This window comes from Pseudomonas sp. D2002 (assembly GCF_013385735.1).
Lineage (GTDB): Bacteria > Pseudomonadota > Gammaproteobacteria > Pseudomonadales > Pseudomonadaceae > Aquipseudomonas.
This window is the reverse complement of record NZ_JACAPL010000003.1, coordinates 262,147-485,896: the sequence shown is the minus strand read 5'-3', so window position 1 is coordinate 485,896 and position 223,750 is coordinate 262,147. Positions and strand designations below refer to the sequence as shown.

General features: G+C 61.0%; 222 protein-coding genes, 2 tRNA genes, 1 pseudogene and 1 riboswitch (2 of these 226 running past the window's edge). Of the genes and pseudogenes, 105 read left to right on the top strand and 120 right to left on the bottom strand.

All coding sequences use genetic code 11. The features are described 5' to 3' along the window. A protein-coding gene (locus HX783_RS05555) for an ATP-binding protein (RefSeq protein ID WP_177016241.1) crosses the window boundary here: on the top strand, positions 1-1,213 show its 3' portion. 173 nt of this gene lie to the left of the window's left edge; only the last 1,213 of its 1,386 coding nucleotides appear in the window; the start codon falls outside the window, past its left edge; it ends in the stop codon at positions 1,211-1,213. Between the two features lie 140 nt (positions 1,214-1,353). Here HX783_RS05555 and HX783_RS05550 read toward each other — a convergent pair whose 3' ends face one another. Genes HX783_RS05550 through HX783_RS05535 form a run of 4 tightly spaced genes read right to left on the bottom strand, consistent with a single transcriptional unit; the run spans position 1,354 to position 3,026 of the window. Next, positions 1,354-1,557, bottom strand: a complete 204-nt coding sequence (locus HX783_RS05550; RefSeq protein WP_177016240.1) for an SEC-C metal-binding domain-containing protein — start codon at positions 1,555-1,557, stop codon at positions 1,354-1,356. Further along, entirely contained in the window at positions 1,554-2,036 is a 483-nt protein-coding gene (locus HX783_RS05545; RefSeq protein ID WP_177016239.1) for an LEA type 2 family protein, read from the bottom strand. The genes HX783_RS05550 and HX783_RS05545 overlap by 4 nt, the downstream gene beginning before the upstream one ends. Positions 2,037-2,055: 19 nt before the next feature. After that, positions 2,056-2,526, bottom strand: a complete 471-nt coding sequence (locus HX783_RS05540) for a YchJ family protein (protein ID WP_177016238.1) — start codon at positions 2,524-2,526, stop codon at positions 2,056-2,058. A gap of 2 nt (positions 2,527-2,528) precedes the next feature. Beyond that, positions 2,529-3,026 (bottom strand): DUF6231 family protein, encoded by a 498-nt coding sequence (locus HX783_RS05535; RefSeq protein ID WP_177016237.1) that lies wholly within the window; start codon positions 3,024-3,026, stop codon positions 2,529-2,531. A gap of 190 nt (positions 3,027-3,216) precedes the next feature. On the opposite strand from HX783_RS05535, the gene HX783_RS05530 reads away from it, so the two are divergent. From HX783_RS05530 to HX783_RS05520, 3 genes are all read left to right on the top strand, one after another. Then, on the top strand, positions 3,217-3,912 hold the full coding sequence (locus HX783_RS05530; protein WP_177016236.1) for an OmpA family protein: 696 nt from the start codon (positions 3,217-3,219) through the stop codon (positions 3,910-3,912). Positions 3,913-4,072: 160 nt separating this feature from the next. Further along, positions 4,073-4,366 carry a DUF1145 domain-containing protein gene (locus HX783_RS05525; RefSeq protein WP_159954697.1) on the top strand — a complete coding sequence of 98 codons (294 nt, stop codon included), beginning with the start codon at positions 4,073-4,075 and terminating at the stop codon, positions 4,364-4,366. Next, complete coding sequence (locus HX783_RS05520) at positions 4,359-5,117, top strand: collagen-like protein (RefSeq protein WP_177016235.1); 759 nt, start codon at positions 4,359-4,361, stop codon at positions 5,115-5,117. The genes HX783_RS05525 and HX783_RS05520 overlap by 8 nt, the downstream gene beginning before the upstream one ends. Positions 5,118-5,220: 103 nt before the next feature. Here HX783_RS05520 and HX783_RS05515 read toward each other — a convergent pair whose 3' ends face one another. Continuing rightward, the gene (locus HX783_RS05515) at positions 5,221-5,685 is read right to left on the bottom strand and encodes a CopD family protein (RefSeq protein ID WP_159954699.1); all 465 of its coding nucleotides are present in this window, start codon (positions 5,683-5,685) and stop codon (positions 5,221-5,223) included. A 99-nt stretch (positions 5,686-5,784) separates the two neighbouring features. On the opposite strand from HX783_RS05515, the gene dinG reads away from it, so the two are divergent. From dinG to HX783_RS05485, 6 genes are all read left to right on the top strand, one after another. Then, entirely contained in the window at positions 5,785-7,929 is a 2,145-nt protein-coding gene (dinG, locus tag HX783_RS05510) for an ATP-dependent DNA helicase DinG (protein WP_159954700.1), read from the top strand. A gap of 98 nt (positions 7,930-8,027) precedes the next feature. Further along, positions 8,028-10,325: a beta-galactosidase gene (locus tag HX783_RS05505; RefSeq protein ID WP_177016234.1), complete on the top strand. Its 2,298-nt coding sequence runs from the start codon at positions 8,028-8,030 to the stop codon at positions 10,323-10,325. A gap of 82 nt (positions 10,326-10,407) precedes the next feature. After that, positions 10,408-11,553 (top strand): serine hydrolase domain-containing protein, encoded by a 1,146-nt coding sequence (locus HX783_RS05500; protein WP_177016233.1) that lies wholly within the window; start codon positions 10,408-10,410, stop codon positions 11,551-11,553. A 155-nt stretch (positions 11,554-11,708) separates the two neighbouring features. Next, on the top strand, positions 11,709-12,878 hold the full coding sequence (locus HX783_RS05495; protein WP_177016232.1) for an OmpA family protein: 1,170 nt from the start codon (positions 11,709-11,711) through the stop codon (positions 12,876-12,878). A 27-nt stretch (positions 12,879-12,905) separates the two neighbouring features. Next, positions 12,906-13,553, top strand: coding sequence for a pyridoxamine 5'-phosphate oxidase (gene pdxH / locus HX783_RS05490; RefSeq protein WP_177016231.1), 648 nt, complete (start codon positions 12,906-12,908; stop codon positions 13,551-13,553). Positions 13,554-13,813: 260 nt separating this feature from the next. Further along, on the top strand, positions 13,814-14,278 hold the full coding sequence (locus tag HX783_RS05485) for a glycine zipper 2TM domain-containing protein (protein WP_056857494.1): 465 nt from the start codon (positions 13,814-13,816) through the stop codon (positions 14,276-14,278). 91 nt (positions 14,279-14,369) lie between these two features. On the opposite strand, the gene HX783_RS29905 is transcribed toward HX783_RS05485, so the two are convergent. From HX783_RS29905 to nhaA, 4 genes and pseudogenes are all read right to left on the bottom strand, one after another. Further along, the gene (locus tag HX783_RS29905) at positions 14,370-14,693 is read right to left on the bottom strand and encodes a DUF6124 family protein (RefSeq protein ID WP_256347109.1); all 324 of its coding nucleotides are present in this window, start codon (positions 14,691-14,693) and stop codon (positions 14,370-14,372) included. A 958-nt stretch (positions 14,694-15,651) separates the two neighbouring features. After that, positions 15,652-16,515: a methyl-accepting chemotaxis protein gene (locus HX783_RS30190; RefSeq protein ID WP_371317661.1), complete on the bottom strand. Its 864-nt coding sequence runs from the start codon at positions 16,513-16,515 to the stop codon at positions 15,652-15,654. Next, positions 16,510-17,274, bottom strand: a pseudogene (locus tag HX783_RS30185) (MCP four helix bundle domain-containing protein); the annotation flags it as partial. The pseudogene HX783_RS30185 and the gene HX783_RS30190, both read right to left, overlap by 6 nt. Positions 17,275-17,472: 198 nt before the next feature. After that, positions 17,473-18,648 (bottom strand): Na+/H+ antiporter NhaA, encoded by a 1,176-nt coding sequence (gene nhaA / locus HX783_RS05475; protein ID WP_177016229.1) that lies wholly within the window; start codon positions 18,646-18,648, stop codon positions 17,473-17,475. Between the two features lie 216 nt (positions 18,649-18,864). On the opposite strand from nhaA, the gene HX783_RS05470 reads away from it, so the two are divergent. Beyond that, positions 18,865-19,959: a PLP-dependent cysteine synthase family protein gene (locus HX783_RS05470; protein WP_177016228.1), complete on the top strand. Its 1,095-nt coding sequence runs from the start codon at positions 18,865-18,867 to the stop codon at positions 19,957-19,959. 135 nt (positions 19,960-20,094) lie between these two features. On the opposite strand, the gene HX783_RS05465 is transcribed toward HX783_RS05470, so the two are convergent. Next, positions 20,095-21,708: an NAD(P)/FAD-dependent oxidoreductase gene (locus tag HX783_RS05465; RefSeq protein ID WP_177016227.1), complete on the bottom strand. Its 1,614-nt coding sequence runs from the start codon at positions 21,706-21,708 to the stop codon at positions 20,095-20,097. A gap of 106 nt (positions 21,709-21,814) precedes the next feature. After that, positions 21,815-22,486, bottom strand: a complete 672-nt coding sequence (locus tag HX783_RS05460) for a COG3650 family protein (RefSeq protein WP_177016226.1) — start codon at positions 22,484-22,486, stop codon at positions 21,815-21,817. Between the two features lie 184 nt (positions 22,487-22,670). Here HX783_RS05460 and HX783_RS05455 point away from each other — a divergent pair, with 184 nt between their 5' ends. Next, positions 22,671-23,051 carry a hypothetical protein gene (locus HX783_RS05455; protein WP_177016225.1) on the top strand — a complete coding sequence of 127 codons (381 nt, stop codon included), beginning with the start codon at positions 22,671-22,673 and terminating at the stop codon, positions 23,049-23,051. Here the strand turns inward: HX783_RS05455 and HX783_RS05450 are convergent. Continuing rightward, entirely contained in the window at positions 23,036-23,635 is a 600-nt protein-coding gene (locus HX783_RS05450; RefSeq protein ID WP_177016224.1) for a short chain dehydrogenase, read from the bottom strand. The two genes, HX783_RS05455 and HX783_RS05450, sit on opposite strands and share 16 nt — an antisense overlap. 103 nt (positions 23,636-23,738) lie before the next feature. Between HX783_RS05450 and HX783_RS05445 the strand changes: the two genes are divergently transcribed. Beyond that, a complete protein-coding gene (locus HX783_RS05445) occupies positions 23,739-24,653 on the top strand; it encodes a LysR family transcriptional regulator (protein ID WP_177016223.1) in 915 nt (304 codons plus the stop codon). On the opposite strand, the gene HX783_RS05440 is transcribed toward HX783_RS05445, so the two are convergent. From HX783_RS05440 to HX783_RS05400, 9 genes are all read right to left on the bottom strand, one after another. Continuing rightward, positions 24,644-25,129, bottom strand: coding sequence for a DoxX family protein (locus tag HX783_RS05440; protein WP_177016222.1), 486 nt, complete (start codon positions 25,127-25,129; stop codon positions 24,644-24,646). The two genes, HX783_RS05445 and HX783_RS05440, sit on opposite strands and share 10 nt — an antisense overlap. Further along, positions 25,126-25,902, bottom strand: a complete 777-nt coding sequence (locus HX783_RS05435) for a DUF2063 domain-containing protein (RefSeq protein ID WP_177016221.1) — start codon at positions 25,900-25,902, stop codon at positions 25,126-25,128. Before HX783_RS05435 ends, HX783_RS05440 begins: the two co-directional genes overlap by 4 nt. Continuing rightward, complete coding sequence (locus HX783_RS05430; RefSeq protein WP_177016220.1) at positions 25,899-26,777, bottom strand: DUF692 domain-containing protein; 879 nt, start codon at positions 26,775-26,777, stop codon at positions 25,899-25,901. Before HX783_RS05430 ends, HX783_RS05435 begins: the two co-directional genes overlap by 4 nt. A 22-nt stretch (positions 26,778-26,799) precedes the next feature. Continuing rightward, positions 26,800-27,099, bottom strand: coding sequence for a DUF2282 domain-containing protein (locus HX783_RS05425; RefSeq protein ID WP_159954716.1), 300 nt, complete (start codon positions 27,097-27,099; stop codon positions 26,800-26,802). Positions 27,100-27,355: 256 nt separating this feature from the next. Then, positions 27,356-28,057 (bottom strand): ABC transporter ATP-binding protein, encoded by a 702-nt coding sequence (locus tag HX783_RS05420; protein ID WP_017844798.1) that lies wholly within the window; start codon positions 28,055-28,057, stop codon positions 27,356-27,358. A 1-nt stretch (position 28,058) separates the two neighbouring features. Beyond that, the gene (gene livG, locus HX783_RS05415) at positions 28,059-28,826 is read right to left on the bottom strand and encodes a high-affinity branched-chain amino acid ABC transporter ATP-binding protein LivG (RefSeq protein WP_003193538.1); all 768 of its coding nucleotides are present in this window, start codon (positions 28,824-28,826) and stop codon (positions 28,059-28,061) included. Further along, positions 28,823-30,076 carry a high-affinity branched-chain amino acid ABC transporter permease LivM gene (locus HX783_RS05410; RefSeq protein ID WP_177016219.1) on the bottom strand — a complete coding sequence of 418 codons (1,254 nt, stop codon included), beginning with the start codon at positions 30,074-30,076 and terminating at the stop codon, positions 28,823-28,825. Before HX783_RS05410 ends, livG begins: the two co-directional genes overlap by 4 nt. Next, a complete protein-coding gene (gene livH, locus HX783_RS05405; RefSeq protein WP_088425213.1) occupies positions 30,073-30,996 on the bottom strand; it encodes a high-affinity branched-chain amino acid ABC transporter permease LivH in 924 nt (307 codons plus the stop codon). Before livH ends, HX783_RS05410 begins: the two co-directional genes overlap by 4 nt. Before the next feature lie 229 nt (positions 30,997-31,225). Continuing rightward, on the bottom strand, positions 31,226-32,353 hold the full coding sequence (locus tag HX783_RS05400; RefSeq protein ID WP_177016218.1) for a branched-chain amino acid ABC transporter substrate-binding protein: 1,128 nt from the start codon (positions 32,351-32,353) through the stop codon (positions 31,226-31,228). Positions 32,354-32,693: 340 nt separating this feature from the next. Between HX783_RS05400 and HX783_RS05395 the strand changes: the two genes are divergently transcribed. Beyond that, a complete protein-coding gene (locus HX783_RS05395) occupies positions 32,694-32,996 on the top strand; it encodes a DUF2288 domain-containing protein (RefSeq protein WP_017530446.1) in 303 nt (100 codons plus the stop codon). A 295-nt stretch (positions 32,997-33,291) separates the two neighbouring features. Here the strand turns inward: HX783_RS05395 and HX783_RS05390 are convergent, their stop codons facing one another. The 3 genes from HX783_RS05390 to HX783_RS05380 all read right to left on the bottom strand — a co-directional run bounded on the left by HX783_RS05390 (position 33,292) and on the right by HX783_RS05380 (position 38,442). Further along, positions 33,292-35,469 (bottom strand): hypothetical protein, encoded by a 2,178-nt coding sequence (locus HX783_RS05390; RefSeq protein ID WP_177016217.1) that lies wholly within the window; start codon positions 35,467-35,469, stop codon positions 33,292-33,294. Positions 35,470-35,672: 203 nt separating this feature from the next. Next, the gene (locus HX783_RS05385; protein ID WP_177016216.1) at positions 35,673-37,937 is read right to left on the bottom strand and encodes a bifunctional diguanylate cyclase/phosphodiesterase; all 2,265 of its coding nucleotides are present in this window, start codon (positions 37,935-37,937) and stop codon (positions 35,673-35,675) included. Between the two features lie 139 nt (positions 37,938-38,076). Further along, positions 38,077-38,442 carry a YkgJ family cysteine cluster protein gene (locus HX783_RS05380; RefSeq protein ID WP_159954723.1) on the bottom strand — a complete coding sequence of 122 codons (366 nt, stop codon included), beginning with the start codon at positions 38,440-38,442 and terminating at the stop codon, positions 38,077-38,079. 251 nt (positions 38,443-38,693) lie between these two features. Here HX783_RS05380 and HX783_RS05375 point away from each other — a divergent pair, with 251 nt between their 5' ends. After that, a complete protein-coding gene (locus HX783_RS05375; protein WP_159954724.1) occupies positions 38,694-40,040 on the top strand; it encodes an MFS transporter in 1,347 nt (448 codons plus the stop codon). Between the two features lie 58 nt (positions 40,041-40,098). Here the strand turns inward: HX783_RS05375 and rapA are convergent, their stop codons facing one another. Continuing rightward, a complete protein-coding gene (rapA, locus tag HX783_RS05370; RefSeq protein ID WP_177016215.1) occupies positions 40,099-42,945 on the bottom strand; it encodes an RNA polymerase-associated protein RapA in 2,847 nt (948 codons plus the stop codon). Positions 42,946-43,239: 294 nt separating this feature from the next. Between rapA and HX783_RS05365 the strand changes: the two genes are divergently transcribed. Then, positions 43,240-43,581 (top strand): aspartate-semialdehyde dehydrogenase, encoded by a 342-nt coding sequence (locus HX783_RS05365; protein WP_159954726.1) that lies wholly within the window; start codon positions 43,240-43,242, stop codon positions 43,579-43,581. Here the strand turns inward: HX783_RS05365 and HX783_RS05360 are convergent. The 3 genes from HX783_RS05360 to HX783_RS05350 all read right to left on the bottom strand — a co-directional run bounded on the left by HX783_RS05360 (position 43,578) and on the right by HX783_RS05350 (position 46,190). Continuing rightward, on the bottom strand, positions 43,578-44,759 hold the full coding sequence (locus HX783_RS05360; protein ID WP_177016214.1) for an aminotransferase class V-fold PLP-dependent enzyme: 1,182 nt from the start codon (positions 44,757-44,759) through the stop codon (positions 43,578-43,580). The genes HX783_RS05365 and HX783_RS05360 overlap by 4 nt on opposite strands. Then, positions 44,756-45,226 carry a RidA family protein gene (locus tag HX783_RS05355; RefSeq protein ID WP_159954728.1) on the bottom strand — a complete coding sequence of 157 codons (471 nt, stop codon included), beginning with the start codon at positions 45,224-45,226 and terminating at the stop codon, positions 44,756-44,758. The genes HX783_RS05360 and HX783_RS05355 overlap by 4 nt, the downstream gene beginning before the upstream one ends. Before the next feature lie 91 nt (positions 45,227-45,317). After that, the gene (locus HX783_RS05350) at positions 45,318-46,190 is read right to left on the bottom strand and encodes a LysR substrate-binding domain-containing protein (RefSeq protein ID WP_177016213.1); all 873 of its coding nucleotides are present in this window, start codon (positions 46,188-46,190) and stop codon (positions 45,318-45,320) included. 100 nt (positions 46,191-46,290) lie between these two features. On the opposite strand from HX783_RS05350, the gene HX783_RS05345 reads away from it, so the two are divergent. Both HX783_RS05345 and ccoM read left to right on the top strand, forming a co-directional pair. Continuing rightward, entirely contained in the window at positions 46,291-46,485 is a 195-nt protein-coding gene (locus HX783_RS05345; protein ID WP_159954730.1) for a hypothetical protein, read from the top strand. A 143-nt stretch (positions 46,486-46,628) separates the two neighbouring features. Continuing rightward, entirely contained in the window at positions 46,629-46,745 is a 117-nt protein-coding gene (gene ccoM, locus HX783_RS30135; RefSeq protein WP_017137226.1) for a cytochrome c oxidase subunit CcoM, read from the top strand. Between the two features lie 253 nt (positions 46,746-46,998). Here the strand turns inward: ccoM and HX783_RS05340 are convergent, their stop codons facing one another. Next, complete coding sequence (locus HX783_RS05340) at positions 46,999-48,474, bottom strand: inorganic phosphate transporter (RefSeq protein WP_159954731.1); 1,476 nt, start codon at positions 48,472-48,474, stop codon at positions 46,999-47,001. A gap of 323 nt (positions 48,475-48,797) precedes the next feature. Beyond that, positions 48,798-48,998 (bottom strand): hypothetical protein, encoded by a 201-nt coding sequence (locus HX783_RS05335; RefSeq protein WP_003189295.1) that lies wholly within the window; start codon positions 48,996-48,998, stop codon positions 48,798-48,800. Positions 48,999-49,545: 547 nt separating this feature from the next. Here HX783_RS05335 and pcaR point away from each other — a divergent pair. The 11 genes from pcaR (at position 49,546) to pcaC (ending at position 60,536) form a co-directional block, all read left to right on the top strand. Next, positions 49,546-50,388 (top strand): pca regulon transcriptional regulator PcaR, encoded by an 843-nt coding sequence (gene pcaR / locus HX783_RS05330; RefSeq protein ID WP_025855315.1) that lies wholly within the window; start codon positions 49,546-49,548, stop codon positions 50,386-50,388. 144 nt (positions 50,389-50,532) lie between these two features. Beyond that, positions 50,533-51,873 (top strand): MFS transporter, encoded by a 1,341-nt coding sequence (locus tag HX783_RS05325; protein ID WP_177016212.1) that lies wholly within the window; start codon positions 50,533-50,535, stop codon positions 51,871-51,873. Between the two features lie 300 nt (positions 51,874-52,173). Next, positions 52,174-53,031 (top strand): CoA transferase subunit A, encoded by an 858-nt coding sequence (locus HX783_RS05320; RefSeq protein ID WP_159954733.1) that lies wholly within the window; start codon positions 52,174-52,176, stop codon positions 53,029-53,031. Beyond that, positions 53,031-53,810, top strand: coding sequence for a CoA-transferase subunit beta (locus HX783_RS05315; protein WP_159954734.1), 780 nt, complete (start codon positions 53,031-53,033; stop codon positions 53,808-53,810). The genes HX783_RS05320 and HX783_RS05315 overlap by 1 nt, the downstream gene beginning before the upstream one ends. After that, positions 53,807-55,012: a 3-oxoadipyl-CoA thiolase gene (gene pcaF / locus HX783_RS05310; protein ID WP_177016645.1), complete on the top strand. Its 1,206-nt coding sequence runs from the start codon at positions 53,807-53,809 to the stop codon at positions 55,010-55,012. Before HX783_RS05315 ends, pcaF begins: the two co-directional genes overlap by 4 nt. A 16-nt stretch (positions 55,013-55,028) precedes the next feature. Next, a complete protein-coding gene (pcaH, locus tag HX783_RS05305; RefSeq protein ID WP_159954736.1) occupies positions 55,029-55,733 on the top strand; it encodes a protocatechuate 3,4-dioxygenase subunit beta in 705 nt (234 codons plus the stop codon). A 1-nt stretch (position 55,734) separates the two neighbouring features. Continuing rightward, the gene (pcaG, locus tag HX783_RS05300; protein ID WP_159954737.1) at positions 55,735-56,301 is read left to right on the top strand and encodes a protocatechuate 3,4-dioxygenase subunit alpha; all 567 of its coding nucleotides are present in this window, start codon (positions 55,735-55,737) and stop codon (positions 56,299-56,301) included. Between the two features lie 188 nt (positions 56,302-56,489). After that, positions 56,490-57,785: an MFS family transporter gene (locus tag HX783_RS05295; protein ID WP_159954738.1), complete on the top strand. Its 1,296-nt coding sequence runs from the start codon at positions 56,490-56,492 to the stop codon at positions 57,783-57,785. A 10-nt stretch (positions 57,786-57,795) separates the two neighbouring features. Beyond that, on the top strand, positions 57,796-59,160 hold the full coding sequence (locus tag HX783_RS05290; RefSeq protein WP_177016211.1) for a 3-carboxy-cis,cis-muconate cycloisomerase: 1,365 nt from the start codon (positions 57,796-57,798) through the stop codon (positions 59,158-59,160). A gap of 10 nt (positions 59,161-59,170) precedes the next feature. Then, positions 59,171-59,962 carry a 3-oxoadipate enol-lactonase gene (pcaD, locus tag HX783_RS05285; protein ID WP_177016210.1) on the top strand — a complete coding sequence of 264 codons (792 nt, stop codon included), beginning with the start codon at positions 59,171-59,173 and terminating at the stop codon, positions 59,960-59,962. A gap of 178 nt (positions 59,963-60,140) precedes the next feature. After that, entirely contained in the window at positions 60,141-60,536 is a 396-nt protein-coding gene (gene pcaC / locus HX783_RS05280; RefSeq protein ID WP_159954741.1) for a 4-carboxymuconolactone decarboxylase, read from the top strand. Between the two features lie 30 nt (positions 60,537-60,566). Here pcaC and HX783_RS05275 read toward each other — a convergent pair whose 3' ends face one another. The 8 genes from HX783_RS05275 to HX783_RS05240 form a co-directional block, all read right to left on the bottom strand. After that, positions 60,567-61,451, bottom strand: coding sequence for a polysaccharide deacetylase family protein (locus HX783_RS05275; protein WP_177016209.1), 885 nt, complete (start codon positions 61,449-61,451; stop codon positions 60,567-60,569). Positions 61,452-61,589: 138 nt separating this feature from the next. Further along, positions 61,590-62,963, bottom strand: coding sequence for a M91 family zinc metallopeptidase (locus tag HX783_RS05270; protein WP_371317657.1), 1,374 nt, complete (start codon positions 62,961-62,963; stop codon positions 61,590-61,592). Between the two features lie 387 nt (positions 62,964-63,350). Beyond that, positions 63,351-64,601 (bottom strand): OprD family porin, encoded by a 1,251-nt coding sequence (locus HX783_RS05265; RefSeq protein WP_177016207.1) that lies wholly within the window; start codon positions 64,599-64,601, stop codon positions 63,351-63,353. Positions 64,602-64,780: 179 nt separating this feature from the next. Beyond that, the gene (locus HX783_RS05260; RefSeq protein ID WP_177016206.1) at positions 64,781-66,403 is read right to left on the bottom strand and encodes a J domain-containing protein; all 1,623 of its coding nucleotides are present in this window, start codon (positions 66,401-66,403) and stop codon (positions 64,781-64,783) included. A gap of 11 nt (positions 66,404-66,414) precedes the next feature. Beyond that, positions 66,415-68,112: a molecular chaperone HscC gene (locus HX783_RS05255; protein WP_159954745.1), complete on the bottom strand. Its 1,698-nt coding sequence runs from the start codon at positions 68,110-68,112 to the stop codon at positions 66,415-66,417. Between the two features lie 486 nt (positions 68,113-68,598). Beyond that, positions 68,599-70,056 (bottom strand): AdeC/AdeK/OprM family multidrug efflux complex outer membrane factor, encoded by a 1,458-nt coding sequence (gene adeC / locus HX783_RS05250; RefSeq protein WP_177016205.1) that lies wholly within the window; start codon positions 70,054-70,056, stop codon positions 68,599-68,601. Next, positions 70,053-73,217 carry an efflux RND transporter permease subunit gene (locus HX783_RS05245; RefSeq protein ID WP_177016204.1) on the bottom strand — a complete coding sequence of 1,055 codons (3,165 nt, stop codon included), beginning with the start codon at positions 73,215-73,217 and terminating at the stop codon, positions 70,053-70,055. Before HX783_RS05245 ends, adeC begins: the two co-directional genes overlap by 4 nt. Positions 73,218-73,220: 3 nt before the next feature. Further along, on the bottom strand, positions 73,221-74,369 hold the full coding sequence (locus tag HX783_RS05240) for an efflux RND transporter periplasmic adaptor subunit (RefSeq protein ID WP_177016203.1): 1,149 nt from the start codon (positions 74,367-74,369) through the stop codon (positions 73,221-73,223). Between the two features lie 286 nt (positions 74,370-74,655). Between HX783_RS05240 and HX783_RS05235 the strand changes: the two genes are divergently transcribed. After that, positions 74,656-75,288, top strand: a complete 633-nt coding sequence (locus HX783_RS05235; protein WP_177016202.1) for a TetR family transcriptional regulator — start codon at positions 74,656-74,658, stop codon at positions 75,286-75,288. 367 nt (positions 75,289-75,655) lie between these two features. Here HX783_RS05235 and HX783_RS05230 read toward each other — a convergent pair whose 3' ends face one another. The 3 genes from HX783_RS05230 to HX783_RS05220 are packed head-to-tail and all read right to left on the bottom strand — an operon-like array spanning position 75,656 to position 78,250. Next, positions 75,656-76,711 (bottom strand): alkene reductase, encoded by a 1,056-nt coding sequence (locus HX783_RS05230; protein WP_159954750.1) that lies wholly within the window; start codon positions 76,709-76,711, stop codon positions 75,656-75,658. A gap of 31 nt (positions 76,712-76,742) precedes the next feature. Next, positions 76,743-77,909: an MFS transporter gene (locus tag HX783_RS05225; protein WP_159954751.1), complete on the bottom strand. Its 1,167-nt coding sequence runs from the start codon at positions 77,907-77,909 to the stop codon at positions 76,743-76,745. Positions 77,910-77,923: 14 nt separating this feature from the next. Then, positions 77,924-78,250: a helix-turn-helix transcriptional regulator gene (locus HX783_RS05220; RefSeq protein ID WP_177016201.1), complete on the bottom strand. Its 327-nt coding sequence runs from the start codon at positions 78,248-78,250 to the stop codon at positions 77,924-77,926. 154 nt (positions 78,251-78,404) lie between these two features. Between HX783_RS05220 and HX783_RS05215 the strand changes: the two genes are divergently transcribed. Beyond that, a complete protein-coding gene (locus HX783_RS05215) occupies positions 78,405-78,989 on the top strand; it encodes an ACP phosphodiesterase (protein WP_177016200.1) in 585 nt (194 codons plus the stop codon). Positions 78,990-79,098: 109 nt separating this feature from the next. On the opposite strand, the gene HX783_RS05210 is transcribed toward HX783_RS05215, so the two are convergent. Next, positions 79,099-79,890 carry a lysophospholipid acyltransferase family protein gene (locus HX783_RS05210; protein ID WP_177016199.1) on the bottom strand — a complete coding sequence of 264 codons (792 nt, stop codon included), beginning with the start codon at positions 79,888-79,890 and terminating at the stop codon, positions 79,099-79,101. Beyond that, positions 79,890-80,645: an L-ornithine N(alpha)-acyltransferase gene (olsB, locus tag HX783_RS05205; RefSeq protein ID WP_032888332.1), complete on the bottom strand. Its 756-nt coding sequence runs from the start codon at positions 80,643-80,645 to the stop codon at positions 79,890-79,892. Before olsB ends, HX783_RS05210 begins: the two co-directional genes overlap by 1 nt. Before the next feature lie 227 nt (positions 80,646-80,872). On the opposite strand from olsB, the gene HX783_RS05200 reads away from it, so the two are divergent. The 3 genes from HX783_RS05200 (at position 80,873) to HX783_RS05190 (ending at position 83,123) form a co-directional block, all read left to right on the top strand. After that, positions 80,873-81,631, top strand: coding sequence for a hypothetical protein (locus HX783_RS05200; protein ID WP_177016198.1), 759 nt, complete (start codon positions 80,873-80,875; stop codon positions 81,629-81,631). 107 nt (positions 81,632-81,738) lie between these two features. After that, a complete protein-coding gene (locus tag HX783_RS05195) occupies positions 81,739-82,812 on the top strand; it encodes a serine hydrolase (protein WP_177016197.1) in 1,074 nt (357 codons plus the stop codon). Then, positions 82,809-83,123, top strand: coding sequence for an amidase (locus tag HX783_RS05190; protein WP_177016196.1), 315 nt, complete (start codon positions 82,809-82,811; stop codon positions 83,121-83,123). Before HX783_RS05195 ends, HX783_RS05190 begins: the two co-directional genes overlap by 4 nt. 227 nt (positions 83,124-83,350) lie before the next feature. Here HX783_RS05190 and HX783_RS05185 read toward each other — a convergent pair whose 3' ends face one another. Further along, on the bottom strand, positions 83,351-83,644 hold the full coding sequence (locus HX783_RS05185) for a DUF3077 domain-containing protein (RefSeq protein ID WP_177016195.1): 294 nt from the start codon (positions 83,642-83,644) through the stop codon (positions 83,351-83,353). A gap of 391 nt (positions 83,645-84,035) precedes the next feature. Here HX783_RS05185 and HX783_RS05180 point away from each other — a divergent pair, with 391 nt between their 5' ends. From HX783_RS05180 to HX783_RS05150, 7 genes are all read left to right on the top strand, one after another. Next, on the top strand, positions 84,036-84,407 hold the full coding sequence (locus HX783_RS05180) for a hypothetical protein (protein WP_177016194.1): 372 nt from the start codon (positions 84,036-84,038) through the stop codon (positions 84,405-84,407). 236 nt (positions 84,408-84,643) lie between these two features. Then, positions 84,644-85,819 carry a M20 aminoacylase family protein gene (locus HX783_RS05175; RefSeq protein ID WP_177016193.1) on the top strand — a complete coding sequence of 392 codons (1,176 nt, stop codon included), beginning with the start codon at positions 84,644-84,646 and terminating at the stop codon, positions 85,817-85,819. 59 nt (positions 85,820-85,878) lie between these two features. Further along, a complete protein-coding gene (locus HX783_RS05170; RefSeq protein ID WP_177016192.1) occupies positions 85,879-87,189 on the top strand; it encodes a citrate-proton symporter in 1,311 nt (436 codons plus the stop codon). Continuing rightward, complete coding sequence (locus HX783_RS05165) at positions 87,186-88,628, top strand: amidase (protein WP_177016191.1); 1,443 nt, start codon at positions 87,186-87,188, stop codon at positions 88,626-88,628. Before HX783_RS05170 ends, HX783_RS05165 begins: the two co-directional genes overlap by 4 nt. Positions 88,629-88,692: 64 nt before the next feature. After that, on the top strand, positions 88,693-89,463 hold the full coding sequence (locus HX783_RS05160; RefSeq protein WP_177016190.1) for an IclR family transcriptional regulator: 771 nt from the start codon (positions 88,693-88,695) through the stop codon (positions 89,461-89,463). A gap of 193 nt (positions 89,464-89,656) precedes the next feature. Further along, complete coding sequence (locus HX783_RS05155; RefSeq protein ID WP_177016189.1) at positions 89,657-90,238, top strand: YceI family protein; 582 nt, start codon at positions 89,657-89,659, stop codon at positions 90,236-90,238. 1 nt (position 90,239) lies between these two features. Further along, positions 90,240-91,397 (top strand): phosphatidylserine/phosphatidylglycerophosphate/cardiolipin synthase family protein, encoded by a 1,158-nt coding sequence (locus HX783_RS05150; RefSeq protein WP_177016188.1) that lies wholly within the window; start codon positions 90,240-90,242, stop codon positions 91,395-91,397. A 20-nt stretch (positions 91,398-91,417) separates the two neighbouring features. On the opposite strand, the gene HX783_RS05145 is transcribed toward HX783_RS05150, so the two are convergent. Together HX783_RS05145 and bglX are read right to left on the bottom strand one after the other, a co-directional pair. Further along, entirely contained in the window at positions 91,418-94,054 is a 2,637-nt protein-coding gene (locus tag HX783_RS05145; protein WP_256347129.1) for an autotransporter domain-containing protein, read from the bottom strand. 446 nt (positions 94,055-94,500) lie between these two features. After that, positions 94,501-96,792 carry a beta-glucosidase BglX gene (gene bglX / locus HX783_RS05140; RefSeq protein ID WP_177016186.1) on the bottom strand — a complete coding sequence of 764 codons (2,292 nt, stop codon included), beginning with the start codon at positions 96,790-96,792 and terminating at the stop codon, positions 94,501-94,503. A gap of 241 nt (positions 96,793-97,033) precedes the next feature. Between bglX and HX783_RS05135 the strand changes: the two genes are divergently transcribed. The 4 genes from HX783_RS05135 (at position 97,034) to HX783_RS05120 (ending at position 100,485) form a co-directional block, all read left to right on the top strand. Beyond that, positions 97,034-97,645 (top strand): LemA family protein, encoded by a 612-nt coding sequence (locus HX783_RS05135; protein WP_094953058.1) that lies wholly within the window; start codon positions 97,034-97,036, stop codon positions 97,643-97,645. 18 nt (positions 97,646-97,663) lie between these two features. Then, positions 97,664-98,398, top strand: a complete 735-nt coding sequence (locus HX783_RS30130) for a YgcG family protein (protein WP_177016185.1) — start codon at positions 97,664-97,666, stop codon at positions 98,396-98,398. A gap of 31 nt (positions 98,399-98,429) precedes the next feature. After that, positions 98,430-99,047, top strand: a complete 618-nt coding sequence (locus tag HX783_RS05125) for a TPM domain-containing protein (protein ID WP_177016184.1) — start codon at positions 98,430-98,432, stop codon at positions 99,045-99,047. 220 nt (positions 99,048-99,267) lie between these two features. Continuing rightward, positions 99,268-100,485 (top strand): SAM-dependent methyltransferase, encoded by a 1,218-nt coding sequence (locus tag HX783_RS05120; RefSeq protein ID WP_177016183.1) that lies wholly within the window; start codon positions 99,268-99,270, stop codon positions 100,483-100,485. Between the two features lie 106 nt (positions 100,486-100,591). Here HX783_RS05120 and HX783_RS05115 read toward each other — a convergent pair whose 3' ends face one another. The 6 genes from HX783_RS05115 to HX783_RS05090 form a co-directional block, all read right to left on the bottom strand. Then, positions 100,592-101,491 carry a DMT family transporter gene (locus HX783_RS05115; protein ID WP_177016182.1) on the bottom strand — a complete coding sequence of 300 codons (900 nt, stop codon included), beginning with the start codon at positions 101,489-101,491 and terminating at the stop codon, positions 100,592-100,594. Positions 101,492-101,715: 224 nt separating this feature from the next. Continuing rightward, positions 101,716-104,274 (bottom strand): TonB-dependent receptor, encoded by a 2,559-nt coding sequence (locus HX783_RS05110; RefSeq protein WP_177016181.1) that lies wholly within the window; start codon positions 104,272-104,274, stop codon positions 101,716-101,718. A gap of 128 nt (positions 104,275-104,402) precedes the next feature. Beyond that, on the bottom strand, positions 104,403-105,371 hold the full coding sequence (locus HX783_RS05105; RefSeq protein WP_177016180.1) for a FecR domain-containing protein: 969 nt from the start codon (positions 105,369-105,371) through the stop codon (positions 104,403-104,405). After that, complete coding sequence (locus HX783_RS05100) at positions 105,368-105,907, bottom strand: RNA polymerase sigma factor (RefSeq protein ID WP_177016179.1); 540 nt, start codon at positions 105,905-105,907, stop codon at positions 105,368-105,370. Before HX783_RS05100 ends, HX783_RS05105 begins: the two co-directional genes overlap by 4 nt. A gap of 181 nt (positions 105,908-106,088) precedes the next feature. Continuing rightward, positions 106,089-106,961 (bottom strand): dihydrodipicolinate synthase family protein, encoded by an 873-nt coding sequence (locus HX783_RS05095; protein ID WP_159954775.1) that lies wholly within the window; start codon positions 106,959-106,961, stop codon positions 106,089-106,091. Positions 106,962-106,989: 28 nt separating this feature from the next. Then, a complete protein-coding gene (locus HX783_RS05090) occupies positions 106,990-107,772 on the bottom strand; it encodes an aldolase (RefSeq protein WP_177016178.1) in 783 nt (260 codons plus the stop codon). Between the two features lie 159 nt (positions 107,773-107,931). Here HX783_RS05090 and HX783_RS05085 point away from each other — a divergent pair, with 159 nt between their 5' ends. Then, complete coding sequence (locus HX783_RS05085) at positions 107,932-108,459, top strand: helix-turn-helix domain-containing protein (protein ID WP_177016177.1); 528 nt, start codon at positions 107,932-107,934, stop codon at positions 108,457-108,459. Positions 108,460-108,600: 141 nt separating this feature from the next. Here the strand turns inward: HX783_RS05085 and HX783_RS05080 are convergent, their stop codons facing one another. After that, positions 108,601-109,617, bottom strand: coding sequence for a DUF4917 family protein (locus HX783_RS05080; protein WP_177016176.1), 1,017 nt, complete (start codon positions 109,615-109,617; stop codon positions 108,601-108,603). Between the two features lie 123 nt (positions 109,618-109,740). Between HX783_RS05080 and yiaY the strand changes: the two genes are divergently transcribed. The 6 genes from yiaY (at position 109,741) to HX783_RS05050 (ending at position 116,290) form a co-directional block, all read left to right on the top strand. Then, entirely contained in the window at positions 109,741-110,889 is a 1,149-nt protein-coding gene (gene yiaY / locus HX783_RS05075; protein WP_177016175.1) for an L-threonine dehydrogenase, read from the top strand. Between the two features lie 92 nt (positions 110,890-110,981). Beyond that, on the top strand, positions 110,982-111,656 hold the full coding sequence (locus tag HX783_RS05070) for an NAD(P)H-binding protein (protein ID WP_177016174.1): 675 nt from the start codon (positions 110,982-110,984) through the stop codon (positions 111,654-111,656). Further along, entirely contained in the window at positions 111,656-112,567 is a 912-nt protein-coding gene (locus HX783_RS05065; RefSeq protein WP_177016173.1) for a LysR substrate-binding domain-containing protein, read from the top strand. Before HX783_RS05070 ends, HX783_RS05065 begins: the two co-directional genes overlap by 1 nt. Before the next feature lie 200 nt (positions 112,568-112,767). Further along, complete coding sequence (locus HX783_RS05060) at positions 112,768-113,961, top strand: CaiB/BaiF CoA-transferase family protein (RefSeq protein WP_177016172.1); 1,194 nt, start codon at positions 112,768-112,770, stop codon at positions 113,959-113,961. Further along, positions 113,958-114,899, top strand: coding sequence for a hydroxymethylglutaryl-CoA lyase (locus HX783_RS05055; protein WP_177016171.1), 942 nt, complete (start codon positions 113,958-113,960; stop codon positions 114,897-114,899). Before HX783_RS05060 ends, HX783_RS05055 begins: the two co-directional genes overlap by 4 nt. Positions 114,900-114,958: 59 nt before the next feature. Further along, positions 114,959-116,290, top strand: coding sequence for an MFS transporter (locus HX783_RS05050; protein WP_177016170.1), 1,332 nt, complete (start codon positions 114,959-114,961; stop codon positions 116,288-116,290). Here HX783_RS05050 and HX783_RS05045 read toward each other — a convergent pair whose 3' ends face one another. Beyond that, positions 116,291-116,779 carry a DMT family transporter gene (locus HX783_RS05045; protein WP_177016169.1) on the bottom strand — a complete coding sequence of 163 codons (489 nt, stop codon included), beginning with the start codon at positions 116,777-116,779 and terminating at the stop codon, positions 116,291-116,293. Between the two features lie 68 nt (positions 116,780-116,847). Here HX783_RS05045 and HX783_RS05040 point away from each other — a divergent pair, with 68 nt between their 5' ends. The 4 genes from HX783_RS05040 to HX783_RS05025 all read left to right on the top strand — a co-directional run bounded on the left by HX783_RS05040 (position 116,848) and on the right by HX783_RS05025 (position 119,543). Next, positions 116,848-117,771 (top strand): LysR family transcriptional regulator, encoded by a 924-nt coding sequence (locus HX783_RS05040; RefSeq protein WP_177016168.1) that lies wholly within the window; start codon positions 116,848-116,850, stop codon positions 117,769-117,771. 18 nt (positions 117,772-117,789) lie between these two features. Then, the gene (gene fos, locus HX783_RS05035) at positions 117,790-118,200 is read left to right on the top strand and encodes a fosfomycin resistance glutathione transferase (protein WP_177016167.1); all 411 of its coding nucleotides are present in this window, start codon (positions 117,790-117,792) and stop codon (positions 118,198-118,200) included. A 54-nt stretch (positions 118,201-118,254) separates the two neighbouring features. Continuing rightward, positions 118,255-118,896, top strand: a complete 642-nt coding sequence (locus HX783_RS05030; protein ID WP_177016166.1) for a LysE family translocator — start codon at positions 118,255-118,257, stop codon at positions 118,894-118,896. A 119-nt stretch (positions 118,897-119,015) separates the two neighbouring features. Continuing rightward, positions 119,016-119,543, top strand: a complete 528-nt coding sequence (locus HX783_RS05025) for a DUF4142 domain-containing protein (RefSeq protein WP_177016165.1) — start codon at positions 119,016-119,018, stop codon at positions 119,541-119,543. Positions 119,544-119,596: 53 nt separating this feature from the next. Here the strand turns inward: HX783_RS05025 and HX783_RS05020 are convergent, their stop codons facing one another. The 5 genes from HX783_RS05020 to HX783_RS05000 all read right to left on the bottom strand — a co-directional run bounded on the left by HX783_RS05020 (position 119,597) and on the right by HX783_RS05000 (position 122,404). Then, positions 119,597-120,022 carry a low affinity iron permease family protein gene (locus HX783_RS05020; protein ID WP_159954789.1) on the bottom strand — a complete coding sequence of 142 codons (426 nt, stop codon included), beginning with the start codon at positions 120,020-120,022 and terminating at the stop codon, positions 119,597-119,599. A gap of 114 nt (positions 120,023-120,136) precedes the next feature. Further along, on the bottom strand, positions 120,137-120,637 hold the full coding sequence (locus tag HX783_RS05015; protein WP_177016164.1) for a methylated-DNA--[protein]-cysteine S-methyltransferase: 501 nt from the start codon (positions 120,635-120,637) through the stop codon (positions 120,137-120,139). An 89-nt stretch (positions 120,638-120,726) separates the two neighbouring features. After that, positions 120,727-121,137, bottom strand: coding sequence for a type II toxin-antitoxin system HicB family antitoxin (locus HX783_RS05010; RefSeq protein ID WP_159954791.1), 411 nt, complete (start codon positions 121,135-121,137; stop codon positions 120,727-120,729). Positions 121,138-121,160: 23 nt separating this feature from the next. After that, positions 121,161-121,343: a type II toxin-antitoxin system HicA family toxin gene (locus HX783_RS05005; protein WP_017736377.1), complete on the bottom strand. Its 183-nt coding sequence runs from the start codon at positions 121,341-121,343 to the stop codon at positions 121,161-121,163. A 167-nt stretch (positions 121,344-121,510) separates the two neighbouring features. Further along, positions 121,511-122,404 (bottom strand): LysR family transcriptional regulator, encoded by an 894-nt coding sequence (locus HX783_RS05000; RefSeq protein WP_177016163.1) that lies wholly within the window; start codon positions 122,402-122,404, stop codon positions 121,511-121,513. 95 nt (positions 122,405-122,499) lie between these two features. Here HX783_RS05000 and HX783_RS04995 point away from each other — a divergent pair, with 95 nt between their 5' ends. The 4 genes from HX783_RS04995 (at position 122,500) to HX783_RS04980 (ending at position 125,650) form a co-directional block, all read left to right on the top strand. Continuing rightward, on the top strand, positions 122,500-123,663 hold the full coding sequence (locus tag HX783_RS04995; protein WP_177016162.1) for an MFS transporter: 1,164 nt from the start codon (positions 122,500-122,502) through the stop codon (positions 123,661-123,663). After that, positions 123,660-124,853, top strand: coding sequence for an MFS transporter (locus tag HX783_RS04990; RefSeq protein WP_177016161.1), 1,194 nt, complete (start codon positions 123,660-123,662; stop codon positions 124,851-124,853). The genes HX783_RS04995 and HX783_RS04990 overlap by 4 nt, the downstream gene beginning before the upstream one ends. A 189-nt stretch (positions 124,854-125,042) precedes the next feature. Continuing rightward, complete coding sequence (locus HX783_RS04985; protein WP_177016160.1) at positions 125,043-125,357, top strand: hypothetical protein; 315 nt, start codon at positions 125,043-125,045, stop codon at positions 125,355-125,357. Further along, positions 125,357-125,650 (top strand): DNA-binding transcriptional regulator, encoded by a 294-nt coding sequence (locus tag HX783_RS04980; RefSeq protein ID WP_159954796.1) that lies wholly within the window; start codon positions 125,357-125,359, stop codon positions 125,648-125,650. The genes HX783_RS04985 and HX783_RS04980 overlap by 1 nt, the downstream gene beginning before the upstream one ends. Before the next feature lie 34 nt (positions 125,651-125,684). On the opposite strand, the gene HX783_RS04975 is transcribed toward HX783_RS04980, so the two are convergent. The 14 genes from HX783_RS04975 to HX783_RS04910 all read right to left on the bottom strand — a co-directional run bounded on the left by HX783_RS04975 (position 125,685) and on the right by HX783_RS04910 (position 140,802). Beyond that, the gene (locus tag HX783_RS04975) at positions 125,685-125,990 is read right to left on the bottom strand and encodes a DUF6482 family protein (protein WP_159954797.1); all 306 of its coding nucleotides are present in this window, start codon (positions 125,988-125,990) and stop codon (positions 125,685-125,687) included. A gap of 23 nt (positions 125,991-126,013) precedes the next feature. Continuing rightward, positions 126,014-126,538: a DUF3833 domain-containing protein gene (locus HX783_RS04970; RefSeq protein WP_177016159.1), complete on the bottom strand. Its 525-nt coding sequence runs from the start codon at positions 126,536-126,538 to the stop codon at positions 126,014-126,016. 204 nt (positions 126,539-126,742) lie between these two features. Next, positions 126,743-126,816: transfer RNA gene (locus HX783_RS04965), tRNA-Gly, on the bottom strand. 185 nt (positions 126,817-127,001) lie between these two features. After that, positions 127,002-127,886, bottom strand: a complete 885-nt coding sequence (locus HX783_RS04960) for an alpha/beta fold hydrolase (RefSeq protein ID WP_177016158.1) — start codon at positions 127,884-127,886, stop codon at positions 127,002-127,004. Between the two features lie 304 nt (positions 127,887-128,190). Continuing rightward, the gene (locus HX783_RS04955; RefSeq protein WP_177016157.1) at positions 128,191-128,883 is read right to left on the bottom strand and encodes a 16S rRNA pseudouridine(516) synthase; all 693 of its coding nucleotides are present in this window, start codon (positions 128,881-128,883) and stop codon (positions 128,191-128,193) included. Further along, positions 128,883-129,095 carry a cysteine-rich CWC family protein gene (locus HX783_RS04950; protein WP_177016156.1) on the bottom strand — a complete coding sequence of 71 codons (213 nt, stop codon included), beginning with the start codon at positions 129,093-129,095 and terminating at the stop codon, positions 128,883-128,885. Before HX783_RS04950 ends, HX783_RS04955 begins: the two co-directional genes overlap by 1 nt. 51 nt (positions 129,096-129,146) lie before the next feature. Continuing rightward, a complete protein-coding gene (atzF, locus tag HX783_RS04945) occupies positions 129,147-130,919 on the bottom strand; it encodes an allophanate hydrolase (RefSeq protein WP_177016155.1) in 1,773 nt (590 codons plus the stop codon). Between the two features lie 28 nt (positions 130,920-130,947). After that, positions 130,948-134,571 carry an urea carboxylase gene (uca, locus tag HX783_RS04940; protein ID WP_177016644.1) on the bottom strand — a complete coding sequence of 1,208 codons (3,624 nt, stop codon included), beginning with the start codon at positions 134,569-134,571 and terminating at the stop codon, positions 130,948-130,950. 257 nt (positions 134,572-134,828) lie between these two features. Further along, a complete protein-coding gene (locus HX783_RS04935) occupies positions 134,829-135,458 on the bottom strand; it encodes an urea amidolyase associated protein UAAP2 (RefSeq protein WP_177016154.1) in 630 nt (209 codons plus the stop codon). Positions 135,459-135,467: 9 nt separating this feature from the next. Continuing rightward, on the bottom strand, positions 135,468-136,193 hold the full coding sequence (locus tag HX783_RS04930) for an urea amidolyase associated protein UAAP1 (protein ID WP_177016153.1): 726 nt from the start codon (positions 136,191-136,193) through the stop codon (positions 135,468-135,470). Then, complete coding sequence (locus tag HX783_RS04925) at positions 136,190-136,954, bottom strand: ABC transporter ATP-binding protein (RefSeq protein ID WP_177016152.1); 765 nt, start codon at positions 136,952-136,954, stop codon at positions 136,190-136,192. The genes HX783_RS04930 and HX783_RS04925 overlap by 4 nt, the downstream gene beginning before the upstream one ends. Continuing rightward, positions 136,951-137,766: an ABC transporter permease gene (locus HX783_RS04920; RefSeq protein WP_177016151.1), complete on the bottom strand. Its 816-nt coding sequence runs from the start codon at positions 137,764-137,766 to the stop codon at positions 136,951-136,953. Before HX783_RS04920 ends, HX783_RS04925 begins: the two co-directional genes overlap by 4 nt. A 12-nt stretch (positions 137,767-137,778) precedes the next feature. Continuing rightward, the gene (locus HX783_RS04915; RefSeq protein ID WP_177016150.1) at positions 137,779-138,849 is read right to left on the bottom strand and encodes a putative urea ABC transporter substrate-binding protein; all 1,071 of its coding nucleotides are present in this window, start codon (positions 138,847-138,849) and stop codon (positions 137,779-137,781) included. Positions 138,850-138,910: 61 nt separating this feature from the next. Next, positions 138,911-139,012: riboswitch (guanidine-I (ykkC/yxkD leader) on the bottom strand. Positions 139,013-139,179: 167 nt separating this feature from the next. Further along, positions 139,180-140,802 carry a methyl-accepting chemotaxis protein gene (locus HX783_RS04910; RefSeq protein ID WP_177016149.1) on the bottom strand — a complete coding sequence of 541 codons (1,623 nt, stop codon included), beginning with the start codon at positions 140,800-140,802 and terminating at the stop codon, positions 139,180-139,182. 316 nt (positions 140,803-141,118) lie between these two features. On the opposite strand from HX783_RS04910, the gene HX783_RS04905 reads away from it, so the two are divergent. After that, a complete protein-coding gene (locus HX783_RS04905) occupies positions 141,119-141,472 on the top strand; it encodes a hypothetical protein (RefSeq protein ID WP_177016148.1) in 354 nt (117 codons plus the stop codon). Here HX783_RS04905 and HX783_RS04900 read toward each other — a convergent pair. Further along, positions 141,469-142,581: an enoyl-CoA hydratase/isomerase family protein gene (locus tag HX783_RS04900; RefSeq protein WP_177016147.1), complete on the bottom strand. Its 1,113-nt coding sequence runs from the start codon at positions 142,579-142,581 to the stop codon at positions 141,469-141,471. The genes HX783_RS04905 and HX783_RS04900 overlap by 4 nt on opposite strands. A 136-nt stretch (positions 142,582-142,717) precedes the next feature. Between HX783_RS04900 and ung the strand changes: the two genes are divergently transcribed. Next, complete coding sequence (ung, locus tag HX783_RS04895) at positions 142,718-143,410, top strand: uracil-DNA glycosylase (protein WP_177016146.1); 693 nt, start codon at positions 142,718-142,720, stop codon at positions 143,408-143,410. A 126-nt stretch (positions 143,411-143,536) separates the two neighbouring features. Here ung and HX783_RS04890 read toward each other — a convergent pair whose 3' ends face one another. Genes HX783_RS04890 through HX783_RS04870 form a run of 5 tightly spaced genes read right to left on the bottom strand, consistent with a single transcriptional unit; the run spans position 143,537 to position 148,925 of the window. Further along, positions 143,537-144,574, bottom strand: a complete 1,038-nt coding sequence (locus tag HX783_RS04890) for an AbrB family transcriptional regulator (protein ID WP_177016145.1) — start codon at positions 144,572-144,574, stop codon at positions 143,537-143,539. Further along, on the bottom strand, positions 144,567-146,081 hold the full coding sequence (locus tag HX783_RS04885) for a tripartite tricarboxylate transporter permease (RefSeq protein WP_159954814.1): 1,515 nt from the start codon (positions 146,079-146,081) through the stop codon (positions 144,567-144,569). The genes HX783_RS04890 and HX783_RS04885 overlap by 8 nt, the downstream gene beginning before the upstream one ends. Before the next feature lies 1 nt (position 146,082). Then, entirely contained in the window at positions 146,083-146,541 is a 459-nt protein-coding gene (locus HX783_RS04880) for a tripartite tricarboxylate transporter TctB family protein (RefSeq protein WP_177016144.1), read from the bottom strand. Between the two features lie 60 nt (positions 146,542-146,601). Next, the gene (locus HX783_RS04875; protein ID WP_177016143.1) at positions 146,602-147,585 is read right to left on the bottom strand and encodes a tripartite tricarboxylate transporter substrate binding protein; all 984 of its coding nucleotides are present in this window, start codon (positions 147,583-147,585) and stop codon (positions 146,602-146,604) included. A gap of 47 nt (positions 147,586-147,632) precedes the next feature. Then, positions 147,633-148,925: an OprD family porin gene (locus tag HX783_RS04870; RefSeq protein WP_177016142.1), complete on the bottom strand. Its 1,293-nt coding sequence runs from the start codon at positions 148,923-148,925 to the stop codon at positions 147,633-147,635. A 235-nt stretch (positions 148,926-149,160) separates the two neighbouring features. Between HX783_RS04870 and HX783_RS04865 the strand changes: the two genes are divergently transcribed. Further along, on the top strand, positions 149,161-149,832 hold the full coding sequence (locus HX783_RS04865) for a response regulator (RefSeq protein ID WP_083359659.1): 672 nt from the start codon (positions 149,161-149,163) through the stop codon (positions 149,830-149,832). Beyond that, positions 149,825-151,210, top strand: a complete 1,386-nt coding sequence (locus HX783_RS04860) for a sensor histidine kinase (RefSeq protein ID WP_159954818.1) — start codon at positions 149,825-149,827, stop codon at positions 151,208-151,210. The genes HX783_RS04865 and HX783_RS04860 overlap by 8 nt, the downstream gene beginning before the upstream one ends. On the opposite strand, the gene HX783_RS04855 is transcribed toward HX783_RS04860, so the two are convergent. Together HX783_RS04855 and HX783_RS04850 are read right to left on the bottom strand one after the other, a co-directional pair. After that, the gene (locus HX783_RS04855) at positions 151,211-152,032 is read right to left on the bottom strand and encodes an HDOD domain-containing protein (RefSeq protein WP_159954819.1); all 822 of its coding nucleotides are present in this window, start codon (positions 152,030-152,032) and stop codon (positions 151,211-151,213) included. It abuts the gene before it with no gap. A gap of 36 nt (positions 152,033-152,068) precedes the next feature. Beyond that, complete coding sequence (locus tag HX783_RS04850) at positions 152,069-153,010, bottom strand: folate-binding protein YgfZ (protein WP_177016141.1); 942 nt, start codon at positions 153,008-153,010, stop codon at positions 152,069-152,071. 140 nt (positions 153,011-153,150) lie between these two features. On the opposite strand from HX783_RS04850, the gene HX783_RS04845 reads away from it, so the two are divergent. Further along, a complete protein-coding gene (locus HX783_RS04845) occupies positions 153,151-153,405 on the top strand; it encodes a succinate dehydrogenase assembly factor 2 (RefSeq protein ID WP_159954821.1) in 255 nt (84 codons plus the stop codon). After that, on the top strand, positions 153,389-153,835 hold the full coding sequence (locus HX783_RS04840) for a protein YgfX (RefSeq protein WP_177016140.1): 447 nt from the start codon (positions 153,389-153,391) through the stop codon (positions 153,833-153,835). Before HX783_RS04845 ends, HX783_RS04840 begins: the two co-directional genes overlap by 17 nt. Here the strand turns inward: HX783_RS04840 and nadB are convergent. Next, a complete protein-coding gene (nadB, locus tag HX783_RS04835; RefSeq protein ID WP_177016139.1) occupies positions 153,804-155,420 on the bottom strand; it encodes an L-aspartate oxidase in 1,617 nt (538 codons plus the stop codon). The genes HX783_RS04840 and nadB overlap by 32 nt on opposite strands. Before the next feature lie 463 nt (positions 155,421-155,883). Here nadB and rpoE point away from each other — a divergent pair, with 463 nt between their 5' ends. From rpoE to HX783_RS04815, 4 genes are all read left to right on the top strand, one after another. Then, positions 155,884-156,465: an RNA polymerase sigma factor RpoE gene (gene rpoE, locus HX783_RS04830; RefSeq protein ID WP_003172477.1), complete on the top strand. Its 582-nt coding sequence runs from the start codon at positions 155,884-155,886 to the stop codon at positions 156,463-156,465. Between the two features lie 32 nt (positions 156,466-156,497). Then, positions 156,498-157,085 carry a sigma-E factor negative regulatory protein gene (locus tag HX783_RS04825; protein WP_003172479.1) on the top strand — a complete coding sequence of 196 codons (588 nt, stop codon included), beginning with the start codon at positions 156,498-156,500 and terminating at the stop codon, positions 157,083-157,085. Positions 157,086-157,101: 16 nt separating this feature from the next. Then, positions 157,102-158,061: a MucB/RseB C-terminal domain-containing protein gene (locus tag HX783_RS04820; RefSeq protein ID WP_159954824.1), complete on the top strand. Its 960-nt coding sequence runs from the start codon at positions 157,102-157,104 to the stop codon at positions 158,059-158,061. A gap of 234 nt (positions 158,062-158,295) precedes the next feature. After that, entirely contained in the window at positions 158,296-159,732 is a 1,437-nt protein-coding gene (locus tag HX783_RS04815; protein WP_159954825.1) for a DegQ family serine endoprotease, read from the top strand. A gap of 56 nt (positions 159,733-159,788) precedes the next feature. Here HX783_RS04815 and HX783_RS04810 read toward each other — a convergent pair whose 3' ends face one another. Continuing rightward, complete coding sequence (locus tag HX783_RS04810) at positions 159,789-161,222, bottom strand: M48 family metalloprotease (RefSeq protein WP_177016138.1); 1,434 nt, start codon at positions 161,220-161,222, stop codon at positions 159,789-159,791. Between the two features lie 95 nt (positions 161,223-161,317). On the opposite strand from HX783_RS04810, the gene HX783_RS04805 reads away from it, so the two are divergent. Continuing rightward, positions 161,318-161,557: a sulfurtransferase TusA family protein gene (locus tag HX783_RS04805; protein WP_159954827.1), complete on the top strand. Its 240-nt coding sequence runs from the start codon at positions 161,318-161,320 to the stop codon at positions 161,555-161,557. A 31-nt stretch (positions 161,558-161,588) separates the two neighbouring features. Further along, positions 161,589-162,659: an AI-2E family transporter gene (locus HX783_RS04800; protein WP_017137334.1), complete on the top strand. Its 1,071-nt coding sequence runs from the start codon at positions 161,589-161,591 to the stop codon at positions 162,657-162,659. A 54-nt stretch (positions 162,660-162,713) separates the two neighbouring features. On the opposite strand, the gene HX783_RS04795 is transcribed toward HX783_RS04800, so the two are convergent. Together HX783_RS04795 and HX783_RS04790 are read right to left on the bottom strand one after the other, a co-directional pair. Then, positions 162,714-163,187 (bottom strand): peroxiredoxin, encoded by a 474-nt coding sequence (locus HX783_RS04795; RefSeq protein WP_159954829.1) that lies wholly within the window; start codon positions 163,185-163,187, stop codon positions 162,714-162,716. Positions 163,188-163,200: 13 nt separating this feature from the next. Then, a complete protein-coding gene (locus HX783_RS04790; RefSeq protein ID WP_003172487.1) occupies positions 163,201-163,761 on the bottom strand; it encodes a glycine cleavage system protein R in 561 nt (186 codons plus the stop codon). Between the two features lie 273 nt (positions 163,762-164,034). Between HX783_RS04790 and dapA the strand changes: the two genes are divergently transcribed. From dapA to HX783_RS04765, 5 genes are all read left to right on the top strand, one after another. After that, positions 164,035-164,913 (top strand): 4-hydroxy-tetrahydrodipicolinate synthase, encoded by an 879-nt coding sequence (dapA, locus tag HX783_RS04785; protein ID WP_159954830.1) that lies wholly within the window; start codon positions 164,035-164,037, stop codon positions 164,911-164,913. 17 nt (positions 164,914-164,930) lie between these two features. Next, entirely contained in the window at positions 164,931-166,046 is a 1,116-nt protein-coding gene (gene bamC, locus HX783_RS04780; protein WP_159954831.1) for an outer membrane protein assembly factor BamC, read from the top strand. A gap of 4 nt (positions 166,047-166,050) precedes the next feature. Beyond that, entirely contained in the window at positions 166,051-166,809 is a 759-nt protein-coding gene (locus tag HX783_RS04775) for an MBL fold metallo-hydrolase (RefSeq protein WP_159954832.1), read from the top strand. A 27-nt stretch (positions 166,810-166,836) separates the two neighbouring features. After that, positions 166,837-167,550: a phosphoribosylaminoimidazolesuccinocarboxamide synthase gene (purC, locus tag HX783_RS04770; RefSeq protein WP_010212191.1), complete on the top strand. Its 714-nt coding sequence runs from the start codon at positions 166,837-166,839 to the stop codon at positions 167,548-167,550. Between the two features lie 83 nt (positions 167,551-167,633). Beyond that, positions 167,634-167,723: transfer RNA gene (locus tag HX783_RS04765), tRNA-Ser, on the top strand. Positions 167,724-167,790: 67 nt separating this feature from the next. On the opposite strand, the gene HX783_RS04760 is transcribed toward HX783_RS04765, so the two are convergent. The 3 genes from HX783_RS04760 to HX783_RS04750 form a co-directional block, all read right to left on the bottom strand. Further along, positions 167,791-168,081 carry a type II toxin-antitoxin system RelE/ParE family toxin gene (locus HX783_RS04760; protein ID WP_177016137.1) on the bottom strand — a complete coding sequence of 97 codons (291 nt, stop codon included), beginning with the start codon at positions 168,079-168,081 and terminating at the stop codon, positions 167,791-167,793. Next, positions 168,071-168,310 carry a type II toxin-antitoxin system RelB/DinJ family antitoxin gene (locus HX783_RS04755; RefSeq protein WP_159954834.1) on the bottom strand — a complete coding sequence of 80 codons (240 nt, stop codon included), beginning with the start codon at positions 168,308-168,310 and terminating at the stop codon, positions 168,071-168,073. The genes HX783_RS04760 and HX783_RS04755 overlap by 11 nt, the downstream gene beginning before the upstream one ends. Positions 168,311-168,653: 343 nt before the next feature. Further along, complete coding sequence (locus HX783_RS04750) at positions 168,654-169,880, bottom strand: MFS transporter (RefSeq protein WP_177016136.1); 1,227 nt, start codon at positions 169,878-169,880, stop codon at positions 168,654-168,656. A gap of 282 nt (positions 169,881-170,162) precedes the next feature. On the opposite strand from HX783_RS04750, the gene HX783_RS04745 reads away from it, so the two are divergent. From HX783_RS04745 to HX783_RS04725, 5 genes are all read left to right on the top strand, one after another. After that, a complete protein-coding gene (locus tag HX783_RS04745) occupies positions 170,163-170,417 on the top strand; it encodes a hypothetical protein (RefSeq protein WP_177016135.1) in 255 nt (84 codons plus the stop codon). A gap of 149 nt (positions 170,418-170,566) precedes the next feature. Further along, entirely contained in the window at positions 170,567-171,124 is a 558-nt protein-coding gene (locus HX783_RS04740) for a cytochrome b (RefSeq protein WP_177016134.1), read from the top strand. A gap of 34 nt (positions 171,125-171,158) precedes the next feature. Next, positions 171,159-171,710 (top strand): tetratricopeptide repeat protein, encoded by a 552-nt coding sequence (locus HX783_RS04735; protein ID WP_177016133.1) that lies wholly within the window; start codon positions 171,159-171,161, stop codon positions 171,708-171,710. A gap of 60 nt (positions 171,711-171,770) precedes the next feature. Then, the gene (locus HX783_RS04730) at positions 171,771-172,268 is read left to right on the top strand and encodes an RNA polymerase sigma factor (protein ID WP_177016643.1); all 498 of its coding nucleotides are present in this window, start codon (positions 171,771-171,773) and stop codon (positions 172,266-172,268) included. Next, positions 172,265-173,032 carry an anti-sigma factor gene (locus HX783_RS04725; protein ID WP_177016132.1) on the top strand — a complete coding sequence of 256 codons (768 nt, stop codon included), beginning with the start codon at positions 172,265-172,267 and terminating at the stop codon, positions 173,030-173,032. Before HX783_RS04730 ends, HX783_RS04725 begins: the two co-directional genes overlap by 4 nt. A 2-nt stretch (positions 173,033-173,034) precedes the next feature. On the opposite strand, the gene HX783_RS04720 is transcribed toward HX783_RS04725, so the two are convergent. The 5 genes from HX783_RS04720 to HX783_RS04700 form a co-directional block, all read right to left on the bottom strand. Continuing rightward, complete coding sequence (locus tag HX783_RS04720) at positions 173,035-174,060, bottom strand: AraC family transcriptional regulator (RefSeq protein ID WP_177016131.1); 1,026 nt, start codon at positions 174,058-174,060, stop codon at positions 173,035-173,037. Between the two features lie 17 nt (positions 174,061-174,077). Further along, entirely contained in the window at positions 174,078-174,899 is an 822-nt protein-coding gene (locus HX783_RS04715) for an SDR family NAD(P)-dependent oxidoreductase (protein ID WP_177016130.1), read from the bottom strand. 121 nt (positions 174,900-175,020) lie between these two features. Continuing rightward, the gene (locus tag HX783_RS04710; protein ID WP_177016129.1) at positions 175,021-175,440 is read right to left on the bottom strand and encodes a type II toxin-antitoxin system YafO family toxin; all 420 of its coding nucleotides are present in this window, start codon (positions 175,438-175,440) and stop codon (positions 175,021-175,023) included. 6 nt (positions 175,441-175,446) lie between these two features. Continuing rightward, the gene (locus tag HX783_RS04705) at positions 175,447-175,593 is read right to left on the bottom strand and encodes a hypothetical protein (protein WP_177016128.1); all 147 of its coding nucleotides are present in this window, start codon (positions 175,591-175,593) and stop codon (positions 175,447-175,449) included. Positions 175,594-175,781: 188 nt separating this feature from the next. After that, positions 175,782-176,720, bottom strand: a complete 939-nt coding sequence (locus HX783_RS04700; protein ID WP_177016127.1) for a LysR family transcriptional regulator — start codon at positions 176,718-176,720, stop codon at positions 175,782-175,784. 157 nt (positions 176,721-176,877) lie between these two features. Here HX783_RS04700 and HX783_RS04695 point away from each other — a divergent pair, with 157 nt between their 5' ends. The 3 genes from HX783_RS04695 to HX783_RS04685 all read left to right on the top strand — a co-directional run bounded on the left by HX783_RS04695 (position 176,878) and on the right by HX783_RS04685 (position 180,579). Continuing rightward, on the top strand, positions 176,878-178,197 hold the full coding sequence (locus tag HX783_RS04695) for an MFS transporter (protein WP_177016126.1): 1,320 nt from the start codon (positions 176,878-176,880) through the stop codon (positions 178,195-178,197). 13 nt (positions 178,198-178,210) lie between these two features. Next, the gene (locus HX783_RS04690) at positions 178,211-179,440 is read left to right on the top strand and encodes a Zn-dependent hydrolase (protein WP_177016125.1); all 1,230 of its coding nucleotides are present in this window, start codon (positions 178,211-178,213) and stop codon (positions 179,438-179,440) included. Between the two features lie 113 nt (positions 179,441-179,553). After that, on the top strand, positions 179,554-180,579 hold the full coding sequence (locus tag HX783_RS04685; protein WP_177016124.1) for a histone deacetylase family protein: 1,026 nt from the start codon (positions 179,554-179,556) through the stop codon (positions 180,577-180,579). Between the two features lie 42 nt (positions 180,580-180,621). On the opposite strand, the gene HX783_RS04680 is transcribed toward HX783_RS04685, so the two are convergent. From HX783_RS04680 to HX783_RS04650, 7 genes are all read right to left on the bottom strand, one after another. Then, the gene (locus HX783_RS04680) at positions 180,622-181,515 is read right to left on the bottom strand and encodes a hypothetical protein (protein ID WP_177016123.1); all 894 of its coding nucleotides are present in this window, start codon (positions 181,513-181,515) and stop codon (positions 180,622-180,624) included. Positions 181,516-181,614: 99 nt separating this feature from the next. Further along, positions 181,615-183,549, bottom strand: coding sequence for a response regulator (locus HX783_RS04675; RefSeq protein ID WP_177016122.1), 1,935 nt, complete (start codon positions 183,547-183,549; stop codon positions 181,615-181,617). Beyond that, positions 183,539-184,402, bottom strand: a complete 864-nt coding sequence (locus tag HX783_RS04670) for a sensor histidine kinase KdpD (RefSeq protein ID WP_177016121.1) — start codon at positions 184,400-184,402, stop codon at positions 183,539-183,541. The genes HX783_RS04675 and HX783_RS04670 overlap by 11 nt, the downstream gene beginning before the upstream one ends. Next, positions 184,395-185,402, bottom strand: coding sequence for an ATP-binding protein (locus tag HX783_RS04665; RefSeq protein ID WP_177016120.1), 1,008 nt, complete (start codon positions 185,400-185,402; stop codon positions 184,395-184,397). The genes HX783_RS04670 and HX783_RS04665 overlap by 8 nt, the downstream gene beginning before the upstream one ends. Beyond that, entirely contained in the window at positions 185,393-185,797 is a 405-nt protein-coding gene (locus HX783_RS04660) for an ATP-binding protein (RefSeq protein WP_177016119.1), read from the bottom strand. Before HX783_RS04660 ends, HX783_RS04665 begins: the two co-directional genes overlap by 10 nt. Then, a complete protein-coding gene (locus HX783_RS04655) occupies positions 185,794-186,156 on the bottom strand; it encodes an STAS domain-containing protein (RefSeq protein ID WP_106576990.1) in 363 nt (120 codons plus the stop codon). The genes HX783_RS04660 and HX783_RS04655 overlap by 4 nt, the downstream gene beginning before the upstream one ends. Positions 186,157-186,158: 2 nt before the next feature. Further along, a complete protein-coding gene (locus HX783_RS04650) occupies positions 186,159-187,010 on the bottom strand; it encodes an STAS domain-containing protein (RefSeq protein WP_177016118.1) in 852 nt (283 codons plus the stop codon). Positions 187,011-187,402: 392 nt separating this feature from the next. Here HX783_RS04650 and HX783_RS04645 point away from each other — a divergent pair, with 392 nt between their 5' ends. Further along, positions 187,403-188,305 carry a LysR family transcriptional regulator gene (locus HX783_RS04645; protein ID WP_159954850.1) on the top strand — a complete coding sequence of 301 codons (903 nt, stop codon included), beginning with the start codon at positions 187,403-187,405 and terminating at the stop codon, positions 188,303-188,305. Here the strand turns inward: HX783_RS04645 and HX783_RS04640 are convergent. Beyond that, positions 188,297-189,055: a substrate-binding domain-containing protein gene (locus HX783_RS04640; RefSeq protein WP_177016117.1), complete on the bottom strand. Its 759-nt coding sequence runs from the start codon at positions 189,053-189,055 to the stop codon at positions 188,297-188,299. The two genes, HX783_RS04645 and HX783_RS04640, sit on opposite strands and share 9 nt — an antisense overlap. After that, complete coding sequence (locus tag HX783_RS04635) at positions 189,055-190,359, bottom strand: MFS transporter (protein WP_177016116.1); 1,305 nt, start codon at positions 190,357-190,359, stop codon at positions 189,055-189,057. The genes HX783_RS04640 and HX783_RS04635 overlap by 1 nt, the downstream gene beginning before the upstream one ends. Before the next feature lie 198 nt (positions 190,360-190,557). Between HX783_RS04635 and HX783_RS04630 the strand changes: the two genes are divergently transcribed. After that, positions 190,558-190,704: a hypothetical protein gene (locus HX783_RS04630; RefSeq protein WP_177016115.1), complete on the top strand. Its 147-nt coding sequence runs from the start codon at positions 190,558-190,560 to the stop codon at positions 190,702-190,704. 140 nt (positions 190,705-190,844) lie between these two features. Here HX783_RS04630 and HX783_RS04625 read toward each other — a convergent pair whose 3' ends face one another. Continuing rightward, the gene (locus HX783_RS04625) at positions 190,845-191,237 is read right to left on the bottom strand and encodes a VOC family protein (protein WP_177016114.1); all 393 of its coding nucleotides are present in this window, start codon (positions 191,235-191,237) and stop codon (positions 190,845-190,847) included. Between the two features lie 44 nt (positions 191,238-191,281). Beyond that, positions 191,282-191,461, bottom strand: a complete 180-nt coding sequence (locus tag HX783_RS04620) for a hypothetical protein (protein ID WP_177016113.1) — start codon at positions 191,459-191,461, stop codon at positions 191,282-191,284. A gap of 129 nt (positions 191,462-191,590) precedes the next feature. Between HX783_RS04620 and HX783_RS04615 the strand changes: the two genes are divergently transcribed. Both HX783_RS04615 and HX783_RS04610 read left to right on the top strand, forming a co-directional pair. Then, entirely contained in the window at positions 191,591-192,526 is a 936-nt protein-coding gene (locus HX783_RS04615; protein WP_177016112.1) for a LysR substrate-binding domain-containing protein, read from the top strand. Between the two features lie 114 nt (positions 192,527-192,640). After that, positions 192,641-193,003 carry a 5-carboxymethyl-2-hydroxymuconate Delta-isomerase gene (locus HX783_RS04610; RefSeq protein ID WP_159954857.1) on the top strand — a complete coding sequence of 121 codons (363 nt, stop codon included), beginning with the start codon at positions 192,641-192,643 and terminating at the stop codon, positions 193,001-193,003. Positions 193,004-193,006: 3 nt separating this feature from the next. Here the strand turns inward: HX783_RS04610 and HX783_RS04605 are convergent, their stop codons facing one another. The 4 genes from HX783_RS04605 to HX783_RS04590 form a co-directional block, all read right to left on the bottom strand. Further along, positions 193,007-193,942, bottom strand: a complete 936-nt coding sequence (locus HX783_RS04605; protein ID WP_177016111.1) for a LysR family transcriptional regulator — start codon at positions 193,940-193,942, stop codon at positions 193,007-193,009. A 137-nt stretch (positions 193,943-194,079) separates the two neighbouring features. After that, the gene (locus HX783_RS04600; protein WP_177016110.1) at positions 194,080-195,267 is read right to left on the bottom strand and encodes a cyanate transporter; all 1,188 of its coding nucleotides are present in this window, start codon (positions 195,265-195,267) and stop codon (positions 194,080-194,082) included. 132 nt (positions 195,268-195,399) lie between these two features. Beyond that, complete coding sequence (locus HX783_RS04595; RefSeq protein WP_177016109.1) at positions 195,400-196,842, bottom strand: aldehyde dehydrogenase family protein; 1,443 nt, start codon at positions 196,840-196,842, stop codon at positions 195,400-195,402. Then, positions 196,839-198,464: a 5-guanidino-2-oxopentanoate decarboxylase gene (locus tag HX783_RS04590; protein WP_177016108.1), complete on the bottom strand. Its 1,626-nt coding sequence runs from the start codon at positions 198,462-198,464 to the stop codon at positions 196,839-196,841. Before HX783_RS04590 ends, HX783_RS04595 begins: the two co-directional genes overlap by 4 nt. A gap of 111 nt (positions 198,465-198,575) precedes the next feature. Between HX783_RS04590 and HX783_RS04585 the strand changes: the two genes are divergently transcribed. Further along, the gene (locus HX783_RS04585) at positions 198,576-199,454 is read left to right on the top strand and encodes a LysR substrate-binding domain-containing protein (RefSeq protein ID WP_177016107.1); all 879 of its coding nucleotides are present in this window, start codon (positions 198,576-198,578) and stop codon (positions 199,452-199,454) included. Between the two features lie 66 nt (positions 199,455-199,520). On the opposite strand, the gene HX783_RS04580 is transcribed toward HX783_RS04585, so the two are convergent. Next, positions 199,521-200,135, bottom strand: a complete 615-nt coding sequence (locus HX783_RS04580; protein WP_159954863.1) for an NAD(P)-dependent oxidoreductase — start codon at positions 200,133-200,135, stop codon at positions 199,521-199,523. 33 nt (positions 200,136-200,168) lie between these two features. Further along, complete coding sequence (locus HX783_RS04575; RefSeq protein ID WP_177016106.1) at positions 200,169-201,035, bottom strand: MBL fold metallo-hydrolase; 867 nt, start codon at positions 201,033-201,035, stop codon at positions 200,169-200,171. A 104-nt stretch (positions 201,036-201,139) separates the two neighbouring features. Between HX783_RS04575 and HX783_RS04570 the strand changes: the two genes are divergently transcribed. Both HX783_RS04570 and HX783_RS04565 read left to right on the top strand, forming a co-directional pair. Then, complete coding sequence (locus HX783_RS04570) at positions 201,140-202,045, top strand: LysR family transcriptional regulator (RefSeq protein WP_159954865.1); 906 nt, start codon at positions 201,140-201,142, stop codon at positions 202,043-202,045. Between the two features lie 99 nt (positions 202,046-202,144). Further along, complete coding sequence (locus tag HX783_RS04565; RefSeq protein WP_174245600.1) at positions 202,145-202,321, top strand: hypothetical protein; 177 nt, start codon at positions 202,145-202,147, stop codon at positions 202,319-202,321. A 64-nt stretch (positions 202,322-202,385) separates the two neighbouring features. Here the strand turns inward: HX783_RS04565 and HX783_RS04560 are convergent, their stop codons facing one another. Continuing rightward, positions 202,386-203,261 (bottom strand): helix-turn-helix domain-containing protein, encoded by an 876-nt coding sequence (locus HX783_RS04560; protein WP_177016105.1) that lies wholly within the window; start codon positions 203,259-203,261, stop codon positions 202,386-202,388. Positions 203,262-203,451: 190 nt separating this feature from the next. Between HX783_RS04560 and pobA the strand changes: the two genes are divergently transcribed. Then, positions 203,452-204,636 carry a 4-hydroxybenzoate 3-monooxygenase gene (gene pobA, locus HX783_RS04555; RefSeq protein ID WP_177016642.1) on the top strand — a complete coding sequence of 395 codons (1,185 nt, stop codon included), beginning with the start codon at positions 203,452-203,454 and terminating at the stop codon, positions 204,634-204,636. A gap of 67 nt (positions 204,637-204,703) precedes the next feature. Next, entirely contained in the window at positions 204,704-206,221 is a 1,518-nt protein-coding gene (locus tag HX783_RS04550) for an MDR family MFS transporter (protein WP_177016104.1), read from the top strand. A 467-nt stretch (positions 206,222-206,688) separates the two neighbouring features. Here HX783_RS04550 and HX783_RS04545 read toward each other — a convergent pair whose 3' ends face one another. Together HX783_RS04545 and HX783_RS04540 are read right to left on the bottom strand one after the other, a co-directional pair. Further along, a complete protein-coding gene (locus tag HX783_RS04545; protein WP_177016103.1) occupies positions 206,689-207,525 on the bottom strand; it encodes a cache domain-containing protein in 837 nt (278 codons plus the stop codon). Between the two features lie 50 nt (positions 207,526-207,575). Next, positions 207,576-208,340: a transporter substrate-binding domain-containing protein gene (locus tag HX783_RS04540; RefSeq protein ID WP_177016102.1), complete on the bottom strand. Its 765-nt coding sequence runs from the start codon at positions 208,338-208,340 to the stop codon at positions 207,576-207,578. Positions 208,341-208,756: 416 nt separating this feature from the next. Between HX783_RS04540 and HX783_RS04535 the strand changes: the two genes are divergently transcribed. The 5 genes from HX783_RS04535 to HX783_RS04515 all read left to right on the top strand — a co-directional run bounded on the left by HX783_RS04535 (position 208,757) and on the right by HX783_RS04515 (position 213,514). Next, complete coding sequence (locus HX783_RS04535) at positions 208,757-210,127, top strand: glutamine synthetase family protein (RefSeq protein ID WP_177016101.1); 1,371 nt, start codon at positions 208,757-208,759, stop codon at positions 210,125-210,127. A 201-nt stretch (positions 210,128-210,328) separates the two neighbouring features. Continuing rightward, positions 210,329-210,928, top strand: a complete 600-nt coding sequence (locus tag HX783_RS04530) for a class I SAM-dependent methyltransferase (RefSeq protein ID WP_177016100.1) — start codon at positions 210,329-210,331, stop codon at positions 210,926-210,928. A gap of 122 nt (positions 210,929-211,050) precedes the next feature. Continuing rightward, positions 211,051-212,184: a ribonuclease D gene (gene rnd / locus HX783_RS04525; RefSeq protein ID WP_159954872.1), complete on the top strand. Its 1,134-nt coding sequence runs from the start codon at positions 211,051-211,053 to the stop codon at positions 212,182-212,184. Then, positions 212,181-212,474 carry a YcgL domain-containing protein gene (locus HX783_RS04520; protein WP_159954873.1) on the top strand — a complete coding sequence of 98 codons (294 nt, stop codon included), beginning with the start codon at positions 212,181-212,183 and terminating at the stop codon, positions 212,472-212,474. The genes rnd and HX783_RS04520 overlap by 4 nt, the downstream gene beginning before the upstream one ends. 107 nt (positions 212,475-212,581) lie before the next feature. Further along, complete coding sequence (locus tag HX783_RS04515) at positions 212,582-213,514, top strand: D-2-hydroxyacid dehydrogenase (RefSeq protein ID WP_159954874.1); 933 nt, start codon at positions 212,582-212,584, stop codon at positions 213,512-213,514. A gap of 126 nt (positions 213,515-213,640) precedes the next feature. Here the strand turns inward: HX783_RS04515 and HX783_RS04510 are convergent, their stop codons facing one another. Then, positions 213,641-214,225, bottom strand: a complete 585-nt coding sequence (locus HX783_RS04510; RefSeq protein ID WP_177016099.1) for a nitroreductase family protein — start codon at positions 214,223-214,225, stop codon at positions 213,641-213,643. Between the two features lie 153 nt (positions 214,226-214,378). Here HX783_RS04510 and HX783_RS04505 point away from each other — a divergent pair, with 153 nt between their 5' ends. Together HX783_RS04505 and HX783_RS04500 are read left to right on the top strand one after the other, a co-directional pair. After that, positions 214,379-214,828, top strand: coding sequence for a YcgN family cysteine cluster protein (locus tag HX783_RS04505; RefSeq protein WP_159954876.1), 450 nt, complete (start codon positions 214,379-214,381; stop codon positions 214,826-214,828). A 14-nt stretch (positions 214,829-214,842) separates the two neighbouring features. Continuing rightward, entirely contained in the window at positions 214,843-216,063 is a 1,221-nt protein-coding gene (locus HX783_RS04500) for a hypothetical protein (protein ID WP_177016098.1), read from the top strand. Between the two features lie 134 nt (positions 216,064-216,197). Here HX783_RS04500 and HX783_RS04495 read toward each other — a convergent pair whose 3' ends face one another. The 3 genes from HX783_RS04495 to HX783_RS04485 form a co-directional block, all read right to left on the bottom strand. After that, positions 216,198-216,539, bottom strand: coding sequence for a DUF2892 domain-containing protein (locus HX783_RS04495; protein ID WP_177016097.1), 342 nt, complete (start codon positions 216,537-216,539; stop codon positions 216,198-216,200). A 67-nt stretch (positions 216,540-216,606) separates the two neighbouring features. Then, a complete protein-coding gene (locus HX783_RS04490; RefSeq protein ID WP_003189607.1) occupies positions 216,607-217,074 on the bottom strand; it encodes an RNA methyltransferase in 468 nt (155 codons plus the stop codon). 162 nt (positions 217,075-217,236) lie between these two features. After that, the gene (locus HX783_RS04485; RefSeq protein ID WP_003210675.1) at positions 217,237-217,611 is read right to left on the bottom strand and encodes a YajD family HNH nuclease; all 375 of its coding nucleotides are present in this window, start codon (positions 217,609-217,611) and stop codon (positions 217,237-217,239) included. Positions 217,612-217,762: 151 nt separating this feature from the next. On the opposite strand from HX783_RS04485, the gene HX783_RS04480 reads away from it, so the two are divergent. Beyond that, entirely contained in the window at positions 217,763-218,683 is a 921-nt protein-coding gene (locus tag HX783_RS04480; protein ID WP_177016096.1) for a ParB/Srx family N-terminal domain-containing protein, read from the top strand. Positions 218,684-218,829: 146 nt separating this feature from the next. Here HX783_RS04480 and HX783_RS04475 read toward each other — a convergent pair whose 3' ends face one another. Continuing rightward, positions 218,830-219,516 carry a spermidine synthase gene (locus HX783_RS04475; RefSeq protein WP_046035159.1) on the bottom strand — a complete coding sequence of 229 codons (687 nt, stop codon included), beginning with the start codon at positions 219,514-219,516 and terminating at the stop codon, positions 218,830-218,832. Between the two features lie 78 nt (positions 219,517-219,594). On the opposite strand from HX783_RS04475, the gene HX783_RS04470 reads away from it, so the two are divergent. Then, positions 219,595-219,879: a hypothetical protein gene (locus tag HX783_RS04470; RefSeq protein ID WP_177016095.1), complete on the top strand. Its 285-nt coding sequence runs from the start codon at positions 219,595-219,597 to the stop codon at positions 219,877-219,879. Here HX783_RS04470 and HX783_RS04465 read toward each other — a convergent pair. Next, positions 219,876-220,349: a cyclic nucleotide-binding domain-containing protein gene (locus tag HX783_RS04465; RefSeq protein ID WP_159954882.1), complete on the bottom strand. Its 474-nt coding sequence runs from the start codon at positions 220,347-220,349 to the stop codon at positions 219,876-219,878. The genes HX783_RS04470 and HX783_RS04465 overlap by 4 nt on opposite strands. 70 nt (positions 220,350-220,419) lie before the next feature. Further along, complete coding sequence (locus HX783_RS04460) at positions 220,420-222,474, bottom strand: S9 family peptidase (RefSeq protein WP_177016094.1); 2,055 nt, start codon at positions 222,472-222,474, stop codon at positions 220,420-220,422. A gap of 21 nt (positions 222,475-222,495) precedes the next feature. Here HX783_RS04460 and HX783_RS04455 point away from each other — a divergent pair, with 21 nt between their 5' ends. Together HX783_RS04455 and HX783_RS04450 are read left to right on the top strand one after the other, a co-directional pair. Then, entirely contained in the window at positions 222,496-223,032 is a 537-nt protein-coding gene (locus HX783_RS04455; protein WP_159954884.1) for an MFS transporter, read from the top strand. 30 nt (positions 223,033-223,062) lie between these two features. Beyond that, positions 223,063-223,750: the 5' portion of a class II glutamine amidotransferase gene (locus tag HX783_RS04450; protein WP_177016093.1), read on the top strand. 89 nt of this gene lie beyond the right edge of the window; the window shows 688 of its 777 coding nt (coding positions 1-688); it begins with the start codon at positions 223,063-223,065; the stop codon falls past the right edge of the window.

The window sequence follows — 223,750 nt, the reverse complement described above, 5'->3', positions numbered from 1 at the left end:
GCACAGCGACCCGCAGCAGGCCGATCAGTTGATCAAACTGCTTAATACGCCGCACTTTCAGCTGACCTTGAGCGACCAGGCCAGCAGCACGCCCAGCAGCCTCACCGACAGCGACCGGCCGACCGAGCGCCTGATCAAGAAGGTGTTGTCGGAGAAAACCGGCTACACGCAAACCCTGATTCTGCTGCGCCTGTCTTTGGTCGATGGCGAAGGGCAAACCGCCGGGCTCTCGACCTTGCTCAGCTCCAAACCGGTGGTGGGGCAATTCCTGATCGACCTGCGCCTGCCCGATGGGCGCTGGTTGTTGGTCGACGCCAGTGAAGAGCAGGGCTGGACCAGCACCTCGCCGCTGGATCTGTTGTTCGATTACGTGATGCGCATCTATTTGCTGCGGGTGTTGGTGCTGGTGCTGATCGCCCTGGTGGCGGTGCGCCTGGCCATCCGCCCGTTGAATGCCCTGGCCAAGGCCGCCGAAGCCCTTGGCCGGGATATCCAGCGTCCGCCGTTATCGGTGGACGGCCCCACCGAAGTGCGCCGCGCCGCCCAGGCGTTTAATGCGATGCAGCAGCGGCTGATCGCCAACATCGCCGAGCGCACGCGGTTTCTCGCAGCGATTTCCCACGACTTGCGCTCGCCGATCACACGCTTGCGCCTGCGCACCGAGATGCTCGAAGACACGCGCACCAAGGAGCGCTTTCGCAGTGACCTGGAAGAAATGGAGCACATGGTGTCCAGCACCCTGGACTTTGTCAGCAGCGGCGAAATCAACGAGACGCGCCAGAACATCGACATCAATGCCTTGCTGCAAAGCCTGCAGGCAGACCTTGAGGACGTGGGCGAAAGCGTGACCATCGTGGGCCGCGCCCGCCAACCGTTGCCGGGGTACGCGCGCAGCCTCAAGCGCTGCGTGCAGAACCTGTTGGAAAATGCGGTGCGCTATGGCAGCGAAGTGGTGGTGCGGGTCGAGGATCAGGCCGACAGCTTGAAAGTCGTCATCAGCGACCGTGGCCCCGGGATTCCTCAGCAGCAGCTGGAGCAGGTGATGGAACCGTTTTACCGGGTTGAAGGCTCACGCAATGCCGAGACGGGCGGGTATGGGCTGGGGCTGAGCATTGCGCACACGATTGCACGGGCGCATGAGGGGCGGTTGAGTTTGAAGAATCGGGAAGGCGGGGGACTTGAAGTGGTGCTTTTGTTTCAACGCAGGCTCTGACCTGAAATGCGATCCAATGTGGGAGCGGGCTTGCTCGCGAAGGCGGTGTATCAGTGATGAAAGTGTCGACTGACACACCGCCTTCGCGAGCAAGTCGAATCGTCGCACCGCCGCTCCCACATTTGGACCTTCAGCGCGGCTTACGCCCCGTGGCACTTCTTGAATTTCTTCTCGCTGCCGCATGGGCAAGGATCGTTGCGGCCAACGTCCTTCAGGGCGTTGCGCACCGGCTCCTGGTGAGCGTGGCCGCAGTTCGGGCCGTGGACATGACCGTGGTCGTGATCGTGATGATCATGGTGATCGTGGTTGCAGTCAGGACCATGGACATGGGGTTGCTGAGTCATCGATGTCGCTCCGGAATAAAATCGCCGGGCATTATCTCGCCATTGTGGGCCACCTGCACGTCATTACCGATGAATAATCCGGTTTTCAGCTCGCCCTCCAGGCGATAGGGCACAGGTTTGCTCGGGTTTTTCAGCATCTGCACCACATCGCGAATCTGCGGCCACAGGTTGGTGCGCACCGTCACCTTGAAAAAACCATGGCTGCGCGGCGGTATGGTCAGCCACTCGTTGGACTCGCCTTCGGTCAGCACAAAATCGTCCAGCGTTACCTTGTAGATCAGGCCGCGCACGGTCAGGTCGGCGTCGTCGCGGTTGTCCACGCGAAAGAACAGTTTGAATTTTTGCTCCAGCAACTTGGCGCGCACCACTTCGACTTTTACCAGGGAGACGTGGGGCGGGGGCGCATCGTCCTCGAACCATGATGCGCAGCCGGTCAGCCCAAGGGTCAACGCCAGCATCAAGCTGTAAATCCGGAGCATGGCGTCAGTCCTGTGGTGGTTAGAGGTAGCTGGAACAGCACTTCTTGAATTTTTGCTCGCTGCCGCACAAACATACATCATTGCGTCCGACCTTCACCTCTACCGTCGGGTCGATGAAGTACCAGCGCCCTTTATTCTGTACGAAAGACGACTGCTCGCGGTGGCTGTGTTCGCCGGTGCTGTCGTGCCAGCGCGCAGTAAAGGTCACAAACGCATGCTCCGGCTGGCCGCCAAACACCTCGGAGCTTTCCACCTCAAGGCCGAGCCAGGTGCTTTGGGCGCTCCAGGCGCCGATGGCGGCGCGGTCCAGGCCCGCCTGTTGCGCGGGCAGCGTGGTGGCGACCAGGTAGTCGACCAGGCCCAGCACATAGGCGCTGTAGCGCGAGCGCATCAACGCGGTGGCGCAGGGCGCCGGGTGACCGGCGTGATAATGGCCGCAGCAAGCATCCAGCAGGTTGCCACTGCCGCAGGGGCAAATGGATGTACTCATGGTTACCACCAATACTTTCCGAAGTTTTCCGGGTTGGCCCAGAAGCGGGCGTTGAGCCAGTCCGGCACCTGTTTATAGTCAAGCAGATCATAGGTAAACAGCGTCAGAACCTGCTCATCACGCTGGAAACGCTCCCCGGCCTGCAGGGCCAGGGAGAAAAAGTCGGTGTCCTTCCAGCCGCAGGCGTTCAGGTCTGCCAGCACCGCAATGCGGCTGGCATTGAGGTTGCGGATGCCGCCGAGCAAGGTCAGGCCTTGCGGTTTTGACAGGTGCTCCAGGCAGTCGACCACCAGCGCCAGGTCAAAACGCTGCGCCGCCAGCTCTGCGGGCAACGGCCCAGGCGCCGCGATGGCGACCACGGTGTCCGGGTGCTCGGCTTGAAAGGCCTCCAGCGCCGGAAACTGGCTGGCACCCAACAGCAACAGGCGTTTGGGCTGGTGCAGATCGAGCAAGGCAGCCAGTGCTTGCTGGGGCGTACGGGAAGAAATACCAGCGGTCATCACAGATCCTCACATCAGGACCGTAGAGACTAGCGCGGCTGAGCGTGCGGGCCTAGAGCGGGCGGCGGCGAAAAGTCCTGCATGTGCGGCCAACCTCAATAAATACGGGGGTGCGGCCCAGTGGCGCAGATGAAAAGAGCCGTCTTTACTCCACCTGTCGGCCCCCGCCGATCCCCTCAGGAGAAATCAGATGAGCATCATGCGGACAGCTCTACCCTTGGTTCTGCTAACCGGAGTATTGACAGGTTGCGCAGGTTTGCAAAAAACCGACTGGCCCACCTGCGCAGCCGTCGGTGGTGTGACAGGCGCTGCGATTGGCGCCACTCAAAGTTCGGCGTACGCAGGTTATGGCGCGCTGTTGGTCGGCGGCATGGCCGGCGCCTATTGCTGGGTGCACGGCGATGGCGATGAGGATGGCGATGGCGTGCCGGACAGCCGCGACAAGTGCCCAGGCACGCCTAAAGGCGTGCAAGTGGATGCCAACGGTTGCCCACCGGTGCCGGTCGCAGCCGTGGTTGAGGAAGTCGTGGTCGTCAAGGAAGAAACCATCGTGATCCGCGATGTGCACTTCCAGTTCGACTCGGCCAACCTGACGGCAGCGGACAAGACCAAACTCGACATCATCGCCACGCGCTTGAAAAAAGAAGCCCCTGGCGCGCAATTGCGGGTCAGCGGGCATACCGACAGCGTCGGCAAAGACGCCTACAACCAGAAACTGTCGGAACGCCGCGCGCACTCGGTGACCGATTACCTGGTGAGTGCGGGCGTACCGCGCAGTAACTTTGTGTCGGTGGTCGGCGCGGGCGAAAGCCAGCCGGTGGCCGATAACAAAACCGCTGACGGCCGCGCCTTGAACCGCCGCGTGGAAATCAAAATCAACCGCTGACAGCCCATGCCCCTGTGGGAGCCACAGGGGCATTGCTGACGATCCTCGCCGAAACCGCCGACAAAACGCCCCTTTATCAAGTTTTTTCATCCTTCACTGGCAAATCGCCTGTAGAAGTCGTTACTGTGCGCCCAAAGAATAATAGGCAGGGGCATGCAGGATGAAGGTGTTTTGGGGGCTGGGTAAGTTTCTGACGTTGCTGTTTTGGGTTGTGGTGGTGGTCAATCTGTTCCGACCGCTCGCCAATCCGTTCCACCTGTTGGTCAGCCTGGCCGGCAGTCTGTTGTTTCTCACCCATCTGTTGGAGTTGCTGTTGTTCAACAGCAGCTTGAAATACCGTGCCCACCCCTGGCGTGACCGCTTGCAGATTCTGCTGGTGGGCATGTTCCATGTGCGGGGCCTGTCGGCGCCTGCTGCTATTGATGAAGTAAACAAGGAGGCCAATCATGCGTAAGGTTTTTCTGTTGGCCCTGTTGGTCAGCCCCATTGCCCTGGCTCAGACCGTCAGTGTTGAAACCAACTCGCTGATGCGCCTGCCCAGCAGTACCAGCGTGTTGCAGCTGGAGCGCCTGGATGTGGCGGACTACGGCACGTTGTTGGTGCCGGCGACGATCAGCCAAGTCACTGTGGACGAATTGCACTTGGGGCGTGAGGCGCGCATCGCTATCGCCCCCGGCAATACTGCGCTGCAATTGCAGGTGCGCAACGCGCAGCTGGAACATGGCAGTCAGATCACCTCGCGCGGTGCCCCCGGCACCCACGAAAGGCCGGCCAAAGCCGGGCGTGACCTGGTGCTGCGCATCAACGCGCTGACTGCCGACGAACTGTCGGTGGACGCGCGTGGCGGCGCCGGTGCCCAAGGCTATGCCGGGCTGGATGGCGCCAACGGCGTTGACCCAGGCTGCACCTGGGGTTCGGCGGGGCGTGGCGCGAATGGCGATAACGGCGGTGATGGCCTGCCAGGCGCGGCGGGCGCGACCGTGCGGGTCGAGCTGCCGCAGAGCTTCCCCGCTGAGCAGATCAAGGTCTGGGTGGATGGCGGGGCGGGCGGTTTGGCCGGCACGGCCGGTAAGCCGGGTAAAGGCGGGCAGTCCAAAGGCTGTTTGGTGTATCGCGCCGATGGCGGCGAGAAGGGCCGCCCAGGGCTGGAAGGGCAGCCGGGGCCGGCTGGGCCTGCGGGGGCTGTGACTATTCAGCGGCTTTGAGTCGACGGGTCTGACGCCATCGCGGGCAAGCCCGGCTCCCACATTTGGAATGCATTTGAATGTGGGAGCCGGGCTTGCCCGCGATGGCGGACTAAAGCTCGCCTCAGAACATCGGCCGAGCCGAAGCGATCGCCACCACCACCAACCCCACAATCAAATTAATCCCCACCAGTTTGCGTATCTGCCCCAGCGCAGCCGCACCCGCCGGCCAATCCTCAGCCGCCACCGCCGCACGCAATTGCGGGAACTTCAGCGCCTGGATACGGATAAACAGCGCCGTCATCACCAGATACAAGCCCATCATCACCTGCACATAACGCGGCGCGGTTTCAAAACCGCTGAAGCGCAATTGCAGCAGGCCGATGCCGCTGATCGGCAAAACCGCCACGGCGACCCACACCCACACGAAAAAACGTTGAAACACATTCGCCCACAACTTGAGCCGGGCAGGGCCCTCAAGTGCCGCCATGGCGGCGGGGCGCAGGATCATCCAGGCGAAAAACATACCGCCGACCCAAACCAGGGCGGCCAATACATGCAGGGTGTAAGCGAGGCTAAACGCGGTCATTGTGGTACTCCGTTCTGCGCGGGATTAATTAGCGGGGTATGATAGCGGCCGATCCGAACCACTGAAAATTTATCCAGCGTTTTTTGCGCCCGACTATCCATGATCAGCACTGAACTCAAAACCACGATCCAGGGCGCCTATTCGCGTTTTCTCGAAGCCAAGAGCTTGAAACCGCGCTACGGCCAACGCCTGATGATCGCCGAAGTGGCCAAAGTCCTCGGCGATATCGACACCGACGACGAAGGTCGGCGCAGTGGCGACCCGGCGGTCGTGGCCGTCGAGGCCGGCACCGGCACCGGCAAGACCGTGGCCTACAGCCTGGCCGCGATCCCGACCGCCAAGGCTGCCGGCAAGCGCCTGGTGATCGCCACCGCCACCGTCGCCCTGCAAGAGCAGATTGTCTACAAAGACCTGCCCGACCTGATGCGCAACAGCGGCCTGAACTTTACTTTCGCCCTGGCCAAGGGCCGTGGCCGTTACATGTGCCTGTCCAAGCTCGACGTGTTGTTGCAGGAAGGCCATGCGCAAACCGCCACCGCTTCGCTGTTCGAAGAAGAAGGCTTCAAGATCGAAGTAGATGAAGTCAGCCAAAAGCTGTTTACCAGCATGATCGAGAAGCTCGCCGGCAATAAATGGGACGGCGACCGCGACAGCTGGCCTACCGCGCTGGAAGATTCCGATTGGGCGCGCCTGACCACCGACCACAGCCAATGCACCAACCGCCATTGCCCCAACTTCGGCCAGTGCGCTTTTTACAAAGCCCGCGAAGGCATGGGCAAGGTCGACGTGATCGTCACCAACCACGACATGGTCCTGGCTGACCTGGCCCTGGGCGGCGGCGCCGTGTTGCCGGACCCGCGTGACACGCTTTACGTGTTCGACGAAGGCCACCACTTGCCGGACAAGGCCATCGGCCATTTCGCCCACTACACGCGCCTGCGCTCCACCGCCGACTGGCTGGAAACCACCGCCAAGAACCTCACCAAATTGCTCGCCCAGCACCCACTGCCCGGCGATCTGGGCAAGCTGATCGAACAGGTGCCGGAGCTGGCGCGTGAGATCAAGACCCAGCAGCAGTTCATGTTCAGCGCCTGCGAACAGGTCGCCGACTTCAAGCCCGGCGAAGACGTGGAAGGCCGTGAGCGGCCGCGTCACCGCTTTGTCGGCGGGCTGATCCCCGAGCACATGCGTGAAATGGGCATTGAGCTGAAGAAAGGCTTTTCACGCCTGACCGACCTGTTCACCCGCCTCACCGACCTGCTCAAGGAAGGCATGGACGGTGAGGTCAATATCGGCATCGCCAGCAATCAGGCCGAGGAATGGTATCCGCTGTTCGGCAGCCTGTTGTCGCGCTCCCAGGGTAACTGGGAGCTGTGGACGGCCTTCACCGTCGAAGACCCGGAAGACAACCCGCCGATGGCGCGTTGGTTGACCCTGTCGGAAAGCGGTGCGCTGTTTGATATTGAGGTCAACGCCAGCCCGATCCTGGCCGCCGAAATGCTGCGCCGCAACCTGTGGAACGTGGCCTACGGCTGCCTGGTGACCTCGGCGACGCTGACGGCCCTGGGCACTTTCGATCGCTTCCGCATGCGTGCCGGCTTGCCGAAAAAAGCCGTTACGGCGGTGGTGCCGAGCCCGTTCCATCACGCCGACGCCGGCGTACTGCGCGTGCCGGACCTCAAGGCCGACCCGCGCGACGCAGCGGCGCACACCGCAGCGATCATCCGCGACCTGCCGGAGCTGGTCGAAGGCTCGCGCGGCACCCTGGTGTTGTTCTCCTCGCGCAAACAGATGCAGGACGTGTTCGACGGCCTCGACCGCGACTGGCGCAAGCAGGTGTTTATCCAGGGCAACCTGTCCAAGCAGGAAACCCTCAACAAGCACAAGGCGCGCGTCGATGGCGGCGATTCCAGCGTGTTGTTCGGCCTGGCAAGTTTTGCCGAAGGCGTGGACTTGCCGGGTGCCTACTGCGAACACGTGGTGATCGCCAAGATCCCGTTCTCGGTGCCGGATGATCCGGTCGAGGCGGCTTTGGCCGAGTGGATCGAAGCCCGTGGCGGTAACCCGTTCATGGAAATCTCGGTGCCGGATGCTTCCTTGAAGCTGGTCCAGGCCTGCGGTCGCTTGCTGCGCACCGAAGAAGACCGGGGCACCATCACCTTGCTCGACCGCCGTTTGGTCACGCAGCGCTATGGCAAAGCTATCCTGAATGCTTTGCCGCCTTTCAGGCGCGAAATTTCTTAAGCCACCGTGGGCGAATTCGCCCACTTCGTGGTCTATCTCACTGCCAACGCTTTACGTCATCAGGCCAGTCACCGGCCGTTTGGGAGAACCTTGTTCGTATGATTCGCACGCTGCCCGCTCTTTTTGCTCTGCTGTTCGCCGCACCCTTGATGGCCGCGCCTGCCGGGCAACAAACGCTGTTCAACTTCGTCCGGCCTGCCGATGTGGTCAAGGTGGCGACCCAGGACGCCAGCCTGCCGCAATACAACGCCGAACAAACCCCTGAAGGTGAGGTGCTGCGCCGCATCACGTTCAACCCGGCAGCCGAACCGAGCCTGGTGCTCAGCCCGCAGACCGGCGTGTGGGACTGGTCGCAGTCCGGCGCCATCAGCCTGCGTATCCAGAGTGCCATGGACTGGGCGTTGACCCTCTACGTCAAGGTGCAGAGCACCGACGGCAAAACCCTGGTCAGCCGCATCGACCTGCCGGCCGGCCCGGCCCAGACCCTGGTGATTCCGTTGCAAGCCAACTCGCCGCTGAGCCAGGGCATGAAGGCCGGCCCGCCGATGCCGATCACCGTGGATGGCCAGCGCGTATTGCTGGCCGGCAGCGCCGGGGAAATCGACCGCAGCCAGGTGGCGTCTGTGACGCTGTCGATGCTCAAGCCAAATGCCGCCCAAAGCATCCTGCTGGAGCGTTTTGGCGTGCAGGACAGCGAGCCGGTGCTGAAAGCGGCCTACAGCGAACTGGTGGATGCCTATGGCCAGTCCACCCGCGCGCGCTGGCCGGAAAAAGTCAGCAGCGACGACCAGCTCAAAGCCGCCGCCGCCAAGGAGCAACAGCAGCTCAAAGGCTGGTTGGCTGAGCGCAACAAATCTTCCCTGGATCAATATGGCGGCTGGAACAAAGGCCCGGCGTTCGAAGCCAGCGGCTTTTTCCGTACCGAGAAGCGCGACGGCCGCTGGTACTTGGTGACGCCGGAAGGCCATCCCTTCTATTCCCTGGGGGTTAACACGGTTGCGCCGGATAACAACCAGACCTATGTGGCCGGGCGCGAGTGGATGTTCGCCGCATTGCCCAAGGCAGGCGAGCCGTTCGACAAGTATTACGGCAGCAACGACAACCGAGGCGGCAACGGCGCCGATCAGGGCCGGGGCTATAATGTGGGGCGTTGGTACGACTTCTATGGCGCCAACCTGCAGCGCACCTATGGCACCGAAGGTTTCGACCAGAAACGCTGGGTCACACACACCCTCGACCGCCTCCAGGCCTGGGGTTTCAACACCGTGGGCAACTGGAGCGACGAGAGCCTCGCCAGCGCCGACCGCGTGCCGTACACCTTGCCGCTGTCGATTGTCGGCGACTACGCCAGCATCAGCACCGGCACCGACTGGTGGGGCGGCATGCCTGACCCGTTCGACCCGCGTTTTGCCATGGCCACCGAGCGCGCCGTGGCGATTGCTGCCCGCGATCACCGCGATGACCCGTGGCTGATCGGCTTCTTTGCCGACAACGAGCTGGCCTGGGCCGGCCCTGGCGACGATGCAAAATCCCGTTACGCCTTGGCCTACGGCACGCTGCGCATGACCACCGACGTACCGGCCAAGCGCGCGTTTCTCAAGCAACTGCGCGACAAGTACCGCAACGAAGAAGGCCTGTCGAAGGCCTGGGGCATTCACTTGGCGGGCTGGGAGCTGATGGAAGACCCAGGCTTCGAGCCGCCAATGCCAAGCCCCGAGCACCCGGAAATCGAAGCTGACTTCAAATACTTCCAGAAGACCTTCGCCGATGCCTATTTCAAGACCATTTCCGACTCCTTGAAGTGGCACGCGCCCAACCAGCTGTTGCTGGGCGGTCGTTATGCCGTGAGCACCCCGGAAGCCGTGGCCTCCTGCGCGCAGTATTGCGATGTGCTGAGCTTCAACATGTACACCCTCAAGCCCCAGGACGGTTATGACTTCGCCGCCCTGCGCGCGCTGGATAAACCGGTGCTGATCACCGAGTTCAACTTTGGCTCTTCCGACCGTGGCCCGTTCTGGGGCGGCGTGACCCAGTTGGCCAAGGAAGAAGACCGTGGCGTGGCCTACGGTAACTTCCTCAAGCAGGCCATGGCCGAGCCGTCGATTGTCGGCGTGCACTGGTTCCAGTACCTGGACCAGCCGGTGACCGGCCGTTTGCTGGACGGTGAGAACGGTCACTTCGGCCTTGTCGGCATTACCGACGTGCCGTTCCAGGGCTTTGTCGACAGCGTGCGTAAAAGCAACCTGGCGACAGTCGATCAGTTGGGTAAAGAGGCGGAAAAGGCCAAGGCGGCCAGCGTGGTTCGCGAGAACGAAGCCGGCAAGGGCGGGCATGAAGGCAAAGGCGCAGGCCAGGGCGCCGGACACGCCGGTGGGCACTCTGGAAATGGCCATTGATTCATCGTTGACGGGTTCACAAAACCCCTAATGACTGGAACAATGTCGGCCACTTCCTACAGTGTTGTTCAAGGCGGATCAGGTGCAGATTCAGGGTCATTACGAGCTCCAGTTCGAAGCGGTACGTGAAGCGTTTGCCGCGCTGTTCGATGACCCGCAGGAGCGTGGTGCCGGGCTATGTATCCAGATCGGCGGCGAAACCGTCGTCGACCTGTGGGCCGGCACTGCGGACAAGGACGGTGCCGAAGCCTGGCACAGCGACACTATCGTTAACCTGTTCTCCTGCACCAAGACCTTCACCGCCGTCACGGCCCTGCAATTGGTGGCCGAAGGCAAGTTGCAACTCGACGTGCCCGTGGCTGACTACTGGCCCGAGTTCGCGGCAGCGGGTAAAGAAGCCATCACCCTGCGTCAGTTGCTCTGCCACCAGGCCGGGCTGCCGGCAATCCGCGAGATGCTGCCGACTGAAGCCCTGTACGACTGGCAATTGATGGTCGACACCCTGGCAGCCGAGGCACCGTGGTGGACGCCGGGCCAAGGGCATGGCTACGAGGCCATCACTTACGGCTGGCTGGTCGGTGAATTGCTGCGCCGCGCCGATGGGCGCGGGCCGGGTGAGTCGATCGTCGCACGGGTTGCGCGGCCGTTGGGCCTGGACTTTCACGTGGGGCTGGCAGATGAAGAGTTTTATCGTGTTGCACATATAGCGCGCAGCAAAGGCAATATGGGCGACGAAGCCGCTCAACGCTTATTGCAAGTAATGATGCGTGAACCTGCCGCTATGACTACACGGGCATTTGCCAACCCACCGTCTATTCTGACCAGCACTAATAAGCCCGAATGGCGGCGCATGCAGCAGCCGGCGGCAAATGGTCACGGTAATGCGCGCAGCCTGGCGGGTTTTTATAGCGGATTGTTGGACGGTAGTTTGCTGGAAAGCGACATGCTGGAACAATTGACCCGCGAACACAGTATCGGGCCGGATAAAACCTTATTGACCCAAACCCGCTTCGGCTTGGGCTGCATGCTGGATCAACCGCAATTGCCCAATGCCACGTTCGGCCTTGGCCCACGTGCGTTTGGTCACCCTGGTGCCGGTGGTTCGGTGGGGTTTGCCGACCCTGAACATGATGTAGCATTCGGTTTCGTGACTAATACACTGGGGCCTTACGTACTTATGGACCCGCGTGCACAGAAGTTGGTCGGAATATTGGCCGGTTGTCTGTAAAGAGCTTGCTGTTTTGCGTTTTTTTGTTACAAAGGCGGCTATACAAAATCTAAGCAGAAGGCGCTGAACGAAATTTTGTAACTTTAATGTTCTGTAAGCGTCTGTTTAACGGGTCAACCAGGCCCTCCGGTTTTTTCTCATTTTGTGGATATCTCATGTTATCGAACAAGTCCTTGGCACTGGCGCTGTGCCTCACTATTACTGGCTGCGCACAAACTCCACAAAATGATGCTGAGGGTGGGCATTGGTGGCAATTTGGGTCTGATAAGGCTGCTACCAAGGACGCAGTGACTCAAACCGACGCCAAGCCTGATGCAAAACCTGCCGCTGGCGCCAAGCCCGCCGCGCCGGTAACTGCTGCTGCTGCGCCTGCTCCCGCTGCCGCACCTGCCCCGGTCGCCAAGGCTGACACCGGCTTCAACTGGTGGCCGTTCTCCTCCAAGACCGCCGACGAAAAGGCGGCGGATGCCAAGGCTGACCTGAAAGCCGACCTCAAGGCGGCAACCCCTGCTTCCACGCCTGACGCTGCGCCTGCTGTGGCCAAGACCGACACCGAGACCAAATGGTGGTGGCCGTTCGAAAGCAAGCCAAAGTCATTGGCAAAGGTCGACGTGACCAACGTGCCGATGCCAGACCCGAAAGTCACCCAAGCCTGGCTGGATGACTATGAGCCGCGCCTGCGCGCCGCCATCAAGGACAGCAACCTGCAACTGGAGCGTCGCGAGAACGTACTGGTTGTGATCGCACCGGTTGATGGCTCCTACAACCCAAAACGTCCAGGGATGCTGCTGCCAGTGACCCTGGGCCCGTTCACCCGCGTTGCCAAGGCGGTTGAAGGCGATCCGAAAACTGCCGTGCTGGTACTCGGCCACGTCGACACCAATGGTGCCGAACCTGCGAGCCAGGCGTTGACGCGTGAGCGCGCGCAATCCATCGCGTCGATTTTCAGCCTCAGCGGCTTGAAGCAGGATCGCCTGATGATGCGTGGCATGGGCGACCTTATGCCGCGTGCCGCCAACGACAGCAATCAGGGGCGTGCGCTGAACCGTCGCATGGAAATCATGTTCACTCAGCGTACAACGATGTTGGCCCTGCTGAGCAAGTACAACTCGGGCAAGCCACCGGTTGCTGATATGGTCGCCGTGCAAACAGCACCAGCCCCCGTGCCTGCTCCGGCTGCGAAAAAGGCAGTACCTGCGAAAAAGGCCCCGGCCAAGAAGGCCGCTGCCAAGCCTGTTGCGAAAAAAGCCGCCGCCAAACCGGCCGCGAAAAAAGCCGCACCTAAGGCTGACGCAGCCGCTGCAAACGACCAGGCGAAAAACTGATCTGCTGAACCAGAAGGATAAAGCCGCATGACCCAGGCACTGGCCGATATGCGCCGTGACTACACACGGGACGGTTTGAGCGAGGCCCAGGCCCCGGGCGAGCCGTTTGCGTTGTTCCACCAGTGGTTTGCCGACGCGGTGAAAACCGAGCAGCCCCCGGTGGAGGCCAATGCCATGACCTTGGCCACGGTCGACCAGGACGGTCGTCCGCACTGTCGCATCCTGCTGCTCAAAGGCTTGGATACACAGGGCTTTACCTTCTTCACCAATTATCAGAGTGCCAAGGGCGAACAGCTCGCGGCACGGCCTTTTGCAGCCATGACGTTCTTCTGGCCGACCCTGGAGCGCCAGGTGCGCATCGAAGGGCGGGTGGTCAAGGTCACGCCGGAGGAGTCGGACGCTTATTATCAGGTCCGTCCTTTGGGCAGCCGCCTTGGGGCTTGGGCATCACCGCAGAGTCAGGTCATTCGTGACCGCGAAGAGCTGCAGGACTTGCTCAAGGCCACTGAGCAGCGTTTCAGCGATACCCAACCCGACTGCCCTGAGCATTGGGGCGGTTATCGCCTGCTGCCTGAGCGCATGGAGTTCTGGCAAGGCCGCGCCAGCCGCCTGCATGACCGCCTGAACTATCGCCTGCAAAACGGCGAGTGGACCCGTGAGCGCCTGGCGCCCTGAGTCTCACCTTTCGTCACTTCTCCTGAATGTGCCTGCCGCACTGAAGTCTCTACTCAAGAGGCTTCGGCGTGTGCTGTTGGACGACTACAATCAACGGGTCCGTGACATTCTTTGGAACAAGAATTCAGCTACCGTTCGTCGAGTTTTCTGGTGCTGGTAGTCTGTACTAAGGCTGAATGAAAGGAATTTTCTGACGTGCTTGCCGTGACAGGCGCCAAGCTGCGGCGTCTAATGAATACCTGTCCTTTGGAGTTGATGCTATGCGTAAGTCCGTTTTACTAGTTGCCTGCTTTACCACCCTGTCGTTGCTGTTGGGTGGCTGCGCCTCGAGTCTGACCGGCGACTCGTACTCCCGTGACGAGGCGCGCCGTGTACAGACCGTTCGCATGGGCACCATTGAATCCCTGCGTCCGGTGAAAATCGAAGGCACCAAGACCCCAATCGGCGGCGCTGCTGGCGCAGTTATCGGCGGTGTTGGCGGCAGCGCCATCGGCGGCGGCCGTGGCAGTATCGTTACTGCTGTGATTGGCGCCGTAGCCGGCGGCCTGCTGGGTTCGGCCACCGAAGAAGGCCTGACCCGTACCCAAGGCGTGGAAATCACCGTTCGCGAAGACGACGGCAGCATGCGCGCCTACGTCCAGGCGGTTGAAGAGAACGAAATCTTCCGCATCGGCGACCGCGTCCGCATCATGACCGTTAACGGCACCAGCCGCGTTACGCGTTAAGCAATGGTTGTAGAAACACAAAACCCCAACCGGGTGACCGGTTGGGGTTTTTTGGTTTTTACCGTTTGGGAGTGCCTATAAATTTCTAGCTCTATTCTGTCGGACACCGCTGTTCCATTGCACGATCCACTAACAGTCCCGCCAGTTCGAGTAGCTGCCCAATGGCTAGCAATTGGCTGCGTAGTTTTCCGTCCGTTGTTTCTGCTAAATCAGAAGTCAGCCCGCTTGCGCCTATCAGAGTTTCATATGCATTTACTAACAAGGACTCTATGTCGGCGGCTGAGTTAATCGAAAACAGTGGTTCGTAGCCATTGGGTGGCGCAGTGTCTGGCTCAGAATGATTGGCAGTGCGGCTTGCTTGTGCCAATAGCTGTGCAGTGTCTAGCGGAGGTGGATTCGGTGTGACCTTGTACATGGGTAAGTCTCCAAGTTTGGCTGGAACTGCCCCTGATCGCCGCGACGCGATGGAAGGTGGCAGCTGTACGCAGGTTCGCGGACCGAGAACTTGGAACTCGGCATACCCGAAGGTATCCCGCGCACAGCTGCCATAACACGAGACGTCAGTCACAGGATTGGCTGACGAAAACAGCTGGCAATTATGCATCAAGTTAACAGGCCGCGACGCCTGATCGCTGAGTGTCAGCGAATGGAGGAAGACTAGTGAGTCATTTGCTGCAAGGCAATCCCGGCGAACCGTGGGAAATTTCTGATGGGTTTCCCTGGTAGCGCAAAAAACGCAGGCAATAAAAAACCGCCTTAGTAGGGCGGTTTTTTATCGCAAGCCTGATTTTTGCTGGGCTCGCATACTCACAGGACGCGATGACATGAGCGAAATACTATCGTCGCTTAAGGTGTGGCGCAACCCGCTGCGATGAGCGGCGACCACCGTTTATGTGAGTTTTATTGTCTGCACTGTCCGCAAAAATTGGAAATAAACTTTAAGAGTTATCAAGGGGGTTCGACCGCGCCTGGTCACACCTTCGAGCGGATGCTCAGTTAGTATCGCCGTCGTTCCACGCGCATTACTTTGCAGGCTGGCTGGGCCATTGCCCAATTTTTGGACCGACCGCCACGGGCTAGTAATCCGTGCCGGATTCATGCGGAAGGCCCACCAACCCAGCCACCTCATAGGACGCGGTGACAGCATCCGAAGGCTCACATGTTCCGGTAAGTGCGCTGGAGGTAAGGCCCAGCTCATGGAGGGCCGAGTATGTCGAAGTTTGTACGACGTACGTGGAACCTCGTAGTGAATGCCCTGCGTGTTTATCACGTATGGGTATTCCTGCGGGATAGCTTCGATGACCTTTAAGGTCTGAGAAGTGGAGCCGCCTCGGCTTGAACCGAGGCGGCTTTTTGGTTTTTAACCTTTCACCTCAAACCTGAAAGTGCTTCACCATCGTGTTCAACTCATGCGCCAGGCTGGCCAGCGATTGCGAGGCCGCAGTCGTTTGGGTCGAGCCTTCCGCCGACTGAATCGACAACTGCTGGATGTTCAGCAAGTTCCGATCAACCGCCCGGGCAACGTCGGCTTGTTCAGCTGCCGCCGTGGTAATCACCAGGTTGCGGCCGTTGATCTCATCGTTGGCCGCCAGGATGTCCGCCAATGCCTGTTGCGCCAGCTCGGCCAGGCCCAGGGTTTGCTGGGTCATGGAACTGCTGTCGAGCATGGTGTTGACGGTGCTGGCGGTGTTGGTCTGGATGCTGCCGATCATCTGCTCGATTTCTTGCGTTGATTGGGCAGTGCGATGGGCCAGTGCACGCACCTCGTCAGCGACCACCGCAAAACCTCGCCCGGCTTCACCGGCGCGTGCAGCTTCGATGGCGGCGTTCAGTGCCAACAGGTTGGTTTGCTCGGCAATGGTACGGATCACATCGAGTACCTTGCCGATCCCCTTGGCCTGCTCGGCAAGGCCGCCGACTTGACCCGAGCTGACTTCAACCCCACGGGTCAGCGCCTGGATCGAGTTCAACGCCTCGACCATGCGCTGCTGGCCTTTCAAGGCGATGCTGCGCGACTCTTGGGAAAGGTCGGAGGTCGATGCCGCGTTCCGTGCGACCTCTTCAATTGCGGTGGTCATTTCAGTGACGGCGGTGGCGGCTTGTTCAATCTCGGCGTGCTGCTGTTGCAAGTCCCGGCTACCCTCGGCGGTTACCGCATTCAGTTGTTCTGCCGCCGCGGCCAATTGGCTGGATGAACCGGTAATTTGCCGCAGGGTCTGCACCAGGTTGTTACGCATGGTTTCTTGCGCCCGCAGCAGGCGCGTGGCTTCGTCGTTGCCCGTCGGGTTGATGGGCTGAGTGAGGTCGCCCCGGGCAATGGTTTCGGCCACCTGCACCGCTTCAATGATGGGACCGGTAATGCTGCGGGTCAGCAGCCAGGCCACCAGCACCGTGCCACCGCTCACCAGCAGAATAACGAGGGTGATACCGCCCACGGCATGTTGGTAAGCGGCGTCGGAGGTCTGGCCGGCTTGCTCGGCGCCTTTGTTGGCCAGATCTATCAGCTGATCGAAGTTCTTGGTCATCTGCTCATAGCTTTCTCGAATACTGTTGAGAAAGTCGCGGGCGCCGGCTTTGTCGCCTGAGCGTGAGCGTTTGAGCATTTCGGTGTGGTTCTTCGCATACCCCTCGAGGCTTAGGTTGAATACATCGAGACGCGATTTTTCCTCTGGCGTGCGCAGCAGCGCAGCATATTGAGCCAGCTGTTCCTTGACACTTTTCAGGCGGCCTGCGGATTTGTCTTCGTAGGTCTGCATGTCGGCATCGCTGGACGACAGGATGTGCGCCATCTCGCCCAAGCGATAACGGTCCAGCGAAGCGTTGGCCAGGGCCAGGATCCTGACGCGCTGCATCCAGTTATTCTGAATGTCGGCCGCCTGGGACTGGACTTCACCGATCTGCTTCAGGGCGAACAGCCCGAGAAACACACTCAGCGACGCAATAGCGGCGAAGCCGATGAAGGCTCTGGCTGCGATTCTTATATTTCTCAGGAACATGGGATTTTCGCTCGGGCTGGAAACGCGTTGGGGAGCAGTGTCGGGCGGGTGTTCCTGGCCGGAACAGATGGCTCGCCACACTCACTAGTCGGCGGCTGGCAGAAAGTCTTTAGGCAATTGCGGTAAGTGTCATCTTCAGCAAAAGAAAACCCCCAACCAGGCGACCAGTTGGGGGTTTTTGTGGGGCTTTCAGCGCGTTCAGGCTTTCTTGCGACTGGCCATCGCCGTCACCGCATAACCAATACACGCCGCCAGGATCGACCCGGTGAGGATCCCCATTCGATCCTCGCCGGCGAACTCACTGGCGCCCGGCACAAAGGCCAGCGAGCCGACAAACAGGCTCATGGTGAAGCCGATGCCGCACAGGATCGCCACACCAAACACCTGGCCCCAGTTCGCGCCGCTGGGCAGCGCTGCAAGGCCGGTCTTGATCGCAAGCCAGGTGAGGCCGAACACGCCGACGGTCTTGCCGATCAGCAGGCCGGCGGCGATGCCCATGGGCACATGGTGGGTGAAGCTTTCCAGGCTCACGCCGGTCAGGGACACGCCCGCATTGGCAAACGCGAACAACGGCAGGATGGCGTAGGCCACCCACGGGTGCAGGGCGTGTTCCAGCGTCATCAGCGGCGACGGCTCGGCATTTTTGGTGCGCATCGGGATGCAGAAGGCCAGTGTCACGCCGGCCAGCGTGGCGTGCACGCCACTCTTGAGCACACACACCCACAGGATCAGGCCGATGATCAAATACGGCCCCAGCTTGATCACGCCCAGGCGGTTCATCGCGATCAAGGCAACCAAACAGGCGCCTGCACCCGCGAGTGCGGCACCCGACAAGTCGGCTGAATAGAACACGGCGATGACGATGATTGCACCAAGGTCATCGATGATGGCCAAGGTCATCAGGAACAGTTTCAGCGACACCGGCACGCGCTTGCCCAGCAGGGCCAGAACGCCGAGCGCAAAGGCAATATCGGTGGCCATGGGGATCGCCCAGCCGGACAGCGCGGCAGGGTAGTCCTTGTTGATCGCCCAGTAGATCAGCGCCGGCACCACCATGCCGCCAATCGCTGCGGCGCCCGGTAACACCACTTGCGAGGGCTTGGACAGGTGGCCGTCGAGCAGCTCGCGTTTCACCTCCAGGCCAATCAACAGGAAGAACAGGGCCATCAGGCCGTCGTTGATCCACAGCAGCGCGGGCTTGGCGATTTTCAGCGCGCCGATCTGTGCCACCACCGGTACGTCGAGAAATGCGTTGTACAGGTGCGACAACGGTGAGTTGTTGATGATCAGCGCCAAGGCGGCAGCGGCGATCAACAACAGACCGCTGGCGGCTTCCAGTTGGAAGAAACGGGTGAAAGTGCTACGCAGAGGCAAGGGATGCTCTCCAATCAAGGTTCAATAGGTGGCTACCCTAACCCGTACCGTTAGTTGTTAAAACAAAAGTTATATTCTTATTTGTTATAAGCGGCTGGCAGAGTTGGCGTCGCGCTTGAGCCTAGCAATTGTGTGTCTAATTGAGACGTCACTGTATCTGTGTGCAGTGTAGGAAACCCCCTAAAATCGGGGCTGAAATCTTCAGAGACGCACCTCATGAGCGACCACCGTACCTGGGCCCGCGAAGCCATTCGTATTATTGAAGCGGACTTTCAGCGCAGCGCCGACACGCACCTCATCCCTTTGGCATTGCCGGGGCTGCCGGGTATCGAGTTGTACTTCAAGGATGAGTCCAGCCACCCGACAGGCAGCCTCAAGCATCGCCTTGCCCGTTCACTGTTCCTGTATGCCTTGTGTAACGGCTGGCTCAAACCGGGCGCCCCGGTGATCGAGGCGTCCAGCGGTTCCACAGCGGTTTCGGAGGCGTACTTTGCGCGTTTGCTCGGTCTGCCGTTTATTGCGGTGATGCCGGCCACGACGTCCCAGGCGAAGATCGACCAGATCGCTTTCTACGGCGGCAAGAGCCATCTGGTGAAGGATCCGACGCAGATTTACACCGAATCCGAACGGCTGGCGAAGGAAAGTGGCGGTCACTTCATGGACCAATTTACCTACGCCGAGCGTGCGACGGACTGGCGGGCGAACAACAACATTGCCGAGTCGATCTTCCAGCAAATGCGTTTTGAGCATTACCCCGAGCCGAGCTGGCTGATTTCCAGCCCCGGCACTGGCGGCACCACGGCAACCTTGGGCCGCTATGTGCGTTATCGCCAGCATTGCACGCGCGTGTTGTGTGCCGACGCCGAGCGTTCGGTGTTCTTCGATTACTACCAAACCGGCGACGCGAGTTTGCGCCTGGATTGCGGCTCGCGGATCGAAGGAATCGGCAGGCCTCGGGTTGAGGCGTCGTTTTTGCCCAAGGTGATCGATGCGATGGTCAAGGTGCCGGACGCGCTGTCACTGGCGGCCATGCATTACCTGGCCGAACGGCTGGGGCGGCGGGTCGGCGGGTCCAGCGGGACCAACCTGATTGGCGCCTTGGTGGCCGCGCAGCAGATGAAAGCGGCCGGGGAGTCGGGGTCGATCGTGGCGATTTTGTGTGATGGGGGCGAGCGGTATGCCAGCACTTATTACGATCAGGCGTGGTTAGCGGGGCAGGGCTATCAGTTGGACGGGTTGGTCGCCGCGGTGGCGGCCAGTGTGGAGCGGGGCGAGCCGTTGCCGGAAAGCGTTTTACGCGCCAACATCTGAAACACCGCAAAACCAAACGTGGGAGCGGGCTTGCTCGCGAAAGCGGACTGCCAGTCGATAAATCATCAACTGAACCACCGCTTTCGCGAGCAAGCCCGCTCCCACACTGGAACTGCGGTATTTTCAGGGGCTGTGTCAGGCCTCAATGCCCAACATATCCCGCGCCAACGCTTCGGCAATCCGAATCCCGTCCACACCCGCCGACAGAATCCCACCGGCATAACCAGCGCCTTCACCGGCCGGGAACAGGCCTTTCACGTTCAAGCTCTGCATCGACTCGTTGCGGGTAATCCGCAGCGGCGACGAGGTGCGCGTCTCGATGCCGGTGAGCACCGCATCGTGCAGCGAGTAGCCCTTGATCTGCTTCTCGAACGCCGGCAGCGCTTCACGAATCGCTTCGATGGCGAAGTCCGGCAACGCGAGGGCCAGGTCACCCAGCGACACACCTGGTTTGTAGGACGGTTCCACACTGCCGATGGCCGTGGACGGCTTGCCGGCGATGAAATCACCCACCAGTTGGGCCGGCGCCTCGTAGTTGCTGCCGCCGAGGATGTAGGCGTGGGACTCCAGGCGTTCCTGCAACTCGATACCCGCCAGCGGGCCGCCTGGGTAATCCACTTCAGGCGTGATGCCGACCACGATGCCGGAGTTGGCATTGCGTTCGTTACGCGAGTATTGGCTCATGCCGTTGGTCACCACGCGGTTTGGCTCGGAAGTCGCCGCTACCACCGTGCCGCCTGGGCACATGCAGAAGCTGTAGACCGAGCGGCCGTTCTTGGCGTGGTGCACCAGTTTGTAGTCGGCCGCGCCGAGTTTCGGGTGCCCGGCGTATTTGCCCAGGCGCGCGGCGTCGATCAGCGACTGCGGGTGTTCGATACGGAAACCCACCGAGAACGGCTTGGCCTCCATGTACACACCACGGCCGTGCAGCATGCGGAAGGTGTCGCGGGCGCTGTGGCCCAGCGCCAGGATCACGTGCTTGGAGAGGATCTGTTCGCCGCCGTCGATGACCACGCCGTTCAGTTGCCCGTCTTCGATCAGCACATCGGTGACGCGCTGTTCGAAACGCACTTCACCGCCCAGGGCGATGATCTGCTGGCGCATGTTTTCGACCACGCCGGTCAGGCGGAAGGTGCCGATGTGCGGCTTGCTGACGTAGAGGATTTCTTCCGGCGCACCGGCCTTGACGAACTCGTGCAGGACTTTGCGGCCGTGGAATTTCGGGTCCTTGATCTGGCTGTACAGCTTGCCGTCGGAGAAAGTCCCGGCGCCGCCCTCACCGAACTGCACATTGGACTCGGGGTTGAGCACGCTTTTGCGCCACAGGCCCCAGGTATCCTTGGTGCGCTGGCGCACTTCCTTGCCACGTTCGAGGATGATCGGCTTGAAGCCCATCTGCGCTAGCAATAGCCCGGCGAAAATCCCGCAGGGGCCAAAACCCACCACGATCGGGCGCTCGACCAGGCCTTGTGGCGCCTGGCCCACCACTTTGTAGCTGACGTCCGGCGCCGGGTTGATGTTGCGATCATCGGCGAACTTGAGCAGCAGGGCGGCTTCGCCCTTCACGTTCAGGTCGATGGTGTAGATGAAGCACAGCTCCGACGATTTTTTGCGGGCGTCGTAGCTGCGCTTGAACAGGGTGAAATCGAGCAGGTCATCACTGGCGATGCCCAGGCGCTGCACGATGGCAGGGCGCAGGTCTTCTTCGGGATGGTCGATGGGCAGCTTGAGTTCGGTGATTCGTAACATGACGGGATCCGGTAGGCGGCGGACAAAAAGGCCGGCTGTTTTGCAAACCGGCGATTATAAGCCCCAATGGCGGTTTTCCGTCAGGTTAAAACAGCGCAGGGCTGAATCAGTCGTCGCGTGAGCCGCCAAATGCCGCGCAACCACGCTGTACCTGGCCGTTGACGCGCAACTCGGCGGTCATGTGCTGGAGGCTGCCGCTGACCGAGTCGATGCAGCGCTGCGGGGCTACCCACAGTTCGATGTGCTGGTTATTGGCTTCGGTCATCAGGTTGAAACGCCCGTCACCCAATTGCTCTTCCACAAACGGCACGGCAAGTGGCGGCTGGCCTTCGCGCTCCAGCACCATGCCCTTGGCGGTGACGTTCATTGCCCAGGCGGGTTTATGGCCGTTGGCCCGCAGGACCATGCGCTTGAAGTCCGGGTCGTTGCAGGCTGAGGTCGAACGCTCCATGCGATAGAGCTGTTGCAGGTCCACCGAACCCTGGGTGCCGCTGGCGACCCCGGAGAACTTGCCGCGCAGGTCGGCGAACAACGCGCCTTGCTGGCCAGCCAGGGAGGCGGCTTCCTGCAGTATGCTGGTGCCACCGGCGTCGTTGACCACGTAGTTGCGTTTGTCGCCGCAAGGCTGGAACAGCAGCTTGCCGCCGACGGCGGTCAACTCACCCTGCATCCGGGTCAAACCTGCGGTAGAGGGTTTGGCCGGCTCGCTTTCAAACATCTGACAAGCGGTGAACAGGGGCAACAGGGCAAACAGAGCAAGGGTACGGACGGCGCGCATTTATCGGGTCTCCAAACAAGTGCCGCCACGTTACGCAGGCTGACGCTGCATCACAAGTGCAGGACCCGGTTTGAACGCTGTGTTCGGAACACGCTGGGAAATGACGCGTTGCTAATTGAGATATTTCCTACAGTGAGTGTTGGGGAATCGTAAGAGTGTCGACGTTTTTGGAGGGGGTGTTTCAATGAATATCAAATGGAGCCTGTGCGCTGTTCTGCTCTGGGCAAGTGCGGCCTGTTCAAACGAGCCTGCCCGGCTCGTCTTTTCGTCAGTTACAGACTTCACAGACATCTGGGTGTCGCTGAAACGGGCCGAGAACCCGGATCCGGCCTACGTTGAGGTAAACGTCACGTTGAGTCCTGAAGCCAGGGCAAGGACAAAATCCATCGCGCTGCTTACCATCAACAAATACCTGACACTCTACGTAGACGGTTACCCGCTAAGTACTTCAATGGTTCACAGCGAGCTGGGCGGGGAGTTCAGGCTTTTGGTCCCCCGCGCCCTGGTGATTGAATGGATGTCTCAGTTCTCGCGTGAGGCAATTGCCTCTCAACCGACGATGTAGGTCTGACCGGTCTGCAAGCCCTCGACGCTTTTCGCGTAGGCCAATGCCACTTCGGCGCCGGCAGCCGGTTTGAAACCACGGAAGTACGGGGCGTAGCTGCCCATGGCTTCCAGCAGCACGGTCGGGCTTACGGAGTTGACGCGCAGGCCACGTGGCAATTCGATCGCCGCTGCTTTGACGAAGGCGTCAAGCGCGCCATTGACCAGTGCCGCCGAGGCGCCGGTGCGGATCGGGTCGCGGTTGAGGATGCCGCTGGTAAAGGTGAACGAGGCGCCGTCGTTGGCGTACTCACGGCCGATCAGCAGCAGGTTGACCTGGCCCATCAGCTTGTCGCGCAGGCCCAGTTCGAAATCGCTTTCGCTCATGTCGCCCAACGCCACGAAATTCACGCTGCCCGCTGCGCAGACCAGGGCGTCGAATTTACCGGTCTGTTCGAACAGCTTGCGGATCGAGGCGCTGTCGCTGATATCCACCTGGAAGTCGCCGCTGGTGCGACCGATGCTGATCACCTCGTGACGTTGGGCGAGTTCTGCCTTGACTGCCGAGCCGACCGTGCCGCTGGCACCAATCAATAGGATTTTCATCGTGCTGTTCCTCCAGGTGTAAGTGAAGCTTCAGTCTAGTGTGGCTTTTCTGGTGGATAAACGCGCTAATAGGCAACCTTTGGTTTTCAAATGGAAACAATCCATGAGCGAGATGGATGACTTGGCGGCGTTTGCCGTACTAATCGAAGCCGGCAGTTTCACCGTCGCCGCCGAACAACTGGGGTGCAGCAAAGGCCAGCTGTCCAAGCGCATCAGCCAATTGGAAGCGCAGTTTTCCGTGGTGTTGCTGCATCGCACCACCCGCAAGCTCAGCCTTACCGCAGCCGGTGCGGCGTTGTTGCCCCAGGCTCAGGCACTGGTGGTACAGGTGGAGCGCGCCCGTCAGGCATTGGCGCGACTCAAGGACGATTTGGCCGGGCCGGTGCGTATGACGGTTCCGGTGTCGCTGGGGGAAACCTTCTTTGACGGCTTGCTGCTGGAGTTTTCCAAGCAGTATCCGCAGGTGCAGATCGAGCTGGAATTGAATAACAGCTACCGAGACCTGGCGCGCGATGGTTTTGATTTGGGCGTGCGCTCGGGGGCTATCGAGAATGAGCGCCTGGTGGCCAAGCCACTGCTGGCCTGGCACGAGATGACCTGCGCCAGCCCCGCTTACCTGGAACAGCACGGTGAACCGCTGACCCCGGCGGATTTGGCTACGCATACCTGCTTGCTCAACAGCCACTACAGCGGCCGTGAAGAATGGCTATATCACCAGCAGCATGAACTGCTGCGTGTGCGGGTCAGCGGCACGTTTGCTTCCAACCACTACAACCTGTTGAAAAAAGCCGCGCTGGTGGGCGCCGGCATCGCCCGCCTGCCGTCCTACGTTTTACCTGCGGAATTGGCGGATGGCCGATTGCGCTGGCTCCTGCGTGATTATCAGACGCGAAGCATGCCGATGTACTTGGTTCACCCTTACCAGGGCGGCTTGCCGCGCCGTACTCAGGTGTTGGCCGATTACCTGGTGGACTGGTTCAAGCGCAGCGGCGAAGCCCTGGACCGTCTTCAGCGGTAGCGGCGCGCGATCAGATGGTCGATGGACAGGCAGCCCGGGCCCTTGGCGACTAACAGCAGCAACAAGGCGATCCAGGTGCCGTGGGTCGGGTAGGCTTCCGGGTAGACGAACAATTGAATGGTCAGGGTCATGCCGATCAGGGCCAGGGCCGAGAACCGCGTGGCAAAACCTACCAGGATCAGCACCGGGAAAAAGTGCTCGGCAAAAGCCGCCATGTGCGCGGCCACTTCCGGTGACAGCAAGGGCACGTGGTATTCACTGCGAAACAACGGCAGCGTCGAGGCGGCAAGTTTGGGTTCGCCGAGTTGGAATGTGCCGTTGATGATATCGATGGCAAAGCCTTCGACCTTGGTTTGCCCGGACTTCCAGAACACCGCCGCGATGGAAAACCGCGCGAGAAAGGCGATCAGGCTGTAGGGGATTTTCTCGAACAGTGCGATGGCCCGTCTAACCAGGCATGAAGGGGATGCGTTCATGGCGATACCTTTTGTTCTGGATGCAAATGAGTGATGGCGTCGTGGCTGATCAGCAGGGTCAGGCATTGGTTCAGGTCAAATTCGGCGGACGCTTCGAGGGCGTGCTGCACCGCGATTTCTAACGCTGTGCCGTGGGTCAGGCTGTGGATGAACGCGGCCGAACCACTGTCGATGGCGAACACCTTCACTGCCAGGCCTTGGCGCAACACCAGCGCGCTTTGGGCGTGCCAGGGATTCAAGGTGGCCACGCCGCCCTCGGTCTGGTGTGCAGCCCAAACGGCCACGACCGCGTAGGTGGAGTTCAAGGTGGCTACGGACGGATGCAGTTGCAGGCGCAGTTTTCCAAGGTCGGTCTGGCCTTGCAGCGCTTGAAGAATGCTGTGCTGCTCCAGCGGTTGTGTATCTGCCGCGTGATAGGCGCGCACCCGCAGGCGCTCGAGCCTGGCGACATCGGCCAGGTAAGGCACGCTGGCGGCGGGTTCGAAGTCCTGGATGAACGCTGAGAATGCGCTGCCGTACTCGCTGATCAGCGGGCTGGTGGGCGGGCACGCCTGAATAAACAGGCCAGCCATGGCACGAAAGAACTCATCGCCGACTAACTGCAGCGTCACCGGGTAAGCCGTCGCCAGTGCGTTGACCAATGAGCTGTGGACGTTGTTGCGGTACACCGCAAAGCGGCTGGCCGGGTCGGCGCCGTTGCTGCTGAAAAGGCCTTCGGGGCACGCCTGGCCAGGGTCGACCAAGGCATTGGCAAACGCGGTGTGGTGGCTCATACGTTCACCTGCGACAGGTGCCAGTCGGCGTGTTGGGCTTCGGCTTGCAATACATTGAAGGCCGGCACCTGGTTATCGCGCTCGATCAGCGTAGCCACCGGGCCGGTGCGCGTGAGGACCTGTTCGTACAACTGCCACACGGCGTTATCGATGGGGGCGCCGTGGTCATCAATCAACAGGCGGTCACCCAGGTTGTCGGTGTCTTCGGCAAAACCGGCCAGATGAATCTCACCGACTGCGCGCAAAGGCAGTGCGTCGATGTAGGAAAGCGGGTCGCGTTGGTGGTTGATGCACGACACATAGACATTGTTGACGTCCAACAGCAGGCCACAACCGGTACGCCGGATGATCTCGCTGATGAAGTCCGTCTCGTCCAGGGTGGAGCGTTGGAACTGCAGATACGTCGAAGGGTTCTCCAGCAGCATCGGCCGCTTGAGGGTGCTTTGGACCTGATCGATGTGTTCGCACACCCGGTTGAGGGTGGCGGCATCGTAGGCCAGGGGCAGCAAGTCATTGAGAAACACCGGGCCGTGGCTGGACCAGGCCAAGTGTTCGGAAAAAGAGTGGGGTTGATAGCGGTCGATCAGCGTGGCCAACCGTGCCAGGTGCTCACGGTTCAACGGGCCTTCGCCGCCGATGGACAGGCCCACGCCGTGCAGCGACAGCGGGTACTGCTCGCGGATCAAACCCAGGTAGTGATGAAACGGGCCGCCGGCCACCATGTAGTTTTCGGCGTGCACTTCAAAAAAACCGATATCGGGCGAGGTCTCGAGCACTTCGATGAAGTGCTCGTTCTTCAGCCCCAGCCCGGCCCTGTAGGGGAGGCCGGGCACCTGAGCCGGTGAGACCGTGTGTTGAGGTAAAAGCGTCATCATCAGTACTCAGGCGGCGCAGGGATCAGGACTTGGCGGTGAAGGCAGCTTCCTGGCCGAAACCGGTCGGCGAGGTGGCGCTTGGGGTTTTGCCGCAGGTGCCGGCTGGGACCAGTTTCCAGGCATTGGCCTGGTCTTTGACTTTCGAGGTGCCGGCGCAGGTAGTGCCGGCGCCTGCGGCGCAATCGTTCTTGCCGGCTTCAGCGACGCCGAAGCATTTGTCCATTTTGGCGTCGTCGGCGTGGGCCATGTTGGACATTGCGGACAGGCTCAGAGCAGAACCGAGGGCCAGGATCAGGGTAGCGGCGGACAGTTTGGTGGTCATGGTGTATCTCCAGCAGTGGGTTGAGGTAGCGAGCTTGATTGCCTGCTTACTCCACTAGAGGCAGCAGGGTGAATTTCGTTACAAGCGCGACGAAAATAATTTCAACAAATGCAAAATTTAAGCTTCACACAAAGCAAATGTGGGAGCGGGCTTGCTCGCGAATGCAGTGTGTCAGTCGATAGATACTTAACTGATACACCGCATTCGCGAGCAAGCCCGCTCCCACATTTAGATCCGGTTTCTACAGCAACCGTTTTTAACCGCCTAAGTACGCCTCCCGCACCTTCGGATCCGTCAGCAACTGCTCGCCCGTGCCCTGCATCACTACCCGGCCGTTTTCCAGCACGTAGGCGCGGTCAGCAATCTTCAAGGCCTGGTTGGCGTTCTGCTCCACCAGGAACACCGTCACACCGTCCTTGCGCAGCTGTTCGATGATGTCGAAGATCTGCTGGATGATGATCGGTGCCAGGCCCAGGGACGGTTCGTCCAGGAGCAGCAGCTTGGGCTTGCTCATCAGCGCGCGGCCGATGGCGAGCATTTGCTGTTCGCCGCCGGACATGGTGCCGCCACGTTGGCTGAAGCGCTCCTTGAGCCGTGGGAACAGGTGCAACACCTTGTCCATCTGCTCCTGGTAGTCGCCCTTGTCGGTGAAAAAACCGCCCATGGCCAGGTTTTCCTCGACGGTCAGGCGCGAGAACACGCGACGGCCTTCCGGCACCACCGCAATGCTTTTGCGCATGATGTGCGAGGACTGCTGGCCCACCAGCTCTTCACCCATGTAGCGGATGCTGCCGCTGTGGGCCTGAGGCGAACCGCACAGGGTCATCAGCAAGGTCGATTTACCGGCACCGTTGGCGCCGATCAGCGTGACGATTTCACCTTGGCGCACCTCCACGTTGACGCTGTGCAGGGCCTGGATCTTGCCGTAGAAAGTGGAAACGTTTTCGAATTGCAGCATTTTACGCTTCCCCCAAATAGGCTTTGATCACTTCAGGATTGTCGCGGATCTGCTCCGGCGTCCCGTTGGCCAGCGGCGTGCCCTGGTTGATCACCACGATGTGGTCGGAAATGCTCATGACCAGTTTCATGTCGTGTTCGATCAACAGCACCGTGGCGTTGTTTTCCTCACGCAACACGCTGATCAGCGCCTTGAGGTCTTCGGTTTCCTTGGGGTTCAGGCCAGCGGCCGGTTCGTCGAGCATGAGGATCCGCGGGCGGGTCATCATGCAACGGGCGATTTCCAGGCGACGTTGCTGCCCGTAGGCCAGGGTGCCGGCAGGGCGGTTGGCAAACTCGGTGAGGTTGACCTTGTCCAGCCAGTACGCCGCGTATTCCATGGCCTCGCGTTCGCTCTTGCGGAACGCCGGAGTCTTGAACAAGCCCGCAAAGAAGTTGGTGTTCAGGTGACGGTGCTGGGCGATCAGCAGGTTCTCGACCGCCGTCATGTCCTTGAACAGCCGCACGTTCTGGAAGGTGCGCACCACGCCCTTGCGGGCGATTTCGTGGCCGGCCAGGCCCTGGATCGGCTGGCCGTCCAGCAGTATGCTGCCACCGCTCGGCTTGTAGAAACCGGTGAGGCAGTTGAACACCGTGGTCTTGCCGGCGCCGTTCGGGCCGATCAGCGCCACCACCTGTTTCTCTTTCACGGTCAGGGCCACGCCGTTGACCGCCAGCAAGCCGCCGAAGCGCATGCTCAAATTTTCGACTTTCAGGATCTCGCGGCTCATTTGCGCAGCTCCATGTGTGGGCGTTGCATCGGCAGCAGACCTTGAGGACGCCAAATCATCATCAGCACCATCATGGCGCCGAACATCAACATGCGGTATTCGCTGAACTCACGCATCATTTCCGGCAACAGGATCATCACGATTGCGGCCAGGATCACGCCCAGTTGCGAGCCCATGCCGCCCAATACCACGATGGCGAGGATGATCGCCGACTCGATAAAGGTGAACGACTCCGGAGTCACCAGGCCTTGGCGCGCGGCGAAGAAGCTGCCGGCGAAACCGGCGAAGGTTGCCCCGAGGGTGAAGGCCGAAAGTTTGATGACTGTCGGGTTCATGCCCAGCGCACGGCAAGCGATCTCATCTTCGCGCAATGCTTCCCACGCACGGCCGATCGGCATGCGCAGCAGGCGGTTGATCACGAACAGCGCGGCCAGTGCCAGCAACAGCGCCACCAGGTACAGGAACACCACTTTGCTCACCGGGTTGTAGTCGATCCCGAAGTACTCGTGGAAGGTCTGCATGCCTTCGGCGGCGGTGCGGTCGAACGACAGCCCGAAGAACGTCGGCTTGGGGATGCTGCTGATGCCGTTGGGCCCGCCGGTGATATCGGTGAGGTTACGCAGGAACAGACGGATGATTTCACCGAAGCCCAGGGTCACGATCGCCAAATAGTCACCGCGCAGGCGCAGCACCGGGAAGCCCAGCAGGAAGCCGAACGTGGCCGCCATCAAGCCGGCCAGCGGCAGGCAAACCCAGAAACTCCAGCCCAGGTAGTGCGAGAGCAGTGCGTAGGTGTAGGCACCCACGGCATAGAAGCCCACATAACCCAGGTCGAGCAGCCCGGCCAGGCCCACCACGATGTTCAGGCCCAGGCCCAGCAACACGTAGATGAGGATCAGGGTGGCGATGTCGACCGCGCCGCGCGAGCCAAAGAACGGCCAGATCAACGCGGCCACGATCAGGCCGATGATGATGTAGCGCTGGGTACGCGGCAGGGTCAGGAATTGGCTGACCTTGGGCGAAACCAGCGGGCCACGGTTACCCTTCAATAGAGCGCCGACTTGCTGGGTGAACAGCACGCGCAGGAACATCAGCACCGAGCACAAGGCGATGATGGTGAGGGTCACGGGACCGGTGCCATGTACTTCCAGGTTGATGCCGACAATGCTCAGCTTGAGGCCGAGTACCGGAAAGGCCACGGCCCATACCAGCAAAGCGCTGAAAAACGCTGATTTAAGATATCTGCTCATACTTTCTCAACCTCCGGACGGCCCAGAATGCCGGTCGGACGGAACAACAGCACCAGAACCAACAGGCCGAACGCCACCACATCCTTGTATTGGTCACCGAACACGTCGGCGCCGAAGGCTTCGGCCACACCCAGTACCAGCCCGCCGAGCATGGCGCCCGGAATACTGCCGATACCGCCCAATACCGCTGCGGTGAAGGCCTTGAGGCCCACCAGGAACCCGGCGTTGGGGTTGATCACGCCGTACTGCATGCTCAGCAGCACCGCCGCAACGGCCGCCAGCGCAGCACCGATGACGAAGGTCAGGGCGATGATGTTGTTGGTGTTGATGCCCAGCAGGTTGGCCATCTTGATGTCTTCGGCGCAGGCCCGGCAGGCGCGCCCCAGACGGGAGCGGGAGATGAACAGGGTCAGGCCCAGCATGGCCACCAGCGTGACCACGAAGACCAGGATCTGCATGTACGAAATCAGCACTTCTTGTGCGCCACCTGGGCCGAAGGAGATGCTCCCCGGGATCAGGTTGGGAATGGACTTGTCCTTGGAGTCCTGGGACAGCAGTACGGTGTTCTGCAGGAAAATCGACATGCCGATGGCGGAAATCAGCGGGATCAAACGGTTGCTGCCACGCAAGGGACGGTAGGCAACCCGCTCAATACTGTAGCCATAGGCACTGGTCACGACGATCGATGCAAGGAACGCAGCGGTCATCAACAGCGGCAGGGAATGGATACCCAGCATGGCCAGCCCGGCAAGGGCGATGAAGGCCACGTAGGAACCAATCATGTACACCTCGCCATGGGCGAAGTTAATCATTCCAATGATGCCGTAAACCATTGTGTAGCCAATGGCTATCAAGGCATAGGTGCTGCCAACGGTCATGCCGTTAACCAGCGTTTGGAAAAAATGATAGATCTCAGGCATTACAGCGCTCCTAAAAACCCGATACGCATTTCACTGGTGGAGTCATGTTCCGGCCCTGCGCTGTGTTCTGTGAGCACATTTGCGCAAAGCGTTTGCCAGCGAACCGCTGGTGACGGTTTTAAGATTTTCAGGTGAGCCAGCGCCCGGATCGCGGGTGACAGGCTCATAAACCTCGTAAAACAAAGCCCACTGCTTTCACAGTGGGCTTGTTGGACCAGTAACGCCTGGCTTACTGAGGGGAAACTTCGGTTTTTGGTTTACCGAAGTGCCATTCGTAGACCACGAACTTGAAGTCCTTCAGGTCGCCCTTGGCGTCGTAGCTCAGGTCGCCGGTAGGGGTCTTGAAGGTGCCCGCGTGGATGGCTGCAGCCACTTTGGCGGTGTCTTCGCTTTTCGCGGCAGTGATACCGCCGGCGATCACTTCCACAGCCGAGTAGGCCGGGAACACGAACGGGCCGGACGGGTCTTTGCCGTCAGCCTTGAGCGCGTCCACGATTGCCTTGTTGGCAGGGTCTGCATCGAACGATTTAGGCAGGGTTACCAGCAGGCCTTCGGAAGCGTTCTGGGCAATTTGCGAGATGGAGTCGTTACCCACACCTTCCGGGCCCATGAACTTGGCGTTCACGCCTTTTTCCTTGGCTTGGCGCAGGATCAGGCCCAGCTCGGGGTGGTAGCCGCCGTAGTAAACGAAGTCGACGTTGGCTTGCTTGAGCTTCTGGATCAGCGAGCCGAAGTCTTTGTCGCCAGCGTTGATGCCTTCGAACAGAGCGACTTTGACGCCTTTCTTCTCAAGGGTCTGTTTAACGGCAGTGGCGATGCCTTCACCGTATTGCTGTTTGTCGTGAATAACGGCAACAACTTTCGGCTTCACGTGGTCGGCGATGTAGTTACCGGCGGCAGGCCCTTGAGCGCTGTCCAGGCCGATGGTACGGAAGACCATCTTATAGCCACGGGACGTGATTTCAGGGCTGGTAGCGGCGGGGGTAATCATGATCACGCCTTCATCTTCATAGATGTCGGACGCGGGTTGAGTGGAGCTGGAGCAGAGGTGACCGACCACGAACTTGACGCCGTCGTTGACCACTTTGTTGGCAACGGCAACCGCTTGTTTCGGATCGCAAGCGTCGTCGTATTCCTTGGCCTCAAGCATCTTGCCGTCTACGCCGCCCTTGGCGTTGATGTCTTTGATGGCTTGTTGGGCACCCATGAATTGCATGTCGCCGTATTGCGTCACTGGACCTGTTTTAGGCCCGGCAATGCCGATCTTGATGGTGTCGGCTGCGAACGAATGGCCGGCAACCCCAGCCAGGACCATAGCGGCAAACAGTTTGGAAATCTGCTTAGTAGCCTTATTCATAGTGCTCCACTCTTACTGTTGTATTTTTTATAGTTCTAGCGGCCTTGTGAGCTGCAGAACCGGATCAGATATCTCGGATATCCCCCCGGCATGCCCTGGCAACTGTACCGGTACAGTGTAGAGCGCCGGTTGATCGCTTGAAAAGCTGGCTGCTGGGGGCAAAACCCGGGGATGTCGCTTAAATGAAAGAAAAAGACAGAATTGCGGCGGGGTGATGCCAGAGTTTCGGGCAATCCTTGGCTTTCCTGACACTTTCGATCGTTGACTCATTTGCAACTGGGTTTTTCTGCCTGGCTCACGACGTTATGATTGCGCCGATTTTTTCTTCAGGTGAATTCCCATGACGCAAGAACCTAGCACCCTCTATGCCAAGCTGCTCGGTGAAACCGCCGAAATATCCTGGAAGGAGCTTGAGCCGTTCTTCGCCAAGGGTGCCCTATTGTGGGTCGACGCCGGCCTGGATTTGATCGAAGCGGCCGAGGGAATGGCCGAGGATAACCGCGACAAAGTCGCTGCATGGCTGGCTGCGGGGAGCCTTGGCGAGGTGTCTGCAACGCGGGCATTGGACTTGGTTGAACGTGATCCGAGCTTGTGGGCAGTGGTGGTTTCACCGTGGATCCTGATCCAGGAAAGGGCAGCGTAAGAAGCGCATGCACGAAAATGGTGCGCGATTTTAGTCGGCGCAAGTGTGTAGCGGAGTAACCGCTGGCGCCGTGATGGCACCTTGCCGTAGAGAAAGGTCACAGGTGAGGGTGACGTGCGCGTCACGGGAACAGTTTGGCGCGGGGCCGAAGGCTCAGGGAATTGTTTCTGGGTGTGGCAAAGATGCAGGTATGCAGTGGCTGAAAGACCGCTATCGCAGGCAAGCCAGCTCCCACATTTGAGTGGAATTCGATCAAATGTGGGAGCTGGCTTGCCTGCGATGGCCGCGACGCGGTTTAAGCCGTCTTGCCGGTATGGTTATTCAACGAAATCACCTTGGTCTTGCCAATCCGATGACGATAAATCTCTCGCAGATACTTGATCGCCTTCTTCACACAATCCCGTGACAAGCGAATATCGTTAATCGACACAAACTTCTCCTTGTCGTTGATCAACTCGCGATACTTCTTCTCGTACATCGGCTTGATCGCATACCAGTTGGTATCCAGGATTTTTGCCGGGTTCTCGAACTCATTGAGCAGCTCATCAATCCGGTCTTCGTCAAAATCCTCATGGATGATGAAATCCAGAATCGAATTATCCAGCGTGTCATCGAACCGGTACGGGTTGCGCGCAAAGCAGCGTTTGATAAACGCCACGATCAACGTGAGGAAATCATCCGACAAGCACGGGCTCTTGGCGATCAAGGTGGTCAGCGACAAGTTGGCCGACGCGCCGATCACCAACGCATAGCGCTTGAGCGTCGTGTTGGGAAACAGGCTGTTAAGGTGGGTCTTGAGTCGGTTCAAGTCCATGTACGACAGCTTGTAATCCTTGGGCAAGGACACAATCGACACCACCGACGAGCAGTTCTTGAAGAAGTGCAGGTCATGCAGCGCCGCCGCGTCATACCCGGAATTCTTGTACTGCTCCAAAGACGCCTTGTAGCGCTTGGACTCAATCGGCAACAAGCTGATGCCCTCGATGGCCTGGGTCACCTTGTTGAAGTGCGGCAGATCGATCGAGCGGAAAAACAGGTCATCGATATTCAGCCGCTGTGGCTCTTTATCAAACACCTTGAACTTGTCGTTCGACGGCGCCGGCGTTTCCGGCACCACGGACTCGGCATAAGCAATCGCCACCGGCCCGGCCAGGCTCATGAACAGGTCGTTGGCATCCAGGCGGATGGTTTCGCCGATGTCGATGCCGGCGCGACGGAAGTAGTTCTGGTCGTAGTCGGTGGTCACCGCCTGGGCGGTGAGGATGTTGAAGATCTGCTGTGAGATGTACTGGTTCGCGTGTTTTTCCATGGCATTGACGTCAATGTTCTGGATATTGCCGTCATCGCTCTCTTCGGCGTAACGCATGATGTCGTTGGAGATCAGCATCATCGCGTTCCACGGGCGAATGCGGCCTTTCACGCTGGCCTCGCTGCTGTCTTCGTTGTCGAAGTTGTATGAGAAATCCCATTCTTCCGACAGGTATTTGCACAACAGCCGCCCGGCGTTGATGTGCAGTGCCTCGGACATTTCGCTGCGGTGATCGGAAATATTCGGCAGCACGCAAATGCCGCTGGTGAAGATCGGCTCGAACACAAAGGCATGGCCGCTCTTGCTGTCGTGCTCGTCGGCCGGTTTGGTGTCGAACGTCTTGTTCATGTACGAGTGTTGCTGGGCCAGGCCGAATTCCGAGGCCATGCCCGAACCCGTGCCGCCGCCGGCGCTGAAGATCGAAAAGTACAGGCGCGACTGGTTGGCCTTGATGCCACAGGAGTCGATCAGGTACGAGTGGATCATCTTCCAGTCAGGGCTGGAAAAACGCTGGGTGTCTTTGTTGAGGATGATCTTGGCCAGGTACTGGCCGAGGATCGGCGCGTTACCGGCGCCACCGGCATGCACTTCCGACAGGTCCATGATCTTCATTTTGCTGTAGTCGCGCAGGAACCCGCTTTTTTCGCCCTTGCGCGAGAAGCGGATGCGCCCGGCGATGTCCTTGTCCAAATCGCCCAGCATCACCAATGGCTCCACCAGGAACACCGGCTTGGTGGCCTTGCCGCCGCCCAGGCGCAGGTTGTTGCGAATCCATTGGGCCGGGCTGTAGCCCTTGTCTGTCGACTTGTCTTCAGTGCTGAACTCGTTGAGGTAAAACTTGCGCGCGTTGTACACCAGTTCCGCCACGTCCAAGGCAATGTTGGAACCGCAGCGGCCCAGGCCGATCAGGCATACCGACGGAAACTCTTGCTCACTGCGCGCATCACCGTCGCCTTCCTGCTGGGGCAGGCTGGGGAACACCATGTCGCGCAGGCCGTCGAGGTTGTCGAGGATGCGGTCGGTGTTGGTTTCGGTGAAGTACAGGTACTGCTGGGTGGCCAGCGGGCGGGCGTTGCTCAATGACTTGGAACCTGAGGGTTTTTGCGCAGGAACGGTGGGCAACACGTCGGATACCACGGTGGCAGAGTTATTTTTGGAAGTCATTGGGCGCCATGTACCTGGACGGATGGCCAAAAAAATCAGGGAGCCATCACTGAATGAGAGTTCGCGACTTTACAGTGCGTCTGAGTCCGGGCCGGTCGGGTTTAACCCCAGTTGCGCTAGGGGAATACTGGCCGGACTCTGATGAATCGGCCGTTCGTCGGCGTTCTTTAGGCAAATGATGGCTAAATGCCAAATATTCGGCGTCAGCGAATTGGCCTGACGGTAGAAGGGGGACCGATACGGCCTGGGTTGGCCTCTTTCGACGCAGACGTGTCCTTGGTGCCTTCCACGCTGAAGGGATAGAGCGGGTTGCGCATCTGAATGCCCTGCATCACGCCAACGATGTCACTGAAGGGCACCGCCGGGCTCAGCAAGTAGCCCTGAATGAAATCGCAGTCGTGCTTGAGCAGCAGCTCAAATTGCGCCTGGGTTTCCACGCCCTCGGTCACAACCTGCAGATGCAGGGTGTGAGCCATGCCAATAATCGCCTGGACGATCTCGATATCGGCGGTGGACTTGGGAATGTCCTGGATAAATGAACGGTCGATCTTCAAGGTATTGAGCGGCAGGCGCTTGAGGTAAGCCAACGATGAGTAACCGGTGCCGAAATCATCAATGGCCAGCGATACACCCAGGGCGCGGATTTGCCGCAACAGCGCCAGCGTACTGCTGATATTGCCCATCAGTGCGTTTTCGGTTACCTCCAGCTCAAGGCGGTTGGCGGCAATCCCGGCGAAGCGCAGGGCGGCTTCGATTTCATCCGCCAACTCGTCACGGGCCAGGTTCAGCGCCGAGCAGTTCACGGCCATGGTCAACTCGGTGTAGCCGCGGTCGGACAACAGGCTCAAATCGTGGCAAGCCTGGCGCAACACCCAGTGGTCCAGGTCGGCAATCAACCCGTTGTTTTCGGCAATCCCGATAAACCGGTCCGGGGCCAGCAGCCCGTGTTGCGGGTGCTGCCAGCGTACCAGGGCTTCCAGCCGAGTGACCTTGCCGAGCTTCATGTCGAAGATCGGCTGGTAAAACAGCACCAGCTGATTGCGGCCACGCAGGGCCGCGCGCAATTCCTCTTCCAGTTGCAGTTCGAGGAACGCACGGGTTTTAAGATTGGAGCTGAAAAAGTTGAGGCTGTTGCGCCCGGTGTCCTTGGACTGGTAAAGCGCCAGGTCGGCCGTTTTCAGCAGTTCTTCGCAACTCAAGCCGTCCTCGGGAAAAAGGCTGATGCCGATGCTGGTGGTCATCACCATGCGCCGGCCGGCCAGTTCGATCGGTTCTTTCATCTTCTGCATGATGCGCTGCGCCAGGTGGCGCGCTTCGTCGCGATGGTGAATGCTGATCAGGATGCAGAACTCATCGCCGCCAAACCGCGCGACCACATCCTCGTGGCTGCGTACCGAGCCTTTGATATGCCCGGCAAGTACCGTGAGCAACTGGTCGCCGGCGTCATGCCCCAGGCTGTCGTTGATGCGCTTGAAATGGTCGATATCGAGGAAGATCACCGCCATCATGCCGCGACTGGCGGTTTTTTCTGCGACTTTCTCTGCAAAGATCTGGTTGAAGCCGCGACGGTTGAGCAGGCTGGTCAGCGCGTCAAAGTGCGCCACCTGTTGCAGCGAGGCGCGGGCTTGGTCGAGTTCGCTGAGCAGGGCGTTGACCCGGCGCAGGTCGCGTTCCTTGTGCTGCAGCTTTTTGTCCGCCAGGGCCGCGCTGACGCTGCTGCCGATTACCAGCAAGGTAATCACGGCGACTGACAGGCCGAGTTGAATCGGGTTGTTGTCCAGTGGCAACGACAGGTCAGCTTCGGTCGGCACCAGCATTTGCATGGCGGCCATGCCGGTGAAGTGCATGCTCAAGATCCCGGCGCCCAGCACCAGGCTGGCGGCGTATTTAAGCAGTTGATGGAACACGCCCGTACCGTTGCGCAGGTAGCACGACAGCAACAGCGCGGCCAGGCTGGCGCCAATCGCGATGCCGACCGACGCCATGAACAGCCCCGAGTCGAAGTACACCTGCGCCTGGGAGTGCATGGCCGACATGCCGACGTAGTGCATCAACGCAATGCCCAGGCCCATCCAGATAGAGGCCAGCAGGTACTGATGAAAGCGCAGTTGGGCATGACTGAGGGTTTGCATGGCAAACAGCGAGGCAATCAATGCGATCACCAGCGAGGCGAACGTCATGAGCAATTCGTAATGAATGGCGATAGGCGCCTGGAACGCCAGCATGCTGATGAAGTGGGTCGACCAGATGCCGCCCGCCAGGCAACCGGCGCCGAGCCAGCGCCAATGGCGACGGGCGGTGGGGTCTTCGACATGCCCGACGCGTTCAGCCATGTCCAACGTGCCAAACCCGGCCGCGCAAGCGACCAGGTAAGCCAACAACACCAGAAAGGGGTTATGACTGCAATTGAGTAATAAGTGCCCGCTGTCCGGAAGGTCGGTAAAAAAATGCATACCTAGCCATTCCATAGCATGTCCCGTCAAAGTCAGTACGTCATTGCCTTCAGCAATGGCCTATGACCTCGAGTATAGAAGCCTCGCGGGATTTGCCAGGAATAATGGCACTTTGCTCTCAATGATTTTGGCATGCCTGCCATAGCGTTTGATGCTAAGCGCTGATCGGCAACTCCAGTTCAAAAGGCGCTTGCAGTGGCGGCAGGCCAAAGGCCGCACGTGCCGTATCGCAGTCGACGTTCTGTTCGCCCTGGCTCCAGGACGCGTCGAACTCGCGGCACGGGCTCGACCGTTGTTCATAAATGGTGCAACGGGTGCCCTTGCCGACTTCACCCTCAAGGCTGCAGCAGCGTGCAGGTTTCTGGTCGGTGCCGATCATCGCCACGCGCGTGGGGTTGATCTGCACCACCAGATCATCGGGCACCGTGCCCCCCGATGAGGCGCACTCACCCCAGAAGAAAGACACACGAAAGTGTGAACAGCAGGCACCGCAACTCAGACACGGACTGGCTTCGGACATGGGCGTCATCGATAAGAAAAGTAGGATTGGGTATTACAGGAAGGCTCGCCATTCTATCCGTGGCGTTGCCGTTGGGAAGGGGGGCGTGAACTTATATTTTCGTAGGTAAAGTCCCGTGAAGCCGGGTGAAATCATGCCCTATCAGCTTTACGAATCATTACAGACAACCGGCCGCTGCCTGACTATGTTGCAGACACCGGGCAGGATGCATCGGGCATCGCAGCTCTCATAACAATAAAAGAGACGGACCCATGCAGAACTCGACCCAAGCGGCGAATGCCTGGCGCATTCTGTTCCTGCTGTTCCTCGCCAACCTGTTCAATTTCTTCGACCGCACCATCCCCGCGATCATCATCGAGCCAATCCGCATGGAATGGCACCTGAGCGACTTCCAGCTCGGGATCATCGGCACCGCCTTCACCATTGTCTACGCCATCGCCGGCCTGCCGCTCGGGCGCCTGGCCGACACCGGTTCGCGCAGCAAACTGATGGGCTGGGGCTTGTTTGCCTGGAGCGGGCTGACGGCGATCAACGGCATGGTCGGCAGCTTCTGGACCTTTTTGCTGGTGCGTATGGGCATTGGCATTGGCGAAGCCAGCTACGCGCCTGCGGCCAACTCGCTGATTGGCGACCTGTTCCCGGCGCACCGCCGCGCCCGCGCCATGGGCATTTTCATGCTGGGTTTGCCATTGGGTCTGCTGCTGGCGTTCTTCACCATCGGCGCGATGGTCAAGGCGTTCGACAGCTGGCGCGCACCATTCTTTATCGCCGCCGTGCCGGGGATGATCCTCGCGGTGTTCATGTTCTATATCAAGGAACCCAAGCGCGGCGCTGCCGAAACCGTGCAGGTGTCCCAGGAGCGCGTCGACCGCCCGATTCGCCGCGTGCTGGCGGTGCCGACCTTTCTGTGGCTGGTGCTGGCCGGGCTGTGCTTCAACTTCGCCACCTACGCGTGTAACTCGTTCCTGGTGCCGATGCTGCAGCGCTACTTCCTCATGCCGTTGCAGGAAGCGGCCGTTGCCACCGGCGTGATCGTGGGTATTACCGGGCTTGTCGGGCTGACCTTGGGCGGCTGGATTGCCGACAAGATCCATCAACGTGTCGCCAATGGCCGGCTGCTGTTTGCGGCGTGCAGCTTGATCATCTCCACTGTCACTACCGCCTGGGCATTGCACGCCGGGCGCATCGAGATTGGCGTGTTTGTGGCGCTGTTCAGTGTGGGCTGGCTGTTTGCCTATAACTTCTACACCTGCGTGTACACGGCGATTCAAGACGTGGTTGAGCCACGCTTGCGGGCCACGGCGATGGCGCTGTTCTTTGCCGGGTTGTATTTGCTCGGTGGTGGCATGGGGCCAATTGTCGTGGGCGGGCTGTCGGATCACTTTGCCCATTCGGCGATGTACGCCGATGGCGCGGCGCAGATGACTGAAGCGTACAAGGCGGTCGGGTTGCATGACGCCATGTACCTGATCCCGGTGGCGCTGTTCTTGACCATGCTGTTTCTGTTCCAGGCCTCGCGCAGCTTTGTGCGTGATGCCAAGCGGATGAAGGATGGGTTGGGGGCGGTGGAGGTGCCGGCTGCGGCGGCTGTAGCTTGATCAACAAAAAAAAGGCCCGCATTGTGCGGGCCTTCTTCTTAACAGGGCAGGGCGGTTATCAACCCGCCACCAACACCCGAATCGCTTCCAGTCGCAGCGCCGCTTTGTCGAGCATGGCCAGGCCTTGCTCGCGTTGCTGACGCAGGGCTACCAGCTCGCTGTCGCGCACGGTCGGGTTGACCGCTTGCAACGCGGTCAGGCGCGCCAGCTCTTCGTCGGTGTCCGCCGCCAGACGGCGCTTGGCCTCGGCCACACGCTCGGCGTGGCGCGGGGTGATCTTCTCTTCGCCGGCATTGATGCGCGGCGTGAGTTGGTCGCGCTGGGCCTGCACGAACTTGTTGGCGCTGGCGCGTGGCACGCTTTCCAGCTGGTCGTTCAGGGTTTCAAACGACACACGGCCGGACAGGTCATTGCCATTCGCATCCAGCAGGCAGCGCAAAGCGGCCGGTGGCAAGTAACGGCCCAGTTGCAAGGAGCGCGGCGCAACCACTTCACTGACGTAGAGCAATTCCAGCAACACGGTGCCCGGCTTGAGCGCCTTGTTCTTGATCAGCGCCACGGCGGTGTTGCCCATCGAGCCGGACAGCACCAGGTCCATGCCGCCCTGCACCATCGGGTGTTCCCAGGTGATGAACTGCATGTCTTCGCGCGACAGCGCCTGGTTGCGGTCGTAGGTGATGGTCACACCTTCGTCGTCGCCCAGCGGGAAGCTGGCGTCGAGCATTTTTTCGCTGGGCTTGAGGATCAGCGCGTTTTCCGAATGGTCTTCGCTGTCGATGCCGAAGGCGTCGAACAGGGTTTCCATGTAGATCGGCAGGGCAAACTGGTCGTCTTGCTCAAGAATGTCTTCCACCAGCGCATCGCCTTCACCCGCGCCGCCGGAGTTGAGTTCCAGCAGGCGGTCGCGACCGGTGTGCAGCTCTTGTTCCAGACGCTCGCGCTCGGCACGGGCTTCGTCGATCAGGGCTTGCCACTCGCCATCGTCGGCGTTTTCCAGCAACGGCAGCAGGCGTGGGCCGAACTGATGCTGCAAGGCGTTGCCGGTCGGGCAGGTGTTGAGGAATGCGTTCAGCGCTTCGTGATACCACTGGAACAGGCGCTCTTGCGGGCTGGTTTCCAGGTAGGGCACGTGCAGCTCGATCACATGTTTCTGGCCGATCCGGTCCAGACGCCCGATCCGCTGTTCCAGCAAGTCAGGGTGGGACGGCAGATCGAACAGCACCAAGTGGTGAGAAAACTGGAAGTTGCGGCCTTCACTGCCGATTTCCGAGCAGATCAGCACCTGGGCGCCAAACTCTTCATCGGCGAAGTAGGCGGCGGCGCGGTCACGCTCGAGGATGTTCATGCCCTCGTGGAACACCGTGGCCGGGATGCCGGAACGCACGCGCAGGGCGTCTTCCAGGTCCATGGCGGTTTCGGCGTGGGCGCAGATCACCAGCACTTTGGTGCGCTTGAGCATCTTCAGCTGGTCGATCAGCCACTCGACGCGCGGGTCGAAGCGCCACCAGCGGTTCTCTTCCTCGACATCCGGCTGCGACTGGAAGCTGACTTCCGGGTACAGCTCGGCGTGTTCGCCCAGCGGCAACTCGAGGTATTCGTCCGGGTTCGGCAGCGGGTAGGCGTGCAGCTTGCGCTCCGGGAAACCCTGTACGGCGGCGCGGGTGTTTCGGAACAGCACGCGGCCGGTGCCGTGGCGGTCGAGCAGCTCACGCACCAGGCGCGCGCTGGCTTCGGTGTCGCCATCGTTGACGGCGGTGAGCAGCGCTTCACCTTCGTCGCCGAGGAAACCCTGGATGGTCTTGTGCGCGGTTGGCGACAGGCGGCCTTTATCCAGCAGCTCCTGCACGGCTTCGGCCACCGGGCGATAGTTCTCGCTCTCGGCGCGGAAGGCGTGCAGGTCGTGGAAACGGTTCGGGTCCAGCAGGCGCAGGCGCGCGAAGTGGCTGTCCTGGCCCAGTTGTTCCGGGGTGGCGGTGAGCAGCAGCACGCCCGGAATCACCTCGGCAAGCTGTTCGACCAGCGAATACTCCGGGCTGGCTTTGTCTTCATGCCAGACCAGGTGGTGGGCTTCGTCGACCACAAGCAAGTCCCAGCCGGCGGCGAACAGCGCGTCCTGGGCTTTCTCGTCGTCCACCAGCCACTCCAGGGCCACCAGCGCAAGCTGGGTGTCTTCGAACGGGTTGGTGGCATCGCTTTCGATAAAACGTTCTTCGTCGAACAGCGCGACTTGCAGGTTGAAACGGCGGCGCATTTCCACCAGCCACTGGTGCTGCAGGTTTTCCGGCACCAGGATCAGCACGCGGCTGGCGCGGCCCGACAGCAGTTGGCGATGGATTACCAGGCCGGCTTCGATGGTCTTGCCCAGGCCCACTTCGTCCGCCAGCAAAACCCGTGGCGCAATACGGTCGGCGACTTCACGGGCGATGTGCAGTTGGTGAGCAATAGGTTGCGCACGCACGCCACCCAGGCCCCACAGCGAAGACTGCAATTGGCGGCTGGTGTGTTCCAGCGTGTGGTAGCGCAGCGAGAACCAGGCCAGCGGGTCGATCTGCCCGGCGAACAGGCGGTCGCTGGCCAGGCGGAACTGGATGAAGTTGGACAGTTGGGTTTCCGGCAGGGTGACCTGCTCGTTCTGCCCATTGAGGCCGTGGTAGACCAGCAGACCGTCGACGTCGTCGACTTCCTGTACGGTCATTTTCCAGCCTTCGAAATGGGTGATGCTGTCACCCGGCGAAAACCTCACGCGAGTGAGGGGCGCATTCCGTAGCGCATACTGACGAGTGTCGCCAGTGGCCGGATAGAGCACGGTCAACAAGCGCCCGTCCTGTGCCAGAACGGTGCCTAACCCCAGCTCTGCTTCGCTGTCACTAATCCAGCGTTGCCCCGGTTGATACTGCTGCGCCATGCTGCCTGACTCCCGCCGTGAAAAAGCCGACTATCTTAACGGAACAAGCGTCTGAGCCAAAGGACTCTGATAAAAGGGGCTCTGATAAAAGGGGCTCTGATAAAAAGGGCTCTGATAAAAAAGCGCTCTGATAAAAAGGACTCTGACAAAAGCTACTCTGTTAGCAGCAGGCTTCGGAAGCTGGATCGACGGGTGGCAGGCACTTGCGAGTGTCGACTGGGTCACAGCTTGGCGTGCTTGCGCTCAAGTCGCCCTGCCACCCGCCGACAGCCTGTTGATCAGGAGAATAAAATTATGCTGCCACCCATGCTGCCCGTCAGCGTTGTGCCGGTCACGTCACAACTTGACCCGGTGCGCCAGAAGCCGGATATCCCGCCCGTGGTGCCAGTCCAGGCGGGCTCCAGCGAAAGCACCATCGACCTGAAAAAGGGCGATGCCGAGCAGTCGACCTTGCTGCTGCGTGAAGAACAGCGCCGCCAGCAGGAGCAGCAGAAACGTCGCCGCGAAGCCGACGAAGACCCCGACGCACACCTGGCGATCCCCGGCGATGTGCTCAATGCCGACAACACCGTGCCGGTGGTGCCGCTGATCGAAGATGCGCCGCGCCAGGGCCTGTGGGTGGACGTCGAGGTTTAGTCGCGCAATTCGCGCAGCGCGGCGATCAGCTGTTCGATGTCGTGTTCGGTGTTGAGCGGGCTGACGGAAATGCGCGCAATGCTCGTAAGATTTCGCGCCTGCATATCCAACGGGGTGTAGGCCACGCCATTGGCGCCGATGTTGATGCGTTTCAACCCCAGCCGCCGTTTGAGTTCGAACGCATCCCAGCCGGCGAGGTTGAAGGCGATCAAGCCTGAGTGGCTCGCGCCCAGGTCGTGCAAGGAAACGCCCGGAATCTGGCGCAATGCTTCACGGATTCGCCCGCTGAGCTGCACAACCCTTTCCCACGTCTGTTCCACGCCCAGTCGATTGACCTCCTGCAACGCATTGCCCAAGCCGACGAGCAAGGCGTAGGACGCTTCGCTGGTCTCAAAACGCCGAGCGTCATCGCGCAGGTCGTACCCGTCGGCGGTCCAGGGCGCCGAGAACACATCGCGCTGAGCGGGGTTGAGCTGCTGGAGAAAATCCGGCCGCACATACAGCAACGCCGTGCCGCGTGGCCCGCGCAAGTGTTTGCGCCCGGCCGACTTGAGCACATCGCAGTGCAGCGCCTGCACGTCCACCGGCAACTGGCCGACGGCCTGGCCAGCGTCGATGAAGTAGGCGATGTTGTGCCGCCTGGCCACTTCGCCGATTGCCTGGGCCGGGTTGATCAGGCCGCCGTTGGCCGGCAGCCAGGTCAGGTCGATCAACTTGACGTGGGCATCGATCATCGACTCCAGCGCCTTCGGGCAGACCGCGCCGGTTGCATCGCACGGGATCACTTCAATTCGAGCACCGGCTTGCACCGCCAGTTGCATGCTCGCCAGGTTGCCACCCCATTCATGGCGGCCGACCAGAATACGCTCGCCCGGCTGCCACGGGCCCAGCGCCTGAAACGCCATGCTCCAGGCGGTGGAGCCGCTGCTGGCAAAGGCGATCGAAGCGGTCGGCGCATTCAGCAACTGCGCGGCTGCGCGCCGGGCTTTTTCCACCAGGATGGCGCCATGTTCACCGGCTTCCATCGGGCCGTCGCGGGCTTCGCGTTGCAGCTGGTCGATGATCGCGTCGAGGGTGGCCTGGCTGGGCAGCGAGGCACCGGCGTGGTTGAAGTGCACGATGCCCGACTGACAGCCGGGCGTGCTATCGCGCAGGTGCTGGGCGTCGAGCGGGCTCACGGCTGCAGCTCGAAAATCGCGTCTACCTCCACGGCCACGCCGGCTGGCAGGCTGGATACACCGACGGCGGTGCGCACGTGCCGGCCCTTGTCGCCCAGGGCGTTGACCACCAGGTTTGACGCGCCGTTGGCGACCACACTCTGGCGCTGGAAGTCGCCGCTGCTGGCAATGAACACGCCCAGGCGCAGAATGCGCACCACACGCGACAGGTCATCACCGACCGCATCGCTCAGTTGCCCCAACAGGCCCAGCGCCGCCAGCTCTGCCGCCTGGGCACCTTCTGCATCGCTGAGGGACTCGCCCAACCGGCCGATGTAGGCAGGCTTGCCGTCGACCATGGGAATTTGCCCGGAGATAAACAACTGGCTCTTGCTGATCACATGATTGATGTAATTGGCCGCCGGCTGGCTGGGCGTTGGCAGTGTCAGGCCAAGGGCGTGTACGCGTTGGCGGATAGAGTCGCTCATGGTGAAACCTCTTGAGTGAAGAAGGTTTCAGCATGTTGGCTGCGACAATGGGCGACAAACGGATAGAACTCACTCGACGTATCGAAATAACTCACGCGTCGTTGCAGGTTTCCTTCAACCACTGGCTGAAGCATTCGGCCGCCTCACTGGCGGGGCCTTGGGGCGCGATCAGCCAGTAGCCGATTTCGCTGTGATAGGGCGGCCAGTCAAAGGCTTGCACCAGGCTGCCATCCTGCAACTTGCGCTCAATCAAACGGTGCCGGCCCATGGCGATGCCCTGGCCGGCCACGGCGGCTTCGACCACGATGTTGTAGTCGTGCAACATCACGCGGGGGTGGCGCTCAAGGTCGACTTGATAATGAGCGGACCAATCGGTCCACTCAAAAGGCCGGTGCGAGGTGGCCATCAACAGCGCGCCGTTGTGCACGTGGCTGGCCTTGAAGGCCGGGCTGCACACCGGCGAGATCACTTCAGGCATCAGCCGTGTGGCGTCTACATCGGGCCAGTCGCCCTTGCCATAACGGATAGCCAGGTCGACCTCGGCGGCGGCGACGTTGGCCAATTGTATCGACGGCAGCAACTCCACCTGGATATGCGGGTAACGGTTTAGAAACCCCGCCAGGCGCGGAGCCAGCCACAGGGTGGCGAAGGAGGCGAGCAGGCCGACGCGCAGCACGGTGGAACTGGGCGCAGTCTTTTGCGCGCGGGTGGCGGCGGCGATGGCGTCGAGGGCGGGGCGGATTTCGTCGTAGTAGCGTTGGCCGTCGGCGGTCAGATCAATCGCACGGGTGCGTCGGATGAACAGCGGTTTACCCAAATGCTGTTCGAGCTTTTGCACCTGGTGGCTCAGGGCACTTTGGGTCACCGACAACTCGTTCGCTGCCTTGATAAAACTCAAATGCCGCGCAACGGCCTCGAAGGCGCGCAGGGCCAGCAGCGGCGGAAGGTCCTTGTGCAATGCCACCTGAAGGCTCCTGCTGGGTAGGGTGGAAAGTGCCGATTTTGGGCGATGACCTGCATTTTGTCGCCCGCTGATTTGCCGTCGGGCGGACGAGGCCGCATTATTGAGCTATTCCCGCCACGACGTAAGCCAAGCCATGAGTGATGACGACAAGCTGATCGACCTGAATGCCGAACGTGCCAAGCGTGTGCATGACTTGAATGACAAACGCCTGAATGAAGTTCGTCAGGCGTTTGAACAAGCGATGCCACTGGGTAACGTTAAGAAAAAGCCAAAGAAAAAGCCGAAAAAGCGTTAAAACAACCTGCATTTGTTGATGCAGGTCAGTTATTGCCCTTCTTTACGCCCCGTTGCGGGCGACATTGATCCCCGTCAATTTTCCAATCCGCCTTCTCCATTAACTTAGCCCTATCGCAACAGGGCACGAGCAGGAGGCCGGTCATGTTTTTCGATAATGTGGTGTTTGCCGGGGTGCTGACTGTCAGCCTCATGGTGCTGTTTTTTGTAGGATTCGGGATTTTTATCTGGAAGGACGCTAATAAGCGTAAAGAACCGTAAGTTCTTCCGGGTTACATGAGCACGCAAGGCATTTTGGGCGACTTCGGTCGCCCTTTTTTTTGTCTGCTATTTAATGTGATCGTTCCCACGCTCCGCGTGGGAATGCCGCCGAGGACGCTCTGCGTCCCGCACCTGTAGTTGTGACGCTGAGCTTCACTCGATGCATTCCCACGCAGAGCGTGGGAACGATCAGTGGGGATAAAAAAAGGCGTGATCCTTATCGGGATCACGCCTTTTTTTCAGCCGCAGCTTATCAGCTGCCCAGCGCCTTGGACGCCAGCCAGAACAACCCGGCCGACAGGCCCACGGTTGCCGGCAAGGTCAACACCCAAGCCATCAGAATGGTCTTCACGGTGCCACCTTGCAGGCCGCTTTTGTTGGCAACCATGGTCCCGGCAACACCGGACGACAGCACATGGGTGGTGGAAACCGGCAGGCTGAAGATGTTCGCCAGGCCAATCATGCTCGCCGTGGTGATCTGCGCCGACATGCCCTGGGCATAGGTCATGCCCTGCTTGCCGATCTTCTCACCGATGGTCAGCACTACACGTTTCCAACCGACCATGGTGCCCAGGCCCAGGGCCAGCGCGACCGCGAGGATCACCCAGAACGGCGCGTACTCGGTGGTGGCCGTCAGGTCTTTACGCAGCTTGTCCAGGTCGGACTTCTCACGCGCATCCAGGCCTGGCAACTTGCCGACTTTCTTCGCGGTGTCGTCCAGGCACAGCAGGTAGCGGCGCACTTCAATACGGTGTTCGGAGGTCAGCGAGTGGTAGTCCGAGACACCTTTCAAGGTCTCCATCAGCGCGCTGATAGTGGGCTCGGTCTGCTGCGGGTTGCACTGGAACTTGCCCGGCAGGTCATCCTTCACACTTTTGCCCAGTGCCAGGAACTCGCCGAGGGTGGCGTTGTTACGCTGGTAGAACTGGCTCAAGTGCACGGTGGCGTCACGGGTGCGCTCGATCTGATAGGTGGTGCTGCCCAGGTCGAGTACAAACTGTGCCGGCACGATGCCGATCAGCACCAGCATGATCAGGCCGATACCTTTCTGGCCATCGTTGGAACCGTGCACGAAGCTCACGGCCATGGCCGAAATCACCAGCACCAGGCGGTTCCAGAACGGCGGGTGTTTCTTGTCGTCGAGCTTGCGGCGCTGGTCTGGGGTCTTGTGCATTTTCGACAGTGGGCGCCACCATTTCAGGCCGATCAGCACCAAGGCTGCGACCAGGAAACCGGCCATCGGCGAGAACACCAGGGACGCGCCGATATCGATCGCTTTCTGCCAGTTCACACCGTCAGCCAGGGGAATATCGTTGATCAGGGCGTTCGCCAGGCCGACACCGAGGATCGAGCCGATCAACGTGTGGGAGCTGGAGGCCGGGATACCGAAGTACCAGGTGCCCAGGTTCCAGGTAATCGCCGCTGCCAATAATGAGAAGACCATTGCCAAACCATGGCCGGTGTTCACATTGATCAGCAACTCCACCGGCAGCAAATGCACGATGGCATAGGCAACACCCACACCGCCGAGCAACACGCCGAGGAAGTTGAACACCCCGGAGAAGAACACGGCCAGGTGCGGCGGCATGGCTTTGGTATAGATGACTGTGGCCACCGCGTTAGCGGTGTCATGAAAGCCATTGATGAACTCGAAGGCGAGGACAAAGGCCAGGGCGAGCAACAGGCTCACTAGAACCCAAGCATCCAGTCCGCTGAATAAATCGATCATGAAGGTTTTCTGACCCGGTCGTAAGGGGGCGCGATTATGCCAGAAAACCTCAGTAATCGATGCACTAGCTGCTCATCGGTCGCAATCTTCACTGAAAAAAGTCCGAGCAAAGGGGCGCATCCCAGGGTTTTCGGGGCTTTGGCAAGTCTTTGATTTATAAAGCGCGTGGCCCGAAAGGCGGGTTTTTTTGACCGAAATGTCACGTTTGAAACATTTGTACGAAATTTCGCTCAAGGCTGTAGGAGCCTGATGAAAATCAGGTCGCCCACCGCTGGCAATGAGCCAGCGGTGGTGGCAAAACCTTGGCGCTCAAATCGAAGTGCTTATGGCTCTTCGGTTTTGAGTTCCTGTTCAATCTTTTGGATTTCCTGGGCAAATGCCTGATCCAGCAAGCTGGCTCGCTTGCGCCACGGCTTGCGCTCGGGCTCAGGCTGGGCGGCGTAGGTGGTGACTTCCCCGCCGTAAACGTCCTTGTAACGTTGCTCCTGGCGCTCAAGTTCCGCGCGCAGTTCGTCTTTCGTCACAGTGTTACCTAATTGAGTTGAGTTATTGACTGTGCAGCGTTAGGCCTGAAAGTCGTCCTCGGGTTATTTCAAATTGAACAACGCAGCCGTTCAAGTTTGAAAGAGGACCAAAGGGCATATCTTTTAAGCGGTTACTTGTGACCGGTGATGCACATTGCGCAACGCCTGGCGAGCTCCAATCCCGATATCGATACCGGGCTGACCTCTGCACAAGCTGCATTATAGCGGCGCATTTGAATAACACTATCACCATGAAGTTAAAAAGCGTCAACGTCGTGTGAGGGTTTTGTTACATGCTCGCGTCAGTAATTGTGAAAAGCTGGCGGCATAAAGTCTGCACTCAACTAAATGTCACGTATGAGTACGGGAACTGTATGGATCCCTCGTGCAGTATCGGTGCTCGGCGTGCTGGGCAAATTGCGATTATCGAATGATCGTCCGATAATCGCCCAATGTTGCGGCCCCAGCCTTGTACATCAAGGCCAGCGCGGCTTGTAATAGCGGCCAACCCTCCCAGCGGTTGAAAAATAAGAGAAAGGACCCTGAAATGAACGATCAATTGCGCAACTCCTTCGCGTCAGTGGCGCCGCCGATCGTGGCTTCCCCGGCCAAGCGCATCCAGGCGTTTACCGGTGATCCGGATTTCATGACCTCGCTGGCCCGTGGCTTGGCGGTGGTGCAGGCGTTTCAGGAGCGCAAACGCCACCTGACCATCGCCCAAATCAGCCACCGCACCGAAATCCCGCGCGCTGCCGTGCGCCGTTGCCTGCATACGTTGATCAAGCTCGGCTACGCCACCACCGACGGACGCACTTACTCGCTGCTGCCCAAAGTCCTGACACTGGGCCATGCCTATTTATCCTCCACACCCCTGGCGGTCTCCGCCCAGCCGTACCTGGACCGCATGAGCGAGCAACTGCACGAAGCCTGCAACATGGCGACCCTGGAAGGCGACGACATCCTCTATATCGCCCGTTCCGCCACCACCCAACGCTTGATTTCGGTGGACCTGTCGGTGGGCGGGCGCCTGCCGGCGTATTGCACGTCCATGGGCCGCATCCTGCTCGCGGCGTTGGATGATGCCTCGCTGCAGGACTACCTCGATCACGCCGACCTGCAAACCAAAACCAGCCGCACCCTGACGACCCCCGAAGCCTTGTTCGAATGCCTGCAACAAGTGCGTCAGCAAGGGTGGTGCATCGTCGACCAGGAACTGGAGCAAGGCCTGCGCTCCATTGCGGTGCCGGTGTACGACGCGTCCGGCCAGGTTCTGGCTGCGTTGAATGTCAGCACCCATGCCGGACGGGTCAGTCGCAGTGAGTTGGAACAGCGTTTCCTGCCGAGCATGCTCAGCGCCAGTCGTGAGTTGAGTGCCCAGCTATTTGCCTAAGTGTTCGGTCACCGCACAGAACCCGGCCTGATCAATTGACGGTGTTTCCCCAGGCTTATTAATGTGCGGCAGCGCTCTAGCGCGCCCCAATAATAATGACGGCCCCAGGCCGTTCGCCCGCCCATCGGTGTGGAAATAACAATAATGAACCAGCCCTCTGTCGGTACTAACCTGGACGTGCAGTCCTTTATCAACGCCCAGCCGCTGTCACGTTATCAGTGGCGTGTGGTGATCCTGTGTTTCCTTATCGTTTTCCTCGACGGCCTCGACACCGCCGCCATGGGCTTTATTGCGCCCGCGCTGTCCCAGGATTGGGGCATCGACCGCGCCAGCCTCGGCCCGGTGATGAGCGCCGCGTTGATCGGCATGGTGTTCGGCGCGTTGGGTTCAGGCCCGCTGGCCGACCGCTTCGGGCGCAAAGTGGTGTTGGTGAGTGCGGTGCTGGTGTTTGGCGCATTCAGCCTGGCGTCGGCCTACAGCACCAACGTCGACCAGTTGCTGGTGTTGCGCTTCCTCACCGGGCTGGGCCTGGGGGCGGGCATGCCGAATGCCACCACCTTGCTCTCCGAGTACACCCCCGAGCGCCACAAGTCGCTGCTGGTGACCAGCATGTTCTGCGGGTTCAACCTGGGCATGGCCGGTGGCGGGTTTATCTCGGCCAAGCTGATTCCGGCGTTCGGCTGGCACAGCCTGTTGATGATCGGCGGCATCCTGCCGTTGATCCTGGCGGTGGTGCTGTTGGTGTGGCTGCCGGAATCGGCACGCTACCTCGTGGTGCGCAATCGCGGCACTGACAAAGTGCGCAAGACCTTGTCGCCCATCGAGCCCAATCTCGTCGCCCAGGCCACCAGCTTCAGCGTGCCGGAGCAAAAAACCGTCAAGGCGCGCAATGTGTTTGCGGTGATCTTCTCCGGCACTTACAGCGCCGGCACCCTGTTGCTGTGGCTCACTTACTTCATGGGCCTGGTGATTGTTTACTTGCTGACCAGCTGGCTGCCGACCTTGATGCGTGACAGTGGCGCCAGCATGGAACAGGCCGCGTTTATCGGCGCATTGTTCCAGTTTGGTGGCGTATTGAGTGCGGTCGGCGTGGGCTGGGCGATGGACCGGTTCAACCCTCACAAGGTCATCGGTACTTTTTACCTGCTGGCCGGGGTGTTTGCCTACGCGGTGGGGCAGAGCCTGGGCAACATCACCTTGCTGGCGACCCTGGTGCTGGTGGCCGGCATGTGCGTCAACGGCGCGCAATCGGCAATGCCCTCATTAGCCGCACGCTTTTACCCGACCCAAGGCCGCGCGACCGGTGTGTCGTGGATGCTCGGCATCGGCCGCTTCGGCGCGATTCTCGGCGCGTGGATGGGCGCGACGTTGCTGGGGCTGGGCTGGAACTTCGAGCAGGTACTCACCGCGCTGGTGATTCCAGCGGCATTGGCCACGGCTGCCGTTGTGATCAAAGGCATGGTCAGCCATGCGGACGCGACCTGAGGTCTGACACGATTTTGTAGCAGCCACGAGACCATGTGGGAGCTGGCTTGCCTGCGATTGCATCAACTCAATTTGCCTGCTGGACCGAGTCGTCTGCATCGCAGGCAAGCCAGCTCCCACATTGACGGTTGGGAGCTGACCTGGCTGCTTTGCACGAAAGATTAGCTAGGCAACAATTCGTTCGATAATCGAACACTCCGTCGATTATCGGATTGTTCGGCCCAATGCCCCGGCTTAATCTTCAAACACTTCGGCGCCACCTCAGCGCCTTTTTCGATCAACACCGGGAGCCCGAACCCCATGGCTGAAATTCTTGCGCTGCGTGACGCGGTGAAGCAATTCGTGAACGACGGCGATACCGTCGCACTGGAAGGCTTCACCCATCTGATCCCTACGGCAGCGGGTCATGAAATCATCCGTCAGGGCAAGAAAGACCTGACGCTGGTGCGTATGACGCCTGACCTGATCTACGACCAGTTGATCGGTGCCGGCTGCGCCCGCAAGTTGATTTTCTCCTGGGGCGGCAACCCGGGCGTGGGCTCCTTGCATCGCCTGCGCGACGCGGTGGAGAAACAATGGCCGCAGCCGCTGGAGATCGAAGAACACAGCCACGCTGACCTGGCGAATGCCTACGTCGCCGGTGCATCGGGCCTGCCGTTCGCGGTGCTGCGTGCCTACGCCGGTTCCGACTTGCCCAAGGTCAACCCGCTGATCAAAACCGTGACCTGCCCGTTCACCGGCGAAGTGCTGGCGGCCGTGCCCTCGGTACGCCCGGACGTCACCGTGATCCACGCACAAAAGGCCGATCGCAAGGGCAACGTGTTGCTCTGGGGCATTCTCGGTGTGCAAAAGGAAGCGGCGTTGGCCGCCAAGCGTTGCATCGTCACCGTCGAAGAAATCGTCGACGACCTGAATGCACCGATGAACAGCTGTGTATTGCCGACCTGGGCCCTGACCGCGGTGTGTCATGTACCGGGTGGCGCGCATCCGTCCTACGCTCACGGCTACAACGAACGTGACAACCGCTTCTATCAGGCGTGGGACCCGATCGCCCGCGACCGTGGGACTTTTACCGCCTGGATCGACGAATACATCCACGGCACCGCCGACTTCAGTGAATTCCAGGCCAAGCTGGCCAACGCGCAGGAGGCCAAGTAATGGCTTACTCGACCAATGAAATGATGACCGTCGCCGCCGCGCGCCGCCTCAAGAACGGCTCGGTGTGCTTTGTCGGTATCGGCTTGCCCTCTAAAGCCGCCAACCTGGCGCGCCTGACCTCGTCGCCCGACGTGGTGCTGATCTACGAGTCCGGCCCGATAGGCGCCAAGCCAAGCGTGTTGCCACTGTCCATCGGCGACGGCGAGCTGGCCGAAACCGCCGACACCGTGGTGCCGACCGGTGAGATTTTTCGCTACTGGCTGCAAGGTGGGCGCATCGACGTCGGTTTTCTCGGCGCCGCCCAAGTCGACCGTTTCGGCAATATCAACACCACCGTGGTCGGCGATTACCACCAGCCCAAAGTGCGCCTGCCAGGTGCCGGTGGTGCGCCGGAGATTGCCGGTTCGGCCAAGAGCGTGCTGATCATCCTCAAGCAGTCGGCGCGTTCGTTTGTCGACAAGCTCGACTTCATCACCTCGGTCGGCCACGGCGAAGGCGGCGATTCACGTAAACGCCTGGGCCTGCCGGGCGCTGGTCCCGTAGGGATTATTACCGACCTGTGCATCATGGAACCGGAAGCGGGCAGCCATGAGTTTGTGGTCACCGCGCTGCACCCTGGCGTAACCCGTGAGCAAGTGGTCGCGGCCACTGGTTGGGCGATTCGGTTTGCCGATCAGGTGGAAACGACTGACGAACCGACGGAGGTCGAACTGACCGCCCTGCGTGACCTTGAAGCCCGCACCGCCGCCGCCCATGGCCAAGCGCCAGGAGAAGCCTGATGCGCGAGGTATTTATCTGTGATGCCATCCGCACGCCCATTGGCCGATTTGGCGGTGGCTTGTCCACGGTGCGCGCCGATGACTTGGCGGCCTTGCCGATCAAGGCACTGATCGAGCGCAACCCGTCGGTGGACTGGTCGGCTGTCGACGAAGTGTTCCTCGGTTGCGCCAACCAGGCCGGCGAAGACAACCGCAACGTTGCGCGCATGGCGCTGTTGCTGGCGGGCCTGCCAGAGAGCATTCCCGGCGTGACCCTCAACCGCCTGTGCGCCTCGGGCATGGACGCCATCGGCACGGCCTTCCGCGCCATTGCCAGCGGCGAAATGGAGCTGGCGATTGCCGGTGGCGTTGAGTCGATGTCCCGCGCGCCATTCGTGATGGGCAAGGCCGATGCGGCGTTTTCACGCAACATGAAGCTGGAGGACACCACTATCGGCTGGCGTTTTATCAACCCGTTGATGAAGGCCCAGTACGGCGTGGACGCGATGCCGCAGACCGCCGATAACGTCGCCGATGATTACAACGTGTCTCGCGCCGACCAGGACGCCTTCGCCCTGCGCAGCCAGCAACGCACTGCCGCCGCGCAGGCTGCCGGGTTCTTCGCTGAAGAAATCGTTGCGGTGCGCATCGCGCACAAAAAAGGCGAGACCGTGGTCGAGCAGGATGAGCATCCACGCGCCGACACCACCCTGGAAGCCCTGGCCAAACTCAAGCCAGTGAATGGCCCGGACAAGACCGTAACCGCGGGTAATGCTTCTGGCGTGAACGATGGCGCGGCGGCACTGATACTCGCCTCCGCCGACGCGGTGAAAAAACACGGCCTGACCGCCCGCGCGCGCGTACTGGGTATGGCCAGCGCCGGTGTCGCACCACGGGTGATGGGGATTGGCCCGGTGCCGGCGGTGCGCAAGCTGGTGGAGCGCCTCGGTTTGGCGGTCACCGACTTTGACGTCATTGAACTCAATGAAGCCTTCGCCAGCCAAGGCCTGGCGGTGCTGCGTGAGTTGGGCATTGCCGACGACGCCCCCCAGGTCAACCCGAACGGCGGCGCCATCGCCCTCGGCCATCCGTTGGGCATGAGCGGCGCGCGGTTGGTGTTGACCGCGCTGCATCAGTTGGAAAAAACCGGTGGCAGCAAAGGCCTGGCGACTATGTGTGTAGGCGTCGGCCAAGGCTTGGCCCTGGCGATTGAACGCATCTAAAAGAGAGGATTGCTCCATGAGTGACAAGCCCGGATACCGGCGCCCGCAAGCGGGCACTCAACCTGATTACCTGCACCCGGCCTACCAGTCGACGAACCTGCGTTCGCCGTCCCAGCCATTGGTGTTTCTGCCGCATTCGCTGTCGGAAATTACCGGCCCGACCATCGGCGCCGAGCGCGTCAATGAGAAGGACAATGACCTGACTGCCCAGCACGAGGGCGAGCCTCAAGGTGAGCGCATCATCATTCATGGCCGCGTGCTGGATGAAAATGGCTTGCCGGTGCCAGGCATTCTGGTGGAGATCTGGCAGGCCAATGCTGCGGGCCGTTACAACCACAAGCGTGACCTGCACGATGCGCCACTGGACCCGAACTTCACCGGCACCGGTCGCACCGTTACCGACGCCGATGGCTGGTATCAGTTCCAGACCATCAAGCCCGGTGCGTACCCGTGGGGCAACCACCACAATGCGTGGCGCCCGGCGCATATTCACTTTTCCCTGTTCGGCCCGAGCGTGCTGACGCGCCTGGTCACACAGATGTATTTCCCCGGCGACCCGCTGCTGGAGTACGACCCGATCTACAACTGCGTGCCGGACACCTCGGCCAAACAGCGCCTGATCGCCCGTTTTGACCTGGAAAAAACCATTCCTTCCTATGCCCTCGGCTACCGCTGGGACATCGTCCTGCGCGGCCGCGACGCCACGCCGATGGAGAAATGAGATGACACTCAATGCGACCACGTCCCACACCGTCGGGCCGTATTACCACATCGGCCTGACCTGGCTGAACCGCGAAGACCTGACCGTGCCGGCCACCCTTGGCGAACGCGTGGCCATCAGCGGGCAAGTGGTGGACGGCAACGGTGATGTCGTCAACGACGCCATGCTCGAAGTCTGGCAGGCCAATGCGGCCGGCAAGTACGACCACCCGGAGGATGAGCAGGACAAAGCCGTCGACCCTCACTTCGAAGGTTTTGGCCGAGTGCCGGTGGATGCCGAAGGGCGCTTTCGCTTTACCACCATCAAGCCGGGCAGCGTGCCGGGGCTGAAAGGCACGACCCAGGCGCCGCACCTGGTGGTGCTGGTGTTTGCGCGTGGGTTGGTGAAGCACTTGCTGACGCGGATTTATTTTGACGGCGAGGCGTTGAATGGCGACGACCCGTTGCTCGCGTGCGTGCCTGCCGAGCGGCGCGGCACGTTGATTGCCCAGCAGGATGGGGCAGGGGTGTATCAGTGGAATGTGATTTTGCAGGGCACAGATAAGGAAACGGTGTTCTTCGACTATTGAGACCCGATCGTTCCCACGCTCTGCGTGGGCATGCAGCCAGGGACGCTCTGCGTCCCAAAGCCTGACGCAGAGCGTCACAAAAGGCATTCCCACGCAGAGCGTGGGAACGATCACCAAAAGTCTGCTTGCGGAACATGGTTGTTGCAAAGTATGTCTAGGCTATAACCGTTCCCACTGAGTAAAAAAACATGACAACAACAACGAGTCACTACACCGGAGAAGAACGCAGCAAACGGATTTTTGCGATTGTCGGTGCTTCCTCCGGCAACCTTGTCGAATGGTTCGACTTCTACGTTTATGCCTTCTGCGCCATCTATTTTGCCCCGGCGTTTTTTCCGTCGGACGACCCTACGGTCCAACTGCTGAACACCGCTGGCGTATTCGCTGCCGGGTTCCTGATGCGACCGATTGGCGGCTGGTTGTTTGGCCGCGTGGCCGACAAGCATGGCCGTAAAAACTCGATGATGATCTCGGTGCTGATGATGTGCGCCGGCTCCCTGGTCATCGCCTTCTTGCCCACTTACAAAGACATCGGCGCCTGGGCGCCGGCCTTGCTGCTGGTGGCGCGTTTGTTCCAGGGCTTGTCGGTGGGCGGCGAATACGGCACCACCGCGACCTACATGAGTGAAATTGCCCTCAAGGGCCAGCGTGGCTTTTTCGCCTCGTTCCAGTATGTCACCCTGATCGGCGGGCAACTGCTGGCGGTACTGGTCGTGGTGATCCTGCAACAGTTTCTCAGCGAAGATGAACTGCGTGCCTGGGGCTGGCGGATTCCGTTTGTGATCGGCGCCATTGCGGCGGTGATCTCTCTGCTGCTGCGTCGCACCTTGAAAGAAACCACCAGCAAGGAAATGCGCGAAGACAAGGACGCCGGCAGCATCGTTGCGCTGTTACGCGACCATGGCAAAGCGTTCGTTACCGTGCTGGGCTACACCGCCGGCGGCTCGTTGATTTTCTACACCTTCACCACTTACATGCAGAAGTACCTGGTGAACACCGTCGGCATGCACGCCAAGACGTCGAGCTACATCATGACGGGCGCACTGTTCCTCTACATGTGCATGCAGCCGCTGTTCGGCATGTTGGCGGACAAGATCGGCCGCCGCAATTCGATGCTCTGGTTTGCCGGTCTTGGCACGCTGTTCACCGTGCCGATTCTGCTGACCTTGAAAACCGTCAGCAGCCCGTTCCTGGCCTTTGTGCTGATCACCCTGGCGTTGGCGATTGTCAGCTTCTACACCTCGATCAGCGGCCTGGTCAAAGCGGAAATGTTCCCGCCCCAGGTGCGTGCCTTGGGTGTGGGCCTGGCCTATGCGGTGGCCAATGCGATTTTTGGTGGTTCGGCGGAAGTCGTTGCGTTGAGCCTTAAATCCATCGGCATGGAAAACGCCTTCTATTGGTATGTCACCGCGATGATGGCGATCGCCTTCCTGTTCAGCTTGCGCCTGCCGAAAGAGGCAGCGTACCTGCACCACGATCTATAAGGGACGCGTTATGACACTGCGCACGAGCAACCAATTGTTCGACGCTTACTTCACCGCTGACAGCATGGCCGAAGTGTTCTGCGATCAGGGGCGTTTGCAGGGCATGCTGGATTTTGAAGCGGCTCTGGCCCGGGCGCAGGCCCAGGTCGGTCTGATTCCGCAGGCCGCCGTTGCACCGATTGCCCAGGCTTGCCTGGCGTCTTTGTACGATGTGGATGCGCTCGGGGTGGCGATTGCCACGGCGGGCAATTCGGCGATTCCGTTGGTAAAGGCGCTGGGCAAGTTGATTGCCAGTGAAGATGCCGACGCCGAACGTTACGTGCATCTGGGGGCGACCAGCCAGGACGTGATGGACACTGGCCTGGTCCTGCAATTGCGCCGCGCGTTGGTGTTGATCGAAGCCGATTTGGCGCAATTGGGTGAAGTCCTTGCCCAGCAGGCCCAGCGTTATGCGAGCGTGCCGTTGGCCGGGCGCACGTGGTTGCAACACGCGACGCCGGTCACCCTGGGGATGAAAATCGCCGGTTGGCTGGGGGCGGTGACGCGCAGTCGCCAGCGCCTTGCCGAGCTGAAGCCGCGCCTGTTGGTGCTGCAATTCGGCGGCGCGTCCGGCACCCTGGCGGCGCTGGGTGAGCAGGCCATGCCCGTGGCCGAAGCCTTGGCGGCGGAGTTGCAGTTGAGCTTGCCCGAGCAACCCTGGCACACCCAGCGCGATCGGCTGGTGGAGTTCGCCAGTGTGCTCGGCCTGATTGCCGGCAGCCTGGGTAAGTTGGGCCGTGATATCAGCCTGTTGATGCAGACTGAAGCGGCAGAGGTGTTTGAACCTTCGGCGCCCGGCAAAGGCGGTTCGTCGACCATGCCGCACAAACGCAACCCGGTGGGTGCCGCCGTGCTGATCAGCGCGGCGACCCGTGTGCCGGGGTTGGTCGCGACAATGTTCAGCGCCATGCCCCAGGAACACGAGCGCAGCCTGGGCCTGTGGCACGCCGAATGGGAAACCTTGCCCGAAATTTGTCGGTTGGTGTCTGGCGCCTTGAAGCAGGCGTTGCTGGTGAGCGAGGGGTTGGAAGTCGCCCCTGAGCGCATGGAGCACAACCTCGATTTGACTCAAGGCCTGGTGCTGGCAGAAGCCGTCAGCATCGTGCTGGCCCAGCGCTTGGGCCGCGACACCGCGCATCATCTGCTGGAGCAATGTTGCAAGCGCGCCGTCGCGCAAGGGCGCCATCTGCGCGCGGTGCTCGCAGACGAACCGCAGGTGACCGCCGAGTTATCAGCGGTTGAACTCGACCGCCTGCTCGACCCTGCTCACTACCTGGGCCAGGCCCGCACCTGGGTCACCCGCGCGGTGGCCGACCATTTTGCATTGACCGCGTAAGGAGACCGCTGTGGCCTTTGTACAACTCGCCGAGGGCGAACTGCATTACCAACTGGATGGGCCAGTGGAGGCGCCGGTGTTGGTACTGTCCAACTCCCTGGGCACCGACCTGCATATGTGGGACATCCAGATCCCGGCTTTTACCGAGCATTTTCGTGTGCTGCGTTTCGACACCCGTGGCCACGGCAAGTCCTTGGTCACCGAGGGGCCGTACAGCATTGAGCAACTGGGCCGCGACGTGATCGCGCTGCTGGATGCATTGGATATCCAGCGTGCGCATTTCTGTGGTTTATCCATGGGCGGCCTGATTGGGCAATGGTTGGGCATCCATGCCGGTGAGCGTGTGCAGCGCCTGGTGGTGTGCAACACCGCCGCCAGGATCGGCACACCGGAGGTATGGAACCCGCGTATCGAAATGGTCTTGCGTGAGGGGCCGGCAGCCATGGTGGCGTTGCGCGATGCATCGATTGCACGCTGGTTCACCGCCGATTTTGCCGCCGCCAACCTGCACCAGGCCAAGCAGATTACCGACATGCTCGCGGCCACTTCGCCCAAGGGTTACGCCGCCAACTGCGCGGCCGTGCGTGATGCGGACTTCCGTGAACAGTTGGCCTCGATCAAAGCGCCGACGTTGGTGATTGCCGGTACTGAAGATGCGGTCACACCGCCGGCCGGTAGCCACTTTATCCAGAACCATGTGAAGGGCGCCGAATACGCCGAGTTCTATGCGGCCCACCTTTCCAACGTCCAGGCCGGGGCTGATTTCAGTAACCGAGTACTGAAGTTCTTGCTGGCCGATTAAACCCTGTGGCGAGCGGGCTTGCTCGCGCTGGACTGCGAAGCAGTCCCAAATCCGCCCATTCAAGTTTTCCGGTAAGAATGCGCATACCTGACTGGGGCTGCTGCGCAGCCCAACGGGAGCAAGCTCCCTCGCCACAAGGTATGCCGTTCTCCGGGCCATTTACGCTAAGGAGCTTTTTGTGGACGAGAAACAACGTTACGCCGACGGCCTGCAAGTGCGCCGCGAAGTGCTGGGCGACGCGCATGTCGACCGCAGCCTGAATGCCTTGACCGAGTTCAACAGCGAGTTTCAGGAAATGATCACCCGCCACGCCTGGGGTGATATCTGGACCCGCCCCGGCCTGCCGCGGCACACCCGCAGCCTGATCACCATCGCCATGTTGATCGGCATGAACCGCAGCGAAGAGTTGAAGTTGCACCTGCGTGCGGCCGCGAGCAATGGCGTGACCCGCGCCGAGATCAAGGAAGTGCTGATGCAGAGCGCGATTTATTGCGGTATTCCGGCGGCGAATGCGACCTTCCATCTCGCCGAGTCGGTGTGGGATGAACTCGGCGTGGAGTCGCGGCAGGACTGAATTGAAACACACGCATCTGTGTTTGCTGGATCAGTGTGAATCGGCATCCCATATCCAGTTCCACACTCCCGGCAAATGCACCTCTTCATTCACATCCTTCACCGTACGTGCCAGCGCCGCGCGTTCCAGCGTGGCGTGGTCGGTGTAGAACGGCTCGGCGGCGGTCTTCATGCCGTTGATCCGGGCGCTGTCCATCAGGATCTGCAAGTACTCCTGCATGTGCCGCGCGGTGTAGCGATTGATGTCATGAAAGGTCACCACCACCGGTATCACGCCATCCACCGTCGGCAGTTCGCCCAAGGCAATGCGCTCACGCACCACTGACAGTTGCCGGTACAAATTCGCCCGCCGCCGTGGGCTGCCGTTGAAGCCCCAGATCTTGCCGTCATTGGCACTCAGGTCCGTCAGCAGTACGTGCATGCCGTGGCGCTGGTAGGCGGCGAAGGTGCGCTTGTCATAGTTCCAGAACGGCGGGCGCACCAGCAGGGGCGATGCGCCGGTGATCGAGGCAATGTCCGCTGCGCCTTGGCTGAGGGTGCGTTCAAGCTCGGCGTCACTTAGCCAGCGGTGGTTGGTGTGAAACCCCGTGGCGGTGTGGAAGGCCAGGACGTGACCGGCTGCGTATTCACGCACCATGGTCTTGCGACCCCGAGGGCTGCCACCGGAGCGCGACGCCTCGGTTTGCAGGAAGAACACCGCCTTGATGCCCGGCAGTACCGGGTTATGCGCCAGGTCGGCTACCACTGAACGGCTCGGGTTGTTGTAGCCTGAAGCGCTGGGGCCGTCATCGAAGGTCAGCAGGAAGCGGATCGGGGCCTGGGCCTGCAAACGCTGTTCGGTCTGCGGCGTCAGGGCGATGGGCGCGCCGATGCAGCCGCTGAGCAGGATCGACAGAATGACAATGAGATAGTTCATGGCGGCCTGGGTTAAGAGGGTGATCCGTGTCGATGACCTCCATGTGTCGACTCAAGGGCGCGTGCACGATACAGCATGATCGCGCCCGCGAGTAACAGCTCAGGTACTGCGTTCTTTATAGGATGTCAGGACGGGGCATCACTCAACATAACTTTCGCGCCTGGTATGACCCATTTCTTCACGTATCGCATTTTCCGTGAAGGGTGTTGGGTTGGTTGAGGTTGGCGGGGTGCGTGGGTCGTTGTCAAAGTCGAATGGCTGGGCACCGGTCGGTAGGCCGACGGCTTGGCGTTCATAGTTGGGCGTATCGACTGTGGTGTGCTCTTTGGTGGTGCCAGGGAGAAAGGAGCCTGTAACTGCGTTATAGGCATGTGCCATTTCATGGTAAAAACCGACGATTGGCGAACCATGGCGTGCGGGGTTGAGACTATTTGCCGTGCCATAGCCAATGATGCTATCGGTGGCTGATCGACCCCGAGTCCCGTTGTGGATATGGTATTCATCCGGTGTCTCAGGCACCTTCTGGTTGGGTGGGGGCGATGGTTTATTTCGATCATAGTCGAACTGCGACCGGTCTGATCGCTTGACTTGCACCGGTGCCCCATTGCGTCTGGCTGCCGTGTCCATCTCGGCAAGCATTTGCTGGCCGATCGGCGAACTGCGGAGCAGTTCAAAGTCATCCTCAATGCGTTGTTTGTCGTCCGGTGTGCCTTGGATACTGAACCCTTCTTTACCTGCCTCGCTCGGTGTAATGGCGGTTAACACTGCCCCGTGAGCGTTAAAGAACCGATCGCTGGTTTTTGCATAGACCCGGTCGTCGCGATTATTGGACCAAATCGTGTCACTTCCTTTACCACTGTAGAAGGTGGTGCGGTCGTGGCCAACCAGCAGGTCATCGCCCAGGCCGCCGTTCATTACGGTGTGGCCGTTCCCAGCGTACAGCTCGTCCGCATCACTACCCCCGTCCAAGTGGCTTTTTTTGCCGGCCGTGCCACCTCCAGCGTACAGCCTGTCACGTCCATTGTTGCCGTACATGACCATATTGCCTGTCCCGCCGACCATCGTGTCGTCGCCGTCATTGCCTTCGGCATAGCCATCGGCGCTGCCCAGTTGCAGATAGTCATTACCCTTGCCGCCGAACAGGCGGGTTGTACCACCTCCAGCCTTTACGTGGTCATCACCATCCCCAGCCTCAACAGTGACGGGAAGCTTTACGTCGGGATCGATCGTAATGCGGTCGTCGCCACCATTACTTTTGATATGGAGTGTGGTTGGCGACCCGTCTCGTTCGGTTTTAACGTTAAAAATATAGGTTTTATCGTTTACCACGACATTCAACCGCCCGTCGGCACGGTTACTGACATGGATGGTGTCTGAGCGATCGCCTGTTTCAAGAATTAAGGTGTCTTCAGTAGCGTTTTTAGTGAGTGAGTCACCGTCGGAAGGCGGGGAAGGGGGGGTAATAGTGGACAGCCGGGCGATGAGATTGCCGTCGTCGACCAGCGTCGACACTTTGGCTGGCGGTGAGTCTTTGGCTTGTAAAGGTGGGGCTGTTAGAGGCGCGGCGGAAGAGGGCGTCGGCTTGCTTTTCGCGTTGCCTGTCGAGGCTGGTCGGGCTGTGGGTGCGTGAGTAGTGGGAGCGGGGGCGTAGTTCCGTGGGGCGATAGCACTCATAGAAAAACCTTTCGATTCGACGAGGGAATCTCCTCTCACGCTTGGGCTCGGCAGCCTTACAGATGCTGGAGCCCAGGCGTTGGTAGGATTAGGAGATAGGTTGCAGATTCGAAGGAAAGGGTTCCACGACACATCAAACTCGTTATGTCGATATGTAAGAAATGTTGACCACTATGCATGGGAATGCCTGCCGGCAGAGCGCAGTTCCGGCGAGGCGTCCCGTAGTTACAGCAGGCTGATGGGGTAACTGACGATCAACCGATTCTCATCAAACTCATTGTTGCTGTAGTCCCTGCGCATGCTCGAATTGCGCCACCGCACGTTGAGATCCCTGAAGGTGCCGCTCTGCACTGTGTAGCCCAGTTCGCTCTCGCGGCCCCACTCCTTGCCATCGGTGATGGTGCCGGTGTGCACATTGCTGCCGCTGAGGTAGCGGTTCATCAAGGTCAGGCCCGGGATGCCGAGGGCGGCGAAGTTGTAGTCGTGGCGCACTTGCCAGGATTTCTCTTCGGCGTTGTCGTAGCTGGCGTTGTAACTGTCGTTGGCCAGGGTGCCGCCGCTGGTGCCGTTGACGCGCATCCACGCGCTGTTGCCGGTGAGTTTTTGCAGGCCGACATAGAATGTGTTGCCGCCGTATTTGGCCGAGAACAGGCCGGACCAGGTTTTGTTGTCCAGGCTGCCGGCGCGGGCGCTGCCGTCGTCCTTGCCGTAGAAGAACCCGAGGTTGGCGCCCAGGGTCCAGTCACCCACGGGCTGGCTGTGGATCAGGTTGACGTACTGCTGGCGGTAGATGTCCTTGAGTTGGGCATTCCACACGCCGACCTGCGTGCGCTTGTCGTTGAAGGCGTATTCGGCACCCTGGAAATTGAAGCGGTCGGAGGTGAAGGCGGCTTTCCCGAACATCGACATGTCCGTCATGCTGCTGTCGTCGCGCGGGCTGTTGGCGCGGAATTGGCCGCCGTAAAGGGTCAGGCCGTCGATTTCCCTGGAGGTGATCTGCCCGCCGCGCAGGGTTTGCGGCAGCGAACGGCCATCGTCGGAGCGCAGGATCGGCAGCACCGGCATCCACTCGCCCACCTTCAGTTCGGTCTTGGAAATCCGCGCCTTGAACGCCACGCCCAGGCGCCCGAAGTTATCTGCCGGGCGGCCGTCGTGGTCCAGCGGCAACAGCTGGGTGCCGCCGGTGCCGCGCCCGCCATCGAGCTTTTGCGAGTACATGCCCAACACATCCACACCGAAACCTACCGTGCCCTGGGTGAAGCCGGACCGCGCGTCGAGAATGAAACTTTGCGTCCACTCCTGCGCGCCGCCCTGGGCTTTGGTCGGGTTGGTGAAGTTGCGGTTGAAAAAGAAATTGCGCAGGTTGAGGTTGGCGCTGGCGTCTTCAAGGAAGCCGTGTTCTTCAGCGACGACAGGCAGGGCAAAACTGGCGACAGCGGTTGCCAGCCACAGCTGGCGCGGTTGGAAAATGCTCATGGTGTTGGACCTGTTGTTATTGGGGTTATGCAGGTGCCGGCCATGGTGCTTGGCGGTGCGGTGGCGTTGGAAGTGGGGAGAGGCGGGTTGTGGGCGATGATCGAACGCAAGTTGGCGGGCCGGACTCAGGAGGTCCGGCCCGGTTTACGGGGCTTTTTTCGAGGGCTTTTTTCGAAGGGTTAGCGCAGCGAGTTCAAACTGGTCCACGGGATGGCCGGCAGATATTTCTGGCAGGCGAGGGTTGTAGCCACCATTGCCACCAGAAACACCACTTGCAGCGGGCTCCAATAGGCCCAGTGCAACCCTTTGATCCAAGGGATCCTGGCATTGAAATTTTCGTTGACCTTGCCGATTCGCCGCGAGTGAAACAGGCTGATCAGGATCATGCCCAAGTGGGTCAGCATGCCCATGATCCCGAGGATGTAGCCAAACACCAGGAGTAACACCAATTGCGGAATACCATGGCGTAGCACCAGCCTGAACTGGTCGATGCTCAGCCGCTTGGGCAGCAGGCGTTCGCTGAGCCACAGGTCCTGGACGATCAGGCGAGAGGCGAAATCTGCCCATATTTGGGCACCGCGCAGGGCGAAGATTGCGGGAAGGGCCGTTAGCAGGATAAACAAAAAGAATTTGGCCGGCAGCGAGGTGTCTAGGAGTGGATGAAAGGCCAGGCCGCTGGCCAGGGCCAACCCGGCCCAGACTCTGATCCAGCTATCAAGGGTCACCCCGCGCGGCAGGAATTTGCGCCAGAAAAAAACGTTCGGATCCGGCAGGCGTTCGAGCAAGGCCGGGTAGCGCCAGGTCAGCACTTCAGCCAGGTGTTGAGTGGCATTCCACGCAGGGTCATCAAAGCCTTCGACCAAGCGTTTCTGTTCCTTCACGCTCATCACCGTAACCAGCAGGCGCGCCGCCAGGGCATCGGCGGAGGTGCGGCGGGTATCGTGGGCCTTGTCTAGCAGGTTGTCGAAGAAGCTTTCCTGCTCGCAGCGCGAGACCAGCTGGCGCCACATCCACGCCGGTTCCGGGTACACGCCTTTCTGGTCATCCCAGCCAAACGCCTGGCACACCCGCTCGAACAGCGGAACGCTCCATTGGGTGTCGTGCAGCAGTTGCAGGAGGATGCGCTGCCACTGTTGCTGCAGGTCAAACACCCGCAGCCAGGGTTGCTGGTTGTAGGCGTTGAGCTGGTTGACGAACTCGCGCTCGGCCTTTTGCTCCAGCTGTTCCTGCAGCGTCTGGCGATAGGCCTGCAGCAGCTCGCCGCTGAGTGCCTCGTGTTGCCAGGGGCTCATCGCTACACCTTGCCAGGGCGTCAGCCATTCCAGGTGCTGCACCGCCCAGGCGGCAATCGCTGCGCGCTCACCCGGGGCCTCGAAACAGTGACGCAGCAAGGCTGCCTGGAACGCGTCGGCGCAGCGTTGATGCTGGGCCTGTTCCCAGCGCTCGCCGAGGTTATGAGCGCCCAGACCGTTGATCAGCGCTTGCGCGCGCGTCTGCTCGGGTGGCAGGTCGAACGGGGCAGGGCTGACGGGGCGTATGTGGGCGAATTCCGCGTACTCATGCGGGTTGCCGTCGGCCAGTTCGGCCACTGGCGCGTTGATGACCTGGACGTCTTCGTCTTCGTCCTCATTGTCGGCGCGCCAGCGCGCGATATTCAGCGCGTTTTCGTACGCTTCGCGCAGGCGCTGGAAACCCTCGGCATCATCGTCCGGGCGGCAGCTTTTCAGCAGCCGCGCGTAGGTACGCTTGATGGTGCGCTCGTCGGCATCGTCCGCCAGTTGCAACACTGTCCAACAGTCCATGTCGATTTCTCTCAGCGCCAGAAGCCGTTGTCGAGTTGCTCAAGTTGACGGGTCAGTTCGCTGCGGGCCTCGCGGATGCGGCGTTCGTCCTGGGTGTCGAGCACTTGCTGGAACTGCGCGGCCCAGTGCCCGAGCTGCTCGCGCAACTCGCCGAGGTTTTCCTGGTAGAGCCGTTCGAGGCGGGCGGTCAACACGGTGTTGACCTGCTGGTCGCGTGGGTGAATCTTCAGCAGCGCCAGGGCTTGCAGGCGTTGTTGGATCTCCTGCGGGCTCAGCACGCCGGGGTTGTTCTCGATCACCAGCGAGTGCTGCTCGCCGGTCAGCGGGATGTTCACCTGGGCTTCGAGCAGGCCGTTGTTGTCGTAGGTGAAGCGCACGTCCAGCGAGACTTCGCCGGCCTTGCGCTTGGGCACGGGAATTTCCAGCTGGCCCAGTTCGATGTTGTCGCGCACCAGGCGGCTTTCGCCTTGATAGATTTTCAACAGCACGTAACTCTGGTTGTCGTGCAGGGTGACCACGCTCTTGACCCGGCTGACCGGCACGCTGCTGTTGCGCTCGATCAGCGGCAGGTAATGCCCGCTTTCGATATGGCCGCCGTACTGGTTCGAGGTTTCGATGCCCAGGGTGTAAGGGCAGACGTCGGTCAGCACGATCTCTTCCAGCGCTGCCGAACGGGCCTTGAGCGCGGCCTGGATCGCCGCACCGTGGGCGACCACCTGGTCGGGGTCGAGGCTGATGGACGGGAAGCGCCCGAACAGACCAGCCGCCAGTTTGCGCACCAATGGCATGCGCGTGGTGCCGCCGACCAGCAGGATTTCATCGAGGTCGCCGACGCGAATCCGCGCGTCGCGCAGGGCCCGTTCAATCGGCGCGCGCAGGCGTTCCAGCAAGGGCGTGTAGAGCTTGGCGAGTTCGGCCTGAGTGATGGTGCTGACCCACTGCTGGCCGTCGACGCGCAGGGCGAATTCGGCGCTGTCGTCCTGGCCCAAGGCTTTGCGCACGCGCTCGGCTTCGCGGCGCAGGGCTTGCAGCACACTGCTGGTGGGCGGGAAGCCCTGGGCATTGCGCTGGCTGTCGACGAAGTGTTCGAGCAACAGGGTGTCGAAGTCTTCGCCGCCGAGGAAGTTGTCGCCGGCGCTGGCACGCACTTCCATCACGCCGTCGAACAGCTCGATGATCGACACGTCGAAGGTGCCACCGCCGAGGTCGAACACCAGGAACGAAGTTTCCTTGTCACGCTGGTGCAGGCCGTAAGCCAACGCGGCGGCGGTGGGTTCGTTGATGAGTTTTTCAACGTTGAGCCCGGCCAACTCACCGGCGATGCGCGTGGCCTTGCGCTGGCCGTCGCTGAAGTAGGCGGGCACGCTGATCACCGCTTCGGTGACGGTCTGGCCGTAAGTGCGCTCGATGTCTTCCTTGAGGCTTTTGAGTACCAGCGCCGAGAGTTCTTCGGGGCGGAACGAACGGTCGCCCAGGCGTACTTCCGTGGCACTGCCCATGAAGCGCTTGAACAGCGACGTGGTCATGTGCGGGTGGGTGTGCAGGCGTTCCTTGGCGGCTTGGCCCACCAGGATGCGGCCTTGATCATCCAGGCCGACCACACTCGGGGTCAGCAACTGGCCAAGGGCATTGGGCACCATTTCGGCAGCGTCACCGCGCCAGACGGCGGCCAGGCTGTTGGTCGTCCCCAGGTCGATTCCTACGATCATTACGACAAGCTCCCTCTGTGGTCTGTAAGAATCTGTAACCAATTTTACCCTGAAAGGTTTGGCAGAAAGCAAGGCGCAAGACTTGATAAGGGTCGCCGTGTGGGGTCGGGAATGCGCGGGTCCTGCCAGATCAAAATAAAAAGCGCAGTACAGTGGGCTTGAGTTGGCAGAGGTAAAAGCACCGCAAAAACAAAGCAGTAGAGGACCCCCTGAGGTGATGAGATCCAAATGTGGGAGCGGGCTTGCTCGCGAATGCGGTGTGTCAGTCAGCTCATTTTTAACTGACCCACCGCATTCGCGAGCAAGCCCGCTCCCACAATTTAACCGAGTTCAGCTCCCCCTTTAGGTCGACTGGCACATCGCTTCTGTTTTGCTTTTCTGTGGGAGCTGGCAAGCCAGCTCCCACCTTTGATCCGCGGTGGCCAATGAACCGGCAAAAAAAAACCGCTTCCGGTAAGGGAAGCGGTTTTATTTACAGCAGCACGATCAGAACAACTTCAGTGCCGGTGCTTCTTCTTTCAACGGCTCGTTCTTCGCGGTCTGCTCGTTCCAGCCACCGCCGAGGGCCTTGTACAGGTTGACCTCGCTGTTGAGCTGCGCCAGGCGGTCGGTGATCAGCGATTGCTGGGCACTGAACAGCTGGCGTTGGGCATCGAGGAACGTCAGGTTGCTGTCGACACCAATGCGGTAGCGACGCTCGGCCAGGCGGTAGTAATCCTGGTTGGCCGCGACGAAGCCACGTTGGGCATCCAGTTGCTGCTTGTAGGTTTCACGGGCGGCGAGGCCGTCGGAAACTTCCTGGAAGCCGGTCTGAATCGCCTTCTCGTAGTTGGCCACGTTGATCTCTTTCTGGATCTTCGAGTAGTCCAGGCTTGCGCGCAGGCTACCGGCGTTGAAGATCGGGATGTTGATCTGCGGTGCAAACGACCAGGTGCCCGAGCCGCCTTTGAACAGGCCGCCCAGGGTTGGGCTGGCGGTGCCGGCGCTGGCCGTCAGGCTGATGCTCGGGAAGAACGCTGCACGCGCCGCGCCGATATTGGCGTTGGCGGCCTTGAGGTTGTATTCGGCCTGCACAATGTCGGGACGACGTTGCAGCAGGTCCGATGGCAACCCGGCAGGCACTTCGCTGAGCAGGTCATCCGACAGTGGCTTGCTGGCGATATTCGCCGGCAGGCCGGTGCCGAGCAGCAGGGTCAGGTTGTTTTCGTCCTGGGCCACCTGGCGGGTATAACGCGCCAGTGCCACGCGGGCGTTTTCCACCGAGGTGCGCGCCTGGCTGAGGTCGAGGGCCGAGGCCACGCCGACTTCGTTGCTGCGCGAGGTCAGCTTGTAGCTCTGCTCGAACGCGCCCAGAGTGTCCTGAGTCAGCTTGAGCAGTTCCTTGTCGGCCTGCCAGGTCAGGTAGGCATTGGCCACACTGGCCACCAGGCTGATCTGGGTGCTGCGCCGCGCTTCTTCAGTGGCGAAGTACTTTTGCAGTGCTTCTTCACTCAGGCTGCGCACGCGGCCGAACAGGTCCAGCTCATACGAGCTGATCCCCAGGCCAGCCGAGTACTGGCTGGTGATGCCCGCTTCGCCGGTTTGCGACAGCTTGGCCGGGGTACGTGTACGGCTGCCGCTGCCGGTGGCCGAAATAGCCGGGAACAGGTCGGCACGCTGGATCTGGTACTGCGCCGCATAGGCGTCGATATTCAGGGCCGCGACACGCAGGTCACGGTTGTTGACCAACGCGGTCTGGATCAGCTGTTGCAGGGCAGGGTCATGGAAAAACTGCTTCCAGCCCTGCTCGGCAGCGGCCTGGCCCGGCGCCTGGGCCGACGAATACGCCGGCCCCTGCGGGTACTGGGCCGCCACCGGCGCTTCGGGGCGCTGATAGTCAGGTATCAGCGAGCAGCCACTGAGCACGAATGCCGTGACGGCTAGGGAAAGTAGCGACTTGCTCATTGGCCAGCCTCTTTAGGAGTTTCAGTAGTGTCCGACTTTTTGTTGCGCTCGCCGGCAGACGACACGGTTGCATAGAACAGTGGCACCCAGAAGATCGCCAGGACGGTGGCGGTGATCATACCGCCAATTACGCCGGTACCGATCGCGTGCTGGCTGCCTGAGCCTGCGCCGGTGGAAATCGCCAGCGGCAGTACGCCGAGCATGAACGCCATGGACGTCATGATGATTGGGCGCAGACGCATGCGGGACGCCTCGATGGCGGCTTCGACGATGCCTTTGCCCTGTTCGTGAAGCTCCTTGGCAAACTCCACGATCAAGATGGCGTTTTTCGCCGCCAGGCCCACCGTCACCAGCAAGCCCACCTGGAAGAACACGTCGTTGGACAGGCCGCGCAGGCTGGTGGCGATCAATGCACCGATCACACCCAGTGGCACTACCAGAATCACCGCGATCGGGATCGACCAGCTTTCGTACAGTGCCGCCAGGCAGAGGAACACCACCAGCAGCGACAGGGCGTACAACGCAGGTGCCTGGGAGCCGGACAGACGTTCTTCGTACGACAGACCGGTCCAGGAGTAACCGACACCGGCCGGCAGGTCTTTGGCGATACGTTCGACTTCCGCCATCGCGTCACCGGTACTGTAGCCAGGCGCTGGGGTGCCGAGGATTTCCATCGCCGCTACACCGTTGTAGCGCGAGAGTTTCGGCGAACCGAAGATCCACTTGCCCGACGAGATGGCCGACAGAGGCACCATCTTGCCGTCGTTGCTGCGCACGTACCATTTGTCCAGGTCTTCCGGGGACATGCGGCTGGCGGCATCACCTTGTACATACACCTTCTTCACACGACCACGGTCGATGAAGTCGTTGATGTAGCTGCCACCCAGGGCAATCGCCAGGGTCTGCTGGATGTCCGAAAGGCTAATGCCCTGCGCGCTGGCTTTCTCGTCGTCAACGCTCAGCTCGTACTGCGGCTCATCGTTCACGCCGTTGGGGCGCACACCCGCCAGGACTTTGCTTTGTGCCGCCGCACCCAGGAACTGGTTACGTGCAGCCATCAGCTTGTCGTGGCCGACGCCGCCCTGGTCTTGCAGGAACACGTCGAAACCGGTGGCGTTACCCAACTCCAGTACCGAAGGCGGCACGATGGCAAATACCATGGCGTCCTTGAAGGCCCCGAAGAAGTAACCCTGGGCACGCTTGGCCACTTCAAACACCGACTGGGTCGAATCACGCTCGCCCCATGGCTTGAGCATCACAAACGCCAGGCCCGAACTCTGGCCACGGCCAGCGAAGTTGAAGCCGTTTACGGTGAACACCGACTTCACGGCCTTGCCTTCGCCTGGCTCACCTTCCTTGTCGTGCAGCAGGAAGGCGCGCATGTCGTCGATGACTTTTTGCGTACGTTCAGCCGAAGAACCCACCGGCGTCTGCACCTGGGCAAAGATCACACCCTGGTCTTCCTCAGGCAGAAACGCGCTTGGAATACGGGTGAACATCCAGATCATGCCGGCCAGGATCAGCGCATACACCAGGAAGGCTGGCAGCTTGTGCTTGATCATGTTGCCGACGCCGCGCTCGTACTTCAGCACGGCACTGTCGAAGGTGCGGTTGAACCAGCCGAAGAAGCCGCGCTTGGGTTGGCCGTGTTTTTCCGGATCAATCGGCTTGAGCATGGTGGCGCACAAGGCCGGGGTGAAGATCAGGGCAACCAGTACCGACAGCGCCATTGCCGAAACAATGGTGATGGAGAACTGCTTGTAGATCACACCGGTGGAACCACCGAAGAACGCCATCGGCAACAGTACCGCCGACAGAACCAGGGCAATACCCACCAGGGCGCCCTGGATCTGGCCCATGGACTTGACCGTCGCCTCTTTAGGCGACAAGTGTTCCTCGGCCATCACCCGCTCGACGTTTTCCACCACGACGATGGCGTCATCCACCAGCAAGCCGATGGCCAGGATCATGCCGAACATGGTCAGGGTGTTGATGGTGAAACCGAACGCCGCGAGGATCCCGAAGGTACCCAGCAGTACCACCGGTACGGTCATGGTGGTGATGATGGTGGCGCGGAAGTTCTGCAGGAACAAGAACATCACCAGGAACACCAGCACGATCGCTTCGACCAGGGTGTCAACTACACCGGAGATCGATTCTGTCACCACTGGGGTAGTGTCATACGGCACCACCGCCTTCATGCCTGGCGGGAAAAACGGTTCCAGGGATGCCACGGTGGCGCGGATGGCCTTGCCGGTGTCCAGTGCGTTGGCACCGGCTGCCAGCTTGATCGCCATACCGGACGCCGGCTTGCCGTTGAACTGCGCACTGATGCTGTAGTTCTGGCCGCCGAGTTCGATACGGGCAACGTCGCGCAGACGCACTTGCGAGCCGTCAGCATTCACCTTCATGAGGATCTTGCCGAACTCGTCAGCACTTTGCAGGCGCGTCTTGCCGATGATGGTGGCGTTCAGCTGAGTGCCGGGCAGGGCAGGCAGGCCGCCCAATTGACCGGTGGCCACCTGGACGTTCTGCGCCTGAATGGCGTTGCTCACATCCACCGGCGTCAGCTGGTAGTTGTTGAGCTTGGCCGGGTCGAGCCAGATACGCATGGCGTACTGCGAACCGAACACCTGGAAGTCACCCACACCGGCGGTACGGGAGATCGGGTCCTGGATGTTCGACACGATGTAGTTGGACAAGTCGTCCTTGGTCATGCTGCCGTCTTCCGACACCAGACCAATCACCATCAGGAAGTTCTTCACCGACTTGGTTACGCGGATACCTTGCTGCTGCACTTCTTGCGGCAGCAGTGGGGTCGCCAGGTTCAGCTTGTTCTGTACCTGAACCTGGGCGATGTCCGGGTTGGTACCCTGGTTGAACGTCGCGGTGATGGTCATGCTGCCGTCGGAGTTACTGTCCGAGGCCACATAACGCAGGTTGTCGATACCGTTGAGCTGTTGCTCGATCACCTGCACCACGGTGTCCTGCACGGTTTGTGCGGACGCGCCTGGGTAGGTCACCTGGATGTCGATGGCGGTCGGCGCAATGGCCGGGTATTGGTTGATGGGCAACTTCAGGATCGACAGTGCCCCGACCAGCATGATCACCAGGGCAATTACCCAGGCGAAAATGGGACGGTCGATAAAAAATTTCGACATGGATTACTCCCCTTGACCAGCAGCGGCAGCAGGCGCTGCTGCACTACCGGCGGGTTTGGCGTTGTCGGCGTCCTTGACCTTGACTTCGATACCCGGCTTGATGAATTGCAGGCCTTCGGTGATCACACGGTCACCGGCGTCCAGGCCTTTTTCCACCAGCCAGTAGGCGCCGGCAGTACGGTTGGCGACCAACTGACGTTGCTCGACCTTGTTGTCCTTGTTCACGATCAGCGCAGTCGGGATGCCCTTGAGGTCACGGGTCACGCCTTGCTGCGGAGCCAGGATCGCCTTGCTGTTCACACCGGCTTGCAGTTGGGCGTGTACGAACATGCCCGGCAGCAGGGTGTGGTCAGGGTTCGGGAACACGGCACGCAGGGTCACGGAACCGGTGGTCTGGTCGACCGACACTTCGGAGAACTCGAGCTTGCCGTCCTGGCTGTAAGGCGTGCCGTCTTCCAGGGTCAGCTTGACCTTGGCAGCATTTTCGCCGGCTTTTTCCAACTGACCGCTAGCCAGGTCGCGGCGCAGTTTCAGCATTTCAGCCGAGGACTGCGTGACGTCGACGTAGATCGGGTCCAGTTGCTGGATCACGGCCATGGCGTCGGCCTGGCCATTGCTGACCAGCGCGCCTTCGGTCACCGAAGAACGGCCAATGCGCCCGGAGATCGGCGCGAACACTTTGGTGTAGCGCACGTTGATCTGGGCGGTTTGAACGTTTGCTTCCGCGGTCATGCGGTTGGCGACGGCGGTGTCGTATTCCTGACGGCTGACGGCTTGCTCATCGACCAACTGCTTGTAGCGGTCGGTGATCGACTTGGTCTGGGTCAGGCTTGCTTGTGCGCTTTTCAGGGTGGCGTCATACACCGACGGGTCGATCTGGTAGAGCTGTTGCCCTTCCTTCACGTCGGCGCCTTCCTTGAACAGGCGCTTGAGAATAATGCCGTTGACCTGAGGCCGAACTTCCGCGATGCGATAGGCCGTGGTGCGGCCCGGCAGCTCGGAGGTCAGGGTAAAGGCTTGCGGTTGAATAGTGACCACGCCGACCTGAGGGGTTTGAGCGGGCGGAGCCGCCTCTTCCTTTTTACATCCGCTGAGCAGCGATGCCAGGGCGACGGCAGTGACCAGAGCGGTAACAGCTGGCTTAAGTTGCATGAAGATCCTCGGGTCAGGCGCGCAGAATGCGCACAAGAAGTGTGGAAGGGTAAAAAACAAGCTGTGAGTGGATAAGTAGCTTGCTACGCAATATACTTACGTTCATGGTTGTTTGTAAACTCTTGACAGGCTTCGCAGATTGTTGACAAAGCAGCTGCCAAAGCCTCGATTTTAGTACGTTCGGTGCCCATGACGGTGCCGTCCCACAATTATTCAGATGATCGTTAGCGCCTATTAAAGCTGCGTTACCGATAGTCCCAAGTGTTCTGATTGAGGTTTTACTGCCATGGTTCGTCGCACCAAAGAGGAAGCTCAGGAAACGCGCAGCCAGATTCTCGACGCCGCCGAACAGGCGTTTTACGAGCGCGGCGTTGCGCGCACCACACTGGCGGACATCGCTGCGTTGGCCGGCGTGACGCGCGGCGCTATCTATTGGCATTTCAGTAACAAGTCCGATTTGCTGCAGGCACTGCTCGACACGCTGCACGAACCCTTGGACGAATTGGCCCGGGCCAGTGAAAGCGAGGATGAAGTCGACCCGTTGGGCTGTATGCGCAAGCTGTTGATTCATTTGTTCCATCAGGTGGCCCTGGATCCGAAAACCCGGCGCATCAACGAAATTTTGTTTCATAAGTGCGAGTTCACCGATGAAATGTGTGACATGCGTCGCCAGCGCCAGACCCATAGCCTGGAATGTAACCTGCGTATCGGCCTGACTTTGCGTAACGCGGTCCATCGCGGGCAACTTCCGGAAAATCTCGACACCACTCGTGGTGCGGTGTGCATGCATGCGTACATCAATGGGCTGATTGGCCAATGGCTGCTGGTGCCCGACAGCTTTCAGTTGCATCAAGAGGCCGAGCGTTGGGTTGATGCAGGGCTGGACATGCTGCGCTTGAGCCCCAGCCTACGCAATTAAGACAAAATGCGTAATTGCATCCAGTTGTGTCAACAGTAAAGACCAGAGACAGTCAATCGTCCCTTCGGCTGATCGGTGGGGTGACTTTATATACGGGCTGGCGGGCGGTTGATAGGTAGCCGCCTAAGTATTTTGTAGCAATATTGTTGCAAGGCTGTGAAGGAATGTTTCCCAGCCTTTGTATGATCGTTCCCAAATGTGGGAGCGGGCTTGCTCGCGAAAGCGGTGGATCAGTCAAAGTATATTTAACTGACGGCCCGCATTCGCGAGCAAGCCCGCTCCCACACTCGATCTCAGGTGTATTCCAAAACTCAGTAAAAAGCCCCGGTTCCTGCGAACCGGGGCTTTTTCGTTTCAGCTGGTTACATCACAGGGCCAGGGTTGGATAGTCGATATAACCGACCGGGCCTTTGGCATAGAACGTTTCCGGGTGCGCCTCGTTCAGCGGTGCATCAGCCTTCAACCGCGCCGGCAGGTCAGGGTTGGCAATGAACGGTACGCCGAAGGCTACCGCGTCTGCCTTGCCGGAGGCCAGCCAGGCGTTGGCGCTGTCCTTGGTGAAGCGTTCGTTGGCGATATACGCGCCGCCGAAGGCTTTTTTCAGTTGTGGGCCGAGGCTGTCGCCGGCTTCTTTTTCACGCGAGCAGATGAACGCAATGCCACGCTTGCCCAGTTCGCTGGCGACGTAGGTGAAGGTTTCCGCCAGGTTGTCGTCGCCCATGTCATGGGAATCGGCGCGCGGCGCCAGGTGCACACCGACACGGCCGGCGCCCCACACTTCAATGGCGGCGTCAGTCACTTCCAGCAGCAGGCGTGCACGGTTTTCCAGGGAGCCACCGTAGTTGTCGGTGCGCTGGTTGGTGCTGCTCTGCAGGAACTGGTCGAGCAGGTAGCCGTTGGCGCCGTGGATTTCCACACCGTCAAAACCGGCAGCCTTGGCGTTTTCGGCACCCACGCGGTAAGCGTCGACGATGTCGGCGATTTCAGCGGTTTCCAGGGCGCGAGGCGTCGGGTAGTCGGCCAGTGGGCGCACCAGGCTGACGTGGCCTTTAGGCTGGATCGCGCTCGGTGCCACCGGGGTTTCGCCGTTCAGGTACGACTCGTGGGAGATACGGCCGACGTGCCACAGTTGCAGGACGATCTTGCCGCCCGCGCCGTGCACGGCCTTGGTCACGTTAGCCCAACCGCGTACCTGGTCGTTGGACCAGATGCCCGGCGTATCCGGGTAGCCGACGCCCAGTGGTGTTACGGACGTGGCTTCGCTGAGGATCAGCCCGGCAGAGGCACGTTGTACGTAGTACTCGGCCATCAGCGCGTTCGGCACGCGACCTTCATCAGCGCGGCAGCGGGTCAGCGGCGCCATGATGATGCGGTTGGACAGTTCCAGGTCGCCCAGTTTGATCGGATCGAAAATAGTCGTCATGGGATAACACCCTTCTCATTAAGTGGATTGATCAGTTGGTCGCAGGGGCCAGGTCGGCATTGCCGCTCTGACGGAAAGTAATCAGGGTCACCAGCAGGGCCAGGATCGCCAGGGCGGCAGCCGCCAAGGGCACGCTGGTCAGGCCGAAGCCGTGGGCAATCACGCTGCCGCCGACCCAGGCGCCGAGGGCGTTGCCGATGTTGAAGGCGCCGATGTTCAGGGTGGACACCAGGTTTGGCGCGGCCTTGCCGAAGGTCACCACGTTGATCTGCAGCGCCGGGACGGCGGCGAACGAGGCGGTGGCCCACAGGAACAGGGTGATTTCAGTCGGGATCACCGCGACGCTGGTCCAGGTCAGTACCGTGGAGACCACCGCCATGCTGATGAATACACCGATCAAGGTGGCCGCCAGGCGTTTGTCCGCCAGCTTGCCGCCGATGATGTTGCCCACGGTGAGGCCCAGGCCGATCAGCAACAGGGTCCAGGTCACGCCTTTGGGCGATACGCCGGTGACGTCGCCGAGCAGCGGCGCGACGTAGGTGAAGAGGGTGAACATGGAGGCGGCAAACAGCGCAGTCATGGTCAGCGACAACCAGATGCCGGCACCCTTGAGTGCGGCGAGTTCGGCGCGCATGTCGAGTTTTTCTTCGTCACGCTTGGCCGGCAGAAAGCGGATCAGGCCGATCAACGCCACCACACCAATCACCGTCACCGCCCAGAAGGTCGAGCGCCAGCCGGCTTCCTGGCCCAGTGCGGTGCCGAGCGGCACGCCCAGCACGTTGGCCAGGGTCAAACCGGTGAACATCAATGCCACGGCCGACGCGCGTTTGTTGGCCGGCACCAGGTTGGCGGCAACCACCGAACCAATCCCAAAGAACGCACCGTGGCACAGCGCGGTGACCACACGGGCAAACATCAGCACGTTGTAGTCACTGGCCAGGGCGCAGAGCAGGTTGCCAATGATAAAAATGCCCATCAACGCTACCAGGGCGGCCTTGCGTGGCAGCTTGGCGGTGGCCAGTGCCATGAAAGGCGCGCCGATGGCCACGCCCAGGGCGTAGCCGGTGACCAGCCAGCCGGCGCCGGGGATCGACACGCCCAAGTCCGCCGCCACATCGGGCAGCAAGCCCATGATGACGAACTCGGTGGTGCCGATGGCGAAGGCGCTCAGGGCCAGTATGAGTAGCGAGAGGGGCATTATCGTTTCCTTGGTTACAGCGGTTCGATGATTTCAGCGCTGAGTTCAGTTGTGAGCGCCGTGAGGAAGGCTTGAATCGTTTCCTCATTGCGTTTGAAAAAGTGCCACTGCCCGGCCTTCTGGCTGCTGATCAACCCGGCCCGTTGCAACGTGGCCAGGTGGGCCGACACGGTCGACTGGGACAAGCCGCAGCGCTGGTCGATCTGCCCGGCACAGATGCCGTATTCGTGGTGGTGCACTTGCTCGGGGAACTGCACTTTCGGGTCTTTCAGCCAGGTGAGAATGTCTCGTCGTACTGGGTGCGCCAGGGCTTTTATTATTTCGTCGAGGTCAATGGGCATGGCAGGGGCTCGGTGTCGTAAAACGTTATATCGCGATGAGGCGAACTTTAAATCGTTACATCCCGATACACCAATATGCTTTTGATCTTAGGTCAGGCTATTTCGGTATATCGGGTTATAACGATACGGATTCGGCAGTGGTAGACTGCGCGGCATGAATTATCTCGCACATCTGCACCTTGGCGGCCAACTTCCTGCGCAATTGCTGGGCAGCCTGTATGGCGACTTCGTCAAAGGCCGGCTGCAGGGCCAGTACAGCCCGCAAATCGAGTCGGCCATTCAGCTGCATCGCTCCATCGACCGTTTCACCGACAGCCACCCGTTGGTCGGCGAGGCGTTGTCACGCTTCAGCCTGACTCGCAAGCGCTACGCCGGGATTGTTCTCGATGTGTTTTTCGATCACTGCCTGGCGCGGGATTGGGCGCAGTATGCCGACCAGCCGCTGGAGCGTTTCACCGCCCAGGTATACCGCGTGCTGGCCGCCGAACCGCAGTTGCCGGGGCGGCTGGCGCAGATCGCGCCTTACATGGCGGCGGATGATTGGCTGGGTTCGTACCGTGAGTTCGCGGTGATGGAGCAGGTGTTGCGCGGGATTTCGCGGCGGCTGACGCAGCCTGAGGAATTAAGGCATGCAATGCAGGAGTTGCGGGTGTTGTATGAACCGCTGAGTGAAGATTTTCGGCTGTTCTATCCAGAGTTGCAGGCGTTCGCACACAACCACCTGATTAATGGGATCTAAATGTGGGAGCGGGCTTGCTCGCGAATGCGGTGTGTCAGTCAGCTTATTTGTTGCTGACAGACCGCATTCGCGAGCAAGCCCGCTCCCACATTTTTTGACTGTGCCCGCTTTAGGCCGCAAACGCCGGCCGCGCCGCCTCCTGCTCCGCCTCCGGCAACGGCCCAAACAACGCCTTCTGCACCGCCTGTTGCGCCTGGAACGCCAGCGCCGCGCGTTCCTGCCCGGCGCAGGCAATCGGCTTGAGCACATGGATTTCCACATCGCCCTGGTCGTTGGCAAACAGACGCATCAGGTGTGAGAGCAAATCGTCATCGCCAATAAACGGCGCCAGCGCATCCACTTGCCCATCGCGCAGGTAACGAATCGCCACTGGTTGCAGCGACACATCGGCATCAATCGCACTGGCCAGCAAACGCCCGTGGAACGTGCGCAGGCTGCGCCCGTCAGTGGTGGTGCCTTCCGGGAACATCAGCAGTGGGTGCTGTTGCTCCAGGTGACGAGTCATCTGCTTGCGGATCAACTGGCTGTCGCCCGAACCACGGCGGATAAACAAACTGCCGGCCTTGGCTGCCAACCAACCGGCTACCGGCCAGGTGCGCACTTCGGCCTTGGACAAAAATGACAGCGGCGTGACCATGCCCAGCAGTGGGATGTCGGTCCACGACACGTGATTGCTCACCCACAGCATCGGCGTTTTTGGCAGCTCACCGTGCACTGTCACGCGAAAGGGCAGGGCGTTGGTCAGCCGTGCCATAAAAAACCGCGACCAACGCTGGCGCCGCACCATCGAATTAGCCACGCCCAAACGCTCGAACACACCAAACACACTGGCCATGCTCAAGCCCAGCGCCACCACCAGCAGCACCCGGGCAATGCGCCCGTACACCCGCAGGCGGGCCATTACATGGCCGCCTTGAAGTGGCGGGCGTAACGCGGGCACAGCTCGTCGCGCTTGAGCAGGATAAACACGTCGGCCACCTGGAAATCTTCATCCCAGCACGGCTCGCCGCAGATCTTCGCGCCCAGGCGCATATAGGCCTTGAGCAGCGGCGGCATTTCGGCGATCACGTTGGTCGGCAGGTCCAGCGCCGGCAGCGGCTTTTTCGGCTCGGCGCGCAGGTGTTCGTTGCACAGGTAGCGTTCGCGCAGGCGCTGCATGATCGCGTGGGCCTGGATGCCGCCGTCGTGCATCGGGATGCTCGCGCAACCCATCAAGTAGCTGTAGCCGCCCTGGTTCAAGACTTCCGCCAACTCGCCCCACAACACCGCGATGGTACCGCCGTTGCGGTAAGCCGGGTCGACGCAGGTGCGGCCGATCTCCAGGATCGGGCCTTGCAGGTGCAGCAAACCATGCAGGCTGAATTCTTCTTCGCTGTAGAACCGGCCCAAGGTGCTCGCGGCCTGGTGGTCGAGCAGACGGGTGGTGGCCACCAGTCGACCGCTGTTCAAATCGCGCACGCCGATGTGGCTGCAGTGAACATCATAGTCATCCATGTCCAGACCCAGTTCCGCGCCTTTCAGCTTGGCGTTGAACTCGCCGCTGAACACGTTGAACCGCAGGGCCTGGGCTTCCTGCAGCGCCTGTGCGCCAACCAGGCGTTCGGCTTGCAGGCGGCGTTCATTGCCGGTGTCGCTGATGCGGGCGATCTGAGTCATGGCGAATCTCCGAGTGCCGGCCACGTACCGGCCGGTCGACTTGTTTGTCCAAACTCAGGCTAGGTAGGCTCGGTGTCAGCACCATGAAGTTACGGTGACGGTTGGATGACAGGCCTCGGGGCTCGGCACCTGGCTTGGGTGGAACTCGATTGCGCCCGTCCACCAATTAGACGGTGGGATGCTGATGCAGATATGACGAAAAACCTTTGTTCAATTGGGAAAAAGACATGCCGAATTCAATCGAGTGGACCCTCCCTCCCGCGCAATGGGATGCTCAAGGCGGCGGGCATTTGCAGGGTTCACCCCTTGACGGCAAGACCGGAGTGAACCCTCAGGACGGCCGCAGCTATGGCACAAAAATGAGCAATCGCCCGGTCATTCTTGGTTCGCAGCTGTATGACTACCGGTGGTTACACGACTACCCAAGGGGCAAACCTGAGAATATTTGGGGGGACTTCAGCCAGTGGGGGGCCGATAACTGCCTGGCCATCGCGGTGATCAAGCTGGCGATGATGCAATTCGGCAAAAGCCCGCTGGATGTCTTCAAGTCTGTAAAAGAAACAGCCGATGGCTTTCAGATTGTCCTGAGAAACGGCGAGTCGACGTACCTGAGCAGAGAAGAACTCAAACAGGCCGCCGCGGCAGCGGGTTTCAAAGGCGAGGACCCTACGACGTTGCTGTACGCCAATTTCCTGTTTGCGGTCAGCGCCAAGCGTTACCTGGAGGCCGGGTATGGAACGTACAGCCAGGCCCTGAAGGTGCTGTGCAGTGGCGGCAGTAGCGCTGAATATGCCTTCAGGCGGCTGGGGTTATGGGAGCAGGTGGAACCCGTGTCGATCCACGAACTGGTTAACGGCAGGATGGGGATGTTCCAGTCTGGCAGCCATATTGAGTTTGCGGCTGATGGGCATGAGGAGCGCTGGGGGAAAAAGGGCGGGACGCCGCCCACCACTTCGATCTATCAAGCGTATGCGTTTAAGCCATGACCGGCTTTTTCAGCAAAACCTTGCCCGCCTGGGAGGATCGCTGTCGCTAACTTGTCACTTTTCCGGGCTAGGCTCGCGGGCTTGAATGCCCCCTTGAGTTTGCGTCCATGGTCCGAGGCTTGTTGTGCGTTGCCCTGCTGTTTGTCACCGTCGCCGCCCATGCCGAAACCTGGCCTGACAAGGACTGGGCCAGAGGCACAGCACTCTCAGGACCCGCTGTCGATGCTCTGGATAGCTACGCTTTTCCGCCGCGTGACGACGCCACCCGCCAAGGCATTCGCACCGACGCGCTGCTGGTGATCCGCGATGGCGAGATCATCTACGAACGCTACGCCGCACCCACCACCGCCAGCACGCCGCACCTGACCTGGTCCGTCAGCAAAAGCCTGATGGCCACCGTGCTCGGCGTGGCCTACGGCGAAAACCGCTTCAAACTCACCGACCCCGCCGCACGCTTCTACCCGCCGATGAAACAGCACCCCAAGGTGACCCTGGCCGACCTGCTGCACTGGGCCTCGGGCCTGGATTGGCAGGAAGACTACGAATATGCGCCGCTGAAATCCTCGGTGGTGGCGATGCTCTACACCCGTGGCCGCGCCGACATGGCCGAGTTTTCCGCCGACACCGAAGCCGCCGCCGCACCGGGCCAGGCCTTCCGTTATTCCAGCGGCGACAGCAACATCCTCTCCGCCGCGCTCAAAGGCATGCTCGGCCACAAGGCCTATATGAGTTACCCGTGGGATGCGCTGTTCAAGCCGCTGGGCATTCACGACGCCACCTGGGAAACCGACGCCGACGAAACCTTCGTCGCCTCGTCCTACGCCTACCTCACCGCCCGCGATTTGGCGCGGGTCGGCCTGTTGATGGCGCGCGACGGTCGCTGGGGTGAGCAGCAGTTGCTGCCCAAAGAATGGGTCGCCTTCAACCGCCAACCCTTCGACAAGTACACACCCGGCCAGGACGAAGCCGTGCCCGGCGGGCAATGGTGGCTCAACCGGGGCGCCCCAAAACCATGGCCCGACGCGCCCGCCGACACCTTCGCCGCCCTCGGCCACTGGGGCCAGGCGCTGTACGTGCTGCCCGATGAACACCTGGTGATCGTGCGTTACGGCGATGACCGCGACGGCACTTACCGCCACAACGAACTGCTCAAACGCGTGCTTGCGGCGGTGCAACCATGATTCGTCGTCATCCGTTTATCAGCGTTTTTCTGCTGCTGTTACTCGCCCTGCTGGGCTGGGTATGGCACGAACGCGTCAACCTGCAAGCCTTCCCCGACATCATCGCGGCGTACACGGCCAAGGAGTACTGCTCGTGCCGGTACGTGGAGAACAATCCCGCCGACTATTGCCTGGGTTATGTGAAGCAATACGTGCCGACCAGTGCATTCAGCGACAACCCGGAGCGCAGTGAAGTGACGGCGAGCGGGCTGGGGCGCACGCACACGGCGCGCTGGCTGGGCGACCGTCAAGGCTGCCGCCTCAACCCCTGACACACCCAGGATTTTCTGTGGGAGCTGGCTTGCCTGCGATGCAGGCACCTTGGCACATCAGGCATAACCAGTTGATGCCTTCGCAGGCAAGCCAGCTCCCACATTTGACCGAGTACACGCGTCTACCTGATGTACTGAGCTCAAAATGTGGGAGCGGGCTTGCTCGCGAATACGGTGGGCCAGTTATATATAAGCCGACTGACACACCGCCATCGGGCGCGAACGACTTATTGCGGGGTTTGATTACCAGGCTGCAATGCCAGCAGCAGGTCATCAATGATGGCCTTACCCATTTCTCCCAGGTAATGCGAGGCGAATGCAAACTTCTCCGCCTTGGGATCCATGGCGGCTTCAAGGGAGAGCATTTTTGCGTAATAAAGCACGTGCGAGGCGTGTTCAAGGGCTTCTACAAGCGGAACCCCGGCGTTGACGCGGAACACTTTCAGATGGCTTTTGTTCTCTCCGCAGTCTGCGAAGGTGGCGGCGCCGATGGTTTCGGCTGAGGGTATTTCGTACGGCATAAGCTTGCTCCTTTGGTACAACCAAAAAGAGCTGCCAGTCACGATTCCAAGCATGAGGGTGGCAGCTGTACGCAGGTTGGAATCCGAGAAGAAGCGACTCGGCAGGCACAAGGCCTCCCACGCACAGCCGCCATAAAGCACAAACAGCGGGCATAAAAAAGCGCCGACTGATTGTATGACGACGCTGTAGCGTCTTCTTTCTCGGGATTCCACGCCCGGTCACTGATGAGCAGCGACGGAGGCGAGGTTAACTCTATGCACGCGCCGTCGCAACCGGTGGCCAATAGCTGTCCGCAATCTGCGCTGTGTTTCCAGTGCGCGCCCCTGTAGTAACCTTGCCCGCGGCCGACCCCACTCACGTCGGCCGTTAACAGGCATAGAAAGGAGACTTATGACGCTGGGGCGTAAGGCCGAACACTACTTCAGGATGATAAGAACGCGAATGGGCCTGGAGAAAAACTATTATTTAAAAAGCTTCGTTATTGCGCTGTTTATTTTTTGCATGAGCGTCTCCGTTTTTAAATCAAGCGATAAGGCCACCATCTATATCTTGATCTGCGGGGTTAATGCGCTGTTGTTCCCGCTGGCCAGGCGTTCAGTTGAAAACGTTGTCTTTCGTTTTACTGGAAAAGATTTTTGGGCGACACATCCCCTACGGGCCGCCGCATCTCATGGTGGTCACGTACTGCTATGGATGTTTTATTTCGTTTTTGCCATTCCGCTTGGTGCCTTTTATGGGCTGTGGTTGTGGCTGAAAAAATAGTGCCCGTTCGCGTGGCCTCTGCTTTCTGAGAGCGGAACCTCTATTTGTTGGGCCCCTCGTTTTGGGGGCGCTTCGCACCCCGGCGCAAGCAAGCTTGCTCGCCACAGGGTTATTAGGTGTTTGCCTCAGGTTCCACCCAGTGGAACCACCTTTGATTGTCCTCCCGCCCACATCGCGGTTAGCTGGCGATGTGTTGCAAACAAGAACGGGAACACCCGCCTGTGAGGAGAATCACCATGCGCCCACACCAGCACATTCTGGATTGGCTCAGCGACGTCGCCAGCGACTTGCACGCTGTGCGTCAAGACATCCACGCCCATCCCGAACTCGGTTTTGAAGAAAACCGCACCTCGGCGCTCGTCGCGCAATCCTTGAAAAATTGGGGTTATGACGTGCACACCGGCATCGGCAAAACCGGTGTGGTCGGCGTGCTGCGCAATGGCAGCAGCTCGCGTACGTTGGGCATTCGCGCCGACATGGACGCCTTGCCCATCATCGAAAACACCGGCGCGGCCTACACCAGCCAGCACGCCGGGTGCATGCACGCCTGTGGGCATGATGGCCACACCACCATGCTGCTCGGCGCCGCGCGTTACTTGGCGGCGACGCGGCAATTCGACGGCACCTTGAACCTGATTTTCCAGCCCGCCGAAGAAGGCCAGGGCGGCGCCGAGGCGATGTTGGCGGACGGTTTGCTGGAGCGTTTCCCCTGTGATGGGTTGTTTGGCATGCACAATATGCCGGGCTTGCCGGCTGGGCATTTGGGCTTGCGGGTCGGGCCGATGATGGCGTCCCAGGACTTGCTCACCGTAACGCTGGAAGGCGTCGGCGGCCATGGTTCCATGCCGCATTTGACGGTGGACCCGTTGGTTGCGGCGGCGAGTATGGTCATGGCGTTACAGACGGTGGTGTCGCGCAACATCGACGCCCAGGAGGCCGCCGTGGTCACGGTCGGCGCGCTGCAAGCAGGGCAGGCCGCCAATGTGATTCCTCAGCAAGCCCTGTTGCGCCTGAGCCTGCGCGCGCTGAACCCCAAGGTGCGCGAGCAGATGCTGGAACGCGTCAACGCCATCATCCAGACCCAGGCCGCGAGCTTCGGCTGCACCGCACACATCGAACACCGCCCGGCCTACCCGGTGCTGGTCAACCACGCCGAAGAAACCGAGTTCGCCCGCCAGGTCGGCGTGGCCTTGCTCGGCGCCGAGGCAGTGGACGGCAACACCCGCACGCTAATGGGCAGCGAAGACTTCGCCTGGATGCTGCAACGCTGCCCCGGCAGTTACCTGTTTATCGGCAACGGCGTGTCGCGGCCGATGGTGCATAACCCCGCCTATGACTTTAACGACGACATCCTGCTGACCGGCGCCGCCTATTGGGGCGCGCTGGCCGAGAGCTGGCTCAAGCCTGCCTGACGACCGCCTTTTTTCTACCGCTGGACCCTTGCCCTTATCGGTTGAATGGAGTGTTCCTCATGCAGATTTCAAAACCCGGTGTTTCGCGCACCCGCCAGGTGGTGGCGGCGGTGATCGGCAACGCGCTGGAATGGTATGACTTTATCGTTTACGGCTTTCTGGCCAGCATCATCGCCCGGCAGTTTTTCCCCTCGCAGGACGAGTACGCCTCGCTGTTGATGGCCCTGGCCACCTTCGGCGTGGGCTTTTTCATGCGCCCGGTGGGCGGCATCCTGCTGGGTATCTACGCCGACCGCAAAGGCCGCAAGGCGGCGATGCAGTTGATTATCCGGCTGATGACGGTGTCCATCGCACTGATCGCCTTTGCGCCCAATTACGCCGCCATCGGCATGGGCGCGCCGTTGCTGATCGTGGTGGCGCGCATGCTTCAAGGCTTTGCCACCGGCGGTGAATACGCGAGTGCCACGGCGTTTCTGGTGGAGAGTGCACCGGCCCATCGCAAGGGCTTGTATGGTTCCTGGCAATTGGTGGGGCAATGCCTGGCGGTGTTTGGTGGTGCGGCGATGGTGGCGCTGGCCACGCACTTTTTTTCGCCGCAAACCCTCGACCTGTGGGGCTGGCGTGTGCCGTTCGTATTGGGCTTGCTGATCGGCCCGGTGGGGCTGTGGATTCGTCGGCACATGGAAGACCCGGAAGAATTCATCCAGGCGCGCAAACAGGCCACCGGCCCGGCGCCGAGTTTGATGGATGTGCTGCGTGAGCATCGACGCAGCATCCTGGTGTCGATGGGCCTGGCTTGCGGCGCGACGGTGTCGTTCTACGTGGTGCTGGTGAACATGCCGACCTTCGCCCACAAAAGCCTCGGCCTGCCACTGGACCAAGTGCTGATGGTGCAGATGTTTGCGGTGGCGCTGATGACCGTGGTGATTCCGCTGTCCGGCCTGCTCTCGGATCGCCTCGGGCGGCGGCCGGTGTTGATGGCTTTCACCCTGGCCTTCTTCGTGATGGTCTACCCGTTGTATGTGTGGGTGGCCGCTGCGCCGTCCATCGAGCGTTTGCTGGTGATGCAAGTGCTGCTCTGCACCGCCATCGGCGGCTTCTTTGGCCCGGCGCCGACGGCCTTGGCCGAGCAGTTTCCTATCGAGGTGCGCTCGACCGGCGTGTCGGTGGCCTATAACGTGGCGGTAATGGTGTTCGGTGGCTTTGCGCCGTTGATCGTCACCTGGCTGACCAAAGTGCTGGGCACGCCAGTGGCGCCATCGTTTTACGTGCTGTTCGCTTGCGTGCTGACGCTGCTGGGCACTTACTGCATGCAGGAGGCACCGCGGGCGAATAGGCCGCTGCCGTTTTCAAGTGAGGTGAAGCCTTGAGCATTGTTGAGTGGGACGCGACTGAGCTGTCGCGGGCGATTCATGCGCGGCACGTGTCGTGTGAAGACGTGATGCACGCGTACCTGGCGCAGATCCAGCGCTTTAACCCGCGCGTGAATGCGCTGGTGTCGTTGCGCGACGCCGACGACGTGCTGGCCGAGGCGCGGGCCTGTGATCGCGAACTGGCCCTGGGCCAATCGCGCGGCTGGATGCATGGCATGCCCCAGGCGATCAAGGACCTGGCCGCCACCAAAGGCTTGCGCACCACCTTGGGCTCGCCGTTGTTTGCCGAGCATGTGCCCAGCGAAGATGCAATCAGCGTGGCGCGGGTGCGGGCCAGCGGCGCGATCATTATCGGCAAGACCAACGTGCCGGAATTCGGCCTCGGCTCGCAGACCTACAACACCCTGTTCGGCACCACCGGCAATGCCTATGACCCACGCCTGGTGGCGGGCGGCAGCAGTGGCGGGGCGGCGGTGGCCCTGGCGCTGCGCATGCTGCCGGTGGCCGATGGCAGCGACATGATGGGCTCGCTGCGCAACCCGGCCGCGTTCAACAATGTGTTTGGCCTGCGCCCGTCGCAAGGGCGCGTGCCGCACGGGCCGATGCCGGAAGTGTTCGTGCAGCAACTGGGCACCGAAGGCCCGATGGGCCGCAGTGTGACCGATGTGGCTCGGTTGCTGAGCATCCAGGCCGGTTACGACCCGCGGGTGCCGTTGTCATCCAAAGACGACCCGACAGTGTTCGGCGAACCCTTGCCGCGCGACTTCAAAGGCACGCGCCTGGGTTGGTTGGGGGATTACAACGGTTACCTGCCGATGGACGACGGCGTGCTGAGCCTGTGCGAATCGGCCCTTGGCGATTTCGTCACGCTGGGGTGTGAAGTAGAAAGCTGCCAGCCAGAGTTTTCCCTGGCGCGGCTATGGCGCAGTTGGCTGGTGCACCGCCATTGGCTGGTGCACGGCAATCTCGGCGCGGCCTACGCCAACCCGCAAAAACGTGCGTTGCTCAAACCCGAGGCGCAATGGGAAGTGGAGGGCGGCCTGGGCTTGAGTGCCCAGCAGGTGTACCAGGCGTCGGTGGATCGCAGCGAGTGGTATCGCGCCCTGGCCAAGTTGTTCGAGCGTTACGATTTCCTGTTGCTGCCCACCGCCCAGGTGTTCCCTTTCGATGCACAACAGGCGTGGCCGCGCCTCGTTGGCGGGCGCGAAATGGACACCTACCACCGCTGGATGGAGGTGGTGATCGGGCCGACACTCGCCGGTCTGCCGAGCATGAGTATCCCGGTGGGGTTCAACCCTGGCGGCTTGCCCATGGGCCTGCAGATCATCGGCCCGGCCCAGGCCGACCGCGCGGTGCTGCAATTGGCGTACGCCCATGAACAGTTGACCCAATGGGTGCAGCGCCGGCCACCGGCGAGCCTTGCATCGGGCAGTTGACGCGCAACCGGGCCTGTATCTTGCTGTGAACAATGATCATCCACCGGCACCAAGGAGATCGAACATGGGCAGCCACGCCGAGACAGGCACCGTACGGTCGGTTGAGCGCGCACTGGCAATTGTCGAATTGCTCGGTGAACACCAGGCGTTGGGGTTGGAGGAGCTGCATTACCTGACGCGCCTGCCCAAGGCCACTGTGTCGCGCATGTTGCTGACCCTGCAAGAGCAAGGTTGGGTCTATCGCGGCCTGAGCGATCGCCGTTATCGCCTGCGCGCCCAGCGCTTGTTCGGCGACACTCAGCAACGCTTCAAGCGCCAGGTGGTGGAAAGCGCCGCGCCGTGGCTGCTTGAACTCAGTGAGCGCACCGGGCTGGTGGTGGATTTATCCTGTTTTGATGGCGAGCGCCTGGAGGTCATGGAAAGCGCGATCCCCAGCGTGCTGCGCAAGTTGTATCCGAACAATTGCCAGATCGTCGGCCAGCACGCCAGCCTGTTTCACTCGGCGATGGGCAAGGCGTGCCTGACGCAATTGCCCGCCGAAGAGGTGCAACGCCTGGCGGGCCGCGACCATGTGGCGGCCGATGAGCAGTTGCACACCTGCGAGCAAACCCAGCACCAGGGGTTTGGCCAGCGCACCGAAGGTTATTGGGAATACACGGTGCGCCTGCCATTCCTGATACGCGCGGTGGCGTTGCCGGTGCAGGCCAATGGGCGTCTGATCGGCAGTATGGCGTTGCACTGGCCGATGCATCAGGCGCCGGTGGAGCGCGTGTTGAACCTGCATCTGGCCAGCCTTGAAGCGACGGTGCGCGATGTGCAGCGGGCGCTGGCCTGACAGTCACCGCTGAGCAAAAAAATGTGGGAGCTGGCTTGCCTGCGATTGCGGTCAGTCAGTGAATGAACCCGCTGACTGACACACCGCTTTCGCAGGCAAGCCAGCTCCCACCTTGATCGGCTTTGTCAGTTACATTGCGCCCGGCACCCGGCACAGTTAAGGTTCGTCCAGGTTTTTTGCCTCACGAGTCTTTATGTTCAACGTCAAACCCCTGGCCTTCACGCTGCTGACGGCTGCCGCTCTGCCTGCCCACGCCGACTGGTACTTGGATAACGAATCCTCACGCCTGTCGTTCGTCACCACCAAAAACACCGAGATCGCCGAAGTGCAGCGTTTCCTGGTGTTGCACGGCAAGGTCGACAGCCAGGGCGCGGCGCAGCTGGAAGTGGAGCTTGAGTCAATCAACAGCGGCATTCCGCTGCGCGATGAGCGGATGCGCAATGACCTGTTCCAGATCAAGGCCTTTCCCGAAGCGCTGATCAGTGCACGCATCAACCTGCAACCCATCAATGATTTGGCCCCCGGCGCGCAAGTGGAGTTGCGCCTGCCCTTGAACGTCACCTTGCACGGCAAGACCCAAACCTACAGCGCCGAGTTGCTGGCCACGCGCCTGGATGACCGGCGTTTCCAGGTGGTGACCCTGGAACCGGTGGTGTTGCATGCCGAGGATTTCGATTTGGCGCCGGGTGTGGCGGCGTTGCGTAAGGCGGCTGGGTTGAAGTCGATCAGTTTGTCGGTGCCGGTGGGTGCGGTACTGATCTTTACGGCGCGTTGAGATGAGCGGCGCGGTGTTCCCGTGGCGCAGCGCCAACCGTTTCGAGTTGCTGATCGACGGGCCACGCTTTTTCCCGCAGATGCTGGTGGCGATTGCTCGCGCCGAGCAGCACGTCGATTTGGAGTTGTACCTGGTGGAAGCCGGGGCCTGCGCCGAGGCCATGGTGCAAGCCTTGGTACTGGCCGCCGAGCGTGGCGTGCGAGTGCGCTGCCTGTTTGATGATTACGGCAGCCTGGCGTTTACCTTGGGGTTGCGTAAACGCCTGACCGACGCGGGCGTGGAGCTGCGTTTCTACAATCGCCTGAGCTGGCGGCGCTGGATGCGCAACCTGTACCGCGACCACCGCAAGCTGTTGCTGGTCGACCAGCGTATCGCCGTGGTTGGCGGAACCGGGGTGACGGATGAGTTCTGGACGCCGGGGCAGGACACGGCCGATTGGCATGAAGTAATGGTGCACATCAGCGGCCCCTTGGTGCTGGATTGGCAAGCGTTGTTCGACCGTCAGTGGCACGCCAATGCGGCGCGCCGCGAGTGGAAGCCCGCCACCCATTTCGGTTTGCCGCGCCTGCCCAAGGTGCCGGCGACCGGGCCGGGCCTGGGGCGCGTCGCGTATGCCGACGCCCGCCAGCACCGCGATATTTTGCAGTCGTTGATTCGCGCGTTGAAAAGCAGCCAGCAACGCATTTGGCTGGCCACGCCGTATTTTCTGCCGACCTGGAGCGTGCGCCGCGCCCTGCGCCGCGCGGCCGGGCGCGGGGTGGATGTGCGTTTGTTGCTTACCGGGCCGCGCACCGATCACCCTTCGGTGCGTTACGCCGGGCACCGTTACTACCCACGTTTGCTGCGTGCGGGTGTACAGATTTTTGAATACCAGCCGTGCTTTCTGCACCTCAAAATGGTGTTGGTGGATGATTGGGTCAGCATTGGCTCGTGCAATTTCGATCACTGGAATTTGCGCTTCAACCTGGAAGCCAATCTGGAAGCCTTGGACCCTGAGTTAACGCTGGCCGTGGCCGGCAGTTTCGAGCGTGATTTTGCCCAGAGCCAGGCGGTGAGCCTGGCGGCGTGGAAGGCCCGACCGTTGTGGCGGCGGGTCAAGCAGCGGGTGTGGGGCTGGATTGATCGGTTGGTGGTGAACCTGTTGGATCGGCGGGGGTAGGGCGCCCCCGCCTTTGCTGACTAAAACTGCAATGTGTACTGCGCCGTGACGCTTTGGTCGCGCGTGCGCTCACCGCGCTGTTGGCTGAAGCCGAAGTCCAAACTGCTGTCGCGGCTCAGGCGTGCGGTGGCGCCCAATTCCAAGCGGGTGCTGAGGCGATCCAACGGCGCACCGCTGACACTCATCACGCGGCCGCCGTCCCAGGCTGCCTGGGTGGTCGGTTGCAGGTCGCCGCTGGCATGGGTGTAGGCCAAGCCGCCGCGCACGCTCAGCCATGACGGGCCGATCTGCGCCTTGCCCAGGTCGAGGTTGACCCGCACGCCACCGGTGGCCAGGTTGACGTTTTCCTTTGAGCGTTTGCCCTTCAGTGCAGCCATGCCGCCGCGCTCTTTGAAGCCTTCGCTGCGCTGTTGCACATTGGCCAGTTGCAGGTACGGCTGCCAGTCCCAGGCGTCATGGCTGAACTTATAGTTGGCCTCGGCAAACGTCTGCACGGTGCGGCTGGCGTATTTGGCGCTCAGGCGGTTCTCGACGCCGGGGAAGCTGACGCGGCGTTTTGTCTCGATCTCATGTTGCGCATAGGCGATGCCGCCATACAGGCCGAACGCGTCCCACGTGTGGCCGGCGTGCAGGGCCAATTGGAAGGTGTCGACGCTGGCTTTGCCACGCGAACCGGCCCGCACATCCGTAAGGCCACTGCCCGCCACTACGCCCACGCGAGTGCCTTGTTCGAGTGTGTGGTCAAACCCAAGCAGCAGGCCTGTGGTGTTGTGGGCCGTGCGCGTGGTGTTGCTGTCGCCTGCAAGTTGGCCGGATTGACGCGGCAGTTGCACCCAGACGCCTTGGTTCCTGGCGTCGAGTGCGGCGACGCGGCTGTCTTGCGCCAGGCGCTGACGGTCCAGTGCGGCCTGGCGCACGACACGGCTGTTTTCAATCAGCACCGCTTGGGTGCTGGCATGCAGTTCGCCGCTCAACTGGTCGAGGGCTGAAGGCGCCTGCTCGGGAAACAGCGCGGTCAGGCGTTGCAGCAGCGGCGAGGGCTGGGCTTGCGCATCCGCAGCATTGGCGACGGCGCGTTGGTTGGTCGTCTGCGCCGCTGAAGCCAGTGACTGACCGCGGCCAAACTCCACCAGTAAGTTATTGCCTTGCTTGACCTGGGAAACGCTGAGGAAAGGCGAGAACTCGCGGCGGTCTACCGAGGTAAATTCGCCATTCAACGCACCTTGGGCCTGCAGGATGCTGTAGCGCTGGCCCAGGTAATAGTGATTGGGTTGCGCGCTCAGGTACAGCGAGCCACCGTTGATGGAGGCCTGGTTTTGGACCTGCAATTTGGCCGGAGCTGCCGGGCTGGTCAGCCCGGTCATCAGGGTTGAGCCGGCGGCTTGTGTGTAATCGCCCGCCACGTCCAGGGAACCGTTCAGGCGCAGCACGCCGCCGTCGACGTTGACGTCGCCCTTGAGCTCGTTGGTGCCGTCCAACTCCAGGATGCCTTGCTTGAGCGTGGCCCCGGCGAAGCTGTTATTGCCGCTGAGGCGCAGCCAGCCGATGCCGGTTTTTTCCAGGCGACCGGGGCCGCCGATATCGTTGCGCCAATCATCCCAGGCACCGCCTTGCCAGACGATTGCGCCACCGGCAGGGCGGTCCATGTTCACCGAGGTGTCGACGCGCAACTGGCCGGGGCCGTCGATGGCTTTTTTCAGGTTCATCAGGCCCCAGCCGTAGACGTCGTCCACACCCGGCGCGCCGAGGTCGGTGGCGGTGGTGAGCAATACGTCGCGGATTTGCGGGTTGTCGAGGTAGGGGAAGCGTTCCATCAGCAGGGCCAGGCCGCCGGTAACGTGGGGGGCGGCGAAGGAGGTGCCGGTGTCGGTCCTGTAGCCAAACTCAAGTGTATCCCCAGCGACCGTATAGCCGTTGACCCTGCCGTCGGCACCATAGGAGTACTTGACATCAATTTCACCGCTGATCGTCGACGAGGTGATGTCGGTGCCGGGGGCCGCGATGCACCAGTTTTGGCTGAACCCGCAACGGTGGGAGGCGTCATTCAACGTCAGGTCTTGTTGCAGGTTAATCACACTCAGCCAATAAGGTTCCAACTCAGGTCTTGCTCTAGGCAGGCTGGCCAGGGGTTCAGCGACCGGTGCTGTTTGCGGTGACGCGTTAGGCGCTTGTGTGTTGCCGGCAGCCCAGACCTGCAGAAAACCATAGTCCAGTGACCCTCGGCCTAACGGCTGAGCTAATGTGGCAAGCCCCTTGAGGTCGGCATCCAATTCGGTTTCGTTGTCAGTCGTGGTGAAGGGTGGGCCCCAACTGTTATTGATGACCCTTACATTTTGCCCATGCAGTTGTGCGTAGGCCGCCAGTATCTCAGTTGGGCCTGCTGTTCTTTCGTACAGATACTCAGACTCGTTGGTGGCAAACCTCAGCGCACTGAAGGTACTGGCGTAGGCAACGCCGTGCATACCCGTACCTTCCCGGTTGGCCGCCACCGTCCCGGCCACATGGGTGCCGTGAAAGATGTAAGAAAAAGTATCATCCTCAAATATAATTTGAGAACGATCACCCTCGGTGAAAAAACAGCCTTCACTGGGCGACAACAGCGCTTCGCTGCTACACCCTGGGGCGTTCATCTGAACGCCGATGTGGGCCTTTCCCATGAATTCGTTGTGGCGAAGGTCGGTGCCGCTATCGTAAATGGCCACTTGCACCCCCTTCCCACTCAGGCCGCGAGCGTAGGCGAAGTCAGCGCCGATTGCCGCCAGCCCCCAGTTACTCTTGAACTCTTCACTGCGCCAGCTGGCCGCATCGTTCAGTCGGCCTTGTTCAACATAGCTCGCGGCTTCAACCGGCATGCCCGACAAGCAGCCGAATACACAGAGGATCAGAGCATTTCGCTTGAGTGATGATTGAACGGGCGCTTTTGCGGATGCCGTTCGGGCGTTTTCCGTGGGTGACATGGTCCACACACCTGCAAAAAAATGAGGCTGACAGGGTGTGCGAGGGGGGCGGGAGCGTGATGTAGGACTTGGCTTGTAACGAGGAGTGAAAGTTAACTTTTTGCGGAGTTTGCGCCCCCTCTTCTAAAAAGAGGGGGCTGCAACCCTTACAGCAACTCGAACGTCTGCTGTTGCACATCCTGGGAGTCGAGCCCGATCTGCACATTGAATTCGCCCGGTTCTGCGGCGAACTTGAGCTGGGTGTTGTAGAACTTCAAGTCTTCCTCGGTGATGGTGAAGTGCAACGTGCGCTCTTCACCGGCCTTGAGCATGACCTTCTGGAAGTTCTTCAGCTCCTTGATCGGGCGGATCATCGAGCCGGCCACGTCCTGGATATACAACTGCACCACGGTTTCGCCGTCGACCTTGCCGGTGTTTTTCAGCGTGACGCTGGCGTCGAGCTTGCCGGTCTTGTTCAGGGTGGTGGACGACAGTGCCATGTCCGACAGGCTGAACGTGGTGTAGCTCAGGCCATAACCGAACGGAAACAACGGCCCGGTGGTGTCATCGAAGTATTGCGAGGTGTAGTTGCCTGGCTTGCCTGGGGTGAACGGCCGGCCGATGGTCAGGTGGTTGTAGTAGGTGGGAATCTGCCCGACCGAACGCGGGAAGGTGATCGGCAGCTTGCCCGATGGGTTGTAGTCACCGAACAGCACATCGGCGATGGCGTTGCCGCCCTCGGTGCCGGCGAACCAGGTTTCGAGGATCGCGTCGGCTTCTTTGTTCTCATCCACAATCGACAGCGGACGGCCGTTCATCAACACCAGCACCAGCGGTTTGCCGGTGGCCTTCAACGCCTTGATCAGGTCGCGCTGGCTTTGCGGGATGTTCAGGTCGGTGCGGCTCGAGGATTCATGGGACATGCCACGGGACTCGCCCACGGCAGCCACCACCACATCGGCATTCTTCGCGGCTTTCACCGCTTCATCAATCAGCACCTGCGGCGAGCGGGTGTCATCCACCACTTCCGGGGCATCGAAGTTGAGGAAGTTGAGGTAGTCGACCACGGCCTTGTCGTTGGTGATGTTGGCGCCACGCGCGTAGATCACTTTGCCTTTTTCGCCGATCACCGCGTTGAGGCCGTCGAGCAGGGTGACCGATTGCGCCGGTTTGCCGGCTGCGGCCCAGCTGCCCATCATGTCGATCGGCGCCTTGGCCAGCGGGCCGACCAGGGCGATGGTCGCGGATTTTTTCAGCGGCAGGGTGTTGTTCTGGTTTTTCAGCAACACCAGGCTGCGGCGCGCGATATCGCGGGCGTCGCTACGGTGCAGGCGGCTTTCGGCGTCGGTGTCGGCCGGGTCATCCTCGGCTTTGCCGATGCGCAGGTACGGGTCCTTGAACAGGCCCATGTCGTACTTGGCGCCGAGCACTTCGCGCACGGCGTTGTCGATGTCGCTTTGTTCGATTTCGCCGGACTTGAGCAGGCCGGGCAGTTCCTTGCCGTACAGCGAGTCGTTCATGCTCATGTCGATGCCGGCCTTGATCGCCAGCTTGGCGGCTTCACGCCCGTCCTTGGCCACGCCGTGTTTGATCAACTCGACAATTGCGCCATGGTCGCTGACGGCCAGGCCTTTGAAGCCCCAGTCTCTGCGCAGCAGGTCGTTCATCAGCCAGGTGTTGGCGGTGGCGGGTACGCCGTTGATCGAGTTCAACGCCACCATCACGCCACCGGAACCGGCCTTGATCGCCGCGTGGTAGGGCGGCAGGTAATCCTGGTACATCTTGACCGGGCTCATGTCGACCACGTTGTAGTCGCGACCGCCTTCCACCGCGCCGTACAGGGCGAAGTGCTTGACGCTGGCCATGAGGCTGTCGGCATTGGCCGGGCTGGTGCCCTGGAAGGCCTTGACCATCACTTCGGCGATGCGCGAGACCAAATAGGTGTCTTCGCCGAAACCTTCGGAGGTACGGCCCCAACGCGGGTCGCGGGAGATATCGACCATCGGCGCAAAGGTGATGTCGAGGCTGTCGGCGGCGGCTTCCTGGGCGGCGATGCGCCCGGAGCGGCCAATGGCATCCATGTCCCAGCTGGAGGCCAGGGCCAGGCTGATCGGGAAAATCGTGCGGTGGCCGTGGATCACGTCATAGGCGAAGAACATCGGGATCTTCAACCGGCTGCGCATGGCCGCGTCCTGCATCGGACGGTTTTCCGGGCGGGTGATCGAGTTGAACGTGCCGCCGATGCGGCCGGCGGCGATTTCCTTGCGGATCAGCTCGCGGGGCATTTCGGGGCCGATGCTGATCAGGCGCAACTGGCCGATCTTCTCATCCAGGGTCATCTGCTTGAGCAGGTCGCTGACAAAGGCGTCCTTGTCTTTAAGCGCAGCAGGCTTTGTTTCTGCCCACACGGGGTGACTGGCCAGAGTGGCAACAAGGCCGAGCAAACACAGCTTCTTCATGAATATCCTTTTTCGGCTCACTGCACAGCGAAAATGCGCTGTTCTGCCAAAATGTGGGGAACATATGTTGTTGTTCGAGTGTTATTGCAGTAAATGCACGACACTTGTGAACTCTTATTCGCGCTGGGCATCTTTTTAGCTGATTGGCTCGACGCAATCCAGTGGTGGCGGATTATGCCCCAAGCGCGCGGTTTATAGGGTTAGTCGTCAAATTCCATCCAGTTTGGGCAGGAGAAACACCATGCAAGCAGCACAAGGTTACCGCTGGGGCTTGAAAGCCGCGGCTTTACTACTGATCAGCAGCGTGCTGAGCGGTTGCGGCATCAACACGATTCCGACCCTGGACGAACAGGCCAAGGCGGCCTGGGGCCAGGTGCAGAACCAGTACCAACGGCGCGCCGACCTGATCCCCAACCTGGTAGAAGTGGTCAAGGGCTACGCCGCCCATGAGCAAGACACCCTCACCGCCGTGATTGAAGCGCGGGCCAAGGCCACTTCGATCCAGGTCGACGCCAGTACCCTCGACAACCCGGAAAAACTCAAGCAGTTCCAGCAAGCCCAGGATGGCTTGAGCGGTGCCCTCAGCCGCTTGATGGTGGTGTCCGAGCGCTACCCGGACCTCAAAGCCAACCAGAACTTCCTGGCCCTGCAGTCCCAACTTGAAGGCACGGAAAACCGCATTGCCGTGGCCCGTCGCGACTTTATCCAGGCCGTGCAGGCGTACAACACTGAAATCCGTACCTTCCCAGGCCGCCTGTGGCACAGCGTGATGTACAGCGACTTGCCGATCCGCGCCACGTTTGAGGCCACCAGTGCCGACGCCGATAAAGCGCCGCAAGTGAAGTTCAAATAAGGCTTCTCTGAGGTGTCGATGCGTTTATTACGGATAGGCTTGGCGCTGTGGTTGCTGGCCTGCGTCGGTGCGGCCCAGGCGGCGCTGACGTTCCCGCCATTGACCGGACGGGTGGTGGACACCGCCCAGATGATCGACCCGGCGGTACGTGCGCAGATTACCCAGCAATTGCAGGCGCTGGAGCAAACCTCCGGTGACCAGATCGTGGTGGTCACCGTGCCCGACCTGCAAGGTGTGCCCATTGAGGACTACGGTTATCAGTTGGGCCGCCAGTGGGGCATCGGCCAGAAGGGCAAGGACAACGGCGCGCTGTTGATCGTCGCGCGCGATGAGCACAAATTGCGCATCGAAGTCGGCTATGGCCTCGAAGGTGTGCTGACCGATGCGCAGTCATGGGTGATCATCAACCAGGTGATCGCGCCCAAGTTCAAGGCCGGCAATTACAGCCAGGGCATCAGCGACGGCGTCTCGGCAATGGTGCAGGTGGTGGGCGGCGAGCCGCTCGCGGTGCCTGCCCATGTGGCGGATGCGAATTTTGCCAAGGATAATCCGGGGTTCTCCATCGGCTTGTTCATTCTGCTGATCGGCGTGTTGTGGCTGTGCAATCGCCTGGGCCTGCCGGTTGGCGCTATTTTGCTGGCTATTCTCAGCAGCAGTGGGCGCGGTGGCGGCGGTGGGGGCGGCGGTGGTGGTGGTGGCTTCAGAGGCGGCGGTGGTGGTTTCGGCGGCGGTGGTGCCTCAGGTGGCTGGTAATGACAATAACTAGAAAGGGGCATCGACAACCATGGCATTACTGAGTGAGCACGAGCAACGGCAAGTCGCCGAGGCGATCGCCCGCGTCGAAAAAAACACCGATGCCGAACTGGTGACGGTATTGGCGGCCCGTGCCGACGATTACGCCTATATCCCGCTGTTGTGGGCCAGCCTGATCGCCCTGGTGGTGCCCGGCGTGGTGCATTACTTGTCGGGTTACCTGACCATGTACACCTTGTTGTTGGCGCAGTGGGCGACATTCATTGTGTTGTGCCTGGTATTTCGCCTGCCCAAGGTCACCACCCGCTTGATCCCGCGTTCGGTACGGCACTGGCGCGCGTCCAACCTGGCGCGTCGGCAGTTCCTGGAGCAGAACCTGCACCACACAGTCGGCGGCACCGGCGTGCTGATTTTTGTCAGCGAGGCCGAGCGTTATGTGGAGATCCTTGTGGACGAGGGCATTTCCAAACGCCTGGATGACAGCAGTTGGGATGGCATCGTCACGGCGTTTACCCAGCAGGTGAAACAGGGGCACACGTTGGCCGGTTTTATTGCCTGTATTGAGGCGTGTGGGGAGTTGCTGAAGGTGCATGTGCCGGTGACGCAGACGCGTAATGAGCTGCCGAATCGTTTGATCGTGCTGGAATAACCAGGCAACAAACATTCTAAATGTGGGAGCGGGCTTGCTCGCGAATGCGGTGTATCAGTCGCCGAATATATTGACTGACATTGCGCACTCGCGAGCAAGCCCGCTCCCACATTGGGTTCTGTGTTGGCCAATCCAATTACCGTTGATCAAATAACCCCGTGCCCTAAACCCTTATCCCCCCTAAAATGCCCGGCATTCCCAGCCCGAGGCGTTTTTGTTCATGTCCGTCACCGCTCAACCTGCCCGCCCTGCGCCGGATCATCACGCCCAGTTCATCGAGCTGCTGAGCGCAAGCCTGGCGCAGAACGCGTTTATCAAGCTGGTGCTGGCCAAGTACGTCGGTGAGGAAGCCGAGCTGCAACGGCTGATCATCAAACCGGTGACGGTCAAGGAGCAGGCGTGCCTGTCCTTCGTCTACCGCTACAAGACCCGCGACATCACCAAGAACTTGCCCCTGGCCGATGGCGTGGCGGCGATTGCCGAGCTGCTGCCGGCGTCGTTCAAGAATGCGCATTTGCTGTCGCTGACCGACGAAGCCCAGCTGGAATACAGCAAGAAGAACAAAAGCTCGCTGTTCAAAAGCAAGCCGCAGCAATTGCGTGAGGCGCCGTCCGCCGAGCACAACCGTGAGAAGAATCGCTTCCTCGACCTGAGCCGGCCGTTCCTCGCCGACCTTGGCGTGACCGATGCCAAGCAGGCGTTGATCCCATCGATGTCGCGCAAGTGGAAGCAGATCAACAAGTTCATCGAAGTGTTCAGCCATGCGCTGACCTCGTCGCCGCTGAAGCTCGACCAGCCGGTGCGCGTCGCTGACTTTGGTTCGGGCAAGGGCTACCTGACGTTCGCCATTCACGATTACCTGCGCAACACCCTCAAGGCCGAGGGCGAAGTGACCGGCGTGGAATTGCGCGAAGACATGGTGACCCTGTGCAACACCGCCGCCGCGCGCCTGGAACATCCGGGGCTGGTATTCAAGTGCGGTGACGTGCGCAGCGTGGCGCCGAGCGAGCTGGACGTGATGATCGCGCTGCATGCCTGTGATATTGCCACCGACTACGCGATCCACACCGGCATCCGCTCCGGCGCGTCGATCATCATGTGCTCGCCGTGCTGCCACAAACAGATTCGCCTGCAGATCCAGAGCCCGGTGCTGCTCAAGCCGATGCTGCAATACGGCCTGCACCTGGGCCAGCAGGCGGAAATGGTCACCGACAGCCTGCGCGCGTTGTACCTCGAAGCCTGCGGTTACGAGACCAAGGTGTTCGAGTTCATCTCGTTGGAGCACACCAACAAGAACAAGATGATCCTGGCGGTGAAGCGCAACGAGCCGGTGGACAATGCGCAGTTGCTGGAGAAAATCCAGGAATTGAAGGCGTTCTACCACATCAGCGAGCACTGCCTGGAAACGCTGTTGCGCGCGGATGGCTATTTAGGCTGAACACAGAACCAAAATGTGGGAGCTGGGCTTGCTCGCGAATGCGGTGCATCAGTCGCCTAATAGGTTGGATGACACTCCGCTTTCGCGAGCAAGCCCGCTCCCACATTTAGACCGCATTTATCTTTGAGGTCGGCGCAGGCTGCACCGCCGTCTTGCGCCCCAGCATTACCGTCACGATGACCCCACAGGCAAACAGCCACGTAATCGGCTCGATATGTTCACCAAAGAACAACGCCGAAAAGGCGATGGTGAAGAAGATCTGCAACAGCTGAATCTGGCTGACCCGCGCAATCCCGCCCATCGCCAGCCCGGCGTACCAGGCGAAGAAACCCAGGAATTGCGAAAACAGCGACACATACCCGAACGCCCACCAGGTGCGCATGGAAATCGCGCCTTGATGCTGCGCCGCCAAGTACCACACCGGGCCGATCAACACGGGTGTGGACAGCACCAGCGCCCAGCAGATCACCTGCCAGCCGCCCATCTCCTTGGCCAACCGGCCGCCTTCGGCATAGCCCAGGCCACCCACGGCAATTGCGCCGAGCATCAACAAGTCCCCCGCCTGGATACTGCCCGCACCGGTGATCAGCGCATAACTCAGCACCAATGCACTGCCCAGCGCCGCGCAGGCCCAGAAGGCTTTCGACGGCCGCTCGTGGGACAGCCACGCCGCGTACAGCGCCACGCACAATGGCTGCAGGCCGTTGACCAGCGCGCCATGGGAGGCCGGCAAGGTTTGCATGGCCCAGGCCGACAGCACCGGGAAGCCGAGGATCACGCCGGCGATCACCAGGCACAAGCCGCGCACCTGGCGCCAGGTCGGCCAGCGCTCACGGCGCCACAGCAACAGCGCCGCCGCCGGAACCGCCGCGAACAAGGCGCGGCCCAGGCCGTTGAGCAACGGGTGGATTTCCTGCACGACGATGCGGGTGAAGGGCAGCGTGAGGCTGAAGATGATGACGCCCAGCAGGCCGAGGGCCATGCCGGTGTTTTCGCGCGAGCTCATGATGGGGACCGAAATCTGGAGGGCTTCAAGGAACGCCCATCTAGCCACAACCCCCGGTGATCGGGGGCCTACAGATGGGTGCGGATTTATCCGTACAGTTTCGGCAGGCTCTGGGGATAACCTGTGTGAGCTGGCTTGCCTGCGATAGCGTCACCGCGGTCTATGCGCAATACCGAGGTGCCTGTATCGCAGGCAAGCCAGCTCCCACATTGACCGTGCCAGCCTTAAAAAAACCGCGTGATGCTGATCTTCGCATCGCGGCCCTTGGTGTAGGCGCGGTCGCCGCTCAAGGCCGGGCGGAAGTTGTTGTTGAACAGGTTGTCCACGGTGAAATTCACCTCGGTGCCTTTCAAGTAAGCCTGTTGCGGTTTCCATTTGGCGAACAAGCCTTGGGTGTTGTAGGCCTTGTTGCCGTATTGGTCGTAGAACAGGTCGCCCACACTGCTGCCCGGGCCGCCGGAATATTTGTCACTGGGCAAGCGATCGGTCGCGCCGATGAACTGGCCCATCCAGCCCACCTGGGCATCCCAGGCGGGGATATTGGTGCCCAGTACCAGCACCCATTTGGTCGGTGGAATATCGCGGGCCGGCACGTCCGGGCCCCATGGGTTGGTGTAGGCGCCTTCGTGTTCGCCCTTGGCGTAGGCGAACGACACCGAACCGAACAGGTAGGTGGAGTTGTAGAACGATTCCAGCTCAAAGCCCTTGATGGTCAGGCCACCGATGTTGCGGTAGTTGGACATCGCTCCCGGCGGGCACGCGTTGGAAATCGTGCCGCCATTGACGGCCTGGTTCTGGCAGCCGACGCCGGTGGCCTTGAAGATTTCGTCTTCGACCTTGTTGTGGAACAAGGTGGTGCGTACTTGCAGGTTGTCGTCCTGGGCGATCAGGTGATCGAAGCTGAAGACGCTGCCCACGGTGATCGAGGTGATGCGCTCCGGGTCCAGGTCGACGCTGGTAGCGGTGCGGCTGCCCAGGCCTTGCACCTCGTATTGTTCGTCGATGACCGGCGCGCGCCAGGTCTTGCTCCAGTTGGCAAACAGCCCCAGGTTTGGCGTGACGTTCCAGAACAACGCCAGGCGCGGCGACCAGCCGGTGTAGGTGCGGTCGCTGTAATCGTGGCCAACGGCCGGGTCGGGATTGTTGTAGTACGGCGCGTCGTTGCCTTCGCCGCGATTGCGCACATGGTCGTAGCGCAGCGACGGCGTAATCGTCACATCGCCCACCGTGACCGCATCCTGGACAAAGAAACTGTTGGTATCGACCTTGCCGTGGGGCATGAAACCCGGCTGGAAATGCCCGTAGTTGTAGCGCGCGGTGTTGTAGGTGGAACCGGGCATCCACATTTCGGTTTCGCGGATGTGCTTGCGAATTTGCCCGCCGACAGTCACGGCATGCTGCAGAGAACCTGTGTCAAACAGGCTGACGTTGCGGATGTCGAGGTTCTTGTCGGTGTAGCCGGTGTCCATCTGGCGCCCGCCGGTGGCCAGCTGGAAAAACGCGGTGGCGTCACGGGCGTCGGTCTGGTCAGTGTTGGACTGCGAATACTTGACGGTCAGGTCCACCCACGGGTTGTCCAGCGGCGTGTATTCATACTTGCCCGACCACGTGGTGTCGGTGGTGTCGCGGTGCGCTAAAAAACGTTTCAACGCGTTTTCGTAGCCGTAGCGGTTGATATTGGCCTGGGTCGGCGGCGTCGGGTAGCTGGCGGCGGAAAAGGGTGTCCAGCGATTGCTGTGGGAGCGCGAGTAGGACAAGCCGACACTGTGCTCTTCGGTGAAGTGCGCATTGACCTTGAACAGTTTGCCGTCCACGTCCTGGGCGCTGTTGGGCAGGCGCTGAGGGTTGATGGGGTACTCGTTGTTCTCGTTAGGCAGCTTGGCGGCGACCTTCATATCGCCGCCGTCGCGTTGGGTCAGGTAGGCCAGCGCGTCGAAGCGGCCGTCGTCGGTACGGCCATACACGGCGCTGCTGTAGACCTGTTCGTGGTCGTTGCTGGAGTAACCATATTTGAGCATCGCGCCGCTGTTGCGGCCATCCTGCAGCAGGTCCGGGGCATCTTTGGTGGTCATGTTGACCGTGCCGCCAAACCCGCCGTTGCCGGTGAACGGCGAGTTGGGGCCTTTCTCCACCTCGATGCTTTTGATCAGCTCGGGCTCGATAAAGACCGTGCCTTGCTGGTAGCGCTCGAAGCCGGTCTTGGTGGCGCCGTCGACGGTCATCGGCACGTCTTCGGCATCGCCGAAACCACGGATGTTGATGGTCTGGCCGCCGGGTTTCAGCGAGCCGCCCTGGCTCACGCCGGGCAAGGTCTGCAGCAGGCTGGGGATGTTATTGGACTGGTAACGGTCGATGTCGGCCTGGGTCATGGTCGAGCGGTTGACGGTGCTGGAATCGACTTCGTTACCGGTGCCGATCACGCTGAGCGCGTCGAGTTGGATGGCGCCGCTGTGGCTGGTCTTGCCCTCGTCGGGGCGTACCACGTAGGTGCTGCCGACTTTGATCAGGGTGAACTCGCCATTTTTCAGCAAGGTGCGAATCGCCACTTCCGGGGTGAAGTCGCCATTGAGTGCCGGCGCCTGCACGTTCTTGAGCAGGGTTTCATCGAACAGCAGCTGGATTTTTGCCTGCTGCGCCACTTGGCTCAGGGACGTGGCCAGCGACTGGGCGGGCAGTTGCAACGTGAACGACTCGGCCTGGGCGCTGAGGCTGAACGCCAGGCAGGTGGCGATCAGGGTCGGTCGAAGAAACAGGTGCGAAGCGTGGCAAGGCGCGCGAAACATGAAATCCCCCGGGGTGGCCAAGTGGCCGAAAAGGTGTGCGTATCAAACACAGTCGGGAGGAAGACGGGGCAGGCCAAAAAATCCACACATGCGAATGCAAAATATTCTCAAGTGAGTGCCTGGCGCAATTATTTGCTCGGTTCGATTCTGACAACGCCATCGGCTGAGGCCACGGTTTTCACCGGTAGCAGGGCAGGCAGGGCGTTGAGCAGGGCGTCCGGATCATTCACATCGAGGTTGCCCGAGACCTTCAATTGCGCCACGGACTTGCTGACTTGCAGCGGTGCCTGGGGCCGGTAGAGGCTCAGTTCATCGATCAGGCTGGCCAGGTCGCGGTTGCGAAAGGACAGATGCCCGCTGCGCCAATCCGCCACTTCTTCAGCCGTGAGGGTTTGGTGTTGCACGGTGCCCTTGGCGTAGCTGTAGGTGGCGCGCTGCTGGGCGCCGAGCAAGGTCACCGGGCTTTTGGCGTCCGGCTCGAAGGCCACCTGGCCATGGGCCACGCTGACCACCAGTTGCTGCTGGCTGCGGCGCACATCGAAACCGGTGCCGACCACGCGCACGTTGGCCTCGCCGGCTTGCACATACAGCGGGCGCTCCTTGTCGGCGGCCACTTCGATGTACAGCTGGCCCTTGTCCAGATGAAGGATGCGTTGATGGGCGCTGAATTCCACCCGCACGCGCGTATTGGCATTCACGTACAACGTGCTGCCATCGGGCAGGTTTAACGTACGCATGCCTTTGGCATGCGCGGCGATCTGGCTGTGGTAGAGCTCGCGAGGCGCACCGATGTGCGTGGCCAACAGCGCACAGACCAGCGCGGCAGCCACGGCCAGGGCAGGGCGCCAGGCTGAAGGTTTGCGCTTGGGCAGCGGCAGCGGTTTGTTCAATTGCTGCAGTTGGCCGAGGTCGGCCCACAGTTGTTCGAACTCGGCATAGGCGCGGGCATGTGCAGGCTCGGCCTGCCAGGCGGCAAAGGCCTTGCGGTCGGCTCGCCCCGCTTCGCTACGGTTGCGGGCAAACCAGCTGGCGGCTTGGGCATCAATGGAGTCGCTCGCTTCGATGTCCAGGGCGTCGATGTCGCTCAGGCGGTTCATTCTGGCTGCTCCGTGCCGGGTTCTTGTTGAAGGCGTCGCTTGCAATGCAGCAGGGCAAAAGCGATGTGCTTTTCCACCATGCTGGTCGAAATGCCCATGCGCTCGGCGATCTGCGCCTGGCTCAGGCCTTCGAAGCGGTGCAGCATAAGGGCTTCTCGCCTGCGGGGCGAGAGTTCGGCGAGGACTTCTTTCAACTGTTCCAGGCGTTGCAAGCGCTGCGCGGCGGCCATGGGCTCGTTTTGCTCGTCGGTGACCGGCTCGGCGTCCCTTTCGGCCGGGTCAAGGTGGACGGTCTGCCGTACCTTCTGTTTACGCCAGTGATCGCGCAACAGGTTGCGCGCCATCTGGAATAGAAAAGCCCGTGGCTGCTCGACCTTGGCCCGGTCGCGGTAATCCAGCCATTGGGCAAAGACATCCTGGGTCATGTCCGCCGCGTCGCTGGCGTTGTCCGTGCGTTTGCGCAGGAAATACAGAATATCTGCATAAAACCCGCGAAAGGCATCGGCCGACAACGGGTCGGGCTTGGGACGAGACATGGATATCCTTCTTGACGAAGCGCGGCGTAGAAAAGTCGCGAATGATATCGAGAATTATTGTCATTTGTCTCTATGTAAAGCGTGCACCCAATCAAATGTGGGAGCTGGCTTGCCTGCGATGGCGATGGTGACTGCACCACCGCTATCGCAGGCAAGCCAGCTCCCACAGGAGGCCACGCCTCTAGCGCAGCAATGTCCTTAGTTGCTCGATCCCGGCTTCACCTAGCGGGAACACCGGCAAGCGTGGATCACCCGCTTCCAACCCGGTCAAACGCAACCCAGCCTTGATCGTCGCCGGCAAACCACCCTTGAGGATGAATTCCAGCAGCGGCAATTGGCGATAGAACAGTTCCCGCGCCAGCGTCAGGTCATTGGCCAGCACCGCGTCATACAACGCCAGGTTGAGCTGCGGGATCAGGTTCGGCGCCGCCGTGCACCAACCTTTGGCGCCGGCCGCGAAGGCTTCCAGGGCCAGCGGGTTGCAGCCGTTGTAGAACGGCACGTCGCTGTGGCGATGCAACTGGTGCATGCGTTGAATATCCCCGGTGCTCTCCTTGACCATGGTCACGTTCGCCACCTGCTTGACGATGCGCAGAATCAAGTCCACCGACATGTCGGTGCCGCTGGTGGCCGGGTTGTTATAGAGCATGATCGGCACGCCGACGCTGTCGCCAATCGCCGCATAATGGGCGAGGATTTCCGCCTCGCTGAGTTTCCAATAGGACGCGGGCAGCACCATCACCACATCGGCGCCATTGGCCTCGGCGTAACGCGCACGGCGCACGGCCTTGGCGGTGGTCAGGTCGGACACGCTGACAATCGTCGGCACGCGCCTGGCGATTTTTGCCAGGCTGTAGGCGCTGACTTCGTCCCACTCGGCATCGCTCAAATACGCACCTTCGCCCGTGCTGCCCAAGGGCGCGATGGCGTGCACGCCGCTGTCGATCAAACGGTCGATGGAGCGGCCGAGGGCGTCGAGGTCAATGCGCTGGCCGTCGGCGCTGAACGGGGTGATGGTGTAGCCGATGATGCCGTGAATAGTTGGGTTGGACATAAAGGAGTCTCCGCTCGGAATAGGGCAATCAGTTCAGGCAATCGGCGTGTTGGCGCAGGTTCTGCCGGGCGTAGTAGTTGAACGCGGCGCCGTGGCGCTTGGGCTTGGAGATCCAGTCATGCGCCTCGCGCCCCAGTTCCGGCAGGATCGGCTTGATCGTCCCGGCCGCCATCGCCAGCAACTGCAACTTGGCCGCGCGCTCGATCAACTGCGCGATCACGCAGGCTTCTTCGATGCTCGCCCCGGTTGACAGCTGACCGTGGTGCGAGAGCAGGATCGCGCGTTTGTCGCCCAGCGCCGTGGTGATGATTTCACCTTCTTCGTTGCCCACCGGAACCCCCGGCCAGGCCTCCAGAAATGCACAGTCTTCATACAGCGGGCAGAGGTCCATGTGCGACACCTGCAGCGGCACTTCGAGCATCGACAGCGCGGCGATATGCGTGGGATGCGTATGGATGATGCAGTTCACATCCGGCCGCCCACGGTACACCCAGGTGTGAAACCGGTTGGCCGGGTTGGGAATGCCGTGGCCTTCCAGCACTTCAAGATCCTCGTTGACCAGCAGCAGGTTGCTGGCGGTGATCTCATCAAAACCCAGGCCCAGTTGCTGAGTGTAATAGGTGCCGGGCGTAGGCCCACGTGCGGTGATTTGCCCGGCCAGTCCGGAGTCGTGGCCGTGTTCGAACAGGATGCGACACGTGAGCGCCAGCTTTTGCCGGTCGGTCCACGTATTATCCGCCAGGGTGTTTTGCATCTGCATCAGTGCTTGCTTGACCAGTTGGTCTTTGGGGAGTGCTAATGTCTTGGCCATATCGGTGTCCTTTGGGTGGTGCATGGACGTCGGGTTTGCTGCTCTCCCGCTGCTCGCAAGGTCGTTGGGTGAACGCAAATGACACTAAAGATGCTATATGACACCTTGTGTCATTGGCAAGTGAAGCGCTGGCTTTTCTGCATGGATTAATCGCAGCACATGTCTATCCGTTTGAAATTACTGAGAAAAAAACTTGGCGTGACCCTGGAGTCCCTGGCTGAAAAATCCGGGATGACCAAGAGTTATCTGTCCAAGGTCGAACGCGGGCTCAACACGCCGTCAATTGCCGCCGCGTTGAAACTGGCCAAGGCGTTGAACGTGAAGGTTGAAGAACTGTTCAGCGAAGACAACGTCAGCCTCGACAGCTACAGCCTGGTGCGCAGCCACGAGCGGCCCGACACCGCGCCGGGTTATGCGGTGCTGGCCCATCAGGTCAGTGAGCGCAGCCTGCTGCCGTTCATCATCTACCCGCCGGCGGAGTTCACCGACAAGACGTTCAAGGAGCACGTGGGGGAGGAGTTTCTGTTCGTGCATGAAGGCCAGGTGGAGGTGGATTTCATGAGCGAACGGGTAATCCTGAATCGGGGTGATGCGCTGCACTTCAATGCGCAAAAACCCCACCGAATTCGCTCGGTGGGCGAGGTGCAGGCGCAGTTGTTGGTGGTGGTGCACAGCGCCGAAGAATGACCGTGTTTCCAAGTTGGAATACAGTCAGTGTGGGAGCGGGCTTGCTCGCGAATGCGGTGTGTCAGCTCCACATAAGTTGACTGACACACCCCATTCGCGAGCAAGCCAGCTCCCACATTTTGATCTTCTTTGTTCGGGGGATCAGCGTTCGACGGGAACGGATAACGCCGAATTACCCAACGGATGCGTACGCGCCGCAAAGAACTTCAACGTCACACCGCTGCCCTCGAACAGCTCCGAATACCGGCGCTTCTGCTGGCGAATAAACCCATCGCTGCGCCCCGACACCGAGATCGCCAGCGTCGTCAGTTTGGCCTGGCGCAACGCATCCACCAGGTGCTTATCCTGCGGCCCAAGGTCATGGCCGAAGATGCACAGCGACCCTTCATGGCTGAGCAACTGCTCATAACAGAACGACAAATAGTCCGAGCTGCGAATGGTCTTGAGCTTCTCTTCCACCTTGCCTTCGCTGACAAACAGCGGCACGTCGTCCAGCGTCTTGATCGTGTTATTGATCGCAAAACTGCTGAGCAAGGTGCTGTCGGTGGACGGCAATTTACGCGCGGTGCCGTCGAGGTTACGCACCAAGTGCAGGCCGCCGTGCAGGTAAAGGATGCGCGTGGCGTCGGTGCGCGTGTTGCGCAGGTCGAAGCTGGCGTCGGCGCTGCCAAACAGGTCGTCGATGCCTGGCGTGTGCAGGATCGCCCAATAGTTGAGCAGGTCGTAATTGCTGGTGAAAACGGTGGGGTAGCGGGCCAGCTCGGCGTTGATCGTCGCCAGCGTCGAGGGTTGCACCAGCCGCCACGGAATGTGCACGGCGTGGATGGTGTTGATCAACGCTTCCTTGATCGCGTAGTAGCGGTTGCGCGGTGCCGCCGAGCTGACCGCCAGGGCCTTGTTGACCCGGCTGGTGGTTTTCAAGGCGCCCAACGCCTGCTCGAAGCTGCGGGTCTGCAGGGCGTCGAACACACTCAGCTCGGACGGGCTGAGGGGTTTTTCTTCGACGGTGCGCGCGTTTTCGAACAGTGAATCGTAGGCAAAGTCTTCCCAAATCGTGCGGCTTGCGCCGTTGCCGATCAGAATCCCACTGAAGTCGATGGCGCTGCGCAGCGCGCTCCAGTCTTCAAGGTGGGCGTCAATATCCTGGAAATCCTTCATTGCGGCGGGTCTACTCGATTTCGGCTGGGTGGTGACTTTATCACGAGCCGGCGTTGATCCTGATCAAGATGCCGCAGGCAAGTCAGGTTGATCCTGTAGGCATAACGCCTCTGAGGATTGACCATGAGCAGCACCTTTTTCATTCCCGCCGTCAACATCATGGGCACCGACTGCCTCGACGAAGCCATGATCGCCATCCGCAACTACGGCTTTCGCAAGGCGCTGATCGTCACCGACGTGGGCCTGGCCAAGGCGGGCGTGGCCAGCATGATCGCCGAGAAACTGGCGATGCAGGACATCGACTCGGTGATCTACGACGGCGCCAAGCCCAACCCCAATGTCGAAAACGTCGAGAACGGCCTGGCGCTGTTGCAGCGCAGCGCCTGCGATTTCGTGGTGTCTTTGGGCGGCGGCTCGCCCCATGACTGCGCCAAGGGCATCGCGTTGTGCGCCACCAATGGCGGGCATATCGGCGACTACGAAGGCGTCGATCAGTCGAGCAAACCGCAGCTGCCACTGGTGGCCATCAACACCACCGCCGGCACGGCCAGCGAGATGACGCGCTTCTGCATCATCACTGACGAAACCCGCCACGTGAAAATGGCCATCGTCGACCGCAACGTCACGCCGCTGCTGTCAGTCAACGACCCGGCGCTGATGGTCGGCATGCCCAAGGGCCTCACCGCCGCCACCGGCATGGACGCGCTGACTCACGCCATCGAAGCCTACGTGTCCACCGCCGCCAACCCGATTACCGACGCCTGCGCCATCAAGGCCATCGAGCTGATCAGCGCCAACCTGCGCCTGGCGGTACGCGACGGCACCGACAAGGCCGCGCGGGAAAACATGGCGTATGCGCAATTCCTCGCCGGCATGGCCTTCAACAACGCGTCCCTGGGCTTTGTGCACGCCATGGCCCACCAACTCGGCGGCCTTTACGACCTGCCACACGGCGTGTGCAATGCGGTGTTGCTGCCCCATGTGCAAAGTTTCAACGCCAGTGTGTGCGCCAAGCGCTTGAGTGACGTGGCGCGCGCATTGGGCGCCGATATCAAGGGCATTACCCCGGAAGAGGGTGCCCAGGCCGCCATTGCCGCGATTCGCACCTTGGCCCACGACGTTGAAATCCCGGCCGGCTTGCGCGAATTGGGCGCCAAGTTGCAGGACATTCCGCTGCTGGCCACCAATGCGTTGAAGGATGCGTGCGGCCTGACCAACCCACGGCGGGCGGATCAGCGCCAGATCGAGGAGATCTTTCGCAACGCTTTCTAAAGGGCGCAGTCGCACGCTGCAAGCGGTAAGCTACAAGCTGAACGGTATTTAACTAAAGCATGAAGCTTGCGGCTTGCCGCTGAGGTCCCCCCATGAGAGTTCTGTTATTCGGCGCCACCGGCATGGTCGGTCAGGGCGTGCTGCGCGAGTGCCTGTTGGCCGCTGACGTGCAGGAAGTCGTGGCTGTCGGCCGTACGGCCTTGACCCAGGAACACGGCAAGCTGCACCAGGTGCTGCACAGCGACATGCTGGATTTCCAGCCGCTGGAAAACCTGCTGCAAGGTTTCGATGCGTGCTTCTTCTGCCTCGGTGTTTCGTCGGCGGGCATGAATGAAACCAAGTACACCCACCTCACCTATGACCTGACCTTGGTCGCGGCCAGCACGTTGGCGCGGCTCAACCCACAGATGACCTTTATCTACGTATCCGGCGCCGGCACCGACAGCTCCGAGGCGGGCAAGTCGATGTGGGCGCGGGTCAAGGGCAAGACCGAAAACGCTTTGCTGCGCCTGCCGTTCAAGGCGGTGTACCTGTTCCGGCCCGGGGTGATTCAGCCGTTGCATGGCGTGCGCTCGAAAACGCCGTTGTACCAATCCTTCTATTCCATACTCGGGCCGCTGCTCACGTTTGTGCGTCGGCTCAAACCCGGCTGGGTGGTGAGCACCGAAACCGTTGGCCAGGCGATGCTGGCAGCCGTGCGCCATGGCGCGCCGCAGGCGGTGGTGGAGCAGGCCGAGATCAATCGACTGGCCGCCGAGCGCAACTGATGTTGCACAAGAGCCTGGTGCGTCGCCTCGACCTGATCACGCTGCAGCTGTTCGTGGCAGTGTTCGAGGAAGGCACGCTGACCCGCGCCGCCGCCCGCGAAGCGATTGCGGTGTCGGCGGCGAGCAAGCGCCTGATGGAGCTGGAACAGGTGCTGGGCGTGAGCCTGTTCGTGCGCCGGGCCAAGGGCATGGACCTCACCGCTGCGGGTGAAACCCTGTTGCACCATGCGCGGCAGATGCTGTTCAACGTCGAGAAAATGGGCCTGGAGTTGGGCGAGCACAGCCATGGCGTGCGCGGTTATGTGCGCATGTTGGCTAACCTGTCGGCGATCATTCAATTCCTTCCGGAAGACCTGCGGGATTTTTCCGCGCTGCACCCCGAAGTCAAAACCGATCTGGAAGAGCGCCCCAGCAACGGCGTGGTGCAGGGCGTGCTGGATGGCGTGGCCGACCTGGGCATCTGCTCCAGCGACACCGACACCAAAGGCCTGCCCAGCGTGACCTACCGCCACGACAAGCTGGTGGTGCTGATGCCGGCGGATCACCCGTTGGCCACCCGCCACACCCTGGCCTTCGCCGAAACCCTCGACAGCGACTACGTCGGCCTGCATGCCGCCAGCTCGATCAACATGCGCACCCACGCCGCCGCGCGCGAGGCGGGCAAGATGCTGCGCCTGCGCATCCATGTGCCGGGGTTTGATGCGATGTGCCGCATGGTCCAGGCGAATATGGGCATCGGTATCCTGCCGCAAAAAGCCTATGAACTGTTCGGCCGCGCGCTGGGGTTGCACGCGGTGCCGCTGACAGATGCGTGGTCGGATCGCCGTTTGATTCTGGTGGTGCGCGATGAGGCGCAACTGTCGCCGGTGAGTCTTTTGTTGTTTGAATACCTGCGCAGGCCGTTAACTTAATTCAGACGTGGAGGGCCTCATCGCGGGCAAGCCCGGCTCCCACAGGTTATCGTGTTCACCTGTGGGAGCGGGCTTGCCCGCGATAGCGATCGAGTTGGTGTTCGCGTTTCGCGAACGCTCCTTGCCAACTGACGGTTGGATTTCTGCTCTTTCAGTCCTCTAGTCTTGGCCACACATTCCAAGAATAAGAGGCACACCCCATGACGGCTCCATTGAGCGGTATCAAGGTGATTGAGATCGGTACCCTGATTGCCGCGCCGTTCGCCGCCCGGATGATGGCCGAGTTTGGCGCCGAGGTGATCAAGATCGAAGCCATGGGCCAGGGCGATCCACTTCGCAAATGGCGAAAGCTGCACGAAGGCACCTCGCTGTGGTGGTACCTGCAATCGCGCAACAAAAAGTCGCTGGCCCTGGACCTCAAGTCACCGGAAGGCCTGGGCTTGATCAAGCAACTGCTGGGCGACGCCGACGTGCTGATCGAAAACCTGCGCCCTGGCGGCCTGGAAAAACTCGGCCTGGGCTGGGATGTGCTGCACGCGCTCAACCCCAAGCTGACCCTGGTGCGCATCTCCGGCTACGGCCAGACCGGCCCTTACCGTGATCGCCCAGGCTTCGGTGCCATCGGCGAGGCCATGGGCGGCATTCGCTACACCACCGGCAACCCGGATTCGCCACCGGCGCGGGTCGGCGTAAGCCTGGGCGATTCCCTGGCGTCACTGCACGGCGTGATCGGCGCACTGATGTCGCTGCTACGGGTCAAGACCGGGCAGGGCGACGGGCAGATAGTCGATGTGTCACTGGCCGAAAGCGTGTTCAACCTGATGGAAAGCCTGGTGCCCGAATACGACATGCTCGGCCATGTGCGTGAGCGCAGTGGTGGCGCCTTGCCCGGCATCGCGCCGTCCAACACTTACCTGACCGCCGACGGCGCCTACGTGGTCATTGCCGGTAATAGCGACCCGATCTACAAGCGTCTGATGATTACCATCGGCCGCGCCGACCTGGCCGAAGCGCCGGAGTTTGCCCACAACGATGGCCGCGCGGCGAAAAGTGGCTTGCTGGATGCGGCGATCACCCACTGGACCAGCAGCCTGCCCATCGAGCAGGTGCTCGCCGCCCTGGAAGCCGCCGAAGTGCCGGCCGGGCGCATCTACTCGGTGGCCGATATCGTCCGCGACCCGCACTACCAGGCGCGTGACATGCTGCTCAATGCCGAGCTGCCCGGTGGCGTGTCGGTGAAAATGCCCGGCATCGTGCCCAAGCTCTCCGAAACCCCTGGCGCGGTGAACTGGCAAGGCCCGACCCTGGGCCAACACACCGACGACATCCTCACTGGCCTTGGGTTGACCGAGGCTGATATCCAACGCCTGAAAACCTCGGGGGTGGTGCAATGATCACTGACTATTGCGACCCGCTGATCGTGCAGGAAGTGTCCCCGCGCGATGGCCTGCAAATCGAACCCACCTGGGTTGAAACTGCCGACAAGATCACGCTGATCAACGAACTGTCCCTGGCAGGTTTTTCGCGAATCGAGGCGGGTTCGTTCGTCTCGCCCAAGGCGATTCCGGCGTTGCGCGATGGCGAACAGGTGTTCCAGGGCATCACGCGCAAGCCCGGTGTGATCTATGTGGCGTTGATCCCCAACCTCAAGGGCGCCCAGCGCGCCATCGAGTCCCGCGCCGATGAGCTGAACCTGGTGATGTCCGCCAGCCAGACCCACAACCTGGCGAATCTGCGCATGCGTTGCGAGGCGTCATTGGCGGCGTTTGAAGACATCGTCAGCTTCGCCAGCGACTACCCGGTGCGCCTTAACGGCAGCATCGCCACCACGTTTGGCTGCCCGTTCGAAGGCAAGATTGATGAAGACCGAGTGCTGCAAATCGTTGATGCCTACCGCCAGTTGGGCATTCAGGGCATCACCCTGGCCGACACCACCGGCATGGCCAACCCGCGCCAGGTTGAGCGTTTGGTCACGCGGGTATTGCAGCATGTGCCTGCCAGCGATCTGACCCTGCATTTTCACAACACCCGCGGCCTGGGCTTGTGCAATGTGCTGGCGGCCTACGAGGCCGGCGCCCGGCGTTTTGATGCGGCCTTAGGCGGCCTCGGCGGTTGCCCGTTTGCGCCGGGAGCCTCGGGCAATATCTGCACTGAAGATCTGGTCAACCTGTGCGACGAGGTCGGGATTCACACCGGCATCGATCTGCCGCACCTGTTGCACATGTCTCGCCGACTACCGGCGCTGCTTGGCCATGAGCTGCCCGGCCAGGTCGCCAAGGCCGGGCGCAATAGCGACCTGCATCCGCCACCCGGCTACATCGCCACGCTGTAACGCCGCACCAGACAACAAAAACAATCGGGCGCCGTTGAGCAGCCCGCTGGAGAGAAAGCATGAGCACTAATACGTTGGAGGCGGGCCTGCGCCCGGCCGCTGAGATCGATGCCGAAAAAGCCCTGGTCAGCAAGGTCGCCTGGCGCCTGATGCCGCTGATCATGGTGTGCTACCTGTTTGCGTTTTTTGACCGCATCAACATCAGCTTCGCCAAGTTCCAGCTGCAAACCGATTTGAGCCTGAGCGACACCGCTTACGGCCTGGGCGCCGGTTTGTTCGTGGTGGGTTATGTGATTTTCGAAGTGCCGAGCAACATGATGCTGTACAAGGTCGGCGCGCGCCGCTGGATCGCGCGGATCATGATGTCGTGGGGCCTGGCCACGGCGGCGATGGTGTTTGTCACCGCCGAGTGGCAGTTCTACGGCCTGCGTTTCATCATTGGCGCGATGGAGGCGGGGTTTGCGCCGGGCGTGCTGTATTACCTGACGTTGTGGTTCCCGCAGCACTTCCGTGGGCGCATCACCTCGCTGCTGTTCCTGGCGTCCGCTTTCGCGGGGTTGGTCGGCGCGCCGTTCTCCGGCCTGGTGTTGGAGCATCTCGACGGCGTGCTGCAAATGCGCGGCTGGCATTGGTTGTTTTTGCTCGGCGGCTTGCCCTGTATCGGCCTGGGTTTTGTGGTGCTGACGTTGCTCAAGGACCGAATTGAAGACGCGCACTGGCTGACACCGGCGGAAAAGACCTTGCTGTCGAGCCGAATCGCCAAGCATGAGCCGAACTCACACGGTGGTTCGCTGCTGTCGGCGATCCGCATTCCTGGTTTCTTGATGCTCGGGTTTATCTATTTCCTGATCCAGGTCGCTTCTTACGGCCTCAACTTCTGGGCACCACAATTGATCCGCAGCGCCGGCACCCAAAGCCCGGTGATGATCGGCTTGCTCACTGCGATTCCCTATGTGTGCGGCGCGATCAGCATGGTGGTGATCGGGCGGCTGTCGGACGCCACCGGCGAACGGCGCAAGTTTGTCTGCGGCCTGGTGGTGTTGGGGGCGGTGGGCTTTTTCTGCGCCGGGATTTTTGCCGACCACACCACCTTCCTGATCATCGCCCTGGGCATGTTGGGCGCGGGCATCATCGCCTCGATCCCGACCTTCTGGACCTTGCCGCCCAAACTGCTGGCAGGCGCCGGTGCCGGTGCCGCCGGTGGCATCGCGGTGATCAACACATTGGGGCAGTTCGGCGGCATTGTCAGCCCGGTGATGGTGGGGCGCATCAAAGACCTCACTGGCAGCACCACGCCGGCGCTGTACGTGATCGGCGTGTGCGCGCTGTTGGCGGCGGCGCTGCTGCTGTGGGGCTTGCCGCAAAAATTGCGCACGCTGGACAAGGGCTGATCAGCCCGCCGTCGCCAATGCTCGGGCAGGCGTGCTGCTGAACTGAATCAACACCACGCCGCCCATCAACAACAACGCCCCCAGCACGCGGGGCGTTGTCAGTTGGCGCTCCACCAGGCCGAACAGCCCGAAGTGATCGAGCAGCAGCGAAGCGAGAATCTGCCCGGCCATGGCCAAGGCAATAAACCCCGACGCGCCGAGCTTGGGCAACAGCATCAACGCCAGGGAAATAAAGCACACGCCAAAAGCACCACCGGCCCACATCCACAGCGGCGCTTTAGTGATAAACGCCAGGCTCGGCAGCGGTAGACGCAGTGCCAGAATCACCGGCAGCAGCACGATAATGCTCACCAGCAGTGAGGCCAGGGTGGCCCACAGCGGATGGCCGAGCCCGCGCCCGAGGTTGGCGTTGATCGCGCTTTGAAACGGCACCACAGCGCCGGCGAAAACTGCCAGCGCCAATAAACCCACCCAGTGCAGCGTCGTCATAGCAAATCTCCCAGAGGTTTTGCTGGACTCTAGGCTATTCGTCGCGCAAATTTAAATTCCAAGTTCTTATGCTGAGCATGCAGCTGATGAATGATCTGCGTCGCATCGACCTCAACCTGCTGGTGACTCTGGATGCCTTGCTCAGCGAGCAGCATGTCACCCGTGCGGCTGAGCGTCTGCACTTGAGCCAGCCGGCCGTCAGCCATGCGTTGGCGCGCTTGCGGGACTTACTGAATGACCCGTTGCTGGTGCGCCAGGGCGGCGCGTTGGTGCCTACTGCGCGCGCGTTGGAATTGGCGGCGCCACTGACGGAAGCTCTGGCCCAGGTGCAGGCGCTGCTGGCGCCGAACCGGTTTGATCCAGCGTCGACCAAACGCAGGTTTCGCGTGGCGATGTCGGACTACAGCGCGGCGATTTTCCTACCGGAGTTGGTTCGCATTCTGCGCCACGAAGCCCCGGGCATCGACCTGCAAATCATCCAGGCCAGCCGCGAAGGCATGGTGGACGGCGTACTCAATGGCGACCTCGACCTGGCCGCTGGCGTGTTCCCGGACATGCCCGCCGAACTGCGCACCACGCCCTTGTTCGAGGAGCATTACACCTGCCTGGTCGACCGCCACAGCCTGCCGGCCAGTGGCGTGCTCGACCTGCCCACCTACCTGTCGCGACCGCATGTGCTGCTGGAAATGCGTGGCAGCGGCACGCCGGAGATCGAGCGGGCGTTGACGGCTATTCGAGAGCGCCGCCATGTGGCGATCAGCCTGCCGCATTGGGGCGTGGCGCCGCAGTTGATCCAGGGCACCGACCTGATTCTGACGGTGTCATCGCGGGGCTTGCTCAACATCGATCAGCAGCACCTGTTGGCCGTGCCGCCGCCGTTTCATATTCCATCGTTTGCCGTAGAGCTGGCGTGGCATGCGCGGCGGGGCGGGGATTCAGGGTTGCAGTGGTTGATGGGGCAGGTGCAGGCTGTAGTGTCCGGCGATCATTGATAACAGGGAAAACACAAAATGCTCTCAGGCTTCAACCACCTGACCCTTGCCGTCACCGATTTGAACCGCAGCGTCAGCTTCTATCATGACCTGCTGCAACTTCAGCTCGACGCCACGTGGGACAACGGCGCCTACCTCTCGTTGCCCGGTTTGTGGCTGTGTTTGTCGCTCGACCCTTTGCGCCCGACGGCACCGGCGGCGGAATACACCCATTACGCGTTCACGGCGGATGCCAGCAGTTTCACCGCTATGGTGGAGCGTCTGCGAGCCGCCAAGGTGCAAGAGTGGCGCGACAACCGCAGTGAAGGCGCCTCGTTCTATTTTCTCGACCCCGATGGGCACAAGCTCGAAGCCCATGTGGGCGACATGGCATCGCGTCTGCAAGCCTGTCGTGCCAAGCCTTATGCAGGCATGAAGTTTTACCCTTAACGCCAGAACGTGCAGAATCCCTGCACCTCTCAACCGTCCGTCAGAGTCGTGCCCATGACCCCATCCTTGCTGTTCGCCGTCCTCGCTTCAGGTTTTATCTACGGGATTACGCCGGGTCCTGGCGTGCTGGCCGTGTTCGGCATCGGTGCTGCGCGCGGCCGTCGCGCCGGGGCAGGTTTTTTGTGCGGGCATCTGCTCGGTGACGTGGTGTGGTGCAGTACCGCGCTGATCGCCATTGTGGGCGCGCGTGAAGTGGGCAGCAGTGCGTTTGATGTACTCGGCGTACTCAGCGGTTTGTACCTGTTCTGGCTCGGCTGGCGCGCCATTCGCACCCAGCGTCGCAGCAGCGATGCGCCACAGGGCGCGGCGCGGCATCCGTTCTGGCACGGCATCTTGTTCGGCCTGACCAACCCAAAGGCTTACCCCGTAGCGGTAGCGACATTTACGGCGCTTTTGTCCAGCCGTGCCGAGCTGCTGACGTGGGCGATGCTGCCGTCGCTGATCTTCCTGAGCTTTATTGGCGGCCTGCTGGCCTACGCGATTCTGATCGGCGTGGTGGGCGCCCAGCGTGTGCGCACGCTGTATCAGCGCCATGAAATCCTGATCACCAAGCTCTGCGGCGTGATGTTTATCGGCTTCGCCATTAATGCCCTGGCACACGCGTTGCCGGGCCTTTTTGGCAGCAAACCGGCCTGATGTGGTCACGACCGTTCGTCGCACTGGGAAGTTTTTTCTAAACCTTTGCCGCCCTGAAAATTCGAATTCAGGGCGGGGTGTATGTCCCCGCACCTATTTTTGCCCTGGAGGAACCCATCATGAGCCGCATGGCTATCCGGTTACGCACCGCCAGTTTTGCGATGCTGCTGGGCCTCGGCGCCAGCAATGCTTTCGCCCAGTCGCCTGCTGAATTCATCGAGCAGGCTTCGGCCAAAGGCATGGCCGATATCGAAACCAGTCGCATGGCCCACGCCAAGACCTCGTCCCAGGAAATCAAGGATTACACCATTGAGGTGATCAACGAACGCACCCTGGCCAATCAGCACTTGGCAGCGATTGCCAAGAAGCTCGACCTGCCGGTGGCGCCGCGCGAAAAGATCGTCGACAAGGCTGAAACCCTGATGCCTGAACTCAAGGACGGCGACTCGTTTGACGCCGCCTATACCGCGCAGCAGGTCAAGGAAAACGAAGACGCTATCGCCCTGTTCAAGAAAGAAGGCGCGGCGTCGGATGTGCCAGAGATAAAAGCCTTGGTGGACGAGACACTGCCTAAGCTGGAAGAGCGTTTGCAAAAAGCCCGCGCCCTGGCGTCGAGCTACGGTAAAGGTCATCAAGGCGACGGTTGAAGCCGGCACTTGAAACAAGAACGGCGGTTGGATGATTTCCAACCGCCGTTTTTTTATGCCTGGTTCAGATCGGTTTTGTTCTGCACGGCATCGTCCACTGTTTCCCCGCAACTGCTGTTGAGGCTGACGCTGCCGGTGGCGCCAATGCTGCGGTATTCGTTACGCAGTTTTTCCAGCTCTTTGCGGTCCAGGCCATCCAGGCTCAACACCGCGTTCTGCGCATCCTTGGAGACGCGCAGCAATTCGTCGATCTTGATGTGCAGGATGTCATTGTCGCGGTTTTGCGTGTTCTGGATCAGGAACACCATCAGGAAGGTAATGATGGTGGTCGAGGTGTTGATGATCAGCTGCCAGGTGTCGTTGTAGTGGAAGTACGGCCCGCTCAGGCTCCACAGGAAAATCAATGCAACGGCCGCATAGAACGTCCGAGCACTGCCTGCCCAGCGGGACAGAGATTGGGAGACTGCGGAGAATTTCATGACCGTTTTTTCCTTTTCAGGTGGGTGATGAAATTATGGACCGCAGGCGTGCATTGAAATTTCTTTTTACAATTGAGCGGATGAACAAAGTTGTACGTTTTTGTCGCGCACGCCTTAGAGCGCCAGTTCCGCTTGGCCCTTGCCTTCCAGTGCAAGCAAATACTGCTTGGCTTGCAGACCGCCGGCAAACCCGGTCAGCCCGCCTGACGCACCTATCACCCGGTGGCAGGGCGCGATGATCGAGATCGGATTGCGTCCGTTGGCAGCGCCCACCGCGCGTACGGCTTTGGGGTTGCCGATCTGCTGGGCGATCTGGCTGTAGCTGCGGGTTTCGCCAAAAGGGATAGTCAGCAGCGCCTGCCAGACCTGTTTTTGAAAGGCGGTGCCGGTGAAGTCCAGCTCCAGCTCGAATTGGTTGCGGGTGCCGGCGAAGTATTCACGCAACTGACGCTCGGCTTCCACTAGCACCGGGCTGTCGTTGGCTTCATGCAACTCACCCAAAGGCACGCGGTTGGCGCGTTCTTTTTCCCACAGGATGGCGTTGAGCTTGCCGTCGCGCGCCACCAGGGTGAGCTGGCCGACGGGGGAGGGCATGAACGTGTATTGATAGGGCATGATCGGGCTCCTTGGCGTGGGGTGGTATTGGAATTTAGAGCACCTTGTTCAATTGGAAACTACGTTTCTTGCGATTGAATTCGGTCAGATCATCGGTCCTGTTGCAATACTTTCAACGCAGCGGACGCCAGAAACCCCGAACGACTTTTTTCTTCCGGGTGGTTCAGCACATATTCATCAATGCGGTTCAACAGATAACCCGGCAAGGTAATGTTGAGCTTCTGCGCTTTGCCCAGGTATTTGGTGACATCAATGTCCACCACAGCCCAGGTGCAGCCGGCGTATTGGGGGTTCGCTGCGTGCAAGGTGACTTTTTGCGCCGTGGGAATCGGCGCGCCATCTTCCGCGAGGATCTCGAAATGCCCCTCGATGGCCTCCCGGGCCATGGCCATGGCCTCGTCCAGGTCATCGCCAGCTGAGTAGCAGCCGGGAATATCCGGGACTTCCACGCCCCAGGCGTGGTCCTCGTCACCGGTTGAAATTGCGATGGGGTAAAGCATGTTTATTGCCCTCCAGGGGACGGTCAGCTCAACAGGGCCTGTTTCAAAATGCTCTTGGCAGTCTTGTCCAACAGGTCCTTCTTTGGATGAGGAATCGTCACCAGGCCCGGTTTTGTCGGGTGCTTGAAGTGATGATGACTGCCTCGGGTGCGCACCAGATACCAGCCGTCCGCAACGATGTGACCTATCAAATATCGGCTATCCACAACACCTCCTTGTGGTGTGTGTTGGTGGTGACTATAACCACTGAATAAAAATTATCAACACTCTACCTACCGACGGTCGATGACCGGCGTTACGGTAAGCGTTGAATGAAGTGTATGAGCGCCTGGGAATGGCGCCGGAGAGACGTATTGCGGGGTTTTTCGAGGTGTTACGCGGTGTGTAAAACCTGCTCGAGAACGGCCAGAAATGCTTCAGCCAATACACTTTTCCGGGTTGCCGGTGTCAGTGCCAGCAATTGCGCACAGGCATCTGCTTCGATCATCGGTTTATAGGTCACGCCCTTGTTCATCAAACTTTGCGTACATTCAGGCACCAGTGCCACGCCTTGCCCGGCGGCAACCAGTGCAATGATCGAGGTGATCTGCCGCCCGGTCGGCCCGGCTCGCAGGGGCACGCCGTGGTGTCGGTACAGCTGCTCGATGGACTGGTTCAGCCCCGACCCATAATCTGGCGGGAACAGGATCAACGGATAGGCATTGAGCTGGACCAGGCTGACGTCGGCCAGTGCGGCCAACGGGCTGTCACTGGACACCGCCGCCACTAACCGCTCTTCACCCAGCGACAATGCGTGGACGTCTGCGGTTTGTGGCAACAGCCGGCTCAGCCCGATATCCAGCCGTCCATCCGCCACCTGCGCGCCCAGGCTGCCCGAGGCGCACTCCACCAAGGTCAGCTGCACATCGGGAAACCGCTGGGCGAATGCCTGGATCGCCTGGCTGAACAGGTCCGATAAAGCGATTGAGCTGACATAACCGAGTGCCAATTGGCCTGCGGTGCCCGCCGCCAATTTGCCAGCGATCACCTGCGCCAGTTCAACCTGCTCCAACACGCCGCGCGCGTAGGGCAAGAACGCACGGCCCTGGGCGGTGAGGGACACCGTCCGGCTGGTGCGATCAAACAGCTTGAAGCCCAGCTCCGTCTCCAACGCAGAAATCTGCCGGGTCAGCGGCGGCTGGGCCAAGTGCAGGCGAAGTGCAGCACGGCCGAAGTGCAATTCTTCGGCGACCGTCAGAAAGTAACGCAGCTTGCGTAGGTCGAGCATCCTGATCCTTGGGTATTGATCGGTTCGAAATCGGTATTGGTTTCAGACCCGTCGGCCATTCTATAAAGACCGTACAAAATAAAACGAGAGGTTTCATGAGAGCGCGCCTGCATTGTGCCCGCCTGGCCCTGTTTCTGTGTGGCTGCGCGGCGTTTCTGAATCTCTATGCGACCCAGAGCATCCTGCAAACCTTCGCCACGCAGTTTCATATCAGCGCCAAGGAAGCGGGGTGGAGCATCACGGTCACCACCTTGGCCGTGGCGATCACTGCGCCCTTTGTCAGCCGACTGACGGGGCGCTTTGAACAGCGCTCAGTGATCGCCGTGGCCGCGCTGTTGTTGGCGCTGCCGGCGCTGATGACCGCCTACGCCGACAGCTTTGCCCAAGTACTGGTGTGGCGGTTTGTGCAAGGCATGTTGATACCCGTGGTGTTTGCCACCAGCGTGGCCTACATCGGCGACCGTTGGCGTGGCGCGACGGTGACCGAGGTCACCAGCCTTTATGTGGCGGGGACTGTGCTGGGTGGGTTCGCCGGGCGTTTCGTCACCGGCGTGATGACTGAATATGTCGGCTGGCGGGAAGCCTTTGAGTTGCTGGCGGCACTCAGCCTGATGGTCGGTGGGTTTATTCAGTTTCTGCTGCCCGCTAATCAGCCGCGAAGCGAGCGGCGCAAAGTCTCTTCCTCAGGCGTGTTTCGCCAACCTTTGCTGGCAGCGTACGCCGTAGGATTTTGCGTGTTGTTCTCCCAGGTCGCGGCGTTTACCTATGCCGGTTTGTACCTTGGCCTACCACCGTTCAACTTGGGGCCTGCGGCGCTGGGCACGCTTTACATGGTGTTCCTGCTGGCCTTGATCGTAATTCCTGTCGCAGGTCGCCTCAGCAAAGCTCGGCCCCACGCCGAACTGCTGGCGGTTGCCGCCGTGCTCGGCGTCAGTGGTTCGGCGCTGACCCTGGCACCGTCGCTGTGGTGCATCGTGGTGGGTTTGGCGCTCAGTTCCACTGGTGTGTTTCTCGCCCAGGCCGCCGCCAATGCCTTCATCAGCGCCACCGCCGGTGACAATAAATCTGGCGCGGTGGGGGTTTACCTTACGTGTTATTACCTGGGCGGCAGTTGCGGTGCCATCGCCCCTGCGCTGATCTGGGAGCATTGGGGCTGGGCGGGCTGCGTGGCGCTGATTATCGGATTTCAAGTGTTGACCCTGCTGATCGCCCTGACCGGCTGGAAGCCCCTTAAACCTGAGCTGATCCAAACGCCATGAACGACACCGTTGCCTTGCCTGCCAACGAAACGTCCAGCCGCCGCCGTTCGCTGATCGCCGGCTGCAGCGCCCATGCGGTACACGATGGCCTGACTGACGTGATCTACGTGCTGCTGCCGATCTGGCAAGCGCAGTTCGCTCTTTCCTACGCCCAGATCGGCCTTTTGCGCGGTGCTTATTCCGGGATGATGGCCGTGTTCCAACTCATGGCCAGCCGCGCCGCCAAACGCTGGGGCCGCGTACCGTTGCTGGTCGGCGGCACTGCGCTGGCGGGTGTGGCGTACTTACTGGTCGGGCAAGCCACAGGGCTGGTGATGTTGCTGTTGGCGTTGCTGCTCGGTGGGTTGGGCGCCAGCACCCAACACCCGCTGGCTTCCTCGATGATCACCGACGCTTATGAGGACGGCGGCGGGGTCAAGCAGGCCTTGTCCCAGTACAACTTCTCCGGCGACATCGGCAAAACCCTGATTCCGGGTCTGGTCGGCTTGCTACTCACCGTCATCAGCTGGCGCGCCAGTGCGACGTTGCTGGGGCTGCTTGGCTTGGTGGCAGCGGGGTTGTTGTGGTGGTTGGTGCCTGCGCAGGTTGCCGAATCCGGGGTCACAAAAAAAGCCAGGGCGCGCAGTGGGACGGGGTCAGTTACAGGGTTACGCGCCCTGATCCTCACCGGCACCCTCGACAGCGCTGTGCGCATGGGCTTTCTGACCTTTCTGCCATTTTTGCTGCAAGCCAAAGGCGCAGGAACAGCCGGCATCGGCCTGGCGCTGACGATGCTGTTCATTGGCGGCGCGTTCGGCAAATTGCTCTGCGGCTACCTCGGTGCCCGCATCGGCATGATGAAAACCGTCTGGCTGACGGAAACCAGCACGGCGCTGCTGATCGTCGCCGCCGTGTACCTGCCGTTGAGTGGCTTGATGGTGATGTTGCCGCTGCTGGGCTTGGCGCTGAACGGCACGTCTTCGGTGCTGTACGGCGCAGTGCCCGACTTGGCAGGCGCAGGCAAGCGCGAGCAAGCCTTTGCGGTGTTCTACACCGGCACGATTGGCGGCGGCGCGCTGGCACCAGTGGTGTTTGGCGGCGTGGGGGATGCGCTGGGTGTACCGGTGGCGGTGATGGTGCTGGCGGGGATGTTGTTGGTGACGTTGCCGTTGGCGTGGGTGGTGCGGCGGGGGATAGAGGCTGGACTTTGATTGTCTCTTTTCGGATGAAAAACTCAGTTCAGTCCTACGTCATTGCAGAGGCTGCTCGGATGTAGAGTTTGCGCTTCAACAATCCCGGCGCAGGTTTCGTATACCTATCAACGAGTGACGAGCGGCTGTTGCGTGATAGGAGGCGAGCAGAATAAAGTTTCTATGCGCCAATGACGTATAGGCGTGGGTATGATATTTATCGAGTCACTCGCATTTACAGAAGACTTGGCTGCGCTTCTAAGTGAGGAAAGCTACGGTGAGTTCCAAGCATTTCTGGCCGAATATCCAACTGCCGGTGATGTCATACAGGGCACCCATGGTCTGAGGAAGATTCGCTGGGCTGTGCAGGGTACGGGAAAGAGTGGTGGTGTCAGAGTGATCTATTACCACCTCCGTATGGGATATCAAATTAGATTGATCCTGATCTATCGAAAGGGTGTCAAAGATGACCTTTCGACGGCGGAAAAAAGAATCCTGAGTGAAATAAACCGAAGGTGGGAGTGATGGAGAAAAAACTGTTCAATCGTCTGGTCGAGAGCATGACCCAAATGGACGAAATTGTTCGGGGTGAGCGCCCACCATCCCGTGAGTTTTTTGTTGATGCCTTGAAGGTCAAAGAGATTCGACAGGCTACGGGACTGTCACAAGCACGCTTTGCGAAGGCAATTGATGTGCCTGTGGGAACGCTTCAAAACTGGGAGCAAGGGCGGCGTGAGCCAGAGGGGCCGGCAAGGGCGTTATTGCGCGCTCTATACAATGATCCGGGCCACGTATTGGCAGCCTTGGAGCACAGGTAACCAACTGACGATTCGGCAATTCAGTCGGTGCGCTTCAGTGTGTTGCTGCCAACGTAAACGGAACACGCAACGCACCAATCGGCCCTTCCCGAACACCGCACATTTCATCGTGCACACAGTGTTGCACCAGCACGCACGGAAACGGCGGAACCCGTTGCAACAGGTTGCGCAAATGCGTGGTGGAGCCGATGCGCATTGGCTCGCCAACATCGTCCAAAAGCGTCATCTCGGCATGATCCAGCCTGACACGCGCGATGTAGAAGCCACCCTCCAGCGACAGCAACTCCAGCTCGCGTACCTCGCCGTTAACGGCCAATTCGGTCAGCATTTTCAAGTTCATGATTCAGCCTCACTGTGAGCCATTCATTGGCGCCGGAAGAACAACGTGACCTGGCCAAATTCGACGCCGAACTTGGTCATGCTGGAACGGTTGATCAAGGTGTCGTCGTCCATCAAGTACATCCAGTCATCAAAGCTGACCTCGTAGACCGAGCCGTCCACCGGCAGGTTGAGACGATAGCGCCAACGCAGTGCGTTGCCTGCCACTTCGCCGATCGCCTCGCCGACCACATCGCCCGCTCGACCGCGCCAGCGTCCCGGGCCATCCGGTGTCAGCGTCCACACTCGCTGTTGGCGCGTGCCATCGCTGTAGAGGAAGCGTTCGTCGAGAATCAACGCGTTGCCCTCGCGTCGGCTGGCGATATTGACCTCAAAGCGCTTGGCCACTTCCCCCGAGCGCTTCTGGAAAATCCCCCAGGCCTTGACGGGCTTGCTGAAGAAGCGCTCCAGGTCCAGTTGTGGCTTCTGGTCGGCGTAATGATCGACGCCTACGTTGCCGCAGCTGCTCACACTCAACACCAGCAACAATGAAACCAATAGACGTGTCATGGCCAGATTCCGTGAACGTGATGGTGCGCGGCGAAGCGCCAACGCTTGTCACTGATACTTGTACATTAATATTAATTTGTACAGGTTTGCGCGAGACGAACGGTGAATTCTTCAAATCGCGCCCATAAAAAAACCGGCCACCAAGGGCCGGTTTTTTTATGCATCCTGCGTCAGAACTTTCCTGACGCAAGCGCTGAATCTGAGTGGAGCGGGTAGAGGGAATCGAACCCTCGTCGGAAGCTTGGGAAGCTACTGTTCTACCATTAAACTATACCCGCTCAGAGCGGCTGACTTTGTACCAGATGTTCGTCGGGATTTGAAGTTTTTCTTCGAAAAATGTGCGAGTTGCATCCACCAGGCTCCTGTGGGAGCTGGCTTGCCTGCGATAGCATCGCCGGGCCGTGACTGACCCACCACGGCGCCTGCATCGCGGGCAAGCCCGGCTCCCACATGAGCGGTGACTTCAGATTGCAAAGGCATGCTGCGTCTGGCCCTGGTGATAACGCAATCGACTCACCTGCCGCTGCGGTTGCAAAAAGCCCACCACTGCGTCACGGCTGTCGCGGCAGGCCGCCTTGTGCTCCATGTCCAGAAAGTGCCCGGTAGCCTGGATAGTGCTGAAGCTGCTGTTCGCCACGTGCTGGCCAAATAGCTTGGCATCCTCGGCGCTGGTGTATTCGTCCCATTCGCCATTTAAAAACAGCACTGGAATATTGATCTGCCGGGCGGCCTTGAGGTAGCACAAGCGGTCGCTGTTAAGCACATGGCTGATGTGAAAGTGCATCTGCCCATATTCGTGTTCGGCCAGGCTGCTCACGTGTTTGTAATTGAAACGTTTGAACAGCGACGGCAGGTGCTTGCCGATGGTGCTGTTGACCAGGTGGCCGACGCGGTCGCGGTCGAGGTTGCCGAGGTAATCGACGCCACGTTCAAGGTAGTCGCGCATCGGCGCGTTGATCACCGGCGAGAACGAGCTGATCACTGCCTTTTCCACGCGGCGGGGCCGATGGGCCAGGGCAACCAGCGTGGCCGCACCGCCCCAGGAAAACGACAGCACGTGTTCGGCGGCGAAGTGGTCGATAAGCTCCAGCAGAATCTGGCCTTCGATTTCTTTCGTCAGCATCTGCTCATGGCGGTTATGGATTTTGGAGCGGCCAGCGTAGGGCTGGTCGTACAAAACCACATTGAATTGCGGGTACAGGCTTTTCACGGTTTGGGCGAAAGAGGCCGTGGTGGCCATGGAGCCGTTGACCAGGATGATGGTCTTTTCAGCAGCATCCGCGCGATAGAACTCCGTGTAAACCCGATACTGACCCTGTATATCCAACACAGCGATTTCTGGCCTCATGTCGTAAGACTCCTGGCAAGCGGGTAGGGCGCGCAGATCACTCTGCACGAGCTTTATGACAGGTAGGCATACGCCTGGAAGATGAGCGCCCATGCCGGTCCGATGACGGTTGGCCGACGGCTGTTGTTATGGCGGGCTGTTTGCCTGAGAGGCCCGTGGATCAAGCGCGGGCGCGGCAAGGTGTTTCTTGGAGGTTATAGGCGACTCGCCAGTCATAATTTGGCTGACGTCTTGATTCAAGCAGTAGAGGTGCTACCTCGCAAGGCGCCGAACTGGTTTTTTGCCATCACCGGCCGAACGGTCGTCAGACTTGCGCGATTTCGTCGTCGGTCAACGCCCGATATTCGCCCGGCGCCAGCAAATCATCCAGCACCAAAGCCCCCATGCGCTCGCGGTGCAAGCCGATCACCTTGTTATCGAAATGCCCGAACATGCGCTTCACCTGGTGGTAACGGCCTTCGACGATGCTCAGCCGCGCCGTCTTCGGGCCCAACAGTTCCAGCTCGGCGGGTTGGGTGGTGAGGTCTTCGAACGCGAAATACACACCGGCTGCAAACCTCACCGCGTACGCCGGGGTGATGGCCTGCTCGGTTTCCACGCGGTAAACCTTGGGCAGCTTGGTTTGCGGCTGGGTCAGGCGTCGCGACCATTGGCCGTCGTTGGTGATCAGCATCAGCCCGGTGGTATTGAAATCCAGACGACCGGCGATATGCAGCTCGCCCTTGTCCGGCTCATCCAGCAAGTCGAGCACCGTCGGGTGTTGCGGGTCGGTGGTGGCGCTCACACAGCCTTGAGGTTTGTGCAGCATGAAATAGCGCGCCGGTTTGCCGACTTGCAGCACCTCATCGTCAACGCACACACGGCTGAACTCGCGCACTTCATGGTGCGGATCGCTGACGGCCACGCCATCGACCGTCACGCGTCGCTCAACCAACAGCAGGCGCACTTGCTGACGGTTGAAACGCGGCAGGTTGCTGAGGAAACGATCAACGCGCATTACTTAGGCGTAGCCCCACGCAATTGCGCCTCCACCTGAGCGCACCGTGGGCACAGGCAAGCGGTGTTGCGCAGTTCATCCGGCAGGGCTGCAAGCACCGCCGGGTCGATGGTGACGCTGTAGCACCAGCAGGCTTGATCGGCGGTGCGCGGGTTGGCCAAGGTGCAGTCGTTGCGGGCACCGCAGGCGGGGCAGAGGGTTGGTGTGGTCATGTCGGTTCGTGCTGTATCGCGCAGTTCCCCGCACGATACAGCGCCGCCGCGCTATTGCAAGCTGCGCAGGTAGCCGCGCCAACCGCCGAAGTGGCTGATGTCCACGGCGCCCGCCAGGCCGTAGGGTTCGCAGATGAAGCCGGTTTCCCAGCGCCCGTCCGCCAGTTGCACCTTGCCAAGCCCCAATGGCGCGGGGATGCCGGTGAGGAATGAGCCGAGTTCGCCGCTCGGCAGCTCCCACACTTCCACCTCGATGGCTACGCCGCCTTCGCTGACGCGCAGCATGCCAGGCCGATAGGGCGGCCCTCCGGCCAGGGCGAACAGTTGATAGTCAGACGAGCTGTGGGTGCGCTCGAGCAAGCGCGCCCCACGGCGCAGCAATTGCCCGTTAAGCGCCAGCCCTTGCAGGTGCGCGCCGCACACCACCAACCGCGTGCGGTCATGGCTGGCGGGGCCTGCCGGCGCGCTGAGCGAGGCACGCTGCTGGCGCTGCAACGCGTCGGCCACGCCCAGCAGGTATTGATCGGTAAACGCCCGGCCAAACAACGTCACGCCCCATGGCAACCCGTTCTCCATGAAACCGCTGGGTACGGCGACGGCGGCGTAGTCCAGGAGGTTCATGAAGTTGGTGTAGTAGCCCAGTTCGGCGTTGCGCAGCACCGGTTCGGCACGCAGTTCTTCGAGGGTCACCGGGCGACCGATGGTCGGTGTCAGCACGCAATCGAGCCCATCCAGCAAGCGGTCACAGTGCGCTTTTAACGTTTGCAGACGGTATTGCGCGCGGAAGGTATCAACGCCGCTCACCGCTGGCGCCTTGGCCAGCACGGCACGAATCACCGGCAGCACCGCCTCGGGCTCACGCGCCATCAGTTCACCGGCGACGCTGTAGCGCTCGGCCACCCACGGTCCCTCATAGAGCAGCCGCGCGGCTTCGAGGAAGGGCGACAGGTCCAGCGTGACGGGTTCGCCGCCCAGCGCAATCAAGCGCTCGATGGCCTGCTGGAACAGCTGCGGGCCTTGGTCGCTGCCAAAGAACTCCAGGTCCTGAGTACGCGGCACGCCAAAGCGAAACGGCCGCGGTGCACCAAACGCCGAGGCGTCATTCCACGCCGGGTTTTGGCGGCTGTAGGCGTCCAGCGGGTCAAGTTTGGCGGTCAACGCCAGCAATTGGCTGGCTTCGCGGGCGGTGCGGGTAAAGGTGGTGACGCAATCCAGGGTGCGGCACGCCGGCACCACACCCGCCGTGGAGATCAGCCCTTTGCTCGCCTTGAGCCCCACCAGGTTATTCAGCGCGGCGGGTACACGCCCGGACCCGGCGGTGTCGGTGCCCAGGGCGAAACTCGCGACGCCCAGGGCGACGGCCAGCGACGAGCCGGCACTGGAACCGCCCGACGGGTACTCGGGCAGCACGCTGTTCGGGCAAGCGCCATACGGCGAGCGGCTGCCATTGAGCCCGGTGGCGAACTGATCGAGGTTGGTCTTGCCCAACGGCACCGCGCCCAAGGCGATCAACTGCTCGACAATCGTCGCGCTGCGCGGCGGCACATAGGCAAACGCCGGGCATGCCGCCGTGGTGGGAATGCCCGCCAGGTCGATGTTGTCCTTGATCGCAAACGGCACGCCGAACAGCGGCAGTTCAGACGGCTCACGGGCGTCCAATGCCGCCAGGTACGGTTCCAGTTCCGCCACGCTGAGCAGGTGGATAAACAGGTGATAATCGGGGTTCAACTGCGCGGCTTTTTCGCGCAACTGCAGCAGTAATTCGCGCGGCGTGGTGTCGCCGCTGAGGTAGGCATTGCGCAGGTTGTCCAGTTGCAGATTCATGGCTTGTCCGCCTGTGTAAAAAGAAAAGTCAGTCACGTTCCAGCACCACCACCCGTTGCCCGGCGCCAATGCCGCTGCCGGGTTGCACCGGGATCTCGCGCACGGTGCCGGCGAAGGGCGCCACCACCGGAATTTCCATCTTCATGGACTCAAGAATCACCAGCACGTCGCCGGCCGCTACCCGCTCACCCGTAGCGACCTGCACCTGCCAGAGGTTGCCGGCGATCGGGCTGTCGACGCTGACCTCGTTGGCCAGCAGCGGCGTGGCTTCGCCCAGCGGCGCGGCCAGTTCTTCGCTGTCGTAATGCGCCTGGCCACTGGCGATCCAGCGCTCGCGCTCGGCATTGAACGCGTGCTGTTGATGCTCACGAAACGCGCCGATGCTCGACGCTTCCCGCGCCAGAAACGCCTGGTAATCGGCCAGGTTCAATTGGCTGTGTTCGATGCTCAACTCGAAGCGGCCCAGCGGGAAATCACGGCGGATCTGCACCAGTTCATCCGCACTCACCGGATAGAAGCGAATCTGGTCAAAGAACCGCAGCAACCACGGCTTGCCGTCAAACGCCGCGACTTCGCGATAGCGGTTCCACATCTGCAATGTGCGCCCCACAAACTGATAACCGCCCGGGCCTTCCATGCCGTAGACACACAGGTAGGCACCGCCGATGCCCACCGAGTTTTCAGCGGTCCAGGTGCGCGCCGGGTTGTATTTGGTGGTGACCAGGCGGTGACGCGGGTCCAGCGGCGTGGCCACCGGCGCGCCGAGGTAGACGTCGCCCAGGCCCATCACCAGGTAGCTGGCCTCGAACACGGTGTGGCGCACTTCGTCGAGATTGGCCAGGTCGTTGATACGCCGGATGAACTCCAGGTTGCTCGGGCACCACGGCGCGTCCTTGCGTACGGTGGTCATGTATTTCTCGATCGCCAACTGACACGCCGGGTCGTCCCACGACAACGGCAAGTGCACGATGCGTGAGGGCACTTGCAGGTTTTGCGTGGCGCACACGGCGGCCCACTCGGTGGTGATCAGCGGCAGCAAATCGGCCAGGGGCAGTTGTTCGGGCTGGTAGTGGATTTGCAGCGAGCGGATGCCGGGGGTCAGGTCGATCACGCCCTGCAAGGCGCGGGTTTGCAGGGCTTGCATCAGCGCGTGGGCACGAAAGCGCAGCACCAGATCGAGTTCGGGCGCGCCGATTTCCAATAGCAAATGGGTGTCGCCGGCGAGGCGCGCGACCAGGCGGGTGTCGTCTTGCCCAATCTCCAACACCACCGGCGACTCAATCAAATGTGGGAGCGGGCTTGCTCGCGAATGCATCACCTCGGTTTGACTGACAGACCGAGTCGCCTGCATCGCGGGCAAGCCCGGCTCCCACATTTGATCCCATTTCAAGGCGAGATCGCGGGCGGTCTTGAGATCGATAGGTTCAAACCTGATCTTGTCACCTGCCTTGAGTTGCCCGAGCTGCCACAAGTCCGCCTCAATCACCGTCACCGGGCACACAAACCCACCCAGGCTCGGCCCGTCCGGCCCCAGAATCACCGGCATGTCCCCGGTAAAATCCACCGCCCCAATCGCATAGGGATTGTCATGAATGTTCGACGGATGTAGCCCCGCTTCGCCGCCGTCCGTGCGTGCCCACGCTGGCTTGGGGCCGATCAGCCGCACGCCGGTGCGGCTGGAGTTGAAATGCACTTCCCACTGGGTGGCGAAGAAGGTGTCGATGTACTCCGGCAGGAAGTATTCCGGCGCGCCGTGGGGGCCGTAAATGACCCGCAGCGTGCGCACGTCCGTCAGCGGTTCGGCGATCAACTGCTGCCCGGCGCTGGCGTCTGCCAATGGCAAAAGATGCAACACATCACCCGCCCGTAAAGCCCGCCCGCCGTGCCCGCCAAACTGGCCGAGGGTGAAGGTGCTTTTGCTGCCCAGATAGTCCGGCACTTGCAGCCCACCACGCAGGCACAGGTAACTGCGCGCACCTGAACCTGCGAGTGTGCCAAGGCTCAATACCGCGCCCGGCTCGATCAGCAGCGCGGTGTTCATCGCCACCGCCTGGTCATTCAATAACAGCGGGATTTCTGCCCCGGTAACGGCGATTACCGCCGCACAATTGAAGCGCAACAGCGGCCCGCTCATGGTGATTTCCAGCGCCGCCGCGCCGTCACTGTTGCCCAGCAGACGATTGCCCAGGCGCAGCGCCCGGCTGTCCATCGGCCCTGAGGGCGGCACGCCGACGGCCCAGTAACCGAGGCGCCCAGGATAATCCTGCACACTGGTTTGCGTGCCGGCACTCAGCACTTCAAAGGTGTTGGCGTGGTAGACCAGGTCTTCCAGGCAACGCGTCCACGGGCGGCCGCCAGCGAAGGGCGGGGCGAGCAGGATCTGGCGCAGGTAGTCGCGATTGGTTTCCACGCCGTAGAGCTGGCTGTCGCTCAATGCCTGATGCAACCCCAGGCGCGCCTGCTCGCGGGTCGGCGCCCAACGGATGAGCTTGGCGATCATCGGGTCGAAGTACGGCGCAATCTCGCAGCCGGCTTCGACCCACGTGTCGATCCGCAGCCCATCGGCCACCGGGAAGTCCACACGTGTCAACAGGCCTGGGCTCGGCTGGAAATCCTTGCCCGGGTCCTCTGCATACAGCCGCGCCTGAATCGCATGGCCGTGAGGGTTCAAATCCAGTGTATTGAGCGGCGGCATTTCGCCCGCCGCCAGCTGCACCATCCAGCGCACCAGGTCGACGCCCCAGACTTGCTCGGTCACGCCATGTTCCACCTGCAGCCGCGTGTTCACTTCGAGGAAGTAGAAGCGGCCGTCGGCGCTGTCAAAGATGAATTCCACGGTGCCGGCGCTGCGGTAATTTACCGCCTTGGCCAGGGTGATGGCGGCCGCGCACAAGGCCTCGGCCATGCCGTCGGGCAGGTTCGGCGCGGGGGTTTCCTCGAGGACTTTCTGGTTACGCCGCTGCACGGAACAGTCGCGCACACCGAGGGCGATGACTTCACCCGCGCCGTCGCCGAACACCTGCACTTCGAGGTGGCGAGCGTGCTCGATGTACTTCTCGATAAACACACCGGCGTCGCTGAAATTGTTCTGCCCCAGGCGTTTGACCGCCTCGAACGACTCGCTCAATTCGGCCGCGCTGCGGCACACGCGCATGCCGATGCCGCCACCGCCGGCAGTACTTTTGAGCATCACTGGGTAGCCCAGCGTGTCGGCGGCCAACAACGCAGCGTCGAGGCTGTCGAGCAGTTCAGTGCCTTCCAGTAATGGAATATGGTGGTGCTTGGCCAAGGCGCGCGCGGTGTGTTTGAGGCCGAACACACGCAGCTGTTCGGGCGTGGGCCCGACGAAGGCGATACCGGCGCTTTCACAGGCTTCGGCAAAGGCGGCGTTTTCCGAGAGAAAGCCGTAGCCGGGGTGGATGGCCGTGGCGCCACAGGCCTTGGCGGTGGCGAGGATTTTTTCCACCGCCAGGTAGGTGCCGGCTGCCGCGCCTTCACCGAGGCTGTAGGCTTCATCAGCTTGCTGGATATGCAGGCTGGCCGCGTCGGCTTCGGCGTACACGGCGATGCCCTTGACGTGCAGCTCACGCAACGTGCGCAGGATGCGGCAGGCGATGGCGCCCCGGTTGGCGATCAACAGTTTTTCGAACATGGCAAAACCCTGCGGGCCGTCCCGCGTGTTGGGGTACGCGCCAGGGTCGTCCATGGCGCAAATCTCTGGAGTTCAAAGAGGTCAACTGTGGGAGCGGGCTTGCTCGCGAATGCGGTGGTTCAGTAAATGTATGTGTGGATGACACACCGCCTTCGCGAGCAAGCCCGCTCCCACATTTGATCTTCAGTGTTTGTGCAGGCACTGCCCGGCGCGGGCTTGGCACAGGGCGAACAACCACTTACGCAACCGTTTCATTTTCAGTTCCATACCAATAACTCCGCAGGGGTCGGGTTGTAGGCGTTGCACGGGTTGTTCAGTTGCGGGCAGTTGGAAATCAGCACGATCACGTCTATCTCGGCGCGCAAATCAACGTATTTGCCAGGCGCGGAAATGCCGTCTTCAAAGGTCAGCCCGCCATCGGCGGTGACCGGCACGTTCATGAAGAAATTGATGTTCGGCCCGATGTCACCTTTGCCCAGGCGCCCATCGTGGGCGCAGGCGCGCAGGTAGTTGTCGCGGCAGCTGTGCATGTAGCGTTTTTCCAGGGCGTAGCGCACGGTGTTGCTCTCTTGGGCGCAGGCGCCGCCGAGGGTGTCGTGGCGCCCGCAGGTGTCTTCCACGATGGTCAGCATCGGTTGGCCGAGGTTGGAATACAGCACGCTGCCGGTGCTCAGGTACACGCGGTTTTGCCGACGCAAGGTGCGCTGCACGTCGTAGCGTTCCTTGGGGTTTTGGCGGCTGTAGAACAAGGTGTCGACGGCCTGGTTGCCCTCCAGGTCGAGGATGCGCAGGGTCTGGCCGGCCTTGACCTCCATCAGCCACGGCTCGCCGGCGGGAATGGTCGCGCGGTACACCGCGGCGTCGGGTTGTTTCAGTGCGATAGACATGGCAGCTCCTCAGGCGAACAGGCGGTCGGTGTTGATAAAGCCGCGCTCGTTTTCCGGGCGCGACGTGCGGCAGTGTTCGGCGACGCTGGGGTCGGCGTTCATCCAGCTCAGTTTCAGCGGTTGCGGGGCGTAGTTAGGGTTGGGGTCCATCGGGTGTTGCAGGGCGGTGAGCACCACCAGCGTGTCCATCGGCGCATAGAGTTCGATGTAATCACCGGCTTTTGAATTGCCTGGTTCAAAGTGCAAACCACCGTCGCCATCGACGCTGACCCGGCTGAACAGGTTGAGGGTCATCAGCAGGTCGGAGAGCCCCAGGCCCCACTTGCCCAATTCCACCAGCAGGTTGTCGGTGCCGTTGCGGAAAAAGCCGTTGCGCAGTTCCTGATAGCGGCCCTGGCCGTACTTCTCGGCCACCTCGGCGGCACACAACACGCCGCCGATGCTGTCGCTCCAGCCGCAGGTGTCGGCGGTGATGGCGGCCAGTACGCGGCCCATGTCCGAGTACAGGCAATGGCCGCGGGTGAGCTTGGCGGTGTGTTGGCATTTGAGGCTGTCGGGCAGGTTCAGGCGCTCGGTTTTTTCGTTGGCATTGAGCAGGGTCAGGCTGACATTGGCGCCGCCGCGAATGTCGGTGAGGCGCAGCAGTTGGCCGCGCTTGAGCACGAAGGAACGGTGGCCGCCGCCGGGCAGCATTTCTTCGGCGAATGGTGGGAACAGTTGAGTCGAATCGTTCATTGGGCAATGGCTCCAAGTTCGGCGGCGAGCGCTTTGCGGCGCGCGCTGTTCAAAGGGATGTCGTAGGTGATACGGGCGCCATAGGCGCCGGGGGCGTGGGGATCGACGCGGACTTTGTCGAAGACCAGCAAGCGTGTGCCGAGGCTGAAACCTTCGCTGAGGTCGTGGGTGACCATGAACACCGTCAGCCGGGTTTCGCGCCATAGCTCCAGCAACAGCTGGTGCATGTCTTTGCGAATGCCCGGGTCGAGGGCGCCGAAGGGTTCGTCCAGCAGCAATACGCGCGGTTGCATGATCAGCGCCTGGGCGATGGCCAGGCGTTGTTGCATGCCGCCCGAAAGTTGCGCCGGGTATTTGTCCAGGGCGTGGCCGAGGCCGACCTTGAGCAGCAACGCCGCCGCCTGTTCCCGGGCCTGCTGTTTGGCCTTGCCGAACAGCCGGCCGAGTAAGGGCGCGCGCGGCAACTCCAGGCCCAGGGCGACGTTGTCGAGTACGGTCAAATGCGGGAACACCGAGTAGCGCTGGAACACCACGCCACGGCTGGCATCCGGCTCGGCGGCGAGCGCTTGGCCGTCCAGCAGGATTTGGCCTTTGCTCGCGGTTTCCTGGCCCAGCAGCAGGCGCAGGAAGGTGGATTTACCGCAACCGGAGGTGCCGACCAGGGTGCAAAACTCGCCCTCGTCGACGTGCAGGTTAAGGCCTTCCAACACCACTTGGTCGCCGTAGCGCTGCCACACATTGTTGACGCTGATAAAGCTCATGCGCGCGCTCCTTCGTACCAGGGGAACGCACGGCGGGTGAGGGCTTTCAGGCCCCAATCCATCAGCCAGGCGAGCAGGGTGATCCACACCACGTAGGGCACGATCACATCCATCGCCAGGTAGCGGCGCACCAGGAAAATCCGGTAGCCCAAGCCGTCGGTGGAGGCGATGGCTTCGGCGGCGATCAGGAACAACCACGCCGAGCCGAGCATCAGCCGCAGCGAGATCAGCAGGCGCGGCAGCAATTGCGGCAGCACCACACGCAGCATCAGCGTCCAGGTGGAGGCGCCGAGGGTCTGTGCCTTGACCAGCAGCTCGACGGGAATTTCCCGCGCGCGCTGCTCCAGATCGCGCGCCAGGGCCGGGGTGATGCCGATGACAATCAGCATCACCTTGGACAATTCCCCCAGCCCGAACACGATGAACAGAATCGGCAGGACCGCCAGCGGCGGCACCATCGACAGCACGGTCAGCAGCGGCGAAAGCGGCGCGCCAAACAGCGGCAGCGTGCCGGCGGCAATCCCTAGGCACAGGCCGGCGAGGGCGCTGATGCCTAAGCCGATGGCCAGGCGGCGCAGGCTTGACGCGCTGTCTTGCCAGAGCACGTATTCGCCGGTGCGAGTGTCGGCGCTGAACGCCAGGCGCTTTATGGCGTCGCCCATTTGCATGGCGCTGGGCAGCAGCTTGTCGTTGGGGTTTTCCGCCAGGCGCTCCGCCGAGCCTACAAAGTAGGCGAACAGCAGCAACGCGAACGGCAGGATCACCAATAACAGGCGGCTGGAGCGTTCCGGGTGACGGTTGATCAGGCGCATGGCCGGGTCCTCTTACAGCGTGCCGTCGGCGGCCATCTGCACGTAGCGGGGGTCGAAGTGCAGCTTCAGGTTGGCGGTGTCGCCGCTGGTCACGCCATTGGCGAAGCTCATGCCGACGGCGCTGGTGTCCTTGGCACCTTCGCCGAGCAGGCCGTGTTCAAACGAGAACTCGGCGACTTTGCGCATGGTCGCCGGCAACTGCGCGCTGGTGGCGAAGGCCAGGGCTTCCTTGGGCGTGGCGAACAGCTTGGTGGTGTCCAGTTGCGCCTGGAAACCCTTGAGGTCGGTGCCGGAGGCCTTGGCCATGTGTTCCAGGGCGTCGGTGCTGGCGGCGTTTTTCGCGTTCATCAGTGCCACCACTTCAAACCAGGCGCCGGTGAGGGCTTTGCCCAGGGCCGGGTTGTCTTTGAGGGTTTGGGTGTTGACCACCATCATGTCCATGATTTCGCCGGGCACTTTGCTCGAGTCGAAGACTTGCGTGACGCCGGGCTTGGCCTTGATCTCGGAAAGCATCGGGTTCCAGGTGGTGACGGCCTGCACTTGATTGGTGTTGAAGGCGGCGGCGATATCGGCGTCGGAGGTGTTGACCACTTTCAGGTCTTTTTCAGTCAGGTCGGCGGACTCCAGCGCGCGGGCCAGCAGGTAGTGGGAAACCGAGAGCTCCACCAGGTTGACGTTCATGCCCTTGAGGTCGGCCACGGTCTTGCCGGTGCCCTTGATCACCACGCCATCGTTGCCATTGGAGAAGTCGCTGACCACCAGCGCGGTGCTGTCTACGCCACCGGCGGCGGGTATGGTCAGGGCATCCATGTTGGTCATGGTGCAGCCATCGAACTGGCCGGCGGTGTATTGGTTGATCGATTCGACATAGTCATTGAGCTGCACCATGTCGATCTTGATGCCGTATTTCTTCGCCCATTTGTCGAGGATGCCTTGGCTGCCGGCATACTCCCACGGCATCCAGCCGGCGTAGATGGTCCAGCACACACTGAAGTGGTCTTTGGCGGCGGCGGCTTGGGTCTGGACGCTCAACACGGCGGCGAAGGCGGCGGCGAGCAAGGCGGGTAAACGCGGTAGTTGCATGGGGTTTCTCCAGTTGATCGTGGGCGGGCAGGGAGCAACGCGGCACCGTGAACGGTGGCTTGTCTCCCGGGCTTTTATCCCGCCGTGTAACCTCAACTGGAGGTCGCCAACTCTCGGACCAGCCACTCGCGTCAAGCGAGCCGGAACCCTAGTCAGCCATTGCAAATTGTGGTGCCGCGAACCTGTGATGAATCCTGCACGGGTTAGGCAAAGCGAGAGTCGTGCCAAGTGCGCACAGGCCCGGTTTTCAGCCGGGCAGGCGGGTGGTGAGGGCGGATATCGAGGGGCGAGTGCGCCAAGCGGGTGCGCTGGCGCACTGCGATGAGGCGGTTACAGCTTGAACTTGCTGACCAGCACGTTGAACGAGGTCGCCAGGCGTGACAGGTCCTGGCTTGAGGCATTGGTCTGGTGCGCGCCGGCGGCGGTCTGGGTCGACAGGTCCTGGATGTTGAGCAGGTTTCTGTCCACTTCGCGGGCAACCTGAGCTTGTTCTTCGGACGCGGAGGCGATCACCAGGTTGCGCTCGTTGATCTTCGTCACGCTGGCGGTGATGCGCTGCAGCGCTTGCCCGGCGTTTTGCGCCAAGGCCTGTGTGTCGTTAGCCCAACTCAAGCTTTTGTTCATGGCGGCAACGGCGTCATCGGCGCCGACTTGAACATCACCAATCATTTTTTCAATGTCGACCGTGGAGGTTTGGGTGCGATGGGCCAAGGCCCGCACCTCGTCGGCGACCACAGCGAAACCTCGACCTTGCTCGCCCGCACGGGCAGCTTCGATAGCCGCATTGAGTGCCAACAGGTTGGTCTGGTCGGCGATGCTGCGGATGACATCAATCACCTTGCCGATTTCGCGCACCTGGTTGGCGAGGTCCGCGACCGATTGCGTCGAATCGTTGATCTCCACCACCATCGATTCCATGCCCGACACGGCCTGCTCCACTTGCTGGCGGCCTTCCTCGGCTTCGGCGGTGGCCTGATGGGACGCTTGCGATGTCGACACTGCATTGCTCGCCACTTCGTCCACTGCCGTCGTCATCTGGTTTACGGCGGTGGCGGCTTGCTGGATTTCGTCATTCTGGCGGGTCAGGCCACGGGTGCTTTCATCGGTCACCGCACTCAGCTCTTCGGCGGCTGACGCGAGCTGGTCAGCGGCGTTGGCGATCTCCACCAGGGTGCTTTTGAGGCCGCCCTGCATCTCGGACAGCGCCATCAGCAGTTGCCCGGCTTCGTCGGTGCGTTCCGTGACGATGGCGTGGGTCAGATCACCATTGGCGATGCGTTGGGCGCTTTGAACCGCTTGTGCGATAGGGCGGGTGATCAGGCGCGTGATCAGCAGACCGATGGTAATCGCAATGATGAAGGCCAGGACGATGCCGCAGATCATCCAGGTCAATGCGCTGTCGCGCAGGTCTTCGGCGGCGATCGCGCCTTCTTTGATCTGGCGGTTATTGGAGTCGATCATCACGCGGATCAGCTCGCGGGCCTGGCGGAACAGTTCATTGTTGCTGGTGTTGAGTTGCGTGCGGGCCTGTTCTGCCTGGCCGCTGTCGAGCATCGCGATGATGCGTTCGGAGTTGCTGACGTAATTTGGCCAGAGCTGGTCGAGCTTGTCGCCCGCCACTCGTTCGTCATCCTCCAGAGGCGTGGCGCGGTAGGTGGCATACGCCACCTGGCTGCGCTTGAGTTCGTTGCTGATGTCCTGACGCACGCGGTCACGGTCTTGCTGGGTAACGTCGCCCTTGCTGGCATCCAGGAGTCGGTACAGGCCACGGTTGTGGGCGACCAAGCCATTGAGCGTGGCTGATGTGTTGCTGACGGACACCAGGTTATTGGAGAAGGTCAGCTCCAAGGCGTTAGCCAGTCTAACGACACCTTTGATACCCAATAAGCCAACGCCGAGGGTGACAAACGCACACAGGGCGAACGAGAGCAGCAGTTTGGTTGAGATTTTCATGACTGGGATCCGACGAAAGTAAGTGGGGGCTCGCGCTAGAGCCTCCTTGCTCACGACCGATATCACAATGACATCATCGCAATTGCGGAAGTTTCAGGGCAACTGAAATTACTTAATCGATTAAGCAAACGCATCGGCGGCGTTCAATGCCTGCGTGGTTGACACGGGGGCACCTGCCGTCGGTACAGGTGTATCAAGCTGTTACGAAAACGCACCAGATTCAGTTTTTGATGTCAGATATTTCGTCATTCAATGAAAGACGAATGCCGCCCTTCAGCGTCGCTGAAGGTGCTCTCCAGCGGTCCAGGAGGCCGCCATGTATCGACGATTGCTTCTTAGCGCTTTGCTCGGCCTGACGCTCTCAGCCTGTGTGCCCTACTACGACGGAGGGGGCGCCACTTACTATCGCTCCGAGGTCTACACCGCTCCCGCGCCGGCCTATTACTACGGCGGCCCGGCTTATTATCAGTACGGGCGCAGCTACTATGCGCCGCCACCGCGTTACTACCCGGCGCCGCGTTATTACCGGCCAGCGCCCGGTTATTACCCACGGCCCGGATACCGGCCCTATCCAAACCAGGGCTGGGGCGGTAACCGTTGGGGCAATGGTGGCGGTGGGCATAATCAGGGCGGCAACCGTGGCGGTGGCCATGGTGGTGGGCACCGTTAGACGTCGGACAAATCCGCCAGCGGATGGCGGCCTTCCCAGGCTTTGTGGAAGTGCGCCTCTACCACGGCTTGCGGGATCGCATTGATGTCCGGCCAGTGCCAATGCGGCGTCTGGTCCTTGTCGATCAACCGCGCGCGCACGCCTTCGGCAAATTCCGGGTGACGGCAGCAGTTCAGGCTCAAGGTGTATTCCATCTGGAACACCTGGGCCAAGGACAGGCGCCGCGCTCGCTGGATCTGCTCCCACACCAGGTGCGCGGTGAGCGGGCAACCTTCGCTGAGGGTTTTGCCGGCACGACTGAACAGCGGGTCGGCGTGGTCGCGCAAGGGGCTCAAGGCCCGCCAGGCGCAACGTACATCGCCCACATCCAACCATTCATCGATCTGCGCACGGCGCGGTAGCCATTGCGCCTCGGGTTGCTGGCCGACGGCTTCCTGGGCCAGCGCCTTGAGCAGGCTGTTGAGCTGCATCGCGGTTTGTTCCTGCCAGTTCAGTTGCAGCAGGCCTTCAATCAGTTCCTCCTGTTGGTCATCGCGCAGGAAGCGGTCGGCCAAACCCAGGTCCAGAGCATCGCGACCGTTGATATGCGCGCCGGTGAGGCCCAGGAACAACCCCAGCTTGCCCGGCAGGCGCGACAGGAACCAACTGGCGCCCACATCCGGGTACAGGCCGATGCTGATCTCGGGCATCGCCAAGCGGCTGCTCGGTGTGACGATGCGCACCGCCGCGCTTTGCAGCAGGCCCATGCCACCGCCCAGCACGTAGCCGTGGCCCCAGCAGATCAGCGGTTTGGGATAGGTGTGCAGGCGATAGTCGAGGCGGTATTCAGCGGCAAAGAACTGTGCGGCCAGGGCGGGCACCTCGCCGGGGAGTTCACGGCAGGCCTGGGCCAGGCTGCGCACTTCGCCGCCGGCGCAAAAGGCTTTTGCGCCGTTGCCGCGCAGCAGCACGCAGGCGATGTTCGGGTCTTTGGCCCAGCTATCCAGGCGTTCGCTCAGGGCCAGGATCATCGGCAATGAGAGTGCGTTGAGGGACTTTTCAGCGTCCAGGCTGGCGATGCCAAGGCGGGCACCGTCGCTGCCGGTCAGCTCTTCGAAGTGCAGGTTCATCGTGACCTCAATCGAGAAAGTGAACGATCAGTATGATCGCTCCGTGGGAAAGTGCCGGTTGTGTGTCAGATCAATTGACAAGCGGGGTCGGCTTTCCTAGGGTTCGCCCATTCTTTTTTTACGCGACGAACACACCATGACCGAAGGCGACCGTATCAAACTCGAACCCAGCTGGAAACACGCCCTGCGGGACGAGTTCGACAAGCCCTACATGGCTGAGCTGCGCGAGTTCCTGCGTCAGGAACACGCCGCCGGCAAAGAGATTTACCCGCCTGGCCCGCTGATTTTCAATGCACTTAACTCAACGCCGTTGGACAAGGTCAAGGTGGTGATCCTTGGCCAGGACCCGTACCACGGCCCGGGCCAGGCCCACGGTTTGTGCTTCTCGGTGCAACCGGGCGTGCCGACGCCGCCCTCCCTGGTGAATATTTACAAAGAGCTCAAGCGCGACTTGAACATCGACATCCCCAACCACGGTTGCCTGCAAAGCTGGGCCGACCAGGGCGTGTTGATGCTCAACACCACCATGACTGTGGAGCGCGCGAATGCCAACGCGCACGCGGGCAAGGGCTGGCAGTTCTTTACTGATCGGATCATCGAAGTGGTCAGCGAGCATCAGCCGCACTTGGTGTTTTTGCTGTGGGGTGCCCATGCGCAAAGCAAGCAAAAGCTGGTGGATGCGACCAAGCACCTGGTGCTGACGTCGGTGCACCCCTCGCCACTGTCGGCGTATCGCGGGTTTCTGGGCTGCGGGCATTTCAGCCGCACCAACAAGTTTCTTGAGCAGAATGGCGAGACGCCGATTGAGTGGCGGTTGCCGCCACTCTAAAGCCACCTGTAAACCAATGTGGGAGCGGGCTTGCTCGCGAATACGGAGTGTCAGTCACCCGATGTATTGACTGATCCACCGTATTCGCGAGCAAGCCCGCTCCCACATTTTTACCTGCGTCAGACCTCAGGTTTTGTCCGGCTGACGGTTCCAGTGCCGGAACAACGGTTCCGCCAGAAACAGCACAAACAACAAGCGCATCACCTGCATCGCCGTCACCAACGGCACCGACAGTTGCAAGGTTTCGGCCGTCAGGCTCATTTCAGCAATACCGCCCGGCATCATGCCCAGGGTGAGTGAGCGCAAATCCAGGTGTGTCAGCGCACTCAAGCCCACCGCCGCCAACGTCGCCAGCGCCATGGTCAACGCCGTGCCTAGCAGCGTACGCGCCATGAACGACGGTGCCCGGCGAAAGAACTGACGGTTGAAGTGGCAGCCCAACCCGCTGCCGATCAGCCACTGGCCGATCTGGCTACCACCATCGGGCAGGCCGATGTGCAAATCCCACACAACACTGGCGGTCGCACTGACCAACAGCGGGCCGAACAGCCACGGGTTGGGCTGACGCAAACGCTGCCAGCCCCAGGCCACCAGCGCCCCAAGCGGAAACAGCAGCGCCAGCCACGCCCAGCTCACCGGTGCCGGATGAAACTGCGGCGCGCCGCCTTCCAGCACGTACTTGAAGATCGCCGGCACACACAACACCACCACCAGCACACGCAGACTCTGCCCGGCCGCGACACGGCTGAGCACCGCGCCATTGCGCGCGCCGAGGTTGACCATCTCACCGGAACCGCCCGGCATGCTCGAGAAGAATGCGGTGGCGCGGTCTTCCCCACTGCGGCGCATCAACCACACGCCGACAATGCTCGACAGGCTGGTGACCAGCGCGCCGAAAAAGATCAGGCCGAAGTGGCTCATCACCTGCTCGATCACCACCGGGGTGAAGTGCAACCCGATGCCGATGCCCACCACCCATTGGCCGCATTTGCGCCCGCCGGGAATCTCGGCCAACTGCCACGGTGTGAGGCAACGCACCAGAATGATCGCCAGCAATGAACCGACCATGTACGGCAAAGGCCAGCCGACGAGGCTGGCCAGGTAACCGCCGGCCAGGCCGACCAGCGGTGTTGCCCACCATTGTTTAATGGTGACCTCAGACATCGGCCAGCGCACGACGCTGTTGTGCGCGTTTGCGCCAGATACGCAGCACCGGCACAAATAGCATGATCGCGGTCAGTACCCAGACACCAAAGGTGATCGGGCTCGACCACAGGATCTCCAGCGCACCGTTGGAAATCGACAGCGCGCGGCGCAGGTTCTGTTCCATCAGACCACCGAGGATAAAGCCCAGCAGCACGGGCGACAGCGGGAAGTCCAACTTGCGCAGGATGTAGCCGAAGATGCCGATGCCGACCATCAGGAACAGGTCGAAGGTGGTGGCGTGAACCGCGTACACACCAATCGCGGTGATGATGGCGATCACCGGCACCAGCGCCCAGTTCGGCACGGCGAGGATGCGCGTGAAGATGCGGATCATCGGAATGTTGAGGATCACCAGCATGATGTTGGCAATAAACAACGAGGCGATCAGGCCCCAGACGATGTCCGGTTGCTGTTGGAACAGCAGTGGGCCAGGCGTGATGTTGTACAGCGACAGGGCGCCGATCATCACCGCTGTGGTGCCCGAACCGGGTACGCCGAGGGTCAGCATCGGCACCAGGGCGCCGCAGGCGGAAGCGCCGATGGCGGTTTCCGGCGCGGCCAGGCCACGCATGTCGCCCTGGCCGAATTTACCGCTGGCACCGGCCAGGCGTTTCTCGGTCATGTAGGCAACCGCCGAAGCGAGTGTGGCGCCGGCACCCGGCAACACGCCCATGATGAAACCCAACAGGCCGCAGCGGATGTTGACCACGAAAACCGCGGACGCTTCCTTCAGGTTGAACATCATGCGTCCGGTAGCTTTTACCGCTTCCTGGCCACGGTGGGTTTTTTCCAGCAGCAGCAGGATTTCGCTGATGGAGAACAGGCCGAGCACCAAGACGACAAACTGAATGCCGTCGGTGAGGTGGATGTTGTCGCCGGTAAAGCGGTACACACCGCTGTTGGCATCAATGCCGACCGCTGACAGGAACAAGCCGATCAGCGCCGCCACAAAGGTCTTCAGTGGCTTGTCACCGGCCATACCGCCGAGGCAGACAATCGCGAACACCATCAGGACGAAATATTCCGCCGGGCCGAAGGCAATCGCCCACTTGGCCAACAGCGGCGCAAACAGCACCATGCCGCAGGTGGCGATAAACGCACCGATGAATGAGCTCCACGCCGACAACGACAGCGCCACACCGGCCAAGCCTTTGCGGGCCATCGGGTAGCCGTCGAGGGTGGTCATTACGGTGGAGGCTTCACCGGGGATGTTCAACAGGATCGAGCTGATACGCCCGCCGTATTCGCAGCCCAGGTACACGGCGGCGAGCAGGATCAAGGCCGACTCAGGCGGCAGGCCCAGGGCAAACGCGATGGGGATCAACAGCGCCACGCCGTTGATCGGGCCCAGGCCCGGCAACAGGCCGACCACGGTGCCGATCAAGGTGCCGCACAGGGCGGTCACCAGGTTGTAAGGGGTCAGTGCAACGCCGAAGCCCTGGCCCAAATAGCTGAACGTATCCATATCAGTTCTCCAGAACTTCAAGCAGGCCGAGGGGCAGCGGTACATCCATGGCTTTATCGAACAGCAGGTAAAGACCAATGGCCATCAGCGTGACGATCACCATGCTCGGTAACCAGCGGCCGCCATACAGGCGCGCCATCGGGATACCGATCAGCATGCTGCTGAGGATGAAACCCAGGGGCTCGAAGGTGCCGGCAAATACGATCAGCAGCGCGACGCAGACGCCGATCTTGATCAGCGTGTCGCGGTCCAGCGCCGGTTCTTCTTCGGTGTGCTTGGTCGGCTGTGGGCGAAACAGCATGTAGATCAGGCCCAGGCTCATCAGCCCGAGCATCAGCAGCGGGTAGGCGCGTGGCCCGACCGGCTCGTAGGAAAATGCCGCCTGATACGGCCAGGCCATCAGTGCCAGGCCGGCGCAGGCCAGCAGCAATACGGCGGCGAAAATGCGTTGTAAGAGCATGTGAAACTCCTGGGCCGCGCCGCCCGTTGAGAAGGGCGCGGCCGCGCAAAAGAGGGGCGATTACTGGATCAGGCCGAACTCTTTGGCCAGCACTTTGTAGTCAGCCACCTGTTTCTTCACGTAGGTGTCCAGCTCCGGGCCGGTCAGGGCGAACGGGAACAGCTCGCGCTGGTCACGCAGCTTGGCGAACTCGTCGGAAGCCAGCAGTTTGTCGAACGCGTCTTTCCACCACGCGTAGTCGGCATCGCTGACTTTTGGCCCGAGGTAGAAGCCGCGAACCACTGGCCAGACAATGTCGTAGCCTTGCTCTTTGGCGGTCGGAATGTTCTTCATTTCCGGCTCGTCCAGGCGCTCTTCAGCGAAGACGGCGAGCAGGCGCATGTCACCGCTGAGGATGTGCGGCATGGAGTCGGAGATGTCGGTACTGCCGACCTGGATGTGGCCGCCGAGCAGGGCAGTGGCGATTTCACCGCCGCCTTCGAGGGCGACATAACGCAGCTCGCGCGGGTTGATGCCGGCGGCCTTGGCGATCAGCGCGGTTTGCATCCAGTCCTGGCTGCCGACGGTGCCGCCGGAACCGATCACGACGCTGCCCGGATCTTTCTTCAGGGCTTTAACCAGATCGTCGAGGTTTTTGTAGGGCGAATCGCTTTTCACCGCGATGGCGCCGTAGCTGGTGCCGACGGCGGCGAGCCAGCGCACGGCGTTTTCATCGAAGCGGCCAAACTTGCCTTGGGCCAGGTTCAACAGCGAACCACTGGACCACGCCACCAGCGTGCCGGCGTCTGCCGGGCGTTGAGCCACCACTGCGTTGTACGCCACCGCGCCCACACCACCGGGCATGTAGGTCACGCGCATCGGCTTGCTCAGCAGCTTCTCGTTGACCAGCGCGCTTTGCGCCAGTTTGCAGGTCAGGTCGAAACCACCGCCAGGCGAGGCCGGGGCGATGCATTCCGGGCGCTTGGGTTCGTCGGCGGCCAGCAGTTGGCCGGCGAACAGCATGCAGCCGGCCGCGAGGGCCAATTTACGCAGTGAATAGGTCATCTTTAACTCCGTCTTTGTTGTTATGAGTTGTGGCTACCCGGCACGTGTTACCAAAGTGCGATGCTGTAACTGACCAGCACGCGCACTTCATCCGCATCACGCGCCGAATAGTTGGACCGGTACGTGGCATTACGCAGGCGCAGGGCGACATCCTTGAACGTGCCGCTTTGCACGATGTAGCGGATCTCGCTGTTGCGTTCCCACTCCTTGCCGGTCTCGCCGTTCCTGAGCTTGATGTTGTCACCCGACAGGTAACGGCTCATGAAACTCAGGCCAGGAATCCCCAGCTTGGCGAAGTCGTAGTCGTAGCGCGCCTGCCAGGAGCGCTCTTGGGCGCCGGCAAAGTCGTTGATCTGCACGAAGTTGACCAGGTACGGATCGCTGCCATCCACATAGGGAAAGGCGCTGTCGCCGGACATGTGCTGGTAACCGGCGCTGAGCTTATGGCCGTTGAGGGCATAGCTGAAGAGGCCGTTGAGGGATTTGTTGTCGATCTTGCCGCCATGGGCTGCGCCTGTGTCATCACTGATAGCCAGGCGCAGGTCGGTGCCGAAGGTGCCGGGGCCCATCGGGCGCGAGGCCACAAGGCCGAGGAAGTGCTGGCGGTAGACGTCGTCGAGTTGGGCGAAGTGGTAGCTGCCGGTGACCTTGTCGGCGAACTTGTAGTCCACGCCGCCGAAATTGAAGTGCTTGCCGGTGGCGCCGCTGACGAAGCGGCTGTTGCGGTTGTTAAGAGTAATGTCTTCGTAGTTGGTGTCGTCGCGGTCTTTGGCTTTATCCAGGCGGCCACCGGTGAACACCAGGTTCTTGAATTCTTTGGAAGTCAGCAGGCCGCCGTTGAAGGTCTGCGGCAGGATGCGCCCGTCGTTGGGCTTGAGAATCGGCAGCTCGGGGATCAGTGAGCCGACTTTCAGCTCAGTGGCGGAGATCTTCACTTTGCCGGTCAGGCCCAGCTTGGAGTACTCATTGGCAGCGCGGCCGTCGTCATGGGTCGGCAACAGGCCGGTGCCGGTGCGGTCGGGGCTGGAGTCGAGTTTGACCCCGAGCATGCCCAGCGCATCCACGCCAAAGCCGACGGTACCGTCGGTGTAGCCCGATTGCAGGTTGAGCATGAAACCCTGGGCCCATTCGTCACGCTTGGATTGCTGGGCACTGGTGCCATCACGAAAGTCGCGGTTGAAGTACATGTTGCGGGTTTCGAGGGTGGCACTGCTGTCTTCGAAGAAGGCTGCCTGGCTAAACGGCGAAAAGCCGGCAACGGCAGTGGCACTGGCAAGGGCGGTCTGGGCAAGGCGAGAAAAACGAACAGGCGGGCAAGCCTGGGGCTGTGTCGACAGCATCGTTGTGTACTCCGTTATTGTTCTTATTTTGGCGAAAACGCTTCGAGGCGTTTTTCTGGCGCTACGGATCAGGTAGCTCGGCGGGCATTACCCACCGTCGCTGGATGCTAAAGGGCGAAGCTTTCACTAACCTTTCAGTTGTCTTTCAATGTTTTCGGGCTTCACAGGGCAGTGGGCGCCTGTAAACTGCCCGCCAAAGCGTGGCGTCGACCATGCCCGAATGAGGTGAAAATCCATGCGTGTCCTTCTGGTTGAAGACCATTTGCAACTCGCCGAAAGTGTCGCCCAGGCGCTCAAGAGCACGGGTTTGACCGTCGACGTGCTGCACGATGGCGTGGCCGCGGACCTGGCCTTGAACAGCGAGGAATATGCAGTGGTGATCCTCGATGTCGGGCTGCCACGCATGGATGGTTTTGAAGTTTTGGCGCGTCTGCGGGCGCGTGGGAAAAATCTGCCTGTGTTGATGCTCACCGCGCGCAGTGATGTGAAGGACCGCGTGCATGGCCTGAACCTTGGCGCCGACGACTACCTGGCCAAGCCGTTTGAGTTGACCGAGTTGGAAGCGCGGGTCAAGGCGTTGCTGCGCCGCAGTGTGTTGGGCGGCGAGCGCCAGCAGGCGTGCGGTGTGCTGGTCTATGACCTGGATACTCGGCGGTTCACGGTAGGCGGCGAACTGCTGACGCTGACCTCTCGCGAGCAAGCGGTGCTTGAAGCGCTGATCGCCCGTCCTGGCCGCGTGATGAGCAAAGAGCAGTTAGCCTCTCAAGTATTTGGCCTGGATGAAGAAGCCAGCCCCGATGCGATTGAAATCTACGTGCACCGTCTGCGTAAGAAACTCGACGGCCAGCCCATCGCCATTGTGACTTTCCGCGGCCTCGGCTATTTACTGGAAGCCCGCGATGCATAAGCCCAGCAGCCTGCGCTGGCGCCTGCTCTGGAACCTGGCGCTGTTGCTGGTGGTGTTGATGCTCGCCAGTGGCATGAGCGCCTACTGGAATGGCCGCGAAGCCGCCGACACTGCCTATGACCGCACGTTGTTGGCGTCGGCGCGCACCATCGCGGCCGGCTTGACCCAGGTAGATGGCACCTTGAGTGCCAATGTGCCTTATGTGGCGTTGGACACCTTTGCCTACGACAGCGCCGGGCGTATTTATTATCAGGTCAATGACATCGATCAAAAGCTGATATCCGGCTACGAAAACCTTCCTGGCCCGCCGCCCGGCACGCCCCGCACCGATGATTACCCGGCGTTGGCAAGGTTCTACAACGCGACTTACCAGGGCCAGCATGTGCGCGTGGTCAGCCTGCTCAAGGCGGTCTCCGAACCGAACATGAATGGCATGGCGGAAATTCGCGTTGCCGAAACCGATGAAGCCCGCGAAAGCATGGCCCGTAGCCTGCTGGCCGACACGTTGTTGCGCCTTGGGATGTTGGCGGTCGGTGCATTGTTGCTGGTGTGGTTTGCCGTGAGCGCCGCGCTGCGCCCATTGGAGCGCCTGCGCACGGCGGTGGAAGAGCGCCAGCCCGACGACTTGCGGCCATTGCCGCTGGTGGAGGTGCAGCATGAGTTCGGCCCGCTGGTGCGCTCCCTCAATCACTTTACCGAGCGCCTGCGTGGCCAATTCGAGCGCCAGGCGCAGTTTATCGCCGACGCCGCCCACGAACTGCGCACTCCGCTGGCGGCACTCAAGGCGCGCTTGGCGTTGGGCTTGCGCAGTGAAGACCCGGCGACATGGCGCAGCACGCTGGAAACCGCCGCCCAGGGCACCGACCGCCTGACTCATCTGGCCAATCAATTGCTCTCGCTGGCACGCATCGAAAACGGCGCGCGGGCGATTGCCGAAGGCGGCGCGCAATTGCTCGACCTCAGCCAGTTGGCCCGCGAGTTGGGCATGGCCATGGCGCCGCTGGCCCATGCGCGTGGTGTGGCGCTGGCGTTGGAGGCGGATGAGCCGGTGTGGTTGCGCGGCGAGCCGACGTTGTTGAACGAGTTGCTGAGTAACTTGGTGGATAACGCACTGGCCCACACACCACCGGGTGGCAATGTGATTTTACGGGTTATGGCGCCAGCCATCCTGGAAGTGGAAGACGATGGCCCGGGCATCCCGCTGGATGAGCGGGACCGAGTGTTTGAGCGTTTTTACCGCCGTAGCCAGCAGGGCATGGGCTCAGGCCTGGGGCTGGCGATTGTCGGCGAGATCTGCCGCGCGCATCTGGCGCAGATCAGCCTGCATGATGGTGATTTGGCGGGGTTGAAGGTGCGGGTGAGTTTTATCGCTGGGTGATCAGTAAAACATCGAGCGCGCTTCATCCAGTTCGGCACGCAGGGCATCGCTGTAAGGGTCGACCCGTAATTTCTTGATCGCCGGCAGGCTGGAAACCGGCACATTCGCCAGCGGGTGGTCAGTACCACGATGGCAATACAGTACGGCAACCTGCACCAGGTCGATGTAGTCCAGGCTCGGAGAGTCGCGCTGCAGGTCCAGGTATTGCCCTGGCAGTTTCGCCAGCATTTCCGGGAAGTCCCAGCCACCCAGCAGTTTGTCTCCCAGCAACGGGTGGATGCTGTCGATCACATGGTTGAGGCTGACCGGGTCGGAGAGCAGCTCGTAGTGGTCTTCGGCGTAAGTGAGAATCGGCAGCACGCCTATTTGATGCACCAGACCGCCGAGGGCCGCCTGGTCCGGCTTGAGCTGGCTGTGGCTGCGGCACAAGGCATAACTCACGCCCGCCACTTCCAGGCTGCGGCGCCACACTTCGCGCATTTTCAGTTCGACGACTTCGGAGCGGGCGTGGAAGATTTGTTCCATTACCAGCCCGATCGCCAGGTTGCTGCTGTAGTTGGTGCCCAGCCGAGTGATGGCGGTGTGCAGGTCGGTGACTTCCTGGGTCGCGCGCAGCAGTGGGCTGTTGACCACTTTGATCAGGCGCGCCGACAGGGCGGTATCGCGACCGATCATTTTGCTCAAGTGGCTGATGCTGATATCCGGGTCTTCAGCGGCCTGACGAATGTTCAGGGCCACTTCCGGTAATGTCGGCAGAACCAGGTCATCGTTGTCGATGGCCGTCACTAAAGCCTGTTGGACTTTTTCCGCCAGCTTGTTCATTCATGCTCTCTAGGGTGTTGCAAAAAGGTACGGCAATTAACGCTGGATCTCTTTATCGCGATCCAGCTGGTAAGGCAGATCGAGCAGGTGCAAGCCGGGACCTTCCAGGGTGCCCAAGCGCACATCGCCACTGTCGGCAGCTTCGGCTTGCAGCACGGCGAGAAGTTCAACGGTTTGGTCAGTTTTTGCTGCGATAACGACTTCGCCGATCGCGCTGTTATGGCTGGGGGAAAACAGCGGCGTGCCTGGCTCGGGCAATTCGGTTGCATCAAGGCTGAGGCGATACAGGCGACGCTTGAGCTTGCCGAGGTATTGCATGCGCGCGACGATTTCCTGACCGGTGTAGCAGCCTTTCTTGAAGCTGACACCGCCGACGGCTTGCAGGTTGAGCATCTGCGGGATAAACAGTTCGCGGGTTTGCGGCATGACCTGGCCGATGCCGGCGCGAATCTGGCCCAATAGCCAGTCATTTAAGTCAGCTTGTTGCAGCTGTGCGGCCAACTGAGTGCGCACAGCATCGGCTTGCTCGGCAGGTACCCAGAGTTCGGCGCGGCCGGGGGAAACGCGAATGGCGATCAATGCCTCGGTGCGCGCTACGCTGTCGGTCTCGGCGGGGAGTTCAAGGCCAAGAGCCGACAGCGCCTGATCGGCATTGGCCAGGCCGAAACGCGCCCAGGCGGTGCTTGCGTCGGTGAGCTTGGACTTGGAGAACACTGCGTATTTTTTCAGGTCGGCAAGTTGCGGCTCGAGCAGCTCGGTGGCCATGGCGAGGAGCACGCCATCACCTTGCAGCAGGATGCGAAAACTTGACTGCATACGGCCTTTTTGCGTGCAGCGCGCGCCGAGGCTTGCCTGGGTGTCGCTCAGGTAATTGAGGTTGCAGGTCAGTTGCCCTTGCAGGAATTTGGCAGCGTCGGAGCCGCGGACGGCGAGAACGCCTTCGTGGGTCAAGGGGCAGAAAAAAGCAGAGTCGGCCATGGGTCATCGCAGGTCAAAAAGTCATGAGTGCATCATAGAGGGGCGCCCGGCAAATGGATAGTTTCCGTATGGGGCGACCAAAGCCGACTGGTCCGGTGCCATCGGGCCTGTATACTTGCGCACTATTTGAGGAGCGCTCCATGGTCGAAGAAGTAGAAATCAATCGCCTCTACTGGCACAGCCGTCGTGGCATGCTGGAGTTGGATGTGTTGTTGGTGCCTTTCACCAAAGAAGTGTACGCGACGCTCAACAAGGAGGATCGCGACCTCTACGTCAGGCTGCTGACGTGCGAAGATCAGGACATGTTCGGCTGGTTCATGGAGCGCGCCGAATCTGAGGATCCGGAGCTGCAGCGCATGGTTCGGATGATTCTGGACCGTGTCCAGCCCAAGTAATCGCTTCGAATGCCGCTGGCAGGCCTCACGGCTGTTGCTGGCGGCGTATCTGCTTGCCCAGCTGTTCGCGCTGGGTGCCTTGCTGGTGATCGATTTGCCGTTCGCACGCCTTGGCATTCTGTTGTGTCTGGCGCATGCCGCCTGGGTATTACCCCGGCATATTCTCTTGACTCACCGTTCGTCGATTTGTGGCCTGCGCCGCGATGAAGACGGCTGGCAGCTCTTCAGCAAAGAGCGTGGTTGGCACAGCGTGCAACTGCGCCCCGACAGCCTGGCATTACCGTTGGTCGTGGTGCTGCGCTATCGGGTGCCCGCAGAGTGGTGGACGCGTTCGATTTGTGTGCCAAGTGATTCGCAGGCCGCCGATGTGCATCGGCGCCTGCGGGTACGCTTGAAGTTCAGCCGCCGTAGGTGGTTGGCACCAGAATAGTGTCGCGGGCCTCGGGCAGCATCTGCGGGTAGTCGAGGGTGTAATGCAGGCCGCGGCTTTCCTTGCGTTCCATGGCTGAGCGGATCATCAGTTCCGCGACTTGGGCCAGGTTGCGCAACTCGATGAGGTCGCGACTGACTTTATAGTTGCTGTAGAACTCGTCGATCTCGTCCAGCAGCAAGCGCACGCGGTGTTGAGCGCGTTGCAGGCGCTTGTTGGTGCGCACAATCCCCACGTAGTCCCACATGAAGCGACGCAGCTCGTCCCAGTTGTGGGCGATGATCACGTCTTCGTCCGAATCGGTCACTTGGCTGGCGTCCCAGCGCGGCAGGGCGGCCGGTACCGGGATGCGTGGCAGTTGTTCAAGGATATCGGCGGCTGCAGAGCGGGCGTAGACGAAACATTCGAGCAGCGAGTTGCTGGCCATGCGGTTGGCGCCATGCAGGCCGGTGAAGCTGGTTTCGCCGATCGCATACAGGCCGGGCACGTCGGTGCGGCCGTGTTGGTCGACCATCACGCCGCCGCAGGTGTAATGCGCGGCCGGCACCACCGGGATCGGGCCTTTGGTGATATCGATGTTGAACGTCAGGCAGCGCTCGTAGACGGTGGGGAAGTGCGTCTTGATGAAGGCTTCGGGCTTGTGGCTGATGTCCAGGTAGACGCAATCGATGCCCAGGCGCTTCATTTCATGGTCGATGGCACGGGCGACGATGTCCCGTGGGGCCAGTTCGGCACGCGGGTCGAAGCGTTGCATGAAGCGCTCGCCATTCGGCAGTTTGAGGTGGGCGCCTTCACCGCGCAGGGCTTCGGTGATCAGGAAACTCTTGGCCTGCGGGTGATACAGGCAGGTGGGGTGGAACTGGTTGAATTCCAGGTTCGCCACCCGGCAACCCGAGCGCCAAGCCATGGCAATGCCGTCGCCGCAGGCGCCGTCAGGGTTGCTGGTGTAGAGGTAGACTTTGGCTGCGCCGCCTGAGGCGAGAATGGTGAAGCGTGCGCCGTAGGTGTCGACTTCGCCGCTGGCGCGGTTCAGCACGTAGGCGCCGAGGCAGCGCTCGCCGTCCAGGCCCAGACGTTTTTCGGTGATCAGGTCGACGGCTACCCGTTGTTCCAGCAATTCGATGTTGGGGCGTTGGCGGGCCTGCTCGAGCAGGGTTCTGAAGATGGCGGCGCCGGTGGCATCGGCCGCGTGGATGATGCGTCGATGGCTGTGGCCGCCTTCGCGCGTCAGGTGGAACTCGAATCCGCCGTCGTCGCTGCCGGCATGTTCGTCGCGGGTGAACGGCACGCCCTGGTCGATCAGCCATTGGATGGCTTCGCGGCTATGCTCGACGGTGAAGCGCACGGCGTCTTCGTTGCACAGGCCACCGCCGGCGTTGAGTGTATCTTCGACGTGGGACTGCACCGTGTCGGTGTCGTCCAGTACCGCAGCGACGCCACCTTGGGCCCAGAACGTCGAGCCGTTCGCCAGGTCGCCTTTGCTCAGGACGGCAATGCGCAAGTGGCTGGGAAGGGTCAGTGCCAGGCTCAGGCCGGCTGCGCCACTACCGATCACCAGGACATCGTGTTGAAACTGTTGGCTCATTTGAAGGATTCCGCAAAAAGCGATCCGAAGGATTGGCGCAAACAGGACGCCTGGATCGGCGAATCAAAGGGTCACACGGGCCACTAGTATATAGAGGGGGGGAGCGGCACAATAGCCGGGCATTCGTGGCAATGTGAGATTACGGTGCACGGCTTGGGTAAAATCGGCTGGTTATTGGGATGGGAACTTTTTGCATAAGCCCTGACTCAATAGCAGGTTGCCCGAAAGCTGGGAAAACGTTGAGTTTATTGGCCCGTCGGGTGCATTGGACGCGTCAGAAAACCGGCGACAAGATTATTCGCGCAGCCGGCATTGCCCGTGCTGCGTTTTTCGTGTGTGCCAAATCAGTGCGCGCCGGAAACTTGCTTGGAGGGGGAGAACTTTTGCGAAAAGTCCTAGTCTATGTTTGCAAGCCTGATCGTTTAGTTATGCAAGCCTCCCTCAAGTACAACGAGGAGTGTTCATGCTAACCCAGGAAGAGGATCAGCAGCTGGTCGAGCGCGTTCAACGCGGCGATAAGCGAGCATTTGATCTGCTAGTGCTGAAATACCAGCACAAAATTCTCGGGTTGATCGTGCGTTTTGTGCACGACACCCATGAAGCGCAGGACGTTGCACAGGAAGCCTTTATCAAGGCGTACCGTGCACTTGGCAATTTTCGCGGTGACAGTGCGTTTTACACGTGGCTGTACCGCATCGCCATTAACACGGCGAAGAACTATCTGGTGTCTCGCGGGCGCCGCCCACCGGATAGCGATGTAAGTTCAGAAGATGCGGAATTTTACGATGGTGATCACGGCCTCAAAGATCTCGAGTCGCCGGAGCGTGCATTGCTGCGCGACGAGATCGAAGGAACCGTTCATCGCACAATTCAGCAACTGCCAGAAGATTTGCGTACGGCGTTAACTTTACGTGAATTCGATGGTCTGAGTTACGAAGACATTGCGAGCGTCATGCAGTGTCCGGTGGGGACTGTAAGGTCACGGATTTTCCGGGCCCGGGAAGCCATCGACAAAGCCTTGCAACCGTTGTTGCAGGAAAACTAAAGACAGCGGCGACAGCCAAGAGAGGAACCGCCATGAGTCGTGATGCCCTGCAGGAATCGCTGTCCGCAGTGATGGATAACGAAGCGGATGAACTGGAACTTCGTCGAGTGCTTAACGCATTTGATGATGCCGAAACCCGTGATACCTGGTCTCGTTACCAAGTCGCTCGGGCGGTGATGCACAAGGATCTTCTAATCCCTCGTCTGGATATTGCTGCGGCCGTTTCTGCTGCGCTGGCTGATGAAGCCGTTCCGGCAAAAGCTGCTCGCGGTCCATGGCGTAGCCTGGGTCGTTTGGCAGTGGCTGCCTCGGTGACCGTTGCTGTGTTGGCCGGTGTTCGCCTGTATAACCAGGACGAAATCGCCGGTGCCGAACTGGCCCAACAGACTCAGCAACCGGTAATGGCCGGTCCGCAAGTCAAAGGCCCTGCTGTACTGGCCGGCTACAAGGAAAGCTCTGACACTACCGGCCCTATGGCTAATGGTGTACTTCAAGGGCAATCCGGCTGGCAGGATCAGCGTCTTCCAGGCTACCTGCGCCAACACGCACAGGAATCGGCTTTGAAAGGCACTGAAAGCGCGCTGCCATACGCTCGTGCAGCAAGTCTGGAAAACCGCTAAACCGTTAAGGAGCCCTATGCGCGCCATACCGCTCCTTACGCTTTTGCTCAGTGGTTGTTTTGCACTATCCGCCCATGCCGACGAAGCCCAAGACTGGCTTACTCGACTTGGGCGTGCAGAGCAGCAGCAAAGCTTTCAAGGTACGTTCGTCTACGAACGTAACGGCAGTTTTTCTACCCATGACATCTGGCATCGTGTCCAGGACGGTCAAGTCCGAGAGCGGCTTTTGCAGCTCGATGGCTCGGCGCAAGAGGTTGTGCGCGTAAATGGCCGGACGCAATGCGTCAGTGGCACTTTGGTCGCTGGCCTGGGTAATTCCCCTGATGCGCCGTCGCGCGCACTTGATCCGCAAAAACTCACTCAATTCTACGAGTTGGCCGTCATTGGCAAATCGCGCGTGGCCGGTCGTAATGCGGTGATTGTGTCGATCACGCCGCGCGATCAATATCGATACGGCTTTGAGTTGCACGTAGATCGTGAAACCGCGCTGCCGCTGAAATCCTTGTTGCTCAACGACCAAGGCCAGTTGCTGGAGCGTTTTCAGTTCACTCGACTGACCACTTCGCCAGCGCCCTCCGATCGCGACTTGCAGCCCAGCAGCGAATGCACGCCTGTCGCCGTTTCGCAGAGTAAAGCGCCAGAAGTACCCGCCACCCATGCGTGGCACCTGGATTGGTTGCCTCCTGGTTTCCAACTCACCAGTAGCATTGCGCGTAAAGACACCCAGACCAAGTCCACCGTCGACAGCTTGATGTATGACGATGGCCTTGCACGTTTCTCGGTGTTCCTTGAGTCAACCGACGGCGCGAGCGTAAGTGAAACCCGCACACAGCTGGGCCCAACCGTCGCCGTTTCGCGCCGTTTGAACACCGTCGATGGCGAAGTTATGGTGACGGTGGTCGGCGAAATTCCCATCGGCACCGCCGAGCGCATTGCGCTCTCCGTACGCGGCGAAAAGACAGCCGCCAAGCCGTGAGTTGTTAATCCTATGTTCATCCTGACCTTTCAATCTGCGCCTATGCCGGGTTGGGTGCTGAGAGCATGAAATCTCTGGATCATTATTTTCACTTGCAAAAAATCCCCATGTTTTTTATAGGTCAGGGCTTGTCGGCTCTGGCCTTGTTTTGTTCGCGGAACAAAGATGTCGGTCGCAGTTTTCGGCGTTTCTTGAACCCTGTCGCTCAACCCTGCTCGTCGTAACGGGAGCTGTATGTCGATACCACGTTTGAAGTCTTACCTATCCATAGTCGCCACGGTATTGGTGCTGGGTCAGGCCGTGTCCGCGCAAGCGGCCGAGCTGCCTGACTTCACCCAACTGGTGGAGCAGGCCTCGCCTGCCGTGGTGAACATCAGTACCACGCAGAAACTGCCGGATCGCAAAGTCTCGAACCAGCAGATGCCGGACCTGGAAGGCTTGCCGCCGATGTTGCGCGAGTTCTTCGAGCGTGGCATGCCGCAACAGCGTTCCCCGCGTGGTGGCGGTGGGCAGCGTGAAGCGCAGTCCCTGGGCTCGGGCTTCATCATTTCTCCCGATGGCTACATCCTCACCAACAACCACGTCATTGCCGACGCTGACGAGATCCTCGTGCGCCTGGCTGACCGCAGTGAACTGAAAGCCAAGCTCGTCGGCACCGACCCACGTTCCGATGTGGCCTTGCTGAAAATCGAAGGCAAAGATCTGCCGGTTTTGAAACTGGGTAAATCCCAGGACCTTAAAGCCGGGCAGTGGGTCGTCGCGATCGGTTCACCGTTCGGTTTCGACCATACCGTCACCCAAGGCATCGTCAGCGCCATCGGCCGCAGCCTGCCAAACGAAAACTACGTACCGTTCATCCAGACCGACGTGCCGATTAACCCGGGTAACTCCGGTGGTCCGTTGTTCAACCTGGCGGGCGAAGTGGTCGGTATCAACTCGCAGATCTATACCCGTTCCGGTGGCTTCATGGGCGTTTCCTTCGCCATCCCGATCGACGTGGCCATGGACGTTTCCAACCAGCTCAAAAGCGGTGGCAAGGTCAGCCGTGGCTGGTTGGGTGTAGTGATCCAGGAAGTGAACAAGGACCTGGCTGAGTCCTTCGGCCTCGATAAACCGGCCGGTGCTCTGGTCGCGCAGATCCAGGACGACGGCCCGGCTGCCAAAGGTGGCCTGCAAGTCGGTGACGTGATCCTGAGCATGAATGGCCAGCCAATCATCATGTCGGCGGACCTGCCACACCTGGTCGGCGCACTCAAGGCAGGCAGCAAAGCCAAGCTGGAAGTGATTCGTGAAGGCAAGCGCCAGACCGTTGAGCTGACCGTGGGTGCGATCCCGGAAGAGGGCGCCACCCTGGATGCCCTGGGTAACGCCAAGCCGGGTGCCGAGCGCAGCAGCAACCGCCTGGGCATCGCAGTGGCCGAGCTGACTGATGAGCAGAAGAAGAGCTTCGACCTTAAAAGCGGCGTGGTGATCAAGGAAGTGCAGGACGGCCCTGCCTCTCTGATTGGCCTGCAGCCAGGTGACGTGATCACTCACCTGAACAATCAGGCCATCGACACCACCAAGCAGTTCACCGACATCGCCAAGGCGCTGCCGAAGAACCGTTCGGTTTCGATGCGCGTGTTGCGTCAAGGGCGTGCGAGCTTCATCACCTTCAAGCTGGCCGAGTAATCTGCTGGAACAATAAAAAGCCCCGCGAAAGCGGGGCTTTTTTGTGGGCGATAGGTTTAGCTCATCATCCCTTTTACCAGCCGTTCCTGTTCGATCAACTCACGTTGGCGCGCGTCGATACGTGAGGACAGTGGGAAGTTGTTGCCCGCACGGCGCTTGGCAAAATCCAGTTGCTGAATGGCCTGCTGGAAGTCGCCCACCAATGCAAAGTACTCGGCGCGGGCTTGATGCAAGCCGATGATATTGCCGGACAGCCCGCGCGTTTCGGCGACCTGATACCAGACGTCGGGGTCATCTGGGCGGGATTTGAGCAGCGCATCCAGGGCCTTTTCCGCATCGGCGGTGCGGTTCTGCTTGAGCAGCAAGTCCACCCGCACCTGATTCAGCGGATAGTTGCCGGGGTATTGGGTAAGCATTCGGTCGGTACGTTGCTGGGCATCCGGCAAGCGGTTGCTGGTGATGTCCAGTTCGATCTGCGCCAAGTTGTAAGTGATGTCGTTGGGTGCTTTAGCCAGCAGGGGCGCCAGGCTTTCCCGTGCTTCCTTGAGTTGCGTGCCCTTGATCTGGGCGATGGCCAAACCATAGCGCGCCACATCGTTTTTCGGGTTCTCGTCCAGCTGCGCCTGGAAACGTTTTGCGGCGAGGCCCGGCGTGTCTTCGTATTGCAACTGTACCCGCGCCCGAATCAGTTGATAGCGCAGGCTGTCTTCCTTGCCACCCGGTTTGGCTTGCTCGGCGCGGTTACGCGTATCGGCGATCCGTGATTCGGTAACCGGGTGAGTCAGCAAAAATTCCGGCGGCTTGGCGTCGAAACGGTATTGGCGCATCAGGCGCTCGAACATGGTCGGCATGGAGCGCGGGTCGTACCCGGCCTTTTCCAGGTTGAGGATGCCGATACGGTCAGCCTCCTGTTCGTTCTGGCGGGAGAAGCGACGTTGTTCCTGGATCGCTGCTGCCTGGCTGCCCGCAATTGCGGCGATACCGGCATCACCCGCACCAGCCGCCGCCGCGATAATGCCGCCGAGCAAAGCGGCCATCATCGGGATTTGCATGCGCGACTGCGCTTCCACGCCCCGGGCAAAGTGGCGCTGGGACAAGTGCGCCAATTCGTGGGCGAGCACCGAGGCGTATTCGCCTTCGGTCTGGGCATTGAGAAACAGGCCGCCGTTAACCCCGACAATCCCGCCAGGGGCGGCAAAGGCGTTGAGCTGCGGGCTGTTGATCAGGATGAACTCCAGGCGCCGGTCATTGACCTGGCTGGTCTCCACCAGTTTGTACACGCTGGTTTCGACGTAATCCTTAAGCTGTGGGTCATTGAGCTGCGAGACCTGGCCGCGCAGGTAGGCCAGCCACGCGCGGCCGAGTTGGTATTCCTGTTGTGGCGAGACAATGGCAGAACTGGCGTCGCCGAGTGACGGCAGGTCGTCAGCGAAGGCCGGAGAGGCCAGCAGGCAAGCCAGCGTCAGCAGGGTAGGGCGCAAAAAAGTCATGCACAAAGCCTTTCGACAAAGAGCTTACTGTAGCCGGACACTGAGCTTCGGACCAGATATTCTAAGCACCCAAAACGCTTGCCCGGAGTAAAACCATGACCGACGCTGTAGCCTTTGATGCCGAACTCGACGCCAGCGGCCTCAATTGCCCATTGCCGCTGCTCAAGGCCAAGCTGGAACTCAACCGGTTAGCCAGCGGTTGCGTGCTCAAGGTGATCGCCACGGACGCAGGCTCGCAGCGCGATTTCCGCACATTCGCCAAGTTGGCCGGGCATACCCTGTTACACGAAGAAGACGCTGCCGGTGTGTACCGTTACTGGTTGCGCAAGGCCTGAACCGTTTGCCCCCACCACCTGAGGTTGATTGATGTTCAAAGTGTTACGAGACTGGATTCAGCGCTACTTCTCCGATGAAGAAGCTGTGGTGCTGGCGGTCCTGCTGTTCCTGGCCTTTACCGCCGTGCTCACCTTGGGCGGCATGTTGGCACCCGTGTTGGCGGGGATGGTGTTGGCGTACCTGATGCAGGGCTTGGTCACCACGCTGGAGCGGTTGCGCTTGCCGGGCGGGGTGGCGGTGGGGCTGGTGTTTGCCCTGTTCATGGGCCTGTTGGTGGTGTTCATCGTGGTGGTGTTGCCGTTGTTGTGGCATCAGTTGATCACCCTGTTTAACGAGCTGCCGGGCATGCTCGCCAAGTGGCAATCGCTGTTGCTGTTGCTGCCGGAACGCTATCCGCACCTGGTGTCGGACGAGCAGGTATTACAGGCCATCGAAGTGGCGCGCGGTGAGATCGGAAAGTTCGGGCAATGGGCGCTGACTTTTTCCCTGTCCAGTTTGCCACTGCTGGTCAACATCATGATCTACCTGGTACTGGTGCCGATCCTGGTGTTCTTCTTCCTCAAAGACCGCGCAATGATTGGCCGCTGGGTCAGCGGTTACCTGCCACGCGAGCGGGCACTGATCACCCGTGTGGCTGAGGAAATGAACCGGCAGATCGCCAATTACATCCGTGGCAAGGTCATTGAGATTGTTATCTGCGGCGGCGTTACCTACATCGCGTTCGTTGCGCTCGGGCTGAACTACGCAGCGCTGCTGGCGTTGCTGGTGGGTGTGTCGGTGGTGGTGCCGTATGTCGGTGCGGTAGTGGTGACGGTGCCGGTGATGTTGATCGCGTTGTTCCAGTGGGGCTGGAGTGATCAGTTCATCTACCTGATGGCGGTTTACGGCATTATCCAGACCCTGGACGGCAACGTGCTGGTGCCGCTGCTGTTCTCGGAGGCGGTCAATCTGCACCCGGTAGCGATCATCTGTGCGGTGTTGTTGTTTGGTGGGCTATGGGGGTTTTGGGGTGTGTTCTTTGCAATCCCACTGGCGACGCTGTTCAAGGCAGTGCTGGATGCGTGGCCGCGACAAGAGCCGGTGGTGGCGCCTTTGTTGTAACACCTGTGGCGAGCGAGCAAGCTCGCTCGCCACACAAGCTCGCTCCAGGGCAAATCAGGCCTTGTTCAACGCCTGCGCCGCTGCCAACACGGCATCCACATGGCCCGGCACTTTCACACCACGCCATTCCTGGCGCAGCACACCCTTTTTGTCGATCAAAAAGGTGCTGCGATCCACGCCCAGGTATTCCTTGCCATACAGCTTCTTCAGCTTGATCACATCAAACAGCTGGCAAACGGCTTCGTCCTTGTCGCTGATCAGCTCGAAGGGGAATTCCTGCTTGCCCTTGAAGTTTTCGTGGGACTTCACGCTGTCGCGGGACACGCCAAACACTTCGGTGTCGGCGGCCTTGAACGCTGCGTATTGGTCACGAAAACCCTGGCCTTCAGTGGTGCAGCCCGGGGTGCTGTCCTTGGGGTAGAAGTAGATCACCACTTGCTTGCCCTTGAGGGCAGCGAGGCTGAAGGTCTGGCCGCTGGTGGCCTGGGCTTCGAAATCGGCTACGGGTTTGTCGATGGCTACCGGCATGAGTGCTTCCTTCTTACATTGGGTTCTGTGGGCGCCATGGCTCGATCAGTGCGTCGAGGTTCAGGGCATCGGCGAAATCCAGGAACTGGTCACGCAGCCAACTGATCTGTACGCCGGCCGGCAAGGTCACGGTGAACGTGGCGTTGAGCATGGTGCCGCCGGTTTGTGGCGCCTGGTAGGTGTCGCAGGTCAGGTTTTCCAGCTCGACGTTGTGGTCGATAAAGAACTGGCACAGCTCATTGACGATATCCGAGCGGTAGGCCGAGCTGACATACGCCACATACGGCAGCGCCTGTGGGCGGTTCTCCAGCGCGGCGCTGCGCACCACGTTGACGGTGAAATCGTGCTTTTTGGCCAGGCCTGGCAGGCCCGTCTCCAGGCGCGCCAAGGCGTCCCAGGTGCCGGAAATCTGCAGCACCAGCGCGCTGCATTCGCCGTGGCGAGTGAGGCGGGAGGTCACGACGGCGCAGCGGTTTTCATGGCTGGCGCGGCACAGGACGTTAGTCAGCTCCATGGGGTTGGCGCCGAGGGCACTGATAACAAGGAATTGTTCGCGAACTGTGGGGGTGGACATGCAGCCTTCCTAAAACGATGAGCGGTCGATACGGTGAGGGCTGTATCGATCAAAGGATGAAGGGTAGCGAAAACCGTCGCCAAGGGATAGGAGGTGGCGTTTTCATTGCGTGATCGGTCTGATTTCAGCGTGCTTCAAGGCACGCTTTGGCCCAATGATGGCATTGCCCGTCGTTTAGTTGGCTCAGAACGCATCCTCAGGCGGTACTTCGCTTGTACAAGCATCTTGGCGCCAGTACCATTACGGCTCTCTTTTTCCGGCAGGAGCGGTTGCATGATTGCGGGCAGTATGGTGGCACTGGTCACACCCATGGATGCACAAGGTCATCTCGACTGGGATAGCCTGGGCAAACTGGTGGACTTCCACCTGCAAGAGGGCACCAACGCCATTGTGGCGGTCGGCACCACGGGTGAGTCGGCCACACTTGATGTGGAAGAACACATCCAGGTGATCGAATTCGTCGTCAAGCGCGTCGCAGGTCGTATTGCCGTGATCGCCGGTACGGGCGCCAACTCGACGCGTGAAGCGATCGAGTTGACCAAAAACGCCAAGAAAGCCGGCGCCGATGCCTGCCTGCTGGTGACCCCGTACTACAACAAGCCGACCCAGGAAGGCCTGTTCCAGCACTTTCGCACCATTGCCGAAGCCGTCGATATCCCGCAGATCCTCTACAACGTGCCCGGCCGTACTGCCTGCGACATGAAGGCCGAGACCGTGATCCGCCTGTCCACCGTGCCGAACATCATCGGCATCAAGGAAGCCACTGGCGACCTGCAGCGCGCCAAGGACATCCTGGCCGGCGTGAGCAGCGACTTCCTGGTGTATTCCGGTGACGACGCAACGGCGGTCGAGCTGATCCTGCTGGGTGGCAAAGGCAACATCTCCGTGACCGCCAACGTCGCCCCGCGCGCCATGAGCGAGCTGTGCGCCGCCGCCATCGCCGGCGATGCGGTGACTGCCCGCGCGATCCACGAGAAGCTGATGCCGCTCAACAAAACACTGTTTATCGAATCCAACCCTATTCCCGTGAAATGGGCGCTGTTTGAGATGGGCCTGATGCCGGACGGTATCCGTCTGCCGCTCACCCGGCTCAGCGAAGCCTGTCACGAACCGCTGCGACAGGCCCTGCGCCAGTCCGGCGTCCTGGTTTAATTGAGGAAGCACTACGCATGAAGCGATTGGCCGGACTTTCCGCACTTGCCTTGATTATCTCCAGCACCAGTGGCTGCGGTTGGATTTGGGGCCCGGATGGTTACTTCCGTGACCGCGGCAGCGATTACCTGGAAGCACAAGCAACCAAACCGATGCAACTGCCGCCGGACGTCAATGTCGCCAAGCGCCTTGACCCGTTGCTGCCTATCCCGCGCAACGTCGCCGACGACACCACCAAGGGTGAGTACGTGGTGCCGCGTCCGCAGCCGATCTCGGCAGTGGCGGACGCCAGCGACTACAGCCTGCAGAAGAGCGGCGACAACCGCTGGATCATCGCCCAGCGTCCACCTGCCGAAGTCTGGCCAGTGGCGCTGCAGTTCTTTCAGGACAACGGTTTCCGCATCGACCAGCAACGCCCGCAGACCGGTGAGTTCACCACTGCATGGCAGCGTGGTAGCGAATTGTCCGCCAACATGGCTCAGCGTCTACAGGCCGGTGGTGTAGCCGCCGATAACGAAGCTCGTGTGCGTGTGCGCATCGAGCCAGGCGTGCAGCGCAACACCAGTGAAGTCTATGTAGTCAGCGCCGAGCGTCCTGCCGGCAGCACCGCCAACGTCGACTTCACCCCGCGTTCGGTCAACATGGGCGTAGACGCCGCGTTGGTCGACGAGATGCTGGCCAGCATGAGCCGTATCTCCGAGAAGGGCGGTTCGGTTTCCCTGCTCGCCGCGCGTGATTACGACACGCCTAACCGCGTCAGCCTCACCGAAGACGGAAGCGGCAACGTCGTGCTGAACCTGGGTGAAGACCTCGACCGCGCCTGGGCCAGTGTTGGCCGCGCGTTGGAGAAGGGCCCTTGGCGAGTTGAAGACATCAACCGCAGCCTGGGCCTGTACTACATCAACGTGGCTGAAAAGGCTGAGAAGAAAGACGACGAGCCAGGTTTCTTCGGCAAATTGTTCGGCAGCAAGCCGACCAAGGAAGAGATCGAAACCCGTGCCGAGCGTTACCAGGTTCGTTTGAGCAAGGTTGGCGAAAGCGTACAAGTCACCGTCGAGAAAAACATCAACACCGTTGCGCCAGCTGAAACAGCGCGCAAAGTGTTGGGCGTGATTCAGGACAACCTGGGCTGATCCGATGCGTTTTGCCGTTCTCGGCAGCGGTAGCCAAGGGAACGGCACGCTGGTCGCCCACGACGACACGTACGTGCTGGTGGATTGTGGTTTCTCGTTAAAAGAAACCGAGCGGCGCCTGCTGCGCCTGGGGGTTCACCCCACGCAGCTGAGCGCGATTCTAGTGACCCACGAACATGCCGACCACGTGCATGGCGTGGGTTTGCTGTCTCGGCGCTACAATCTTCCGGTGTACCTGAGTCGCGGCACATTGCGCGGGATGCGCAAACCCATAGAACCCGCAGGTTTCCTGGCCGGTGGCGAACAGCTGCAGATTGGTGCGTTGAGCATCGATGTGATTGCCGTGGCGCACGACGCCCAGGAGCCTACGCAGTACGTTTTCAGTGACGGTGAGCGGCGTTTCGGCGTGCTCACCGACCTGGGTTCCTACTGCTCCAGGGTGTTGGACGGTTACCGCGACCTCGATGCATTGATGATCGAGTCCAACCACTGTCGAGACCTGCTGGCGCGTGGTCATTACCCGTACTTTCTCAAGCAGCGGGTGGGCGGCGAGCTCGGACATTTGAACAACCACCAGGCGGCGTACCTGGTGTATGAGTTGGGCTGGCAAGACTTGCAACACTTGGTCCTGGCCCACCTGAGCAGCAAGAACAACCTGCCGCAGCTGGCCCGGCAATGTTTTGTCGATACCCTCGGGTGCGACCCGGACTGGCTGCAACTGGCCGATCAAGATTCAGGGCTAGATTGGCGACACATCGCCTAGCCCACCCTTTAGCAAGCGGAGCCCATCATGGAAAAACGTGAAGAACTCTACCGCGGCAAAGCCAAGTCGGTATACAAGACCGACGACGCCAACCGCCTGATCCTGCTGTTTCGCAACGACACCTCGGCGTTCGACGGCAAGCGCATCGAACAACTTGATCGCAAAGGCATGGTGAACAACAAGTTCAACGCCTTCATCATGCAGAAACTCGAAGCGGCCGGCATCCCGACCCAATTCGACAAACTGCTGGGCGACAACGAGTGCTTGGTCAAGAAGCTCGACATGATCCCGGTTGAGTGCGTCGTGCGTAACTACGCCGCCGGCAGCCTGGTCAAGCGCCTGGGCGTGGAAGAGGGCCTCAAGCTCAACCCTTACACGTTTGAACTGTTCCTGAAGGACGACGCCAAGGGCGACCCGTTCATCAACGAATCCCACGTCGTGGCATTCGGCTGGGGCACCGCTGAGCAACTGGCACGCATGAAGGAGTTGTCCCTCAAGGTCAACGACGTGCTGAGCAAGCTGTTCGACGACGCCGGCCTGCTGCTGGTCGACTTCAAACTGGAATTCGGCGTGTTCCACGACGGCTCCATCGTCCTGGGCGACGAATTCAGCCCGGACGGCTGCCGCCTGTGGGACAAAGACACCAAGAAGAAGATGGACAAAGACCGCTTCCGCCAGGGCCTCGGTGACGTCATCGAAGCCTACGAAGAAGTCGCCAATCGTCTCGGCGTACCGCTTTAATCGACGCAAGCATCTGATAGCACGGAAAAAAATCGCTTTTGGGGTTTGCTTCCGCGAAACACACTGTTATGATGCGCGCCGTTGGAGAGATGCCAGAGTGGCCGAATGGGACGGATTCGAAATCCGTTGTACCTTCACCGGTACCTAGGGTTCGAATCCCTATCTCTCCGCCATTACATAGAAAAAGCCCCGTAGCTGAACAAGCTGCGGGGCTTTTTTGTTTTCGGGCTTTCAGGTCTTCTACTCGCTCAAACGTTCGCCCGCTATACGATAAGCCTGCTCGCGTTCCCGCTTACCGATGGCCACCACAACCACAGTGATTTCCTGATCGATCACTTGATAAACCAGCCTGTAACCGCTGCTACGTAGCTTGATTTTGTAGCAGTCGGGCAGGTTGTGCAGGCGATTAGCTTCAACACGTGGGTTGTTCAGAATTTCCACTAGCTTCTTCTTGAGCTGCTGACGAAGGGTGTCGCCGAGCTTTTGCCACTCCTTCAATGCTCGCGCATCGAAATCAAGGCTATAGGTCATCTATAGAAACCTTTACCCGTTGAGGAGATGCCAATCGTTCCCGAACGATGGCCATCAACGCTTCATCTTCCTCGGTCATCAGAACAGGCTTGAACGGCAGTTGGCCGCGATCCGCTACGTATTGCAGGGCCTGGCGCATCAGTTCTGAAGGCGTAACGCCGAGCTTTTCCAATTCGAGATAGGCGCGCGCTTTCAGGTCGTCATCGATACGGATACTTATAGACGCCATGGGATAGACTCTCATGTAATGACATTGGTCATTACATTGAATCAAGAGGGGCCTATTGGCAAGCCCGCCGGGATGTATGGCGTTCGCATACTCCCGTGTTACCGCATCACAATATCCATTTGTCATAGAAGCTCCTGAATCCGGTGTCAGCACACCAGCGATCTTTTTGAGGCTAGCTCAGGGGCTTGGGTACACAAGCTTCATTATGTGGACACTCATTACCGCGCGTTTTCAACAACTTGGTCTCCCATCGGATAGACCAGGCAAATGACGTCCAGTGTCTGAAACTAAAAAAGCCCGCTGAACTCAATGCTCAGCGGGCTTTTGGGTGATTGCTGTCTGATCAACCAGCCTGCACCACCAAGCTATTACTCACATTCCTCCCCAACACCAGCACCGTCACAAACCCAGCCCCCACCAGCGCCGTAGCCAAACTCAACAACACCGCGCTACCCATCTGATCGACAATCCGCCCGCCAAAGAACGAGCCCAGGGCAATAATCACCTGAAACAACGCGACAAACAGCGGCATGCCGCGCTCCACATCCTTGGGCGCTACGACAAACATCCAGATACTCGCGCAGGCCGGGAAGGCGCCGAAGGCGAAGCCCCAGAGTGCGATCAGCATCACGGCGCCGGTCATTTCGGTGGCGAAGTAGGGGAACAGGGCGGTGCTGGTGCCGATCATCAGCGCGACCAACAGCAGGGTGTGGCGCACGCTGCGGTTGGCGGCGAAACCGGCAAAGACGTTGCCCATCACCCCGGCCACACCATAAAGCAACAGCAGTGAGCCAATCGTCGGGCCGTCGAAGCCAGAGCTGTTTTTGAAGAACGGTGCGACATAGGTGTACGCCGCAAAGTGCGCCAGGCCGATCAGCAACACGGCGATCAAGCCGACCCGCGCTTGTGGGTTGATGAACAACGCCGGCAGGTCACGGATCTGAATGGCCTTTTCCGGTGTGAGCCGCGGCAGCAGGAATACCTGCGCCAGCAACACCGGCACGCCCACGAGCGCGGTGACCAGGAAGGTCATGCGCCAGCCCATCAGGCCACTGAGCCAGGTGCCTACGGGCACGCCGAGCACGGTGGCCAGGGTTACGCCCATCATGATGATCGAGGTCGCCTTCGCTACGCCGACGCCCTTGGGGGCCAGGCGCCCGCTGAGCGCAATGGCTGTCGCCCAGAAGCCGCCAATGCTGATGCCCAGCAGGACACGGCCGAACAGCAGCAGGCTGAAATCGCTGGCGTAGGCCACCACCGAGTTGGCGATGATCATGATCAGCGTCAAGCCGATCAGCAGGTAGCGGCGGTCCATCGCCCCAATGCTCACAGACAGCAGCGGGGCGGCGAGGGCGGCCATGATGCCGGGCAGTGTGACCATCAGGCCGGCATGACCGGCGCTGATGCCGAGGTCGCTGGCAACGTCGTTGAGTACGCCCACCGGCAGAAACTCGCTGGTCACCAGGGCGAAGGCACCCACGGCGACGGAGAGAATCGCCAGCCACTGCTGTTTGACGCTCTGTTGATTATGTTCAGGGCGGCCACTGGGGACCTGGCTGACGCTTGGCATGGTGTTGGGTTCCATAGGGGAATGTCGCTTGAAATCAAGCGAGGCGAGGGCAGGGAAAGTGGAGGCGATTATATGAACCGGTTCTGGCAATCACACAGGCGACCGTTTCGATAATAACCATCAGTGCAATCGATTCGACGCCCCTATGGGATAATTTCGTCTTTCGTACATCCTTTCCGTACGTTGCCTACAGGCAGCGTGTTGCGGCTCTCGCGCTGGCTGCCTATCTTGGTTTCGAGGAATTTTCAGGTAGGAAATCCCACACCGCAAAGGACATGCATCATGAGCAAAAACACGAAAAAAACTTCCGGCACGATGGCTACGTTGGCCGCTGAAACCCTGAATAATCCAAATGCCTGCGCGATCGCCAAAAGCCTTGCCGCCTCAGCGTTGGCACAGAGCAGAACGGATAAGCAGACCAGCGCCGAGATGGAGGAAAAGGCCGGCAAAGCGCTTCAAAGCGATAAATACAGTGAGCAGACCAAATCCCTGGCTGCTTCGGTGCTCTCCCAAGCCAATAAAGAACGCGCAAACTGAGCGCCTGACGCCGCGATGACATAGAACGGCCCCGTAGCTGAACCCGCTACGGGGCTTTTCCGTTTGCCGACTTGCAAAAAATTTAACGTCTCACCGAATAACTTCTCCCGCTGCGGTGTTCACCCCACAGACCACCCAGGGAACGCCCCATGAACACACCTTCCGATCGCTATGACCGCCTGACCCGCACCTTCCACTGGCTGACCGCTGCCGTGGTGATCTTCATGTTTGCCAGTGCACATATCTGGGAAAACCTCGAAAAGGGCACACCGCTGCGCAAGGGCCTGCAATCGGTGCATATCTCGCTCGGTATCGCGATGGCACTGCTGATCATCCTGCGGATTGTGTGGCGTGTGTTTGGCGGCAATCGCCTGAAGGCCGACAGTCACCCGGCGCTTAACCTGCTGGCGAAAATGGCGCATGGTTGCCTTTACCTGTTGCTGGTGTCGCAAATTGTATTGGGGTTCCTGTTTCGCTGGGCTCAAGGTGAACCCTTCAATTTTTTCGGACTGTTCCCCATTCCCGCGCCCTTTGTGATTGACCACGAATGGCGCGGCACTTTGGGTGGCCTGCATAACAATGTGGCCTGGGCGATCATTCTGCTGGCGGGCCTGCATGCTGGCGCTGCGCTCTGGCATCACTACGTGCTGCGCGACGGCACGTTGCGCAGCATGCTGGCGGGTTCACGCAATGCGTTTCAAAAATGATGTTTCCTCCCTGACGTTACGGAGCATGACAACCATGAAGAATCGCCACGAACACCCCATCACTTACCGCACTGCGTTGTTCTTTGGTGCGTGCCTGGCCGCCGCTTTGCTCGCAGGCCAAGCCCACGCCTCCGGGGATGAATCGGCACCGCCCAAACCGAACTGCCCCAAAGGCCAGGTGTGGGACACCAAGACCGGAAAATGCGTGCTGCAAACCAGCAAAGCCACCTCCGACGCCGACCGCACCGATTACGCCTACCGCCTGGCAAAAGATGGGCGCTACGACGAGGCGCTGGCCCTGCTCGACACCCTGCAAAACCCGAACACCGCCAAGGCCCTCAACTACCGTGGTTACGCCACGCGCAAACTGGGGCGTACCGACGAAGGCATCGGTTACTACCTGCAGTCAGTTGCGCTCGACCCCAACTACGCCCAAGTGCGCGAGTACCTGGGTGAGGCCTACGTGATCAAGGGCCGCGTCGACCTGGCACAAGAGCAACTGGTGAAAATCAAAGCCTTGTGCAGCACCACCTGCGAAGAATACGAAGACCTGGCCGAAGCCATCGCCGCTGCGCCCCAGGCGTGAAACCGATGAGTGAACCAGCAGGGGGCGGCTATCACCATAGAGGCTGAGTTTCGTCGCGAGTTGGGCCTGTTATTGCCGCGTTTATGGCGATATGGGTGGGTGTTGTCGCGGCACAAGCATGTGGCTGAAGATCTGGTGCAAGCCACCTGCGTACGCGCACTCGAGCGTGCCGGGCAATTCACAGCCGGCACGCGGTTGGATCGCTGGCTGCTGTCGATCATGCATTCCATCTGGCTCAACGAACTGCGCTCGCAACGGGTGCGCCAGGGGCAAGGGTTTGTCGATGCGGAGCAGGCATTGTCGTTCGATGGCGAGCGCCAGGCGCAGGATCAGGTATTGGTTGCGCAAGTGATCAAGCGCGTTAATGGGTTGCCCGAAGCGCAGCGGGAAACGGTGTTTCTGGCGTATGTCGAAGGGCTTTCCTACAAGGAAATTGCCGAGCTACTGCATATCCCGGTGGGGACCGTGATGAGCCGGTTGGCGGCCGCTCGTGTGAAGCTTGCAGAGACCGCACCTGCAAAAGCCCAGCCGGAAAAATCCAGTGGAGAACGGCGATGATTCAGACTAACGCACCGTCCGATGAGCTCTTGGTGGCTTATCTGGATGGCGAACTGGATGCTGAACAGCGTCAGCTTATTGCCGATCAGCTAAAGGCAACCCCCTCTATGGCCGCGCGCCTGGATGAATTGCAGTGCGCTGATTTGCCCTTCAAGGCCGCATTTGACGCGATGTTGGACGAAGCACCCACCGAACGCTTGAACGCGATGCTCAAAGCCCTGCCACCTGCGCAAGCACCAGCCATGAGTCGACGGCGTTTCCTGGCTGTGGCGGCGAGTTTTGCTGTGGCGGGTGTGGCCGCCGACCGCCTGTATATGAGCTGGCCACGAGCAGAGTCCGGCCAAGGTTGGCGTGCCTCGGTGGCTGAGTACATGGCGCTGTACACGCCTGAAACCCTGGAAAACCTTAATGCTGATCCAGCCTCTCATGCCGCCCAACTTAGCTCAGTGGGCGCGCAACTGGGCCTGCCGTTATCCCCTGACGTCGTGAACTTGCCCGGTGCCGAGTTCCGGCGCGCGCAAATTCTCGACTATGACGGCGTCTTGATTGGCCAACTGACTTACCTGGACCCGCGCCACGGCCCATTGGCGCTGTGCATCACCGCCAGTAAAAGGGGCACGCAGCCCGCCGCTACCGAGCAGCGCCGAGGCATGAACGTGGTGTATTGGGCCAACCCGTCCCATGGTTTCATGCTGATTGGTCGAAATTCTTTCGAGGCATTGCAGGTCATGGCCAGCAGCGTCGAGCGCAGGCTGCCCGCCTGATCTCAGTGGGTTGTCAGCGCTTGCAACGCTCGCCAGCGCGCCGGCGTGGTGCCTTCCCAGGCGCGAAAGGCCCGATAAAACGAGTTGGTGTCTTCATAGCCCAGCAGGCAAGCAATCTCTTCGATTTCGATGGTCGGCTCGGTCAGCAGGTGGCGCACAACTTCCTGGCGCGTTTCCAGCATGAGTTGGCGAAAACTACTGCCCTCTTCGGTAATGCGCCGCTGCAACGTGCGCTCGCTCATGCCCATTTCGCGCGCCACCTCGACCATCTCCGGGCGACCGCTGGCGAGAATGCGCTTGAGGGTGCTTTTGACCTGGTGGCTGATCGAGGCCGGCGCAGTTGCTTCGGCCAATGCCGCAGTCAGTGCCGGGCTCAGCATTTCCAGCAGCTCAGGGTTGTGACTGGAAAAGGGCCGTTCTAAATCGGCAGCGTCGAACACCAGCGCGTTACGCTGCGCGCCGAACCGTACGGCACAGCCGAAAAAATCCGCCAGCGCAGTATTGCCGCTTTGTGGACGGGCCAATTCAACACTGCGCGGCGTGATATGCACCCCGGAGCCGCGGCGTCCCAACTCAGTAAACGTCGCAAATGCCGCGTCGATCAATAACGTTGGCGGGTGCTGCTGGCTACGCAGCCAATCGACGGTGACTGTGCAGCTAGCGCCATCTTCGCTCACCTGCACGCGCTCGGGCGTGCACAGTTGCTTGAAGCGGGCGAGCCGGTGCAGGCCGTCCCGAAAGTCGCGGGCTATAAACGCTGCAAAGCTGGGCGGGGGCAGTGTGGCGCTGTCCATTTGGGTGACCATCAGCAGGCCGGCCGCTGGGTCGGGGTTGAGTACGCCAATGGCTTGCCACAGACGAAAGAATTCTTCGGTACTGACTTGGCGGCGGTCCCGACGCTCATGAAGATTGAGCGTCACAGGCAGCCGTGCCTGACGCAACACCGCCGAGGGCTCCAGCCCAATCGTCCTCAGGGCTTGCCAGAAAACGTCGGGGATATTGAAACGGCTTTGGCGTGCGTCAGACATGGGCCACCTTTGTTTGTTTAATCCGAGGCCGACACACTCAGGTCATGCCATTTTTCGTCGGAGGCTGCCAGGTCTGCCGCCGCCCGTGCTGCGTACTGCACGGCATCGCTACCGATCAGCAAGCGCAGCGGCGCGTCTTTGTTCAGGGCCAGCCCAAGCACGATCTCGGCCACGCGCTCCGGGCCAGTCGGCAGAATGCCAGGAACGTTGAGCAGCTCAACCAGCGCGCCGACGCTTTGCTGGTAGGGCTCGCTGATCGGTGGGATCGTCATCGACGCGCCCGACCAATCCGTGCGCATGCCACCGGGCTCCAACACGGTCACTTGAACGCCCAGCGGGTTTACCTCCTGCGCCAGGACGGTTGAAAACCCGCCGACCGCCCATTTCGCACTCTGGTACGCCGCCAGGCCGGCCATGCCAATACGCCCGCCCAACGACGATACCTGAAAGATATGCCCGTTGCCCTGGGCGCGCAGGATCGGCACCACGGCCTTGCTCACATGCACCACGCCGTAAAAGTTAGTGTCGATCTGCGCTGAAAAATCCTCCAGGGTCACATCCTCGACCGACGCCAGGTCACCATAACCCGCATTGTTGACCACCACATCCAAGCGACCAAAATGCGCCACTGCCGCGTCAACCGCCTCTATGACCTGCAGGTTATTGGTCACATCCAACTGCAGTGGGTAAACCGCATCACCGTATTCGGCGACCAGCGCATCCAATTGGCGAGGGTTGCGTGCAGTGGCAACCACACGATCACCCGCGCGCAAGGCCGCCTCGGTGATGGCGCGGCCAAGGCCACGGGAACTGCCGGTGATAAACCAGATCTTGGACATGTGAACACCTCTTCGTGTGCAACGGCTGATACAGCCAGTGAACGAAGGATGGTCGAATGGTGTTTTTCAGGCACTAGCGGGAAGGCGCCAAGTGACTTGCAAAAGGCGCCAATTTAGCTCGTCAGAAATCTTCTAAATCCGCAAAGCTGATACGTCCCAAAATCCACGGCGTCACCAGATCGTTATGCACTGTCCGTAGAAACGCTCCCCACTCGGCGCGACTGTGCGCATCCGGGCCCATGATCGTGAGCAACAGGTAACTGTCACAGTAATCGTCATAGGCGTAAACAAGCCAAAAGTCGTTGTCTGGATCATTCAAGGTGGTCGTGCGGTAATACTGGCGTTTGATCTTGGCCCACCGGGCTTGCGTCCGAGCTGTGCCAGCCAGGTGGATATGATGCATATCGCTTAGGTCGAGACGCTCATCTCGGCCAAAGATGGAGGGAAGTTCGCCGCACACTTTATAGTTGTAAAAGTGCGCAGCGAAATTTTCCCAATGGTTGATCTGTTGGAACACTGGGGAGATTTTGACCGCGGGCATTCAATCCTACTTGGAGATTGGAAGCTTGCCGCTGATCACATAGGTGTCGAAGACTTTCTGGCCATCACGCGCGGCTTGCCGTACATCGAGGAAAGTCAGCTCTGCGCTGACGACCTTTTTGCGTGGTTTGTCGACTTTTTTGGTGGTGGCCATCGGAGCCTCCGAGGGATGTGTGTTCATGGCGTCCAGCTTATGTGAATAGTGATGACTGATCAAACCGCGCCTCATTGCACGGGTTCACAGGACTCTATGCGTTGCCTCGATACAGGTTCAAGGGCTTCGCTGAAAGAGCCGTCTGGTAGCTACGTAAGACGAATCTCTAAGTGCATCAGCACGTGCTTTTACTCTGCCAACCGCCCAGACAACCGCTCGATAAACACCGTTTCCGCCCGACTCATCTTCTGCTCCCGATTCCACAGAAGATGAATATCCACATCGGCAATCCCTTCATCCGGCGGTAGCCGCCACAGCAGCCCATTCTTCACATCCTCGGCCACCACGTGAATCGGCAGGCAGCCCAAACCGTAGCCGGCAATCACCAGCCGGCGTACTTCCTCCAGGCTCGATGACGATGCCACGATCCGCCCGCTGAAGCCTTGCTGGTCACGAAAGATCGTCAGCGGCGACAGCATCCCGCCAATCTGGTCGCTGGTGAAACTGACGAAGTTTTCCGACTGCAAATCGCCCTCGGCCAGGCCGCTGCGGCCGAACAGCCCGTGGTGTTTGCCGCAAAAGAACGCATAACGCTGGCGCAGGAACAGGTGCTGTTCCAGGCGTGGTTGCGGCCGGCGATTCAGGCTCAGGCCCAGGGTTGCGGTTTTTTCCAGCAGGGCGGCGACGATGTCGGAGCCGCGCATCACCTCAACCTCCAGATCCACCCGCGGGTGCTCGCGGTGGAAGTCGGCGAGGAAGTCGTCGAAGGTGTCCGAGTTGATACGGCTGATCATCAGCAGGCGCACTTTGCCGAGCACTTCATCGCCGGGTTTTTGCAGGGCGTTGCTCATCTGCGACACCTGCCCGTACATCTCGCCGGCGATGGCGAAGATCTGTTCGCCGGCTTCAGTCAGCACGAAGCGCGGGCCACGGCGGGCGATGAGTTGGCAGCCGAGCTGTTCTTCCAGGCGCTTGAGCGCCTGGCTGATCGCCGGTTGGGTCAGGTGCAGGCGCGCGGCAGCGCGGCTGATGCTCAGTTCCTGGCCGATAACACGGAAAGTACGCAGCAGATTCCAGTCCAATCGGTCGTTGAGCAGTGGGTGAACATCGCGGCGGAATTCGGGCATGGCGCAGCTCGATAATAAGCAGGATTTATAATCGGAATAATAAATAGAAAATTGACTAATCATAGCCCCGGGACGATAAATCACCCTTAACAAGCGCCATCAGAGCGCATGCGTTTGACTTTCTCCTGCCAAAAAAATAACCAAAGGAGCCCGCCCCATGAAGCCTTCCGCTTCGCCGCAGCCGCGCCGTGCTGCGGCCGCCGCTTTTATCGGCACCATGATCGAGTGGTACGACTTTTACATCTACGCCACCGCTGCCGCGCTGGTGTTCGGCCAACTGTTTTTCCCTTCCGACGACAAGCTGTTCAGCACCATGGCCGCGTTCGGCACCTTCGCCGTGGGCTTTTTCGCGCGACCGCTGGGCGGCATCGTGTTCGGGCATATCGGTGACCGCATCGGCCGCAAGAAATCCCTCGTGATCACCTTGGTGATGATGGGCGTGGTCACCGTGTGCATCGGCCTGTTGCCCACTTACGCGCAGATCGGCGTTGCGGCGCCGGTGCTGTTGGTCTTGCTGCGCGTGGTGCAAGGCATTGCCGTTGGCGGCGAGTGGGGCGGGGCGGTGTTGATGGCCGGCGAGCATGCGCCGAAGGGCCGTCGCAACTTCTTTGCGTCGTTTGCGCAATTGGGTAGCCCGGCCGGTTTGATCCTCTCGCTGCTGGCGTTCAGCGCGGTCACGCGGTTGCCGGAAGAGGACCTGCTCAGTTGGGGCTGGCGCCTGCCGTTCCTGGCCAGCGCTTTGTTGTTGATCGTCGGCTTGGCGATTCGCCTGGGCGTCAACGAATCACCTGAGTTCCTCGAAGACAAAGCCATCGCCGAGAAGGCGCGGGCGATCAAGAAAGACCAGGCGCCAGTGATCGAAGTGCTGAGAACCGCCTGGCGCCCGCTGTTGCTGTGCATCGGCGCCAACACGCTGGGCATTGCTGGCGTGTATTTCACCAACACCTTCATGATTGCCTACAGCACTCAGCAACTGGGCCTGCCGCGCTCGCTGATTCTGGAGTGCCTGTTCTTCGTCGCCATCATTCAATTCTGCGTGCAGCCACTGGCTGCCTGGGTCGCCGAAAAAGTCGGGGCCACGCGTTTTCTGTGCGCCATGACCCTACTGGCGATGGCCTCGCCTTATCCGATGTTCGTGTTGGTCAGCAGCGGCCAGGCGCCGTTGATCATCCTCGGTATCGCGCTGGCGGTGGTGTGCATGGCCTCGTTTTATGCGGTGATCGCCGGGTTTGTCAGCGGCCTGTTTGAAACCCGCGTGCGCTACACCGCGATCTCCCTGGCCTACCAGGTGTGCGGTGCACTGGCCGGTGGCCTGACGCCGTTGATCGGCACCTGGCTGGCCCACGAATACCAGGGCCAATGGTGGCCGATGGCAGTGTTTTACAGCCTGATCGCGGCGACCTCGCTGGTGTGCGTACTGGCGTTGTCACGCCGCCACGCCACGGCCCACCGCCTTGAAATGGCCCATAGCGTTTGATGGAGACTGCGTAATGTTGAAAATTAATGGCCAACGCCTGTGGGCCAGCCTGATGGCCATGGCCGAGATCGGCGCCACATCACGTGGCGGCAGTTGCCGCCTGGCCTTGAGTGCCGAAGACAAAGCAGGTCGTGAACTGTTCAGCCATTGGTGCAAGGCTGCCGGGCTGAGCCTGAGCGTGGATGCCATCGGCAACCTGTTTGCCCGGCGGGCTGGCACCGATGGCGACGCCGCGCCCGTCATGATGGGCAGCCACCTCGACACCCAGCCGGAAGGCGGGCGCTTTGATGGTGTCTACGGTGTATTGGCCAGCCTGGAAGTGATCCGCAGCCTCGACGACCAAGGCATTCAAACCCGTAAACCGTTGGAAATTGCCGTGTGGACCAACGAGGAGGGCGCGCGTTTCACCCCGGCCATGCTCGGCTCGGCGGTGTTCACCGGCAGCCTGGCGCTGGACAAGGCGCTCGCGACCGTCGATGTCGACGGTATCAGTGTGGCCGAGGCGTTGCGCACCACGGGCTATAACGGCGAACGCCCGTTGGGTGGCACGGTGGATGCGTATTTCGAAGCCCATATCGAGCAAGGCCCGATCCTTGAAGACAACGCCAACAGCATCGGCGTGGTCACCGGCGGCCAGGCGATTCGCTGGCTCGACGTGCGGGTCGAAGGCATGGCTGCACATGCCGGCACCACACCGATGCCACTGCGCAAAGATGCCCTGTATGGCGCGGCAAAAATGATCCAGGCGCTGGAAAACCTCGCCACCGATTTCGCCCCCGAAGGCCTGACCACCGTCGGTGAGCTGAGCATCACCAAGTCGTCGCGCAACACCATTCCGGGGTTGCTGACGTTCACTGTCGACCTGCGTCATCACCGCGACGCCGACATCGAAGCCATGGAGCAACAAGTGCGCGCGCGGCTGCAGGCCATTGCCGAAAAGCGCGGCTTGACGGTCAGCATCAGCCCGCATTGGATCAGCCCGGCTACGCCGTTCGATGCCGAGTGTGTCGCTTGCGTGCAGGCGTCGGTGGATGCCTTGGGCTACAGCCAGCAACGCATTGTCAGCGGTGCCGGTCACGATGCCATTCACCTGGCGCGGTACTGCCCGACCGCGATGATTTTCATCCCGTGTGTGGGTGGCCTCAGCCATAACGAAGCCGAAGACGTATTGCCCGAGGATGTGCGCCAAGGCACCGACGTATTGCTTAACGCTGTGCTCATGCGCGCCGGCCACAGCCAATAACGACTCACCTCTAAAGCCTGACAGGGATCAAATGTGGGAGCTGGCTTGCCTGCGATAGCGGTATTTCAGACAGACCAGCTCCCACAGGTTCGGTGTTTACCCAGGAGCCTCACATGCGTACGTTTTTCCACCCAGAACAACTGTTGCATCACCCGCGCAGCTACTACTCCCGCGGCCAGATGCGCACGCCGCAGGAAGTCCCCGAGCGCGCGCGCAACTTGCTATTAGCCGCGCAGACCCTGGGCTTCGAGATTCAGCTACCTGCTGACTACGGCCTCGAGCCATTGCTTGCAGTACATGGCGCGCCCTACCTGGCGTTCCTTGAGGAAGCGCACCAACGCTGGAAGGAAATCCCCGAAGACTGGGGCGACGAAGTCATGTCGAACATCTTCGTGCGCGAGCCCAATGCCCTGCGCGGCATCCTCGCCCAGGCTGCACGCTACCTGGCGGATGGCAGTTGCCCGGTGGGCGAACTGACGTGGCGTTCAGCCTATTGGTCGGCGCAAAGTGCGGTGGCCGCCGCCCAAGACATCCTCGCTGGCGCGCCTGCCGCCTACGCGCTGTGCCGCCCGCCGGGCCATCACGCCCGTCACGAGGCGGCAGGCGGTTTTTGCTACCTCAACAATGCGGCGGTGGCGGCGCAGGTCTTGCGTGAGGGTTTCCAGCGTGTCGCCGTTCTCGACACCGACATGCACCACGGCCAGGGCATCCAGGAGATTTTCTACGCGCGTGACGACGTGTTGTATGTGTCGATCCATGGCGACCCAACCAACTTCTACCCCGGCGTGGCAGGCTTTGCCGACGAACGCGGCGTGGCTGGCGGTGAAGGCTTTAACCTCAACCTGCCGATGGCCCATGGCGCCAGCGAAGCGGTGTTCTTCGAAAAACTCGAATCGGCCTTGTCGGCGGTGAAGCAGTTCTCAGCGGATGTGCTGGTGTTGTCCTTGGGGTTCGACATCTACGAGCTGGACCCGCAAAGCAAAGTGGCGGTGACGCGCGAAGGGTTCGCGCGCTTGGGCGAGTGCATCCGGCAATTGGGATTGCCCTGTGTGATCGTGCAAGAGGGCGGGTATCACCTGGAGACACTGGACAGCAATGCGCAGGCGTTTTTTGACGGTCCCAAGGCGTGGGCACGATAGGCGGGCGCCAACCTCTGCTGTTCGGCCCTTCTGCGTGTTGGGTCAATGCTTCACGTCGTCGCTGGCAATTGCCAGCGACTTACCCACCAGTTTCAGCACTCGGTTACGGCCACCTTCTGCCAGTAAGTAAGTACCGTCTCCTGTGCGCACAATCGACTGCGGCGCCTTCAAGAACGACAAGATCGTTTGTTGCTGCCCGTGTTTATCGATCAACAGCAACCGCGCCCGATGCGTCGAGTCTTCATTGACCCACAACCCACGTTCATCACACATCAAGAAGGTCGGCTTGTTCAGGCCCGACAGCACCACCGGATCGCTGCCGTCATCCGTCAGCTCACGCACCACACCCTTTTTCTTTTCCGTGTAGAGCATTCGCCCATCGGTACAGCGTGTGATGGACTCGCCTTCGTGCAGTTGGTCACGCAGTACGGTGAGTGACTGGTCGCTCCAGCGATAGCGCAGCAGGCGTCCTGAATGGCTGCGGTCTTCAATGGCATAGAGGTAGTCGCCTTCATCCCACAGGCCTTGCACGTTTTCGCCTTTGAACAATTGGGTGACCACGCCGTCCTTGAGAAAGCTGACGGGGGCGTTGCCGGTTTCCTGGCTGAACACCCAGCCGCCCCGCGTGGCCAACATCCCGTCGGGTTTGGACAGGTTGCCGAGCACGACGTCGCGCGTTCCATCCAGCCGGATGTGCACGATGCTGCCCAGCCCGTCCTTGAGTTCCTCGGTGACCATCAACGAGCCGTCAGCCATGGGCATCAACGACGCGGCCTTGGCTACATCGGTGTGCAAAACCTGATAACTCCACGAATCGGCGGCGCGCACCGGGTAAAAACTTTGCCAGGCAAAAAAGCCCAGGGTGGCGGTGCACAGCAGGCCGAGCGCCCACGATGCGAGGCGCAGGGGCCGATAGTGCTTATTGGGTTGAGTCATTGTTCGGTGCCGGTTGCGGATTGCAAGGCCGGTCACGGTACCAAGCCTGGCACCCCACGGCATCCTGCAATTTAGCCGGGGCGGCCTGCGTGTCCCCCCTTACTGGGTGCCTGGCAGGCCGTCCAGCCCGCGGCGGATCTTCTCCAGCAACTCGTCGATATGGAACGGTTTGGAGATCAGGTCCATGCCTTCCCCCAGGAAGCTTTGGCGATTCGCCGCGTTTTCCGCATACCCGGTCATGAACAGAATCGGCAGCGTGGGGCGCAGGCCTCGGGCGACATCGGCCAATTCCCGCCCGGTCATGTAAGGCAGGCCCACGTCAGTAAGCATCAGGTCGATGCTGGTGTCCTGGTGCAGGGCGGCCATCGCCTCATCACCGTCGGCCGCCACGCTGCAGCGGTAACCGGCGTCGACCAGCACCTCGGCGACGAAGCTGCGCACCGAGGGCATGTCCTCGACGATCAGCACGTGTTCGCCGCTGCTGAGCCCAGGCGCTGCAACAGGCTTGGTGGTTATGCTCGCCGGGCCCGAGGCAGCGGGCAACATGATGGTGACCTCGGTGCCCTGGCGGGTGACGCTGCGGATCTGTGCGTCGCCGCCGGACTGGCGCGCAAAGCCGTAGATGGTCGACAGCCCCAGCCCGGTGCCCTGGCCCAGCGGCTTGGTGGTGAAGAAAGGGTCGAACACCTTGTCGATCACACTGTGTTCGATGCCCACGCCGTTATCGCGCACAGAGAGGGCGATGTAGGCGCCGTTTTCTAGTTTCAGGTTGCCGTTGGAGTAAGCAGGGTAGGTGGTCACCCAGATATCGCCGCCCTTGGGCAGCGCATCGCGGGCATTGATGACTAGGTTCAGCACTGCGCTTTCCAGTTGGATGGGATCAACCAGCGCCACGGCCGGGTGGGTCGTCAGCTCGAGTTTGAGCGCGATGTGTTCACCGATCGTGCGCACCAGCAGCTCTTCCAGTGAGCGGATGTGCGCATTGATATCCACCGGGCGCGTGTCCAGAGGCTGCTGGCGGGCAAACGCGAGCAGGCGGTTGGTCAGGCCGGCGGCGCTCAGGGCCGAGCTCAATGCGGCATCGGCATAAGCCTTGACCTTCTCGGTTTGCTGAGTGTCGAGGCGTTTTTTGATCAGCTCAAGGCTGGTGATAATCCCGGTCAGCAGGTTGTTGAAGTCGTGGGCGATGCCGCCGGTGAGTTTGCCCAGCGCGTCCATCTTCTGTGCCTGCAGCAACTGCGCCTCGGTGCGCGCCAGCTGCGTGGTGGCGTTGGTCAGCTCGGCCAGCTGATGGCGCTCGCGATGGCGATGCTCGGTGACGTCTTCGACAAACACCAGGCTCAGTTCGGCCCGGCGATAAGGCGAGATTTGCCACTCGGTTTCGCGCACCTGGCCGTCGACTTGCATTTGCAAGGTGCCTTTCCAGCGCTCTCCCGCGGCGAGACGCAGGCACAACTCCTGGATGACGGCGTGCTGATCGCTGGCAAAGCATTCGAGCAAGGCGTCAGGGTTCAGGTTGTCCTGGATCAGTTGGGCGAACGCGTGGTTGCATTCATGCACCTTCAACTGCGGGTCCATGACGGCTATCGGCGCGCTGATGTTGAAGAAGATTTCGCGAAAGCGCGCCTCGCTCTCGCGCAAGGCGTATTCGGTATCACGCACGCGCAGCAAGGTGCGCAGGGTCGCCAGCAGCACGTCCGGGTCCACCGGGTGGATCAGGTAGGCATCGGCGCCGGCGTCCAGGCCGGTGATGATGTCGCCCGTTTCGATGGACGCAGCCGAGACATGCACCACCGGTAGCAGGGCGGTCGCCGGGTCGGCGCGCAGCGCGCGCACGATGTCGAAGCCACTCATGTCCGGCAGATTGACGTCGAGGATGAGCCCGTCGATCTTTTTGCTCGCGATCAGGTCCAGGCCCTCTTGGCCGGTGCCGGCTTCGAGCACGCGGTAGTGATGGCTTTCCAGGCGCCGGCGCAGGGCATAGCGGGTGGCGGCGTTGTCGTCGACGATCAGCAGTTGGATATCACGACTCATCGACAGGCCCGCCCGCGATAGACAGAGGAATGATCACAAAGAACATCGACCCAACGCCTGGGGCGCTTTGCACCCCGACCCGGCCACCGAGCAGCTCGGCAAAGCGCTTGCACAGCGAGAGCCCCAGGCCGGTGCCGCGCAGGCGCTTTTGCAGCGGTGAGTCGATCTGGGAAAAGTCTTCGAACAGGTTGCTGTGCAGCTCGGCAGGAATGCCCAGGCCAGTGTCCTGCACCGCAAAGCGGATCTCGTGCGCGCTTTCCATGCGTGCCGACACGCGCACCTCACCTTGCAAGGTGAACTTCAAGGCATTGGAGATAAAGTTGCGCAGGATCTGCGCCAGCTTCTTGTCATCGGTGTAGAGCTTGGGCAAGCCCGAGGGCTCTTCAAAGATGAGGTCCACCGAGGATGCGTCGACGATCGGGCGGAACATCCCGCGCAATGCCGAGAACAGGTCGAACATGTCAAACCAGGCAGGCGAAATGGTAATGCGCCCGGCCTCGATCTTGGCCAGGTCCAGCAGGTCGTCCACCATCTCCCGCAGCTCGCGCGCCGAGCTGCGGATAAAGCCAACCTGGGTCTGCTGCTCGGGGCTCAAGGGGCCGTCGAGTTCATCGGCAAGTAGGCTGGTGATGCTCAGGATCGAGCCCAGGGGCGTGCGGAATTCATGACTCATGTACGACAGGAAGCGGCTTTTCAGGTCTGATGCCTGACGCAACTGATCGGCCTGCATATCCAGTTCGGCATACAGTGCCAGCACACCCTGGTTGGTCTCATCCAACTCGGTACGCAAGGCGTCGGCTTCCTGGTGCAGGCGTTGCACTTGCTCGGTGAGCGAAGCAATGGTGTCAGCCATCAATGGCCTCCAGGGCAATCACGAAGACGGTAACGTCATCCCGGCCGCGACAGAAATCACGGTGAAGGATGGCGGCGATCAGGGCGGGGTGGCGGTGGCAAAGCCCGGGATAGTCCGCAAGGTTCCAGCGTGACTGCAGCCCGTCGCTGTAAAGGATCAGCAGTTGGCCGCTGACCTGAGCGTAGTCGAAGGGTTGTGCCTTGCGAAACTGCACGCCGACGATGCCCGGGTGGGACGCCAGCCCACGCGACTTGCCGAAGTCAATCAGGCTGGCGCCGATATTGCCCACGCCGGTGAAACGCAGCCGGTCAGCCACGGCGTCGTATTGCGCCACGGCCACTGCGCCGCCCCGGGTGCCGTTCATGCCGATATGCATGTCGTTGAGCAGCGTGGCCGAGTCCTGGAAGGGGTCTTGGGCGAACATCTCTTCACCCGCGCGCGCCGCGCGTTCGGCTTCGCTGCCATGGCCCAGGCCGTCGGCAACCATCACGCTGAACCGGCCCGCTTCGATTGCCAGGTGCCAGGCGTCGCCGCACGCCGGATCGTTGTGCAAGGAATGCTGGCTGACGCCATAGCGGATATCCCGCGCGTTCGAGGCGCGTGGGTAGAGCCGCGCCAACATCGCCGTGCCCCGCTGATCGGCATGCACATCAAAGACCTGGGCCACGCGCGCGATGGCGCCCATGCCGATGCCTTGCGTGCCGCCCGTGGAGAACCCATCCACCAGGCAGCTTTCCAGGTCGAAGCCCTGGCCACGGTCGACGGCGATCATTTCGACGCCCTGGTTGCCCGTGGCGCGCAGGTGCAGCTCGCCATGGGCGGCATGCTTGAGGATGTTGCTGGCAAGTTCGGTCGCCACCAGGGCCACGCGCCCGGCGTCGGTTTCATCAAAACCCAGCAACTCGGCAAGCTGCTGGGCACTGCGCCGGGCATAGCCGATTTGGCTGACATCTTCGATCAAAAGCACTTGGGTCAAAGCGCTGGGAATATTCAGGTCCATCGGGTGATCGTCACGCGTGTGCCCTTGCCGGGTGCGGTGTCCAGTTCAAACTCGTCCACCAGGCGCCTGGCGCCGGTCAGGCCCAGGCCCAGGCCGCTGCCGGAGGTCCAGCCGTCGGTCAAGGCCAGCTTGAGGTCAGGGATGCCGGGGCCTTCATCGCGAAAGGTCAGGCGCAGGCCGGGGCGATGGTCTTTTTCGACGACGCTCCAATCCATGTAGCCGCCGCCGCCGTAGACCACGGTGTTGCGCGCCAGCTCACTGACGGCCGTGACCAGCTTGGTCAGGTCGATCAGGCGCATGCCGCAGTCCTGGGCCAGCCTGCGTACTAATTGTCTGGCCAGCACAACGTCCTGTTCGATCAGCACGGGATGCGTGCCGCTGCTGGCTTGGCTCATAAGTGTTCTACCCGATCACGCAGCAGTTTCATGCCGCGCTCGACGTTCAATGCGGTCGCCACGCCGGGCAGGGTCATGCCCAGTTCCACCAGGGTAATGGCCACCGCCGGCTGCATGCCCACCAGCACGGTCTGCGCGTCCATGATGCGCGACAGGCCGGAAATGGTGCCGATCATGCGCCCGATAAACGAGTCCACCATGTCCAGCGCCGAAATGTCGATCAGCACGCCGCGCGCCGACGTGCGGCTGATGCGTTCGGACAGGTCGTCCTGCAGCGTCATGGCCAACTGGTCGTGCATGTCGACCTGAATGGTCACGAGCAAAAACTCGCCCATCTGCAAAATAGGGATGCGTTCCATGCTTAGACAGCCTTGCTGATGGTGACGCCCAGGCGTTTGAGCGCCAGCGCCAGGGCATCCGCCAGGTTGGCTTTGGTCACCACGCCTTGCAGGTCCAGACCCAGGTGCACGATGGTCTGGGCAATTTGTGGGCGCACGCCGCTGATGATGCAGTCGGCACCCATCAGGCGGATGGCGGTGACTGTTTTCAGCAAGTGCTGGGCCACCAGGGTGTCGACGGTCGGCACGCCGGTGATGTCGATGATGGCGATTTCCGAGCCGGTGTCGACGATGCGTTGAAGCAGCGACTCCATAACCACCTGGGTGCGTTGCGAGTCCAGGGTGCCAATCATCGGCAGGGCCAGCACGCCGTCCCACAGCTTCACCACGGGGGTGGACAACTCCAGCAATTCTTCCTGCTGGCGTTTGATGACCGACTCACGGGACTTCTGGAAGGTGCGGATGGTGTGCATGCCCAGCGAATCCAGCAGTTCGGAAACTTCCCATAGTTGCTCGGCCAGTTGCGCCGGTTGTTCGGCGTACTCACGTTGCAGCAAGGTGAACACTGGGCCTTTAAGGGCGAAAATGAAGCTGGCGGTTTGTTGCGAATCCTGGCCGATCAAGGCGCGGCTGTGCGACAGCTTTTCCAGGAAGACCCGGGTTTCGGCCCAGTTTTCATGGCTTATTTGCTGTGAGCCGCTTTGCAGGAGCGCGTCGATCAGCAGATTAAGAAAGTCGCCAGCTTGCTGTTTGACGTCATCACCCTTGACGTTTCGCGTGGCTCCCGAAGCCTCGAGGCTCGTAATCCATTCGGTCAGCAGGGCAGGGCGTTGGGCTTGCAGCGCCTGGATTGTATGAGCTTGAAGAGTTGCCACGAGAGTCTCCTTGAACGGCTTTGGTTGTTCGCGTGCAATTTATACTAAGTTGGGTTGTTTTAAATTGTTTCGTGGATTTTTCGTGTTGAAATCCCACTGTATTGCTGACTTTCATCGTGGGTATCCAAGCCAATCGGTTCCCTTGCTTGAACACTGTCAGTATCGACAGCTGTCTCACGGGTTTTATCCATCTTAATTGCGAGTGGCGCCGGTAAGGCGTCATACGCAGTGAACGTAGCAGGTCGTCGCGGTGCGGGCGCACATAACGCGCTTATATCACTGGCTTCATCGTTTTAGCCGGGTTATCAATTCAAACCCGTGCAGGCACACATGGCGCCCCCTCACCACCCGTACGATAATGCCCCCCAAATCGACCACACTGGCCTCTTCCCGTGATCATCAACTTCGACCTCAACGACCTCCAAGCCTTCCGCGCCGTGGTAGACAAGGGCAGTTTTCGCGGCGCCGCCGAGGCCATCCGTATCTCGCAACCGGCGTTGAGCCGGCGTATCGAAAAGCTCGAGTCGGCGCTGGATGTGAAGCTGTTCGAACGCACCACGCGCCGCGTCAGCCTGACCATGGTCGGGCGGGCGTTCCTGCCACAGGTGGAGCGCATGCTCGACGACCTCGACGTCGCCTTGATGGGCATCAGTAACGTCGCGTCCACGCGCATGGGCAACGTCACGATTGCCTGCGTGCCGTCCACCGCTTACTACTTCATGCCCCACGTAATCTCCGAGTTTCACAAGCTGTACCCGAAGATTCGCCTGCGGGTGCTGGACGCCAGCGCCGGTGAGGTGTGCAACGCAGTGGAAAGTGGCGAGGCGGATTTCGGCGTGAGTTTCAGCGGCAGCCTGGCCGATGAGGTGGAGTTCGAATTGCTGTTGCAGGAGCGCTACGTGCTGGCCTGTCGCCGCGACCATCCACTGGCCGAGCGTGAGAGCGTGACCTGGGCCGAGGCCTATGAGCACGACTACATCACCGTGGACAAAACTTCGGGCAACCGCTTCCTGCTGGACCAGGCGCTGCGCGGCGTGCGGGTGAAAAAACCAAGTATCTGCGAGACCCACCACGTGACCACGATGATCGGGCTGGTGGAGGCAGGGTTGGGCGTGGCGATGGTGCCGTCGATTGCGATGCCGGCGTGCACGCACCCGATTCTGGTGAGTGTGCCGCTGGTGGAGCCGCAGGTGATGCGCAATGTGGGCTTGATCAAGCGCCGCGGGCGGACGTTGCCGCCGGCGGCGCTGGAGTTGGAGCGGTTGGTGCGGGAGATGCCGTTTCGGTCAGTGTGACACCGAGTCCAAGCCGGTGGATTGCACCACCGGTTGTGCCTCTGGCGAGGCCAGGAACTGCAACAGCGCTTTAGCCTGGGCCGGGTGTTCGGCGTTGACCGGAATGCCCGCCGCAAAGCGGGTGACCGATTGCACGTCTTCCGGGATCTTGCCGACGTAAGTCACGCCCGGCACCGGCAACAATTCCGCCACCTGCTGCAGGCCCACTTCGTAGTGACCCTTGGCGACCTGTTCGGCAACCGGGATGCGTTCGATCATCGTGCCCTTGGCCGGCATGCCGAGCTTCTTGAACAGCTCTTTCTCGACATACACGCCGCTGGCACTGTCCGAATACGCCACGGACTTGGCCTGGCTCAGCACCGCCTTCAACTCGGCATCGGTGCCGATGGCCGGTTTGGCTGCGCCTTCTTTCACCACCAGGCCGATCCGCGAATCCGCCAGTTCCACCCGCGAGGCCTTGTCGACCTTGCCCTGTTTGATCAAGTCATCCAGGGCGTAGCCGACCATGATCACCACGTCGGCGTGTTCGCCACGGGCGAGGCGGTTGGGAATGGCTTCCGGCGCCTTGCCCATCGACGGGCCGAGGATGGTCTCGAGGGTGTCGCCGCTCTGCTTGGCGTACTGCGGGCCGAGCAGTTTATAAGCGGCGGTGAAGCCTCCGGAAGTCATCACTTTGAGCTCTTCGGCCTGGGCCGTCAGCGCCAGGGCGCCGAGGGCCAGGGCCGTCAGGGTTTTGTACAGTTGCTTCATCACACAGCCCCCTGCATCACCTGCCCACGGGTGTTGGCGCGACGGTACAACGCCAGTGTCGAGCACAGCGCACACAGCGCGGCAAACATCATCCAGTAGGCCGGCGAGGCCTTGTCTTCGGTGACGTGAATGAACCACGTGGAGATAGCCGGGGTGAAACCGCCGAAGATCGCGGTCGCCAGGCTATACGCCAGCGAGAAGCCGGCCACACGTACTTCCACCGGCATGATTTCGGTCAGCGCCGGGATCATCGCGCCGTTGTACATGCCGTAGAGGAAGGAGAACCACAGCAGGGTTTCCAGCATATGGCCGAAGCTCGGCGCGTTGACCACGAACGACAGCGCCGGGTAGGCGGTGATCACGGTCAGGGCGGTCATCACCACCAGCACCGGTTTGCGGCCAAAACGGTCGCTCAGGGTGCCGCCGATCGGCAGCCAGATAAAGTTCGACACGGCCACCAGCAACGTCACCAGCAAGGCGTCCGAGGTGCTCAGTTGCAGCACGGTTTTGCCGAAAGTCGGTGCGTACACGGTAATCAGGTAGAACGCGGTGGTGGTCATGGCCACCATCAACATGCCGCCGATCACCACGGTCCAGTTTTTCACCAGGGTCGCCAGCACTTCGCGCATGGTTGGGCGATGTTTGCGGTTGGCGAACTCTTCGGTTTCCTGCAGGTTACGTCGCAGTACGAAGATGAACGGGATGATGATGCAACCGATGGCGAACGGAATGCGCCAGCCCCAATCGGCAACCACGGCCGGTTGCATCCACACGTTCAAGCCATAACCCAGCGCGGCGGCAACCACGATGGAGATCTGTTGGCTGCCCGACTGCCAACTGGTGTAGAAGCCCTTGCGGCCCGGGGTGGCCATTTCGGACAGGTAAACCGACACACCGCCCAGTTCCGCGCCGGCCGAGAAGCCTTGCAGCAAGCGGCCCAGCAGTACGAGCAGAGGTGCCCACAGGCCGATGGTCTGGTAACCCGGCACCAGCACGATCAGCAGCGTGCCGCTGGCCATGATCGACAGCGTCACGATCAACCCTTTGCGGCGACCGACGTCATCGATGTAGGCACCCAAAATGATCGCGCCCAGCGGTCGCATCAGGAAGCCTGCACCGAACACGGCGAAGGTCATCATTAATGACGCAAACTCATTAGCGGCGGGGAAGAACGCGGCGGCAATGTAGGTGGCGTAGAAGCCGAACAGAAAGAAGTCGAACTGTTCAAGGAAGTTGCCCGAAGTAACGCGGAATACCGCACCAACTTTCGAGCGGGCAGAATCGGGCCGGGAAGGGCTAGTCATGGTTTTGTGTCTCCAGCGTTCTTTTTAAAGTGCTTGTTTCGCTTAAGACCGCGGATAGTGGCTGACACATTTAGAAATGATAAGTGAGTAATTTGGATGTATTGATGCGTCGTGGCTATCAATCGCCAGGCGCGGCCAAAATCCCGACCCTGTTCTATGCTTGAAGGTGTGACCAATTCTTACGGATGGGAGGTGGCAATGGCTGACGAACACAAGCACTCGGATGAGCGCGAACAGGAGCGAGCTCGGCGGCAGCGAGAAGCGGAAAAACCGCAGATCTGGAAACATCCGGACGACGGCACGGAGCTTTCCGAGCGAGATCAGGAGCGGCCGCTCAAACCCTGAATAGCCAGACGATGATGATCAAAATGTGGGAGCTGGCTTGCCTGCGATGGCTTTGTATCAGTCACAGATGGGCTGATTGCTAGGCCGCCATCGCAGGCAAGCCAGCTCCCACATTCCCAGCTCCCACATGAGTTTTCTATTCAGCCCACTATCGGCGTGCACAACTCCACTAATGTCCCATCCGGGCAGCGCACATAAGACACCACTTGCCCCCACGGCTTGGTACTTGGCGGCGCCAGCTCTGTCGCACCCAGTGCCAGCGCCTTGGCATGGGCAACAAGCACATCCTCAGTGACGAACCCCACCTCCATGCCCAGCGGTTTCCTGGAGGCATGCGCCTGCACGTGCCCACCGTCGAAATTCAGCTCGCCCAGTTCATGCGCCGCAAACGAGAGGGTGGTGTCACCGGTTTCCAACTCGCCGTAGGTGCCGGATTCATGCAGGAATCGGCGACTGAAGCCAAAGGCTTTTTCGAAGAAGGCCAGGGAGGCGGCCACGTCCGGTACATAGAGGATGGTGTAGGCGAATTTCATGATTAAGCAGTCCTTGCTGAAAAAGTAAGTGGTTTAAAAACAGCTCATGAAAGCAGCACGGAAATCGGAAAACCCTGGGCCAGTATCCAATAGGCCAAGGCCGCAGCCAGGCACAGGCCGATAAACACCCGCGTCAGTGTCCTGACGGTGGCATTGGCGATGAACCGGACAACCCAGAGACACAACCCGGCCACCACGATGGCCAAGGCGATAATGACCAGCACGATGGTGTTCCTGCGACCTTAAAGAGCTGATTTATAGTCCCAAAGCCGTGCGATGAACAGTGTTCACATAGACGCAGCCCCGTGGGCTTTCTAAACTGCGGCTTGTCTTGGGGAAAGGGGCAGGCGCCGATGAATCGCAATGAATTACGCAAGGCCGACATCAACCTGATGGTGGTCTTCGAAGCACTGATGCTCGAGCGCAACGTGACGCGGGTGGCGGAGAAGCTGTTTCTAGGCCAGCCGACGATCAGTTCCGCCCTCAACCGTTTGCGTACCTTGTTCAATGACCCACTGTTTATTCGCGTTGGGCACCGCATGGAGCCGACTGCACGGGCCGAGGAGATCATCCAGCACCTGTCGCCAGCCCTGGATTCCCTGTCGTCGGCCCTGAGCCTGACCCACGATTTCGACCCGACCCAAAGCACCATGACCTTCCGCATCGGTTTGTCCGATGACGTCGAGTTCGGCCTGCTGCCGCCCTTGCTGCGTGCCCTGCGCCAGGAAGCGCCGCTGGTGGTGTTTGTGGTGCAGCACGTGGATTACTGGCGCATCCCCGACCTGCTGGCGTCCGGCGATATCACCGTCGGCATCACCCAGACCCGCGGCCTGCCGGCGAATGCCAAGCGCAAATTATTGCGGCATATCCGCCCCTGCCTGTTACGTGCCGACGCCTCGGACAAACCGCTGACCCTCGACGAATATTGCGCACGCCCCCATGTGCTGGTGTCCCACACCGCCAACGTGTCCGGGTTTGCCGATGAATGGCTGGCCGAGATTGGCCGCAAGCGTCATGTGGTGCTGTCGGTGCCGCAATACAGTGCGCTGCCGGCCTTGCTTGCGGGCACCGACATGATCGCCAGCCTGCCGGACTACACTGCCCAGGCCATGGCGGCTGGCGGCAACCTGTTCTGCGAGCCGTTTCCGTTTGAAACGCCGACTCTTGACCTGTCCATGGTCTGGCTCAGCCACGTCGACACCGACCCGGCGGAACGCTGGATGCGTTCGCGGCTGGAGGCGTTCATGAGCGAACGCGACAGGCTGCCGGTGCTGGCGGCAAAGTCTTAAGATAACCGTTCAAACCGAACCGGCTGAACGAAGTTTCACCTTTAAAGCGCTCTGATTCAGTGCGGCTGCGTGCTATACGTATGTCTCTTTTCCTACAACAACTTGGAGCCTTTCATGCCGCATCTGCACCTGGAATACACCGCCAACCTGACAGGCCTGGCCGTCGAGAAAACCCTGTTGCGGCTCAACAATGTGCTGATGGCATCCGGGCAGTTCGGTTCCGAGTTCGATATCAAAAGCCGCGCCGTGAAGGTCGAGAGTTTCCAGGTCGGCACGTCCCTGAACCCACGCGGCTTCATCGCCGTGAAGCTGTCGCTGCTCAGCGGGCGCTCACCGCAGGTCAAGCAGCAGTTGTCGGAAAGCCTGTTGGCGGCGTTGCAGGACATGGGCGAATGGCCGGCGGATATACAGGTTCAGCTCAGCGTCCTGCTGGTCGACATGGATCGCGAGTCCTACAGTAAAGTCGCCATCGGCTGAAGGTTACAACAACCCTTGATCCGCGCACACTTTCACCACCTGCTCACGAAACCAGGTATTGGCGCTGTCCTGGCCGCTGGTTTCGTTCCACTGCATGTCCAGGGTAAACCCCGGTAAACCGTTGGGCGCTTCGCAATGGCCGAACACGTTGGCAGGCGCCAGCAGCTTTTGCACGCGGCGGGGCAGGGTGACGATGAAGTCGGTGCCGGTGATCATCTTCAAGGCTGCGCTGTAACTGTTGGCCCGGGCGACCACTTGGCGCTTGTGGGCCTGACGCGCCAGCCAGCCGTCGATCATATTGGTGTCCGAGGACCACGGTGTCGGAAAAACGTGGCGCCGTTCGACGAAGGATTGCAGGCTGAACGCCGCCTCCCGCGGCGCCGCGCGTTTATCGAACACGCAGACCAAATCGTCTTCCAGCAGCATCTGGGTCTTGAAGTCTTTATGGGCGCGGTGAAAGTGCGGGCCGAAGCAAATCACCAGGTCGAGACGGCCTTCGCGCAGGTCGTCGGCCGGGATCTCGGTTTCCAGCTTCTGCACATTGACGTTTACCGGCAGGTCGGCGCGGTCGAAGTTCTTCAGCAGGCGCGGCAGGATCAACTGTTCGAAGTATTCGGGCGCGCAGACCGTGAAGGTCACCGCCTTCTGTGTCGGGTCGAACGCCTGGCCACCGGCGTGGCACAGGTTGATGCTGTCGAGGATCTTCTGCACATGCCCGTACATGGTGGTCGCCTTGTACGTAGGCCGCATGCCTGCCCGCGTGTTGATAAACAGCTCATCCTCGAAACTGGTGCGCAGTTTCTTCAGGCTGTAACTCACCGTGGACTGGCTGACGAACAGCGTTTCAGACACCTCGGTAACGCTGCTCTGGTCGTAGACGGCGATAAACACCATCAAGTCCTGCATATCGAGCTTTCTGAGCAAATTACTGTTTAGCATCCGTTCCATCCGGTAAGCCTTGGCACTGAGGCAGCGCGCGACAAGGGCAAAAGCTTAACGGAACGGTCGTGCCAATAGAAAGCGCTGTAGGGCGTTTCTATGTTTTGCGTGGGACAAATAATGTTGGCAACACGACGTCAGTGGATATGTCGTGCGTAATGCTTTGGATTGAAGCGCGTGACGATCAGCAGCATCACCACGATCACGGCGGTCAGCGACCACCAGGCCCATTCGAAGCTGCCGAGTTGGTCGCGAATCATCCCGGCAATAAGTGGCGACAGGCCAGCAATCAGGTAACCGATGCCTTGCACAAACGCGGTCAGGCCACCGGCGCGGCGCGGGTTGTCGAGGTGGTCGAGGGACAGGATCAGGCTCATCGGAAACAGGCCGCCGATGCCCAGGCCCAACAGGCAAGGCCACAGCAGGCTCAAGTGGTGCGGGCTTAGAATCAGGCCGCAGAAACCCAGGATGATCAGCACCAGCAGCACAGCAACCACGCCGCGTTTATCCTGGCGGCGGTTGGCGATAGCAGGCGTGATCAGGCCGGACACCACTTCCATGGCGGTCAAGAACCCCAGCAGCAGACCGGCGTTCTGCTCGCTCCAGCCTTGCTCCACGTAATACGGCGCCAGCCACGCGAGTACGCAGGTGTAGGACGCTGTACCGAGGCCGAAGAAGATCGCCAGCAACCAGGCGCGACGATTACCGAAAAATGATTCCTGAGGGCCGGAACCGGCTTGGGGCAGCGGCGGCATTGCCGAGCGCTGGGCGTACCAGAACACCAGCGCCAATAACGCGAGTGCCGCCCAGATCGCCAGGCCGATGCGCCAGCTGCCGGTCTGCACCTGCACGAACGGCGCGAACGACGCCGCCAACGCCGCACCGCCCATGATGGCGGTGACGTACAAGCCCATGAACAGAGAAACGTTGTCGCTGAAGCGGGTCTTGATCAATGCCGGCATCAACGCCTGGATCATCGCGATACCGACGCCGGCAGCGATGGCGCTGACGATCAACTCCAGCGCCGAATCCAGAAACAACCGCGACAGCGTGGCCACGCCAATCACCAGCAGCGACAGCACAATGCTGCGGTGCTCGCCAACGCGTTTGCCCAGGCCCATGCCAAAGAACATCGCCAGGCCCATGGCCATGACCGGCAACATGGTCAGCAAGGCCGCGCTGCTGAAACTCAACGGTACATCGCCGCGAATCGACGACAACAGCGGGCCGACGGCTGCCATCGATGGGCGCAGGTTAAGGGCGACCAGTACCACGCTGATCATCAGCCAAACGGCGGTGGTGGGTTTTGTGCGGACGTTTTCCATGGGCGGGCCTTGAAGAGACAAGGGCGAATCAGGCCACGCAGGGGCGAGAGGGGCAAATCAGAAAGTCGTTGGCACTATCTAAAAATTGCAGGTGACTGGCACACAGCAATTCAAAATGTGGGATCTGCGTTGCTATAGGGCGCGGATCACATGCTTGATCTCCTGAAACGCCGCCAACCCCCACGGCCCCAGCTCGCGGCCGATGCTGCTTTGTTTGTAACCGCCCCACGCCGTTTGCGGGAATATCACTTGCGGCGCGTTGATCCACACCAGCCCGGCCTGCAAGGCGTTGGCCACGCGTTCTGCGGTTTCGGCGTTGGCGCTCACCACACTGGCGACCAGGCCGAAATCGCTGTCATTGGCCAAGGCGATGGCTTGCGCTTCAGTGGTAAAACGTCTGACACACAGCACCGGGCCGAAGATTTCTTCGTTCCACAGCGCACTGTCCAGCGGCACATCGGTAAACACCGTGGGGCGAATGAAATAGCCCTTCGCCAGGTCCGCCGGTCGTTCACCGCCGCACAGCAGGCGCGCGCCATCCTCGAGGCCACGCTGGATATGCCCGAGCACCCGCTGATACTGCGCACGGTTGATCAGCGCGCCCATTTCCACATCCTCGGCAAACGGGTCAGCCACGCGAATCCCTTCAGCTCGCGCCTGCAAACGCTGCAGGAATTCGTCCGCCAAGCTGTCCGCCACCAGCACACGGCTGGTGGCCGAGCAGATTTGCCCGGCGTTGAAAAAACCACCGCCACACGCCAGTTCGACTGCCAGGTCGAGGTCGGCGTCCGCCAATACCAGCAGCGAGGATTTGCCGCCCAGTTCCAGGCTCACACCCTTGACCGTTTCCGCCGCGCGCTGCATCACTTGCACGCCTACGGCGTTACTGCCGGTGAAGGAAATCTTCGCCACGCGACGGTCGGCTGCCAGCGGTGCGCCGACCGCCAGGCCGGTGCCGCAAACCAGGTTGAACACACCCGCCGGGAACCCGGCTTCAGCAATAATTCGCGCCAATTGCAGCTCCGCCAATGGCGTGACTTCCGATGGCTTGAGCACCACGCAGCAGCCGGCGGCCAGGGCCGGGGCGAGTTTCCAGGCAGTGGTCACCATCGGGAAGTTCCAGGGTACGATCAAGCCGACTACGCCGCACGGTTCACGGCGCAGGCGTGCACTGAAATCCTCGCTGGGCAACGCCACCGGGCGGTCCTGCGCGGCGTCCATGGCGTCGCAGAGGCCGGCGTAGTAGTCGAAGGTGGCGATCACGTCGTCCACATCGATGCCGGCTTCAAACAGCGGCTTGCCGCTGTTGCTCGACTGCAACTGTATCAGCTGTTCACGTTGTTCACGCACACCTTGGGCAACCTTGCGCAGCAGGGCACCGCGATCACGGCCGGTGCTTTTCGACCAGCCAATGAAGGCCGCGCTGGCGGCCTCGACGGCCTGGGCCACGGCGCTCGCATCACCCACGCTGACGTGGGCCAAGGTGGCCTCGGTTGCCGGGTTGATCACTTCAAGAACCCCATGGCCTGCGCGCCACTCACCACCGATAAACACACCGTTCAGTACTGCGCTCATACCGATACCTCCTGCATCCACAGTGCCTGGTCGATTTCAATCAGCGTCGGCCCCTGGCGATCAGCCGCAGCGCGCAATGCCGTGCGCAGGTGCGCAATCCCCTGGATGCGTTCGGCGGCGCAGCCCAAGGCCTTGGCGACACCGATAAAGTCCGGGGTGTAAATGTCCACACCGACCGGCTCGATAGCGCGGTTAAGCATGTATTTCTTGATCTCTTCGTAGCCCTGGTTATTCCACAGCAGCACGATGACCGGCACGCGTGCCTCGACCGCGCTGGCCAGTTCCGGCAGGCTGAATTGCAGGCCGCCATCGCCGATCAGGCACACCACCGGCTGGCCGTCGCCACGTCCCAACCACGCGCCAATCGCAGCGGGCAGGGCGTAACCCAAGGTGCCGTAGCCGGTGGAAGAGTTGAACCAGCGGCGTGGGTGGTCGAGGTTCAGGGTCAGGTTGCCGCTGTACACCGGCTGGGTGGAATCGCCCACCAGCACGGCGTCGGGCAATTCCTCCAGCACGGTGTTGAGGAACAGGGTTTGCGCGCGGGTTGCGGCGTCCCAGGTCGGCGTCAATTCGGCCCACAAGCGGGCGACGCGTTGAGCGCCCCAGTGTGGATCGCGCGTGGGCAATGTCTGGGTGTTCAGCTCGGCCAGCAAGGCGTCGACGGCAATCTGCGCATCCGCCACCAGTGCGACCTGCGGCGGGTAGTTGCGCACGGTCTGGTCGGGGTCGATGTCGACGCGCAGCAACGCGCCGGGAATCTCGAAGCCACCGGCGAAGGTCACGTCGTAGTCGGTTTCCGCCAGTTCGGTGCCAATGGCCAGCACCACATCGGCTTCGGCGACCAGGGCGCGGGTGGCGACCAGCGTCTGGGTCGAGCCGATCAGCAACGGGTGCGCGGACGCCAACATGCCCTTGGCGTTGATGGTCAGGGCCACCGGCGCGCCGAGGGTTTCGGCCAGGCGCGTCAACTCGGGGGCCGCCTCGATGGCGCCGCCACCGGCGAGGATCAGCGGGCGTTTTGCCGCCGCCAGCAGCCGGCTCATTTGCTTGACCGCCGACGGCGCAGCACCGGCACGCGCGACGCTGACCGGCTCGCTGCCGAGCAGGGCGTCGGCGTTTTCGACCAGCACATCCAGCGGGATCTCGATATGCACCGGGCGCGGCCGCCCGGCCTGGAACAGCGCAAATGCGCGCGCCAAAACCCCAGGCAACTCCGCCGCTGACATCAAGGTATGCGAGAACGCCGCCACGCCAGCAATCATCGCGCCCTGGTTCGGCAGCTCATGCAACTTGCCGCGCCCGCCGCCCAATTGGCTGCGCGACTGCACGCTGGAAATCACCAGCATCGGGATCGAGTCGGCATAGGCCTGGCCCATGGCGGTGGTGATGTTGGTCATGCCGGGGCCGGTGATGATGAAACACACGCCGGGTTTACCGCTGGTGCGCGCGTAGCCGTCGGCCATGAACCCGGCGCCTTGCTCGTGGCGCGGGGTGACGTGGCGGATATTCGAACGCGCCAGGCCACGGTACAGCTCCACGGTGTGCACGCCGGGAATGCCGAACACCTGGTCCACGCCGTAGCTTTCCAGGAGGTTGACCAATACTTCGCCGCAGGTCGCCATACATGTCGCTCTTGTTATTGATTCGAGGCGCTATTGGAGCGGCTGGGCTGTAGCGGCAACAATCGATAAAAAGTCATACTAGCCATGTCTCCACGTCATGGCTGTGCCCCAATGAAACGCCTGCCACCGCTGCCCGCGCTGCACACCTTTTGGGTCACGGCCCAGTGCTGCAACTTCACCCGCGCCGCCGAGCAACTGCACATCACCCAAGGCGCGGTGAGCCGCCAGATAGCCGGGCTGGAAAGCCATTTGGGCTACGCCTTGTTCCAGCGCCAGGCGCGGGGCTTGAGCCTGACCGAAAAGGGCCGCGAATGGTCGCTGCGTGCGCAGCAAGTCTTTGGCCTGATCGCTGACGCGGTGGAACAGATCGGCAGCCGCCGCGAAACCCTGCAACTCAAGGCCTCCACCTGCGTGATGCGCTGGCTGCTGCCGCGTTTGCTGCAATGGCAAAAGGAGCGCCCGGACGTGCCGGTGGAACTCACCACTACCGTCGCCTACACCGTGGACTTTCGCCGCGAGCAATTCGATGCGGCGGTGATCTATGCGCCCATCGCCGAGCAGTCGGCGCAGGCGCGGCATTTATTCGATGAACAACTTACGCCGGTGTGTGCGCCGGGGCTCCTTGCAGGTTTGCACGCGCCTGCTGATCTGCAGCAACAGGTGCTGCTGCACCCCACGCGGGATGAACGCGATTGGGCGTTGTGGCTAAAGGCGGCGAATACGCGGTTGAGCAACCTGGCCCAGGGGCATCATTTCGAGACGCTGGATTTGGCCATGACGGTGGCGTCCCAGGGCTCCGGGGTGGCGATTGGCGACAGTGCGTTGATTGGCGAGGATGTGAAGGCGGGGCGGTTGGCGACACCGTTTGAACTGCGGGTGCCGACGGGGATGGGGTATTACTTGGTGTATCCGCCGGGGACTGAGCCTTCGGCTGGGCTTGAAGCACTGATGGAGTGGTTGGTAAGCCAGGCACAACAGTCGTCACACTGAAGACTCAAATGTGGGATCCGGGCTTATGTGGGAGCTGACTCCCACATAAGCCAGCCCCCACAGGGATCAGTAGCCGACGGTGAAACGCTGGCGCGAGTGCTTCGGCGACTCAACCTCGTCAATCAACGCAATCGCGTAATCAGCAAAGCTGATCCAGCTGCGCCCTTCAGCGCTCACCAGCAAGTCATCCTGGCCGACGCGGAATTTACCGGTGCGCTCAGTCTCAACGAACTCCGCCGACGGCGACAGGAAGGTCCAATCCAGTTCCTTTTCCTGACGCAGCGTTTCCAGAAACTCAGCCCCGGCGCTGGCTTCGGCCTTGTACTCGGCCGGGAAACCAGGGCTGTCGATCACGCGCCCGCCACCCGGCAACAACAACGAACCCGCACCGCCGACCACCAACAGGCGCTTGACCCCGGCTTTTTTCACCGGGCCGATCACGGCACTGGCCGGCAGCGTGGCGAAGTGCGCCGCACTGATCACCACATCGTTGCCGCTGACAGCCTGTTGCAACGCGTTGGCATCCAGGGCGTCGACTTGCTTGACGGTAACGCCAGGGCGCGCCGCCAGTTTGTCGGTATTACGGGCGATGGCGGTGACGCTGTGCCCACGACGCAGCGCTTCTTCCAGCAGTTGGCTACCGGCACGGCCGGTGGCACCAATGATTGCGATCTTGCTCATGACGTTCTCCAGTACGTTAAGGTTTAAAACCATTCACCACTTCATTTCGCCCTTGGCCACTTTGGCGCCCAACTCCAGGCTGCTCTCGTCGGCAAGGTTCGGGTAACGCTTCTTCATGGCGGCGATCAGTGCGGTGGAGTCCTTGGCTTTGGCGGTCTCGGTATCGAAGGCTTTGATGTAGTCGGCGGTGAAGGCCACGGACTGCACCGTCGGTGTGCCCAGGTAATGGCCCGGAATCACGGTATGGGGTTTCAGCGCTTCAATGCGTTTAAGCGTCGTCAGCCAGTCGGCGTGCGACTTGGCGGTTTGCGTGTCGGCCATCCAGACGTGGGTGTTTTCAAAGACCACCACACCGCCGACGACCGCTTTGATCGAGGGGATCCACACAAAAGTGCGGTCCGGCTGTGCACCGTCCAGGCCGATCACTTCCAGCGTCTTGCCTTCCAGGGTCAGGGTATGGCCTGGTAGCACCTGCGGGACGATGGTTTTGCTCGGTGCGTCGGCGCCCAGTTTCGGGCCCCAGAACGCGAGCTTCTGCTCGGCGGTGGCCTTGATGTGGTCGACCACCGGCTGCGACGCCAGTACCTTCGCGTCTGGGAACGCCTTCGTCAGCACCTCAAGGCCGAAGTAGTAATCCGGGTCGCCGTCGCTGACGTAGATAGTGGTCAGGTGTTTGCCGCTGGCGCGAATCTTTGTCACCAGTTGCTCAGCCTGAGCATTGCCGAATTGCGCGTTTACCAGGATGACGTCGTGTTCGCCGCTGACCAGCACCGAGCTGACGGGCATCATCGCCGACTCACCGGGGTTGTAGGCGTCGAGCTTCAGGTCGGCGGCCGCCGCGTGGGCGACGAATGCCAGGGCGGCCGTTGCGGTGGCCAATCGTTTGAGCATCGAGATCATGTGCAGCTCCAGTAGGCGATAAGTGATGCACAGAGCTTAGTTGCACCAAACGTCACAAAAAATGCCATGCTTGAACATAGTTTGTTTCTAAAAGCGTGCAAATCATGGATCGTCTTCAAGCAATGCGGGTGTTTGTCACGGTAGTCGACCTGGGCAGCCAGTCAGCCGCCGCTGATCAGTTGGACCTGTCGCGGCCGGTGGTGTCGCGATATCTGGCTGAGCTTGAGGATTGGGTCGGCGCTCGCTTGATGCACCGCACCACGCGCAAGCTCAGCCTCACCGCAGCGGGCGGCGAAATGCTGCCCCGTTGTCGGCAAATGCTCGAGTTGTGCAACGACATGCAATCGGCCGTCAGTGAGCCGGACGAAGCGCCGCGCGGCCAGTTGCGGCTGAGTGTCAGCAGCTCATTCGGCCAGGCGCAGTTGGCGGATGCCGTGGCCGAGTTCGTCAAGCGCTACCCGCTGGTCAGTATCGATATGCAGATGCTCGACCGTACGGTGAACCTGGTGGATGAGCGCATCGACCTGGCGATCCGCACCAGTTTTGAGCTGGACCCCAACCTGATCGCGCGCAAACTCACGCTGTGCCGTTCGGTGATTTGCGCCTCGCCGGCGTACCTGCTGGAGCATGCACAGCCGCAGCAGGTGCACGACCTGGTGGAGCACAACTGCCTCACGCATTCCTACTTCGGCAAAAGTCTGTGGCACTTCACCGAACACGGCGAGCCGGTGTCGGTGGCGGTGCAGGGCAATATCAGCGCTAACGAGGCGACCACGCTGTTACGGGTGACGCTGGCCGGGGCTGGCGTGGCGCGGCTGCCCAGCTATCAGGCGGGGGATTACATTCGCCGCGGCGAACTGATTCGTTTACTGCCCGAGGCCGAACCGCAACAGATGAATGTTTACGCGGTGTACGCCTCGCGCAAACACATGCCGTTGGCGCTGCGCAGCCTGCTGGATTTTCTGGTGCTGCGCTTCCCTGAAGAACCGGTCTGGGACATCGGGCTCTGAACCCGACATAAAGATGTTGAATGGCGCCCCATAATGGCAACTCGCCCTGACTGACCTATGCTTTAAACAGCACCGAGTCGATGTGTTCAGAGGTGTGCCATGACCTTAAAAATTAGAAAGTACCTGATGATTTTCATCCTGTCCGCCGCGGCGACCGCGCTTTACGGCACGGCCGCCTACCGGGTTGAACAGACTCGCATGCAGCCGACCTTTGCGGTCAGCTGCCATCAGGACCTGTGCGTGCCACGCACCGGCAGTTTCAGCGCGCTCAGATAGGCTGCTCGGCCTGATCGTTCCCACGCTCCGCGTGGGAACGCCCGCCCCGGACGCTCCGCGTCCCCTAATCAGCCTTCAGTTGCTCGCGAAACGCCTTGGGCGAAAACCCGACCCGCCGACGAAACAGCCGGGAGAAGTTGGTCGGGTCGGAAAACCCCAACACCTCCGACATCTCATTGATGGTCATGCTGGTGTAGGTCAGCAGGCGCTTGGCTTCCAGCAACTGGCGGTCATGCATGATCTGCAACGCAGGCTGCCCGCCCAATTCCCGACACGTCCCGTTCAGGTGTGAGACCGAGATGCCCAGCTTGTGGGCCAAATCCTCAATCTTCGGGTGTTCGCGGTAATGCTGTTCAACCAACTGGGTAAAGCGGCGGAAATATTCACGCCCGCGCGGTGCGCGCGGGTGGCGACGCTGGATCGCCTGGCGGCTGATCCACACCAGCAGCACGCTGACCAGCGCGTGCATCATCATGTCGCGCGCCGGCTGCTCATCGGCGTATTCATCCTGCAGGCGTGCGAACAGGCTGTTGAGGTAATCGCTGTCCTTGCCGGCCGGGTAATTACCCAGCACTTGCAGGCCATCTACCGTGGTGCCCAACTGAGATTGCAAATGGCTGACCAGCGGCGCCGACAGCGTCACGATGAAACCTTCTACATCCTCGGCAAACCGAAACCCGTGCACACACAAGGGCGGCAGCACCTGCAAGGTCGCCTCGTTGAGCGTGGTGCGCTGGCCTTCGATTTCCAGCTGCGCCTGGCCTTTGTGGACATACAACAACTGGCACAGATCCGCGTGCCGGTGGGGCTGGATTTCCCACTGGTATTCTCGGCTGCGCCGGGAAATGGTTTCGCAGTGCAACAAATCGGGCGTCGGCCATTGCTGGCTTTCCCCGTAAAGCTTGAAGACCGGAATCGCGGTACTGGCAGTTTTGGTCATGGTTTCAATCCGATACTCAGGATAGTGGTGCGGTAATCGCCCCGATTGGCAAAAAGCACAGGCTTTGTCTCAGTTTTCACCTTCTTATGATGCTCACTCAAGTGAAAAATGATCAGTAACAAGATGAATGACAACTCTTTCACCTGATCCGTTCGGGTGTCGCTTGCGAGCCATAAAAATAATGAAAACGCTGAAAACCCAAGTCGCCATTATTGGCGCCGGTCCGTCCGGATTGCTGCTCGGCCAACTGCTGCACAACGCCGGTATCCAGACCCTGATTCTAGAGCGCCAGAGCGCCGATTACGTGCAAGGCCGCATCCGTGCCGGGGTGCTGGAACAAGGCATGGTCGACCTGCTGCGCGAGGCGGGTGTCAGCCGGCGCATGGACGCCGAAGGCCTGGTGCACGACGGTTTTGAACTGGCGCTGAACGGCCAGCTCAGCCACATCGACCTCAAGGCACTGACCGGCGGCCAGACGGTGATGATCTACGGCCAGACCGAAGTCACCCGCGACTTGATGCAGGCGCGCGAAGCGGCTGGCGCCATCACCTTGTATGAAGCGCACGACGTGCAGCCCCATGACCTCAAAAGTGATCGACCCTGGCTGACGTTCGAGCATCAGGGCGAGGCCTTTCGCCTGGAGTGCGACTACATCGCCGGTTGCGATGGTTTCCATGGTGTGGCGCGCCAATCGATCCCGGCTGATTCGTTAAAGGTTTTCGAGCGCGTCTATCCGTTTGGCTGGCTGGGCATTCTGGCCGACACACCGCCGGTGCATGCCGAATTGGTCTACGCCAAACACCCGCGCGGCTTCGCCCTGTGCAGCATGCGTTCGCCGACCCGCAGCCGCTATTACCTGCAAGTGCCGGTTGAAGAGCCGCTGGATGAATGGTCGGATGAGCGTTTCTGGGACGAGCTGAAAACCCGTCTGCCCGGCCACCTGGCAGAGCAGTTGGTCACCGGCCCGTCCATCGAGAAAAGCATCGCGCCGCTGCGCAGCTTTGTAGTGGAACCCATGCAGTACGGGCGCCTGTTCCTGCTCGGGGACGCTGCGCATATCGTGCCGCCCACCGGCGCCAAGGGCTTGAACCTGGCGGCCAGCGACGTGAGCACGCTGTTTCGCATCCTGCTCAAGGTGTACCGCGAGGGGCGTGTGGACTTGCTGCAAAAATACTCGGCGATTTGCCTGCGCCGCGTGTGGAAGGCCGAGCGGTTTTCCTGGTGGATGACCTCGATGCTGCACCAGTTTCCCGAGGCGGATGGCTTCAGCCAGCGCATTGCCGAGAGCGAACTGGCGTACTTCATCAGTTCGGAGGCGGGGCGCAAAACCATCGCAGAAAATTACGTCGGGCTTCCTTACGAAGCTATCGAGTAGCCTGCTATCGTATCGAGCATTCCCGCGGGCCTTTCCTTTCCTGCGGGCCTTGCTCGAAGGTTCTGCCGTGACCAACCTGAATCAGCCTACCCAACCCGTTCCCGCCGTGCGCAGTGTGCTGGTCGCCTTGATGCTGGCGATCTTCCTCGGTGCCCTCGACCAGACCATCGTCGCCGTGTCGATGCCGGCCATCTCCGCGCAGTTCCATGACGTCAACCTGCTGGCCTGGGTGATCTCCGGCTACATGGTGGCGATGACGGTGGCGGTGCCGATCTACGGCAAGCTCGGCGACCTGTACGGGCGCCGACCGATGATGCTGATCGGCATGGGCGTGTTCACCTTGGCGTCGGTGTTCTGTGGGATGGCGCAGAGCATGGAGCAGTTGGTGCTGGCACGGATTCTCCAGGGGATTGGCGCCGGTGGGATGATCTCGGTGAGCCAGGCGATCATTGGCGACATCATCCCGCCCCGTGAACGCGGGCGCTATCAGGGCTATTTCAGCAGCATGTACGCGGTGGCCAGCGTGGCCGGGCCGGTGCTTGGCGGCTACATGACCGAGTACTTGTCCTGGCGCTGGGTGTTTTTGATCAACCTGCCGCTGGGCGCCGGCGCCTGGTACGTGGCGCATCGCACCCTGGTCGGGCTGCCGGTGCCGCAGCGCAAGCCGATCATTGATTATCTCGGCACGGTGCTGATGATCATCGGCCTGACCGCCTTGCTGCTGGGCATCACTGAAATCGGCCAGGGCCATCATTGGCGTGATCAGCAAGTGCTGGGGCTACTGGCGTGTGCGCTGGTGGCGTTGACGGTGTTTGTCTGGCATGAGCGCCGCGCGCGTGAGCCGCTGCTGCCGATGCACCTGTTTGCCAACCGCAGTGCAGTGTTGTGCTGGTGCACGATTTTTTTCACCAGCTTCCAGGCGATTTCCCTGACGGTGTTGATGCCGCTGCGGTATCAGACGGTGACCGGCTCTGGCGCGGACAGTGCCGCGCTGCACTTGCTGCCGCTGGCGTTTGGCCTGCCGGTGGGGGCGTATTGTGCCGGGCGCCTGACCTCGGTGACGGGGCGTTATAAACCGATGATTCTGACCGGGGCGTTGCTCAGCCCGTTTGCGATTCTGGGCATGGCCTACAGCGCGCCGCAGGCGGTCGGGATGACCGCGGTGTTCATGTTGCTGTGCGGGATTGCGGCGGGGATGCAGTTTCCGACGTCCTTGGTGGGGACGCAGAATTCGGTGGAACAGCGGGATATCGGCGTGGCGACCAGCACCACCAACCTGTTCCGCTCCCTCGGCGGCGCGGTGGGCGTGGCGTGCATGTCGGCGTTGCTGCTGGCGTTGTTGCAGGATTCGAGCTTTGCGCACTTGGCCAGCGGCGCGCTGGTGGCCGAGGGCAGTTCCGGCAACGTGCTGCTCGACGGCCTCAACGCCGCCCCCGGCCCGGCGCAGGATGCGTTACGCGGGGAATTGGCGCTGACGTTCCGGCATTTGCTGATGGTCAGTGCCGCGGTGTCGCTGCTGGGGCTGGCGGCAGCAATAGCAATGCCAAACCGCGTGCTGCGCGGGCGTGAAGACAAGGCCAAGTAACTGTGTGGGAGCTGGCTTGTGTATCAGTGCCGGCTGTGCAAACTGACCCACCGCTATCGCAGGCAAGCCAGCTCCCACAGGGATTGCATTCCAATTCTGATCCGGGGGTTTAGTACCCAGGTGCTGCGCGGGCGCGAAGACAAGGCCAAGTAACTGACACAATCGAGATCCAAATGTGGGAGCGGGCTTGCTCGCGAAAGCGGTGTGTCAGTCACAGTTGTTTTTAACTGAACCACCGCATTCGCGAGCAAGCCCGCTCCCACAGGGATTGCATTCCAATCCTGATCCGGGGGTTAGTACCCAGGTGCTGCGCGGGCGCGAAGACAAGGCCAAGTAACTGACACAATCGAGATCCAAATGTGGGAGCGGGCTTGCTCGCGAAAGCGGTGTGTCAGTCACAGTTGTTTTAACTGACACACTGCATTCGCGAGCAAGCCCGCTCCCACAGGGTTGACCGCGTTCAAACCTTAAGGGCTGTAATACCCGACCGCCACCATGAAATGCCCGGTCTTGCGCAAGTAGGCGTGCTTGTTTTCGACCTTGTCGGTTACCGGATTTTTCCAGCGGTACTTGTATTCACCCTGATCCTGCTCGGCCATCAGCTTGAGGATCGGCTCGCCTACCGGCCTGCCATCCGGGTCTTTGATCTTGCGAAAGTCAGTATTCACCAGGCGCAAGTTGGTGCCATGGGCCACATACCGCCCGGTATTCAGGTCCACCACAAACACATACAAGTCATCCTGCAGAAACCCGCCCTGCAACGCGTTGATCGCCTTGAGCGTACCGGCTTCATCCTTGATCAGCGCCTTCACCGCCTTGTCGCGCAAACCGCGAGCTTGCTCCGGTGTTGCCCTTGGCAGGTAATAGCCGACTGCCAGAATCCGCTCGCCGACCCGCTGGTAGAACACATGCTTGCGCTCAACCTTGCCGTCGTTCCAGTTCTGCCAGCGGTATTCCGCCTGCTGGATGCCTTGGCCCTCGGGCACTGCCAGCGCTTGTTTGAACGAGGCTTGCAGGTCCGGGCCCAGCTGTTCGGACACATCGCGGCCGATCAACGCGGAGGAGGGGCCGCCGCTGGCCAGCAACACGCCCTGGGTATCGACGACAAACACATAACGGTCGTGGTCGATAAATTCACCCTGGCGACTGAACGCCGCAAAGGCCTTGTCGCCGTTGCTCTGGTAGTAGGCCAGCGCCTTTTCCAGCAGGGCCTTGGCGGCCTGGGCGTCCTCATCCTGAGTGGCCGCGTGCACCTGGCTGAAACACAGCAACAGCAGCCACGTGAGTCGGAGCAGTCCTTTCATTACCCGTCCCTCATTGTTATTGATGTGAGCACAGCGTAGACGCCTGCGGCTCAGGGCGCCGCCAGCCATTGATTGACGATACCGTCGTACACGCCGGTGGCGACGCTCAAGTGCAACCACTGGTCGACATAGCTTTTCCAGGCCACGTCATCGCGGGGCAGCAGGAAGGCTTTTTCGCTGTATTGCATTTGCCGCTCCGGGTTGACCGCGCACAGCCCTGGCTTGAGCTTCTGCTGGTAGCGCGCCTCGCTGGCGTCAGTAATCATCACGTCGGCCTTGCCCGCCAGCAGTTCGTCAAAGATCGTCACGTTATCGTGTAAACGAATCTGCGCCTGGCCCAAGTGGGCGCGGGCAAACACTTCGTTGGTGCCGCCCGCCGGCTCGATCACGCGCACCTGCGGCTGGTTGATCTGTTCGACGGTCTGGTAGCGCTGCACATCGGCGCAGCGTACCAGCGGGATCTTGCCGTCCACGCCCAAAGCCTGGCTGAAGAAGGCTTTTTTCTGCCGCTCCAGCGACACCGAAATACCGCCCACGGCGATGTCGCAACGTTGGGCGAGGAAGTCCGGCATCAGGGTTTTCCAGGTGGTCGGCACCCAAGTGATTTTCGCGTTCAGGCTCTTGGCCAGCGACTCGGCCATGGCAATGTCGATGCCTTCATAGCTGCCGTCGGCGCGCAGCGAGGTGTAGGGCTTGTAGTCGCCGGTGGTGCACACGGTGAGCGTGCCGCGCTGCAGCACCGCGTCGAGGCGCGATTCGGCCACGGCGTGGGTGGCCAGGCCTGCCAACAGGCAGAAGGTGAGGGGAGCTTTCATGCAGTCGAATCCTTTGGGGGCATGATCGGGGGCAGTCATTATTTCCAGCGGGGCGGCCCGGTAGCAAGGCCCATGCAATGTTTAGCCAACGCGCAACCAAACTCCATCAACCCTGAATTTAACCCCCTATGCAGGCGTGTGACGCTGCCGGGCATCTACTTCACTGTGAATCCCGCATGGACGGTTCCCCCGACACTCACCCCGCGACACCGCCTGGCACCCTGGTGCCGAGCTGTCCGTCGATTGTCGAGGCACTGCCCTCCGAGCTGGCCTTCTGGGCCCTGTTCCACTGCCGGCACGCCCGCCCACCAGATACCTCTCTCCTACGTTGATTTGCCCCATGGATGACGCGCACCTGTGCGCATCTGCCCGGCGGCGCCTGTGCGCCTGCCTGACGCAAACGTATGAGAATTGCCATGAGTGTTTTTGCCAGCCTGCACGAAGCCCAATCCTTCCTTGAGCAGCACCCGGACATCGAGATGTTCGAGCTGTTTATCCTCGACAACAACGGCGTGCCGCGTGGCAAGTTGCTGCACCGCGACGAGCTGCTGGCGGTGTACGAAAGTGGCCGGCCATTGCCCAGCACCATCCTCGGCCTGACGATAAATGGCGATGACGTGGAAAACTCCGGGCTGGTGTGGGAAGTCGGCGATATCGACTGCCGCGCCTATCCGGTCAGCGGCAGTTTGCAGCGCATGCCGTGGCGGCTGATCCCGACGGCGGCGGTGCAAGTCAGCATGCACCCCACCGAAGGGCTGCCCGCCATCGTGGCCGACCCTCGGCACTTGCTGGCCAAGGTGATCGACGGGCTGAAAGCCGACGGTTACTACCCGGTGATGGCGGCGGAGCTGGAGTTTTACCTGCTCGACCAGAAACCCGACAGCCGCGGCCGACCGCAACCGGCGCGGGATGTGGATGGCAATCGCCCGCGCTCGACCCAGGTCTATGGCCTGCGCGAGTTGGAGCAGATCGAGCCGTTCCTGGCGGACCTCTACAGCGCCTGCAAACTGCAAGGTATTCCGGCGCGCACGGCGATCTCCGAATACGCCCCGGGCCAGGTGGAAATCACCCTGGAACATCGCGCTGACGCGCTGCAAGCCATGGACGAGGCGGTGCGTTACAAACGCCTGGTCAAGGGCGTGGCGCACAAACACGGGATGACCGCGTGTTTCATGGCCAAGCCGTTCGATGACCTGGCGGGCACCGGCATGCACTTGCACGTCAGCCTCGCCGATGCCCACGGCAATAACCTGTTCGCCAGCGAAGCCGCTGATGGCACGCCTTTATTGCGCCACGCGGTGGGCGGCATGCTCAGCACCTTGCTGGATTCGTTACTGCTGTTTTGTCCCAATGCCAACTCCTACCGCCGCTTCCAGACCAACAGTTATGCTCCGCTGGCGGCCACCTGGGGCGTCGACAACCGTACCGTCAGCCTGCGCGTACCCGGCGGGCCGGCCAACTCCCGGCACATCGAGCACCGTATCTGCGGCGCCGACGCCAACCCTTACCTGGCCGCTGCGGCGATCCTCGCTGGCATCCATCGCGGTATCCGCGAGCAACTCGACCCCGGCGCCCCGGTGGAGGGCAATGGCTACGCGCAAGCCAAGGAATTGCTGCCCACCGACTGGCTCACCACCTTGCGTGCCCTGGAAGGTTCCAGCTGGGCGCGGGATGCGTTCGGCAGTGAGTTTCTCGGGGTGTACCTGGCGGTGAAGCGTGCCGAATATCGCCAGTTCATGGGCGAGGTCGGTGAGCAGGACTGGCGCTGGTATCTGCACCAGGCGTAATCCACTGTGGGAGCCGGGCTTGCCCGCGATAACGGTGTGTCGGCCAACCCACCGCTATCGTAGCCTCGCTGAAGCTCGACAACTCCCACAATGGATCTTGGGTGTTTGGTGGCTGTGGCGGTTTCGACCTTTTTTTCACGTTGCAGTGGTTAAGCTGCGGTTCAAGGTCGTTCACTACCGTTCTACACACATGAGCCCGTGATGTCGTCACAACCACCTTCCTCTATCGAGATTGAATTCACCGAGCGCTGCGACCGTGAGCACGCCAGGGTCTGTGGCGACACGCGCCCGCCACGGCTGCGCCAGCGCATGGCGGCGTGGCGCGATGAGCGGTTGGTGCGCCAGGCGTTGAAAGTCGCCGGCGAACCGGGGCTGATCCTCGACCTGGCCTGTGGCTCCGGTCGGTTCTGGCCGGTGTTGGCCGAACACATCAACCGCGTGATCCTGGCCTCGGACAACTCCCAGGCCATGCTCGACCATGCGCGCACTCATCACCCGGCGGCGTTGCTCAAACGGGTCAAAACGTTCCAGGGTTCAGCATTTTCCATCGGCCTGTCGGCAAATGCGGTGGATTGCATTTTCTGCCTGGAATTGTTTCGCCATGTACCGAGCAGCGAAGGGCGTTTGGCGTTGCTCGGCGAGTTTCATCGGGTCAGTCGCGACACGGTGATCGTCTCTGTGAATGCGCAGACGGCTGCCGAAGGCGAATTCCGCCAAGCCGGTTTCAAAGTCTTGAACCAGCAAGAGTTCCTGCCGGGCTCCAAGCGTTGGCGGGTGTACGTCCTGCGTAAGAGAGGCTAATTGCCGCCTGTCGGACTATTCTTTGTCTCTTGTCGGAGTTTTCATGATGGTGTGTGCACTGCGGATGCTCGCAAGGGTCTTTCGCGATATATACTGCGCGCCATTCTTCAAGGGAGAGCCGTGTGGCCATCGATATTCACTGGATCTGCGACAACGATAGCCTCGGCAAGCATTGCGCCGAATGGCAGCAGTTGCCATTCGTCGCCCTCGACACCGAATTCATGCGGGTCGACACCTTTTATCCCATTGCCGGGCTGATCCAGATCGGCGATGGCGTGCGCGCTTACCTGATCGACCCCCTGACCATCGACAACTGGCAACCCTTGGCCGCCTTGCTGGAGAACCCGGCGGTGATCAAGGTGGTGCACGCCTGCAGTGAAGACCTGGAAGTCTTGCTGCGCCTGACCGGCAGCCTGCCGGTGCCGTTGTTCGACACCCAATTGGCGGCGGCTTACCTGAACCTCGGTTTCTCCATGGGCTACTCGCGCCTGGTGCAAGCCGTACTCGATATCGAGCTGCCCAAGGGTGAAACCCGCTCGGACTGGCTGCAGCGGCCATTGTCCGAGACCCAAGTGAGCTACGCCGCCGAAGACGCGGTGCACCTGGCCGAGGTCTACATTCGCCTGCGCCCGCAACTGTCTGACGACAAATACGCGTGGGTGCTGGAAGACGGCGCCGAATTGGTGGCCAACCTGCGCCGCGAAGTCGACCCGTACGAGGTGTACCGCGACGCCAAGCTGGCGTGGAAACTGTCCCGCGCCCAGCTCGCCGTGCTGCGTGAGCTGTGCGCCTGGCGTGAGCAGCAAGCCCGCGCCCGTGACCTGCCGCGCAACCGCATTATCCGCGAGCACTCGTTGTGGCCCCTGGCCAAATCCCAGCCGGATAACCTCGCGGCATTGGGCAAAATTGAAGACATGCACCCGCGCACCGTGCGCCAGGACGGCCAGTTCCTGCTGGACCTGATCAAACGTGCCGGCAGTGTGCCGATGGACCAATGGCCGCCAGCCGTGGCTGAACCGCTGCCGGTGGACGCCGCCACGCTGATCAAGCAATTGCGCGCGCTGGGCCAGGCCGAAGCCGAACGCCTGGACATGGCGCCGGAACTGATGCTGCGCAAGAAAACCCTCGAAGCCCTGGTTAAAAGTGGCTACCCCGATGGGCCTTATACATTGCCAGACTCGCTGCGTGGCTGGCGCCGCGAGTTGATGGGCCAGGCGCTGCTCGACAGCCTGGCCACTGCCGGAGAACAGCCTTGAAACGTATTTGCTCCATCTATCGCAGTTTGAAAAAAGACGGGATGTACCTCTACGTGCTCAAAAGCGATGCGCTGGAGCGTGTGCCGGAGCCGTTGATGCAAGCCTTCGGCAAGGCCCATCTGGCCTTCGAAATGATCCTGACGCCCGAGCGCAAGCTGTCCCGCGAGGACATCAGCGTGGTCCTGGAAAACCTCGACAAGCAGGGCTATCACCTGCAAATGCCGCCGGCCGAAGATGAGTACATCGAGCACTTGCCCGAAGAGCTGCTGCGCCGCAACGACCCGATGTGATCAGTCAGTGCCCGGATGCGGGCACATTCTTCAATGCAAACGTATTCGTTGGCGGTGGCCGTAAGGATGCGGGCGGCCGTCTGCAGTGTTTTTGAAAGGTTTGAACCATGCGTGTTCTGATTGCTGAACAGGATTACCCGCTCTACGCCCAATTGCTCAGTGAGGCGGCGCCCGACGTCGAGGTGCTGACCAGCGGCGACTCCGCCGAACTCTCGCGCCTGGCCGCCGATTGCCCGGTATGGCTGGGCCAGCCGGACCTGTTGGCGACCTTGTTGCGCCAGGGTCACCAACCGCAATGGCTGCAATCGACCTGGGCCGGTATTACGCCGCTGCTGGCCGACGGTTTGCCCCGCGACTACCGCCTGACCCGCGCGGTCGGCATCTTTGGCCAGGTAATGGCCGAGTTTGTGCTTACCTACATGTTGGGCCATGAGCGTGAAGTGCTTGCGCGGCTGGTCAGCCAGGTCGAGCGCAAGTGGGACAACCGCATGGGCCAGAGCCTGGCCGGGCGCAAGGCGCTGATCGTCGGCACCGGCGATATCGGCCAGAGTGTGGCCGACTTCCTGCTGCCGTTTGGCGTCAAGTTGTATGGCATCGCCAGCTCCGCGCGGGAGCAGGCACCGTTTATCGAAGTGGCCGGGCTGGATCAATTGGGCCGCCTGGTGGGCGAGGTGGATTACGTGATCAACCTGCTGCCCAATACGCCCAATACCCATGACCTGTACAACGCGGCGCTGTTCAAGCAATTCAAGCCGACCGGGTTGTTTATCAACGTCGGGCGTGGCGTGGCCGTGGTCGATGCTGACCTGGTTGAGGCGCTGAAGGAAGGGCATCTGGCGGGTGCGGTGATCGACGTGTGCCGCCAGGAACCGCTGCCGCAACGGCACCCGTTCTGGACCGCCTGGGGCTTGCTGTTGACCGGGCACAGCTCGGCGCCGACGTCGCCGGGGATGATGGTGGACTTGTTTGTGCAGAACCTGCGGGCGTATGACGCCAAGGAAGCGTTGCGCGGGGAAGTCAGCTTCGAGCGCGGTTACTGAAATCACCGCAAATCAAAATGTGGGAGCGGGCTTGCTCGCGAATACGGTGTATCAGTCAGCACATTTGGCGACTGACACACTGTATTCGCGAGCAAGCCCGCTCCCACATTGAGTTTTGTGTAAGGCTTACAGGCTGAAGTCGCCTTCGGACACCAGCTCGCTCAGCGGTTTACGCGGGCTTGGCGCTTCACGACCCTGCAAATATTCAGGCAGGCTCGACTTGTCACCCAGCTTGCCCACGGCCACGGCCGCGTGCAGTGCATAGCCTGCTGGAATCTTCAGCTCCTTGCGGGTCAGTTCCTGATCGAAACCGGCCATGCCGTGGGTGTGCCAGCCGCTGAGGCTGGCTTGCAGCGCCAGGTGGCCCCAGGCTGAACCGGTGTCGAAGGTGTGCCACAGCGCCGGGGTTTCTTCGCTGGCGCCGGGGGCAGTGAAGTCGGTTTTCGAAGCGATGATCACCAGGGCCGACGCATGCTGCGCCCAGTTGCGGTTGAATTCATTCAGCAGGCCCAGGAAACGTTCCCAGTTCGGCGTGTCACGGCGCGCGTAGAGAAACCGCCAAGGCTGTGAGTTGTAGGCCGACGGTGCCCAGCGTGCCGCTTCGAAGAAGCTCAACAGCGTGTCCTGCGGGATGCTCTCGCCGGTGAAGGCGCGGGGCGACCAGCGTTCGGTGAACTGGGAGTGGATCGGGTAATCGGCAACGCGTGTCATGGGCAATTCCTGAGGGTCAATTCGGCGTTCAAAGCTACTGCGCGCCCACTAGACTGACAAGTGTTGTTACACCGCCAGTCGTAAGCGCTTGGCCCCAAGGGCCTTGGGCACTAGACTGGCGGCCTTTTCACCTACCGATACTGATGTAGAGCCATGGCCGCCAAAGTCGAACCTTTCTGGATACGCAAAACCCTTGAACACCTCGACCAGGAGGAATGGGAGTCGTTGTGCGACGGCTGTGGCCTGTGCTGCCTGCAAAAGCTTGAGGATGAGGAAGACAACAGCGTCTATTACACGCGTATCGCCTGCAAACTCCTCGACCTGAAAACCTGCCAGTGCACTGACTACCCCAACCGCCGCGCCTCGGTGCCTGACTGCATCCAGCTCACGCCGGGCCAGGCCGACCAGTTCAAGTGGCTGCCGCCGACCTGCGGCTATCGCCTGGTCAGCGAGCGCAAGGACTTGCCGCTGTGGCATCACCTGGTCTGCGGCGACCGCGACGCCGTGCACCATGAACGCATTTCCCAGTCCGGGCGCATGCTCGCCGAAGGCAGCGTGCCCGAAGACGACTGGGAGGATTACCTGATCTTCCGCGCGGGCTGAAAAAAGGAGTGTGTATGACGGTGGCAACCAAGCTGGCGGCATCGTTCGTGCTGTTGGCGCTGAGCCTGCCCGCGTGGTGCGCAAAGAAAGTCGACCTCGACTATCACGTCAAACTGTTGCCCCAGAGCGATCAGGCCGAGGTGCGTGTGAGCCTGTCCCAAGGCTCGGCAGTACGCAGCCTGAACTTCGACCTGGGCCGCGACGGTGACTACAGCGACTTCAAGGCCGACGGCCAGTGGAAGGTCAGCGGCACCCATGGCCTGTGGCAGCCGTCTGCCGACAAGGCCAGCCTGACCTACCGCGTACGCCTCAGCCATGCGCGTAAAGCGGGCGTCTATGAGGCGCGGATGACCCCGAGCTGGGCGCTGTTTCGCGGTGAAGACCTGGTGCCGGCTGCCCGGCTCGACCAGCAGGACGGTGTCGAACTGGTCTCGCGCCTGATGTTCGAGTTGCCCAGCGGCTGGAAAAGCATCGAAACCGCCTGGCCGCGTATCGGCAAAAACAAATTCCGCATCGACAACGTTTCCCGGCTGTTCGACCGGCCGACCGGCTGGATGCTCGCCGGCACCCTCGGCAGCCGCCGCGTGCGTCTGGGCGAAACCGAAGTCACCGTGGCCTCGCCCAAAGGCCAGGCGATGCGCCGTATGGATGTGCTGACGCTGCTGACGTTCGTCTGGCCGCAGGTCGAGGCGGCGTTTCCGCGTCACCCGGCCAAGCTGTTGGTAGTGGGCGCCAGTGACCCGCTGCGCCGTGGCGTGTTCGCGGCGCGCGACTCGATCTACCTCAACAGCCGCACGCCGTTGGTCAGCGAGAACGGCAGCAGCCCGTTGATCCGCGAAGTGGTGCAGGCGATTGGGCGCTTCAACGATCACGACACCAGTGATTGGATCAGCGAAGGCCTGGGCGAGTATTACGCCATCGAACTGCTGCGCCGCGCGGGAGGCATCACCGATGAGCGGTATGCCGCGATTCAGGCGCGCTTGAGCAAAGAGGGCAAGGACGTGACCACGCTGCGTGGCGATCACGTCAACGGTGCGACGGTCGCGCGGGCGGTGGTGGTGTTGCAGGAACTGGACCGCGAGATTCGCGTGAAGACCCATAACAAGCGTTCGCTGGATGACCTCGCGCAGGCGGTGATGCGCGCGAACAGCATTACCACGGCGGAGTTTGTGCAGCTGGCCGAAAGCGTGATCGGCGAGTCGTCGGTGGTGTTGGATAGCAAATTATTGCGCTGAGCTTAAGCCATACACAAAGCAAAAATGTGGGAGCGGGCTTGCTCGCGAATACGGTGTGTCAGCCAAATAGTTGGCGACTGATTCACCGCTTTCGCGAGCAAGCCCGCTCCCACATTTGACCGCGTTCAGTTTGACTACTTAGTGGCCTTCTCCGCCGCCACTTCGGCCTTGGTCTTCAAGTTCTTCAACTCTTCGCCCGCGCGCTCGATTTTGGTACGCACGCTGTTCATTTCCTGGCGGCCCTGTTCCAGCTTGTCTTTGAGCGAGCTGTGCCCGGTCACGCCGCGCACCAGCGCCACACCGCCAATCGCCACCTGGATCAACCCGAAGATCCCGCCGCGGCGCAGGCCTTTGCCGACCATCATCACGCCACCGGCCACCGAGCCGATGCGTTCCCAGCCGTGCACGTTCTGGGTGGGCTGGGTTTCAAACGGGGTGTGTTCAATGATAGGTCGCAGGATTTTGCTGTCGCTCATGATCTGTCTCCAACAAGGGCAAGTGTAAGTAGCTGACTGTTTGCGGGCGCCGGATGTTCCCGAAAAATCAGTACTTGGGGCCCGAACGGGTGTTGTTGCCCTTGGCCAGGCGGTCGTAGAGCACGACGTTGACGGTGGCGGCGAGGTTCATGCAGCCGGTGGTCGGGATGTACACCACGTCTTCACACCAGTCGCGGATCTCTTTGTCCAGCGAGCCGTCTTCGGGGCCGAAGATGTACAGCGCGCGGTCCGGGTGAGTGTATTCGGGCAGCGGGCGGGCGCCTTCGACCAGTTCCACGGCGACCGGGATACAGCCCAGCGGCAGGATCTTTTTCAGGTCGTCGATGCCGATCAGCGGAATGTCGTGGTGGACTTTCTTGGTGTCGGTGATGAAGTCCCGGGCGCGCTCGTAGCGCACGCCGGTGTAGAACACCGAGGCCACGCCGTAGCAGCCGGCGGCACGCATCACCGAACCAACGTTTTCGGGGGATTTGGGGTTATACAGACCGATGCAGCTGTAGCGTTTATTGCCCACGGGGAAGGGTGCCTTGGAGAAAAGCGGCGATTATACGGCCTTGGAGGCATGTGTTGCTTGGGCGATCGCTATCGCGGGCAAGCCCGGCTCCCACACTTGGAATGCATTCCCCTGTGGGAGCTGGCTTGCCTGCGATGAGGCCCGCACAGACAAAGAAGGGCTTCAGTCGTCCTTCTTCATCAACCCCGCCAACGCCGCAAACGGGTTGTGCGTGGCCTTGGCAATCGTCGGGCTGCTGGTGGAGCCTTCGCCGAAATACTGCTGGTCGGTGTAGCGCGAGTGTTCGTTGTCGTGGCAGTACAGGCAGAGCAACTCCCAGTTGGAGCCGTCCTGGGGGTTGTCATCATGGTTGTGGTTGCGATGGTGTACGGTCAGCTCGCTCAAGCGTTTGCCGGCAAATTCACGGGCGCAGCGGCCACACACGTGCGGGTACATCTTCAAGGCTTTGTCGCGGTAGCCCATTTCCCGGTCGCGCTGGGCATCGGCGAGGATGCGGTCCAGCTTGGCGGTGTGGGAGGGCGGGTTGGTCGAGCTCATCATGGCTCCTGGCTATTTGGGGGTTCACGGATAGGGTTGATTCTAGCCGCTTGCGGGCGAAATGACTGCTGGCTTTTTCAGCTACGGTACAGCCTGACGGTGGCATTCGTTTGTAGTATCGGCTCACTCCATTCACAAGGATCTGAAACCCATGCGTTTATACACCTGGACCGTAGCGCTGCTCTTCAGCGTCCTGGCGGCTCACGCTCAAGCGTTCTCCACCCCCAAACCCGGCCAGGTCATCGAGGTTGCCCTCGAACAACTGCACCCGACCCAGGCCGTGGTGGGCTTCGACCAGATTTATTACAGCCTGGGGCTGTTCGCCGACAAACCCGCCAAGGTCTTCGACGAGTACTGCGAAACCAACGGCCAGGGCGACGCCGACAAGGTGCCCAAAGACGCTGACCTGCTCCGCCCCGCCAGTTTCAGCTGCCAAAGCCCGGTGGGCACCCACCCCGACGAGATGAAAACCGTGGTGGTCGGCCCCGGCGGCCAGTTGTACCTGACCGACGGTCACCACAGCTTCACCACCTTGTGGGAAGTGCCCGGCGGCGGCCCACAGTTGAAAATGTGGGTCAAAGTGACCGATGACTTCAGCAATAGCCCGGACATGGCCACCTTCTGGCAGCGCATGGAGACCGCGCGCAAGGTCTGGCTCAAGGACAATCACGGCAAAACCCTGGCACCGCAGCAACTGCCGGCGCACCTGGGCTTCAAGAACCTGCAGGACGACACCTTCCGCAGCCTAGTGTATTTCACTCGAAAAGCCGCCTACGGCAAACCGGATGACGGCGCCGTTGCGCCGGAGTTTCTGGAGTTTTACTGGGGTAACTGGCTGCGCTCGCAGATTGACCTGAGCGCCTTCAACCTGAACAAGAAGGGCGGCTACAAGGACGCTATCCAAGCCGTTGCCCAGCGCATGGTCAGCCTGGCGCCGGGCTCGCAGGTGGGTGACAGCGGTTTCAGCGCCCATCAGTTGGGCGGCATGAGCCAGTTGGATCAAGCTGAGTTGAAGAAGACCTTCGAGAAAAAAGTGCCGTATGCGATTGATTACCGCAAATCCCGAAGCTGACACAGGACAAAAATGTGGGAGCGGCGGTGCGACGATTCGACTTGCTCGCGAATGCGGTGGTTCAGTGACAGATACAGTGACTGACACTCCGCATTCGCGAGCAAGCCCGCTCCCACAGGGGATTTTCTGTGTTTGGGGGAGTGTGCTCAGCCCTTGAGCTTTTCGGCAATCCAAATGGTGTGCCGGGTGCCTTTATTGCCATGGGCAAACACCTGCACTTCCTCAGCCTTGAAACCGGCCTTGCGCAGTTTGTCGCTGAACAGTTTGTCGGCACTCGCCGACCATACCGCCAACACACCCTTGGGCCGCAGGGCCTTGGCGCAGGCGGCCAGGCCGCCGGCGGAGTAGAGCCAGCTGTTGGCTTTTTGCGTCAGGCCTTCGGGGCCGTTGTCCACGTCGAGCATGATCGCGTCAAAGCCCTGAGGCTCTGCCTGCAGCACTTTCGCCACGTCTTCCAGGCGAATCACCGTGCGCGGGTCGAGCAGCGGGCGGCCGGACTTTTCGCCCAGTGGCCCACGGTTCCATTCCACTACGCCAGGCACCAATTCGGCGACCACCACTTCGGCGGTCTTGCCCAGATGCTTGAGCGCCGAGGCCAGCGTGAAGCCCATGCCCAACCCGCCGATCAGCACCCGCGAACCCGGGCGGCCGGCGACTTTGCGGCAGGGAATTTCCGCCAGCGCGTCTTCGGAACCGTGCATGCGCGTGTTCATCAACTGGCCGCCGTCACCGCCCTGGATCTTGATGACAAAATCCTCGCCGTATTCGAACAGGCACAAGGCACCGCCGTTATCGGGGATCGGAGTAGTGTCGAGCAGAACGAAACGTTTCATGGAAATCTCATTGGGAAGGGCATTCTTGCGCGGTTGGGAGTAGCCTTACGACATTCCGGTCAGGCCATGGAGCCATCGATGAAGTGCAGTATTCTAACGGTCATTGTGCTTGGCGCGCTCACATTGGGTGCGGCTCAGGCTCAGGAGTTGCAAACCGTGCCGGTCGCCCCCGCGCCAACCCCCGGTGCGCCGGGCACGCCGACGCCCACGCCGTACCCGCAAGTCACCCCGCCCGTCGCGCCTAAAGCCACGGCGAACGGCTCACCGGCGCTGGTGCCGATTGTGTTGCCGACGCCGCCGAAGGATCAAAGCGTGCCCGGCCTGCTGCAAAACGACAGCAAACCGAAAACCCCCGGCGGTTAAAACTGTTGCGACAGCAATTGCCCGTCGGCCATGCGCAGGCGCTTGGACAAGGCAATCGCGATAGCGCGGATGATCTTGGCGGCAACCCTGGGCGCTTCATTGAGCATTTTTTCCAGGGAATCCTTGCCCAGGTTCAACAGCACGCAATCACTGGCGGCGATGCAGCTGGCCGAACGCCGTTCGCCATCGAGCACCGCCATTTCGCCGAAGGCCCGGCCACTGCGCAGGGTGGCGATGGTCAGGCGCTGGCCGTCGTGGTTGGTTTTCTGCACGGCCACCTGGCCGCTGTGGATGATGCACATGAAGGTGCCGGCATCGCCCTCGAGGAAAATCACCTCATCGCGGGCAATGCTGCTGATATTGAAGAAACCGGCGGCGACGTGAAAGTCTTCCGGCAACAAGGGATCGAACAGGCCGCAGTCCATGAGCATGTCGCGGATTTCATTATTCATTAACGTCGGTAATGGCATGGCTGCAATCTTGGTCCATCAATCAAGTAGGCGGTCTGTGTGTTCAGACAGGACCGCCGTCCTAAGTTCCTTAAACCAGCCCCAGCGCCTTGAACACAAATGCATATTCGAGCGCTACGTCACGTAATCCCTGGTAACGACCGCTCATCCCGCCATGGCCGGCGCCCAATTCGGTCTTGAGCAGCAGCAGGTTGTCGTCCGTCTTGGTGTCACGCAGCTTGGCCACCCACTTGGCCGCTTCCCAGTACTGCACGCGGCTGTCGTTGTAGCCGGCGATGACCAGCGTGGCCGGGTAGGCCTGGGCGCTGACATTCTCGTACGGCGCGTAGGCCTTGATGCGTTCGTACACCTGGGGCTCTTCAGGGTTACCCCACTCGTCATACTCGGTGATGGTCAGCGGCAGCTCGGGGTCGAGCATGGTGTTGAGCACGTCGACGAACGGCACTTCGGCAATCGCGGCCTGGAACAGGTCCGGGCGCTGATTAAGCACCGCACCGATCAACAAACCACCGGCGCTGCCACCGCTGATCGCCAGCTGCCTGGAGGTGGTCAGGCCTGCGGCGATCAAGTGCTCGGCGCAGGCGATGAAGTCGCTGAAGGTGTTCTGTTTGTGTTCCTGCTTGCCGTTGCGATACCAGGCTTCACCCAGTTCACCGCCGCCGCGTACATGCGCGATGGCAAACGCCACGCCACGGTCCAGCAGGCTCAAGCGTGCATGCGAGAACCACGGGTCGAGGCTATGGCCGTAGGCGCCATAACCGTAGAGGTACAGCGGCGTCGGCTTGCCGAGCTGGTCGCGTTTGACCACCAGGCTGATCGGCACCTGGGTGCCGTCGGCGGAGGTGGCCCACAGGCGTTGGCTGACGTAGTCGTCGGCGTTGAACACGCCCAGTACCGGGGTTTCCTTGAGCACCACTTGCGCGCCGCTGGCCAAGTCCAGTTGGCGCACCTGGGCCGGGCGGTTCAGGGCTTCGTAGCGCAGGCGAATCTTGTCGCTGGAAAATTCCAGGCTGTTCTGTACGTAAAGGCTGTAGGCGGCGTCAGGCAGTTCCACGCGATAGGCTTGTACGTCCTGCGGGTGCACTTCGATCACCGGCAGGCCGCCGATGCGCAGGCTCAAGGTCATCGCGCTGGCGTTGAGGCTCACGCCATCGAGCATCACCTCGTCGCTGTGCGGGATCAGGTTGTGCCATTGATCTTCGGTGGGCACGCTGCCGGTGTCGGCGGCGACGAACAGCGCGTAGTTGATGCCGTCGCGGTTACTGCGGATAAACCAGGTCCACTCGCCGTCAAGCTGGCCGTGGTCCACGTCGTATTCGTGGTTTTCGACCCGTGGCGCCAGGCAGGCGAAGTCGAGGTGTGGCTGGTCGGCGTCGAGTGCCCAGATTTCGCTGGTGGTCTTGCTGCCCAGGGCCAGCAGCAACTGGCGCTCGGAACTGGAACGGTAGCAATGCAGGAAGAAACGTCCGTCAGGCTCGTGGAACACTTCCTGCGCCGCCGTGCCATCCAGGCGGTAGCGATAGAGCTTGTGCGGACGATGGGTGTCGTCCAGCTCAGTGAAAAACAGGGTCAGGCTGTCATTCGCCCAGGTCATGCTGCCGTCGCAGTCCTCGAACTCCAGTTCGCTGACTTTGCCGGTGGCCAATTCCTTCACGAACAGGGTGTAAATCTCTTCCCCGTTGGTGTCCAGGCTGTAGGCCAGGCGCTGGTGGTCGGGGCTGATGCTGAACGCGCCGAGGGAGAAAAAGCCGCCATTGGCCAGTACGTTAGGGTCGAGCAGCAGTTCTTCGCTGCTGTCGTCCACCGCGTTGCTGTCATCCGCCGGGCGGCGGCAGCGGTAGTGGCGGGCGTATTCGTCACCGGCGGTGGTGCGTGTGTAATACAGGTACGGGCCCCACGGCGAGGGCAGGGACAAGTCGGTTTCGAGAATGCGGCCCTTGATCTCTTCGAACAGGGTTTCCCGCAGCGCCTGCTGGTCGGCGAGTTGCGCTTCCTGCCAGGCGTTTTCGGCTTTGAGGTAATCGAGGACTTCAGGCGTGTCACGCTGTTGCAGCCAGGCGTACGGGTCCTGGCCTTCGGCCTTGCGGGCAATCGGGGCGGCAGTGATGTGGGTCGATGAAGGCATGGATCACTCTCTGTCTGGCGGATGGTGGCAGGCATTGCAGCCGAGACACGCAAAAGCCGTTATCATAGCCGCCTGTTTGCCTACCTTGCCATGGACACCATGACCGAGAACGACTATCTGACCGCTTGGGGCCTTTACGCCTTCGCCGCTTTGGGCTGCCTGTTGGTGTGGTGGCGCATGACCCGCTGGATCTGGCGCTGGCTGCGCGAGCCGCTGCAGTTGCTGATGGCGGTGCTGCTGTTCAGCCCGACCATCGTCGACCCGGTCAAGACCCAGTTTGCGCCGGCCGTGGCGATCACCGCGTTGGATCTGGTGCTGCATGTCGGCAACAACGCCTGGCGGGCCATCTCCGATCTGTTCATGTACACGATGATCGCCTTTGGCGTGTACATCGTGTTTGTGTTGATCCGCTGGCCCATCGAGCGCGCCGCCACTGCCCGCCGTGAGCGCAAGGCCGCTGCCGATGCGGCCCTGGCCGCCGAGCCGGTGGACGAAGACGACGAGCCATTCCGTCGCCCGGCGCCCACCAGCGGTATGCGGGTCGAACCGCGCCTTTAACGTTGTCCGCCCTGCAGCGAGAGCCCTGGCATGTGTGAATTATTGGGCATGAGTGCCAACGTCCCCACCGATATCGTGTTCAGCTTTACTGGGCTGATGCAGCGTGGCGGGCGTACCGGCCCCCACCGCGACGGTTGGGGCATTGCCTTCTACGAGGGCCGTGGCCTGCGTCTGTTCCAGGACCCGGCCGCCAGCTGCGAGTCGGAAGTCGCGCTGCTGGTGCAGCGTTATCCGATCAAAAGTGAAGTGGTGATTGGCCATATCCGCCAGGCCAACGTGGGCAAGGTCAGCCTGGCCAACACCCACCCGTTCGTGCGCGAACTGTGGGGCCGCAACTGGTGTTTTGCCCACAACGGCCAACTGGCGGACTTCAATCCGCGCGCCACGTTCTACCGGCCGGTGGGCGATACCGACAGCGAAGCGGCGTTCTGCGACCTGCTCAACCGGGTGCGCGAAGCCTTCCCGGAGCCGGTCGAGATCGAGCAGGTGCTATCGGACCTGATCGCCGCCTGCGCCGAATACCGCAGCAAAGGTGTATTCAACTGCCTGCTCAGCGACGGCGACTGGCTGTTTTGCTACTGCTCGACCAAACTCGCGCAGATTACCCGGCGCGCACCGTTTGGCCCGGCGCGCTTGAAAGATGTCGACGTGATCGTCGATTTTCAGGCTGAAACCACGCCAAATGATGTGGTCACGGTGATCGCCACCGAGCCGCTGA

Excerpts from the sequence above, each read along its gene's own strand:
- HX783_RS04640 (WP_177016117.1), bottom strand. The coding sequence starts at position 189,055 with ATGAAGCAACTGTACAAAACCCTGACGGCCCTGGCCCTCGGCGCCCTG.
- HX783_RS04760 (WP_177016137.1), bottom strand. The coding sequence starts at position 168,081 with ATGACCTATAGCCTTGATTTCGATGCGCGAGCATTGAAGGAGTGGCAA.
- HX783_RS04935 (WP_177016154.1), bottom strand. The coding sequence starts at position 135,458 with ATGTCTATCGCACTGAAACAACCCGACGCCGCGGTGTACCGCGCGACC.
- adeC (WP_177016205.1), bottom strand. The coding sequence starts at position 70,056 with ATGAGCAAGTCGCTACTTTCCCTAGCCGTCACGGCATTCGTGCTCAGT.
- HX783_RS04955 (WP_177016157.1), bottom strand. The coding sequence starts at position 128,883 with ATGCGCGTTGATCGTTTCCTCAGCAACCTGCCGCGTTTCAACCGTCAG.
- HX783_RS04755 (WP_159954834.1), bottom strand. The coding sequence starts at position 168,310 with ATGGCGTCTATAAGTATCCGTATCGATGACGACCTGAAAGCGCGCGCC.
- HX783_RS05445 (WP_177016223.1), top strand. The coding sequence starts at position 23,739 with ATGAGCGAGATGGATGACTTGGCGGCGTTTGCCGTACTAATCGAAGCC.
- HX783_RS05105 (WP_177016180.1), bottom strand. The coding sequence starts at position 105,371 with ATGAACCGCCTGAGCGACATCGACGCCCTGGACATCGAAGCGAGCGAC.
- atzF (WP_177016155.1), bottom strand. The coding sequence starts at position 130,919 with ATGAATCTGCAACTGGACAACCTGCGCAATGCCTACCTCAGCGGCGAC.
- HX783_RS04665 (WP_177016120.1), bottom strand. The coding sequence starts at position 185,402 with ATGGACCTGAATATTCCCAGCGCTTTGACCCAAGTGCTTTTGATCGAA.
- HX783_RS05180 (WP_177016194.1), top strand. The coding sequence starts at position 84,036 with ATGACGCTGGGGCGTAAGGCCGAACACTACTTCAGGATGATAAGAACG.
- HX783_RS04615 (WP_177016112.1), top strand. The coding sequence starts at position 191,591 with ATGAATCGCAATGAATTACGCAAGGCCGACATCAACCTGATGGTGGTC.
- HX783_RS05120 (WP_177016183.1), top strand. The coding sequence starts at position 99,268 with ATGTCCGTCACCGCTCAACCTGCCCGCCCTGCGCCGGATCATCACGCC.
- HX783_RS05215 (WP_177016200.1), top strand. The coding sequence starts at position 78,405 with ATGAATTATCTCGCACATCTGCACCTTGGCGGCCAACTTCCTGCGCAA.
- HX783_RS05100 (WP_177016179.1), bottom strand. The coding sequence starts at position 105,907 with ATGTCTCGTCCCAAGCCCGACCCGTTGTCGGCCGATGCCTTTCGCGGG.
- HX783_RS04630 (WP_177016115.1), top strand. The coding sequence starts at position 190,558 with ATGGCTGACGAACACAAGCACTCGGATGAGCGCGAACAGGAGCGAGCT.
- HX783_RS05210 (WP_177016199.1), bottom strand. The coding sequence starts at position 79,890 with ATGGCCCGCCTGCGGGTGTACGGGCGCATTGCCCGGGTGCTGCTGGTG.
- HX783_RS04610 (WP_159954857.1), top strand. The coding sequence starts at position 192,641 with ATGCCGCATCTGCACCTGGAATACACCGCCAACCTGACAGGCCTGGCC.
- HX783_RS04775 (WP_159954832.1), top strand. The coding sequence starts at position 166,051 with ATGCGTTTTGCCGTTCTCGGCAGCGGTAGCCAAGGGAACGGCACGCTG.
- HX783_RS04915 (WP_177016150.1), bottom strand. The coding sequence starts at position 138,849 with ATGCAACTACCGCGTTTACCCGCCTTGCTCGCCGCCGCCTTCGCCGCC.
- HX783_RS05455 (WP_177016225.1), top strand. The coding sequence starts at position 22,671 with ATGAATATCAAATGGAGCCTGTGCGCTGTTCTGCTCTGGGCAAGTGCG.
- HX783_RS04825 (WP_003172479.1), top strand. The coding sequence starts at position 156,498 with ATGAGTCGTGATGCCCTGCAGGAATCGCTGTCCGCAGTGATGGATAAC.
- HX783_RS04820 (WP_159954824.1), top strand. The coding sequence starts at position 157,102 with ATGCGCGCCATACCGCTCCTTACGCTTTTGCTCAGTGGTTGTTTTGCA.
- HX783_RS04745 (WP_177016135.1), top strand. The coding sequence starts at position 170,163 with ATGAGCAAAAACACGAAAAAAACTTCCGGCACGATGGCTACGTTGGCC.
- HX783_RS04705 (WP_177016128.1), bottom strand. The coding sequence starts at position 175,593 with ATGGCCACCACCAAAAAAGTCGACAAACCACGCAAAAAGGTCGTCAGC.
- HX783_RS04605 (WP_177016111.1), bottom strand. The coding sequence starts at position 193,942 with ATGCTAAACAGTAATTTGCTCAGAAAGCTCGATATGCAGGACTTGATG.
- HX783_RS05060 (WP_177016172.1), top strand. The coding sequence starts at position 112,768 with ATGACGGCTCCATTGAGCGGTATCAAGGTGATTGAGATCGGTACCCTG.
- HX783_RS04980 (WP_159954796.1), top strand. The coding sequence starts at position 125,357 with ATGGAGAAAAAACTGTTCAATCGTCTGGTCGAGAGCATGACCCAAATG.
- HX783_RS04695 (WP_177016126.1), top strand. The coding sequence starts at position 176,878 with ATGAAGCCTTCCGCTTCGCCGCAGCCGCGCCGTGCTGCGGCCGCCGCT.
- HX783_RS04465 (WP_159954882.1), bottom strand. The coding sequence starts at position 220,349 with ATGCCATTACCGACGTTAATGAATAATGAAATCCGCGACATGCTCATG.
- HX783_RS04510 (WP_177016099.1), bottom strand. The coding sequence starts at position 214,225 with ATGACACGCGTTGCCGATTACCCGATCCACTCCCAGTTCACCGAACGC.
- ung (WP_177016146.1), top strand. The coding sequence starts at position 142,718 with ATGACCGAAGGCGACCGTATCAAACTCGAACCCAGCTGGAAACACGCC.
- HX783_RS04660 (WP_177016119.1), bottom strand. The coding sequence starts at position 185,797 with ATGAGCCAAGCCAGCAGCGGCACGCATCCCGTGCTGATCGAACAGGAC.
- HX783_RS04845 (WP_159954821.1), top strand. The coding sequence starts at position 153,151 with ATGGTCGAAGAAGTAGAAATCAATCGCCTCTACTGGCACAGCCGTCGT.
- HX783_RS04560 (WP_177016105.1), bottom strand. The coding sequence starts at position 203,261 with ATGACCAAAACTGCCAGTACCGCGATTCCGGTCTTCAAGCTTTACGGG.
- purC (WP_010212191.1), top strand. The coding sequence starts at position 166,837 with ATGGAAAAACGTGAAGAACTCTACCGCGGCAAAGCCAAGTCGGTATAC.
- HX783_RS05485 (WP_056857494.1), top strand. The coding sequence starts at position 13,814 with ATGCGTAAGTCCGTTTTACTAGTTGCCTGCTTTACCACCCTGTCGTTG.
- HX783_RS04655 (WP_106576990.1), bottom strand. The coding sequence starts at position 186,156 with ATGGAACGCATCCCTATTTTGCAGATGGGCGAGTTTTTGCTCGTGACC.
- HX783_RS04670 (WP_177016121.1), bottom strand. The coding sequence starts at position 184,402 with ATGGCTGACACCATTGCTTCGCTCACCGAGCAAGTGCAACGCCTGCAC.
- HX783_RS04575 (WP_177016106.1), bottom strand. The coding sequence starts at position 201,035 with ATGATCTCGATGCTCAAACGATTGGCCACCGCAACGGCCGCCCTGGCA.
- HX783_RS05090 (WP_177016178.1), bottom strand. The coding sequence starts at position 107,772 with ATGGCCAAGACATTAGCACTCCCCAAAGACCAACTGGTCAAGCAAGCA.
- livH (WP_088425213.1), bottom strand. The coding sequence starts at position 30,996 with ATGCCTGAGATCTATCATTTTTTCCAAACGCTGGTTAACGGCATGACC.
- HX783_RS04805 (WP_159954827.1), top strand. The coding sequence starts at position 161,318 with ATGACCGACGCTGTAGCCTTTGATGCCGAACTCGACGCCAGCGGCCTC.
- HX783_RS05295 (WP_159954738.1), top strand. The coding sequence starts at position 56,490 with ATGACAACAACAACGAGTCACTACACCGGAGAAGAACGCAGCAAACGG.
- HX783_RS05225 (WP_159954751.1), bottom strand. The coding sequence starts at position 77,909 with ATGCCCCTCTCGCTACTCATACTGGCCCTGAGCGCCTTCGCCATCGGC.
- HX783_RS04740 (WP_177016134.1), top strand. The coding sequence starts at position 170,567 with ATGAACACACCTTCCGATCGCTATGACCGCCTGACCCGCACCTTCCAC.
- HX783_RS05245 (WP_177016204.1), bottom strand. The coding sequence starts at position 73,217 with ATGTCGAAATTTTTTATCGACCGTCCCATTTTCGCCTGGGTAATTGCC.
- HX783_RS05235 (WP_177016202.1), top strand. The coding sequence starts at position 74,656 with ATGGTTCGTCGCACCAAAGAGGAAGCTCAGGAAACGCGCAGCCAGATT.
- HX783_RS04905 (WP_177016148.1), top strand. The coding sequence starts at position 141,119 with ATGTATCGACGATTGCTTCTTAGCGCTTTGCTCGGCCTGACGCTCTCA.
- HX783_RS05420 (WP_017844798.1), bottom strand. The coding sequence starts at position 28,057 with ATGCTGCAATTCGAAAACGTTTCCACTTTCTACGGCAAGATCCAGGCC.
- HX783_RS05070 (WP_177016174.1), top strand. The coding sequence starts at position 110,982 with ATGAGAGTTCTGTTATTCGGCGCCACCGGCATGGTCGGTCAGGGCGTG.
- HX783_RS04515 (WP_159954874.1), top strand. The coding sequence starts at position 212,582 with ATGCGTGTTCTGATTGCTGAACAGGATTACCCGCTCTACGCCCAATTG.
- bamC (WP_159954831.1), top strand. The coding sequence starts at position 164,931 with ATGAAGCGATTGGCCGGACTTTCCGCACTTGCCTTGATTATCTCCAGC.
- HX783_RS30130 (WP_177016185.1), top strand. The coding sequence starts at position 97,664 with ATGCGTTTATTACGGATAGGCTTGGCGCTGTGGTTGCTGGCCTGCGTC.
- dinG (WP_159954700.1), top strand. The coding sequence starts at position 5,785 with ATGATCAGCACTGAACTCAAAACCACGATCCAGGGCGCCTATTCGCGT.
- HX783_RS05010 (WP_159954791.1), bottom strand. The coding sequence starts at position 121,137 with ATGCTTTACCCCATCGCAATTTCAACCGGTGACGAGGACCACGCCTGG.
- HX783_RS04990 (WP_177016161.1), top strand. The coding sequence starts at position 123,660 with ATGAACGACACCGTTGCCTTGCCTGCCAACGAAACGTCCAGCCGCCGC.
- HX783_RS05520 (WP_177016235.1), top strand. The coding sequence starts at position 4,359 with ATGCGTAAGGTTTTTCTGTTGGCCCTGTTGGTCAGCCCCATTGCCCTG.
- HX783_RS04900 (WP_177016147.1), bottom strand. The coding sequence starts at position 142,581 with ATGAACCTGCACTTCGAAGAGCTGACCGGCAGCGACGGTGCCCGCCTT.
- HX783_RS05540 (WP_177016238.1), bottom strand. The coding sequence starts at position 2,526 with ATGAGTACATCCATTTGCCCCTGCGGCAGTGGCAACCTGCTGGATGCT.
- HX783_RS04865 (WP_083359659.1), top strand. The coding sequence starts at position 149,161 with ATGCGTGTCCTTCTGGTTGAAGACCATTTGCAACTCGCCGAAAGTGTC.
- HX783_RS04960 (WP_177016158.1), bottom strand. The coding sequence starts at position 127,886 with ATGAGGCCAGAAATCGCTGTGTTGGATATACAGGGTCAGTATCGGGTT.
- HX783_RS04495 (WP_177016097.1), bottom strand. The coding sequence starts at position 216,539 with ATGAGCGACAGCAAAATCCTGCGACCTATCATTGAACACACCCCGTTT.
- HX783_RS04925 (WP_177016152.1), bottom strand. The coding sequence starts at position 136,954 with ATGAGCTTTATCAGCGTCAACAATGTGTGGCAGCGCTACGGCGACCAA.
- rapA (WP_177016215.1), bottom strand. The coding sequence starts at position 42,945 with ATGGCGCAGCAGTATCAACCGGGGCAACGCTGGATTAGTGACAGCGAA.
- HX783_RS05025 (WP_177016165.1), top strand. The coding sequence starts at position 119,016 with ATGAGCCGCATGGCTATCCGGTTACGCACCGCCAGTTTTGCGATGCTG.
- bglX (WP_177016186.1), bottom strand. The coding sequence starts at position 96,792 with ATGAAGAAGCTGTGTTTGCTCGGCCTTGTTGCCACTCTGGCCAGTCAC.
- HX783_RS05065 (WP_177016173.1), top strand. The coding sequence starts at position 111,656 with ATGTTGCACAAGAGCCTGGTGCGTCGCCTCGACCTGATCACGCTGCAG.
- HX783_RS05150 (WP_177016188.1), top strand. The coding sequence starts at position 90,240 with ATGAGCGGCGCGGTGTTCCCGTGGCGCAGCGCCAACCGTTTCGAGTTG.
- pcaG (WP_159954737.1), top strand. The coding sequence starts at position 55,735 with ATGACACTCAATGCGACCACGTCCCACACCGTCGGGCCGTATTACCAC.
- HX783_RS05260 (WP_177016206.1), bottom strand. The coding sequence starts at position 66,403 with ATGGACTGTTGGACAGTGTTGCAACTGGCGGACGATGCCGACGAGCGC.
- HX783_RS04810 (WP_177016138.1), bottom strand. The coding sequence starts at position 161,222 with ATGACTTTTTTGCGCCCTACCCTGCTGACGCTGGCTTGCCTGCTGGCC.
- HX783_RS04475 (WP_046035159.1), bottom strand. The coding sequence starts at position 219,516 with ATGAAACGTTTCGTTCTGCTCGACACTACTCCGATCCCCGATAACGGC.
- ccoM (WP_017137226.1), top strand. The coding sequence starts at position 46,629 with ATGTTTTTCGATAATGTGGTGTTTGCCGGGGTGCTGACTGTCAGCCTC.
- HX783_RS05495 (WP_177016232.1), top strand. The coding sequence starts at position 11,709 with ATGTTATCGAACAAGTCCTTGGCACTGGCGCTGTGCCTCACTATTACT.
- HX783_RS04675 (WP_177016122.1), bottom strand. The coding sequence starts at position 183,549 with ATGAGTCGTGATATCCAACTGCTGATCGTCGACGACAACGCCGCCACC.
- pcaR (WP_025855315.1), top strand. The coding sequence starts at position 49,546 with ATGAACGATCAATTGCGCAACTCCTTCGCGTCAGTGGCGCCGCCGATC.
- HX783_RS04800 (WP_017137334.1), top strand. The coding sequence starts at position 161,589 with ATGTTCAAAGTGTTACGAGACTGGATTCAGCGCTACTTCTCCGATGAA.
- nadB (WP_177016139.1), bottom strand. The coding sequence starts at position 155,420 with ATGAGCCAACAGTTTCAACACGATGTCCTGGTGATCGGTAGTGGCGCA.
- HX783_RS05255 (WP_159954745.1), bottom strand. The coding sequence starts at position 68,112 with ATGATCGTAGGAATCGACCTGGGGACGACCAACAGCCTGGCCGCCGTC.
- HX783_RS04880 (WP_177016144.1), bottom strand. The coding sequence starts at position 146,541 with ATGCTCTTACAACGCATTTTCGCCGCCGTATTGCTGCTGGCCTGCGCC.
- HX783_RS04710 (WP_177016129.1), bottom strand. The coding sequence starts at position 175,440 with ATGCCCGCGGTCAAAATCTCCCCAGTGTTCCAACAGATCAACCATTGG.
- HX783_RS04720 (WP_177016131.1), bottom strand. The coding sequence starts at position 174,060 with ATGTCTGACGCACGCCAAAGCCGTTTCAATATCCCCGACGTTTTCTGG.
- HX783_RS05465 (WP_177016227.1), bottom strand. The coding sequence starts at position 21,708 with ATGTTACGAATCACCGAACTCAAGCTGCCCATCGACCATCCCGAAGAA.
- HX783_RS04850 (WP_177016141.1), bottom strand. The coding sequence starts at position 153,010 with ATGGCCGACTCTGCTTTTTTCTGCCCCTTGACCCACGAAGGCGTTCTC.
- HX783_RS05320 (WP_159954733.1), top strand. The coding sequence starts at position 52,174 with ATGGCTGAAATTCTTGCGCTGCGTGACGCGGTGAAGCAATTCGTGAAC.
- HX783_RS04500 (WP_177016098.1), top strand. The coding sequence starts at position 214,843 with ATGACGGTGGCAACCAAGCTGGCGGCATCGTTCGTGCTGTTGGCGCTG.
- HX783_RS04815 (WP_159954825.1), top strand. The coding sequence starts at position 158,296 with ATGTCGATACCACGTTTGAAGTCTTACCTATCCATAGTCGCCACGGTA.
- HX783_RS05440 (WP_177016222.1), bottom strand. The coding sequence starts at position 25,129 with ATGAACGCATCCCCTTCATGCCTGGTTAGACGGGCCATCGCACTGTTC.
- pdxH (WP_177016231.1), top strand. The coding sequence starts at position 12,906 with ATGACCCAGGCACTGGCCGATATGCGCCGTGACTACACACGGGACGGT.
- fos (WP_177016167.1), top strand. The coding sequence starts at position 117,790 with ATGCTCTCAGGCTTCAACCACCTGACCCTTGCCGTCACCGATTTGAAC.
- HX783_RS05375 (WP_159954724.1), top strand. The coding sequence starts at position 38,694 with ATGCAGAACTCGACCCAAGCGGCGAATGCCTGGCGCATTCTGTTCCTG.
- HX783_RS04985 (WP_177016160.1), top strand. The coding sequence starts at position 125,043 with ATGATATTTATCGAGTCACTCGCATTTACAGAAGACTTGGCTGCGCTT.
- HX783_RS05430 (WP_177016220.1), bottom strand. The coding sequence starts at position 26,777 with ATGATGACGCTTTTACCTCAACACACGGTCTCACCGGCTCAGGTGCCC.
- HX783_RS04635 (WP_177016116.1), bottom strand. The coding sequence starts at position 190,359 with ATGACTAGCCCTTCCCGGCCCGATTCTGCCCGCTCGAAAGTTGGTGCG.
- HX783_RS04715 (WP_177016130.1), bottom strand. The coding sequence starts at position 174,899 with ATGTCCAAGATCTGGTTTATCACCGGCAGTTCCCGTGGCCTTGGCCGC.
- HX783_RS05160 (WP_177016190.1), top strand. The coding sequence starts at position 88,693 with ATGGGCAGCCACGCCGAGACAGGCACCGTACGGTCGGTTGAGCGCGCA.
- HX783_RS04470 (WP_177016095.1), top strand. The coding sequence starts at position 219,595 with ATGAAGTGCAGTATTCTAACGGTCATTGTGCTTGGCGCGCTCACATTG.
- HX783_RS04690 (WP_177016125.1), top strand. The coding sequence starts at position 178,211 with ATGTTGAAAATTAATGGCCAACGCCTGTGGGCCAGCCTGATGGCCATG.
- HX783_RS05365 (WP_159954726.1), top strand. The coding sequence starts at position 43,240 with ATGCTGCCACCCATGCTGCCCGTCAGCGTTGTGCCGGTCACGTCACAA.
- HX783_RS04860 (WP_159954818.1), top strand. The coding sequence starts at position 149,825 with ATGCATAAGCCCAGCAGCCTGCGCTGGCGCCTGCTCTGGAACCTGGCG.
- HX783_RS05200 (WP_177016198.1), top strand. The coding sequence starts at position 80,873 with ATGCCGAATTCAATCGAGTGGACCCTCCCTCCCGCGCAATGGGATGCT.
- HX783_RS05380 (WP_159954723.1), bottom strand. The coding sequence starts at position 38,442 with ATGTCCGAAGCCAGTCCGTGTCTGAGTTGCGGTGCCTGCTGTTCACAC.
- HX783_RS05385 (WP_177016216.1), bottom strand. The coding sequence starts at position 37,937 with ATGGAATGGCTAGGTATGCATTTTTTTACCGACCTTCCGGACAGCGGG.
- HX783_RS05125 (WP_177016184.1), top strand. The coding sequence starts at position 98,430 with ATGGCATTACTGAGTGAGCACGAGCAACGGCAAGTCGCCGAGGCGATC.
- HX783_RS05045 (WP_177016169.1), bottom strand. The coding sequence starts at position 116,779 with ATGACGACGCTGCACTGGGTGGGTTTATTGGCGCTGGCAGTTTTCGCC.
- HX783_RS04580 (WP_159954863.1), bottom strand. The coding sequence starts at position 200,135 with ATGAGCAAGATCGCAATCATTGGTGCCACCGGCCGTGCCGGTAGCCAA.
- HX783_RS05275 (WP_177016209.1), bottom strand. The coding sequence starts at position 61,451 with ATGAACTATCTCATTGTCATTCTGTCGATCCTGCTCAGCGGCTGCATC.
- HX783_RS05515 (WP_159954699.1), bottom strand. The coding sequence starts at position 5,685 with ATGACCGCGTTTAGCCTCGCTTACACCCTGCATGTATTGGCCGCCCTG.
- HX783_RS05410 (WP_177016219.1), bottom strand. The coding sequence starts at position 30,076 with ATGAGCAGATATCTTAAATCAGCGTTTTTCAGCGCTTTGCTGGTATGG.
- dapA (WP_159954830.1), top strand. The coding sequence starts at position 164,035 with ATGATTGCGGGCAGTATGGTGGCACTGGTCACACCCATGGATGCACAA.
- HX783_RS05190 (WP_177016196.1), top strand. The coding sequence starts at position 82,809 with ATGATTCGTCGTCATCCGTTTATCAGCGTTTTTCTGCTGCTGTTACTC.
- HX783_RS05085 (WP_177016177.1), top strand. The coding sequence starts at position 107,932 with ATGTCTATCCGTTTGAAATTACTGAGAAAAAAACTTGGCGTGACCCTG.
- HX783_RS04890 (WP_177016145.1), bottom strand. The coding sequence starts at position 144,574 with ATGTCTGAGGTCACCATTAAACAATGGTGGGCAACACCGCTGGTCGGC.
- HX783_RS05000 (WP_177016163.1), bottom strand. The coding sequence starts at position 122,404 with ATGCTCGACCTACGCAAGCTGCGTTACTTTCTGACGGTCGCCGAAGAA.
- HX783_RS05040 (WP_177016168.1), top strand. The coding sequence starts at position 116,848 with ATGCTGAGCATGCAGCTGATGAATGATCTGCGTCGCATCGACCTCAAC.
- HX783_RS05145 (WP_256347129.1), bottom strand. The coding sequence starts at position 94,054 with ATGGGAAAGGCCCACATCGGCGTTCAGATGAACGCCCCAGGGTGTAGC.
- HX783_RS04725 (WP_177016132.1), top strand. The coding sequence starts at position 172,265 with ATGATTCAGACTAACGCACCGTCCGATGAGCTCTTGGTGGCTTATCTG.
- HX783_RS05015 (WP_177016164.1), bottom strand. The coding sequence starts at position 120,637 with ATGCCCTATCAATACACGTTCATGCCCTCCCCCGTCGGCCAGCTCACC.
- HX783_RS04920 (WP_177016151.1), bottom strand. The coding sequence starts at position 137,766 with ATGCGCCTGATCAACCGTCACCCGGAACGCTCCAGCCGCCTGTTATTG.
- pcaH (WP_159954736.1), top strand. The coding sequence starts at position 55,029 with ATGAGTGACAAGCCCGGATACCGGCGCCCGCAAGCGGGCACTCAACCT.
- HX783_RS04700 (WP_177016127.1), bottom strand. The coding sequence starts at position 176,720 with ATGCCCGAATTCCGCCGCGATGTTCACCCACTGCTCAACGACCGATTG.
- HX783_RS05265 (WP_177016207.1), bottom strand. The coding sequence starts at position 64,601 with ATGAGCATTTTCCAACCGCGCCAGCTGTGGCTGGCAACCGCTGTCGCC.
- HX783_RS05185 (WP_177016195.1), bottom strand. The coding sequence starts at position 83,644 with ATGCCGTACGAAATACCCTCAGCCGAAACCATCGGCGCCGCCACCTTC.
- HX783_RS05395 (WP_017530446.1), top strand. The coding sequence starts at position 32,694 with ATGACGCAAGAACCTAGCACCCTCTATGCCAAGCTGCTCGGTGAAACC.
- HX783_RS30190 (WP_371317661.1), bottom strand. The coding sequence starts at position 16,515 with ATGCGTAACAACCTGGTGCAGACCCTGCGGCAAATTACCGGTTCATCC.
- HX783_RS05095 (WP_159954775.1), bottom strand. The coding sequence starts at position 106,961 with ATGTCCAACCCAACTATTCACGGCATCATCGGCTACACCATCACCCCG.
- HX783_RS05545 (WP_177016239.1), bottom strand. The coding sequence starts at position 2,036 with ATGCTCCGGATTTACAGCTTGATGCTGGCGTTGACCCTTGGGCTGACC.
- HX783_RS05115 (WP_177016182.1), bottom strand. The coding sequence starts at position 101,491 with ATGAGCTCGCGCGAAAACACCGGCATGGCCCTCGGCCTGCTGGGCGTC.
- HX783_RS05020 (WP_159954789.1), bottom strand. The coding sequence starts at position 120,022 with ATGAAATTCTCCGCAGTCTCCCAATCTCTGTCCCGCTGGGCAGGCAGT.
- HX783_RS05155 (WP_177016189.1), top strand. The coding sequence starts at position 89,657 with ATGTTCAACGTCAAACCCCTGGCCTTCACGCTGCTGACGGCTGCCGCT.
- HX783_RS04750 (WP_177016136.1), bottom strand. The coding sequence starts at position 169,880 with ATGCCAAGCGTCAGCCAGGTCCCCAGTGGCCGCCCTGAACATAATCAA.
- yiaY (WP_177016175.1), top strand. The coding sequence starts at position 109,741 with ATGAGCAGCACCTTTTTCATTCCCGCCGTCAACATCATGGGCACCGAC.
- HX783_RS04970 (WP_177016159.1), bottom strand. The coding sequence starts at position 126,538 with ATGACACGTCTATTGGTTTCATTGTTGCTGGTGTTGAGTGTGAGCAGC.
- HX783_RS04975 (WP_159954797.1), bottom strand. The coding sequence starts at position 125,990 with ATGAACTTGAAAATGCTGACCGAATTGGCCGTTAACGGCGAGGTACGC.
- HX783_RS05080 (WP_177016176.1), bottom strand. The coding sequence starts at position 109,617 with ATGAAGGATTTCCAGGATATTGACGCCCACCTTGAAGACTGGAGCGCG.
- HX783_RS04735 (WP_177016133.1), top strand. The coding sequence starts at position 171,159 with ATGAAGAATCGCCACGAACACCCCATCACTTACCGCACTGCGTTGTTC.
- HX783_RS05230 (WP_159954750.1), bottom strand. The coding sequence starts at position 76,711 with ATGACGACTATTTTCGATCCGATCAAACTGGGCGACCTGGAACTGTCC.
- HX783_RS05110 (WP_177016181.1), bottom strand. The coding sequence starts at position 104,274 with ATGTTTCGCGCGCCTTGCCACGCTTCGCACCTGTTTCTTCGACCGACC.
- HX783_RS05400 (WP_177016218.1), bottom strand. The coding sequence starts at position 32,353 with ATGAATAAGGCTACTAAGCAGATTTCCAAACTGTTTGCCGCTATGGTC.
- HX783_RS05550 (WP_177016240.1), bottom strand. The coding sequence starts at position 1,557 with ATGACTCAGCAACCCCATGTCCATGGTCCTGACTGCAACCACGATCAC.
- HX783_RS04795 (WP_159954829.1), bottom strand. The coding sequence starts at position 163,187 with ATGCCGGTAGCCATCGACAAACCCGTAGCCGATTTCGAAGCCCAGGCC.
- HX783_RS04995 (WP_177016162.1), top strand. The coding sequence starts at position 122,500 with ATGAGAGCGCGCCTGCATTGTGCCCGCCTGGCCCTGTTTCTGTGTGGC.
- HX783_RS04685 (WP_177016124.1), top strand. The coding sequence starts at position 179,554 with ATGCGTACGTTTTTCCACCCAGAACAACTGTTGCATCACCCGCGCAGC.
- HX783_RS04565 (WP_174245600.1), top strand. The coding sequence starts at position 202,145 with ATGACCTTAAAAATTAGAAAGTACCTGATGATTTTCATCCTGTCCGCC.
- HX783_RS04505 (WP_159954876.1), top strand. The coding sequence starts at position 214,379 with ATGGCCGCCAAAGTCGAACCTTTCTGGATACGCAAAACCCTTGAACAC.
- HX783_RS05340 (WP_159954731.1), bottom strand. The coding sequence starts at position 48,474 with ATGATCGATTTATTCAGCGGACTGGATGCTTGGGTTCTAGTGAGCCTG.
- HX783_RS04600 (WP_177016110.1), bottom strand. The coding sequence starts at position 195,267 with ATGGAAAACGTCCGCACAAAACCCACCACCGCCGTTTGGCTGATGATC.
- HX783_RS04950 (WP_177016156.1), bottom strand. The coding sequence starts at position 129,095 with ATGACCACACCAACCCTCTGCCCCGCCTGCGGTGCCCGCAACGACTGC.
- HX783_RS04855 (WP_159954819.1), bottom strand. The coding sequence starts at position 152,032 with ATGAACAAGCTGGCGGAAAAAGTCCAACAGGCTTTAGTGACGGCCATC.
- HX783_RS05325 (WP_177016212.1), top strand. The coding sequence starts at position 50,533 with ATGAACCAGCCCTCTGTCGGTACTAACCTGGACGTGCAGTCCTTTATC.
- HX783_RS04625 (WP_177016114.1), bottom strand. The coding sequence starts at position 191,237 with ATGAAATTCGCCTACACCATCCTCTATGTACCGGACGTGGCCGCCTCC.
- HX783_RS04885 (WP_159954814.1), bottom strand. The coding sequence starts at position 146,081 with ATGGATACGTTCAGCTATTTGGGCCAGGGCTTCGGCGTTGCACTGACC.
- HX783_RS05220 (WP_177016201.1), bottom strand. The coding sequence starts at position 78,250 with ATGCCCATTGACCTCGACGAAATAATAAAAGCCCTGGCGCACCCAGTA.
- HX783_RS05435 (WP_177016221.1), bottom strand. The coding sequence starts at position 25,902 with ATGAGCCACCACACCGCGTTTGCCAATGCCTTGGTCGACCCTGGCCAG.
- HX783_RS04530 (WP_177016100.1), top strand. The coding sequence starts at position 210,329 with ATGTCGTCACAACCACCTTCCTCTATCGAGATTGAATTCACCGAGCGC.
- HX783_RS04595 (WP_177016109.1), bottom strand. The coding sequence starts at position 196,842 with ATGAGCGCAGTACTGAACGGTGTGTTTATCGGTGGTGAGTGGCGCGCA.
- uca (WP_177016644.1), bottom strand. The coding sequence starts at position 134,571 with ATGTTCGAAAAACTGTTGATCGCCAACCGGGGCGCCATCGCCTGCCGC.
- HX783_RS05315 (WP_159954734.1), top strand. The coding sequence starts at position 53,031 with ATGGCTTACTCGACCAATGAAATGATGACCGTCGCCGCCGCGCGCCGC.
- HX783_RS04545 (WP_177016103.1), bottom strand. The coding sequence starts at position 207,525 with ATGAAAGGACTGCTCCGACTCACGTGGCTGCTGTTGCTGTGTTTCAGC.
- olsB (WP_032888332.1), bottom strand. The coding sequence starts at position 80,645 with ATGACTCAGATCGCCCGCATCAGCGACACCGGCAATGAACGCCGCCTG.
- HX783_RS04540 (WP_177016102.1), bottom strand. The coding sequence starts at position 208,340 with ATGAAAGCTCCCCTCACCTTCTGCCTGTTGGCAGGCCTGGCCACCCAC.
- HX783_RS05450 (WP_177016224.1), bottom strand. The coding sequence starts at position 23,635 with ATGAAAATCCTATTGATTGGTGCCAGCGGCACGGTCGGCTCGGCAGTC.
- HX783_RS05460 (WP_177016226.1), bottom strand. The coding sequence starts at position 22,486 with ATGCGCGCCGTCCGTACCCTTGCTCTGTTTGCCCTGTTGCCCCTGTTC.
- HX783_RS05055 (WP_177016171.1), top strand. The coding sequence starts at position 113,958 with ATGATCACTGACTATTGCGACCCGCTGATCGTGCAGGAAGTGTCCCCG.
- rpoE (WP_003172477.1), top strand. The coding sequence starts at position 155,884 with ATGCTAACCCAGGAAGAGGATCAGCAGCTGGTCGAGCGCGTTCAACGC.
- HX783_RS05175 (WP_177016193.1), top strand. The coding sequence starts at position 84,644 with ATGCGCCCACACCAGCACATTCTGGATTGGCTCAGCGACGTCGCCAGC.
- HX783_RS05425 (WP_159954716.1), bottom strand. The coding sequence starts at position 27,099 with ATGACCACCAAACTGTCCGCCGCTACCCTGATCCTGGCCCTCGGTTCT.
- HX783_RS05390 (WP_177016217.1), bottom strand. The coding sequence starts at position 35,469 with ATGACTTCCAAAAATAACTCTGCCACCGTGGTATCCGACGTGTTGCCC.
- HX783_RS04875 (WP_177016143.1), bottom strand. The coding sequence starts at position 147,585 with ATGACCTATTCACTGCGTAAATTGGCCCTCGCGGCCGGCTGCATGCTG.
- HX783_RS05355 (WP_159954728.1), bottom strand. The coding sequence starts at position 45,226 with ATGAGCGACTCTATCCGCCAACGCGTACACGCCCTTGGCCTGACACTG.
- livG (WP_003193538.1), bottom strand. The coding sequence starts at position 28,826 with ATGAGCCGCGAGATCCTGAAAGTCGAAAATTTGAGCATGCGCTTCGGC.
- HX783_RS04460 (WP_177016094.1), bottom strand. The coding sequence starts at position 222,474 with ATGCCTTCATCGACCCACATCACTGCCGCCCCGATTGCCCGCAAGGCC.
- HX783_RS04485 (WP_003210675.1), bottom strand. The coding sequence starts at position 217,611 with ATGAGCTCGACCAACCCGCCCTCCCACACCGCCAAGCTGGACCGCATC.
- HX783_RS04535 (WP_177016101.1), top strand. The coding sequence starts at position 208,757 with ATGAGTGTTTTTGCCAGCCTGCACGAAGCCCAATCCTTCCTTGAGCAG.
- HX783_RS04930 (WP_177016153.1), bottom strand. The coding sequence starts at position 136,193 with ATGAACGATTCGACTCAACTGTTCCCACCATTCGCCGAAGAAATGCTG.
- HX783_RS04590 (WP_177016108.1), bottom strand. The coding sequence starts at position 198,464 with ATGGCGACCTGCGGCGAAGTATTGGTCAACCTCCTGGAAAGCTACGGC.
- HX783_RS05535 (WP_177016237.1), bottom strand. The coding sequence starts at position 3,026 with ATGACCGCTGGTATTTCTTCCCGTACGCCCCAGCAAGCACTGGCTGCC.
- HX783_RS05135 (WP_094953058.1), top strand. The coding sequence starts at position 97,034 with ATGCAAGCAGCACAAGGTTACCGCTGGGGCTTGAAAGCCGCGGCTTTA.
- HX783_RS04910 (WP_177016149.1), bottom strand. The coding sequence starts at position 140,802 with ATGAAAATCTCAACCAAACTGCTGCTCTCGTTCGCCCTGTGTGCGTTT.
- HX783_RS05050 (WP_177016170.1), top strand. The coding sequence starts at position 114,959 with ATGAGCACTAATACGTTGGAGGCGGGCCTGCGCCCGGCCGCTGAGATC.
- HX783_RS05530 (WP_177016236.1), top strand. The coding sequence starts at position 3,217 with ATGAGCATCATGCGGACAGCTCTACCCTTGGTTCTGCTAACCGGAGTA.
- HX783_RS05195 (WP_177016197.1), top strand. The coding sequence starts at position 81,739 with ATGGTCCGAGGCTTGTTGTGCGTTGCCCTGCTGTTTGTCACCGTCGCC.
- HX783_RS05290 (WP_177016211.1), top strand. The coding sequence starts at position 57,796 with ATGACACTGCGCACGAGCAACCAATTGTTCGACGCTTACTTCACCGCT.
- HX783_RS04455 (WP_159954884.1), top strand. The coding sequence starts at position 222,496 with ATGGTGGCAGGCATTGCAGCCGAGACACGCAAAAGCCGTTATCATAGC.
- HX783_RS04585 (WP_177016107.1), top strand. The coding sequence starts at position 198,576 with ATGAAACGCCTGCCACCGCTGCCCGCGCTGCACACCTTTTGGGTCACG.
- HX783_RS29905 (WP_256347109.1), bottom strand. The coding sequence starts at position 14,693 with ATGTACAAGGTCACACCGAATCCACCTCCGCTAGACACTGCACAGCTA.
- HX783_RS04480 (WP_177016096.1), top strand. The coding sequence starts at position 217,763 with ATGCGTTTATACACCTGGACCGTAGCGCTGCTCTTCAGCGTCCTGGCG.
- HX783_RS05170 (WP_177016192.1), top strand. The coding sequence starts at position 85,879 with ATGCAGATTTCAAAACCCGGTGTTTCGCGCACCCGCCAGGTGGTGGCG.
- HX783_RS04570 (WP_159954865.1), top strand. The coding sequence starts at position 201,140 with ATGGATCGTCTTCAAGCAATGCGGGTGTTTGTCACGGTAGTCGACCTG.
- HX783_RS05240 (WP_177016203.1), bottom strand. The coding sequence starts at position 74,369 with ATGCAACTTAAGCCAGCTGTTACCGCTCTGGTCACTGCCGTCGCCCTG.
- HX783_RS05470 (WP_177016228.1), top strand. The coding sequence starts at position 18,865 with ATGAGCGACCACCGTACCTGGGCCCGCGAAGCCATTCGTATTATTGAA.
- HX783_RS05030 (WP_177016166.1), top strand. The coding sequence starts at position 118,255 with ATGACCCCATCCTTGCTGTTCGCCGTCCTCGCTTCAGGTTTTATCTAC.
- HX783_RS05525 (WP_159954697.1), top strand. The coding sequence starts at position 4,073 with ATGAAGGTGTTTTGGGGGCTGGGTAAGTTTCTGACGTTGCTGTTTTGG.
- HX783_RS04790 (WP_003172487.1), bottom strand. The coding sequence starts at position 163,761 with ATGTCCACCCCCACAGTTCGCGAACAATTCCTTGTTATCAGTGCCCTC.
- HX783_RS05505 (WP_177016234.1), top strand. The coding sequence starts at position 8,028 with ATGATTCGCACGCTGCCCGCTCTTTTTGCTCTGCTGTTCGCCGCACCC.
- HX783_RS04870 (WP_177016142.1), bottom strand. The coding sequence starts at position 148,925 with ATGCTGTCGACACAGCCCCAGGCTTGCCCGCCTGTTCGTTTTTCTCGC.
- HX783_RS04680 (WP_177016123.1), bottom strand. The coding sequence starts at position 181,515 with ATGACTCAACCCAATAAGCACTATCGGCCCCTGCGCCTCGCATCGTGG.